Annotated in this window: 197 protein-coding genes and 14 pseudogenes (2 of these 211 cut by a window edge); 95 read left to right on the top strand and 116 right to left on the bottom strand. The window is 58.7% G+C overall.

What is annotated here, in order from left to right:
• Positions 1-791, top strand: partial view of a class I SAM-dependent methyltransferase gene (locus tag ACYZUD_RS03235; protein WP_462022578.1) — the 3' portion only. Its footprint begins 16 nt before the window's first position; the window shows 791 of its 807 coding nt (coding positions 17-807); its start codon lies off the left edge, out of view; the stop codon is at positions 789-791.
• A 158-nt stretch (positions 792-949) separates the two neighbouring features.
• Here ACYZUD_RS03235 and ACYZUD_RS03240 read toward each other — a convergent pair whose 3' ends face one another.
• The 17 genes from ACYZUD_RS03240 to ACYZUD_RS03320 all read right to left on the bottom strand — a co-directional run bounded on the left by ACYZUD_RS03240 (position 950) and on the right by ACYZUD_RS03320 (position 19,732).
• A complete protein-coding gene (locus tag ACYZUD_RS03240) occupies positions 950-1,642 on the bottom strand; it encodes a GNAT family N-acetyltransferase (protein ID WP_462022579.1) in 693 nt (230 codons plus the stop codon).
• A 114-nt stretch (positions 1,643-1,756) separates the two neighbouring features.
• On the bottom strand, positions 1,757-2,548 hold the full coding sequence (locus tag ACYZUD_RS03245; protein WP_462022580.1) for a carbohydrate deacetylase: 792 nt from the start codon (positions 2,546-2,548) through the stop codon (positions 1,757-1,759).
• Complete coding sequence (locus ACYZUD_RS03250; protein ID WP_462022581.1) at positions 2,520-3,722, bottom strand: GNAT family N-acetyltransferase; 1,203 nt, start codon at positions 3,720-3,722, stop codon at positions 2,520-2,522. Before ACYZUD_RS03250 ends, ACYZUD_RS03245 begins: the two co-directional genes overlap by 29 nt.
• A gap of 3 nt (positions 3,723-3,725) precedes the next feature.
• Entirely contained in the window at positions 3,726-4,415 is a 690-nt protein-coding gene (locus ACYZUD_RS03255; protein WP_462022582.1) for an N-acetyltransferase, read from the bottom strand.
• Between the two features lie 86 nt (positions 4,416-4,501).
• Entirely contained in the window at positions 4,502-6,421 is a 1,920-nt protein-coding gene (locus tag ACYZUD_RS03260; RefSeq protein WP_462022583.1) for a hypothetical protein, read from the bottom strand.
• Positions 6,418-7,722: a lipopolysaccharide biosynthesis protein gene (locus ACYZUD_RS03265; RefSeq protein WP_462022584.1), complete on the bottom strand. Its 1,305-nt coding sequence runs from the start codon at positions 7,720-7,722 to the stop codon at positions 6,418-6,420. The genes ACYZUD_RS03260 and ACYZUD_RS03265 overlap by 4 nt, the downstream gene beginning before the upstream one ends.
• Positions 7,719-8,720 (bottom strand): polysaccharide deacetylase family protein, encoded by a 1,002-nt coding sequence (locus ACYZUD_RS03270; protein ID WP_462022585.1) that lies wholly within the window; start codon positions 8,718-8,720, stop codon positions 7,719-7,721. The genes ACYZUD_RS03265 and ACYZUD_RS03270 overlap by 4 nt, the downstream gene beginning before the upstream one ends.
• 12 nt (positions 8,721-8,732) lie before the next feature.
• The gene (locus tag ACYZUD_RS03275; RefSeq protein ID WP_462022586.1) at positions 8,733-9,869 is read right to left on the bottom strand and encodes a glycosyltransferase; all 1,137 of its coding nucleotides are present in this window, start codon (positions 9,867-9,869) and stop codon (positions 8,733-8,735) included.
• Positions 9,862-10,830 carry a glycosyltransferase family 2 protein gene (locus ACYZUD_RS03280; RefSeq protein ID WP_462022587.1) on the bottom strand — a complete coding sequence of 323 codons (969 nt, stop codon included), beginning with the start codon at positions 10,828-10,830 and terminating at the stop codon, positions 9,862-9,864. Before ACYZUD_RS03280 ends, ACYZUD_RS03275 begins: the two co-directional genes overlap by 8 nt.
• Complete coding sequence (locus tag ACYZUD_RS03285) at positions 10,827-12,194, bottom strand: O-antigen ligase family protein (protein WP_462022588.1); 1,368 nt, start codon at positions 12,192-12,194, stop codon at positions 10,827-10,829. Before ACYZUD_RS03285 ends, ACYZUD_RS03280 begins: the two co-directional genes overlap by 4 nt.
• Positions 12,191-13,279, bottom strand: coding sequence for a glycosyltransferase family 4 protein (locus tag ACYZUD_RS03290; protein ID WP_462022590.1), 1,089 nt, complete (start codon positions 13,277-13,279; stop codon positions 12,191-12,193). The genes ACYZUD_RS03285 and ACYZUD_RS03290 overlap by 4 nt, the downstream gene beginning before the upstream one ends.
• Complete coding sequence (locus tag ACYZUD_RS03295) at positions 13,276-14,868, bottom strand: GumC family protein (RefSeq protein ID WP_462022591.1); 1,593 nt, start codon at positions 14,866-14,868, stop codon at positions 13,276-13,278. The genes ACYZUD_RS03290 and ACYZUD_RS03295 overlap by 4 nt, the downstream gene beginning before the upstream one ends.
• 17 nt (positions 14,869-14,885) lie before the next feature.
• Positions 14,886-15,911, bottom strand: coding sequence for a polysaccharide biosynthesis/export family protein (locus ACYZUD_RS03300; RefSeq protein ID WP_462022592.1), 1,026 nt, complete (start codon positions 15,909-15,911; stop codon positions 14,886-14,888).
• Positions 15,912-15,933: 22 nt separating this feature from the next.
• Complete coding sequence (locus tag ACYZUD_RS03305) at positions 15,934-16,581, bottom strand: CpsD/CapB family tyrosine-protein kinase (protein WP_462022593.1); 648 nt, start codon at positions 16,579-16,581, stop codon at positions 15,934-15,936.
• Positions 16,582-17,328 carry a sugar transferase gene (locus ACYZUD_RS03310; protein WP_462022594.1) on the bottom strand — a complete coding sequence of 249 codons (747 nt, stop codon included), beginning with the start codon at positions 17,326-17,328 and terminating at the stop codon, positions 16,582-16,584.
• On the bottom strand, positions 17,325-18,383 hold the full coding sequence (locus ACYZUD_RS03315; protein WP_462022595.1) for an NAD-dependent epimerase: 1,059 nt from the start codon (positions 18,381-18,383) through the stop codon (positions 17,325-17,327). The genes ACYZUD_RS03310 and ACYZUD_RS03315 overlap by 4 nt, the downstream gene beginning before the upstream one ends.
• Positions 18,380-19,732: a UDP-glucose dehydrogenase family protein gene (locus ACYZUD_RS03320; protein WP_462022596.1), complete on the bottom strand. Its 1,353-nt coding sequence runs from the start codon at positions 19,730-19,732 to the stop codon at positions 18,380-18,382. Before ACYZUD_RS03320 ends, ACYZUD_RS03315 begins: the two co-directional genes overlap by 4 nt.
• 387 nt (positions 19,733-20,119) lie before the next feature.
• Here ACYZUD_RS03320 and ACYZUD_RS03325 point away from each other — a divergent pair, with 387 nt between their 5' ends.
• The 7 genes and pseudogenes from ACYZUD_RS03325 to ACYZUD_RS03355 all read left to right on the top strand — a co-directional run.
• Complete coding sequence (locus tag ACYZUD_RS03325; RefSeq protein ID WP_462022597.1) at positions 20,120-21,817, top strand: sulfatase-like hydrolase/transferase; 1,698 nt, start codon at positions 20,120-20,122, stop codon at positions 21,815-21,817.
• 166 nt (positions 21,818-21,983) lie between these two features.
• Complete coding sequence (locus ACYZUD_RS03330; protein WP_462022598.1) at positions 21,984-22,652, top strand: ABC transporter ATP-binding protein; 669 nt, start codon at positions 21,984-21,986, stop codon at positions 22,650-22,652.
• Position 22,653: 1 nt separating this feature from the next.
• Positions 22,654-25,125 (top strand): ABC transporter permease, encoded by a 2,472-nt coding sequence (locus tag ACYZUD_RS03335; protein ID WP_462025174.1) that lies wholly within the window; start codon positions 22,654-22,656, stop codon positions 25,123-25,125.
• Positions 25,115-26,185, top strand: coding sequence for a lipocalin-like domain-containing protein (locus ACYZUD_RS03340; protein WP_462022599.1), 1,071 nt, complete (start codon positions 25,115-25,117; stop codon positions 26,183-26,185). Before ACYZUD_RS03335 ends, ACYZUD_RS03340 begins: the two co-directional genes overlap by 11 nt.
• Before the next feature lie 163 nt (positions 26,186-26,348).
• Positions 26,349-26,591 (top strand): hypothetical protein, encoded by a 243-nt coding sequence (locus tag ACYZUD_RS03345; RefSeq protein ID WP_462022600.1) that lies wholly within the window; start codon positions 26,349-26,351, stop codon positions 26,589-26,591.
• A 10-nt stretch (positions 26,592-26,601) separates the two neighbouring features.
• Positions 26,602-26,775, top strand: a complete 174-nt coding sequence (locus tag ACYZUD_RS03350; RefSeq protein ID WP_462022601.1) for a hypothetical protein — start codon at positions 26,602-26,604, stop codon at positions 26,773-26,775.
• A 67-nt stretch (positions 26,776-26,842) separates the two neighbouring features.
• Positions 26,843-27,079 (top strand): annotated as a pseudogene (locus ACYZUD_RS03355) (hypothetical protein); the annotation flags it as partial.
• Between the two features lie 1,346 nt (positions 27,080-28,425).
• On the opposite strand, the pseudogene ACYZUD_RS03360 reads toward ACYZUD_RS03355, so the two are convergent.
• The 8 genes and pseudogenes from ACYZUD_RS03360 to ACYZUD_RS03395 form a co-directional block, all read right to left on the bottom strand.
• Positions 28,426-29,259, bottom strand: a pseudogene (locus ACYZUD_RS03360) (type IV secretion protein Rhs); the annotation flags it as partial.
• A 144-nt stretch (positions 29,260-29,403) separates the two neighbouring features.
• Positions 29,404-29,709 (bottom strand): hypothetical protein, encoded by a 306-nt coding sequence (locus tag ACYZUD_RS03365; RefSeq protein WP_462022602.1) that lies wholly within the window; start codon positions 29,707-29,709, stop codon positions 29,404-29,406.
• A 77-nt stretch (positions 29,710-29,786) separates the two neighbouring features.
• Positions 29,787-30,864 (bottom strand): annotated as a pseudogene (locus tag ACYZUD_RS03370) (RHS domain-containing protein); the annotation flags it as partial.
• A gap of 59 nt (positions 30,865-30,923) precedes the next feature.
• Positions 30,924-31,394 carry a hypothetical protein gene (locus ACYZUD_RS03375; RefSeq protein WP_462022603.1) on the bottom strand — a complete coding sequence of 157 codons (471 nt, stop codon included), beginning with the start codon at positions 31,392-31,394 and terminating at the stop codon, positions 30,924-30,926.
• Positions 31,391-36,367: an RHS repeat-associated core domain-containing protein gene (locus ACYZUD_RS03380; RefSeq protein ID WP_462022604.1), complete on the bottom strand. Its 4,977-nt coding sequence runs from the start codon at positions 36,365-36,367 to the stop codon at positions 31,391-31,393. The genes ACYZUD_RS03375 and ACYZUD_RS03380 overlap by 4 nt, the downstream gene beginning before the upstream one ends.
• On the bottom strand, positions 36,364-37,104 hold the full coding sequence (locus ACYZUD_RS03385) for a DUF4123 domain-containing protein (protein ID WP_462022605.1): 741 nt from the start codon (positions 37,102-37,104) through the stop codon (positions 36,364-36,366). Before ACYZUD_RS03385 ends, ACYZUD_RS03380 begins: the two co-directional genes overlap by 4 nt.
• Positions 37,094-39,136 (bottom strand): type VI secretion system Vgr family protein, encoded by a 2,043-nt coding sequence (locus tag ACYZUD_RS03390; RefSeq protein WP_462022606.1) that lies wholly within the window; start codon positions 39,134-39,136, stop codon positions 37,094-37,096. Before ACYZUD_RS03390 ends, ACYZUD_RS03385 begins: the two co-directional genes overlap by 11 nt.
• Before the next feature lie 132 nt (positions 39,137-39,268).
• Positions 39,269-39,784 carry an Hcp family type VI secretion system effector gene (locus tag ACYZUD_RS03395; protein WP_123434591.1) on the bottom strand — a complete coding sequence of 172 codons (516 nt, stop codon included), beginning with the start codon at positions 39,782-39,784 and terminating at the stop codon, positions 39,269-39,271.
• A gap of 427 nt (positions 39,785-40,211) precedes the next feature.
• Between ACYZUD_RS03395 and ACYZUD_RS03400 the strand changes: the two genes are divergently transcribed.
• On the top strand, positions 40,212-40,889 hold the full coding sequence (locus tag ACYZUD_RS03400) for a type 1 glutamine amidotransferase domain-containing protein (RefSeq protein ID WP_462022607.1): 678 nt from the start codon (positions 40,212-40,214) through the stop codon (positions 40,887-40,889).
• 94 nt (positions 40,890-40,983) lie between these two features.
• Here the strand turns inward: ACYZUD_RS03400 and hglS are convergent, their stop codons facing one another.
• The 3 genes from hglS to ACYZUD_RS03415 all read right to left on the bottom strand — a co-directional run bounded on the left by hglS (position 40,984) and on the right by ACYZUD_RS03415 (position 45,031).
• Complete coding sequence (gene hglS, locus ACYZUD_RS03405) at positions 40,984-42,363, bottom strand: 2-oxoadipate dioxygenase/decarboxylase HglS (RefSeq protein ID WP_462022608.1); 1,380 nt, start codon at positions 42,361-42,363, stop codon at positions 40,984-40,986.
• 249 nt (positions 42,364-42,612) lie between these two features.
• Entirely contained in the window at positions 42,613-43,554 is a 942-nt protein-coding gene (locus tag ACYZUD_RS03410) for an alpha/beta fold hydrolase (RefSeq protein ID WP_462022609.1), read from the bottom strand.
• Positions 43,555-43,576: 22 nt separating this feature from the next.
• Positions 43,577-45,031: a flavin-containing monooxygenase gene (locus tag ACYZUD_RS03415; RefSeq protein ID WP_462022610.1), complete on the bottom strand. Its 1,455-nt coding sequence runs from the start codon at positions 45,029-45,031 to the stop codon at positions 43,577-43,579.
• A 193-nt stretch (positions 45,032-45,224) separates the two neighbouring features.
• Here ACYZUD_RS03415 and ACYZUD_RS03420 point away from each other — a divergent pair, with 193 nt between their 5' ends.
• Entirely contained in the window at positions 45,225-46,298 is a 1,074-nt protein-coding gene (locus ACYZUD_RS03420; RefSeq protein ID WP_462022611.1) for a diguanylate cyclase, read from the top strand.
• A 213-nt stretch (positions 46,299-46,511) separates the two neighbouring features.
• Positions 46,512-47,753 (top strand): M20/M25/M40 family metallo-hydrolase, encoded by a 1,242-nt coding sequence (locus ACYZUD_RS03425; protein WP_462022612.1) that lies wholly within the window; start codon positions 46,512-46,514, stop codon positions 47,751-47,753.
• A gap of 184 nt (positions 47,754-47,937) precedes the next feature.
• Here the strand turns inward: ACYZUD_RS03425 and ACYZUD_RS03430 are convergent, their stop codons facing one another.
• Positions 47,938-48,807, bottom strand: a complete 870-nt coding sequence (locus ACYZUD_RS03430) for an isocitrate lyase/PEP mutase family protein (RefSeq protein ID WP_462022613.1) — start codon at positions 48,805-48,807, stop codon at positions 47,938-47,940.
• Between the two features lie 181 nt (positions 48,808-48,988).
• Between ACYZUD_RS03430 and ACYZUD_RS03435 the strand changes: the two genes are divergently transcribed.
• Entirely contained in the window at positions 48,989-49,387 is a 399-nt protein-coding gene (locus tag ACYZUD_RS03435; RefSeq protein ID WP_462022614.1) for a carboxymuconolactone decarboxylase family protein, read from the top strand.
• Between the two features lie 4 nt (positions 49,388-49,391).
• On the opposite strand, the gene astA is transcribed toward ACYZUD_RS03435, so the two are convergent.
• Positions 49,392-50,426 (bottom strand): arginine N-succinyltransferase, encoded by a 1,035-nt coding sequence (gene astA, locus ACYZUD_RS03440; protein WP_462022615.1) that lies wholly within the window; start codon positions 50,424-50,426, stop codon positions 49,392-49,394.
• Positions 50,427-50,487: 61 nt separating this feature from the next.
• A complete protein-coding gene (locus ACYZUD_RS03445; protein ID WP_462022616.1) occupies positions 50,488-51,504 on the bottom strand; it encodes an arginine N-succinyltransferase in 1,017 nt (338 codons plus the stop codon).
• Positions 51,505-52,069: 565 nt separating this feature from the next.
• Between ACYZUD_RS03445 and ACYZUD_RS03450 the strand changes: the two genes are divergently transcribed.
• Together ACYZUD_RS03450 and cobF are read left to right on the top strand one after the other, a co-directional pair.
• Positions 52,070-52,645 (top strand): histidine phosphatase family protein, encoded by a 576-nt coding sequence (locus ACYZUD_RS03450; RefSeq protein WP_462022617.1) that lies wholly within the window; start codon positions 52,070-52,072, stop codon positions 52,643-52,645.
• Positions 52,642-53,397: a precorrin-6A synthase (deacetylating) gene (cobF, locus tag ACYZUD_RS03455; RefSeq protein WP_462022618.1), complete on the top strand. Its 756-nt coding sequence runs from the start codon at positions 52,642-52,644 to the stop codon at positions 53,395-53,397. Before ACYZUD_RS03450 ends, cobF begins: the two co-directional genes overlap by 4 nt.
• A 117-nt stretch (positions 53,398-53,514) precedes the next feature.
• Here cobF and ftrA read toward each other — a convergent pair whose 3' ends face one another.
• On the bottom strand, positions 53,515-54,489 hold the full coding sequence (gene ftrA, locus ACYZUD_RS03460; protein WP_462022619.1) for a transcriptional regulator FtrA: 975 nt from the start codon (positions 54,487-54,489) through the stop codon (positions 53,515-53,517).
• A 101-nt stretch (positions 54,490-54,590) separates the two neighbouring features.
• Between ftrA and ACYZUD_RS03465 the strand changes: the two genes are divergently transcribed.
• Positions 54,591-55,025, top strand: a complete 435-nt coding sequence (locus tag ACYZUD_RS03465) for a rhodanese-like domain-containing protein (RefSeq protein ID WP_462022620.1) — start codon at positions 54,591-54,593, stop codon at positions 55,023-55,025.
• A 126-nt stretch (positions 55,026-55,151) separates the two neighbouring features.
• On the opposite strand, the gene ACYZUD_RS03470 is transcribed toward ACYZUD_RS03465, so the two are convergent.
• On the bottom strand, positions 55,152-55,784 hold the full coding sequence (locus tag ACYZUD_RS03470) for a type 1 glutamine amidotransferase (protein ID WP_462025175.1): 633 nt from the start codon (positions 55,782-55,784) through the stop codon (positions 55,152-55,154).
• A gap of 174 nt (positions 55,785-55,958) precedes the next feature.
• On the opposite strand from ACYZUD_RS03470, the gene ACYZUD_RS03475 reads away from it, so the two are divergent.
• The 3 genes from ACYZUD_RS03475 to ACYZUD_RS03485 all read left to right on the top strand — a co-directional run bounded on the left by ACYZUD_RS03475 (position 55,959) and on the right by ACYZUD_RS03485 (position 59,027).
• Complete coding sequence (locus ACYZUD_RS03475; protein ID WP_462022621.1) at positions 55,959-56,738, top strand: ABC transporter substrate-binding protein; 780 nt, start codon at positions 55,959-55,961, stop codon at positions 56,736-56,738.
• A gap of 229 nt (positions 56,739-56,967) precedes the next feature.
• Entirely contained in the window at positions 56,968-58,080 is a 1,113-nt protein-coding gene (locus ACYZUD_RS03480; protein WP_462022622.1) for a M14 family metallopeptidase, read from the top strand.
• Between the two features lie 230 nt (positions 58,081-58,310).
• A complete protein-coding gene (locus tag ACYZUD_RS03485) occupies positions 58,311-59,027 on the top strand; it encodes an alpha/beta hydrolase (protein ID WP_462022623.1) in 717 nt (238 codons plus the stop codon).
• Between the two features lie 3 nt (positions 59,028-59,030).
• On the opposite strand, the gene ACYZUD_RS03490 is transcribed toward ACYZUD_RS03485, so the two are convergent.
• The 3 genes from ACYZUD_RS03490 to ACYZUD_RS03500 all read right to left on the bottom strand — a co-directional run bounded on the left by ACYZUD_RS03490 (position 59,031) and on the right by ACYZUD_RS03500 (position 61,376).
• On the bottom strand, positions 59,031-59,618 hold the full coding sequence (locus ACYZUD_RS03490; protein ID WP_462022624.1) for a DcrB/PsbP domain-containing protein: 588 nt from the start codon (positions 59,616-59,618) through the stop codon (positions 59,031-59,033).
• Between the two features lie 201 nt (positions 59,619-59,819).
• Positions 59,820-60,494, bottom strand: coding sequence for a glutathione S-transferase family protein (locus ACYZUD_RS03495; protein WP_462022625.1), 675 nt, complete (start codon positions 60,492-60,494; stop codon positions 59,820-59,822).
• Between the two features lie 84 nt (positions 60,495-60,578).
• Positions 60,579-61,376 carry a hypothetical protein gene (locus tag ACYZUD_RS03500; RefSeq protein WP_462022626.1) on the bottom strand — a complete coding sequence of 266 codons (798 nt, stop codon included), beginning with the start codon at positions 61,374-61,376 and terminating at the stop codon, positions 60,579-60,581.
• Between the two features lie 287 nt (positions 61,377-61,663).
• Between ACYZUD_RS03500 and ACYZUD_RS03505 the strand changes: the two genes are divergently transcribed.
• Positions 61,664-62,983, top strand: a complete 1,320-nt coding sequence (locus ACYZUD_RS03505) for an Nramp family divalent metal transporter (RefSeq protein WP_462022627.1) — start codon at positions 61,664-61,666, stop codon at positions 62,981-62,983.
• A 159-nt stretch (positions 62,984-63,142) separates the two neighbouring features.
• Here the strand turns inward: ACYZUD_RS03505 and ACYZUD_RS03510 are convergent, their stop codons facing one another.
• From ACYZUD_RS03510 to ACYZUD_RS03520, 3 genes are read right to left on the bottom strand one after another with little or no spacing between them, the layout of a single operon-like run.
• On the bottom strand, positions 63,143-64,324 hold the full coding sequence (locus ACYZUD_RS03510) for an acetyl-CoA C-acetyltransferase (protein WP_462022628.1): 1,182 nt from the start codon (positions 64,322-64,324) through the stop codon (positions 63,143-63,145).
• 11 nt (positions 64,325-64,335) lie between these two features.
• Complete coding sequence (locus tag ACYZUD_RS03515) at positions 64,336-65,001, bottom strand: CoA transferase subunit B (protein WP_054051104.1); 666 nt, start codon at positions 64,999-65,001, stop codon at positions 64,336-64,338.
• A gap of 36 nt (positions 65,002-65,037) precedes the next feature.
• On the bottom strand, positions 65,038-65,736 hold the full coding sequence (locus ACYZUD_RS03520) for a CoA transferase subunit A (protein WP_462022629.1): 699 nt from the start codon (positions 65,734-65,736) through the stop codon (positions 65,038-65,040).
• A gap of 246 nt (positions 65,737-65,982) precedes the next feature.
• Between ACYZUD_RS03520 and ACYZUD_RS03525 the strand changes: the two genes are divergently transcribed.
• A complete protein-coding gene (locus ACYZUD_RS03525; protein WP_462022630.1) occupies positions 65,983-66,885 on the top strand; it encodes a LysR substrate-binding domain-containing protein in 903 nt (300 codons plus the stop codon).
• Positions 66,886-67,007: 122 nt separating this feature from the next.
• On the opposite strand, the gene ACYZUD_RS03530 is transcribed toward ACYZUD_RS03525, so the two are convergent.
• Both ACYZUD_RS03530 and ACYZUD_RS03535 read right to left on the bottom strand, forming a co-directional pair.
• A complete protein-coding gene (locus ACYZUD_RS03530) occupies positions 67,008-67,850 on the bottom strand; it encodes an NAD-dependent protein deacetylase (RefSeq protein WP_462022631.1) in 843 nt (280 codons plus the stop codon).
• A gap of 148 nt (positions 67,851-67,998) precedes the next feature.
• Entirely contained in the window at positions 67,999-69,045 is a 1,047-nt protein-coding gene (locus tag ACYZUD_RS03535; protein ID WP_462022632.1) for a class I SAM-dependent methyltransferase, read from the bottom strand.
• Between the two features lie 570 nt (positions 69,046-69,615).
• Here ACYZUD_RS03535 and ACYZUD_RS03540 point away from each other — a divergent pair.
• The 3 genes from ACYZUD_RS03540 to ACYZUD_RS03550 all read left to right on the top strand — a co-directional run bounded on the left by ACYZUD_RS03540 (position 69,616) and on the right by ACYZUD_RS03550 (position 72,685).
• On the top strand, positions 69,616-70,950 hold the full coding sequence (locus ACYZUD_RS03540) for an acetamidase/formamidase family protein (RefSeq protein ID WP_462022633.1): 1,335 nt from the start codon (positions 69,616-69,618) through the stop codon (positions 70,948-70,950).
• A 144-nt stretch (positions 70,951-71,094) separates the two neighbouring features.
• Positions 71,095-71,934, top strand: a complete 840-nt coding sequence (locus ACYZUD_RS03545) for an HvfB family MNIO-type RiPP peptide maturase (protein WP_462022634.1) — start codon at positions 71,095-71,097, stop codon at positions 71,932-71,934.
• Positions 71,927-72,685 (top strand): HvfC family RiPP maturation protein, encoded by a 759-nt coding sequence (locus tag ACYZUD_RS03550; protein ID WP_462022635.1) that lies wholly within the window; start codon positions 71,927-71,929, stop codon positions 72,683-72,685. The genes ACYZUD_RS03545 and ACYZUD_RS03550 overlap by 8 nt, the downstream gene beginning before the upstream one ends.
• A 128-nt stretch (positions 72,686-72,813) precedes the next feature.
• Here ACYZUD_RS03550 and ACYZUD_RS03555 read toward each other — a convergent pair whose 3' ends face one another.
• From ACYZUD_RS03555 to ACYZUD_RS03575, 5 genes are all read right to left on the bottom strand, one after another.
• Positions 72,814-73,761 (bottom strand): phosphatidate cytidylyltransferase, encoded by a 948-nt coding sequence (locus ACYZUD_RS03555; protein ID WP_462022636.1) that lies wholly within the window; start codon positions 73,759-73,761, stop codon positions 72,814-72,816.
• Positions 73,758-74,357, bottom strand: coding sequence for a lysophospholipid acyltransferase family protein (locus ACYZUD_RS03560; RefSeq protein ID WP_462022637.1), 600 nt, complete (start codon positions 74,355-74,357; stop codon positions 73,758-73,760). Before ACYZUD_RS03560 ends, ACYZUD_RS03555 begins: the two co-directional genes overlap by 4 nt.
• Positions 74,344-74,976 (bottom strand): CDP-alcohol phosphatidyltransferase family protein, encoded by a 633-nt coding sequence (locus tag ACYZUD_RS03565; RefSeq protein WP_462022638.1) that lies wholly within the window; start codon positions 74,974-74,976, stop codon positions 74,344-74,346. Before ACYZUD_RS03565 ends, ACYZUD_RS03560 begins: the two co-directional genes overlap by 14 nt.
• A gap of 209 nt (positions 74,977-75,185) precedes the next feature.
• Positions 75,186-76,493, bottom strand: a complete 1,308-nt coding sequence (locus tag ACYZUD_RS03570; RefSeq protein ID WP_462022639.1) for an ATP-binding protein — start codon at positions 76,491-76,493, stop codon at positions 75,186-75,188.
• Positions 76,490-77,230 (bottom strand): response regulator, encoded by a 741-nt coding sequence (locus ACYZUD_RS03575; RefSeq protein WP_462022640.1) that lies wholly within the window; start codon positions 77,228-77,230, stop codon positions 76,490-76,492. The genes ACYZUD_RS03570 and ACYZUD_RS03575 overlap by 4 nt, the downstream gene beginning before the upstream one ends.
• A gap of 305 nt (positions 77,231-77,535) precedes the next feature.
• Between ACYZUD_RS03575 and ACYZUD_RS03580 the strand changes: the two genes are divergently transcribed.
• From ACYZUD_RS03580 to ACYZUD_RS03590, 3 genes are all read left to right on the top strand, one after another.
• Positions 77,536-77,796: a DUF2790 domain-containing protein gene (locus ACYZUD_RS03580; RefSeq protein ID WP_462022641.1), complete on the top strand. Its 261-nt coding sequence runs from the start codon at positions 77,536-77,538 to the stop codon at positions 77,794-77,796.
• Between the two features lie 48 nt (positions 77,797-77,844).
• Positions 77,845-78,081: a hypothetical protein gene (locus ACYZUD_RS03585; RefSeq protein ID WP_462022642.1), complete on the top strand. Its 237-nt coding sequence runs from the start codon at positions 77,845-77,847 to the stop codon at positions 78,079-78,081.
• 170 nt (positions 78,082-78,251) lie between these two features.
• The gene (locus ACYZUD_RS03590) at positions 78,252-79,481 is read left to right on the top strand and encodes a cytochrome c biogenesis protein DipZ (protein ID WP_462022643.1); all 1,230 of its coding nucleotides are present in this window, start codon (positions 78,252-78,254) and stop codon (positions 79,479-79,481) included.
• Positions 79,482-79,494: 13 nt separating this feature from the next.
• Here ACYZUD_RS03590 and ACYZUD_RS03595 read toward each other — a convergent pair whose 3' ends face one another.
• Positions 79,495-80,487 (bottom strand): AraC family transcriptional regulator, encoded by a 993-nt coding sequence (locus tag ACYZUD_RS03595; protein ID WP_462022644.1) that lies wholly within the window; start codon positions 80,485-80,487, stop codon positions 79,495-79,497.
• Between the two features lie 184 nt (positions 80,488-80,671).
• On the opposite strand from ACYZUD_RS03595, the gene ACYZUD_RS03600 reads away from it, so the two are divergent.
• Positions 80,672-80,941 (top strand): DUF4242 domain-containing protein, encoded by a 270-nt coding sequence (locus tag ACYZUD_RS03600; RefSeq protein WP_462022645.1) that lies wholly within the window; start codon positions 80,672-80,674, stop codon positions 80,939-80,941.
• Positions 80,942-80,990: 49 nt separating this feature from the next.
• Entirely contained in the window at positions 80,991-81,803 is an 813-nt protein-coding gene (locus ACYZUD_RS03605; RefSeq protein WP_462022646.1) for a class I SAM-dependent methyltransferase, read from the top strand.
• Between the two features lie 135 nt (positions 81,804-81,938).
• On the opposite strand, the gene ACYZUD_RS03610 is transcribed toward ACYZUD_RS03605, so the two are convergent.
• On the bottom strand, positions 81,939-82,865 hold the full coding sequence (locus ACYZUD_RS03610; RefSeq protein ID WP_462022647.1) for a universal stress protein: 927 nt from the start codon (positions 82,863-82,865) through the stop codon (positions 81,939-81,941).
• Positions 82,866-83,067: 202 nt separating this feature from the next.
• Between ACYZUD_RS03610 and ACYZUD_RS03615 the strand changes: the two genes are divergently transcribed.
• Positions 83,068-84,141: an NAD(P)-dependent alcohol dehydrogenase gene (locus ACYZUD_RS03615; RefSeq protein ID WP_462022648.1), complete on the top strand. Its 1,074-nt coding sequence runs from the start codon at positions 83,068-83,070 to the stop codon at positions 84,139-84,141.
• 78 nt (positions 84,142-84,219) lie between these two features.
• On the opposite strand, the gene ACYZUD_RS03620 is transcribed toward ACYZUD_RS03615, so the two are convergent.
• The 3 genes from ACYZUD_RS03620 to ACYZUD_RS03630 all read right to left on the bottom strand — a co-directional run bounded on the left by ACYZUD_RS03620 (position 84,220) and on the right by ACYZUD_RS03630 (position 86,713).
• On the bottom strand, positions 84,220-84,606 hold the full coding sequence (locus ACYZUD_RS03620) for a DUF488 domain-containing protein (protein ID WP_462022649.1): 387 nt from the start codon (positions 84,604-84,606) through the stop codon (positions 84,220-84,222).
• 6 nt (positions 84,607-84,612) lie between these two features.
• Entirely contained in the window at positions 84,613-85,335 is a 723-nt protein-coding gene (pcsA, locus tag ACYZUD_RS03625; RefSeq protein WP_462025176.1) for a phosphatidylcholine synthase, read from the bottom strand.
• A gap of 199 nt (positions 85,336-85,534) precedes the next feature.
• Positions 85,535-86,713 (bottom strand): alkene reductase, encoded by a 1,179-nt coding sequence (locus tag ACYZUD_RS03630; RefSeq protein ID WP_462022650.1) that lies wholly within the window; start codon positions 86,711-86,713, stop codon positions 85,535-85,537.
• Between the two features lie 233 nt (positions 86,714-86,946).
• Here ACYZUD_RS03630 and ACYZUD_RS03635 point away from each other — a divergent pair, with 233 nt between their 5' ends.
• Positions 86,947-87,672: a tellurite resistance TerB family protein gene (locus ACYZUD_RS03635; protein ID WP_462022651.1), complete on the top strand. Its 726-nt coding sequence runs from the start codon at positions 86,947-86,949 to the stop codon at positions 87,670-87,672.
• A 145-nt stretch (positions 87,673-87,817) separates the two neighbouring features.
• Here the strand turns inward: ACYZUD_RS03635 and ACYZUD_RS03640 are convergent, their stop codons facing one another.
• The gene (locus ACYZUD_RS03640) at positions 87,818-88,270 is read right to left on the bottom strand and encodes a cupin domain-containing protein (RefSeq protein ID WP_462022652.1); all 453 of its coding nucleotides are present in this window, start codon (positions 88,268-88,270) and stop codon (positions 87,818-87,820) included.
• A 194-nt stretch (positions 88,271-88,464) separates the two neighbouring features.
• On the opposite strand from ACYZUD_RS03640, the gene ACYZUD_RS03645 reads away from it, so the two are divergent.
• From ACYZUD_RS03645 to ACYZUD_RS03660, 4 genes and pseudogenes are all read left to right on the top strand, one after another.
• Positions 88,465-89,850, top strand: a complete 1,386-nt coding sequence (locus ACYZUD_RS03645) for an iron-containing redox enzyme family protein (protein ID WP_462022653.1) — start codon at positions 88,465-88,467, stop codon at positions 89,848-89,850.
• A gap of 10 nt (positions 89,851-89,860) precedes the next feature.
• Entirely contained in the window at positions 89,861-90,856 is a 996-nt protein-coding gene (locus ACYZUD_RS03650; protein ID WP_462022654.1) for a methyltransferase, read from the top strand.
• Positions 90,853-91,602: pseudogene (locus tag ACYZUD_RS03655) on the top strand (DNA polymerase ligase N-terminal domain-containing protein); the annotation flags it as partial. The gene ACYZUD_RS03650 and the pseudogene ACYZUD_RS03655, both read left to right, overlap by 4 nt.
• A gap of 656 nt (positions 91,603-92,258) precedes the next feature.
• Positions 92,259-92,564, top strand: a complete 306-nt coding sequence (locus ACYZUD_RS03660; RefSeq protein WP_462022655.1) for a hypothetical protein — start codon at positions 92,259-92,261, stop codon at positions 92,562-92,564.
• 104 nt (positions 92,565-92,668) lie between these two features.
• On the opposite strand, the gene ACYZUD_RS03665 is transcribed toward ACYZUD_RS03660, so the two are convergent.
• From ACYZUD_RS03665 to ACYZUD_RS03680, 4 genes and pseudogenes are all read right to left on the bottom strand, one after another.
• The gene (locus tag ACYZUD_RS03665) at positions 92,669-92,959 is read right to left on the bottom strand and encodes a hypothetical protein (protein WP_462022656.1); all 291 of its coding nucleotides are present in this window, start codon (positions 92,957-92,959) and stop codon (positions 92,669-92,671) included.
• A 275-nt stretch (positions 92,960-93,234) separates the two neighbouring features.
• The gene (locus tag ACYZUD_RS03670) at positions 93,235-94,665 is read right to left on the bottom strand and encodes an IS1182 family transposase (RefSeq protein ID WP_462022657.1); all 1,431 of its coding nucleotides are present in this window, start codon (positions 94,663-94,665) and stop codon (positions 93,235-93,237) included.
• A 545-nt stretch (positions 94,666-95,210) separates the two neighbouring features.
• Positions 95,211-95,981, bottom strand: a complete 771-nt coding sequence (locus tag ACYZUD_RS03675) for a GIY-YIG nuclease family protein (RefSeq protein WP_462022658.1) — start codon at positions 95,979-95,981, stop codon at positions 95,211-95,213.
• Positions 95,982-96,471: 490 nt separating this feature from the next.
• Positions 96,472-96,886, bottom strand: a pseudogene (locus ACYZUD_RS03680) (arsenate reductase ArsC).
• 306 nt (positions 96,887-97,192) lie between these two features.
• On the opposite strand from ACYZUD_RS03680, the gene ACYZUD_RS03685 reads away from it, so the two are divergent.
• From ACYZUD_RS03685 to ACYZUD_RS03700, 4 genes are all read left to right on the top strand, one after another.
• Entirely contained in the window at positions 97,193-98,899 is a 1,707-nt protein-coding gene (locus ACYZUD_RS03685) for a ShlB/FhaC/HecB family hemolysin secretion/activation protein (protein ID WP_462022659.1), read from the top strand.
• A 24-nt stretch (positions 98,900-98,923) separates the two neighbouring features.
• Positions 98,924-107,260 (top strand): two-partner secretion domain-containing protein, encoded by an 8,337-nt coding sequence (locus ACYZUD_RS03690; protein WP_462022660.1) that lies wholly within the window; start codon positions 98,924-98,926, stop codon positions 107,258-107,260.
• A complete protein-coding gene (locus ACYZUD_RS03695) occupies positions 107,257-108,123 on the top strand; it encodes a PoNe immunity protein domain-containing protein (protein ID WP_462022661.1) in 867 nt (288 codons plus the stop codon). Before ACYZUD_RS03690 ends, ACYZUD_RS03695 begins: the two co-directional genes overlap by 4 nt.
• Positions 108,124-108,356: 233 nt before the next feature.
• Positions 108,357-108,977: a tyrosine-type recombinase/integrase gene (locus ACYZUD_RS03700; RefSeq protein ID WP_462022662.1), complete on the top strand. Its 621-nt coding sequence runs from the start codon at positions 108,357-108,359 to the stop codon at positions 108,975-108,977.
• Positions 108,978-109,093: 116 nt separating this feature from the next.
• Here the strand turns inward: ACYZUD_RS03700 and ACYZUD_RS03705 are convergent, their stop codons facing one another.
• The gene (locus tag ACYZUD_RS03705; protein ID WP_017736579.1) at positions 109,094-109,312 is read right to left on the bottom strand and encodes a hypothetical protein; all 219 of its coding nucleotides are present in this window, start codon (positions 109,310-109,312) and stop codon (positions 109,094-109,096) included.
• Positions 109,313-109,538: 226 nt separating this feature from the next.
• On the opposite strand from ACYZUD_RS03705, the gene ACYZUD_RS03710 reads away from it, so the two are divergent.
• Positions 109,539-109,871: a hypothetical protein gene (locus tag ACYZUD_RS03710; protein ID WP_462022663.1), complete on the top strand. Its 333-nt coding sequence runs from the start codon at positions 109,539-109,541 to the stop codon at positions 109,869-109,871.
• A 280-nt stretch (positions 109,872-110,151) separates the two neighbouring features.
• A complete protein-coding gene (locus ACYZUD_RS03715; protein WP_462022664.1) occupies positions 110,152-110,772 on the top strand; it encodes a hypothetical protein in 621 nt (206 codons plus the stop codon).
• Positions 110,773-110,915: 143 nt separating this feature from the next.
• Here ACYZUD_RS03715 and ACYZUD_RS03720 read toward each other — a convergent pair whose 3' ends face one another.
• From ACYZUD_RS03720 to ACYZUD_RS03740, 5 genes are all read right to left on the bottom strand, one after another.
• The gene (locus ACYZUD_RS03720) at positions 110,916-111,983 is read right to left on the bottom strand and encodes a hypothetical protein (protein WP_462022665.1); all 1,068 of its coding nucleotides are present in this window, start codon (positions 111,981-111,983) and stop codon (positions 110,916-110,918) included.
• A 1,052-nt stretch (positions 111,984-113,035) separates the two neighbouring features.
• Positions 113,036-115,426: a hypothetical protein gene (locus ACYZUD_RS03725; protein ID WP_462022666.1), complete on the bottom strand. Its 2,391-nt coding sequence runs from the start codon at positions 115,424-115,426 to the stop codon at positions 113,036-113,038.
• Positions 115,423-118,611 (bottom strand): hypothetical protein, encoded by a 3,189-nt coding sequence (locus ACYZUD_RS03730; protein WP_462022667.1) that lies wholly within the window; start codon positions 118,609-118,611, stop codon positions 115,423-115,425. The genes ACYZUD_RS03725 and ACYZUD_RS03730 overlap by 4 nt, the downstream gene beginning before the upstream one ends.
• The gene (locus ACYZUD_RS03735; protein WP_462022668.1) at positions 118,611-123,197 is read right to left on the bottom strand and encodes a hypothetical protein; all 4,587 of its coding nucleotides are present in this window, start codon (positions 123,195-123,197) and stop codon (positions 118,611-118,613) included. Before ACYZUD_RS03735 ends, ACYZUD_RS03730 begins: the two co-directional genes overlap by 1 nt.
• Before the next feature lie 323 nt (positions 123,198-123,520).
• Positions 123,521-123,670 carry a hypothetical protein gene (locus ACYZUD_RS03740; RefSeq protein ID WP_462022669.1) on the bottom strand — a complete coding sequence of 50 codons (150 nt, stop codon included), beginning with the start codon at positions 123,668-123,670 and terminating at the stop codon, positions 123,521-123,523.
• Between the two features lie 680 nt (positions 123,671-124,350).
• Here ACYZUD_RS03740 and ACYZUD_RS03745 point away from each other — a divergent pair.
• From ACYZUD_RS03745 to ACYZUD_RS03760, 4 genes are all read left to right on the top strand, one after another.
• Positions 124,351-125,091, top strand: a complete 741-nt coding sequence (locus ACYZUD_RS03745; protein ID WP_462022670.1) for a toll/interleukin-1 receptor domain-containing protein — start codon at positions 124,351-124,353, stop codon at positions 125,089-125,091.
• Positions 125,092-125,199: 108 nt separating this feature from the next.
• A complete protein-coding gene (locus ACYZUD_RS03750; RefSeq protein ID WP_462022671.1) occupies positions 125,200-125,709 on the top strand; it encodes a TIR domain-containing protein in 510 nt (169 codons plus the stop codon).
• Between the two features lie 225 nt (positions 125,710-125,934).
• Complete coding sequence (locus tag ACYZUD_RS03755) at positions 125,935-126,561, top strand: macro domain-containing protein (protein WP_462022672.1); 627 nt, start codon at positions 125,935-125,937, stop codon at positions 126,559-126,561.
• Positions 126,558-126,998, top strand: coding sequence for an HIT family protein (locus ACYZUD_RS03760; RefSeq protein WP_462022673.1), 441 nt, complete (start codon positions 126,558-126,560; stop codon positions 126,996-126,998). The genes ACYZUD_RS03755 and ACYZUD_RS03760 overlap by 4 nt, the downstream gene beginning before the upstream one ends.
• Positions 126,999-127,141: 143 nt before the next feature.
• On the opposite strand, the gene ACYZUD_RS03765 is transcribed toward ACYZUD_RS03760, so the two are convergent.
• From ACYZUD_RS03765 to ACYZUD_RS03785, 5 genes are all read right to left on the bottom strand, one after another.
• The gene (locus tag ACYZUD_RS03765) at positions 127,142-127,504 is read right to left on the bottom strand and encodes a hypothetical protein (protein WP_462022674.1); all 363 of its coding nucleotides are present in this window, start codon (positions 127,502-127,504) and stop codon (positions 127,142-127,144) included.
• 282 nt (positions 127,505-127,786) lie between these two features.
• The gene (locus tag ACYZUD_RS03770) at positions 127,787-128,560 is read right to left on the bottom strand and encodes a hypothetical protein (protein ID WP_462022675.1); all 774 of its coding nucleotides are present in this window, start codon (positions 128,558-128,560) and stop codon (positions 127,787-127,789) included.
• Positions 128,561-129,296: 736 nt separating this feature from the next.
• Entirely contained in the window at positions 129,297-130,523 is a 1,227-nt protein-coding gene (locus ACYZUD_RS03775) for a Fic family protein (protein ID WP_462022676.1), read from the bottom strand.
• A gap of 152 nt (positions 130,524-130,675) precedes the next feature.
• On the bottom strand, positions 130,676-131,938 hold the full coding sequence (locus ACYZUD_RS03780; RefSeq protein WP_462022677.1) for a reverse transcriptase domain-containing protein: 1,263 nt from the start codon (positions 131,936-131,938) through the stop codon (positions 130,676-130,678).
• Positions 131,939-132,930: 992 nt separating this feature from the next.
• Entirely contained in the window at positions 132,931-134,289 is a 1,359-nt protein-coding gene (locus ACYZUD_RS03785) for a DUF4041 domain-containing protein (protein WP_462022678.1), read from the bottom strand.
• Positions 134,290-134,426: 137 nt separating this feature from the next.
• On the opposite strand from ACYZUD_RS03785, the gene ACYZUD_RS03790 reads away from it, so the two are divergent.
• Together ACYZUD_RS03790 and ligD (ACYZUD_RS03795) are read left to right on the top strand one after the other, a co-directional pair.
• Positions 134,427-134,972 carry an SDR family NAD(P)-dependent oxidoreductase gene (locus ACYZUD_RS03790; protein ID WP_462022679.1) on the top strand — a complete coding sequence of 182 codons (546 nt, stop codon included), beginning with the start codon at positions 134,427-134,429 and terminating at the stop codon, positions 134,970-134,972.
• A gap of 281 nt (positions 134,973-135,253) precedes the next feature.
• Positions 135,254-137,866 (top strand): DNA ligase D, encoded by a 2,613-nt coding sequence (ligD, locus tag ACYZUD_RS03795; protein WP_462022680.1) that lies wholly within the window; start codon positions 135,254-135,256, stop codon positions 137,864-137,866.
• Between the two features lie 197 nt (positions 137,867-138,063).
• Here the strand turns inward: ligD (ACYZUD_RS03795) and ACYZUD_RS03800 are convergent, their stop codons facing one another.
• Complete coding sequence (locus tag ACYZUD_RS03800; RefSeq protein WP_462022681.1) at positions 138,064-138,276, bottom strand: helix-turn-helix domain-containing protein; 213 nt, start codon at positions 138,274-138,276, stop codon at positions 138,064-138,066.
• 104 nt (positions 138,277-138,380) lie between these two features.
• Here ACYZUD_RS03800 and ACYZUD_RS03805 point away from each other — a divergent pair, with 104 nt between their 5' ends.
• Together ACYZUD_RS03805 and ACYZUD_RS03810 are read left to right on the top strand one after the other, a co-directional pair.
• The gene (locus ACYZUD_RS03805; protein ID WP_462022682.1) at positions 138,381-138,962 is read left to right on the top strand and encodes a hypothetical protein; all 582 of its coding nucleotides are present in this window, start codon (positions 138,381-138,383) and stop codon (positions 138,960-138,962) included.
• Entirely contained in the window at positions 138,959-140,350 is a 1,392-nt protein-coding gene (locus tag ACYZUD_RS03810) for a DEAD/DEAH box helicase (protein WP_462022683.1), read from the top strand. The genes ACYZUD_RS03805 and ACYZUD_RS03810 overlap by 4 nt, the downstream gene beginning before the upstream one ends.
• Before the next feature lie 80 nt (positions 140,351-140,430).
• On the opposite strand, the gene ACYZUD_RS03815 is transcribed toward ACYZUD_RS03810, so the two are convergent.
• Genes ACYZUD_RS03815 through ACYZUD_RS03830 form a run of 4 tightly spaced genes read right to left on the bottom strand, consistent with a single transcriptional unit; the run spans position 140,431 to position 145,480 of the window.
• Entirely contained in the window at positions 140,431-140,874 is a 444-nt protein-coding gene (locus tag ACYZUD_RS03815; protein WP_462022684.1) for a hypothetical protein, read from the bottom strand.
• Positions 140,871-142,805, bottom strand: a complete 1,935-nt coding sequence (locus tag ACYZUD_RS03820) for a hypothetical protein (RefSeq protein WP_462022685.1) — start codon at positions 142,803-142,805, stop codon at positions 140,871-140,873. The genes ACYZUD_RS03815 and ACYZUD_RS03820 overlap by 4 nt, the downstream gene beginning before the upstream one ends.
• Entirely contained in the window at positions 142,792-144,249 is a 1,458-nt protein-coding gene (locus ACYZUD_RS03825) for a tyrosine-type recombinase/integrase (RefSeq protein ID WP_462022686.1), read from the bottom strand. Before ACYZUD_RS03825 ends, ACYZUD_RS03820 begins: the two co-directional genes overlap by 14 nt.
• A gap of 43 nt (positions 144,250-144,292) precedes the next feature.
• The gene (locus ACYZUD_RS03830) at positions 144,293-145,480 is read right to left on the bottom strand and encodes a tyrosine-type recombinase/integrase (protein WP_462022687.1); all 1,188 of its coding nucleotides are present in this window, start codon (positions 145,478-145,480) and stop codon (positions 144,293-144,295) included.
• Between the two features lie 84 nt (positions 145,481-145,564).
• Here ACYZUD_RS03830 and ligD (ACYZUD_RS03835) point away from each other — a divergent pair.
• A pseudogene (ligD, locus tag ACYZUD_RS03835) lies at positions 145,565-147,412 on the top strand (DNA ligase D); the annotation flags it as partial.
• 244 nt (positions 147,413-147,656) lie between these two features.
• Entirely contained in the window at positions 147,657-148,715 is a 1,059-nt protein-coding gene (locus ACYZUD_RS03840) for a hypothetical protein (protein WP_462022688.1), read from the top strand.
• 39 nt (positions 148,716-148,754) lie between these two features.
• On the opposite strand, the gene ACYZUD_RS03845 is transcribed toward ACYZUD_RS03840, so the two are convergent.
• From ACYZUD_RS03845 to ACYZUD_RS03855, 3 genes are all read right to left on the bottom strand, one after another.
• Positions 148,755-149,036 carry a DUF3303 domain-containing protein gene (locus ACYZUD_RS03845; RefSeq protein WP_462022689.1) on the bottom strand — a complete coding sequence of 94 codons (282 nt, stop codon included), beginning with the start codon at positions 149,034-149,036 and terminating at the stop codon, positions 148,755-148,757.
• Between the two features lie 207 nt (positions 149,037-149,243).
• Entirely contained in the window at positions 149,244-149,783 is a 540-nt protein-coding gene (locus tag ACYZUD_RS03850; RefSeq protein ID WP_462022690.1) for a phosphohydrolase, read from the bottom strand.
• An 11-nt stretch (positions 149,784-149,794) separates the two neighbouring features.
• On the bottom strand, positions 149,795-150,196 hold the full coding sequence (locus ACYZUD_RS03855; RefSeq protein ID WP_462022691.1) for a hypothetical protein: 402 nt from the start codon (positions 150,194-150,196) through the stop codon (positions 149,795-149,797).
• A gap of 113 nt (positions 150,197-150,309) precedes the next feature.
• Between ACYZUD_RS03855 and ACYZUD_RS03860 the strand changes: the two are divergent.
• Positions 150,310-150,414 (top strand): annotated as a pseudogene (locus ACYZUD_RS03860) (LysR family transcriptional regulator); the annotation flags it as partial.
• An 8-nt stretch (positions 150,415-150,422) separates the two neighbouring features.
• Here ACYZUD_RS03860 and grxC read toward each other — a convergent pair.
• Both grxC and ACYZUD_RS03870 read right to left on the bottom strand, forming a co-directional pair.
• Complete coding sequence (gene grxC, locus ACYZUD_RS03865; RefSeq protein WP_462022692.1) at positions 150,423-150,674, bottom strand: glutaredoxin 3; 252 nt, start codon at positions 150,672-150,674, stop codon at positions 150,423-150,425.
• Positions 150,675-150,704: 30 nt separating this feature from the next.
• Positions 150,705-151,223, bottom strand: coding sequence for a carboxymuconolactone decarboxylase family protein (locus tag ACYZUD_RS03870; RefSeq protein WP_462022693.1), 519 nt, complete (start codon positions 151,221-151,223; stop codon positions 150,705-150,707).
• A 134-nt stretch (positions 151,224-151,357) separates the two neighbouring features.
• Here ACYZUD_RS03870 and ACYZUD_RS03875 point away from each other — a divergent pair, with 134 nt between their 5' ends.
• Positions 151,358-152,185, top strand: coding sequence for a helix-turn-helix domain-containing protein (locus tag ACYZUD_RS03875; RefSeq protein WP_462022694.1), 828 nt, complete (start codon positions 151,358-151,360; stop codon positions 152,183-152,185).
• 106 nt (positions 152,186-152,291) lie between these two features.
• Positions 152,292-152,945: a peroxiredoxin gene (locus tag ACYZUD_RS03880; RefSeq protein ID WP_462022695.1), complete on the top strand. Its 654-nt coding sequence runs from the start codon at positions 152,292-152,294 to the stop codon at positions 152,943-152,945.
• 3 nt (positions 152,946-152,948) lie between these two features.
• On the opposite strand, the gene ACYZUD_RS03885 is transcribed toward ACYZUD_RS03880, so the two are convergent.
• From ACYZUD_RS03885 to ACYZUD_RS03910, 6 genes are all read right to left on the bottom strand, one after another.
• Positions 152,949-153,470 (bottom strand): cytochrome C, encoded by a 522-nt coding sequence (locus tag ACYZUD_RS03885; protein ID WP_462022696.1) that lies wholly within the window; start codon positions 153,468-153,470, stop codon positions 152,949-152,951.
• 188 nt (positions 153,471-153,658) lie between these two features.
• Positions 153,659-154,180: a methylamine dehydrogenase light chain gene (locus ACYZUD_RS03890; RefSeq protein WP_008079640.1), complete on the bottom strand. Its 522-nt coding sequence runs from the start codon at positions 154,178-154,180 to the stop codon at positions 153,659-153,661.
• Positions 154,181-154,199: 19 nt separating this feature from the next.
• The gene (gene mauD, locus ACYZUD_RS03895; RefSeq protein WP_462022698.1) at positions 154,200-154,820 is read right to left on the bottom strand and encodes a methylamine dehydrogenase accessory protein MauD; all 621 of its coding nucleotides are present in this window, start codon (positions 154,818-154,820) and stop codon (positions 154,200-154,202) included.
• Between the two features lie 3 nt (positions 154,821-154,823).
• On the bottom strand, positions 154,824-155,363 hold the full coding sequence (locus tag ACYZUD_RS03900; RefSeq protein ID WP_462022699.1) for a MauE/DoxX family redox-associated membrane protein: 540 nt from the start codon (positions 155,361-155,363) through the stop codon (positions 154,824-154,826).
• A gap of 11 nt (positions 155,364-155,374) precedes the next feature.
• Positions 155,375-156,523 carry an amine dehydrogenase large subunit gene (locus tag ACYZUD_RS03905; RefSeq protein ID WP_462022700.1) on the bottom strand — a complete coding sequence of 383 codons (1,149 nt, stop codon included), beginning with the start codon at positions 156,521-156,523 and terminating at the stop codon, positions 155,375-155,377.
• 230 nt (positions 156,524-156,753) lie between these two features.
• Positions 156,754-158,229: a PAS domain S-box protein gene (locus ACYZUD_RS03910; protein ID WP_462022701.1), complete on the bottom strand. Its 1,476-nt coding sequence runs from the start codon at positions 158,227-158,229 to the stop codon at positions 156,754-156,756.
• 241 nt (positions 158,230-158,470) lie between these two features.
• On the opposite strand from ACYZUD_RS03910, the gene ACYZUD_RS03915 reads away from it, so the two are divergent.
• The 10 genes from ACYZUD_RS03915 (at position 158,471) to ACYZUD_RS03960 (ending at position 167,687) form a co-directional block, all read left to right on the top strand.
• Positions 158,471-159,634 (top strand): acyl-CoA dehydrogenase family protein, encoded by a 1,164-nt coding sequence (locus tag ACYZUD_RS03915; RefSeq protein WP_462022702.1) that lies wholly within the window; start codon positions 158,471-158,473, stop codon positions 159,632-159,634.
• Between the two features lie 25 nt (positions 159,635-159,659).
• Positions 159,660-159,998: a hypothetical protein gene (locus ACYZUD_RS03920; RefSeq protein WP_462022703.1), complete on the top strand. Its 339-nt coding sequence runs from the start codon at positions 159,660-159,662 to the stop codon at positions 159,996-159,998.
• Positions 159,999-160,001: 3 nt separating this feature from the next.
• Positions 160,002-160,472 (top strand): nuclear transport factor 2 family protein, encoded by a 471-nt coding sequence (locus ACYZUD_RS03925; RefSeq protein ID WP_462022704.1) that lies wholly within the window; start codon positions 160,002-160,004, stop codon positions 160,470-160,472.
• Positions 160,469-161,617, top strand: coding sequence for an amidase (locus ACYZUD_RS03930; protein WP_462022705.1), 1,149 nt, complete (start codon positions 160,469-160,471; stop codon positions 161,615-161,617). Before ACYZUD_RS03925 ends, ACYZUD_RS03930 begins: the two co-directional genes overlap by 4 nt.
• A gap of 10 nt (positions 161,618-161,627) precedes the next feature.
• Positions 161,628-162,911, top strand: a complete 1,284-nt coding sequence (locus tag ACYZUD_RS03935; protein ID WP_462022706.1) for an aromatic ring-hydroxylating oxygenase subunit alpha — start codon at positions 161,628-161,630, stop codon at positions 162,909-162,911.
• Complete coding sequence (locus ACYZUD_RS03940; RefSeq protein ID WP_462022707.1) at positions 162,908-163,408, top strand: aromatic-ring-hydroxylating dioxygenase subunit beta; 501 nt, start codon at positions 162,908-162,910, stop codon at positions 163,406-163,408. The genes ACYZUD_RS03935 and ACYZUD_RS03940 overlap by 4 nt, the downstream gene beginning before the upstream one ends.
• A gap of 11 nt (positions 163,409-163,419) precedes the next feature.
• Positions 163,420-164,160: an SDR family NAD(P)-dependent oxidoreductase gene (locus tag ACYZUD_RS03945; protein WP_462022708.1), complete on the top strand. Its 741-nt coding sequence runs from the start codon at positions 163,420-163,422 to the stop codon at positions 164,158-164,160.
• Positions 164,161-164,345: 185 nt separating this feature from the next.
• Complete coding sequence (locus tag ACYZUD_RS03950; RefSeq protein ID WP_462022709.1) at positions 164,346-165,296, top strand: PDR/VanB family oxidoreductase; 951 nt, start codon at positions 164,346-164,348, stop codon at positions 165,294-165,296.
• A gap of 152 nt (positions 165,297-165,448) precedes the next feature.
• Positions 165,449-166,369: a transcriptional regulator FeaR gene (gene feaR / locus ACYZUD_RS03955; protein WP_462022710.1), complete on the top strand. Its 921-nt coding sequence runs from the start codon at positions 165,449-165,451 to the stop codon at positions 166,367-166,369.
• A 346-nt stretch (positions 166,370-166,715) separates the two neighbouring features.
• A complete protein-coding gene (locus ACYZUD_RS03960; RefSeq protein ID WP_462019512.1) occupies positions 166,716-167,687 on the top strand; it encodes an IS110 family RNA-guided transposase in 972 nt (323 codons plus the stop codon).
• A 36-nt stretch (positions 167,688-167,723) separates the two neighbouring features.
• Here ACYZUD_RS03960 and ACYZUD_RS03965 read toward each other — a convergent pair whose 3' ends face one another.
• The gene (locus ACYZUD_RS03965; RefSeq protein WP_462022711.1) at positions 167,724-168,353 is read right to left on the bottom strand and encodes a response regulator transcription factor; all 630 of its coding nucleotides are present in this window, start codon (positions 168,351-168,353) and stop codon (positions 167,724-167,726) included.
• A gap of 258 nt (positions 168,354-168,611) precedes the next feature.
• On the opposite strand from ACYZUD_RS03965, the gene hpaC reads away from it, so the two are divergent.
• On the top strand, positions 168,612-169,124 hold the full coding sequence (gene hpaC / locus ACYZUD_RS03970) for a 4-hydroxyphenylacetate 3-monooxygenase, reductase component (RefSeq protein ID WP_462022712.1): 513 nt from the start codon (positions 168,612-168,614) through the stop codon (positions 169,122-169,124).
• Positions 169,125-169,259: 135 nt separating this feature from the next.
• Here the strand turns inward: hpaC and ACYZUD_RS03975 are convergent, their stop codons facing one another.
• The 3 genes and pseudogenes from ACYZUD_RS03975 to ACYZUD_RS03985 form a co-directional block, all read right to left on the bottom strand.
• A complete protein-coding gene (locus ACYZUD_RS03975) occupies positions 169,260-170,171 on the bottom strand; it encodes a methyl-accepting chemotaxis protein (RefSeq protein ID WP_462025177.1) in 912 nt (303 codons plus the stop codon).
• Positions 170,166-171,386, bottom strand: a pseudogene (locus ACYZUD_RS03980) (cache domain-containing protein); the annotation flags it as partial. The gene ACYZUD_RS03975 and the pseudogene ACYZUD_RS03980, both read right to left, overlap by 6 nt.
• 167 nt (positions 171,387-171,553) lie before the next feature.
• Complete coding sequence (locus ACYZUD_RS03985; RefSeq protein WP_462022713.1) at positions 171,554-172,876, bottom strand: alginate export family protein; 1,323 nt, start codon at positions 172,874-172,876, stop codon at positions 171,554-171,556.
• 281 nt (positions 172,877-173,157) lie between these two features.
• Here ACYZUD_RS03985 and ACYZUD_RS03990 point away from each other — a divergent pair, with 281 nt between their 5' ends.
• Positions 173,158-173,547, top strand: a complete 390-nt coding sequence (locus ACYZUD_RS03990; protein WP_462022714.1) for a c-type cytochrome — start codon at positions 173,158-173,160, stop codon at positions 173,545-173,547.
• Between the two features lie 46 nt (positions 173,548-173,593).
• Entirely contained in the window at positions 173,594-175,084 is a 1,491-nt protein-coding gene (locus ACYZUD_RS03995) for an aldehyde dehydrogenase family protein (protein WP_462022715.1), read from the top strand.
• A 57-nt stretch (positions 175,085-175,141) separates the two neighbouring features.
• On the opposite strand, the pseudogene ACYZUD_RS04000 reads toward ACYZUD_RS03995, so the two are convergent.
• The 7 genes and pseudogenes from ACYZUD_RS04000 to ACYZUD_RS04030 form a co-directional block, all read right to left on the bottom strand.
• Positions 175,142-176,326, bottom strand: a pseudogene (locus ACYZUD_RS04000) (acetyl-CoA C-acyltransferase family protein).
• Positions 176,327-176,556: 230 nt separating this feature from the next.
• Positions 176,557-176,997: a helix-turn-helix domain-containing protein gene (locus tag ACYZUD_RS04005; protein WP_462022716.1), complete on the bottom strand. Its 441-nt coding sequence runs from the start codon at positions 176,995-176,997 to the stop codon at positions 176,557-176,559.
• Positions 176,998-177,001: 4 nt separating this feature from the next.
• Positions 177,002-177,214 (bottom strand): DUF4258 domain-containing protein, encoded by a 213-nt coding sequence (locus ACYZUD_RS04010; RefSeq protein ID WP_462025178.1) that lies wholly within the window; start codon positions 177,212-177,214, stop codon positions 177,002-177,004.
• A gap of 253 nt (positions 177,215-177,467) precedes the next feature.
• A complete protein-coding gene (locus tag ACYZUD_RS04015; protein WP_462022717.1) occupies positions 177,468-178,874 on the bottom strand; it encodes a heavy metal sensor histidine kinase in 1,407 nt (468 codons plus the stop codon).
• Positions 178,871-179,542 (bottom strand): heavy metal response regulator transcription factor, encoded by a 672-nt coding sequence (locus tag ACYZUD_RS04020; RefSeq protein ID WP_462022718.1) that lies wholly within the window; start codon positions 179,540-179,542, stop codon positions 178,871-178,873. Before ACYZUD_RS04020 ends, ACYZUD_RS04015 begins: the two co-directional genes overlap by 4 nt.
• A gap of 39 nt (positions 179,543-179,581) precedes the next feature.
• Positions 179,582-179,839 carry a DUF2790 domain-containing protein gene (locus tag ACYZUD_RS04025; protein ID WP_462022719.1) on the bottom strand — a complete coding sequence of 86 codons (258 nt, stop codon included), beginning with the start codon at positions 179,837-179,839 and terminating at the stop codon, positions 179,582-179,584.
• Between the two features lie 132 nt (positions 179,840-179,971).
• Positions 179,972-180,742, bottom strand: coding sequence for an alpha/beta hydrolase (locus ACYZUD_RS04030; RefSeq protein WP_462022720.1), 771 nt, complete (start codon positions 180,740-180,742; stop codon positions 179,972-179,974).
• A 226-nt stretch (positions 180,743-180,968) separates the two neighbouring features.
• Between ACYZUD_RS04030 and ACYZUD_RS04035 the strand changes: the two genes are divergently transcribed.
• On the top strand, positions 180,969-181,190 hold the full coding sequence (locus ACYZUD_RS04035) for a hypothetical protein (protein ID WP_462022721.1): 222 nt from the start codon (positions 180,969-180,971) through the stop codon (positions 181,188-181,190).
• Between the two features lie 3 nt (positions 181,191-181,193).
• Here the strand turns inward: ACYZUD_RS04035 and ACYZUD_RS04040 are convergent.
• Positions 181,194-181,689 (bottom strand): annotated as a pseudogene (locus tag ACYZUD_RS04040) (LysR family transcriptional regulator).
• 166 nt (positions 181,690-181,855) lie between these two features.
• On the opposite strand from ACYZUD_RS04040, the gene ACYZUD_RS04045 reads away from it, so the two are divergent.
• On the top strand, positions 181,856-183,157 hold the full coding sequence (locus ACYZUD_RS04045; RefSeq protein ID WP_462022722.1) for an NAD(P)/FAD-dependent oxidoreductase: 1,302 nt from the start codon (positions 181,856-181,858) through the stop codon (positions 183,155-183,157).
• Positions 183,158-183,211: 54 nt separating this feature from the next.
• Positions 183,212-184,299 (top strand): annotated as a pseudogene (locus tag ACYZUD_RS04050) (polyamine ABC transporter substrate-binding protein).
• Positions 184,300-184,302: 3 nt separating this feature from the next.
• Here the strand turns inward: ACYZUD_RS04050 and ACYZUD_RS04055 are convergent.
• The 3 genes from ACYZUD_RS04055 to chrA form a co-directional block, all read right to left on the bottom strand.
• Positions 184,303-184,815: a DUF6644 family protein gene (locus ACYZUD_RS04055; RefSeq protein WP_462025179.1), complete on the bottom strand. Its 513-nt coding sequence runs from the start codon at positions 184,813-184,815 to the stop codon at positions 184,303-184,305.
• The gene (locus ACYZUD_RS04060; RefSeq protein WP_462022723.1) at positions 184,815-185,165 is read right to left on the bottom strand and encodes a DUF6152 family protein; all 351 of its coding nucleotides are present in this window, start codon (positions 185,163-185,165) and stop codon (positions 184,815-184,817) included. The genes ACYZUD_RS04055 and ACYZUD_RS04060 overlap by 1 nt, the downstream gene beginning before the upstream one ends.
• Before the next feature lie 167 nt (positions 185,166-185,332).
• A complete protein-coding gene (chrA, locus tag ACYZUD_RS04065) occupies positions 185,333-186,538 on the bottom strand; it encodes a chromate efflux transporter (protein WP_462022724.1) in 1,206 nt (401 codons plus the stop codon).
• Positions 186,539-186,693: 155 nt separating this feature from the next.
• On the opposite strand from chrA, the gene ACYZUD_RS04070 reads away from it, so the two are divergent.
• From ACYZUD_RS04070 to ACYZUD_RS04085, 4 genes are all read left to right on the top strand, one after another.
• Positions 186,694-187,665 carry a tripartite tricarboxylate transporter substrate binding protein gene (locus tag ACYZUD_RS04070; protein ID WP_462022725.1) on the top strand — a complete coding sequence of 324 codons (972 nt, stop codon included), beginning with the start codon at positions 186,694-186,696 and terminating at the stop codon, positions 187,663-187,665.
• Entirely contained in the window at positions 187,662-188,156 is a 495-nt protein-coding gene (locus ACYZUD_RS04075) for a tripartite tricarboxylate transporter TctB family protein (protein WP_462022726.1), read from the top strand. The genes ACYZUD_RS04070 and ACYZUD_RS04075 overlap by 4 nt, the downstream gene beginning before the upstream one ends.
• A 24-nt stretch (positions 188,157-188,180) precedes the next feature.
• Positions 188,181-189,689, top strand: coding sequence for a tripartite tricarboxylate transporter permease (locus tag ACYZUD_RS04080; RefSeq protein WP_462022727.1), 1,509 nt, complete (start codon positions 188,181-188,183; stop codon positions 189,687-189,689).
• Between the two features lie 106 nt (positions 189,690-189,795).
• Positions 189,796-190,254 (top strand): metallophosphoesterase family protein, encoded by a 459-nt coding sequence (locus ACYZUD_RS04085; RefSeq protein ID WP_462022728.1) that lies wholly within the window; start codon positions 189,796-189,798, stop codon positions 190,252-190,254.
• Positions 190,255-190,265: 11 nt separating this feature from the next.
• Here the strand turns inward: ACYZUD_RS04085 and phnE are convergent, their stop codons facing one another.
• The 4 genes from phnE to ACYZUD_RS04105 are packed head-to-tail and all read right to left on the bottom strand — an operon-like array spanning position 190,266 to position 193,496.
• On the bottom strand, positions 190,266-191,033 hold the full coding sequence (gene phnE / locus ACYZUD_RS04090) for a phosphonate ABC transporter, permease protein PhnE (RefSeq protein WP_462022729.1): 768 nt from the start codon (positions 191,031-191,033) through the stop codon (positions 190,266-190,268).
• Entirely contained in the window at positions 191,030-191,857 is an 828-nt protein-coding gene (locus ACYZUD_RS04095; protein ID WP_462022730.1) for a PhnE/PtxC family ABC transporter permease, read from the bottom strand. The genes phnE and ACYZUD_RS04095 overlap by 4 nt, the downstream gene beginning before the upstream one ends.
• Positions 191,851-192,648, bottom strand: coding sequence for a phosphonate ABC transporter ATP-binding protein (locus tag ACYZUD_RS04100; protein WP_462022731.1), 798 nt, complete (start codon positions 192,646-192,648; stop codon positions 191,851-191,853). The genes ACYZUD_RS04095 and ACYZUD_RS04100 overlap by 7 nt, the downstream gene beginning before the upstream one ends.
• Positions 192,645-193,496: a putative selenate ABC transporter substrate-binding protein gene (locus ACYZUD_RS04105; RefSeq protein ID WP_462022732.1), complete on the bottom strand. Its 852-nt coding sequence runs from the start codon at positions 193,494-193,496 to the stop codon at positions 192,645-192,647. The genes ACYZUD_RS04100 and ACYZUD_RS04105 overlap by 4 nt, the downstream gene beginning before the upstream one ends.
• A 334-nt stretch (positions 193,497-193,830) precedes the next feature.
• Between ACYZUD_RS04105 and ACYZUD_RS04110 the strand changes: the two genes are divergently transcribed.
• Positions 193,831-194,211, top strand: a complete 381-nt coding sequence (locus ACYZUD_RS04110) for a RidA family protein (protein ID WP_462022733.1) — start codon at positions 193,831-193,833, stop codon at positions 194,209-194,211.
• 27 nt (positions 194,212-194,238) lie between these two features.
• On the opposite strand, the gene ACYZUD_RS04115 is transcribed toward ACYZUD_RS04110, so the two are convergent.
• Positions 194,239-195,027, bottom strand: a complete 789-nt coding sequence (locus ACYZUD_RS04115; protein ID WP_462022734.1) for an alpha/beta fold hydrolase — start codon at positions 195,025-195,027, stop codon at positions 194,239-194,241.
• A gap of 219 nt (positions 195,028-195,246) precedes the next feature.
• Between ACYZUD_RS04115 and ACYZUD_RS04120 the strand changes: the two genes are divergently transcribed.
• Together ACYZUD_RS04120 and ACYZUD_RS04125 are read left to right on the top strand one after the other, a co-directional pair.
• Positions 195,247-196,923: an MFS transporter gene (locus ACYZUD_RS04120; protein WP_462022735.1), complete on the top strand. Its 1,677-nt coding sequence runs from the start codon at positions 195,247-195,249 to the stop codon at positions 196,921-196,923.
• A 134-nt stretch (positions 196,924-197,057) separates the two neighbouring features.
• Positions 197,058-197,900: a helix-turn-helix domain-containing protein gene (locus tag ACYZUD_RS04125; RefSeq protein ID WP_462022736.1), complete on the top strand. Its 843-nt coding sequence runs from the start codon at positions 197,058-197,060 to the stop codon at positions 197,898-197,900.
• A gap of 61 nt (positions 197,901-197,961) precedes the next feature.
• On the opposite strand, the gene ACYZUD_RS04130 is transcribed toward ACYZUD_RS04125, so the two are convergent.
• Both ACYZUD_RS04130 and ACYZUD_RS04135 read right to left on the bottom strand, forming a co-directional pair.
• Positions 197,962-198,471 (bottom strand): YkgB family protein, encoded by a 510-nt coding sequence (locus ACYZUD_RS04130; RefSeq protein ID WP_462022737.1) that lies wholly within the window; start codon positions 198,469-198,471, stop codon positions 197,962-197,964.
• A gap of 140 nt (positions 198,472-198,611) precedes the next feature.
• Entirely contained in the window at positions 198,612-199,112 is a 501-nt protein-coding gene (locus ACYZUD_RS04135) for a LysR substrate-binding domain-containing protein (RefSeq protein ID WP_462022738.1), read from the bottom strand.
• A gap of 9 nt (positions 199,113-199,121) precedes the next feature.
• On the opposite strand from ACYZUD_RS04135, the gene ACYZUD_RS04140 reads away from it, so the two are divergent.
• The 4 genes from ACYZUD_RS04140 (at position 199,122) to ACYZUD_RS04155 (ending at position 202,501) form a co-directional block, all read left to right on the top strand.
• Positions 199,122-199,304, top strand: coding sequence for a hypothetical protein (locus ACYZUD_RS04140; RefSeq protein WP_462022739.1), 183 nt, complete (start codon positions 199,122-199,124; stop codon positions 199,302-199,304).
• A gap of 179 nt (positions 199,305-199,483) precedes the next feature.
• Complete coding sequence (gene nspC, locus ACYZUD_RS04145; protein ID WP_462022740.1) at positions 199,484-200,581, top strand: carboxynorspermidine decarboxylase; 1,098 nt, start codon at positions 199,484-199,486, stop codon at positions 200,579-200,581.
• A gap of 27 nt (positions 200,582-200,608) precedes the next feature.
• Entirely contained in the window at positions 200,609-201,844 is a 1,236-nt protein-coding gene (locus ACYZUD_RS04150) for a saccharopine dehydrogenase family protein (protein WP_462022741.1), read from the top strand.
• 264 nt (positions 201,845-202,108) lie between these two features.
• Positions 202,109-202,501: a GFA family protein gene (locus tag ACYZUD_RS04155; RefSeq protein WP_462022742.1), complete on the top strand. Its 393-nt coding sequence runs from the start codon at positions 202,109-202,111 to the stop codon at positions 202,499-202,501.
• A 49-nt stretch (positions 202,502-202,550) separates the two neighbouring features.
• On the opposite strand, the gene ACYZUD_RS04160 is transcribed toward ACYZUD_RS04155, so the two are convergent.
• A complete protein-coding gene (locus ACYZUD_RS04160; RefSeq protein WP_462022743.1) occupies positions 202,551-203,447 on the bottom strand; it encodes a TauD/TfdA dioxygenase family protein in 897 nt (298 codons plus the stop codon).
• Between the two features lie 419 nt (positions 203,448-203,866).
• Here ACYZUD_RS04160 and ACYZUD_RS04165 point away from each other — a divergent pair, with 419 nt between their 5' ends.
• A complete protein-coding gene (locus ACYZUD_RS04165) occupies positions 203,867-205,216 on the top strand; it encodes a GntT/GntP/DsdX family permease (RefSeq protein ID WP_462020935.1) in 1,350 nt (449 codons plus the stop codon).
• Between the two features lie 169 nt (positions 205,217-205,385).
• A complete protein-coding gene (locus tag ACYZUD_RS04170) occupies positions 205,386-206,711 on the top strand; it encodes an OprD family porin (RefSeq protein ID WP_462022744.1) in 1,326 nt (441 codons plus the stop codon).
• Positions 206,712-206,770: 59 nt separating this feature from the next.
• Here the strand turns inward: ACYZUD_RS04170 and ACYZUD_RS04175 are convergent, their stop codons facing one another.
• Together ACYZUD_RS04175 and msrA are read right to left on the bottom strand one after the other, a co-directional pair.
• Positions 206,771-208,471: an amidase gene (locus ACYZUD_RS04175; protein ID WP_462022745.1), complete on the bottom strand. Its 1,701-nt coding sequence runs from the start codon at positions 208,469-208,471 to the stop codon at positions 206,771-206,773.
• A gap of 281 nt (positions 208,472-208,752) precedes the next feature.
• Entirely contained in the window at positions 208,753-209,259 is a 507-nt protein-coding gene (gene msrA, locus ACYZUD_RS04180) for a peptide-methionine (S)-S-oxide reductase MsrA (protein WP_462022746.1), read from the bottom strand.
• Between the two features lie 628 nt (positions 209,260-209,887).
• On the opposite strand from msrA, the gene ACYZUD_RS04185 reads away from it, so the two are divergent.
• A complete protein-coding gene (locus ACYZUD_RS04185; RefSeq protein WP_462022747.1) occupies positions 209,888-210,463 on the top strand; it encodes a nucleotidyltransferase family protein in 576 nt (191 codons plus the stop codon).
• Between the two features lie 50 nt (positions 210,464-210,513).
• Here ACYZUD_RS04185 and ACYZUD_RS04190 read toward each other — a convergent pair whose 3' ends face one another.
• Positions 210,514-210,945, bottom strand: coding sequence for a nuclear transport factor 2 family protein (locus ACYZUD_RS04190; protein ID WP_462022748.1), 432 nt, complete (start codon positions 210,943-210,945; stop codon positions 210,514-210,516).
• A gap of 166 nt (positions 210,946-211,111) precedes the next feature.
• Here ACYZUD_RS04190 and ACYZUD_RS04195 point away from each other — a divergent pair, with 166 nt between their 5' ends.
• The 4 genes and pseudogenes from ACYZUD_RS04195 to ACYZUD_RS04210 form a co-directional block, all read left to right on the top strand.
• Complete coding sequence (locus tag ACYZUD_RS04195; protein ID WP_462022749.1) at positions 211,112-211,849, top strand: DUF72 domain-containing protein; 738 nt, start codon at positions 211,112-211,114, stop codon at positions 211,847-211,849.
• Between the two features lie 33 nt (positions 211,850-211,882).
• Entirely contained in the window at positions 211,883-212,557 is a 675-nt protein-coding gene (locus ACYZUD_RS04200) for a DUF2238 domain-containing protein (RefSeq protein WP_462022750.1), read from the top strand.
• A gap of 86 nt (positions 212,558-212,643) precedes the next feature.
• Positions 212,644-213,351 (top strand): annotated as a pseudogene (locus tag ACYZUD_RS04205) (MCP four helix bundle domain-containing protein); the annotation flags it as partial.
• Positions 213,352-213,660: 309 nt separating this feature from the next.
• Positions 213,661-214,257: pseudogene (locus ACYZUD_RS04210) on the top strand (methyl-accepting chemotaxis protein); the annotation flags it as partial.
• Between the two features lie 186 nt (positions 214,258-214,443).
• Here ACYZUD_RS04210 and ilvD read toward each other — a convergent pair.
• Positions 214,444-216,126, bottom strand: a complete 1,683-nt coding sequence (gene ilvD, locus ACYZUD_RS04215; protein WP_462022751.1) for a dihydroxy-acid dehydratase — start codon at positions 216,124-216,126, stop codon at positions 214,444-214,446.
• A gap of 386 nt (positions 216,127-216,512) precedes the next feature.
• Between ilvD and mqo the strand changes: the two genes are divergently transcribed.
• On the top strand, positions 216,513-218,162 hold the full coding sequence (mqo, locus tag ACYZUD_RS04220) for a malate dehydrogenase (quinone) (RefSeq protein ID WP_462022752.1): 1,650 nt from the start codon (positions 216,513-216,515) through the stop codon (positions 218,160-218,162).
• A gap of 163 nt (positions 218,163-218,325) precedes the next feature.
• On the opposite strand, the gene ACYZUD_RS04225 is transcribed toward mqo, so the two are convergent.
• The 3 genes from ACYZUD_RS04225 to ACYZUD_RS04235 are packed head-to-tail and all read right to left on the bottom strand — an operon-like array spanning position 218,326 to position 220,378.
• Positions 218,326-218,949 (bottom strand): hypothetical protein, encoded by a 624-nt coding sequence (locus tag ACYZUD_RS04225; protein ID WP_462022753.1) that lies wholly within the window; start codon positions 218,947-218,949, stop codon positions 218,326-218,328.
• 8 nt (positions 218,950-218,957) lie between these two features.
• Positions 218,958-219,851 carry a glycine zipper family protein gene (locus ACYZUD_RS04230; RefSeq protein ID WP_462022754.1) on the bottom strand — a complete coding sequence of 298 codons (894 nt, stop codon included), beginning with the start codon at positions 219,849-219,851 and terminating at the stop codon, positions 218,958-218,960.
• A 53-nt stretch (positions 219,852-219,904) separates the two neighbouring features.
• On the bottom strand, positions 219,905-220,378 hold the full coding sequence (locus ACYZUD_RS04235; protein ID WP_462022755.1) for a PAAR domain-containing protein: 474 nt from the start codon (positions 220,376-220,378) through the stop codon (positions 219,905-219,907).
• Positions 220,379-220,473: 95 nt separating this feature from the next.
• On the opposite strand from ACYZUD_RS04235, the pseudogene ACYZUD_RS04240 reads away from it, so the two are divergent.
• Positions 220,474-221,139 (top strand): annotated as a pseudogene (locus tag ACYZUD_RS04240) (malate:quinone oxidoreductase); the annotation flags it as partial.
• 161 nt (positions 221,140-221,300) lie between these two features.
• Here ACYZUD_RS04240 and ACYZUD_RS04245 read toward each other — a convergent pair.
• Positions 221,301-221,834 carry a hypothetical protein gene (locus tag ACYZUD_RS04245; protein WP_462022756.1) on the bottom strand — a complete coding sequence of 178 codons (534 nt, stop codon included), beginning with the start codon at positions 221,832-221,834 and terminating at the stop codon, positions 221,301-221,303.
• A 122-nt stretch (positions 221,835-221,956) separates the two neighbouring features.
• Positions 221,957-222,292 carry a hypothetical protein gene (locus ACYZUD_RS04250; RefSeq protein WP_462022757.1) on the bottom strand — a complete coding sequence of 112 codons (336 nt, stop codon included), beginning with the start codon at positions 222,290-222,292 and terminating at the stop codon, positions 221,957-221,959.
• A 144-nt stretch (positions 222,293-222,436) separates the two neighbouring features.
• On the opposite strand from ACYZUD_RS04250, the gene ACYZUD_RS04255 reads away from it, so the two are divergent.
• The 3 genes from ACYZUD_RS04255 (at position 222,437) to ACYZUD_RS04265 (ending at position 225,007) form a co-directional block, all read left to right on the top strand.
• Positions 222,437-222,634, top strand: coding sequence for a DUF6124 family protein (locus ACYZUD_RS04255; protein WP_462025180.1), 198 nt, complete (start codon positions 222,437-222,439; stop codon positions 222,632-222,634).
• Positions 222,635-222,829: 195 nt separating this feature from the next.
• Positions 222,830-223,735 (top strand): hypothetical protein, encoded by a 906-nt coding sequence (locus tag ACYZUD_RS04260; RefSeq protein WP_462025181.1) that lies wholly within the window; start codon positions 222,830-222,832, stop codon positions 223,733-223,735.
• A 144-nt stretch (positions 223,736-223,879) separates the two neighbouring features.
• Positions 223,880-225,007, top strand: a complete 1,128-nt coding sequence (locus ACYZUD_RS04265; protein WP_462022758.1) for a GGDEF domain-containing protein — start codon at positions 223,880-223,882, stop codon at positions 225,005-225,007.
• Between the two features lie 69 nt (positions 225,008-225,076).
• Here the strand turns inward: ACYZUD_RS04265 and ACYZUD_RS04270 are convergent, their stop codons facing one another.
• Complete coding sequence (locus ACYZUD_RS04270) at positions 225,077-226,081, bottom strand: AraC family transcriptional regulator (RefSeq protein WP_462022759.1); 1,005 nt, start codon at positions 226,079-226,081, stop codon at positions 225,077-225,079.
• A gap of 249 nt (positions 226,082-226,330) precedes the next feature.
• Between ACYZUD_RS04270 and ACYZUD_RS04275 the strand changes: the two genes are divergently transcribed.
• The 3 genes from ACYZUD_RS04275 to ACYZUD_RS04285 all read left to right on the top strand — a co-directional run.
• Entirely contained in the window at positions 226,331-227,080 is a 750-nt protein-coding gene (locus ACYZUD_RS04275; RefSeq protein WP_462022760.1) for an EAL domain-containing protein, read from the top strand.
• 107 nt (positions 227,081-227,187) lie between these two features.
• Complete coding sequence (locus tag ACYZUD_RS04280; RefSeq protein WP_462022761.1) at positions 227,188-229,215, top strand: DNA/RNA non-specific endonuclease; 2,028 nt, start codon at positions 227,188-227,190, stop codon at positions 229,213-229,215.
• A gap of 673 nt (positions 229,216-229,888) precedes the next feature.
• On the top strand, positions 229,889-229,956 hold the start of the coding sequence (locus ACYZUD_RS04285) for a potassium transporter Kup (protein WP_462022762.1). The gene runs 1,834 nt beyond the window's last position; the window shows 68 of its 1,902 coding nt (coding positions 1-68); its start codon is at positions 229,889-229,891; its stop codon lies off the right edge, out of view.

Below are 229,956 nucleotides of genomic sequence, written 5' to 3' on the forward strand. Positions count from 1 at the left end.
AAGAAAAAGCCATCGCCAGCAACCGCGATGCGTGGAACGACTCCGCCCGACACCACAAGGACACCCCTGAATGGCAGGCGCGTCTGACGGCGGTCGCTCATGGCGATTTTTCCTGCCTGGATGAGACCCTGAGCGGTTTGCTGGAGCAGGTGGGTGTCGACGGCAAGGACGTGGTGCAGCTGGGCTGCAACAACGGTCGTGAATGCCTTTCGCTGTTTGCGCTGGGTGCCTGCAGCGTGGTGGGCATCGACCAGTCCGAGGCGTTTCTCGATCAGGCGCGAGACCTGGCGTCCCGTTCACCCCATGAACCCGAATTCATCGAGGCCGACATTCATCATCTGCCACGTGAGCTTCATGGCCGTTTCGACGTGGCCCTGATCACCATCGGCGTGTTGAACTGGATGCCGGACATCGGCGAATTCTTCCACCACGTCGCCCAAACCCTCAGGCCCGGCGGTGCGTTGCTGGTGTATGAAACCCACCCCTTCCTGGAAATGTTCGACCCCGAGTCAGCCGATCCCTTTCGCCTGGACAGCGCGTACTTTCGCCGCGAGCCTTTTGTACAAAACGAACCGATCGTCTACGAAGGCAAGGTCGAACAACCGGCTGCGCCATCGTACTGGTTCGTCCACACCCTCGGCGCGATCTTCACCGGCGCTATCGACGCGGGATTGCAGATCAGCCACTTCAAGGAGTACGCGCATTCCAACCGCGAGGAACTCTATGACCGCTATCAGCAGCAGACGGCGCAGTTGCCGTTGTGCTTCACCTTGGTGGCGGGGAAGCGCTGAGTTTTCGACTGAAATTTGTGTTGTTTCCACTGGCCCCTTCGCAAGCAGGCCCGCTCCCACATTTGATCGTCATCGAACACAACGCCTGTGTGCGCTGGAGATCTCCTGTGGGAGCGAGCCTACTCGCGATGGCAGCGACTCGATCTCTCAGTCAGTACTCAAGCGTTCGCCGCCCCCGTCACCACCGGCCGGCCCGGTTTGCGCAGTGGCTCCAGGCGCGAGCCGGTGTAGCGGCTTTCGCGGTAGAAGCGCCAGCGTCCGAACAGGCCATAGACGTGGGTGACGCGGCCCTGTTCGTGGTAGCCCATGCGGATGTGCAGTTTCAGCGCCGGGATGTTGTGGGTCTCGCAGACGTCGACCACTTTGTTGCAACCTTGGGCGGCCATGGCCTCCCAGAGCGCGACCTGAACATCCACCGACAGGCTGGTGCCGAAATAGGCTCGGGTCATTTCGCCGCCGAACTCGAAGAACTCACCGGGCTTGACCGGGAACCAGCAGCCGTAATAGTGACGGTCATGGTAGTCGCGGGTGCTGCCCCAGATGAACGCGATGGCATGTCCTTCGTCGTCCAGGTACATGTGCCCGGTGTGACCTTCGGCGGCGAGTTCGGCCATGGTGTCGACGCGATCGCCGAAGTGCTTGGCGAACGCTATGGCGTTTTCCGGTGTAATGGTCACCTGGCGCACGCCCGAATAGGGACGCAGCTTGTGCGGCGGCACCGGGCTGACCAGGTCGCGTTCCATCCACAACAGTTCCCAGTGGAAGAACACGTAGCGTTTCCACAGTGTGCTGAACGTGCGGCCCAGGCCTTTTTGTTTGATTCGTTCGCGCAGTTTGTCGATGATGTTCATGACGCTCTCCTTAGCCAAGGCCAGGGTGTGGTGGGGACGCTTTTGATGGGTATAGATCAAGGTTTCAAATTCATGTCAAAGCGCCAGTTCTGAATGTGTTGCAACTTATGTAACTTATTCGAGTGCCGCTGCACCGGTCTGCCTATCCTGGCTGACAACCCCGTAGGAAATACGCGGCACACCCTGAAGGCGCCTCTCTAGCACGCTTGTCAGCGACTCATCGGGGGGCAAATAGGCGTCGCCGAAATCGGCGCCGAGCTGGGTCGGATGGGCGACGATTTCCAGCACACCGTCGGTCGGTACATCGAGGTCGCGCAGGTCCACCGGGGTGCAGACATAATCGGCGGTGATGCCGGCCAGGCTGCGCAAACGACGATTGAGCAATTCCTTGAAAACCCGCTTGGGCAGGCTCAGGTTTTGCCCCAGGTTGCGCGCCAGCCGCACGGCCACCCCTTGGTGGGCGGCGAAGCGGGCCACGATCTCGCCGATGGGCCAGATGTTGTGCACGTGCTGATGGGAATCCAGATGGCTGGGGCGCATGCCGTTGTCGAGGCAGCGTTGCCACTGGGCTTCGAGCTCCTCCAGCACTGCGTCACGGTCCCGGCGGCCGAGCCAGAGGCGGTGGCGGGGCAGGTTGAGGTCGAAGACGCCTGCGCTGTCACAGAAGTTTGTGCGCCCGAGAATGCTCTGACTCAACGGCCGTCCATAGGTGAGGTTGAAGTGCAGCCCGATCCGCCCCTCGAGCAGCGGGTGCCGGGCCATGACGCACGCCGCTTCGAACGCCGGCATGTTGGCCATGGCGGTGGCGGAGCTGATGAGCCCGGCCTGGAAGGCGCCCAGGATGACCGCGTTTTCGTTCGGGCTGAGGCCGAAATCGTCAGCGTTGACTATGACTTGGCGAGGCATGTTTGCCCTCCATGATTTTTTCGATGGGCACAGCGGCTTGCGTGACAGGCGTGGGAGCAACGGCTGCCGCCGCACGCTTGGCCCGCCATTTTTGTAGCCAGGGTTTGAGCCGCTGCCAGGTTCGCAGGGCCAGCCCCAGCGCAAGGCCGCTGGGGCGCCAGGAATAGAAACTCCAGCGCCAGTGTTCCAGTTGCCCGGTCATGCGCTCATGGAGTTGATGGCTGGAGTTTTCCAGACTGACGCGCGAGGCATCGATCCAGCGCCAGTGGTCGTCCAGACCCCAGCGAATCCATTCTTCGAGCAGCACGCGGCCGCTGCCCAGATCGGCATATTGCGGCAGGAACGCCAGGTTGTAATCGTACAGCCGGCCCTGTTCCAGCAACCCGAGTCGATAGCTGATGCAGCGCCCGTCCAGTTCCAGCACCACCACCCGCACCAGCCCCTGAGCGGCGAGGGCGGTGAAGGCGCGGTCCATCCATTGTCGGTGGCGCTCATCGGAAAAAATCCCGACGCCTTCGTCACCTTTCCAGCTCACCGCTTCGACTTCGCTGATGGCCTGCAACAACGGCCCCATGGTCGACGCGTCGGGAGTGATCCGGCGGATTTGGGCACCACAGGCCGCGATGCGTTTGCGCGCACGACGCAGTTTGTAACGCGGATCGCCGGAGATTTCCTGGTGGTCAGCCTCACTGATCAGGTGCACCGGCACTCGACAGCTCAAGCGTCGCTCGCCGGTCGAACTGTGAGCCATCCAGACCGTCAGGGCGCTTTCTTCGCCGGCAGGTTCGGACAGTTCGTTGAGTTGCAGCAGGGCATGGGGGAGCTTGCGGCGGATCTCGATCAGCGCCTTGCGGATGTTGTCGGCGTCCAGGCAGGCGAGCAACGCGAGGCGGTCGGTCAGCGGATACCCCAGGTGATGCAGCACCCGAAACGGCAGCCCGCCGAAACGCTCGACGGACGCCACCAACGGCAGACACAACAGCAGTTCATCACCCTGCCAGCCGAGCAGAACATGCAAGCGTTCGTCGGCCGTCAGCGCCTGTTCCGACGCAGACATCCAGGCCAGCGCGTTGAATGGCGTGTGGTCCGTCACATGCAGGCGCAGCGCTTCGTAAGCCGCTGCGGGGAAGTCTGCTGCGCACAGTGAAGTGCGCCATTCAAAACGCATTGTCATAGGTCAGGTCACCGACGCAGGAACAGGTGAGCGTTCCGGTTTGCGCAAGGCATCCAGGCGCGAGCCGGTGTAGCGGGTTTCACGATAGAAGCGCCAGCGACCAAACAATTCGTACACGTTCATGATCCGTCCCTGTTCCTGATACCCCGTGCGTATGTGCAGCTTGAGTGCCGCGATGTTGTGCCACTCACACACATCCACCACTTTGTTGCAGCCTTGGGCGTGCATGGCTTTCCACAGCTCCGTTTGCAGGTCCATCGACAGTTTTGTGCCCCAGTAGGCCCGGGTCAGTTCGCCACCGAACTCGAAGAACTCGCCTGCCTTCACCGGGAACCAGCAGCCGTAGTAATGCCGGTCGTGGTAATTGCGTGCGGCGCCCCAGATGAACGCCACCGCGTCACCCTTGTCGTCCAGGTGCATCTGCCCGGTGTGACCCTCGCGGGCCAGTTCGGCCATGGTCTCCACGTGGTCGCCGAAGTAGCGGGTGAAGGCCCCGGCGTTCTCCGGGGTGATAGTGACCACGCGCAGTGGCGGGTAGGGCTTGAGTTTATGCGGTGGTACCGGGCTGACCAGGTCGCGCTCCATCCACAGCAGTTCTTCGTGGGAGAACACGTAATGCTTCCATGCTTTTTTGAAGGTGGCGCGCAGTCCTTTTTGTCTGATGTGCTCGATGAGCTTTTTCACAATACTCATGTCTTTGACTCCTGACGGCATGGGCCGTGGATGGAGTGATGCAACGCACGGCGAGCGGCCCGCGTGGCAAAGTATTCGTTGGGCGGTCATGAGGCGCTCCAGCTCAGGGCGAACAGGGTTTCCCCTGGCAGATCGAAGCTGACGCGTCCGTTCTGGCAGTTGAACGGCGCGTCGCGGCTGCGGTTGTCGGTGCCGAAGTAGCGCAATGAGCCGTTGGTCAACGGACACGTCGTTCCGGTCAGCGCCACACGATGCAGGCGCTTGCTCTTGTTGACCCCCAGCAGACTGCGTTTGAGGTCTTCGGCCATGGCCAGCACGTCGACCTCGAAGGCGTCGTTCTCCAGCCACATCACGTTGTGCAGCCAATGCTGCTGGATAAACTGCTGGGCCAGCCCCACGGGTTTGAGTTCGAAGCGATCGTCGTCCAATACCCGCAACATGCCCTTGGGGTAGTTCGGTTCGTCGGCGGCCTGGAACCAGGACAGCATCTCCAGCAAGCCGTCCTGGGCCGAGTTGATGACCACCGAGGTCCACCACAATGCGGCGTAGTGGGTTTCCTGATCGTAAGGGCTCAGGCTTGAACCGCTGGACATGTTGGTCTGATCCAGCAACAAGGCTTTGCGTGGCCGGCCCTTGTCGTCGAGGCCGACCAGATCGGCGGCGCGGCGCACGCTGTCGCGGTAGACCCGGGTCGCCAGCAGGTCGCGGATCATCCATTCGTGCCAGGCGAGTGCGTCGACCTTGTCGCCGGATTCCGCGAGCAGACGTTTTGCCCAATCGATGCCGCGCTTGTCGGCGCCGTTGTCGGCGAACGGGCCGTTGATCAATCTCGAACTGGCCGGCATGACGATGCGCACGCCGGCCTTGGCGTTGTCGGCGTTGCTGCGTACTTGCCGGGCCATGCTGTTGAAGATGTTTTGGTAGCTGGCGTAGTCCGGGTAGTTGAGATTCGGCTCGTCGGCAAAACCGATGTAATGAGTGCCCTTGCCGCCAAGTGCACGTGTTGCGGCGAGCCAGGCGTCGAGGCCGGCGTTGCTCGTGGTGTCGGCACGCAGGTCGGCCTGGCGCTGGCTGCCGGCCAGCAGGGTGAGGTCCTGAGTGATGCCGAAGCGGTCCTGGTACAGCTGCCGGAAAGCGTCTTCGTAGTGCGGATTCTTCGCGGTGATGTCGACGAAACTGTAATACGTGGCCGCTTGGGGCTTGAGGGCATCGAGCACGGCATAGCTCGATGGCGGCGGCATCACGTAGGGCAGGGCGATGCCCAGGTTCGGGGTCGGGCCCAGCACTTTTTGGTGCAGGGTCAGGCGAGTCTGGCCGTCGTCTTTGCGCAGCGGTTTGAGCTGCTGCGGATTCTGGGCGAACAGGTTGGCGGTGCCGTCGAGCCAGAACGCCACTTTGCCGCTGCCTTGGAGGCGCAGGCGCCAGACCTGTTCGTCCTGCGCGACGGGCAGCGCGACCTGATCGAACTGCCAATAGGCGCGGTAGGGTTTTAGGGCCAGCGACAGCTGTTTGCCGTCGCCCACCCGTTGCGCTTGCAGCGTGCTGACACCGCCGTGGAACTTACCGGCGAGGATCGCGTGTTCCCCTGCGGCCACTTTAAAAAACAGCTCATCGCCGTCGCGGGTTTCGGCGCTGAAATGCACCTTGGCCGGGGCGAACAGCGCCACCGTGCGTTCGTCGTGTTCGACCTTGTAGCGACGGAAACTGTATCCCGAAATTTCCAGTTGATAACTGGCGGCGCCGGGGGCCAATGGCCAACTCTGACTGCCGCGGGATTCACTGGCCGCGATCAGTCGTTCGCCCTGAAGTTTGCCTTGGCCATCGAGCAGGTACAGGCGTTCTTCATTGGCGTCCGCCTGCCACGCCGGCGTCCAGCGGATGGTCAGGGTGTCGGGACGATCCGCTTGCAGGTACAGGCTGCCGTCACGAATGTCGGCCCAGCGCATCGGCGCGGCCTGCACACTGAGCGGGAGGCCGAGACTCAACAGCAGCGCAAGGCGTTTCATGCCGACTTCCGTTGCAGCATCAGGAGCATCGGTGCCAGGTCACTGGGCAGGATGATCAGGGTTTGCCAGAGCGGTACGTGGCTCAGCCGGCAATACATCACCAGCAGCGCAAGGGTCACCGCCAGGTAGGCGATGGACGATGCCGCCGCCGCGCCGACGATGCCGTAAGCCGGGATCAGCAACAGGTTCAACGCCAGGTTGAGCAAGGCACCGAGGCCCATCAACAGCGAAATCGTGCCGGGACGATTTTTGCCCAGCAGGTCCAGGCGCAAGATGCTCGCGTAGCACAGGCCGAGCAGGCCCGGCAGCAGGGCCAACAAGGCCGGGTAGGCAGGCTGATAGGCGACACCGAACAGCGTGACGATCAGCCATTCGCCGATTACGGCCATGGTCAGGCAGGCGCCGAGCATCACGGTGGCGGTCAGGCGCAGGGCCAACGGGGTCACTTTTTCGATGCCTTCTTCCTGTTGCAGCAGGCGTTTCATCAGGGGCGTGGTCACCGCTTCCGGGACGATCAGCAGCAGCTCGGCGGCGGCGCTGGCCATGGCGTAATGACCCAGCGCCGTGCTGCCGAGAAGGGCGCCGATGAACAGGTAATCGGAGCGCAGAATCACTTGCTGGAACAGCAGGTCCGGATGGCTGCGGGCGCTGTAGCGCAGCAGTTCGTTCTGGCTGGCGCGGTCCCATTGCAGCTTCAGCGGCTGAGCGCGCTTGAGCCAGAACCAGCCGGCCAGCACCACCAGGCTGATGCCCGCCAGCCAGCTGATCAGCGCGGCTTCCAGGGCAGCGTCTTTCCACATCCAGAACAGCGCGAGGAACAGCAGCAGCGGCGCCAGCGACTCAGTCAGTCGCAGGGCATTGAACGCCACCACGCCGCCCGATGCGTTGTGCAAGGTCAGCAATCCGCTTTTGAGCACGGTCAGTGGCACCGCCAACAACAGCAGCCAGGCCAGCAGGCCCAGTTGCGTGGTGATGTCCAGTTCGGTGCCGAACTCGCGTGTCAGCGCCACCACCAACAAGGTCAGCAAACCAGCCAGCAGGCAACCGAACACCAGCACCTGACTCAGCAGCAACCCCATGGGCCGTTGCTTGGCGGCCTGAAACCCGACGGCCGAATTCAGCCCACCGCTGGTGGCAGCGCTGATCAGGTCGGGCAGGGTACTGAGCAGGGCAAACAGCCCACGCTCGCTCGGGCCGAGAATCCGCGCCAGCAATACGTTGCGCAGCAAACGCAAACCGATCATCGCCAGTTTGGTGCCCATGCTCAGGGCCAGATGCTTGAGGTAATGGCTGCGGCTCATGGCCGTGCCCCGCGGTAAATGCGCCAGGACAACAACTCTGGATTGCGCGCCGTGCGCTGGCTGACGCCGAAGCGTGGCAAGGCCAATGGGTCGACGCCGCCGCGATAGATACCGGTGCCCGTGCCCAGGGCAAACGGGAAGTCGTGTTCGGCCACGTGTTGGCGAACTCGCGCGTCATTGTCGCCATTGGGGTAGCAATAGACCGGCAGCGGTCGGTTGCAACCATTCAACAGCGCATCGCGGCTGCGGCTCAGTTCTTCATCGAGGCGTTGATCGTCGAGGCCGGTCAGGATGGCATGGCTGGCGCCGTGGGGGCCGAAACGCACCAGACCGGACGCTTCCAGCGAGCGAACCTGCTGCCAGTCCAGCGCTTGTGGCAGCGATTCCTGCGGACAGTCATCGGTCAGTCGACTCAGGTCGTGGGGCGCCAGGGTTTTCAGGCTTTGCAGAAAATGCAGAAGCGCCAGGCTGCGGCGCTGTCCATCTGGATCATCGAACTGTGCCGGCAGCGCTCGACCGGCCTGTTTCAAACATTTGATCATGTGCAGCCGTGGCTTTTCACCCTGGCTGCCCCAGAGGGTTTCGCCGATGCTTTCCCACCAGAACCGCTGGCGGCTGCCGATGAAATCGGTGGAGAGAAAAATGCTCGCCGGCACCTGAAACTTTTGCAGCAGCGGGAAGGCATTCAGCGCGTTGTCGCGCCAGCCGTCGTCGAACGTCAGCGCCACTTTCGGCCGCTCCGAGCGCTGGGTGCCGGGCTGCAGGATATCCATCAGGGGCACGCAGTCGAAATGCCGTTTGAGCCAGCCCAGCAAATGCTCGAAGGCTTTCGGCCCGACGCACAGTTCATTGCGATGGGGCAGCTCGGCAGCGCGGTCGTCGGCCAGCACCCGGTGCAGCATCAGGATGACCCCGGCGCCGTGCAACTGATTGCGTCCCACCGGCGAGTTGAGATAAAGCCAGCCACTGGTGCGTTTTAATAATTGTTTGATCGCCATGGCTCAGTCCTCTCAACGATTTTGCTCGGGGTTCCACTGGGCGTACCGCTGGCCACGCAGGAACTGCCACAGGCCGATACTCATACCGGCCAGGGTCACCAGCAGGAAGGCGGCGAGGCGAAAGGGCTTGGGCAAGCGGTGTTGCGAATCCAGCAGCCCGGCGATGGCGACCGCGTAACCGAGCAGTTGTGCGACCAGGCTCAGGCGGTAGAAACCGTGTTCTTCCCACAGCCAGAAATTGCTCAGCAGCAACGGCAGCAACAGGATCGGCGCCAGTCGACGGATCAGCTTGTGGCTGATCAACGCAATCGCATACAGGCCATGCTTCAGCGGATTGAGCAGCTCGCGGCGCTGGGCCAGGCTTTGCAGACCACCGACGGTGACCCGCTGACGGCGACGGAACTGCTTGTCGGCTTCATCGACACCGTGGTCGATCACCTGGGCCTTGGGCGCATAGACAATGCGTTTGAACGCCACCGGTGCACAGGTACTGATGAAGAAATCGTCGTTGACCTCCGCCGGTATGTTCTCGAACAACTCGCGGCGCAAGGCGAGCAGGGCGCCGTCGGCGGAGACCATGCAACCGGTGCGGTTCTCGACCTTGCGCAGCCAGCCTTCGTAGTGCCGATAGAGGCTGTCGCCGATGCTCAGGCCTTTGCCCGTGACCGGGATCACCATGTGCCCGGCGCAGGCGCCGACCTCTGGATCGGCGAGCGGCGCCAGCAAGTGGCCGAGGGTGTCGGTCGACCATTGGTTGTCGGCATCGGTGAACACCAGAATCTCGCCTGTACTCAATGCCGCGCCGGCGTTCAGGGTCGCCGCCTTACCCTGGCGGGGCAGGTCGAGCACGGTGATGCGCGGGTCGATGACTTTGTGCGCGCACGCCACGGTGTCATCGGTGGAGCCGTCGCTGGCCAGAATGATTTGCAGCGAGCGCGCCTGATAGTCCTGGGCAAGCAAGGTGCGCAATTTGTCTTCGATGTGCCGGGCCTCGTTGTGCGCGGCAATCACGATGCTGACGTTCATCGGTTGCGGTGGCGCATGGCGCCGCGCAGGAAACAACGGCGCCAGCAGCGTCAGCAGCAGCGGATAGCCGAGGTAGGCGTAAACCGGCAATAACAGGCACAACCAGAAAATGAATTCAGCCACGGGCGGGCCTCCTGGCATTCCAATGACAAAGGCTGAGGATGAACGCGGCGCCGGCCAGGTGCAGACGCACCCAATGCAGGCACCAGAGTTGCAGCGTCAGGGCGATATCGCGGTGTTTCAGGCTCTGGCGCAGGCTCAGGGCGAGCGCCGGTATGCTGGTCACGAACAGCATGAACAACGCTGCATGAGGGAAACCATCGAGCAGGGCGGAGATCGCCATGAAATCCAGCACCCAGGCGCCCATCGAAAGCATCGGGAATCGCAGCAGGCGCATGCTCATGCCGTGGGTGCGCAGCAATTGTAGATGGCTGCCCTGGCGCCAGAATTCCTTGCCCATCCATTCACGCCAGCTGCCCTCATAACCCCAATGCAGGGCGACGCTCTGGTTGACCGACAGCAGGCGTGCGCCCGCGCGGACAAGACGCATGGTGAAATCCTTGTCTTCGCCGGTGCGCAGGGATTCGTCGAAGCCGTTGACCTTGTCGAACCATGGGCGACGCATCAACAGGTTGGAACTGGGCAGCCATCGCACCGTTTGTACCGTGTCAGCGTTCGGACGCAACGTGCGACGTTGCCAGGCATCGGCATACCACGGGGCTTCGGCCGGGGTGTGCAGATCCAGCCCCAGTATGTCGACCTGAACCGCGGGCTCGATTTTCAACAACAGCGTGAGCCAGTCCTCGGGCATCTCGATATCGGCATCGACGAAGGCCAGCCACTCACCGGTGGCGACGGCAGCCCCGCGATTACGCAGCGCGCCGATCAGCAAGCCCGGAAAAACCAGCACCTGCGCACCCAGTTGCCGCGCGATATGCGGTCCCTGATCTTCGGAGCCGTTGTCGGCCACGATCAACTCGCATTCCAGCCCGGCGGCATTGGCGGCGCGTTGCGCAGCCAGCAGGGTGCGGGCGATGTGCTGGGCTTCGTTGTACATCGGGATGACGATACTGATGCGGCTCATGCCTTGGCCTCCGTCAGGGGTGCTTCCTCGGCTTTCAAACGCAGCACGCTGGTCAGGGCGAGCATGATCCACACGTACTTTTGGTTCGGCGCACTGAGGAACATCAAAAACAGCGTCAGCGACAGAAAGCTCATGCTCAGGTGCGTCAACATATCGGCCTGTTCCCCGTTGCTTCGCAGCATCCAGGCGCGGCGGGCGCGGGTCAGGTTGTACAGCCCCAGGCCCAGCATGCCGACGAACAACAGGCCGGCGGGAATCCCCAGCTCACTGAAGATTTCCAGGTAGGTGTTGTGGGCGCGGCGGTACAGGTCGCCGACTTTACGGTTGGCGGAAAACGCCTTGGCATAACCGGTGGTCGCGTAATGCAGCGGGAAGGTCCCGGGGCCGGTTCCCAGCAGCGGGTTTTCGCGGATCATCTGGCTGCCGACCACGATGTACGAGGCGCGGCGACCGAGGGATTCGTCCTGAGCCTTGGCCCCCGAGCTCAAGATGCTCAAGGACTGAATGCGTTCGACATAACCGGGCGGCATCGCATAAATGGCCAGCGGAATCACGATCGCCATGCCGAGCATGGCAAAGCCCAGATGCCGCGGACGGATCCGCGGAATGTGCGCGCGGTAGTGCCAGGCGCCGATCATCAGGCTGAGAAACAACACCACCAGTCCCGAACGGGATTCGGTCTTGGTCATGCCCCCCAGCAGCAAAATGAAGCAGCCGAGCCAGAACAACCGGTGCAACAGGTGCGGGCTGCGGATCACCAGCAGCAGGGCCAGCGGCACGGCGAAGGCGATCAGCATGGCAAAGGCGTTCGGGTCTTCCAGCAGGCCGGCGGCGCGGCCCTGGTCCTGATACTTGCTGGAGAACATCGCCAGCACACACGTCAGGGTGACGCTGAGGGTGATGAGTTTGGCGAACAGGTCCAGGTTCAATTCGCGGCCGATCAGCAGCGTAATCACAAACAGAATCAGGCCGACGCTCAGCTCCCGCAGATGACCCATCGACATGCCCATGTTATCGGTGTTGAGCAGGCTCAGCAGGTACAGCACCATGAACCCGATCAGGTAGCGCCAAGTGTTGCTGCGCAGGCGTTCGGACGGGATCTGGTGGAGGGCCAGTTGCAACATCAGGATCAGCGCCAGTGACGCGCCGATGAACTTGGTGCCGGAAAACGCGCTTTCCTTGAAGAAGCCTTCGAACGGCACCAGTGCCGCGATCCCGAGCAAACCCCAGGTGGGTTTGCGGTAGAGCACCGCGACACCGACCAGGCCCAGCACCGCACCCGGTGCCAGATAGGGATAAGGACTGGCCAGCAAAGCGAGGCAGACCAGGGCGAGCAGGCTGACGATCGAGAGCGGAAAAATCACGCGCGTGCCTCCCGTGCAGTACGGATATAAAGCTGCGACCAGCGTTCGGCCAGGGCCTTGAGGTCGTAGCGATCCAGTTGCGTACGTTTTGCGTTGTCGATCAGTTCGCGAGCCAGGCCCGGGTCTGTCAGCAAAGTGCCGATCTGGCGGGCGAGGGCGGCGCTGTCGGCGGGTGTCGCCAGCAAGCCGTTGTGCCGATCCGCCAGCACATCGGGAATTCCGCCGACACCGAATGCCACCACCGGTACGCCGGCCTGCATCGCTTCGAGCAAAATCATCGGCGTGCCTTCGGTGCGCGAGCTGATCACCAGCGCATCGAGCTGCCGCCACCACACACCCATGTCCGTCTGGTAGCCCGGCAGGGTAATGCGCTCCTGCAACCCCGCTGCGATGATCCGCGCCATCAGGCTTTCCCGCTCCGGGCCGTCGCCGAGCATCACGGCGTCCAGTTGCGGGTATTGCTGGCAGAGCGGAATCAGTGCATCGAGAAACAGGTCCGGACCTTTTTCACTGCTCAGCCGCCCGACATAACCGGCCAGCCAACGCTGCCGTTCGGTGGTGGGGGGCAGGAGGCCGTTGGCCGCCGGCAGACCATTGGGAATCACTTGCAGCTTGTCGGCCCGGACACTGGCCTTGCGGTGCAGTGCCGCGATGCTTTCGGCGACGCACACCACGCGATCCACCGAGGCCGTGCGGCACAGTTGCAGACTCAGCCAGGTGTAGAACTTCTGCTTGCGACTGCGTGGCGTAAAACCATGCTGCGTAATCACCAGCGGCAGGCGCAACAAGGTTGCGCCGACCCAGCCAAACACCAGGCCCTTGAAGTTGTGCGTATTGATCAGCGGCCGCTCGGCCCGCCGCTGACGCAAATGCGCCAGCAACGCCCCCAGCCCCGTGCAGCCGCGACAGTCGACCCCAGCCTCGCGAAACCGCGCGATCAACGCGTAGGGTGCATCGAGAAACAGCACCTGATGCTGCCCCGGCGTCGCCAGGCAGTGGTCCAGCAGCATCCGCTCAGCCCCATAGAAGCCGCCGCTGCTGAGCAAATGAATGATCGGCAGGGAAGGGGTGAGCGGCGCGTTCAATTGCGCACCCAATGCACGATGCCCCGCATGGACAGGTTCCTGTGCGGATTGATCGGCTCCACGTTTTGATCATTGATCACCAACAGCACCGGCAGGCCCAGTTCATGGGTGATTTGCGCAGGGTGTTTGAAACGGTGATCGAAGAACTCACGCACGTAGACCAGGGCAATCGCCAGCAGCAGACCGGTGAACAACCCGAACGGAATGATCAGCATTGGCTTGGGAAACGCCGCTTCGGTCGGTTCGTACGGTGGGCTGAGAATCCGTGCGTTGGACAAGTCGTTGTCCAGCGAACGGGCGCTGCTGCTTTCGGCGAACCGCTGAGCGTAGGTGGAGAACGCCGCGTGCAACGCGTTGATCTCGGTGTCCATCTGCCGCAGTTTGCTCTGGGTTTCCTGCAACTGGTGGATGCGGTTCTTGAACTCGGCAATGCGCGCGGTCTTCTGGTCGATCACCGAGCTGACAATCACCAGGTCGTTGGTGCGCTCCTGAATCCGGTTGCTGACCACTTTCAGAAACTGCTGACGGGTGCGGGCGATTTGCTCGCGGGTCAGCAGCATCGGTTCACTGCTGGGCTGGAAGATCGCCAGGTCGTTCATGTAGCGGCTGACCTGAGTGGTCAGTGCCTCACCCATCTGTTTGATCTCGCGATCTTCGAACGCCACGTTGTCCACGGTGGTGGTGAAGGTGTAGGGGAAGGTGTAGTCGTTGAGCTTGGAGTTGCTGGCGGTCGCCAGGCTGGTTTTCAGGTACTCGAGCCAGCGTTGGCTTTGCAGCAGGCGGTCGCGATACAGGTTGAGCGCTTGCTCCTCGGTGTTGATGGCGTTGAGGCGGAAGGTGATCTCTTCCTTGGGATCGGACGAGCCGACCGCTTCGAGCAACGCCAGCCGATTGCCTTCCAGGCCATCGAGGCGCACCTGATATTGCGTCTTCTTGGTTTCGTAGAAACTCTGCGGCAGGTCGATCGATTGCAGGGCCTGACGGCTGGCCAGGTAGTTTTGCAGCAGCGCCGCGACAAACTTCGTGCCCTGGGCCGGATCGCCAAAACTGTAGATGATAGAGATCACGTTGGAGCCCGGCAGGGTTTCGATCTTCAAGCTATCGATGGCCTGTTGAGTGAGGGCATCCAGCGCGGTATCGCGCACCGGATCGGTCTCGAACCCGAGTGCATCGCGTGCCGGATTGATCACCTTTTCCCGCAGTGGCGTGGTCACGTAGCGCTTGAACGGCTGAGTCACCAGTTTGTTGAAGGCACTTGGGGGCGGCGTGTATTCACCCTTGTCGCGCAATTCGCTGATGGTCTGCCGGATCAAGGCTGGCGAGCGCAGGATATTGCTCTCGGTTTCCATGTCCGCCAGGGACGGTGGAATGAAGGAGGCGTTCTCCTGGTTGAGGGACGTGGTGGCGTCCCCCTGGGACAGTTTTTTGGACTGCACGATCACCTGGGCGGTGATATCGAAGCTCTGTTTGAGCATCAGCGGCAAGACCAGTGCGATCACTGTAAAGACCAGGAAGACTCGCTTCACCATTTGCTTGTTGGCGAAGAAGATCCTGAAGAACTCGTGCAGGTAGTTTTCCTTTGGATTCATGTCAGGTCACCTGAGAGTTAGTTGCTGTCACTGTCTTTGTTGTCGACGCGGTAGCCGAAGCTGAAACCCACACCCTGGAACAACACCACGTCCGCCAGTTGCCGCGCGAGCTCGCCGGCGCTGGCCAGTTTGGTCTTGGGCACGTAGAGCATGTCGTCCGGTTGCAGGTACGCAATCTGCGACGCATCGCCGGACAAGGCTTTTTCCACGTCATAGCGCTGGGCCTGAACCTGATTGCCGTTGCGGCGCATGATCACCACCGAATCAAGGCGCGCCTTGACGTTGGTGCCACGGGCCAGGGTCAGCGCTTCGAGCACCGAGACTGGTCGACGGATCGGGTAGGAACCCGGTTGGCCAACTTCGCCCAGCACGTAGATTTCGTTACCGGCAGTGGACTTGAGCAGCACGTCGACCGTCATCCGCCCCGGCAATTGCGCGTAGCGTTTGTTGAGGAAGGTTTCCAGTTGGTTGACGGTCATGCCTTGCAGCGGCACGGCGCCGATTTCCGGGAAACTCGCGTAGCCGTCGGTGCCCACGGTGATCTCCCGGCTCATGCCGGTCGCCGGGTGGTTCAGGGCACTTTTGAGGTTTTGCTCATTGGTCAGCGGGCTGATGATCTGCACGGACAGCTGGTTACGGTTGGGCTGGAACAGCTGTTTGCGCTGATAGGCGCGCTGGATTTCCTGACGCGCTTCGTCGCTGGTCAGCCCGGCGATTTTCACCGAGGTGTTGGCGCCCGGCAGTTCGATGCTGCCGTCGGGCAGCACCAGTTGATTGCCGTTGAGCTGGCTGGCGGCGGTGAAGTTCAGGCCGATCTGGTCTCCGGACTGTATGCGGTAGGCCGACGAGCCACTGGTGCTGATGTGGAAAATCACATCCAGCACATCCTGTGGCCGCAAGGTCTGTTCGACCTTGGGCATGTCGGTGGCCTGGGCATTGGCCGGTGCGGCCGTGAGGATATTCACCGGCATGTTTTGGGTTTCAGAGGTGCTGGAGCAACCTGCAAGCGGCAGCAACAGCAGGACAAGCATTTTGGCGTTCATGGCGTCATCCTTTTCTGGTTGCTTACAGGTTTTTGTAGAGCCATTTGGGCATGTAGTACTTGCGTCGGTTGAACACGCTGCCGACCAGTTTCGCGCCGGCCTGGGTCAGGCGCTGAACCGCGGCCTGAGCCACTTCCCAGCGCGTGTCTTCAGCGCGCACGACCATGATCACGCCGTCCACCTGGGTGCTGATGACCAGGGTGTCCGCCGCCGAGTACACCGCGTCGCCGTCAATCACCACGAAGCGGTACTGGCTGCCCAGTTGATCGAGCAACGGGCTCAGGCGTTCGGGTGTCAGGTGTTCGGTGCCGCGCACGAACCGGCCGTTGGGCAGGATGTGGAACGGCAGGCTCGAGACGTTCACTACACAGTCCTGCAGCAGGGGCGGGCTCTGGGTGTTGAACAACAGGTCACGAAAACCGCGTTCCTTGGTCAGCCCCAGCTGCTGCGTGAGGTTGGTCGCCGACTGGCTGGCGTCGACCAGCAGCACCTGGCCGCTGCTCATTTGTGCCAGTTGGCTGGCCAGCGCCAGGGCGCTGGTGGTGGTGCCCGCGCCGGGGTTGGCGGCGGTCAGGAATAGGATCCGCAGATCTTGATCGAGCACGGTCGAAGTCAGGTTGGACTCGCTCGGGTTCGCTATCGTCAGGCTTTTGGTGGATGAACCGTCCATTTAACTTGCTCCGTGGCCGCTGAATACTTTGAAGGGGGTTTTCAACAGGATCTTCAGATCAAGCAGCAGGCTCTGCTCGGCGATATAGCTGAGGTCCAACTCAACGCGCTGGTCGAAGTCGATATTGCTGCGCCCGGAGATCTGCCACAGGCCGGTCATGCCGGGGTAGATGCTCAGGCGTGCAAGATGATTGTCCTTGTAGCGATAAGCGTTGAACGAGGTCGGCCGGGGGCCTACCAGACGCATGTCGCCCATGACTACATTGATCAGGTTCGGCAGCTCGTCGAGGCTGCTGCGCCGCAGAAAGCCACCGATGCCGGTGATGCGCGGGTCCTTGTCGATCTTGAAATCGATGGCGTCGGCACCGTGTTTGTTCAGGTGACGCAGGGACTCCTTGAGCTCCTCGGCGTTGGCCACCATGGTGCGGAACTTGTACATGCCGAACTTGCGGCCGCGGTAGCCCGTGCGTTTCTGCACGAACATCACCGGTCCCGGGCTGCTGAATTTGATCGCCAGCGCCAGGCCCAACAGCACAGGGGAGATCAGCACCAGGATCATCAGCGCACCGAGGCAGGCGACGACCCGATTGGTGCGCGACAGCGTCCAGGGGCGACCGCCATCGCGGCCCGTCAACCAGCCGCGACCCTGCATGTGGATCGCTGCGTCGAGGCGCATTCGGTGCTCGGGGTCCAGGCGCTTGTCACGGCGCATCTGTTTGATCGGCACACCTTTTTCATGTCCAGTCATAGAATCCTCCGCTGAAGTTCAACCGCGAGCGGCGCGTGGGCGATAGGCAGTGGGTAGTAATCGCGGAACCAGGCGATGAAGCGCCCGAGTCCTTCATCCAGCTCGATACAAGGCTGGAAACCGGTGGCCCGAGCCAGGTCGCTGGCATCGGCGCAGGTGTTGAGCACATCGCCCGGCTGCAGGGGCAGCAACTCGACGAGGGCTTTTTGTCCGAGGTGTTTTTCCAGCAACGCCAGGTAGTCCTTGAGTTCCACCGGGTGCTGGCCGCCGATGTTGTAGATCCGCCACGGCGCCATGCTGCTGGCCGGGTCCGGTTGCTCGCGGTCCCACTCGGCATTGGCTTGCGGTGGACGCTCGATCAGCCGGGCGATGCTTTCGATGATGTCGTCGATGTAGGTGAAGTCGCGCTGGTGCTCGCCGTAGTTGAACAGCTTCAGCGGCCGCCCCTCGGCAATCGCCCGGGCGAACTGGATCGGCGACATGTCCGGCCGACCCCACGGCCCGTACACGGTGAAAAACCGCAGGCCGGTGCAAGGAATGCCGAACAGGTGGCTGTAGCTGTGGGCCATCAACTCGTTGGCTTTCTTGGTTGCGGCGTACAGCGACAGCGGGTGGTTGACGCCGTCCTGGACCGAATACGGTGTGTGCTGATTGGCGCCGTACACCGAACTGGACGAGGCGTAGATCAGGTGCTTGACCGGGTGGTTGCGGCAGCTTTCGAGGATGTTGAGGAATCCGTTCAGGTTGCTGTCGAGGTAGGCCCGAGGGTTCTCCAGTGAGTACCGCACCCCGGCCTGGGCGGCGAGGTGAATCACCACCTCAGGCCGTTCCCGGACAAACAGCGCCTCGATGGCCGACGCATCGGCCAGGTCAACCGTCGCGAGCTGGAAAGGGCCGACCTGCTCCTGCACCCAACTCACGCGATCATGTTTGAGTTGCGGGTCGTAATAATCATTGAAGTTGTCCAGCCCGCACACCTGGTGCCCGTCGCGCAACAGACGCAACACGCAATGGGCACCAATGAATCCGGCCGCACCGGTGACGAGGATCTTCATGGTCGCGGCGCCTCGGGCACGATGTGGCGCAAACCGATGCCGCTGTAGTGCAGACCCGCCGCCGCCACGTGTTCCGGGTTGTACAGGTTGCGTCCGTCGACGATGACCCGCGAACGGAGTTTGCTGGCCAGCAGGTCGAAGTCGACCACCCGGAAGTTTTTCCATTCGGTGCAGATCACCAGCGCGTCAGCGTCTTCCAGGGTGTCGTCGCGGGTGGCGCACAGGTGCAGGTCACTGCGGTAGCCGTAAATGCGTCGGCATTCGGACATGGCTTCCGGGTCGTAGGCTTGCACGCTTGCGCCTTCGGCCCACAGCGCGTCCATCAGGTAACGGCTGGGTGCTTCGCGCATGTCATCGGTGTTGGGTTTGAATGCCAGGCCCCAGATCGCGATGGATTTTCCGGCCAGCCCATTGGGGAACTGCGCTTTTAATTTGCTGAACAGGATATGGCGCTGACTGTCGTTCACATCGGTGACGCTGCGCAGCAGGCGCATCGGCATGCCGTTGTGCTCGGCGGTGTGGAGCAGGGCGCGCAAATCCTTGGGGAAGCACGAGCCGCCGAAACCGCAACCGGGATAAATGAAGTGGTAACCGATGCGCGGGTCCGAGCCGATGCCTTTGCGCACCGCTTCGATGTCGGCCCCTAGCAGCTCGGTGAGGTTGGCCAGTTCGTTCATGAAACTGATGCGGGTGGCGAGCATCGCGTTGGCCGCGTACTTGGTCAGCTCGGCACTGCGGTTATCCATGAACATGATCTTTTCGCGGTTACGGCAGAAGGGCGCATAGAGTTCGCTCAACTGTTCGCGCGCTTCCTCGTCATTGGTGCCCACGATGATCCGGTCCGGGCGCATGCAATCGGCGAGGGCGCTGCCTTCCTTGAGGAATTCCGGGTTGGACACCACCCGGACCTTCAGCGCCGATTTGCCCCGGCGCTGCAGCTCTTCGTTGGCCGTGGCGGCCACTTGGTCCGCGGTACCGACCGGCACGGTGGACTTGATGATCAGCGTGCGATCGGCCTCCATGAAACTGGCGATCTGTCGGGCCACATTCAGCACGTGACTGAGGTCGGCGGAACCGTCTTCATCGGCGGGCGTACCCACCGCGATGAAAATCAGCCCGGCATGTTCGACCGCGTCGCTGGCCTGGGTGGTGAACAGCAGGCGGCCGGCCTTGATGTTCTCTTCCAGCGTGCCGGAAAGACCCGGTTCGCTGATCGGAGGCACGGCTTGTTGCAGCTGTTTGATCTTGTTGGGATCGATGTCGACACACAGGACGCGATGTCCAACATCGGCCAGTGCCGCTGCTTGTATCAGGCCAACGTAGCCCGTACCAAATACGCTCACGTCCATATTGGCGTGCCTCGTAAGACGGTGGGAGATCTGAAATGAGACTGTCAAAAGGGGTATAGCCCAGCCACAGCAAACCGTGTCAGCAAAATGACATGTTGCTCTGCTAAGACAGACCCATTGTTGGGGGCGATTGGCCATCAAGTGCTTGCCGCTGCTGGATTTGCCGCGGTTTTGACGGGTTTTTCACATTTAAAAGAAAACGATAAACGGTCGTAGGCCGCAAAGTACAAGGGTTGCAGCGCTTTGAGTGTGTCAGTTTTGAGTCAACAATTTTTTGACGCTTTGTGTAAAAGTCCGACATTTCTTGCGCTTTGATGGCCCGGTGCTAGTGTCAAAAAATGGCCGACAATCTATTGGCCAAATGCCCTCGGCGAGCACCGGAAGACAATGATTCGATATATCAAAGAACTGCTGTTAGTTCTCTACTTGCTCAAGAATTACGACTATTACCTTGAACGTTTAAGTGCCATGGGCATCGGTTTTCCGGTGTTGCTGTTTGGCGGGATGTTCGTGGTACTGACGGTCGCGTTGTTTATGACCGCGTACATTCGCCAGACCCTGATCCGGCATCTGTTTGCGTTGGCAATGTTTGCCTCGGCGGTGTTCTTCGATGTCTATACGCGGGTCACGGCTGATTACCTGACCTACAGCAGCTTCGTGTCGCTGGTGTATTCCGGCGGGTTCATTCAGGAAGCGGCGTATCAGTATCGCGATGCGATCATCAGTGGGGTGGTCGGTGGTTTGCTGCTGTTGTTCGGCATCGGGCTCAAGCCGCGTCGGCGCCTGCCATTGCCGGGTGCGCTGCTGGTGGCGGCGCCGGTGTTCGGGGTGCTGCTACTCAGTGCGGTGCTGTTCGTGCGGGCCGGCGAGGGCGCCCGGGGCCTGCCGATCATGTACACGCCGTTGGCCTACCTGAACCTGTTCACCTATGAAGCCCTGCACAACACCGTCGGCCCCCGCGAACCCGTGACGCTGGCGCGCAACGACCAACCGGTGGGCCACGACATTGTGCTGATCATCGACGAAAGCATTTCCGGCAATTACCTGGACATCAATGCGCCGTTCGGGGTGCATAGCAACCTCAAGGCAGCGCGTGCGGGCATCGAGATTTTCAACTACGGCTATGCCGCCTCTATCGCCAATTGCAGCGCTGACACCAACGTCACCCTGCGCTACGGCGGCACCCGCGCTGATTACATGCGCATCAATACGACCCTGCCGTCGATCTGGCAATACGCGAAAAAGGCCGGTCTGCACACCGTCTACATCGACGCACAGCGCACCGGCGGCAACCTGCAAAACCTGATGAACGATGCCGAGAAAAAGGACATCGATGCGTTCGTGCAATTCGACCAGACCAGCGTGCGCGAGCGCGACATGGCGGCGGCGGCGAAGCTGATCGAACTGCTCAACGACGATCAGCCACAACTGGTGGTGATCAACAAAGTCGGCGCGCATTTTCCGGTGCACGACAAGTACCCGGATGCGTTCATGGCCTATCGTCCAACCCTGCCTCGCGGGCAGTTTGTCGAGGTGGCGGACACGGGCAAGCGTGATGGTTTCGATGGGCAGCCAGATGATTGGGTGCTGTACCGCAATGCCTACAAGAACACGCTGTTGTGGAATGTCGGGGAGTTTTTCTCACGGGTTTTCGCCCAGGGGAATCTGAATAACGCGTTGCTGATCTACACTTCGGACCACGGGCAGGACCTGCATGAACGGGGCAACCCCGGTTTGAACACGCACTGCGGCGGTGATCCGGTGGAGGAAGAGGGGTTGGTGCCGTTGGTAGTGATTCAGGGCAGCGGTTTGAAGACCCTGGACTGGCAGGCGCAACTGGCGGGCAACAAGGATCGTTCCAGCCACTACAACATCTTCCCGACGTTGTTGCAGTTGATGGGGTATGACCTGGCGGGGGTTGAGGCGGTGTATGGCAAGCCGTTGAGTGTGCCGACGGCTGATGAGTTCACGTTTAACTATCGGTTCAATGCGCGGCTTGGGGCCAAGCCTGAGTGGAAGCATATTGATCTGAGCAGCATCGTGACGCCTTCGCAGGCGCCTGCGAATGTGGCGGTGGGGCAGTGAAGTGATCTGGTGTTTGAGCGGGCCCCTTCGCGAGCAGGCTCGCTCCCACATTGGATTTGCGGCGTAAGCAAGACCCTGTGGGAGCGAGCCTGCTCGCGATGAACGATAACGCGCTGCCATTGCCGTCCGCTATCCTAGGCTCACTGACTTCAACGAGCCTCTCCTCATGCTTCAGGTCCAAGGCGTCTTCAAAAGCTACGCCACTCCCCAAGGGCCATTGCCGGTGCTGCAAGGTGTCGACCTCACTTTGAAACCCGGCAGCAGCCTGGCGCTGATGGGCGAGTCGGGCAGCGGCAAAAGCACCTTGCTGCACCTGATTGCCGGACTGGACAAGGTCGATCGCGGCAGCATCCGCAGCGGCGAGCATCGGCTGGAGCAGATGAACGAAGGGCAACTGGCGAACTGGCGGCGGACCGAAATCGGCCTGGTGTTCCAGCAGTTCAACCTGATTGGCAGTTTGCGGGTCGAGGACAACCTGGCGTTCCAGGCGCGCCTGGCCGGGCGGCATGATTCGCGCTGGCAGGCGCATCTGGTGCAGCGACTGGGCCTGGGTGATTTGCTGGGGCGCTATCCGGAGCAGTTGTCCGGCGGACAACAGCAGCGCGTTGCGCTGGGACGTGCCCTGGCGTCGCAACCCACATTGCTGCTGGCCGACGAACCCACCGGCAGCCTTGACGAAGCCACCAGCGATGACGTGTTGAAGCTGTTGCTGGAGCTGCTCGATGACAGCCCCACGACCCTGTTGATGGTCACCCACAGTCCACGCGTCGCCGCTCGGCTGGCGGAAAAAGTGGTGCTTCAGGGTGGCCGCCTGGCTGGCGCGGACGAGCGCTGAGGTGCGGGTCTTTCGCGAAACGTTGCGGGCGCTGCTCAGTCATTGGCGGCGCCACCCGGTGCAGTTTTTCAGTGTGCTGACCGGGCTCTGGCTCGCCACCAGCCTGCTGGCCGGCGTGCAAGCACTGAACAGCCAGGCGCGGGAAAGCTATGCCCGGGCCAGTCAGTTGATCGGCGGCGAACCCCAGGCCAGCCTTGGTTCGCCCACTGGTATGACCTTCTCTCAGCAAGTGTTTGTCGACCTGCGTCGTGCGGGGTGGCCGGTGTCGCCGGTGCTGCAAGGCCGGGTGACGCTCAAGGGGCATGAAGACCAGCGTCTGCAACTGATGGGCATCGAGCCGGTGTCGTTGCCGGCCGGTTCCGCAGTGGCCGGGCAGGCGCTGGACATCGAACAGGTCGTCGCGTTTTTCAGCCCGCCGGGCAGCACCTGGATTTCGCCGCAGACCTTACAGGCGTTGGGCTTGCGCGAAGGTGAACAGCCATTGAGCTTGAGCGGTGTGGCATTGCCGCCGCTGCAGGTTCAAACCGACATGGCGCCCGGCGTGTTGTTGGTGGACATTGGCTTTGCGCAACAGATTCTGGGCCTGCCGGATCAACTGTCGCGCCTGCTGTTGCCCAAAGGTTTCACTGCGACACTGCCCGATCAATTCAAAGGTCAGCTCCAGCTCAAGACCAGCGGCGAAGAGAACAATCTTTCACGCCTGACCGAGAGCTTTCACCTGAACCTCGATGCGTTGGGGTTTCTGTCATTCGTCGTCGGCCTGTTCATCGTTCACGCCGCGATCGGGCTGGCGCTGGAGCAACGCCGAGGACTGCTCAGAACCCTGCGCGCGTGTGGTGTCAGTGCGCGGATGCTGATCGGTTGCCTCGCCGTTGAACTGGGTGGTCTGGCGCTGATCGGCGGGCTTGTCGGGGTTGCCAGCGGCTACCTGTTGGCCAGCGTGCTGTTGCCGGATGTCGCCGCCAGTTTGCGCGGGTTGTACGGTGCCGAAGTGGCGGGGCAATTGAGCCTGAGCCCGTGGTGGTGGCTCAGCGGTATCGGCCTGAGTTTGCTCGGTGCCTTGCTGGCCGGTGCCAACAGTCTGGTGCGGGCGGCGCGTCTGCCGTTGCTGGCGCTGGCCGACCCGCAAGCCTGGCATCAGGCTCACGCGCGCTGGTTACGGCGTCAGGGTTGGGTCGCGGCAATTGCCGCTGTCATCGCACTCATCGCATTGATTTGGGGTGACAGTCTGACCAGCGGATTCGTGCTGATGGCGGCGCTGTTGATCGGCGCCGCACTGGCTTTGCCGGTGGTGCTGAATACGGTATTGAACCTGGCGTTGAGCCGCAGTCATTCGGTGCTCGGGCAATGGTTTCTCGCCGATTGCCGTCAGCAATTGCCGGCGCTTAGCCTGGCGCTGATGGCGCTGTTGTTGGCATTGGCGGCGAACATCGGCGCTGGCAGCATGACCGCCGGTTTTCGCCAGACCTTCAGCAACTGGCTCGAACAACGCCTGACCGCCGAGCTCTACATCAATCCGCAAAATCCGGCGCAGGCCAGGGAGCTGCACACCTGGCTCAAACAGCAGCCGTCACTCACGGCAGTGCTGCCTAACTGGCAGGTGCCGATCCAGTTGCAGGGCTGGCCGACGGACGTCTTCGGTGTGATCGATCACCCGACCTATCGACAGCACTGGCCGCTGCTGGAGGCGTTGGGCGACAAACCGTGGGATCGCCTGGCCACCGATGACGCGCTGATGCTCAGCGAGCAACTGGCCCGTCGATTGAACGTCCGCCTCGGTGATCACCTGACGATTCCCACGCCGAGCGGCCCATGGTCGCCACGAATCGTCGGGATCTACGCCGACTACGGCAATCCCAAGGGCCACGTGCTGGTCAACGTCAACCACTTGCTGCGCGGTTGGCCGCAGCTGACGCCGAACCGTTTCAACCTGCGCATCGAACCGGCGTCGATCCCCGCGTTCCTGACCGCGCTGCAAGCACGCTTCGCCCTGGACGACAGCCGCATCGTCGATCAGGCTCGGCTCAAGGGCTGGTCCACCCAAGTGTTCGAACGCACCTTCGCCGCCACCGCCGCGCTCAACAGCCTGACCCTCTGCGTGGCGGGCGTGGCGCTGTTCATCAGCCTGCTGACCCAGAGTCAGAGCCGTCTCGGACAACTCGCGCCACTGTGGGCGTTGGGCGTAACCCGTCGGCAACTGATGTTGCTCAACCTCGGCCAGACCTGGTTGCTGGCGGTGCTGACGTTGGTGCTGGCGTTGCCGTTGGGCATCGCGCTGGCCTGGTGCCTGGACACCGTGATCAACGTCCAGGCCTTCGGTTGGCGCCTGCCGTTGCGGGTGTTTCCGCTCCAGCTGTTGCAGTTGATGGGGCTGGCGTTGTTCGCGACTTTACTGGCGTCGGCGTGGCCGCTGTACTCGCTGTATCGCACGCAACCGGCGGATCTGCTGAGGACGTTTGCTCATGAGGATTAAGGCCGGCGTGTTGTTATTGGCGTTGCTCGGCGGTTGCGATAACTCGGTCCCCGAGGAAAAAGGCTTCGCCGGCCTCGGCAATCAAGCCGCCGCGTTCACGCCGGTGGTGCCGGGCCGGGTGTTCAGCTTCCCGGCGGATCACGGCCCCCACGATGGTTTCCGCATCGAATGGTGGTACGTCACTGCCAACCTCAAGGACGATCAGGGGCGCGAGTTCGGTGCGCAATGGACGTTGTTTCGCAGTGCGTTGAAGGCTGTTCCCGAACAGCCCGGCTGGGGCAATCAAACGATCTGGCTAGGTCACGCGGCCGTGACTTCGGCAACGGTGCATCACGCCGCCGAACGCTATGCCCGTGGCGGCGTCGGTCAGGCCGGGGTGAGCCTGACGCCGTTCAATGCATGGATCGATGATTGGCGGTTCAGCAGTCAGGCAACCGATGCCAATCCTTTGGCCGACCTGCAACTCAGCGCCCGCGACAAGGCTTTCAGCTACCAACTGCGGCTGACCTCCACACGTCCGCTGGTGCTGCAGGGCGACAAGGGGTTCAGCCAGAAATCCGAACTAGGCCAGGCGTCGTACTACTACAGCCAGCCCTTTTTTCAGGCCCGTGGCTCGTTGGAAATCGATGGAAAAAGCTATCAAGTCAGCGGTCCCGCCTGGCTCGACCGCGAATGGAGCAGCCAACCGCTGACCGCCAATCAAACCGGCTGGGACTGGTTTTCCCTGCACCTGGACAGCGGTGAACAGGTCATGCTCTACCGCATGCGGCACAAGGACGGCGAGCCGTACCTCACCGGCACCTGGATCGACGCCCAAGGCCAGACGCAGTTGTTGCACGCCGCCGACATCAGCCTCACACCCGGGGACACCGCGAAAGTGGCAGGACGTTCGATGCCCATCCGCTGGTCGATCAAAATCCCCGGCAAACATCTCGACATCGTGATCCAGGCTCTCAATCCGAATGCCTGGATGGATTTGCGCATTCCCTATTGGGAAGGCCCGGTGCAGTTGAGCGGCAGCCATGGCGGGCAGGGGTATCTGGAAATGACCGGTTATTAAGATCAAAAGATCGCAGCCTGCGGCAGCTCCTACAGGAGACCGTGTTCCATAGGTAGGAGCTGCCGCAGGCTGCGATCTTTTGATTTTGATCTGTACCCAAACCCGCAGGAACTCCGAACGCCACTCAACCCTCTACCGTACGAACGCCCTTCTGGAGCCCGCCATGAGCGAAGACCTTAAAGCCCCCGACCTTGCCTCATGGCAGCGCCTGTTCGACGACAAGGCCTATTGGCAGCAATCCCCCGATGCCCATTACACCGAACTGTTGCGATTGGCTGACGACTTGCTGGGGCAGGGCGCCATTGATCTAGAGCAGTGGCAGGCCCTGAGGACCAAGGCCGACCAATCCCACAAAGACTCGCCCGCGGTGAACGTCGCCCAAGAGGTTGACGATCCCGAAGCCTGAGGACACCACGATGAATCCCAAGCAGCCTGATACCTCGGAACACCCCGACGAACCGCGCCCACCCGGAGAAGTCGAACGCGACAACGACGCCCTGCGCCCCACCGATCCGACCCGACGCAAGGAAAGCGGCAAAGGCACAGACAGCGGCGAATCCACCGCACAAGAAACTGCGAACACGCCCTGAGCAGCGTCTATGCTCATCGGCACGGACGGCGTTGAACCTTGATTCAGAGCCGTCTGCTGCCATCAAACAAGACAACCCGAACCCCGGTGGTGAAGCCTTCCGGCAGGTACAGGTCCAACTGAAAATCACCGACATCGACGTGAAGAAAAACCAGGTGACCTTTGAAAACCCGGCTGGCCAATCGAAAACGGTCACCGTCGAAAAACCTGAAGTTCAGAAAAAACTGAAGGATTTTAAAGTAGGGCAGAGCGTTGTAGTGACCTACACCGACATACTGAAAGTGACCCGCCAACACGAAAGTTGAGCATTAGCTCTATGCGTTGATTGTTTTTGTACAACTTTCTGTACAAGAATAATCAGTTCTAATGGTCGAACTGGTGAGTTTGATCGGTGTATGTAAATCATATTCTGGCTGACATTTAATGAACGATATTTCGATAAATTTCATGTTCGAATACGCGGACATATTCGCCAACTTCCATTAAAATACTTCCCGTTCGCCCAGTGTGGGCTCTTTACCGGTGCATGGATTGCCAAGGCCATTACACTGGGCGAACACCTACTCTGGAGCGCAATGTTAAAAGTTTCAGATATGAAAAATGGGCGACCGTGATAGTCGCCCATTTTTATTGGGTGGGTGAAAGCTGTGGCTGCAATCGCCTCCCGAGCACAGTCGGAAAATCTCGGCCATCACGGGACTGCGCCGTGGGCTTTCGAGTTCATAGACGAGGTTGGTGGTCAGAGCCTTGGGCGAGGTGCTTCAGTGTCGTTGTCGGGTTATGGAGTCGGAGCGCTTGGGATTATGGAGGCGGGCACTGACGTGGCGTTGATTGCTCCGCTGAGTTCCACGGGGCCGAAGGTTTCGGGTGGAAAATTTTTCATGGTGAAGCGCCTGAACCAACAGAGCCGTAAAGCGGAATGTACATGCCTTGATCTTGTTCAGTCTGTCAAAACCGCTCACTGAGATTACAGCGGCTGGAGAAGGTTATTTAGGCAGGAGGGGCCGGCTAGCCTCTCCACCAGGTTGAAAAATTACTGGTAAAGCCCCTTGGATGAATCCAGAGCGTTCAGCATTTTTCGCCCATGGAAAGTTTTTTTGTGAACCCATCACAGTAAATTTCCCGGCCGCTGCTTTGCGATAAAACATCATCCAACCGTCTCGTCCTTCATTGACGATTAAGTAGGTGTGTCCATGACTTTCGACAGCCAGAGACCAACAGCCGAAGTAGGCTCGCTGGTCTGAGAATTCGGTGATGGTGAATCCAGCACGCTGAACCGCGCTTTGTAGATCGGCATAAGGCGGCTTGTTTTTCTCATGATTTGAGGGGAACTCGCGTTCTATGATTTTATAATCTCAATAGTGTTGGTTTTTGATTTTATATGATTCTCAAAGGATATTTTGTCTAGGTTTTGGGTGTTGTCAATGAGGTGCAGAAACCAATGGGCGTCTAGTATTGTAAATAGTCTATCCCGTCGAGGTTCTCTTGCGATGAGTTCGGGTAAAACAATGCCGTTGAATCCGTGACCGTTGCCTTCAATAAAAAGGAATGAGTTGTTTTCATAGCAGTAACCAATGATTTTTGGCCAGTCTGGGCTATTCGGGATCTCAGGCTCGAAATCTTTTTTTCCAATTACATAGAAATTTTTCATTGCCGTTGGCAGATCGCCTTGGCCCAGGAGGTTGCCCGTGGGGTCGTGGGCAAAGCTTTCCGGGGTGGTGCCACGGACGTTGATCAGGCGATCGAGCGGGTCGTAATGGAAGCTGCGGTTGCCTTTACGGCTGTCATCGATACCGGCGAGATTGCCATTGGCATCGTAGGCGTAGCGCCGCTGGAACAGGTTGCGATCTTGCTGCCCGACGGTATGGGCTTGCAGTCGGCCTTGTTCGTCGTACTGGTATTGGCTGAGCAGCAAGCCTTGCTGGCGCTGCTGCTCGCGACCGGCGCTGAACTGGTGGGTGGTCAGGCGCGAGCCATTGAGGTCGATACTGCTCAGGCGACCACCGGATTGGTGGCGATAGTCGAGTTTGCTGCCGTCGGGGGAGGCGGCAGTGGCTCAGTTGGCTGAGTTGGTCGTACTCGTAACGCGTGGTGCCCCAGCCCTGGTGTTCGGTGATGAGGCGGTCTTGCAGGTCGTATTCGTAAGCCAGCGGCCCGCGGCGTCGCGCTGGTACTCGGTGATCAGTTCGCTGCCGTCGTCGCCGAATTCGGTTTTCTTCAGCAACTGGCCGTTGAGGTCGTACTCGTAGGCGGTACGGCGACCGTCAAAGCCGGTTTCCTGCTGGATCAGGCCGTTAGGGTAGTAATCGAGGTGATAGTGCTCGCCACGTTCGTTTTCGATCTCGCTGAGCAACAGGCGCGAATTGTCGTAGCGGTAGCGCAGTTGGCTACCGTCCGGGTTGATGCGGCGGCTGACCAGGTGCAGGTTGTCGGCATATTCGTAGCAAGTGACGCGGCCCAGTTCATCGCGCTCGTCGGTGACTTTGTCGCCCTGGTCGTTGCGCCAGTAGGTCCAGGTCGCCGGCCCACGATTCACTACACGAACAAACCCGTGGTAGTACTCGTAAGTGGTGGGGCGTGGTGTAGTAGTGCTCTTGGGTACTTTGAGATCGGTTAATGGATTTAGATGTTATATTTCTAGTTTGTTTAAAGTGTTGAAGATTACCTGGTGCAGCTCTTTCCAGTTTTTTGCTTTGTCGCTGAAAATAGGGTGCTCCCAATCATAGGCTTTAATCAAAGAGACCCTAAACGTACCGTTTTCACAGAATTCAGGATACCAACCGATATCAATAATTTGCTCATGAGGGAAGACAGCTTGGAATAGGTCCTCCTTTAAATCATTAACAATCATTGATATGTCACTAAGTTGATCCAGGTGGGATATGTCGTCAAATGTGATTGTTCCGCCAAGCTCAATTGTTTTTTTGGTGTCCATTTAGTTTCTCTTCGCCTTTGTGAGCTTTTTAAATGCATCTTCGGAAATAGGGTGGCCATGGATAGTGTTTGCACTTAGCTCAATCCCCCGTACGCGCGGTACTTGGCCGACCACATGATCTCACCGCTGTAGGCGGTTAGTTCTTGTGGGGTGCCGAGGTGATCGAGTTGGTAGTAGAACGGCGTGGCCTTCAACGGACCTTCACCGTCGAGCATCGCCAACGGGCGGAAGCTGCCCGGCTCATAGATGTAAGTGCGATAGCGGTCATCAGCACTTTCGGCGATCAGGCGTTCGCCTTGCCACAGGAATTCGGTGGTGCTGCCGTCGACGGCTTTTTCGATTCGGCGGCCGAAGGCGTCGTACTTGTAGGTTGCGACGCTGCCACCCGGCAGGCTGGCGCCGATCAAGCGGTGCTGGCAGTCGTAATGGTATTCGGTGACAAGTTTTTGCCCGGTGCCGCGACGTTCGCGGGTCAGGTTGCCGTAGGCGTCGTAGTCGTAGTGACGGTCGCCCTGCATCAGCAGGCGGTTGCCTTTGACGTTGGCCAGGTTCGCAGTTGCTTGGTCGCCTTGGCCTAGCAAGTTGCCGGCAGGATCGTGGGCGAAACTTTCCGGAGTAACACCACGAACGTTGATCAGGCGATCAAGCGGGTCGTAATGGTAGCTACGGTTGCCTTTACGGCTGTCGTCGATGCCGGCGAGGTTGCCATTGGCGTCGTAGGCGTAGCGACGGCGGAACAGGTTGCGCTCCTGCTGGCTGACGGTGTGCGCCTGCAATCGGCCTTGTTTGTCGTACTGGTATTGGCTCAGCAACAGGCCTTGTTGGCGCTGTAGTTCGCGACCGGCGCTGAACTGGTGAGTGGTCAGGCGCGAGCCGTTTAGGTCGATGCTGTTCAGTCGGCCGCCGGATTGGTGGCGGTAATCGAGTTTGCTGCCATCGGGCAGGCGGCAGTGGCTGAGTTGACCGAGCTTGTCGTACTCGTAGCGCAGGGTGCCCCAGCCTTGGTGTTCGGTGATCAGGCGGTCCTGCAAGTCGTACTCGTAGGCGAGCGGCCAGTGGCCGTCGTCAGTTTACCAGGCGCCCGAGGGCGTCATAGCTGTAGTGAACTTCTTCACCATCAGGCAGGGTTTTCACCAGCAGGCGGCCTGCAGCGTCGAGAAAAATGGACAGATTTATTTTCGAGTGCAGAAAATAAATCTGTCCCATTTTGTAATTTAAAGATTTTCAAGATCAATAGAGCAGCCATTTCGTTTTAGTTTTTGAAGCTGTTGCTCGAATGAAAGCATTTGTAAGTCTTTGGTTTTTATATCGTACTCGCTTCTTAATAGTCTTATTAATTTTCCTACGTTTTTCTTGCTTTCGTTATTGATCTCGTCAATCAGCTCGTAATTGTCCGCTGATAAAAAAGGATACATGCTTTTTGCTGAGTAGTAGGCTGATATATTTGCAAGTAGTCCGGCTGCATCCTCAAAGTTTTCTTTGAGGTGTTTTACATATTCTTCAAATATATTTGTTAATAGGCTTTGTGCGGACTTCTGTGTTTCTAGAACGCTGCACATTCCCTGCCAGTTATTTATATGTAAATGGTCGCCCCATTCGGATCCTCGAGCGAAGTAGATGCCATTTCCCTTAAAAAAATCGGAAATTTCATGTTGGTCCAAAGCGGTTTCGAATGTAGTTTTCATTGGAGTTTTTCAAGGTCCGTGAAGTTGCTAAGTAATGTGTCTAGATTGCTATTGTGCGTGATGCTCTCTGATCCGATTAAAGCTGCTTCTTTTGTTCCGCTTTTGGTTTGTCCTCCTGGAACCCATTCATTTGGATAGGCGCCACGTTCCTGCCCATTCGGCATTTCATATCTGAATCGTGGATCGTTAGGTTTGATCCTTACTATATATATAGTGTCGCGCGACAGGTCGTTTGATCCAAGATTTAGCTCTTTGTTTAGTACTTTCCAGTCGTTGCCTGCGGCTCGATATTTGGCAACTACATCGTCCATTTCGGATGTCAATCCTACGAACTTTCGCGGCGGCAGATTTGTGTGACCGCCTTCGACCCAACTTTTGATCGCGATGAAAGATCCACCCTCTTTTGCAAAAAACTCTCGGTGAGCCGATATGTAATTGTCTGGTAGGTAATCACCAGGATTCGGCGGTCGGTCAGCCTTATTCATGTCAATAATTTCGTCGAATTTTTCCTGACTCATTGGCAAATGATCAGGCTTGGTCGCATTCGCAGAGTTAGTAGGTATCTTGCAATCAGTCCCCGGACACCCCGAACTCAACCCCAACGGATCCACCCACCCCATAGGGTTAGGCACGTACTGGTAGTTGTTCAACCCCCCCGCAAGCTTGATCGGATCCGGCGTCAGATACCGCCCGGTTCCCGGATTGTAGTAGCGATGCCGGTTGTAATGTAAGCCCGTTTCCGCGTCGAAGTACTGGCCCTGAAAGCGCAGCGGGTTGTCGATTTCAGCGACGTCCAGCGTGGCGAGGTTGCCATAGGCTCGGTACTTGGCCGACCACATGATCTCACCGCTGTAGTCGGTTAGTTCTTGTGGGGTGCCGAGGTGGTCGAGTTGGTAGTAGAACGGCTCGGCATTGAGCGGGCCTTCACCATCGAGCATGGCCAATGGACGGAAGGTGCCGGGTTCATAGATGTAGCTGCGATAGCGGTTGTCGGCGCTTTCTGCGATCAGGCGTTCGCCTTGCCACAGGAATTCGGTGGTGCTGCCGTCGACGGTTTTTTCGATTCGACGGCCGAAGGCGTCGTACTGGTAACTCGCGGTGCTGCCACCGGGGAGGCTGACGCCGATCAATCGATGCTGGCAGTCGTAACGGTATTCGGTGACGAGTTTGTGCCCTGTTCCCCGACGTTCGCGCGCCAGGTTGCCGTAGGCGTCGTAGTCGTAATGCCGGTCTCCCTGCATCAGCAGGCGGTTGCCTTTGACGTTGGCCAGGTTCGCGGTTGGCAGATCGCCTTGGCCCAGGAGGTTGCCTGCGGGGTCGTGGGCAAAGCTTTCCGGGGTGGTGCCGCGAACGTTGATCAGGCGATCAAGCGGGTCGTAATGGAAGCTGCGGTTGCCTTTGCGGCTGTCATCGATACCGGCGAGGTTGCCATTGGCATCGTAGGCGTAGCGCCGCTGGAGCAGGTTGCGATCTTGCTGTCCCACCGTGTGAGCTTGCAGTCGGCCTTGTTCGTCGTACTGGTATTGGCTGAGCAGCAAGCCTTGCTGGCGCTGCTGCTCGCGACCGGCGCTGAACTGGTGGGTGGTCAGGCGCGAGCCATTGAGGTCGATGCTGCTCAGGCGACCGCCGGATTGGTGGCGATAGTCGAGTTTGCTGCCGTCTGGGAGGCGGCAGTGGCTCAGTTGGCCGAGTTGGTCATACTCGTAACGGGTGGTGCCCCAGCCCTGGTGTTCGGTGATGAGGCGGTCTTGCAGGTCGTATTCGTAAGCCAGCGGCCAGTGGCCGTCGTCGACGTTTACGAGGCGACCGAGTGCGTCGTAGCTGTAGTGAATTTCCTCGCCATCGGCGAGGGTTTTCACCAGCAAGCGCCCAGCGGCGTCGCGCTGGTACTCGGTCATCAGTTCGCTGCCGTTGTCGCCGAATTCGGTTTTCTTCAGCAGTTGGCCGTTGAGGTCGTACTCGTAGGCGGTACGGCGACCGTCAAAGCCGGTTTCCTGCTGGATCAGGCCGTTAGGGTAGTAATCGAGTTGGTAGTGCTCGCCGCGCTCGTTTTCGATCTCGCTGAGCAACAGACGCGAATTGTCGTAGCGGTAGCGCAGTTGGCTACCGTCCGGGTTGATGCGGCGGCTGACCAGGTGCAGGTTGTCGGCATATTCGTAGCAAGTGACGCGGCCCAGTTCATCGCGCTCGGCGGTGACTTTGCCGTAAGCGTTATAGGTGAACGCACGGGTGGCGCCGCCGGGCAGGGTGATTTGCGCCAGGCGGTTCGCCGCGTCCCATTGATAGTGGGTGATCGCGCCGCTTTCGTCCTGACGAGTGATCTGCCGACCCAAGGCGTCGTAGCGGTATTTGCGCTGGCCGCCGTCCGGCAGCTGTTCTTCGAGCAGTTGGCCGAGGTTGTTCCAGCCCAGTTGATGGCGGCTGCCATCCGGATGACGGATCTCCAGCAGACGGCCGTGGCGGTTGTAGCTGTAGTGGGTGGAGTTGCCGTCCGGGTCGATTTGCTCGGTGATGTCGCCCTGGTCGTTGCGCCAGTAGGTCCAGGTCGCTGGCCCACGATTCACTACACGGACAAACCCGTGGTAGTACTCGTAAGTGGTGGGAGCGTCTTCCGGTGCAATCACCGCGACCAGTCGGCCGGCTTCGTTGTACTGGTATTCGGTGACCGCGCCGAGCGGATCCTTTTCGGCGATCAGCCGGCCCTTGTCGTCGTAGGCCTTGAGGTGTTCGGCCCCATCCGGGTCAACCTTGCCGACCAGTCGGGCCTGATCGTCGTGGGTGTAGATTTCTTCGCTGCCGTCGGCGTTGGTCACCGTGACGCTGCCCTTGTCATCCCAGGCGTAGTGCGCGTCCATCTGCGAGAAGCTTGCCCAGTGATGGATGCAGCGTGCCGACTTGCCTTCCTTTTCCCATTCCCAGTAGAAACTCGCGCCACCGGCCAGTTGGCGCTCAAGAATGACGTTCTGCTCGTTGTAGGCGTAGCGTTCTGCTTCGCCCGCTGCGTTTCGGGCTTCGATCAGGCGGTGCTGGGCGTCATAGCCATAGGTGACCAGGGTCTGAACGGTGCTCCAGGCATCTTCCAGATTGTCTGCGGGATTGAATTGCTGATAGTCGATGGCAACGATGTGCTTGCGGTCGTAACGCACGAGAAGGGCGCGACCGACGCCGTTATCGACACGCTTGATTCGCCCGTGGATGTCACGGGTAATGTGCAGGCGATTGCCGTAATCGTCGCTGATGGCGATCAGCGTCGCGCCCTTGCTGTTGTAGCGGAAGTGGTAGAACTGCTTGCGTTCGCCGGCCTGCGTGAGGACCAGTTCGGAAGGATCGTCGCCGATGAAAATGGCCGCTTCCGAGAGGCTGTTGGTGATCGCCGGGCGCTGCACGCTTGGCAGCGGGAAAGTGGTGACGCGGTTCTCGTGGTCGGTCCAGATCACCTCGTCGTCGTTGATGTCAACGCGTTGCGCCAAGGCATGGCTCCAACCGTAGCCGAGGCCACAATCGATCTCTGCGGCGCTGGTTCGATAGAGACGCGTCCAGCTGAAGGGCAACAGACCACCGAGCTCGCCGTCGGTGAGGGTCAGCAGCTCTTCGCCGGTGACCATCGATACCGGGCAGCCATTGGTGCAGGTTTTCTTGGCACAGGTGGCGCTTTTATCGTCAGGCGTTTTCGACTGAGTAGAAACGTCGTCGACCTTTTCCTTGGGGGTGAGGGTGGTCTGTTTGGCTTTCTTGCCGCGCGGAAACGAAGAAGCATCTTTCACTTCCTGCTTCGGCGTATCAGTGGTTTTCGGCACCTGACTCTTGGAACCGTTGGCGGCCGCCTCGTCGATTTTGATCGCCGCGGTTTTGGTCGGCTTCATCGGCACATTCTGGGCGCTGGCAATCAAGGGCTTGGACACTTCAGCGTGCGCTGGCAGGCTGTGCTTGCCGCTCAGGGTCATCAGTTTCGCGGCCAGCTCTTCAAGGTACTTGATCGCCGTGCCGGACTTGACCGTCGACAGGGTTTTGGTCCCCACCCGCACCGCGATCCCCGCACCACCGGTGAGGCAAATGCCCAGCACCACGTTGATCAGGAACTCCGAAGCAACGGCCGTCACCACGTCGACAACGACCTGGGGAGGCAGCATCCCGACCCACGCGACAATCGCCGAGACGTAGATGAACATCAGCGGTTCGTCACTGAGGATCAGCAGTCCCGAAGCAATGGATTCCTTCGACGCGGCATAGAGCTTGTCGATCTCGACGTCCGACAGGTATTTGCGCAGTTTTTCGAGGTTTTCCTTTGGGTGGGCGAGCAGTTCGAACAGACTTTTGATGTCGTCCCACAGCCTGAGCAGCGCTTTCTCCAGGCCATCCATTGCGCGTTTCAACAAAATGACCGAGCGGCCCGCGCGGTCAGCCGCCGAGTAACTGGCCCACTGTGGCTGGAACTTGCCCGACCACTCACTTTGCAACCAGCCTTCGAGATTGCCGATCACGCCCTGGTAGGAGTCGTAGAGAGCTTTGACGTTGCTCTGGGATACGTTCGGGAAAAAGGTGATGCGGTACATCTGGCCTTTCTTGCAACCGTCGATCACCTTGATGCCGCTGGGACCGATAGTGGTTTCAATGACCGCACCGGTGACGTCGTCGTAGAAAGTGCCTTTGGTGACGGGTTCCAGTTTCACGTGCGTGTTGCCGATGGGGACGAAACGCGCTGACTCAAACATATGGATCAGCGTAAAGTCGCCCGCTAGGGGGCAGGTCGCGTAGGTCTCGACCGCACCGGTTTTGGTCTTGCGTTTGGTCACGCTGACTTCATTGCCGACCTTGAAGGTCTGGTCGACATCCAGTGCCCAACTGGTCAGGAAACCGTTGGCCCACTCCTTGTAATCGCTCAGGCAGTTCTTGAAGTCTTTGAGAATCAGGTTCACGTCAGGCGTTTTGGCGTCCAGCACACGCAAGACCAAGGTACCAATCGGGGTATTCATGACGTGACTTCCTTTGTCAGCTGAGCAGCAAGACGCTCTGCCATATCTTCTGTATTGGGTTGTTGGCGGACGAAGCGCTCGACCTTGTGGCGCAAATTACTTTCGGGGAAGGCGAAGAACAGTTCCGGGCAGTCCTCGCCCAGCCATTGCATCAGGTTGTCGACGACGGTGGAGTGGTCCTTTTCCGCCAGCGTATCGAGCAACATCTGCGGCACTTCCCACCAAGGCCAGGCCTGCGCCGGTGGCACCGCCCTCGGCCCCACCTCCAGGCTTTGGCCGTTGATCAGGTAGCGGTCAAATACCGGCAAAACCTCGCCTGCCCGGGCACTCAACCCTTCCAGGATCGAGTAAATGTGCCGCCCGTCCCAGAACCGGAAAAACACCTCGGTCCCTTCGGGCATGCGCACTTGGGTCAGGCTGCGAAGATGCTCGAACACCACGTCCGGCGGGCTGGTGGACACGGCCAGCCAACCCCAGTCCCGGGCATCGGTTTCGGCAATCCACTGGAGAAAACCGGCGTTGGTTTTCAACTCTGCGAGGTAGGGCATGACTGGTTGCCAATCGGCGTAAGGAGTGCCATTCCAGATCGGGATCAGTTCCGGTGCCATCTCTTGCTGGTAGAACGCCTTGAGTGGCTCGGCATCGCTGGCAGCACTGACAACCAAATACAGACGCTCATTGGCCTGTAACGGCCGCCCTGCAAGCCATGCCTGAGGCGTCAACAAATCAGATCGCACAAGCACCTGCCTTGCATTTTTCGCACTCTTCACAGAATGGCGCGTTACGTTTGAGGGTGTTGATCTGGGCCGGCGTCAGCACTGCTCCCGCCTTATCCGCATCCGCCTGCTTCAACAGCCCCGGCAACAAGGGCGCCGCCCCCGTCCCACTACCCGGCCCACCACCGGAATTCATGTTGATCACCGGCCCGCTCAGGGTGACGCCGCCTGCATCGATCTTGATGAAGCTGCCACCGCCGATCAGCGTCAGTTCACTACCGGCCTCCAGCACGACCTTCATGCCGCTGCTCAAGTGGATTTCCTGGCCGGCATCGATGAACTGGCCCGTGCCGATCTTGATGTGCTGATTCACGCCCACTGTCAGGTGGTCGTTAGCGCGCGCTTCGACTTTGCGGTCTTCATAAACCGTGTGGTGTTCTTCAGCCTTGAATTCGCTGTAGCTGTTCTTCTCGACGGTGTCGTGGCGCTCGTTGCCGACGCGGATTTTCTGGTCGTGTTCGACGTTCTCGTCCCAGTCGCGCTGGGCGTGGAGGAAGATCTGTTCCTGGCCTTTCTTGTCTTCGATGCGCAGTTCGTTGAAGCCTGCGCCACCCGGCGAGCTGAGGGTCTTGAAGGTGGTGCGGGTCTTGTTCGCCGGCAGGGCGTACGGGACGACGTTTTCCTTGTGGTACAGGCAACCGCTGATCAGCGGCTGGTCGGGATCGCCTTCGAGGAACGTGACGAGCACTTCCATGCCGATGCGCGGGATGGCGATGCCACCGTAGTGGGCGCCGGCCCAGGCAGAGGAGACCCGCAGCCAGCAGCTGGTCTTGTCGTCGGCCTGACCGTCGCGGTCCCAATGGAATTGCACTTTGACGCGACCGTACTGGTCGCAGTGGATCTCTTCACCTTTCGGCCCGGTGACCACGGCGCTCTGGCTGCCGAGGATGCGCGGCTTTTTCTGTGTCAGGGGCGGGCGGTTCGGCACGTCCCACGGGGTGGCCTGGAAGCGGTTGCGGTAGCCCTGGTGAAAATCGCCCTTGAGACTGGTTGTGTCGCTGGTGACCGACTCTTCCAGCACTTGCGGCTGTTTGCCTTCGTGCAGGACTTCGGTCAGCAACCACAGGTCGTTCCATTTAGGCTTGGGGTGTTGGGTCAGGGCCAGGAAGTGGCCGCTGACCAGCAACGGCTGATCGCTTTTACCTTCGGCCAGTTGGAAGTCGCTGCGGTGACGTTCAAGGGCACGTTTGGCCAGGTGTTTGCCGCGTTCACGGTCGATGAAGCGACCGGGGTAGTCGTAGTCTTCGAGATCGGGCAGGGCGTCGCCACGGTTTTCGCTTTCAAGGGTGATGCGCGGTTTTTCGAAGTCGTAGTCGCGGCGGATGATGCGGCTGGTGCGGGTTTCCAGGCGCAGGTCGAAGCGCTTGATCACCGGGTCGTTGGCGACCATGCCGGAGTCTTGCTGATAGGCCACAGGTGCGAGTTTCGGGAACACCGTCTGGTCATCGCCGAAGACGAGCTTGTGGGCCGTGGCGCTGTGCTGGAAGTGGTAGTGGATACCTTCTTCCTCGCACAGGCGCTGGATGAATTGCAGGTCCGACTCATCGTATTGAACGCAATAAATGCGCTCCGGATAAATCGCCCCGACTTTGAATGCGTAGGCATTACTCTGGATGCCGTGCTCTTCGAGGACCTTGCCGATGATTTTCGGCACCGTGAGGTTCTGGAAGATGCGTTGGTTGATGCGGTGGGCCAGGTAAGACAGCTGCGGACGCAACGTCACCGCGTAGCGGGTCAGGCGTTTGCCGGAATCACCCTGGTCGGCGCGATAGATCTGGCCATGGATGCCGCTGCCGTCGGGCGAGAGCTGCAGGAAGGCTGGTTTGTGCAGCAGGCTTTCGAGGTCCAGGGACGGCTTTTCACTGACCAGTTCCACCTCAAACACAAAAGGCTGGCTGATGGCTTCCCGACCTTGCAGGGAAAACACCTGGAAGTCGTTGGCAAGACCTTCTATGGTCAGGGCAAAGTGAGTCTGATTGGCCGGCGCGAACATCCCTTGTTCCTCGTGCAGTACTGCGGCGTTCGCCGGCACCCGGGCAGGGAGCTTGTGGACGCGAAAATGCTGGAAGAGCGTAAACAACATCGACCAGCAGAGCTGGCCGATGTTTTAGACGGTCGGCCTGGATCAGGCGACCGGCTGACGCCAGTCATCGGAACCCGAAGTACCGGATACTTCGTGGGTCCAGGTGATTTTGCGGTAGGTGAACTGCACTTCTTCCAGGTGCGTGAAGTGCGAGTTCGACGGATCCTGGCAGTTGTGCATTTTGTTGTTGATGGCGACGATGATCGCGTCTTCCAGTTTGGTGGTGTAGTAGTGCTCTTGGGTACCTTGAGCCGAGGTGCGGTACCACTGGATGACGATTTCGCTCATGCGCTCGCCGGAGGTCAGCGCCGCTTGCAGCAGTGGCGAAGACTTGTCGTATACCTTGGTGATCACGACTGGCTTGTGTACGCGCTGACCGGTCGGTTGGCCGGATTGCGGGTCACGCGGGATGATCACGTCGTGGCTGAAAGCCTGAACCATGACCTGGTCTTCGTGGCCTTCCTGGTAGGTGTTGCCAACGGAGTCGGCAGTGAATGCGCCGGCAGTGATCAGGCCTTGTTTCTCGCCAGTAACGGACATGTACGCTGGTGTTGCCATGGATGCTCTCCTTGCTGAATAAATGAGGGTGCCCGGGAGGCGGTATCGCCCGGTGGGTGCCTGACTGTTATCAAGGTCCATGCCATACACGATTAAACCTATATAAATCATGGCGTTGAGTTGGATTTTTCGGCGCGTTAAAAAATCTCGGCAGCGATCTCCACTGAATGTGCGCAAGAACTTGCGCACCACTGCGCAACTTCTTGCGCACCCGGCTGGAAGGCCTGATAAGCCGGCTGTTCAGCACTGAAACAGGACGTTTCAACGGATCGACTGCGCAACTTCTTGCGCATCAAGGCGGTTGGCCATCACTTAGGCAGTCATTGGTCGAAAGCGGTCGCCGAACGGGGTGCAACGAACAGCGCAGCCTGGAGGTCAAACCCTGCGTCGAGATGACTGAACATCCCCCGAATTCAAGGAGCGCGACATGAAAATCCTGATGGTTCTGACGTCCCACGATCAATTGGGCGACACCGGTAAGAAAACCGGCTTCTGGCTGGAAGAATTCGCCGCGCCGTATTACGTCTTCAAGGACGCCGGCGCTCAGTTGACCCTGGCTTCGCCCAAGGGCGGCCAACCACCGCTGGACCCGAAAAGCGACGAGCCGGATGCGCAAACCGCGGCGACCGACCGCTTTCGCAAGGACTCCGCTGCCCAGTCCGCACTGGCGTCGACCGCGCTGCTGAGCAGCGTGAGAGCCGACGATTACGACGCGGTTTTCTATCCGGGCGGCCATGGCCCGCTGTGGGATCTGACTGAAGACAAGAATTCGATCGCGTTGATCGAGACGCTCTACAAGGCGGGAAAGCCGGTCGCGGCGGTCTGCCACGCGCCGGGAGTGTTGCGTCACGTCAAGGGTGCGGATGGCCAGCCACTGGTCAAAGGCAAGCGCGTGACGGGTTTCACCAACTCCGAAGAAGAGGCGGTGCAACTGACGAATGTTGTGCCGTTTCTGGTGGAAGACATGCTCAAGGAGAAGGGCGGTATTTACTCCAGGGCCGATGACTGGGCAAGTTACACGGTCACTGATGGGTTGCTGCTGACCGGTCAAAATCCGGCCTCGTCCGAGGCGACCGCTGAAGCGCTGCTGGCGCAGCTGAAATAAGATCAAAAGATCGCAGCCTGCGGCAGCTCCTACATGGGAACGCATACTCCTGTAGGAGCTGCCGCAGGCTGCGATCTTTTTGCATTGTTAATGATTAATCGCCCAGCGCAGCGAAACACTCCTCGATCGAACGCCGCTGTGTCTCGGCATACAACCCCAACTCGTCAATAGTCGGCCGCCCCAGTGCCTTCTCGAACGCCTGTCGGTTCGAATGCACGCCATAGTGGGTTTGTGCGGCATCCCCCAGGTTCGACTGAAAAATCCCCGCCGCGCTGACCGGCAGGAAATCTTCGTACACCAGTGGTTCCACCCGCAAATAGCCCCCGCTGAGCAGATCCTCCAAAGTTGAAGATTTCAGCTCATCCGCGCCCAGGCCTTTTTCCGTGACGAAGTAACGAAAATACGTCAGTTCCTGTTGGCGCATGCCGTCAAGGGTGTCAGGGAATTCGCTGAAGTGTTGTGCCATCAGCTCGTTGTAGCGGGCGGCGTTGGCCTCGTTGGGGAAGTCCTTGAGTTCGTCCCGTGCGGCGTTGAGCAAACGGTCGTAAAGTGCCCGGCCCTTGGGGGTGAGGGCGGCACCGCGCTGCTCGATTTCACCAAAACGGGCGCTGTGGCTGCCGCGGGATTCGGCTTGATCGGTGAAGGCGACAGGCTCGTCCAGCGCCTTGAAACTGGTCTGGCGCAGCAGGATCGGGCACTGGCGGCGAGGCGGGCCTTCGATCACGGCTTTGGGGGTGATGCCGTGGGCGGGCATTTGCGCCTGGACGATGTCGATGTCCAGGGTGCGCGGTGTCAGGTGATTGATGTGCGGTCCCTTGAACGCCACCACGTCGGCAATCAGGCGATGCTGGGCGCTGAGTTTCCGGTATTGCTCGGCGGTGACCGTAGCGCTGTGGTGCCAGCGGAAGGTTTCCAGCGCCTGTTCGACGAAATCCCGGGCTTGCTGTTCGGTGAGACCGCCTTCGGTTTCGGCGCGTTCGATGAGGGTCAACGCCGCAGGGGTGAAGATCGAGCGCTTATCCAGTACCGACTGGGCGAAGGCTTGCAGTTCCAGGTCTTCGATCAGTTCCAGGCGCAACAACGAGGTGAACACCCGAAACGGGCTGACTTGCAGCGCCGCTTCATGCACGGCGCGGAACGCGGTGGAATGCACCGGCACGCCAGCCGGGGTCAGGTCGTAATAGCCGACGGGCTGCATGCCCATCACCGCAAACAAGCGGGCGAGGGTGGCGAGCTCATCGGCGGTGCCGACGCGGATCGCACCGTGGCGCTCCAGGTCCAGGCGTTTAATTTCGCCAGTGGCGTTCAACTGCCGGGCGATCTGCGGATCGCTGTCCAGCACATGGCGGTTGGTCTGTTCCACCAGCTCCATCAGCGCGCCATACAACGGCACTTCTTCGCGGTACATGTCGGACATCGCTTTGGAGAAGCGTTGGCGGATCAGGTCGGGGCTGACGAAGTTCGGGTGGTTCATGAAGAAATTCCTGGCGCGGTGACGTAAAGGATGTGGGAAAAGATCGCAGCCTTCAGCGACGCCGACAAACGAAGAATCTTACGAACTTCATTCTGCAAAGGACTGCTGTAGCAGCTGCCGAGCCTGCGAGGCTGCGTTCGGCTGCGAAGCAGTCGTGAAATCAGGCGCCACGGTGTGTCAGGACGTCCGCACACGTTGGGTTTACGACTGCTGGCGCAGCCGAACGCAGCCTCGCAGGCTCGGCAGCTGCTACACGGGAAGTTGGGAGCGCTGGGATGCCAAAAACTCCCGATACAACCGCGCCGTGCCCGAGGGGGCTTCGACCATCGGCATATGGCCGATGCCTTCCCAGATCTCCACCCGCAGGTCTTCGATGCCTTTGCTCCAGATCGCCACGCTGCTGACATCGATCAAACGGTCCTTGCGTCCCCACAGCAACAGCGCCGGGCACCTGATGTCGGGGAGAATCGGCTCCATCGGCGGGCTGGCACGCAAGTCCCTGAAGATTTCTTCCAGCTCCTCGCATTGCTGCTCATAGCGCTGGGCGATGGCGTCCAGCACCACGCCGGGCACCCACGGTGGTTGGGCCATGGTCATGGCGTAGAAACGCTGGAATTCTTCCCGTGAATGAATCAGGAACGGGTTATGCCCCTTGGCCAGATGCCGCTCCATGTCACTGGCCTCGGGGGCGGTGACACCGGCCGGGTCGATCAGGGCGAGCGAGGCAATTCGATCCGGGTAAGTGGCCGCCAGCCACGCCGCCATGTAACCGCCCATCGAGTTGCCGATCACATGGACTTTCTCGACACCACAGACGTCGAGCAACTGGATCATTCGCTTGGCTTGCAAAGGAATGTCGTAACCACCGCCGGCCTTGAAGCCGGTCTCGCCATGCCCGGCGATGTCGGGAATGATCACCCGGTAGTTGCCGACAAAATGCCGGGCAAAGCGCAGCCAGATGTTCTTGTCGGCGCTGTAGCCGTGAAGCATCAGCACACTGCTTGACGCCTCGTACGGCCCGCCTTGCCAGGTCGAGACAGTCATTTCCGCGATCGGCACGACGATCTTGTGCAGGCGATACAGCTTGGCTTCTGCCGCCATGTTCAAGTCATAGAGCCAGTGACCGATGGCCGGGTAGCTCAACCAGCTCCAGGCCACGAAAACCGCGATTGCGACAACCAACACAAGCATCAGGCATCTTCCTTCTATGTGATCAGGACAGAATGTGGTCCGCGGGTTTCAGCGTCCGGGTCAACCGGTGATAGCTGAAACTGAAGCCCGGGAACATGGCAATCACATGACCGCTCTTGCTTTGGTACCAACTGTGGCAGCCTCCGGACTTCCACACGGTGCGCTCCATCTCTCTATGAATCATTTCAGTGTAGGTTCGTTCTGCTTCGGGGCGTACTTCGATACTGCTCAAACCCAGTTCTTTTAACGTGCGGATGCAGTCGAGGATGTAATTCATCTGGGATTCGATGATGAACAGCGCCGAGGTATGGCCGATACCGGTGTTGGGGCCGGTGACGATGAACAGGTTGGGAAAGTCCGGCAGGCTGGTGCCGAGATAGGCTCGGGGGTACTGGGCCCAGAAGTCTCTGAGTTGCCTGCCGTTTTTTCCGCTGACCGGGTAGGAAATCACCCCGTCGGTGGCGTCGTAGCCGGTGGACCAGACGATCAGGTCCAGGTCGATGTGCTGGCCGTCCTGGGTGACGACGCCGGTTTCATCGATGGCCGCGATGCCTTGTTCGCGGCTGTGCAGCGTCACGTTACTGCGGCCGAGCGCCGGGTACAGGGTGCTCGAGATAATCACCCGTTTGCAGCCGATGGCGTAATCCGGCGTCAGTTTTCGTCTGAGTGCAGGGTCGGGCACTTGCCGTTTGAGAAAGCGCAGGGCGTGTTGTTGAACCAGGCGGATGGCCGGTTTCGAGTATTTGAAGGCGATCACCCGGGTTTCGAACTGCCAATAGATCAGCCAGCGCAGCAGTTTGTAGGCCGGTTTGAGCCCCAGCAACCAGCGCTGGAAAGGCCCGAAGGCGCGGTCGGCCCGAGGCAGCACCCAGTGCGGCGTGCGTTGGAATACATGCAGGTGTGCAACCTCCGGGGCAATCGCCGGAATGACCTGGGCCGCGCTGGCGCCGCTGCCGACGATGGCCACGCGTTTTTGCCGATAATCGTAGGCGTGATCCCAGTTGTTGGTGTGAAAGGTCTTGCCCTGAAAGCGCTCCTGACCCTCGAAGTGTGGAATCACGGGCTGGCTCAGCGGCCCTGTCGCGTTGATCAGGAACTGGGCGTAAAACGTGCCCTTGCTGGCGGTGTGTACCGCCCAGTGTTTGGCGTCGTCATCCCATTCGATGCGTTCGACGTTCGCTTCCAGTTCCACCCTGTCCCGCAGGCCGAAGTGCTCCACCACGTAGTGGGTGTAGTGGTGCAGTTCGGCCTGTTCGGCGAACATTTGGGTCCAGCGGTAAGGGGCGAAGGACAGCGAATAGAGCGGCGAGGGCACGTCGACCGCAGCGCCGGGGTAGGTGTTCTGGCACCAGGTGCCGCCGAAAAAATCCCGCCGTTCCAGCAGGCGAAAATCGTCGATACCGGCCTTGAGCAAATTGATCGCCGCGCACTGGCCGCCAAAACCGCTGCCAATGATCAGCACTTGAAAGGTCTGCATGGGCCTCCTTTTTTATCGTTATTGATCGAACCCTCCCTTCATGTATAGCCAAACATTGGGCGCTCGCCTCATGGCTATGCCAAGGTATTCAGACCGCCAGCCGGTGATGGCTATTTGACGTTGCCCTGATAGACTCCCAGCACACCCGCAACCCCGGTGTTATCAGGTTCCGTTCAGTGGCACAGAGGCCCCTATGGGAAAAACGGGAGGAAAAGGACTTTCGCTGGCCAGGAGGCTCTATACATCGCGAACCCTGGGTTTAGTCTTGGGTTTGTTGTGTGTGGGTGCAGCGATGTACCCGCTCGACCCGGCGCCGTGGGTCTGGGTGATGATGCTGCTCAACGCCATCCTCTGGCCGCACATTGCTTACCAATGGGCGCGGCGGGCGCAGATTCCTTATCACGCCGAACATCGTAATCTGCTGGTCGATGCCTTTCTCGGTGGCTTCTGGGTCGCCGCCATGCACTTCAATCCGCTGCCCAGCGCAACCACCCTGTCCATGATGGCGATGAATAACGTGGCCATTGGCGGCTTGCGGTTCCTGCTGGCGGGAGCCGTCGCGCAGATTCTCGGGGTCGGTGTCGGCATGCTGATTTTCAGCCCCGTCTTCATTGCGCAAACCAGCCCGTTGCAGTTGTATGCCTGTTTGCCGTTGCTGACCCTTTATCCACTGGCGTTGGGCTGGATCTGCTTCCGTCAGGCCACCACCCTTGGCCGGCACAAACGTGAGTTGCTGGCCCTGAGCCGCACCGACAGCCTCACCGGCCTGCTGAATCACGGCGCCTGGAAGGATCAGCTGGAAGTTGAATTCCAGCGTTGCCAACGCCAGCCTCAGGGCGGGGCGATTGCACTGATCGACATCGACCATTTCAAAACCATCAACGACACCTACGGCCATGTCGCCGGGGACATTGTGTTGCGTCAGTTGAGCAAGTTGCTCAAACAGAACCTGCGGGCGGCCGATGTCGCCGGGCGTTACGGGGGGGATGAATTCTGCGTGATCCTGCCGGATCTGCCACTGAACAGCGCCGCCGCCGCCATGGATGCCCTGCGGGATCGTTTCGCCACGCTGGGCTACGAGCAGAACCCGGCACTGAAAGTCAGCCTGAGCATCGGCCTGGCCGCCTTCAACCCGGCCCACACCGACGCCACCCTGTGGCTCAACGACGCCGACCAGGCGTTGTACGAAGCCAAGACCACCGGCCGTAACCGCGTCATCTGTTGCGGCGACGGCAGGCCCTATCACGAACTGCTCGACTCGGTTTGACTCTTCACCACCATTCCCTGTGGGAGCGAGCCTGCTCGCGATGGCGGTTTTCCAGTCGACAACGATATTGCCTGACCCACCGCTATCGCGAGCTGGCTCGCTCCCACAGGGATCTTCGGTCAATCAGGTTTGTAGGTGTCGCATTCGGTGTAGAGCCTTGCAGCGCAGTCAGGTAGGGTTTCAGCTCCCCCGACACGAAACAAGGATCGATTCATGACGCTCAACCTCCCTCGCTCCCTGCTGGCCACCAGCCTCGGCCTGACCCTCGCCCTTGGCGCCTTCGCTCCCACCGCGTTCGCCGAACCCCACAAACAAGTCCTCGCCGATTCCGAACAGTACAAGGGTGAAGCCCTGAAACTGCTGGAACGACTGGTGAACATCGACTCCGGTTCCGGCTATGAACCGGGCCTGACCCAAGTCAGTGACATCGCCATCGATGAACTGAAAAAACTTGGCGCCACCATCGAACTCGTGCCGAACACGCCCGACAAAAGCAACCACGTGATCGCCACCCTGAAAGGCACCGGCAAAGCGAAAATCCTGCTGATGGCGCACATGGACACCGTTTTCAAGGAAGGCTCCGCCGCAGCACGCCCGTTTCACATCAAGGACGGTCGCGCCTACGGGCCAGGGGTCATGGATGACAAGGGCGGCATCGTCGCCGGCATCTACGCGCTGAAAGTCCTGAAAAACCTCGACTTCAAGGACTACGCCCAGATCACCTTCCTGCTCGACGCCAGCGAAGAAACCGGCTCTGACATCGCCACCGACCTGATCAAGAAAACCGCCAAGGCCCACGACGTGACCCTCAACCTCGAACCGGGCCGCCCGGCGGATGGCCTGGTGGTGTGGCGCAAGGGCAGCGCCACCGCCGTGGTGGAAGTCAAAGGCAAGGCTGCCCACGCCGGTGTCGCGCCGGAGCTGGGTCGCAATGCCGCGATGGAAGCGGCGCACCAGATTCTGCAACTCGGCAAACTGGGTGATGCGGAAAAGAAAACCACGATCAACTTCACCGTGATCAAGGCCGGCGACCGCACCAACGTGATTCCCGATCAAGCCACCGCCAAGGCTGATGTGCGGGCGGCGGTGCCCGAGGAGTTTGATCGGATCGAGAAGGATCTGGCGCGGGTTTCCAGGGACAAGCTGATTCCTGAAACTGAAGTCACCACCACACTTCAGCGTGGGTTACCGCCGATGCCGCAAACGGCGGAGTCGGATCGGTTGATGGCGATGGCTCAGGGTATCTACGGTGAAATCGGGCGCAAGTTGACGGAAGAGGGTAGCGGTGGGGCGGCGGATGCCAGTCTCTCGGCCGGTGTGGGTACGCCGACGCTGGATGGGTTCGGGATTGTTGGCGGCAATATTCATACGCCTGAAGAGTACGCGGAGGTGGAGAGCGTGGCGCCGCGGATTTATCTGTTGTCGCGGATGATTATGGAGTTGGCCAAGAAGTAAGCCACGCAGCCTGCCGATCGTTCCCACGCAGAGTGGAACGATCATTGACGGCATCGCGAGCAGGCTCGCTCCCACAGTGGATTTTCGGTGGACACATAACCTGTGTACGCCAGCGATCAAATGTGGGAGCGAGCCTGCTCGCGATGGCGTCAGATCGGTTCACACCGTCAAACGCACCGAACCATCATTCCTTGACGCTCATGAACTCTTCCGCCCAACGAATGTATTCCTCAGGCTGCGTATAGGTATGCGTCAGTTCGGTAGCGCTCAAATCCGACGCCTGGGTAAAGATCTGCCGTTGTTCGCGCAGGCTGTCGTAAGTCGCCTTGATCGCAGCGAAGTACGCGCCGTGCCCATCGATGGTGACCCGCACGCCCAGTTCGGCCAGGCGTTTGTCGTCGCGCAGCAGCGGGTTACCGTAGGTGACCAGCATCAACGGAACGCTCAGGTGCTCGGCGATCTGCTCCAGCTGGTCGAAGTCCTGCACGCCCACCATGCAAATCCCGTCCGCGCCGGCCTGTTGGTAATGCTGGGTGCGGCTGATGATTTCCTGGATCGGCAGGATCCCCGCGTTGGTGCGGGCGATGATCGCCATCTCCGAGTCGACACGGGCTTCCAGTGCTGCGCGAATCTTGCCGACGCCTTCGGCGACGGTGATCAGGTCAGTGGACTTGCGGCCAAACTGGGCCGGCAGCAGGGTGTCTTCGATGGTCAGGGCGGCCACTCCGGCGCGTTCAAGCTCGACGATGGTGCGCATCACGTTGAGCGCGTTGCCATAGCCGTGGTCGGCGTCAGCGATAACCGGCAACTGGGCGACACGGCCAATGCGAGTGGCCTGCTCGGCGAACTCGCTGAGGGTGATCAGGGCGAAGTCGGGCGCGCCAAGCACCTGTAACGACGCGACCGAACCACCCAGGATCCCCACTTCAAAACCCAGGTCCGCAGCGATCCGTGCCGACATCGGGTCGAAAACCGACGCCGTGTGATAGCAGGTATTGGAAGCGAACAGTTCACGAAAATTACGGCGCAAATCTTGATGAGAAAGCCTGGACATATGAGTTCCACCAATGGAATGGAAGGGCTTGAGCAAAAGTGTCAACGCCGAAGGAACAAAAGGCTATCACGTGGACGGGCAGAGAATGATGACGAATTTACCGGACATGCGGTCTTTTGGTCGGAGAGCTTTTTGATCGGGCCTATACTCTGGCGCTGAAAATCTACCTGGAGCAAAGCCTATGGCCATCAGCCATCTCACCGAATACGCCGATGCCAGCCCCGAAGTCCGTGCCGTCTACGACGACATCATGCGCACACGTCAGGTGGATCAGGTGAACAATTTCTGGAAGTGCCTGGCGGCCCATCCGGCGACGCTGCGTCGGACCTGGGAGAGTCTCAAGGAGATCATGGCGCCGGGAGCGCTCGACCCGCTGACCAAGGAATTGATCTACGTCGCCGTGAGCGTGACCAACAATTGCCCGTACTGCATCGGTTCCCACACGGCCGCCGCGCGCAAGGCCGGGACGACCGATGAGATGTTCGGCGAGTTGCAGGCCGTGGTTGGCATGGCCAACGAAACCAATCGACTGGCCAACGGTTATCGGGTGCCGCTGGATGACGCTTTCAAACTGGACTGATGGATCACGCCGCCACGGCCTGCTGCTGTTGGTTGAGCAGTGGCACGGCGCGTACCGAGTTGCCGGGTTGCAGTTGCAGGCGTTTGGCGGTGAGGCGGTCGACGATCAGGCTGTTGCCCACCAGCCTGGCCGGAGCCGCAGTGATACGGCAGTTTTCCAGGCGGCGGTTGTGGATCAGCCAGACCGGGGCCTGATCGTCCGGCGCGCCGATGGCAAGCACCAGCGCCTGGCTATTGCGCACGATGCGTATTTTTGACACCGGGGCTTCGATGACGGGGCCGGCGTCGAAGATGTCGATGTAGCCCTTGTGGGCAAAACCTTCGGCGGTGAGGATTTTCAACGCCGGCTCGGTGTTTGGATGCGCCTTGCCGATCACCGCCTGGGCTTGTTCGGTGAGCAGGCAAGTGTAGAGCGGCTGGCGTGGCATCAGTTCGGCGATGAACGATTTGCTGCCCAGCCCCGACAAGTGATCGGCATGGCTGAAGTCCATCTTGAAAAAGTGCCGGCCCAGGCTGTCCCAGAACGGTGAACAGCCTTGTTCGTCGGCACTGCCACGCAGTTCGGCGATGAGCTTGTCGCCGAACAGGTGCGCAAACTCGGCCACAAACAACAAACGCCCCAACGACAGCAATCGACCATTGCTGCCATGGCGTTGATCGGGTCGCAGGAACAGCGAGCAGATTTCCGATTGACCGGTCATTTCATTGTTCAGGAACAACGTCGGAATCTGCCGCTGGATCCCCAGGTCCGGTGAAGAACTGACCGTCAGTCCGACCCGGTAGTTGTACCAGGGCTCTCGCAGTCCGACCGCCCCTGCGAGGGCGCTGACACCCACCACTTGCTGATCGTCGTCTTCAAGCACGAACAGGTAGTCGGCATCGGCGCGCTCGACCTGTTCGGCGAAGGTCCGTTGGGCCCAGCGCAGCCGGTGTGCCAGGCGTTCTTCGTTGGCCGGCAGGGTGGTGAACCCGGGGCCGGCCTGCCGCACCAGTGCCAGCAAGGCGGGCAGATCGGTGACGTGAACCGGACGGACAATCATGATGCAGCTCCTTCTACGCGCACGCTCGGGCGCTGTCGTTGGGCACGGGGCCGGGTGATGCTCACAGGGCGATCAGCCGGATCGGTCTGCTTTCGGTCACGTTCAGGGCCATGCACATCTCGTCGCTCAAGATCACGGGCTGCCCGGCGGTGTAGTCCAGTTCGGCGACGATGGCGCGATAGCCCTTGAGCGAATCGTTGCTTACCAGGTAACGGCCTCGGGCATCGATGGACGAACCCGGTTTCGCCGTGCCGGTCTGGCTCTGCGCGATGGAGCGGATGCTGGCGAGGCGCGCATACAACGTCGGGCCGCCGTCGAACAGGTCGATGTAGCTGTTGGTCTCGAACCCTTCGCGTTCCAGGATATCGAAGGCCTCCTGGCCATCGGGGTGGATGCGGCCGATGCAGTCCTGCGCGGCCTGGGGCAGCATCGGCACGTAGATCGGATATTGCGGCATCAGTTCGGCAAGAAACGTCCGGCTCTCCAGACCGCATAGCCGCTCGGCCTCGGTGTAGGGCAGGTCAAAGAAATGCTTGCCCAGTGCATCCCAGAACGGCGACCGTCCCTCATCGTCGCTGAAACCGACGATCTCGGTAATCACCGCTTCGGCAAAACGCCTCGAATGCGCGGCGATGAACAACAGCCGCGCCCGTGACAGCAGCTCGGAAAACGCTGTTCGCACCAACGCTGCGTCGATATGAAACCCCCGCAGCAAGGTGTGGCCGCTGAGGTCGTGACACAACGACAACGCCGGCACACCGTGCTCGATGTTCAGCTCCCGCGAGGCACTGGTGAAATGCCGGTTGCGCAGGCTGTAGAACGGCTCGCTGAAACCGGCGGTGGCGAGGATTTCCGAACAGCCCGCCAGGCGTTGGTTGGTCAGATCCTCCAGCACGAAGAAGTAGTTCTCCGGGCCATGACCCTGGACGTCTTTTTCGAACGAGGCGCAGGAATCGAGAATCCTCTCACGCAAGCGTTCGCTGTCGTCCGGCAAGGACGTGACGCCCACGAGGCTTTCGCGGGCAAGTCGCTGCAATTGAGGCAGGTCGGTTAACTCGACTGGACGTAAGACCAGCATGGATGCACTCCTGTATCAAAGGGTTCGGCGGTTGGTGCCGAACCTGACTATCACTGTCGGTTCCACGCATTGAATTGGCGGTCGCATGAACTGCTGTCAGGCGCCACTCTTTTTCTAGTCAGCCTTTACTCGGAACGGGCAGCGTCGTGCCGACGTCCATTCTATTGACGTGCGGATCAGCGCTTGGGGAACGGAGGCGGTGGTTCATGTTGCTGAGAGAGGGCATCCGGGCTCCTGCTGGATGGCGGCGTTTTTAATCATGATCCGTTGAAGGCAGTATTTATTTAACGCCTGCGACCTGTCCACTTAATTTTCATGCGGTTTTTCCTTGCTCCAAAATGAGGATAAATACCCGTATGCCGGGGGCTACATTGATATCGACAGACCTTGTAGGTCATCGCCTATAGAGTGGTCGGAGATAGCTGTTTCTCAAGGATTAAATGAGTTGGCGAGCCGGCACTGCTGGCTGAAACGAAACGCCCCCGATAACGCTTCTTACGGCACAATTGCGCGATGACTGGCGGCGTAACGCCGTTTTCCATTCCCTTCGACAGAGTGATCCTTCGTGCAGTCGACCCGTTTGACGCTGATGTGCCACGCCCGAACCGTCGCACAAAAACTTGCGCGTTTTCCTACGGATGAGCCATTGGAGATGGATTGGCAATCAGCGAGGGGGGCTCGCCGTGGGCAGTTCAAGGGAACGCCACGCCTGCTCTGCGGGCCGGAACTGCGGACCCGGCAAACCGCTGAGTTGTTCGGTAGCGACGCGGCGATAGTCGCTGTGCTGAGGGATTGCGATTTCGGGCGCTGGTGCGGCACGCGAATCGATGACTTGCAGAAATCAGCACCCGAATTGCTTCAAGCCTGGCTCGATGACCCCCGTTCGGCACCCCACGGTGGCGAGTCGGTGGCGCAACTCGGTGAACGGGTGGCCGCCTGGCTGGCGACGCTGGAGGCAACACCGGGGCACATCGTTGCCATTACCCATCCATTTGTCATTCGCGCCGCGCTGACACAGGTGCTGCAAGGCGCGGCGTTTAATCTGATCGACGTCGAACCGCTGTCGGCCATCGAGTTACGGTTCAATGGTCGCTGGCGTCTACGTTTGCCGGGTACTGACCCCGAGGGCGAATTTTCATGAAAAAACTTCTGGTCATCGGCATCGGTGCCGGCAACCCCGACTACATCACGATGCAGGCCGTGAAGGCGCTGAACCTTGTCGACGTGTTTTTCCTCATGGACAAGGGCCAGAGCAAAGACAAACTGATCGACCTGCGCCGGGAGATCTGCGAGCGCTACATCACCGGTCACGACTACCGCTTTGTCGAAGCCCACAGCCCGGAGCGCGAGCGGGGTGATGTGGACTACAAGACCAGCGTGGAAGATCTGAATCTCGCCAAGCAACTGACCTTCGAACGACTGATCAATGAGGAAATGACCGACGACCAGTGCGCCGGTTTCCTGGTGTGGGGCGACCCGGCGTTGTACGACAGCACCATTCGGATCCTGCAGGCGATTCTGGCTTCAGGCCGGTGCGTGTTCGAGTTTGAAGTGATCCCGGGCATCACCAGCGTTCAGGCGTTGGCGGCGCAGCACAAGGTGCCGCTGAATCGCATCGGTCGCTCCATTGAAATCACCACGGGCAGGCGGCTGGCAGCGGGGCAGGTGAGCGATGCCGATAGCCTGGTGGTGATGCTTGATGCGCAAGATTCCTACCATCAGGTGGCGGATCGGGACACCGAGATCTATTGGGGGGCTTATCTTGGGACTGCGGATGAAATCCTCATCAGCGGCAAACTCAAGGATGTAGCGGATGAAATCGAGCGGGTGCGCAAGGCGGCCCGGTTGAGCAATGGGTGGATTATGGATACCTATTTGCTGCGCAAGCCTTGAGGGATTGGGTGACGGGGCGGACGCCATCGCGAGCAGGCTCGCTCCCACAGTAGATCTGCAATGTTCACAGACCCCTGTGGGAGCGAGCCTGCTCGCGATGGAGCCCTCGAAACCAGCTCAAATTATGGCCTTGTCCTCCCGCCCGAACCGCTCCCGATACACCGACGGCGGCACACCGACCACGCTGCGAAACGCCACCCGAAAACTCTCCACCGAGCGATAACCACAGTGCTCGGCAATCTGATCGGTGTTCTGGCTTGTGCTCTCCAGCAGTTCACGGGCCCGCCCCAGGCGTTCATGCTGCAACCAGGCTTTGGGTGGCATGCCCGTGGCTTCGGTGAAACGACGCAGGAACGTGCGTTCACTCATGGCCGCCTCGCTGGCCAGGTCGCGAACCTCCAGCGGTTCATGCAGGCGCTCGCGCACCCACTGCATGACGCGCGAAAGATCGCTGCGCGGCGTAGGACTGACCGGTGTCGGAATGAACTGCGCCTGACCCCCGGTGCGTTGCGGCGACATCACCAGCCGCCGCGCCACCGAGTTGGCCACCTGGGTGCCGAAATCCCGCGCCACCAGATGCAGGCAGGCATCGATACCGGCAGCGCTGCCGGCCGAGGTGATCAACTGACCCGAATCGACATAGAGCACGTCCGGGTCCACCAGAATATTCGGAAAGCGTTCCGCCAGTTCGGTGGTGTAGCGCCAATGGGTGGTGGCGCCGCGCCCGTCGAGCAACCCGGTGGCTGCCAGCACGAACACGCCCGAGCAAATCGACAGCAACCGCGCGCCCCGGGCATGGGCCTGGCGCAGGGCCGTGAGTAACGCTTCGGGCACCGGGGCGTTGCGATCGCGCCAGCCGGGAATGATGATGGTCCGTGCGTCCTCAAGCAGTTCCATGCCGCCATCGGCCAGTACCTGAATGCCGCCCATGGCGCGCATCGGGCCTTGATCCACGGCGGCGATCCGATGCTCATACCAGGGGAAATCGAACTCCGGCCGGGCTAGGCCGAAGATCTCCACGGCGATGCCGAATTCGAACGTACAGAGGCCGTCGTAGACCAGAATCGCGACCAAGCCAGGGGTGGGCTGCATTTGGCGGAAAGTTCCCGGTGAGTGTCTTGTGCGCCACTGTAGCCGCAAGCGTGTGGCGGATAAAGTCTTCTCACACCCACCGAGACTTTGGAGTACAGCCCATGACCAGCCTGGTCCGCGAGATTCCCGCCGCCCCATCGGCCATCGCCCTGATGCATTTCAGCAATCGTCTGACCTTCGAAACCGATTGTTCCGACGTCTATGGCAGTCAACAGGCCGGCAATGTGGATTTTGTCCTGGTGGACGTACGAGGTCCGCTGGCATTCGAGCGTGGACATGTACCAGGCGCGATCAATATTCCGGGGCGATTGTTGACTGCCGAAGGTTTGGCGGTTTATCCGAAATCCACCTTGTTCGTGGTCTATTGCGCCGGGCCACATTGCAACGGCGCCAACAAGGCCGCGGTGAAACTGGCGGCGCTGGGTTACCCGGTCAAGGAAATGATCGGCGGGGTGACCGGGTGGCTGGATGAAGGGTTTGAGTTGAGTGTTGAGGTGCAACGGCCGATTGATGCCGTGATCGGCTGCGCATGTTGATGGAGTAGCCAGAAAAGATCGCAGCCTGCGGCAGCTCCTACAGGTCCCTTGTCAGCCGTGACTCTGCGGGTGAACACAATCCCCTGTAGGAGCTGGCGAAGCCTGCGATCTCTTGATCTTGCTTCTCTAAACTTCCACCCACCACCCATCCAGCGTCGCCTGCAACCAGTCAAAAACGGCCGCGTAGGCGACGCTGTCCGGTTGACCGCGTGGCAACGGCGACTCGTCGGCAAAATGTGCATTGAGCGTTGCCACCGACTCGGCATTCCACTCCGGATGAAACTGCAACCCCACCCGCGTCGGCCCGACGCAATACATCTGCTGCTCACACTGATCACTGCTGGCCAGTAACTGCGCGTCGGGCGGCAGGTCGATGGCGTCTTCGTGCCATTCCAGCACTTTCAGCTTTTGGCCATCGGCGAACGTCACGCAGGTCCAGCCGGTTTCGGTGAGAGCCATCCGCCGTACATTCCCGCCCAGACTCAACGCCAGCAACTGCGCGCCGAGGCAAATTGCAAACACCGCCGCGCCCTGATCCAGACTGCCCGCCAGCCACTGCCGTTCGGCTTCCAGCCATGCCGGCCCGGCGTTGGATTCATAAGGCCCGCCCAACAGAATTACCGGTGCCGCACTCACGGGCGGCAACTGACCGAGGTCGGCGCGAAAGACATTCAGCGTCACTCTCCGTGCTATTGCCCACTCGGCAATGGCACCGGGACCTTCGGCGGGGTGGTGCTGGATCAGGTTTAAGGTGCGGATCGCATCGTTCATTCAGCTCGCCTTTTATATAAGTATTTGTCGCATATGCACAATTTGAACTCCTGAAGCCGCTCTAGACTGCCCGCCACTTCGGTCCTCTCCAACAAAAAAGCGATGACCGAAAGCTACCAATCGAACGCTGCCAATAAAAGCCTCCGCACACAGGAGTTATAAATGAAGAAGCTAGTGATGTTCGGTGCCCTGGCACTGTCGATGTTGTCCCTGACCGCTGTGGCCGATGACGCCAAGCCGATCCGCCTCGGGATCGAAGCCGGTTATCCACCATTTTCGATGAAAACCCCTGACGGCAAACTCACTGGTTTTGACGTGGACATCGGCGATGCACTGTGCGAACAGATGAAGGTGAAGTGCACTTGGGTCGAGCAAGAGTTCGACGGCCTGATCCCGGCCCTGAAAGTGAAGAAAATCGACGCGATCCTGTCGTCCATGACCATCACTGACGATCGCAAGAAAAACGTCGATTTCACCATCAAGTACTACCACACCCCGGCGCGTTTCGTGATGAAGGAAGGCTCCGACATCAAGGACCCGCTGACCGAACTCAAAGGCAAGAAAGTCGGTGTGCTGCGCGCCAGTACCCATGACCGTTTTGCCACTGAAGTATTGGTGCCGGCCGGCATCAACCTGGTGCGTTACGGCTCCCAGCAGGAAGCCAACCTGGACATGGTCGCTGGCCGCCTCGACGCGATGCTGGCCGACTCGGTCAACCTGGACGACGGTTTCCTGAAAACCGACGCGGGTAAAGGCTTCGCGTTTGTTGGCCCGACCTACGAAGACGCCAAGTACTTCGGCGGCGGCGCCGGTATCGCTGTGCGCAAGGGTGACAAAGAGCTGGCAGACAAATTCAGCACCGCCATCACCGAAATCCGCGCCAATGGCAAGTACAAGCAAGTGCAGGACAAGTACTTCGACTTTGACGTTTACGGCCATTAATACGCCGTAGAAAAAAGTGGCCTCCGTTGACGCGGTGGCCACTTTTTTTATGCGCCCATCATTTATCCTGCGAACACATTTCCCCCTGTAGGAGCTGCCGCAGGCTGCGATCTTTTGATCTTGATCTTCGGCCGCCAGGATCAAAAGATCGCAGCCTGCGGCAGCTCCTACATTGGACATGCGCGGTCCCGAGTGCTGCGCCAGATCCACATGCCTTCAGGAGTTACCCATGCAACGCATCGACCACTCACTGCCCTGGAGCCACTTGGGCACCGAACGCACCCTCAGCGTATTTCGTTATGGCGCGGGCACGCGCAAGGTCTACATCCAGGCCAGCCTGCACGCGGATGAGTTGCCAGGCATGCGCACCGCCTGGGAGCTGAAGAAGCGCCTGACTGAACTCGAAACCCAGGGTCAGCTGCAAGGCGTGATCGATCTGGTGCCGGTGGCCAACCCGATCGGCCTCGATCAGCACCTGCAAGGCAGCCACATGGGCCGTTTCGAACTCGGCAGCGGCAAGAATTTCAACCGCTCATTCGTTGAACTCAGCACACCGGTGGCCGAGTTGATCGGTGATCGGTTGGGTACCGACGCCGAGGTCAACATTGCCCTGATTCGCCAGGCCATGGGCCAGGTGCTCGACGGTTTGCCGGCCCCGGTTTCGCAACTGGAAGCGATGCACCGCTTGCTGCTGCGCCACGCCTGCGACGCCGACATTACCCTCGATCTGCATTGCGATTTCGACGCGGCGATTCATATTTATGCGTTGCCGCAGCACTGGTCGCAGTGGAAGTCGCTGGCGGCTCGCTTGAAGGCCGGTGTCGCGTTGCTGTGCGAAGATTCCGGCGGCAGCTCTTTCGACGAATCCTGTTCTTCGCCGTGGTTGCGTCTGGCACGGGCCTTCCCTGAGGCCGCGATTCCACCGGCCAACCTGGCGACGACGCTGGAGCTGGGCAGTATGGGCGATACGCGGGTCGATCAGGCCCAGGCCAATTGCGAGGCGATTCTCGGGTTTCTCGCCGAGCAGGGTTTCATCAAAGGCACCTGGCCGGCGGCACCGAGCGAGTGCTGTGAAGGCATGCCGTTCGAAGGCACCCAATACCTGTTTGCGCCGCATCACGGGGTGGTCAGTTTCCTGCGCGAGGCCGGTGAGTGGGTGGAGCAGGGCGATGCGCTGTTTGAAGTGGTCGACCCGTTGAACGACCGGGTCACCACTGTGCGGGCCGGGACGAGTGGGGTGTTGTTCGCCATCGACCGCGGGCGTTACACCCAGCCGGGGACCTGGCAGGCGAAAGTGGCTGGGCGTGAGCCGATTCGGGTTGGGAAACTGATTAACGATTGAGGTTTTTGATAGAAAGTCTTGAGCGAGCTTGAGGGCCTCATCGCGAGCAGGCTCGCTCCCACAGTTGATCTCCTGTGACTACAAGATCTGTGTACGCCCCAATCCAATGTGGGAGCGAGCCTGCTCGCGATGACGGCCTCAGAAGCGAGGCCGATACCCGGGCCATCATCGACATCCCGCTTCACAGTGTTAGGCTCTTCCCCGAATCCTGCACGTGTGAAGGAAGGTTTATGTTGAAGTTTCTCGCTCTGCTGACACTCCTGGCGTCCACCGCCGTCCACGCTCAAACCCCGCTGCACACCGATCTGCCGCTCAAGTACCTGGAGCAGGCCAACCCCGAATCGCGCAATCAGCCCCTGGTGATTTTCCTCCACGGTTACGGCAGCAACGAGCAGGACCTGTTCGACATCAAGGATGAGTTGCCCGCGCAGTACAACTACCTGTCGGTACGGGCACCGATGGTGATGGAGGAGGGGAGTTACAAGTGGTTTCGCGAGAAGGGAACAGGTGCCTACAACGGCGAGACGGATGATCTGAAGGCCAGCGGCCAGGTGTTGCTGGATTTCGTTGCACAAGCGGCGAAGAAATATCACACCGAACCGAACAAGGTCTTCCTGGTGGGCTTCAGCCAGGGCGCGATCATGTCCTACGAGGTGGCGCTGCGTCATCCCGACGCGGTGGGCGGGATTGCGGCGTTGAGCGGGCGGATTCTGCCGGTGCTCAGATCCGAGCTCAAACCCGATGAAAAACGCCAGGCGCTGGCGATTTTCATCGGGCATGGCACCGAGGACAAGCGCCTGCCCTACAACGATGGCACTGACGCCGACACGCTGTTGCAGAGCCTGTCACTCAAGCCTGAATTTCACGCCTACGCTGGCGTCGGTCACAGCATCAATGCCGCCGAGATGCAGGACTTGCGCACCTGGTTGCAGCGTCTCAACCCTTGAGTCTTACTTGCCGGTGACGATCTGTTTGACCAGCGTTTCGTGGCCGGCATTGTCGCTGAGACGGGAAATCACCTGAACGATCGCCATACGAGTGCCAGAGGCGGCCATCAGCGTGGTATCGAGAGTCTTGCCGCCGCCCTGGGTGGCGGTGCTGTCGATCTGCCGCAGGCCCAGGCCTGTGCCTTTCTGGGTCATGCTCTTTTCACTGAGCTTGGTGAAGTCCGGTAGCGCGCTGGCTTGTTCGGTGGCGAAGTCGGACGCCGCCGAGTCGAGGAACGGACCGTCGTTGTCCTTGGCGTTGACGCCGCCGGGGATGGTGTTCTCAGCGGCGATCACCACGGTTTTGGTGGCCTGATTGGTGTACATGGTGCCCGTCGCCCCGGCAGTACCGGTGGCCGCGTCGCCAGCGGGCAACGGGTTGGCAATAAAGCCCTTGGGCAGGGTGAATTTGAACTTGCCACCGAGCATCGAAACGTTTTGAGCCGGTGCGGTATCGCTCGCAACGGCCTTGGCGGCGTAGGCATTCAAAGCCCCCAGACACGTCGCCGTCGTCAGCAACAGGACGATAGCTTTTTTACTCAACAAAGACATTCTGAATCTCCAGGGATGGTTGCGCTTTGAGTGCGATCATCCCATGGAATGCAATCCGTAGCAGCTGTCGAGCTTGCGAGGCTGCGTTCGGCTGCGAAGCAGTCGTAAAACCTGCACACGCGGTTTACCTGACAGACCGCAGTGTCCGATTTAACGACTGCTTCGCAGCCGAACGCAGCCTTCGGCAGCTGCTACAAGGGTTTACTGCACCTGGTTCTGCGGAAACAGATTGCGACGGGTTTCTTCGTCGAATTCGGCCTTCAACACCAACTTCTCTTTAAGACCCAGGGCACGCTGGGCGGCAGGCCGGGCGCTGATCTCATCGAACAGGCGCTTGACGTTCGGGTACGCCGCCAGGCCGTTCTCGCCGAGGATGTACGGCGCGTAACTGGCCCAGCCCCAAAGCGCCATGTCGGCGATGCTGTAGGTGTCGCCGGCCAGGTATTGATGGTCGGCCAGGCGCTGGTCGAGCACGCGGTAGTGGCGTTCGACTTCCTTGAGATAGCGGTTCTTCGCGTAAGCCAGGTCTTCCGGCGCGTGGTGCAGGAAATGCACCGCTTGCCCCGAGAATGGCGACAGGCCGGTGGCGATGAACATCAGCCATGACAGCAACTCGGCTTGGCCAGCCACGGTGGTCGGGAGGAAGCGCTGACGTTTTTGCGCAAGGTGCAGCAGGATCGCCTGGGAGTCGAACACGGTGGCGTCGCCATCAACCAGGGCCGGCACCTTGGCGTTCGGGTTGATCGCCAAAAAGGCCGGTTGGTGTTGCTCACCCTTGAAGGTGTCGACGCCGATCAATTCGTAGGGCGTTTGCAGTTCTTCGAGCAGCAGGGCGACTTTCATCGGGTTGGGCGAAGGGTGGAAAAAGAATTTCATGGTGTAGGCCTCAGTCAGTGGTTGGTCGTGAACTGAGGCTGATGTTGCGGGAAACCTGTTCGATTGACGTGCGAGGCTGTTGCTTTACTCTTTCGAAATTATCGAAGGTGTTGCAGGGAGTTTTGCCTGGCCGGGTTTTGCCAGCAGACGCTTGGTGACCCCGAGCATGGCCACGGACACCGCAACGCCGAGGGCGAATCCGGTCAGGCCCAAGTCGGGCAAGGTCAGTGCCAATACCAGGCAGAACGCGGCAAATGAATACATCCCGGTCGCCGTGGCCCGCAGCAACGCCGCGGTAAACGCTGGCCCGCGGGTCTGTTGCGAGAACACCACCATCACGCTGCCCAGAACCGGGAACACCGCGAGCAGGCCGCTCCAGCGTTCGCCGACGGTGCTGGCCAACAGCGTGACGGCCAGGGTCAACAGCGCACCGGCAATCATGCGCAACAGCAATTTGTCGGACTTCGGTGCCGGGCCTGAAACGATCGGCTGCACCTTGGGAAACAGATACGGCGCTGCCAGCAGCGCGGTCGCGGCGGCGATCACCGAGAACACCAGCGACGGCGGGATCAACGACAGCACAACGGCCGCCGCGGCCCAGACCGTTAACGAAATCAGCAGTGCCCACGGCCAACCGGCGCGTTGTGCGACCTGGGCGTAGGTCACGCAGAAGGCAATCATCGCGAACATGGCCGATAACGCTGCCGTCGCCGACTGGGCAGCGAACACCTCACCTTGCTCGATGGCGAGGAAGAACAGAATCGGCCCGACCACCACCGGCAAACCCGACAGCCAGCCCGCCACGCTAGGGCCCCAGCGTTTACCGACCAGGGAAATCAGCAAGAGAAATCCGGGAATCACCAGCAGTTTGAGCAACAGCACGCACGCACCTCCGACCTGTGTGAGTCGGCAACGTTAGCATTGCGGGCGATGGATTGCTCTGTAGATGTCGTAATTTTGTATACAAGTCGAGCGTTTCAATCCAGATGCAAACGGTCCCCGTAGGAGCTGCCGCAGGCTGCGATCTTTTGATCTTGATCCTCGGCGACGCTGACGTTGCTGAAAATCAAAAGATCGTAGCCTGCGGCAGCTCCTACGGGGTTTGCCTATACACCGGAACGAGTGAAACGTCTAAGCTGGCCCCTCCCATTTATTGACGGATGTTTTGCGTGAAATTCAGTTTGCCCAAAGTCGGCACTGCACCGTTTTGCCCGCCGGAAGTGGCGGGCAGCGTTACCGTCGACCCCCGCGCCTCGTTCTTCAAACGTATCCTGCGTTTCGCCGGTCCCGGCTTGCTGGTTTCGATCGGCTACATGGACCCCGGCAACTGGGCCACCGCCATCGAGGCCGGTTCGCGGTTTGGCTACAGCCTGTTGTTTGTGGTGCTGCTGGCGAGTCTGGCGGGAATGGTCGTGCAGTGCCTGTGTTCGCGCCTGGGCATCGCCACCGGGCGGGATCTGGCGCAGTTGTCCCGTGAGCGCTACAGCAAGCGGACCGCGCGCACCCAATGGGTGCTGGCGGAAATCTCGATCATCGCCACCGACCTCGCCGAAGTGCTCGGCTGTGCCCTGGCGTTCCACCTGTTGCTCGGCTGTTCGCTGACCGTCGGCATCGCGCTCACGGCGTTCGACACGCTGCTGGTGCTGGCCTTGCAGAACCGTGGCTTTCGCCGACTGGAAGCGATCATGCTGGTGCTGGTGAGCACCATCGGCGTGTGTTTCTTCGTGGAACTGTTGTTGATCAAGCCGTACTGGCCGGACGTCGCCCGCGGTTTCACACCGTCACTGTCCGCCATCGGCGATGCCGCGCCGCTGTACCTGGCCATCGGGATTCTCGGCGCCACGGTGATGCCGCATAACTTGTACCTGCACACCTCGATCGTCCAGACCCGGCTGATTGGCAAGGATGTGGCCAGCAAGCAGGACGCGGTGAAACTGGCGCGCATCGACACCATTGGCTCCCTGGCCCTGGCGCTGCTGGTCAACGCGGCGATCCTGATCCTCGCGGCGGCTGCGTTTCACAAGACCGGGCATACCGACGTGGTGGATATCCAGGACGCCTATCATCTGCTTGATCCATTAGTGGGCGGGGCGTTGGCCAGCGTGTTGTTCGGCGTCGCATTGCTGGCCTCCGGTCAGAGCTCGACCTTCACCGGCACCATCGCCGGGCAGGTGATCATGGAGGGTTACCTGAACCTGCGGATTCCCTGCTGGCAACGGCGTTTGATAACGCGCGGGCTGGCGCTGATCCCGGCGTTCATCGGCGTCTGGCTGATGGGCGATAACGCGATTGGCAAGCTGCTGGTGTTGAGTCAGGTGGTGTTGAGTCTGCAATTGCCGTTTGCGTTGTACCCGCTGATTCGCATGACCAACGATCACCAGCTGATGGGGCCGTTTGTGAATCGGCTGCCGACGCGAGTGCTGGCGTGGGGGTTGTTTACGGTGATCAGTGGGGCGAATAGCTGGTTGATTTTCCAGTTTTTGCTGTGACGCGCTAAAAGATTGCAGCCTTCGGCAGCTCCTACGGGGAGCGGGTTCACAGTTGCAGTTTTCAGTGATGTAGATGACCCGATGCGACATGAGTCGCACCGGGGATGTTGCCAGACTGCAGCGGATCTTCGTGGGTCCCCGCGCAGTCTGTTGAACGCTTTAGGCCCGTTCGATCGCCAATGCCACGCCCTGACCACCCCCGATGCACAGGGTGGCGAGGCCTTTTTTGGCGTCACGCTTGATCATTTCATGCAGCAACGTCACCAGCACCCGGCAACCCGAGGCACCGATCGGGTGGCCGAGGGCGATAGCACCGCCGTTGACGTTGACCTTGTTCAGGTCCCATTCCAGGTCCTTGGCCACTGCCAGCGATTGTGCGGCGAAGGCTTCGTTGGCTTCGATCAGGTCCAGTTGATCAATGGACCAGCCGGCCTTGTCCAGGCAACGGCGAGTCGCCGATACCGGACCGATGCCCATGATTGCCGGGTCCACGCCCGCGTTGGCGTAAGCAGCGATTTTTGCCAGCACCGGCAGGCCGAGGGCCTTGGCTTTTTCGGCGCTCATCAGGATCACGGCGGCGGCGCCGTCGTTCAGCGACGAGGCGTTACCGGCGGTCACCGAACCGTCCTTTTTGAAGGCCGGTTTCAGTTTGCCCAGAGAGTCGGCGGTGGTGCCGGCCCGTGGCTGTTCGTCAACGTTGAAAGCGACCGGATCGCCCTTACGCTGAGGAATCAGGATCGGCGTGATCTCATCGGCAAAACGCCCGGCTTCGATGGCGGCCGTGGCTTTCTGCTGGGAGGCCGCGGCGAAGGCGTCCTGTTGTTCGCGGGTCAGGTTGTACTTTTCAGTCAGGTTTTCGGCGGTGATACCCATGTGGTAATCGTTGAACGCATCCCACAGGCCGTCGCTGATCATGGTGTCGACGATTTGCGCGTGACCCATGCGCAGGCCGGTGCGGGCACCGGGCATGACGTAGTTGGACAGGCTCATGTTTTCCTGGCCGCCGGCAATGATCACGTCGGCGTCGCCGCAGCGAATCGCCTGGGTGGCCAGGTGCAGGGCCTTGAGGCCCGAGCCGCAAACCTTGTTCAAGGTCATGGCCGGGACAGCGAAGGGCAGGCCGGCCTTGATCGAGGCCTGGCGCGCAGGGTTCTGCCCGGCGCCGGCGGTCAATACCTGGCCCATGATCACTTCATCGACTTCAGCCACGTCCAGGCCGGTTTGCGCGATCAACTGACGGATCACCGCAGCGCCGAGGTCAACGGCAGAAACATTCGCCAGGGCACCCTGAAAACTGCCGATGGCGGTACGGGTGGCGGCGACAATGACGACTTCTTGCATGGAATGATTCCTCACTGAGCAGCGAACTGCATTTCCGGTACATGATCAGGCACGATCAGTTTACCGGCGGTCTTGGCGACGATTTCCTCGACGCTGACGCCCGGTGCACGTTCCTTGAGAATGAACGCGCCGTTTTCGATTTCCAGGTACGCCAGGTCGGTCAACACACGCTTGATGCAACCGGCGCCGGTCAGCGGCAGGCTGCATTTGGACAGGAGCTTGGACTCACCGTCCTTGGACGCGTGGGTCATGATGACGATGATGTTATCTGCGCCGGCCACCAGGTCCATGGCGCCGCCCATGCCCTTGACCAGTTTGCCGGGGATCATCCACGAGGCAATGTTACCTTCAACGTCGACTTCGAAGGCGCCCAGCACGGTCAGGTCGACATGACCACCGCGAATCATCGCGAAGGACTCTGCCGAGGAAAAGATCGACGCGCCGATACGCGCGGTCACAGTTTGCTTGCCGGCGTTGATCATGTCGGCATCGATGGTTTCTTCCGTAGGAAAGGGGCCCATGCCCAGCAGGCCGTTTTCCGACTGCAGCATGACTTCCATGCCTTCGGGGATGTAGTTGGCAACGAGGGTCGGGATGCCGATGCCCAGGTTCACGTAAAAGCCGTCCTGCATTTCGCGGGCGACGCGCTGAGCCATTTGTTCGCGGGAAAGTGCCATTGTTGTTTTTCCTTCATTCGGTCCAGGGGCAGGGGATCACTTACGCACGGTGCGCTGTTCGATGCGCTTCTCGAACGTGCCGCAAATGACCCGGTCGACGTAGATGCCAGGGGTGTGGATCTGCGACGGGTCCAGCTCGCCGGGCTCGACGATTTCTTCGACTTCGACCACGGTGATCTTGCCGGCAGTGGCGGCCAGCGGGTTGAAGTTCTGGGCGGTGTGGCGATAGATCACGTTGCCGAAATGGTCGGCTTTCCAGCCTTTGACGATGGCGAAGTCACCGGTGATGGACTCTTCCATCAGGTACTTGCGGCCATGGAATTCGCGTACTTCCTTGCCTTCGGCGACCGGGGTGCCGACGCCGGTGGCGGTGAAGAACGCCGGGATGCCAGCGCCGCCAGCGCGCATTTTTTCGGCGAGGGTGCCTTGGGGCGTCAGGACCACTTCGATTGCGCCGCTGAGCAGTTGCTCCTCGAACATTTTGTTCTCGCCGACGTAGGACGCGACGACCTTGCGGATCTGCCGGTCTTCCAGCAGCACGCCGAGGCCGAAACCGTCGACGCCGCAGTTGTTGGAAACCACGGTGAGGTCACGCGTGCCTTTGCGCTTGATTTCGGCGATGAGGTTTTCCGGGATCCCGCACAGACCGAAGCCGCCGGCGATCACCGTCATGCCGTCTTCAAGACCTGCCAGAGCTTCCTCATAGGAACTCACGCGCTTGTCGAAACCTGCCATATGCACCTCTTTTATTCTTTGTGGGCGGCTGGCTAGCCGTATGGGGGTTGAGTGTCTCGCCGGAGTATTGATTTGTTAAGTTGATTTTTAAGGTTGATTAATAGATAAAACTCACCAATGTAGGAGCTGCCGAAGGCTGCGATCTTTTGATTCTGAATTTCAACAGCCTTGAAATTGCCAACATCAAAAGATCGCAGCCTTCGGCAGCTCCTACACCGAATGCGTATTACGTTGGAGACACCGGTCATGACAGTCAAGCAGATCCGCGCGTTCCTGGCCGTGGCCCAGAGTCTGAGTTTTGCCGTGGCCTGCGAGCGGTTGCACCTGTCGCAATCGGCGTTGAGCCTGACCATCAAGGCCCTGGAGGAGGGCCTGGGCGGGCGACTCTTCACCCGCAACACCCGCAACGTGGCGCTGACGCCCGAGGGCGAATCGCTGCTGCCGCTGGCCCGTCGACTGATTGCTGATTGGGACAATGCCGAGGATGAACTGCGTCAACGCTTCACCCTCCAGCGCGGGCGCGTGACCCTGGCGGCGATGCCGTCGTTTGCCGGCAACCTGCTGCCGCCGATCCTCAAGACTTTCCGCGCTCGTTACCCAAAGGTCAACGTCACGGTGAATGACGTGATCAACGAGCAAGTGCTGGAAATGGTGCGTGATCGTCAGGTGGAACTGGGGGTGGCGTTTGAACCGACGCAGAGTTCGTCGCTGGAATTCACGCCGCTGTACATGGACCGGTTTGTGGCGGTGGTGCCCCATGATTCGGTCTTCGCCGACCTGGGCGACATCGACTGGCAGACATTGCTCAAGGAGCCGTTCATCACCTTGCAGCGACCGTCGACGGTGCGGGTGATGCTGGAAGAGCACTTGCAGGCGCGGGGGATGAAATTGCCGGTGGAGTTTGAAAGCCATCAGTTGGCGACGGTCGGAAGGATGGTCGCCAGCGGATTGGGGGTGAGCGCGGTGCCGGCCTTGTGCGCCGGGCAGATGCGGGAGCTGGGCGCGCGTTGCATTACCCTGCGCGACCCGGTGGTGGAACGGGCGATCGGGGTGCTGACCAAGCCTGGGGTGGAACTGTCGGCAGCGGCGCAGGCGTTGTTCGATATTCTCAAGGAAGAAAACTTCGGCCAACAAATGTCGGTGCACTGAGCGCGGTCACCTGTGGGAGCGAGCCTGATCGCGATGAGGCCGGCACATTCAGCAGTGATGTTGCCTGGTATATCGCCATCGCGAGCAGGCTCGCTCCCACAGGGTTTGGGTTTCTTCAGTTGCTAAGTGGTCAGGTGTTGAGCCAGTAATGGCAGCAACCGCTCGCACGAAGCCTCAATCTTCAGATCCAGGATGTCATCTGCCCGCGTATTGCCCAGATTGATCGCCATTAACGGCTTCCCCTGATCCGCCATCGCCCGGCACAACCGAAACGCCGAATACGCCATCAGCGAAGACCCGACCACCAGCAACCCCGCAGCCTTTTCCACGGCTGCCATCGCCTTGGCCGCCGTCGCCTGCGCTACGTTCTCGCCAAAAAACACCACATCCGGTTTCATCCGCTCGCCTGCGCAATGCGGGCAATGCGGCACCTGAAAGCGCGCTTCGAATGCCGGGTCGAGCAAGGTATCGCCATCCGGCGCCTGTACCGCATCGACGCCGGCCAGGTAAGGATTCTGTGCTTCCATCAGTTGCTGGATCGAATCCCGCTCGCTGCGCTGCCCGCAGTCCAGGCACAGCACCCGGTGCAAGCTGCCGTGGAGTTCGATCACGTCGTGGCTGCCGGCCTGGTCGTGCAAGGTATCGACGTTCTGGGTGATCAATCCGCTGATCTGCTGCGAACTTTGCAGGCTGGCCAAGGCTTCGTGAGCCACGTTCGGCTGAGCCTGACGCACCCGCGGCCAGCCAAGCATCGCCCGCGCCCAATAGCGGCGCCGGGATTCGGGGGCGCAGAGAAACTCCTGATACATCATCGGTTGCCGGCCACGGCGCACGCCCTGGTTGTCGCGGTGGTCCGGAATGCCCGACGGGGTGCTGATGCCGGCGCCGGTCAGGACCACAAACGGTTGATCGGCCATCAGCTGCTGGAGCCGGTCGAGTTGTTCGCGGATGAGACTGTCGAGCATGTTCAACACTCCGGTGGGCCTGTAGGAGCTGCCGCAGGCTGCGATCTTTTGATCTTCAGCGATTTAAGCATCGTCAAATCAAGATCAAAAGATCGCAGCCTGCGGCAGCTCCTACAGTAAGCCGTTCGCAGTCAGCGGTCACCGGTGATTATTTACGCGCCTCCAGAATCAGGTTGAACGGCGTTTCCGTGGCCCGACGGAACGTCTTGAAGCCCGCCTCGGTGAACACTTTGCGCAACCGCGCCTCGCCAGCCTGGGCGCCGAGCCCGAGGCCGACCTCCTGGGACAGCGAGTTCGGGGTGCAGATGAACGTCGAGGCGGCGTAGAACAGCCGGCCCACGGGGGTGACGTTGTCGTCGAGCGAGTCATTGGCGAACGGTTCCACCAGCAGCACCGTGCCGTCCGGTTTCAGCGAGTCATAGGCATGGCGCGCCGCACCCACCGGGTCGCCCATGTCATGCAGGCAGTCGAAGTAGCAGACCAGGTCATAGTCGTCACCGGGGTAGCTTTTTGCGGTGCCCTGGAAGAATCGCGCTCGCCCGGACACGCCTCCTTCTTCGGCGCGCTGGGTGGCGACGGTGACGGAGGGGGCGTGGTAGTCGAACCCGACGAATCGCGAAATCGGGAACGCCTGGGCCATGATCACGGTTGACGCACCATGCCCGCAGCCGATGTCCGCCACTTTGGCGCCAGCCTCCAGTTTGGCAACCACGCCTTCGAGGGCCGGCAGCCATTCGGCAACCAGGTGCGCTTTATACCCTGGCCGGAAGAACCGCTCCGTGCCATTGAACATGCACGGATGGTGATCGCCCCAGGGCAGGGCACCGTCGCCGCGCATGGCTTTGACCAGTTTGTCCTTGTCATGGAAAAACGACGCGACCACCCCGACACCGCCCGCCACATAGACCGGTGAGTCTTCGATTGCCAGCGCCAGGGCCTGCTCTTCGGGCAGGCGGAACTGGCCGTCGCGGTGTTCCATGTAACCGGAGGCGGCGTGGGCGCTGAGCCATTCGCGCAGCAGGCGGGTGTTGCAGCCGGTCTTGTCGGCGAGTGTTTCAGGGGTGATCGGTTGACTGTCGGCCATGGCCCGATACAGTCCCAGCTCTTCGCCGAGGATGACGTTGGCGAGCATCGCCGCGCCACCCATGTCGTTCACCAGTTTGCCCATGAAATCATTGAGTCTGGCCTCGTCCATCACGTGTGCTCCTTCAGCAGGATCACGGTCCAGAGGCGCCGTTTTTCGAGGTTTTCAGCCCTGGGCGGTGGTCGTGGGAATGATCAGGACGATAAGCCCGTCCTGCGTGCGTTAAGTTTAGTCCGGGGGCCGTGCAGCGCAGGCTGGAGCGACGAAAGTCCCTGTGGGCCAAATCTCCCTGCCTACACCGGACCCTGTGGGAGCGAGCCTGCTCGCGATGAGGCCGGCACATTCACCATTGATGTTGACTGTCACACCGCCATCGCGAGCAGGCTCGCTCCCACAGGGTATGGGTGGTGGTTTGGAGTTTGTAGGCTTGATCGACTTGATACAGCAGCGCACCGTTACCAGTGGTACCGCGTGTATCCCACTGTATCTAACCCCCTTCTCGATACAGAGCCTCCCACTTCGAGGCACTGCCGAACACAGACGAGATACAAACCTGCGATGAACTGCGAAGGCTGTTTGGCGCCCCGGAAACGGGCCGCCAACGTCACTTCATGGTCGCCGCAGCAGGCGGCCGTTTCCCTCCTGATACCGTTCCGCAGCTGCTGCGGACAAGGGGACACAATGACAACGCTCCTGTCTGAACCTGCCTTGAAACCCTCTCCCGTGGATCGGCTGCGCGTCGACCATTACACCAGCGGCATCATCGGCCCGAGCCAGCCGATGCTGGGTCCGCTGGCCGACGGAGGTACCCTGATCACCGGCACGCCGCCGGGCTGCTGGGGGCCGATGATCACGCCGGTTTTCGAAGGGGGGCATGAAGTGACACAACCGGTGGCGATTGCCGGTGCCGAAGTCGGCGACGCCGTGGCGATCAAGATCAAAAGCATGCGCGTCACGTCGCTGGCCACCTCGTCTGGGGTGATGAGCTTCGTGGAAGGTCGCTATCACGGCGATCCGTTCGTCTCCAAATTCTGCTCCAAGTGCGGCACCGAACACCCGGCAAGCTATGTCGAAGGCATCGGCGAGAACTCGATTCGCTGCAACAACTGCGGCGCCGAGGTCAGTGCCTTTCGCTTCAGCCACGGCTATGTGATCGTGTTCGATGCGCAGAATCAGGTCAGCCTGACGGTCAATCAGGACATCGCCAATCAACTGGCCGGCAAGGCCTCCGAGATGTCGGCACTGCCGGAATTCGCGGCCCAGCATTCGATCCTGTCCCTGGCCCGCGCCGACATTCCAGGCGTGGCCGCGCACATGCGGCCGTTCCTCGGCAACATCGGCACCACGCCGTCCCGGGACTTGCCCGACTCGCACAACTGCGCGGATTTCGGCCAGTACCTGATCGGCGCGCCACACCGTTTCGGCATGACCCGAGAGGAACTGCACGCGGCCAAGACCGACGGTCACATGGACACCAACTCGATCCGCGAAGGCTGTGTCTTGATCTGCCCGGTCAAGGTGCCGGGGGCAGGGGTGTACATGGGCGATATGCACGCCCAGCAAGGCAACGGCGAGATCGCCGGGCACGCCACCGATTGCTCCGGGGAAACCGAAGTGCAGGTGCAAGTCATCAAGCACCTGACGCTGAAAGGACCGATCCTGCTGCAAAACCTCGACGACTTGCCGCCGATGGCCCGCCCGATGAATGCCGAGCAACGTCAGAAAGTCCGCGAGCTGGGCGAGCGCTGGGGCCAGACCGAGATCGAGCAAAGCGGCCCGATCACCTTCATCGGCAGCGGCAAGAACCTCAATGTGGCCGTGGAGAACGGCTTGAAGCGCGCCGCTTCGGTCACCGGTCTGCCGTATGACGAAGTGCTCAACCGCGCCACCATCACCGGCTCGATCGACATCAGCCGCTTGCCGGGCACCGTGCGTGTGACGTTCCTGTGCCCGATGAACGTGCTCGATCGCATCGGTATCGGTCATCTGGTGCGCGAGAAGTACGACTTGGCGTAAGGCTATCCAACGGGTCTGTACCAAAGTGTGTACAGACCCGCTGGCGATACAACCGCTGCGGTTTTCTGCCGGAGCGGAACACAGACCCGATACACCGCTTCGGTTAACTGTGAGTCCGTTCTGGCAACCCTTGAGATCGACATCATGCAGACCTCCCTCACATCAACGAAGGCCACCGTCGGGCTCGGCCTGCGTCGCGGTTTAATGAAAGACCTTCAAGCTGCCCGTGTGGGCGATTTCGACTTCCTGGAAGTTGCGCCGGAGAACTGGATCGGCATCGGCGGTGCCCATGGCGCGGCGCTACGGGCGCTGGCCGAGCGTTATCCGTTGTCCTGTCACGGCTTGTCCCTGTCGTTGGGCGGGCCGGCACCGCTGGATGTCGGGTTTCTCCAGGAAGTCCGGGTTTTTCTCGATCAATACAACGTGCCGCTGTACAGCGAACATTTGAGCTATTGCAGCGATGACGGTCACCTTTACGACCTGCTGCCGTTGCCCTTTACCGAAGAAGCGGTGCATCACGTTGCCGCGCGAATTCGCCAGTCCCAGGACATTCTCGGTCGGCGTCTGGCGGTGGAAAACGTCTCCTACTACGCCGCGCCACAGCAGGACATGGACGAGCTGACGTTCACCAACGCGGTGTTGCGCGAAGCCGATTGCGACCTGCTGCTGGACGTCAACAACGTGTACGTCAACTCGATCAACCACGGTTTCGATCCGCAAACGTTTCTGGCGGGCATCGACTCGGGCCGGGTGGTCGCGATACATGTGGCCGGGCACTTCGATGAGTCGGATACGTTGAAAATCGACACCCATGGCGCCTCGGTGAAACCGGTGGTCTGGTCGTTGCTGGCCGAGGCCTATGCCCGGTTCGGCGCGCAACCGACGCTGCTGGAGCGGGACTTCAATTTTCCGGCGTTCGCGGAACTGGTCGCTGAATTGCAGACCATTCGCCGTCTGCAAGCCGAGGGGGTGAACCGTGGATAAGCCAGGCCTGTTTCAGCAGCAGAACACACTGGGTCTTTACCTGCGCGACCCCGATCACTGCACGCCGCCGGCCGGGATGAATGTGGCGCGGGCCGAGGTTTACCGCGACCTGATTTTCGCGAATCTGTCGTCGCTGCTCAGCGGCACCTTTCCCGTGTTGATCAAGATTCTGGGCGATGAGCACTGGCGTTCGCTGGTGCGGATCTTCCTGCGGGACTACCGCGCGCGCACGCCGAAATTCGGCGAGATCGCCAGGGAGTTTGTCGAGTTCCTGGCGTCGCAACCGTCAGCGTTGAGCGAAGGGCCGTGGCCGCCGTTCATGGTGGAGCTGGCGCATTACGAGTGGATCGAGATGGTGCTGCAACAGTCCGAGGCCGAGCCGTTGGCATCGAGTGATGTCGGGTTACTGCTGGATCGATCGTTGCAGGTTTCGCCGCTGGCCTGGCCGTTGGCGTATGCGTGGCCGGTGCAGTTGATAGGGCCGGATTATCGACCTGAAGCACCACCGGCTCAGCCGACATTGTTGTTGGTGCGTCGGTCGGAGGATTGGAGTGTGAAATTTTCCGAGCTGAGCCCGTTGGCGTGGCGCTTGTTGCAGTGGATCGAGGAATTTCCCGAACTGAACGGGCGCGAGCAGTTGGAAGGATTGGCAGTGGAGGCGGGTAGCGCCGGGTCGCCGGAGTTTATGGAGAGTGGTGCGGCGTTGTTGCGGCAGATGCATGGGGAAGGGGTGGTCGGCGTAACCACCTGACCAAACGCCATCCCCCCTGTGGGAGCGAGTCTGCTCGCGATGAGGCCAGCACATCCAATACTGATGTTGACTGACACACCTTCATCGCGAGCAGGCTCGCTCCACAGTAGGTTGGTGGTGCCCGTTCTTTACTGTGCGGAGAAGAAGTACCGCGTCAGGTGAAAGAAGATCGGCGCCGCGAAACAAATCGAGTCCATCCGGTCGAGCATTCCGCCGTGCCCCTTGATCATCGTTCCCCAGTCCTTGGCGCTCAGGCTGCGTTTGATCGCCGACATGACCAGGCCACCCAGAAAACCCATGACCACGATGACGAAGGACATCATCAGCGACTGCCAGAAACTGAAGGGCGTCATCCAGAACATGCAACCGCCAATCAGCGTTGCAGACAGGCCACCACCGACCAGACCTTCCACGGTTTTCGACGGACTCACCAGCGGCGCAACTTTGTGCTTGCCAAAGAGCTTCCCGAACACGTACTGCAACACATCACTCAACTGAACGACAAACACCAGGTAAAACAGCAGCAGTGCGTTTTGCCCCTGGAACCCTTCCAGGTCCAGGAGCAACAGCGCGGGCGCGTGGCTGATGCAGTAGATGCAAATCATCACGCCCCACTGGATCTTTGCCGTTCTTTCCAGAAAGCCTTCCGTGTCCTGACTCAGCACCGCAATGGCCGGTAACAGCAGGAACGCGTACACCGGAATCAGCAACGTGAACATCGAATACCAGTGAGTGCCGATCAGCACATATTGCAGCGGAATCAGGATGAAAAACGCCGAGAACAGCGCGTTGTGATCGCCTGGTTTTGTCGGGGTCAGCGTAATGAATTCCCGGAGCGCGAACAGTGAGATGAAGCCAAAGAGCACGACCGTTGCGTTGCCGCCAAGCTGGTAGGACACGAAGAAGATGATCACCATCCCCCACCAGGCATTCACTCGCTGATTCAGGTTTTCGATGGTCGAGACCGAGCTTTCCGTTTTTGCTCGCCTGGCCAGTAGCCGGCCAATGAGTGAAGCAATTGCCAGCAGGCAGGCGATTGCAAAAAAGAACCACAAGAACTTGTCTTCAAGACTCATTTCGACAACCTCACAATCGCATCACGCGCCCGCTCCAGGAACAGCTGTTTTTCCTCGCCGGCAATCCTTTCCATCGGGTTGCCGATCCGGATCGTGCAGATAATGGGCAGCGGGACGTGTTTGCCTTTAGGCATGGAGCGATGCAGGTTTTCCAGATAGATGGGCACCAGGTCGACATCGGGGAAGGTTTCGCTCAGTCGATACAACCCCGATTTGAATGCCCCGGGCAACGCTTGGGAGGATCGCGTGCCTTCTGGAAAAATGATGATCGAATGGCCGGCCCGTACGACATCGAAAATAGGTTCCAGAACGTTTTGACCGGGCGCCGGGTTACGTTCGATCAGCACGGCATTGAGCCCTTTCTGGGAGATGTACGACAGAAACCTGTTTTTGCCCCAGTAATCGGCAGCGGCGACCGGCTTCACATTCTTTCTGGCTTCGGGGGGCAGGGCGGCGATGATTGCCAGCGTGTCCATATGACTGGTGTGATTGGCGAAATAGATGCGCTGGCGCGTGAGATCCGGCGGGCTCTCCCACCTGGCCGTGACACCGATGAGGAATCGAAGAACAGAAATCAGCGCATTACTGATCCACATGGTTGGCATCCTTCAGTTGCCTGGCGATTGCCAGCGTTCGCGTGACGCAGGTGGCGACTGATCCAATGGCAATGATAGCCAGCGATACCCAAAGCACGTAGTGACTGCCATAAATGCTGGTTTCGACGGCATTCACCAGCAGCGCTGCCGTCATCACGGCCATCCGGTGCTGCTTGGCCATGGGGCCGATAAAGTTCTGCTTGAGACCGATCGAACCGCCAAACACCCGGACGTAAGCCGTCAGTGCAGCGGCCAGGGCGGCAAACCATCCGAGGTCCGAATACCCGATGGCATACCCGAGCCCGACGATCAGCAGACTGTCGGCAATCCGGTCCGGGAATTCGTTGTAGAGACTGCCGATGTCGGATTGCTTGCCGCCCTCAATCGCCACCATCCCGTCGAAGAGATTGCACAGCAGGCGCAACTGAATGCCGACAGCGCAGAAGATCGATCCAATGACGCCGTTATCAATGTTGAGCGCCACGATGCCAGCCAGCGCGAAGGCGATGCTGGCGACGGAGATCTGATTGGGGGAGATGTCTCTTTTTACCAGGATTTCGGTGATGCGCTTTGCCCAGCCCGCAGAGCGGGTCTTGATGGGTCTTCTGTTTTCATCCATTCGCCAATGTCCATATCAAAGATGAGTTACTGCTGGTTGCACTCCGCAAGTCGATTGGGTGCGTCCGACAATATAGAGGCTTTCCTTGGCTGTATGCCGCTCAGTTTAGCTTCCTGTAGGAGCGAGCTTGCTCGCGATGGACTTAATAGCGACGCGATTATTCAGAACAAGCGCATTATCGTTGACGTCCATCGCGAGCAAGCTCGCTCCTACGCAGATCGGGTCGGCAACTTGAGCTCCGCACACAACCCGCCGCCCTCACGATTACTCAACGTCAACGACCCGCCAATCGCCAGCGCCAATTGCTGCGCAATCGCCAGGCCCAACCCGGTCCCGCCGGTGCTGCGGTTGCGCGAGTTTTCGACGCGGTAGAACGGTTCCATCACATGGGCCAGTTCCTCCTCGGCAATCCCGGGGCCGCGGTCCATCACCTTGACCGACAAGCTGCCATCGGCCTTTGATTCCACCCGCAATTCGGCGGCTCCGGCGAATTTGAGCGCATTGTCCGTGAGGTTCACCAACACCCGTCGTAACGCATGCGGCCGGGTATCGATGACCGCGTCGCTTTTGCCGCCGAGCTGAACGTCCTTGCCCATGTCCTGATAGTCGAACACCAGGCTGTCGAGGAATGAATCCAGATCGGTGCGACGGCTCTCTTCGGTGGCGCCGTGGATGCTGCGGGCATACGCCACGCCTTCGCGCACCAGGTGTTCTATCTCGCCAAGGTCGTTCCAGAGTTTGTCTTTCTCGTTGGAGTCGTCCATGAATTCGGCGCGCAGTTTCATGCGGGTAATCGGGGTTTGCAGGTCGTGGGAAATGGCCGCCAGCAGTTGCATGCGCTCTTTCAGGTAGGCGGCAATGCGCGCCTGCATGGCATTGAACGCCATGGCGGCATGGGCGACTTCGGTCGGGCCTTTTTCATCCAGATGCACCGCGTGGGTGTTGGGGTCCAGGGTCTCCACGGCTTGGGCGAGGCGGGTGAGGGGGCGGATGGCGATTCTGACCGCCAGCCAGGTGCAAATAATCATCAGCGCCAATTGGCCCAGCAACACGATGGGCAACCACGGCGACAACGGCAACATCGCCGGCCGCACGTCGATGGTCACCGGGCTGCCGTCCGCCAGCTTCAGGTGCACCTGGAAGTGCTTCTGCGGCCCGGGAATGTCCGTCACGGTCATCGGGTAATCCTTGCCGATGGCGTCTTTGATCGAGGTCATCGCGATGGGTGTATCGCTCATCGCCGTGCCCGGCGAGCCCTCACTTAGCAAATAGTGGTAATTGCGGCGGTCCAGTTGTTTCAACCAACTCATGCGTTCGTCGGCCGGCAAGCGGTCGAGGATGGCGATGGACGTCGAGACGTCGGTTTCCAGATTGCCCAGCATGGTGTTTTTCGCGCTTTCATAACGCTCGTAGTACTGCGCGCCGAAGGACAGCGCCTGCGCGAGGATCAGGCAGATCAGGAAGATCAGCGACAACCGCGAGGCGAGGGTGCGAGGCCAGCGCATCGAGAGCTTCATGATGGCGCACCAAGAACTTCCACCGGCAGGGAGAACACATAACCTTCGCTGCGGACGGTCTTGATGTAGGCCGGTTCCCGCGCATCGTCCAACAAGCGTTGACGCAAGCGGCTGACCAGCAAGTCGATGGAGCGGTCGAACAGGTCGGCGTCGCGGCCCTGGGTCAGGTTCAGCAGTTGGTCGCGATTGAGTACCCGCTGGGGATGATCGAGGAACACCCGCAGCAGGCGATATTCCGCCCCGCTGAGCGCGACCATGGTGCCGTCGGTATCGAGCAAATGCCGGGCCGAGGTGTCCAGGCGCCAGCGACCGAAGGCGAGCAGACGACCGCTTTCGGTGACCACCAGGTTCGGCGGCAGCATTCGCGTGCGACGCAGCACGGCGTTGATCCGTGCCAGCAACTCGCGGGCGGCGAACGGCTTGACCAGGTAATCGTCGGCGCCCATTTCGAGGCCGATGATGCGGTCGGTTTCATCGTTGCGGGCGGTGAGCATCAGCACCGGGGTGGCTTTGTGTTTGCCGGCGCGGATCTCGCGGCAGAGCATCAGCCCGTCGTCGCCCGGCATCATGATGTCGAGCACGATCAGGTCCACCGGCGTGGACTCCAGGAAAGCGCGCATTTGTCGCCCATCGGCGACGACGGTGGTGCGCAGGCCGTTCTTCTTCAGGTAGTTGCCTACCAGCTCTCGAATCTCGCGGTCATCGTCCACGATGAGAATGTGATCGACGTGTTCCATTGGGCCAAGCCTCTGTAGATGGGGGTTGTCGTGCAGTCTATCGAGCCTTGGCCCGCTCGCCCGCAGCCCTTTGTATTGCAGTGTATCTGGCGTGTCGGCGGATACATGCAGACGCAAAAACGTGATTTTTTGGTGGTTTTGTATCGCTGTGTATCAGGACCCGTCTTTGATACGTACCGATTTACACGCGCCTGTTTTCGACACAGACGGGATACCTCGGGGGCTTCTAATAGGTTCCATCGAGGCAAGCCAAGACGCCTCGGCCCAATAAACGATTGACCTATTGAAGCCTTGAGGAAACCACCATGAATACTAAAGCCGTCTACGCCGCTTGCCTGTTTGCCGCACTGAATATCTGCACCTTGTCGGCCCGCGCCGAAGCAGACATCACCCCTAAAACCTACACCTACGGCTCGCACCTGGACATCAAGAAAGTGGTGTCGTTGAAACAGGACGCCACGACTTCCTGCGGGATTGTGGATGCCCAGCTGACCTACCTGGATTCCCAGAACAAAACCCAGGTCCTGGACTACCGCAAATTTGCTGACTGCAACTCAGACAACTGAGTGCTTCGCTCGCCCAATGCCCATCCCATTTGAAACAGGAAGAACATCATGAACAACGTAACCCGCTTCTTGACCGCCGCAGCCTTCGCCCTTGCCGGCGCCGCCGCCCATGCCAACGCCGCCGCCCATGCCAACGCCGCCGTGGAACAAAACACCTGCGGCAGCAGCACCTGCTTCCAGCTGACCCCGGTGAACGAGCAGGGCGCCAACGCCTTCCTGGCCCAGGACGGTTCGAGCCGTACGCCGCAAGGTCAGTTGGTTGCAGCCGATGACCAAACGGCCTGAAGCCAGACACTGTTTCTGTAAACACCACGGTTCCAGTGTGGGAGCGAGCCTGCTCGCGATGACGGACTGTCAGTCGACATCAATGTTGAATGTACCGGCCTCATCGCGAGCAGGCCCGCTCCCACAGGGGACGTGTGTTAACCGCCACCCCCGTATTTCAAGGTGATCCCATGTTACTCATCGCATTCCTGGGCGGCATACTGACCGTCCTCAGCCCCTGCATCCTCCCGGTCGTGCCGTTCCTGTTCGCCGGTGTCGACCGCACGCGGTCTTCGATCCTGCTCACCCTCGGCGGCATGGTCCTGACCTTCGCCCTGATCTCCAGCCTGGCCGTGGTCAGCAGCGAGTGGGTGGTTCAAGCCAACAACACCGGTCGCCATGTGGCCCTGATCGTGATGGCGCTGTTCGCCCTGTCGCTGATTTCCGCGCGGATCGGTGGCTGGCTGGCCCGTCCATTCGTATTGCTCGGCAACCGCCTGGATCCGGACACTCGCAAAATGTCCGGCCCGCTGGGTTCGATCATGATCGGCGTCGCCACCGGCCTGCTCTGGGCGCCGTGCGCCGGGCCGATCCTCGGCGTGATCCTCACCAGCGCCATGCTGCAAGGCGCCAACGCCCAAACCAGTCTGTTGCTGGTGGCGTACGGCTTGGGCAGTGCGTTGTCCCTGGGCACCCTGATCTTCGCCGGTCGCGGCCTGGTCAATCGTTTGAAGTCGTCGATCCCGGTCACCGGTTGGCTGCGTCGTGGTGCCGGTGTTGCTGTATTGGCCGCTGCGGCGGTGATTTCCACCGGTGCCGACAAAACACTGCTGGCTGGCACCTCGTCCGAAGGCGTCAGCAGCCTCGAGAAAGGCGTGCTGGAAACCGTACCGAAAGTCGTCGATTACTTCGTCAGCAAGGTCAAGGCTGACTCGTCGATGGATAACGCCCAAGGCGCGATGCCGTCGATTTCCGGTGCCGTCGAATGGATCAACTCACCAGCGCTGACCAACGAATCCCTGAAAGGCAAAGTGGTACTGGTGGACTTCTGGACCTACGACTGTATCAACTGCCAGCACACCCTGCCTTACGTGAAGGACTGGGCGAAGAAATACGAGAAGGATGGCTTGGTGGTCATCGGCGTCCACACCCCTGAATACGGTTTCGAACGCATCATCGACAACGTCAAGGATCAGGTGAAAAAGCTCGGCATCACTTACCCGGTGGCCATCGACAACAACTATGCGATCTGGCGCAACTTCGACAACCAGTACTGGCCCGCTCACTACCTGATCGACGCCAAGGGGCAGGTGCGTTTCACCCACTTTGGTGAAGGCCGCTACGAGACTCAGGAGAAGATGATTCAGCAGTTGCTGGAAGAGGCCAAGGCCGACGCCAAAGCCCCAACTCCTGCCGCGTAAGTAAATCGATGGATCAATGGCTCACAGGCACCGCGCCGTGGGCCATTGTTTTTTTCTCCTGACTGCGCCGCCATGCCGCCGGTGGCGCCCCGAACTCTCGCCGAAACGCCCGACTGAACGCCGTGTCGGTCTGGTAGCCCACCTCTTCGGCAATCCGCAATAATGAACTGTTACTGCTGCGTAACAGATTAGCCGCGAGCAACATGCGCCATTGCGTCAGGTACTGCATCGGCGAAATCCCCACCAGTTGCTGAAAGCGTTCCGCCAACACTGATCTTGACGTGCCGGCGGTGCGCGCCAGTTCATCCAGGGACCAGGCGTGACACGGTTTTTTGTGCAACGCATTCAGGGCGGCACCGACAATCCGGTCGCCCACGCCTGCCAGCCAACCGGTGCGGCCTTCACCCTGTTCGTGCATATACAGGCGCAACACCTCGATGAACAACACCTCGGCCAGTTTCGCCAGCACCCCTTCGCCGCCGGGGCGAGGCGAGCGTGCTTCGGCCAGCGCATAACGCACCGAAGATTCCAGCCAGATCCCGGCGTTCGAGCCGCGCACATTGACCCGCACCACGGCCGGCAACCCCGTCAGCAACATGCCCGCCAATCGTGTGTCGCACGCCAGATAACCGCACACCAGGCGCGTGACCGCGCCGCCACCGCCATAACTCAACTGCCGGGGACGGCGCGACAGCACCACATCCAGTCGCGCACCGGTGGCGGGTGCGAGTCCGGGGGCTGAGCCCATGCGATGGGCATCACCCTGCGGGAACACCACCACGTCACCTGCCGTCAGGAGTAGGGGTGGCTCATCACCCAGTTCGACGTAACACCCGCCTTCGGTGATCAAGTGAAAGATCACCACCCGTTCGGCGCCGGGCTCCAGGAACGGCGCTGCGGTGTCGGCGCTGGGTGATTGGTAGCACCAGGGTGCGGTGAACCTGGCATTGATGAAGATCGCGCCGACCAGGCGGACGACGCGCAGGGTCTGGGACAGGGCGTCCATGGTGGTGTTCCCGTGTGTTCGGGGAGGCTTTGTGATTGTGAGCCCGTCACGGCGTAACGTGAAATCTCCGGACGATCGGACAGGGTTGGCCGACGATCGGGCAGGACGCCGGCCTTGCTCGGCGCGATAGTTGACGAACAGGGTCTGCCGACCCTGTCATCAATAACAAGAAAGAGAGGTTGCCATGCCGAAGTTCGTCATAGAACGCGAGATTCCGGGCGCCGGAACACTGTCAGAAAGGGATTTGAAAGCCATTTCGCAAAAATCCGCGAGGGTTTTGCGCGATCTGCCAGAGGTGCAATGGCTTCAGAGTTACGTCACCGGCGACAAGATCTACTGCGTGTACATCGCGCCGAACGAAGAACTCATCAGGGAGCACGCCAGGCAGGGTGGTTTCCCGGCCAACAGCGTTTCCCAGGTCATGAACATCATCGATCCCACAACGGCGGAGTAATCGTCTGCCCGTTTCTGGTCCGTGTTCCAACCCGAAAGAGACAGTCTCCATGAGTACACCCATTGATCTTACTGCCCTGAAAAACCGTCAGATGGCCTCTTGGGCCAGCGGCGACTATGCCGTGATCGGCACCACCTTGCAGATCGTTGGCGAGCAGCTCGCCGAAGCCTGCGACCTGCTTTGCGATGAACGCGTGCTCGACGTCGCCGCCGGCAACGGCAATGCGACGCTTGCTGCTGCGCGCCGCGGCGGCCACGTCACCTCCACCGACTACGTGGCCGCGCTGCTTGAACGCGGCGAAGACCGGGCCAGGGCAGAGCGCCTGGAAGTGACCTTTCAAGTGGCGGACGCCGAGGCACTGCCCTTTGAGGATGCCAGCTTCGATGTCGTGCTTTCGACCTTCGGGGTGATGTTTACGCCTGATCAGTCAAAAGCTGCTGCAGAACTGGCGCGCGTCTGCCGTCCTGGCGGGCGGATCGGCCTGGCCAACTGGACGCCCGAAGGCTTCGTCGGCCAGATGTTCAAGACCCTCGGCCGCCACTTGCCGCCACCGCCTGGGGCCCAACCGCCTTCGAACTGGGGCACCGAGGCCTGGCTGCATGAGCACTTCGATGAGCGCAACTTTCTGGTCCAGGTGACGCGCAAGACCTTCAACTTCCGCTACCGCTCGGCCGCGCATTTCATCGACACGTTCCGCAACTGGTACGGCCCTGTCCACAAGGCGTTCGCGGCGCTGCCCCCCGAAGGCGCCCAGGCCTTTGAAAAGGACATGACCGAACTGTTGAACCGCTTGAACCGGGCGGGGGAGAAGTCGCTGGTGGTGCCGAGTGAATACCTTGAGGTGGTGATCACACGGCGTTGACCCACCAACACAAAACCCCTGTGGGAGCGAGCCTGCTCGCGATGAGGCCATTACATTCAACACGGATGTTGAATGAACGACCGCCATCGCGAGCAGGCTCGCTCCCACAGTGGGGGTGGACTTTCACCGGCGCAATCACTCATCCAGCCGCTCGGTATACACCACCCACACGCTGCACGGCATTTTGTACAGCAGGTGTTCCACCGTACTGCCGATCAGTCGGCCCAGGCCGCGATGGCCGACCCGGCCCATGACGAGCACGTCGACGTCATAGGCGTCGGCATAGCGGGTCAGGACCTTGGCCGGATTGCCCATGATCATGTGCCGCTGCTCTGGCGCGATGCCGTTACGCTCGGCCAGTTCGTTGAAGGCATCTTCCTGGAAGTCGAACAGGGTCCGGGCTTTACCTGAAGAGAAAAACGCCGACCCGTTATCGAAGCCGAATTCGTCGGCGCTGATGGATGAAAGGTCGTAGGCGTAGACCACATCGAGCTCGGCGTTACAGGCGCTCGCCAGTTTTGAGGCTTCGTGCAGGATCCGGTCGTTGAAGCTTTTGTAATGATCATCGCGATGGAAAGGGTCGACCGCCGCGACGATCTTGCGCGGCAGGGCATGAACGGCATGGCTGACGAAGTGCAACGGCACCGGGCATTCACGCAGCAAATGCACATCGAGCGGGGTAAACATCAGCCGCGACAGCATCGATTGGTGCTCCAGGGCCTTGATCAGCACGTCCATCGGCTGCTCTTTGAGGTGAATCAGGATTTCCTCCAGCGGGCGTTCGACCCATGCCACTTCGGTGGTGACCTGCACCCCGATCTTGCGCAAGGGACGGGCCTGTTCCTCCAGCCATTGGCGGTGGCGATCGACGTAGCCCAGACGCATCTGTTCCAGGGCTTTTTCGTTGACCAGGCTGGCGGTCGCCAGGCCTTCCAGATAATCGAACGCTACGATGTGCAGCGCCGCCTCTTCGGCCTTCGCCAGCGCCGCGGCCCTGTCGAAGGCCGGGCTGTGTTCCATCAGGGGCGAGGCGACCAGCATGAAACGTGATTGCTCAGACATGACAAATCTCCCGTGGGTTAACGGGCAGATTGCGGCCCCTCTATAACCGTCCAGAGAGACTGCCCTTGCCGCCCGACGTGCGGTCATTCGAAGGCATTCAATCCCCTAAGTATTGACCATGATCAACCTTCCGTCCGTCAGGCCGGCGCAGGCTGACATTCGTGCTGAACTCAAGCGCACGTGCACACTCAGGAGAACCGCCATGGCAACCATGAAAGCCGCGATATTCGTTGAGAAAAACCGCATTGTGCTTGACGACAAGCCGATCCCCGAGGTCGGCCCGCTGGACGCGCTGATCCGCATCACCACCACCACGATCTGCGGCACCGACGTGCATATCCTGCGTGGCGAATACCCTGTGGCCAAAGGGCTGACCATCGGTCACGAACCGGTGGGCATCATTGAGCGGCTTGGCTCGCAGGTGCGCGGCTTTGTCGAAGGGCAACGGGTCATTGCCGGCGCCATTACCCCCAGCGGACAAAGTTACGCCTGCCTGTGCGGCTGCGGCTCACAGGATGGCCCCGATACCCGCCATGGCTTCAAGGCTGCCGGTGGCTGGAAGTTCGGCAACACCATTGATGGCTGCCAGGCCGAGTACGTGCTGGTGCCGGACGCATTGGCCAACCTGTGTCCGATTCCCGATGGCCTCAGCGACGAACAGGTGCTGATGTGCCCGGACATCATGTCCACCGGTTTTTCCGGGGCGGAGCGGGGCGAGGTGACCATCGGTGATACCGTCGCGGTCTTCGCACTCGGGCCGATTGGCCTCTGTGCGGTGGCCGGCGCACGCCTCAAGGGAGCCACCACCATCATTGGCGTCGATGCCGTGCCTGAACGGATGAGCGTCGCCCGGCAATTGGGGGCGACCCATGTGATCAACTTCAAAGATGGCGATGTAGTGGCACAGATCATGGCCCTGACCGATGGCCGCGGCGTCGATGTGTCTATCGAGGCGCTGGGCACCCAAGGCACCTTCGAATCCGCACTGCGGGTGCTGCGTCCGGGCGGCCGTCTCTCCAGCCTGGGGGTTTACTCCAGTGATCTGCGCATTCCCCTCGAAGCCTTTGCCGCCGGGCTGGGGGATTTCAGCATCCTCAGCACCCTGTGCCCGGGCGGCAAGGAACGCATGCGACGGCTGATGGCGGTGGTGGAAAGTGGCGGGGTGGACCTGTCGCCGCTGGTGACCCACCGGTTCAAGCTGGACGATATTGAAGCGGCGTATGAGTTGTTTGCGCATCAGCGGGATGGGGTGATGAAGGTGGCGATAACGCCTTGAAAACAGCGTCGGACTCGCTCAAGTAATGTGGGAGCGAGCCTGCTCGCTCCCACAGAGGCTTTTTATTGTTCGCGCCGCCTATACAACCTGGGCGCCGCGTGATTCCAGCAGTTCGCGCAACACCGAACGATGACAATGCGCCTCAACCTCGCAATAACACCCAACGGCCAACGACGTTTGATGGGACAGCGCAGCCAACAGGTCCAGCAGATGGCTGGGCGCGGGATGCTTCATTTCAGCCTTGAACTTGCGTCTGAAGGCCTCCCAGGCTTTCTCATCCTCTGCGGTTTGGGCTTGCGCAACCAGCCCCGCACTGGGCGACAGCAGCGGCTGCCAGATATCATAAAAATCACGACTGGCAAACTCAGCCTTCGGCACACCCCGGGGCGGACGGCGTACCGTACCTATTCGCAGGCCTTCATCGGGCAGGCGGGGCGAGCCGAGTCGTACGATATGAATGGGCATGGCGGGTTACTTGTGCCGCGAGCCGTCGAACCACTCCATCGCCGTACGCCAGATGCAAATCCCCAGGAAGTAAGCCGACATCAGTAACCAGAGCCCCATCACCATCGGGTTGATCACCGGGTGGTTGACCACCAGCGACAAGCTGCACAGCAGCCAGATGGCCGTCACGGCGATGTTGATCGGCATGAACTTGCGTACGCGGAACGGGTGCAAAAACTTCATCCGCGTCACGGTCAACAGCGCCAGGCCGATGACGGTGAGAAAGGTGATCCATGGCGTCGGGGCAATGATGTACAGGCACAGTGCTACCACGTTCCACGCGGCGGGGAAGCCCTGGAAGTAGTTGTCCTTGCTCTTCATGTTGACGTTGCAGAAGCAAAACAGCGACGAGACCAGAATCAGCGACACGGTCAGCAGCAGCGTGTAGTCCGGCAACGGGATGTAGCGATAGATGAACAGCGCCGGAATAAACACGTACGTCAGGTAGTCGATCACCAGATCGAGGATCGAGCCGTCGAAACTCGGCAGTACTGACTGGACATTGACCTTGCGCGCCAGCGCGCCGTCCAGTCCGTCGACGATCAGGGCAACGCCCAGCCACAGCAGGCAGTTGGTGGGCTGGTTCTCGAGCAGGGCGAGGGTGGCGAGGAAGGCAGTGACCACGCCGGTGGCGGTAAAACCATGGGCGCCCCATGCTTTGAGCCTGGCAATGTGTACGGTCGAAATCACGGGGGCGTTCTCCAGAAAGTGAAGCAAGCCAGTCATCACCCTCATCATCGGGGGCGGCGGCAAACCAGGTCGGGTTGCAGGTATCGACCGGGAATCCGGGAATAAGGTTCACCACTCATGAATCTTAGCTGGGCCGCAAAAAAATACCCCGGATAAATCCGGAGTATTAAATGAAGCCTGAGCGAGCCTGCGTTTCGGCCTAGCGCCAACTTTCGTCGACACAGGGTTTGGCTTCATCGCAATGCTCTCCGGCCAGGCTGGGGTAGTCGGTGTAGCCCTTGGCACCGCCGCCATAGAACGTTGTCTGATCCTCGGGATTGAGCGGCGCACCCTGGCGCAAGCGTTCAGGAAGGTCGGGGTTGGCCAGGAATTTGCGGCCGAAGGCAATCAGATCGGCCTTGCCCTGCGCAAGCCAGGCCTCTGCCGTGTCGTGATTGAAGCCACCGGCGAGCATCAAGGTGCCGCGATATTTCTCGCGCATCAGCGTCAGCATTCGCTGTGCTTCAGGGGAGAGCGGTATGTTTTGCTCAAGCGCGCCGATCGCCGGATTGACCAGGTGCAAGTAGGCGAGTTTGTAGTCGTTGAGCTTCTCGGCCAGATAGCCGAACGTTTCCTCGCGATTGTCGTCGCTGATGTCATTGAATGTACTCGACGGCGACAGGCGTACGCCGACCCGGTCCGGTCCGCAGATTTCGCAGACGGCCTGGATCACTTCCAAGGGCAGCCGTGCACGGTTTTCGATCGGTCCGCCATATTCGTCGGTGCGTTGGTTGCTGCCGGAATTGATGAATTGATCAAACAAATAGCCGTTGGCGCAATGCACCTCGACGCCGTCGAAACCGGCGCTCAGGGCATTTTTGGCCCCGCGTTCGAATTGCTTGATCAGGTAAGGCATTTCTTCGATCTGCAACGCGCGGGGGGTGATGAACGGCACCAGTTCGCCTTCACCGGCCTCATTTTCGATAAACGCCGAACCCGCGGGTTTGATGGCCGAAGGCGCCACCGGCAACATGCCGTCCGGTTGCAGCGCCGGATGGGAAATGCGCCCCACATGCCACAGCTGCAAAAAGATCAGGCCGCCAGCCGCATGCACGGTATCGGTGACCCGGCGCCAGCTTTCGATTTGTTCGTGACTATGGATGCCCGGCGTCCAGGCATAACCCTGGCCCTGCATCGACACCTGCGTCGCTTCGGTGATGATCAGCGCCGCCGAGGCGCGCTGCGCGTAATAAGTGGCGTTGAGTGCCGTGGGCACATTGCCCGGCTGGCCGGCGCGGGAGCGGGTCAACGGCGCCATGACGATGCGGTGCGGCAGTACGTAACGTCCCAGCTTGATGGGTTTGAACAACTGCTCGGTAGACGCAGTGGTGTCGGACATGAGGCTTACCTCCTGGCGAAGTGCCCACGCGAACACCGCCGAGAGTCGAGGCTATTCAGAGGGGCGCGGGATATTAACTATGGTTGTCTGCGGCGCGATTACCAACCCGGGCGACAAAGGGTCATCGGACTCTGTCCGGTATCGGTTTCATGTCAGCCAAACGGTCATGGCACATTTACTGGCGAGGACTATCGTTGCCTGACTGAGTTACGCCTATCAATGAGGACGTCGTCATGAACACCAGCGATTTGCTCGAACAACTCCTGCGGGCCGGCCAGGGCTCGATGTCGCAACAGGGTGGCCGTGGCGCTTCGGCCCAGGGCGGGCTCGGCGACCTCGGCGGATTGCTCGGCGGCCTGTTGGGCGGTGGCGCCGGTTCAAGCAGCGGCGGTGGCGGGTTGGGCGGTTTGCTCGGTGGTCTGTTGGGCGGCGGCTCACCCATGGCCGGTGCGACCCGGACCCGGTCGGGTGGCGGCACCCACTACGCGGCGCTGGCTTCGCTGGGAATGATGGCGTTCCAGGCGTATCAGGCCTGGCAACGCAGCCAGGCTTCGGCACCGCAACAGGCGCCACGTACGGTCGACTTGTTGTCCGGCCCGGAAGTCGAGGACCACAGCCACGCGATCCTCCGCGCATTGATCGCGGCGGCCAAGGCCGATGGCCGGATCGATGATGCCGAGAAACAGATGATCAGCACCGAAATCGGCCGCCACACCGATGATCCGCAATTGCAGCAATGGCTGGACGATGAAGTCGCCAGGCCGCTGGATGCGGCGGATGTGGCGCAGTCGGCCACGGACCCAGGCATGGCTGCGGAAATGTACCTGGCCAGCGTGATGCTGGTGGACGACCAGCAGGACGCCGAGCGTAGCTATCTGGATGAACTGGCGGCGGCGCTGAATATCGATCCGGATTTGCAAGTGCATCTGGAGCAACAGGCCAAGGGCGGCGGTGCTTGAGGTGCATCAGTAAAAAATAAGGTTGGCTGTCAGGACGCCTTCGCGAGCAGGCTCGCTCCCACAGTTTAAATTCTGTACGACGATCCAATGTGGGAGCGAGCCTGCTCGCGAAGAACGATAACGCGGTCAACCTGCTGAAATCCTGTTACGGGGTGCCGGAAGCTTTCGGCACCAGAAACGTAACGCCATAGCGCTCGGCAACCTCAAATATCCTCGGCAAGTCCTCGGGGACTTTGAGCTGATCCATGGCCGCAAAAAACTGGCCGCCACGGGGATCGGAAACCACGCCGATGATTTTCGCCGTGGCGCTGATGTTCTTGTAGGCATGGATGGAGCCCGCAGGGATATGCACGTAGCCACCGGGCGAGACAGTGGTGGACGTGCCCTCGACCGTCACTTGCACTTGCCCGTCAACGACATAGAACGCTTCATCCCAAGGGTGAAAGTGCGGTGGCGGCCCGCCCCCTTGCACGCCTTCCTGAATGTGCATTTCAAAGGGTTTGGTCATGTCTCCGCCGGCGAGAATCGTGATCCTCTCACCCACGACATTGACCGGTCCGGGGACTTTATCCGACTCGATGACGTGAACCGTTCGCATGACTGCTCTCCGAAGGATGAGTCCACCCCCGTTGAGTATATTCACTCGAACCTGGCCCCGGTGCCGCGGCACACGCCCGTCCGTCAGGGCAATTTCAACGCCGATTGAATTTTTCTCCGCAGGTATTGCTCTGCTGATGTAGAGACGTGCTGATCCAGCGTCCTGCCACTGGCCTCAGACCGAGAGATATTTTCATGACTGCCCAGACCCGACTTGAATCGCAGCCCGTCCATGAACATCCGATGTCTGGCATCGGCGGCATGAAGCAGACCTACGAGCAATTGCTCCTGGGCGACGATGCCGGGCAAAGGCATGCACTCGCCCAAACCTTCCTGAAAACCCAGCTCCAGCACGCGGCGGACCTGCCTGAAGCCCTGCCGCACGATCTGTCGTCGCTGCAATCCTTTGTCGAACAACACAGCGTCGACGTGGCTCGCCAGTACGCCGACTACCTGCAACAACGCAAGGCAGGCGGCCCGCGGCAGTTCTTCAGCAACAAGGCGCACGCGCTGTTTTTCCTGCAAGCCGTTGCGCCGACCAAAATGGTCGACGGCGCGTGGCTGTATGGCCTGCTGAAACACTGGCGCGACCCTCGTTTCGAAGGGCTGATCTGCACCTATCTGGAAGAGCTGGGCGACGGCAATCCGGCGCAGAACCATGTGGTGATCTACCGCAAGCTGCTCGCCGAACACGGCTTGCAGGACAGCGGCGTGATTGCCGATCAGCATTACCTGCAAGGCACGATACAACTGGCGCTGGGCGAATGCAGCGAAGCATTTTTGCCGGAGGTGATCGGCTACAACCTCGGCTACGAACAACTGCCGCTGCACCTGCTGATCAGTGCCTATGAACTCGGCGAATTGGGCATCGATCCGTATTACTTCACCCTGCACGTCACCATCGACAATGCCAGCACCGGTCACGCGCACAAGGCTGTGCAGTCGGTGTTGCAGCTGTTGCCGATAGAAGGCGACCGTGAGGCGTTTCTGCGCAGGGTCGCGCTGGGTTATCGGCTCAACGATCTGGGGCAGGGCAGTCGCGCGATCATCGAATCGTTCGACCTGCACGGCGAAGTGCTGAACATGCTTGAACGCAAACGCCCGTTTGGCCAGCACATGCATTCCGACTACTGTCGCTTCGAAGGCAAGACGGTCAATCAATGGTTGTCGTCGGCGGAGCAACTGCCCGGTTTCCTCGCAGCCCTGGAAAACAAGGGCTGGATCAAGCGTCACCAGGACCCGCAAGCCAGCCGTTTCTGGCAATTGGTCGACGGTGACGGCGCCGCGATGTTCGGGGTATTCAGCCCTTACGAAAAACAATTGCTGCATGACTGGATCGTCGGCGACTGGAGCCCTGAGCGGTCGCCGACGGCTGTTCGTCGTGGCACCCGTGTCGCAGCGGAGCCGCCGGTGCCTGGCCATGATCCGGATGTGCAAAGCCTGGAAGCTACACTGAAAGGGCATACCGCCGAAGAGCAGATGCAGGCGTTGATCCCGTGGTTGTCTGCCCATCGACACGCTCACCCCGCTGGCCTGATGGCCACGCGTCGGTTCATCGAACTCAAAACCGGTTTTCGATAGGGAGCCCTCCATGAACCAGGAAGAACACCTTTGCGCCGCCGATCTGGCCTTGCTGCAACTGGGGCGGCGCTTGCAGGCCGATGGCTACCGTTTCATCACGCCGACGCCACTCACCCATCAGCGGGTCAATGACCGCGCCTTCGGGCAAAGCGCCCGGACCTTGCGCGACGTTTTTGGCTGGTCGCGGTCGTTCGAACCCGGCCTGTTGTCCGTGGATGAACAGCGCCAGTTGCATCAGGCGGGCGTCCTCGAGGAAAGCAACGGACGGCTGAAAAGCCACGTGCGCTGGTCCAGCCTGGACGATCTGTTGTTCGTGCATTCGGGATTCCCCACCGACGCGGCTGACGCGGTGTTCTTCGGCCCGGACACCTACCGTTTCGCCCAACTGATTCATACCCACCTGCAACAGAGCTTCGCGCCGATCAGGCGCGCCGTGGACATCGGCTGCGGGGCGGGCGTCGGGGCGATTGTGATTGCCCGCGCCCGTCGTGACGCCGAAGTGCTGGCGGTCGACATCAACCCGGCGGCGTTGCGCATGACGGCGGTCAACGCCGCGCTGGCCGAAGTGACCAACCTCAGCATCGAGGCCAGTGATGTGCTGCAGGACGTCGACGGCAATTTCGACCTGATCGTCGCCAATCCACCCTACATGGCCGATCCCGCCGAGCGTGCCTACCGGCATGGCGGTGGCGCATTCGGCGCGCAATTGTCGCTGCGTATTGTCGAGCAGGCCCTGTATCGCCTGGCCCCCGGCGGCTCGCTGGTGTTGTACACCGGTGTGGCAATGATCGAGGGGCGCGATCCGTTTCTGGACGCACTGATCCCGCGCCTGGAGGCACCGATGTTCGCCTGGACCTACCGCGAACTCGATCCCGACGTGTTCGGCGAAGAGCTGTTGACCCAAGGCTATCAACGGGTGGAACGGATTGCGGTCGTTGCCTTGATCGTCACGCGCATCGGCCCCGGTATCGGCGGAATCCTTGAGTCGGCAGCTGCTGCGTCATGAACAAGAACCTCGACGATTACAATCGCATGCGCGATTTCTCGGCGACCTCTGAACCGGCAGCCGGCAAACGCTCAGGCAAAAAAAACACCAAAGACCATGCCTTGCAGTTCTGCATCCAGAAGCACGACGCCTCGCGCCTGCATTACGACTTTCGCCTGGAACTCGATGGCGCGTTGAAAAGTTGGGCGGTGCCCAAAGGCCCGTCGCTGGACCCCAAGGTCAAGCGCCTGGCGGTGCATGTCGAAGACCATCCGCTTGATTACGCGACGTTCGAGGGCAGCATTCCCGAAGGGCATTACGGCGCCGGTGACGTGATTGTCTGGGATCGCGGGGTGTGGGTTCCCCAGGACGATCCGGCCAAGGCCTACGCCAAGGGCAAACTGAAATTCGAGCTGCAAGGCGAGAAACTCGGCGGCCTGTGGAACCTGGTGCGCACGCACATGCCGGGCAAGCAGGAGCAGTGGTTTCTGATCAAACATCAGGACAGCGCCGCCAAACCCGAGAGTGACTACGACGTGGTCACCGCCGAGCCCGACAGTGTGCTCAGTGATCGGACCATCGTCCCCAAGTCGAAAGCGACGAGCAAACCCAAAGCCATCAAGAAACCGGCGCGCAAGGTCGCTGCTGAGGAACAATTGACGCCACTCACCGGTGCGCGCAAAGCCAAACTGCCGGAACTGCTCAAACCGGAACTGGCAACGCTGGTGGAAAAAGCCCCTGGCGGCGAGTGGAGCTATGAGATCAAACTCAAATAGGCACCGGTGTTGTGTTGCTTTTCAAGAGCCCTATAGAATGTGGCTCTTGCGTTTGCGGTGTTGCAATTGAAAGGTTGCATGTGTTGCTTTTCGGTAGCCTCCATCAGGGAAGAGCGAGCCAAGGAGATTTGCAAACCGTTGCATTTGAGGCTAGTCGGCCGATGCGGAGGTTATTCGCACATTCATTTGCAAGTCAATGCGCGCTCACTGATTCAAAGCACCAAGCATAGTGAATCGATCCCGGCCCCATAGGCACATCTGAATGACTATTCCTGGCCATGGCTAGCCTCGCGAAGAGTTGATAACGACCCCTATCGGCTGGTCGTAGTCGGCAAGATTAAAACTGCCGTAGCCAGAGCATTAGGTAGCAAAAAGGCGAATGCCAGAATAGTTTAGCGGTTAAAAGTTGTAGATTATTCTTTCAATTAACGCCAAATAATTGTCATAAAAATCTATAAAATTTGTTTTATGCGCAATTATGCAAAAATTCATAATTTGCTTGAAGGCAGGATTTGGCAACGAAAAAAACAAGAGTGCAGGAGGCAGGTGAAGGGTGGATAAAGCCGTCTCTCGATATCCTAGATCCTAGGCCTCCGGGATGTTTCTGCCGGTGAGAACGAGACGCGTTGGTCAAAGCTGAAGGGTGAATGTTCATGGTCGCAGGTGCGATTGTTGTCCCGCGCTTCATTGCTGTCCAAAAATGCCAGCAGCAAGGAAAAGAAAAGTTTCCTTTAAGTGCTGAAAATACCCGCAAAGACAACATTTCTTTACTTTCGGATATCGGTAGATTGCTGCCTGTTGAGAAGGGCAGAAAACGACCGATTGTGTTGAAAAAGTCGGTCATGGTTTCCTCAGCAGAAAAGTACGCGTCTGAGATTGAAATCTTTACTTTTGGCAGAGGCTTCCGGACTCGGATTTCACATAGCAGCGTGCAAAAAAGGCGTTTTCACTAGTCAATGAACAGGCAGTTTTGGCAGACCGACTTTTTCAACAGAATCGACCCTTAGCCGTCATTCGGCTGCGGACTGACGAACATTACCCAGATGTCTTGGGATGTTTAGGGCTTCGAAGCCTGAATGGCTGCTTCGAGCAAAGGGCCCGTGATCCGGCGGCCATTGTAATCATCGACAAAGTAATTGATTCGGTTAGCCAGGTGCTGAATGGATAGCCAGCCCAAGCCTCGGTAGTCGCGCAATTCCTCGTCGTTGAGCTTAATCAGACATTCGTAACTCACAAAAGACGCCTCGCAGTTGACGAGGACATAGATTGAGCCATCTCCTGCGCGAAGAAGCTGCCAGTAGTCGTCCGTTGTGTGATATGTCGCCGGCGCGAGCTGAACCAGATCCATGTTTGATTTTCGTACGTTACCTTTCAGTTTCTAACCATAACATGACTGCGAGCGCACGATTCTCGAATGCCCGCTTTTGGGCCGGTTGCTGCCCTTCGTGATAGACAGCAACCGGCCCAGAGTGTGTAAAAACGCTCATGGCCTCATCGTCTTGGATCATCGACGTTATTGGCGGAACGATCACAAGGCAAATGCTGCGTGTCGTATCAGTCGTGACCTGGAACACGTCAACGTCGTTTTTACAGTCTCTGGGATGGGCCAAAATCAGCCTTTTTTTAGGCCAGCAGCGCCTTCATCAAACCGTTGGCACCGATGATTTTCATGACCCGTTTCAGGTTGTAGGCGAGCACATTTAAGCTCATCTCCGCACTCACCCCGGCCAGCTTCCGCGTCAGGAAGTGCGTTGCACCCATCCACTGTTTGAGCGTCCCGAAGGGATGCTCAACCGTCCGTTTTCGGACTCGCATCATCTCCGGGGCTTTGCTCAGCCGAAGCTGCATTGCCTCCAATACGGCTTCATGTTCCCAGCGGCGAATTCGTCGTTGCGTGCTCGGTGTGCACTGCGGCTTCATGGCGCAGCCTTGGCAATTCGAACTCCAGTAACGGTGTAACTTCAGGCCTTTTTCAACGCTGGAAAAACGCCAAATCAATACCTCTCCAGCCGGACAAATGTATTCATTTTTTGAAGCGTCGTAGATGAAGACATCATTGTTGAAGCGCCCATCGGCTTTGGCTGCTGAGGTCATCGGCTTGGGCACATAGGCGGTGATATTTGCATCGTGACAAGCCAGGATTTGTTCGCTTTTGAAGTAACCTCGATCAGCCACTACCGACAGCGTTTCTGACGCCATCGCCTCGCGGGCCTGCTTGGCCATCGAGCTGAGTTGATCGCGGTCGGAACCGGCATTGGTCACCTCGTGCGCAACGATCAGATGGTGCTGCGTATCGACCGCTGTCTGCACGTTGTAGCCGACGATTCCGGTGCCGCGCGTCATCATGGAGCGAGCGTCTGGATCGGTCAGTGAGACCTGTTTATCCGGCGACTCGTTGAGCTGGATTTCAATCGCTTGAAGCTCCTTCATTTGCGCCTTCAGCTTGGCGATTTTCTCTTCCAGCCGCACGACACTGGGCTCGGAAGCTGTGGGTTCTTGCCGATCGGCAGCATCGAGTGCCGTCAGGTAACGGTTGATGCTCGATTCAATTTCTTCCATTCGCCGCTTCAGTTTGGCGCTGGTGAAATTGCGGTCACGGTTGTTGACTGCCTTGAATTTGCTGCCGTCGATGGCCACCAGATTTTCTCCGAACAATCCCAACCGCTGACACAGCACAACGAACTGGCGACAGACGCCTCGGATGGCCTTGCTGTTGTCTTTTCGGAAGTTGGCGATGGTCTTGAAGTCCGGCATCAAACGCCCGGTCAACCACATCAGCTCAACGTTGCGTTGAGCTTCTCGCTCCAGCCGTCGGCTCGACTGAATGCGGTTGAGATAGCCGTAGATGTAAATCTTCAGCAGGATCGAAGGGTGGTAAGCAGGCCGGCCTGTGTCAGCAGGAATAGCACCGTCAAAACCCAGATTGACCAGGTCGAGTTCATCGACGAAGACGTCGACTATGCGCACCGGATTGGAATCGTTGACGTAGTCGTCGAGGCTTTCGGGAAGTAAGGTGCTTTGCCCTCGATGTTCACCTTGGATGAAGCGCTTCATGGGCGATCCCTGCGATGAAATCCTCAGAAATCATAGCAGGACTAACGGCGGCGTTATGTTCAGACATTGATGCGTTTTTCGACCGCCTGTAGTTGCCTTACCGGGTCCCAACCACTCGGCGACGCTTGAGCTTTGCTCCACCAAAGCATTCCTTTAGAGATCCATAATCTGCGCAAATCAGCATGAGCAGATGTCGCGTCATCATAGCCAAACTGCGTACCGCAGGACGGGCACATGCCAAACGAAGAGCAACCAACGTCGTCGTATGGAGGCTCTTCAAGCCCGTCGTATCCACAAACCGGACAAAGATATGAAACGTTGCCTGCAATCATCCAACCCCCAGATTTCTAGCCTCTAGCCCACGTTGTCGCCGTGCCTGCTGATCTCCGGAATCTTATACTGAATCTGAGCAACTGATGTCTGACCTAGGCTGAGTAGGACAAAACATTCCGGAGTGGAAGCGGCTAAGGGTTTTTACACACTCTGGGCCAAAAGCGGTCACGACATCTGGCCAGGAAAATGGGTGCGCTTCAACTTCAAAAATCTTAAAAAATTATGGTGTGGTCTGGTGTTTCGACCAACCCCAGATGTAGATCCAGTTGCCCCCCAGAATCTAATTCAGACACTTCCTCATTAGAGAAAAGCGGGTAGAAATCGAGCTTTTCCTTTGCTGCTATGGCGAGTGGAATTGACGCTGCAACGATGTCTGCGGCGGGCCAGATTTTTGGTTGGCCGATCGGGTTGTCCGATGCAGGGAGGTTTCCCCAGCGATGGACATCTGGTGTTTCGAAGCCAGCTTGGGAGGCCAGGCTAATCCAGTAGCCTTCAAATCGAGTTCTAATCGACTGATTACCCACAATCCAGCTCAACACCGTTACTCGAATATCGACTTTTTCTAATGCGGCCCATTCAACCAAAGCAAATGAGGAGTAGCCAGGACGAGGCCGCATGAAATGGTCTTTGAAGCGCTTTCTCAGATTGACGGTTTGTCCGACGTAACAGGCCTTGCGTGTGCCATCTTGGCTCTGAGCGGTGAGGGCATAAATCCAAGTGCCTCCAAGCGTGGATTTTCTAGATTTACGCTCTTTGGATCTCCGAACTGGGTGGCCTCCAAAATTGAAGTGTACGCGTAGCCGTTTTCCGCTTTCACAACGAAAGCCAGCGTAGTCCTTCCCATTTCTCGTAACTGTCAATCCGTACCCGGCAGCCAGGTTAAGCAGGTGTTCTCTGCTGGTGATTTCGCCCAAGTCAATCGCCGCTTGTAGCGAGAGCTTCAGAGTCCTGGCGTGCTTGATCGCTTCTCTGTCCATAGTCATTGATCATGATCCATATTAGGCAAAAACTTTGGATCGTTCCCAGTCGTTGCTGAGCCTGGTTTGCTGCCAAAGCACGGAAAAACTCAAAAAGGTTCAGACATTTCTGACCTCATCCAACTATTCGTGAAGCTCCACAGCGCTTTCCTAGCAAGGGCCATCACATTGAGCGCGCTATGGATATTTCCATCAAAAAGGAATGTCCGCAATGGGTCGGTTTCAGTCGGTCGCGACAGGCAGAAAACGGCCGATTGTGTTGAAAAAGTCGGTCATGGTTTCCTCAGCAGAAAAGTACGCGTCTGAGATTGAAATCTTTACTTTTGGCAGAGGCTTCCGGACTCGGATTTCACATAGCAGCGTGCAAAAAAGGCGTTTTCACTAGTCAATGAACAGGCAGTTTTGGCAGACCGACTTTTTCAACAGAATCGGCCAGAAGCGGTCAATTGGATGCACGTCTAACAACCGCTTCTAGTCGTTATCACGGAATCCAAGTTCACTGCCTTGTCTTCACTGTGACGAACATTTTGATGCGGTCGTGAATCTCTTGGAGGGCATGGCGGAAAGGCTCATGTTTCTCTCTGGTTGTCGGGTCTTCAAAACTCCATACGATCACCTCACCGGAGGACGGCATCTGTGAAGCTTCTTCGGAAGACTTATCACACAGTGTGATCACGTAATGAAACTCCTGCCCTTCAAATTCATTGATCGATTTGCTACGCAGGCCGTTGGTCTCTATGCCGATGTGTTCGAGAGACTCCAGGGTTCGAGGATCAACCTCGCCGGGTTCAAGGCCAGCACTGAAAGCTTCGAAGTTTGATGAGTCAGTGTGACGAAGCAGCGGCTTCGGCCAGCAAGGAGCGGACATCGTTTTTGGCGCAGACAAACAGGACCCGCATTTTGTCAGCCATTCCTTTTTCCTCGCTCAATGGTGATCGTAATGCTGTTACTTTTTTACATAGGGTTCCTTATGAGGTCCTGAATCGGCATATACAGACCAAACGGTCTGCGTGGGCGATAAGGCACCCCTCTTTCGTATTGTTCAGGTGAATGCAAAGCCTCAAACATCCTCAGCATGCTCTTAAACAGCTGGGATCATCATATGCAATCTGAATGCCTCGTAGTCGGCGATAACCAAGGAATGTTGACGCCAGAATAATGGCCATTTAACATCAAGCTGCTATTTTGCTATCACTCTCTGTTTCGAGGGATCGAACATGTCTTCACCCGCCCTCGTGGCGAGGTTGTGCCTGGTTTTGCTGTGCCTTTCTCCGCTGAACCTCACCTATGCCGCGCCAACACCCGGTGAGGCCGACCTTATCCGCGAACGCCAGGACCGCTTGCTCGAAGAGCAGCGTCGGCGCCTCGAGGAGCTGAAGGAATTACCCGGTAAGCAAGTCACGCCCACAGCTCCGTCGACGCCTGCGGACACTCGCTGTTTCCCGATCAAGGACATCGAACTTAAAGGCGCCGACAGCCTCTCGGACAGCGATAAAAACCTCCTGCTCAAGCCCTACATCGGCCAATGCCTGGGCATTACCCAGCTCAATGAGCTGCTGAAAGCCATCACCAACCACTACATCGAAAAAGGCTTGGTCACCAGCCGCGCCTATCTGCCGCAGCAGGATTTGTCCGGCGGGCGTCTGCAGGTGCTGGTGGTCGAGGGCAAACTCGAGGGACTGAAGGGCGCGGACGGCAGCCAATTGTCCAGCCGTGAACTGGCCATGGCTTTCCCTGGCAGGTCGGGAGAGTTAGTCAACCTGCGTGAAATCGAGCAGATGGTCGATCAGCTTAATCGCTTGCCCTCCAATCAGGCACAGATGGAACTGGCGCCCGGCGAGCAGGTGGGGGGCAGCGAGATTCTGGTTAAAAACAGCCCGCAGAAGCCGTGGCGTGTTGGGTTGTCGCGTAACAATGGTGGTCAGCGCAGCACTGGCGAGCAGCAGTGGAACACCACGCTGGATTGGGACAATCCGCTGGGTTTGGCCGATCAGTTGATGCTGCGCGGCGGCCACGATGCGATGACCGATCACCAGCACACCTCCAACAACGCGATGCTCTATTACAACCTGCCGTGGGGCTGGTGGAACTTCAGTTACACCTACAGCCAGAGCGAGTACCGCTCGCAGATAGCCGCCAACGGTTACAACTTCAAGCAGACCGGCGACAGTGAAAACCATCAGTTGCGTGTGGAGCGGGTCATCCATCGTGATGCCGTGAGCAAGACCTCGCTCAGCAGCGACCTGTCGTACCTGCGCACCAACAACTTCATCGAAGACAGCCAACTCAAACTGAGCAGCAACCGCATTAGCGAAGCGCAGTTCGGCATCAACCACGGTCGGCGCGTCGGCAGTGCGTTCGTCAACCTCGACCTCGGCATGCAGCAAGGCATCGGCGCCTTCGATGCCCAGGGCAAGGGCGATGAGTTCCCGGGTGCACCGGACGCGCGTTATCGCAAGTACACCGCCACCGCGACCTACCTGCAGCCGTTCAAGCTGTGGGGCGAATCCTTCAGTTTCACCAGCCTGATGACTGGCCAACGCAGCGAAGACGTGCTGTTCAGCCCGCAGCGCACCAGCCTGGGCGGCCAATCCTCTATTCGTGGCTACAAGGATCAAACCTTGTCCGGCGACAGCGGCGGCTACTGGCGCAACGACCTGCGCTGGAGTCGTCCTGTGACGCTGGCCTGGTTGCGTCCGGCCTTCGCCGAATACGGCACCAGCGTGGGTTACGACCAAGGTGTTATCCGTGGCGATCGCTACAACGGCGACCAGCATGGGCGGATGTCGAGCAACTCGCTGGAAGTGTTCGCCCGTGGTGAGCATCTGGCCGCCAGCGTCACTTTCGCCCATTCCCTGGAACGTCCGGCGGTCCTGACCGAGCGCGAAGCGCCGATCTATTTTCGCGTGGATTTCTTTCTCTAACTGTCGCTGCACGAGATCACCTACATGGACGTTCGCCAATTCGCCTACCTCGCTCGTCAGCCTTCAGCGCAGGTGAACAACCGCGAACGTTTCTGGGGCATGCCCAAGCGTGGAGTGGCGTTCCTGCTGGCCAACGTCATGTTCTGGCAGCCGCTGTGGGCCCAGGCCGACGGCATTGTGGTCGCCACGCCGGGCACCACGCTGGATCATGCCGGCAATGGCGTGCCGATCGTCAACATCGCCACACCCAATGGCAGTGGTCTGTCGCACAACCAGTTTGTCGACTACAACGTCGGCGCCCAAGGCGTGATCCTTAACAACGGTTCCACCCAGACCTCGGCCACACAACTGGGCGGCATCATCATCGGCAACCCGCACCTGAAAAACAGCGGCTCGGCGCAGACCATCCTCAACGAAGTGGTCGGCGGCAGCCCAAGTCAGTTGCGCGGCTACACCGAGGTGGCGGGGCAGTCGGCGCGGGTCATCGTCGCCAACCCTTATGGCATCACCTGCAACGGCTGCGGCTTCATCAACACCCCACGTGCGACGCTGACCACAGGTAAACCGGTGATTGACGGCAGTGGTCGCCTGGAGCGTTTTCAGGTCGACCAGGGCAGCGTCGCGATTGAGGGGGCAGGGCTCAACGCAGGAAACGTCGACCGCTTCGAGATCATCACTCGCAGCGCGAAAATCAACGCCGAGATCCAGGCCAACAACCTGACCATTGTCGCCGGCCGTAACGACGTCAATGCCCAGACCCTCAACGCCACCGCCCGTGCCGACGATGGCAGCCTCAAACCGCAACTGGCTATCGACTCGTCCGCGTTGGGCGGCATGTACGCCGGGGCGATCAAACTGGTGGGCACCGAGGCCGGGGTTGGGGTGAAAGTCGCTGGCAACCTGGCTGCCAGTGGCGGTGATATCCAGATCGATGCCAACGGTCATCTGAGCCTGGCGCAGACGTCGGCGGCGGGCGCAGTCAATGTCAAGGCAGTGAGCCTCGACGCGCAGAGTGCGGTGTATGCCGGCACCCGTGTCGACATGCAAACCCAGACTGACCTCAACAACGCCAATTCCATCGCTGCCCGGGACAGCGTGACCCTGAATGCCGGAAGAGCCTTGACCAATAACGGCGTCATCGAGGCCGGGGTCAATGCTGACAACAGCCGTAATGCCAAGGGGGATGTCAGCCTCAGCGCGCAGACGATTAACAACACCGGTAAAAGTGTGATCGCCAGTCGCGACCTCACAGTCACTGCCCAGCAGTTGCTGAGCAACCAGGGCGGCACGTTAAGCGGGCAGCGCCAGGTCACCGTCAATGCCGCCACCTTGGACAACCAGAGTAAGGGCCGGGTGCTTAGCGCAGACCGCCTCAGTCTTACCGCAGATAAGGTACTCAACAATCAGGGTGGCTTGATCAAAGCGCAGGGCCAGGTCGAAGCCACACTGGGGCACCTGAGCAACAACGCTGGCGAAGTGTCCAGCCAGGGTAACGCCACGTTGATCTTGGGCTCACTGGATAACAGCAGCGGCACACTGATGGCGCAAATGGGGCTCGACCTCAGCGCGAGCGCCGCGATTAAAAACCAGGGCGGGCTCGTTTCCGGCTGGCAAGGGCTGACCATCACAGGCACGCATCTGGACAACAGCAACGGCGGTACGCTGTCCAGCCGAAGTGGTGATGTCGGTATCCGGCTGAGCGGCGCCCTGGTCAACAATGCCGCAGGTGCTGTGGTCAGTCAGAAAGCCTTGATCATCACCGCGAGCAGTCTCGACAACAGCGCCAAGGGCAACATCTCCAGCACCACTGACCAGACGATCACCGTCAGCGGTCTGCTCGACAACTCGGCAGAAGGGCTGCTGAGCAGCGGCGTGGCCATGACCTTAAATGCCATGGCGTTGAACAACGTCGGCGGTACGGTCAACGCGTCCGGCGACCTGGCGTTCAATGGTACCGAACTCAATAACAGCCAAGGCACCTTTACTGGTCAACAGGCGATCACCCTCGATCTTTTGGGCGCGCTCATCAATACCCAGGGACGAATGTCCAGTTCAGGGCCTTTGCTGATTCAGCGCAGTACTCAGGTTAATAACCAGGGTGGTGAGCTGTCCAGTCAGAGCTGGCTTAGCCTGTTCACGGGCGAGCTGAATAACAGCGGCAAGGGCACGGTTGCCGCCGGTGACAAACTGCTGATCACCGCCGGCGGTAATGTCGACAATACAAACGACGGGCTCATCGCCAGTCGCAATGGCGACTTGGAGTTGGATGCCGGCAGCCTCGCCAATGCCAAGGGGCAGTTGCAAGCCAAGCAAACGCTGCACGTGGAGGTAACGGCAGACGTTGGCAACCAGGACGGCCAGATCGTGGCCAAGGAAGGCAAGCTATCCGTCAAGGCAGCCAACCTTGATAACCAGCGTGGCCGCCTCGCCGCGTTGAACGATGAGGTTCGTGTCGAGACCGCCGTCAACGGCACGTTCGACAACCGAAATGGCTCGGCGTATGCGAAAACCTTGCTCGAGGTCGACGCCAAGGATCTGGACAACAGTGACGGCCAGATCAGCGCCAGTCAGATTGGCTTGAACCTGCAAGGCGCCCTGAACAATCGCAATGGCCTGATCGAAAGCCTGAGCACCCTGGCGACCACCGCCGCCAGCCTCGACAACCAGAACGGTCAGTTGCGCGCGTTAGGGATTGCCGACAAAACCCATTTCAATATCGGTGGCACCTTCGATAACCGCGCCGGTCGCCTGGAAACCGCCAACACCGACCTGAGTATCGAGGCCACTGGCTTTAAGAATCAGGGCGGGAGCCTGTTGCATGCAGGTAATGGCGTGTTTGGTCTTTCGATGGCCAACCTCAATGATGTTGGCGGTCGTCTGGTGACGCAGGGCGACCTGACCCTGGACACCGACACGTGGACCAACAGCACCTCGATTCAGGCCGAGCGCCTGACAGTCAACGTCAAGCACTTGATCCAGACCAGCACGGGACAGTTGCTGGCTGCCACTCACCTTGAAGGGACAGGCACCGATTGGCGAAACGATGGGCTGATCGGCAGTGACGGTACCCTCAATATCGACCTGACGGGCAGCTATGCGGGCAAAGGACGCGTCAGTAGTCTCGGCGACCTGAAGCTGCACGCAGACACCTTGGAACTGCAGGCCAATGGCAGCGTCGCCGGTGGCCATGACACCCAGATCGATATCGATGCCTTACTGGTTAACGCCGGACGCATCACCTCCAGCAACAACCTAACCCTGAAGGGCGGCGACATCAATAACAGCGGCACCCTGGGCAGCGGTAAAGACCTGTTCATCAACACCGCGACGCTTCTCAACGACCACGGGCTTATCTCCAGCGGTGGTAACGCGCAGCTGCTGGCCACAAGTTTCACCAACCGCTATGCCCAGGTGTACAGCCTGGGCTCGATACTGATTGCCAAGGACGCCGCCCAGGCCCAGGCCGATCTGTTGGATAACCGCTCGGGAGGCATCGAAAGCCTGGGGGCGATGACGATTGCAGCCAGCACCATCAACAACGTGATGGACGTGCTGGAATACACCCCGAATGAAAAAACGGCGACCAGTATCATCCGTCTACCGTGTGAGCAGATTCCAGGCGCTGGCTGCGATGCTCGCGGCGGTGGTCGTATCAATGGCCTTTGGGAAATCTATGAAACCGATCGCCTGAAGGTCACCAAAAGCAGTGCTGCGTCCAGCTTGAGCAGCGGCGCGGACCTGTTGATCAACACCCAAACGCTGACCAACACCAGTAGCACCGTGGCGGCCGCCGGTAACCTTCAGGTCAATGCGACCACCATCAAAAACCAAGGGTTGCAAAACCAGGAAATCCACACCGTTCGGCGCTATTGGAGTTTCGTTAACGAGACCGGCAATGCCGCAGCCCTGGCAGACGTCTTCAACGCTCGAAACAACCCAAATCCATCGGCCTCGTTTGCCTCGGACCTGAGCGCCTTCCTCGGCTGGATGGGCGTGTTGCTGGCGCAAAACAGTACCGTCACCGATGGCGATCAGTCTTTCGCTGCGGTCATTCAGGCAGGCGGCAGTGCCAATCTCAATGCCGGTCAGACGCTCAACAACAGTGTGGTGCGATCGTTCTATGCCTACGTAGGGGCGGGTCAAACCCAGGCCGACACCAGCGCCGGCAGCGGCTACTCGACACCTGTCTTCATCAACGCCCAGCTTCCCCCGGAAGTGGCTCAACAGCAGGTCAACCCGGTGACCTTGCCGGGTTTCACCTTGCCCACCAATCAGAACGGATTGTTCCGTTTGAGCAGCCAGGGCTCCAGTGCAACCACCGCACCCAGCCCTCTGGCGATTGCGGGTCTGCCTGACAAATCGGCGCAATCCAAACCGCACAAATACCTGATCGAAACCAACCCCGCGCTGACCGACCTCAAGCAGTTCATGAGTTCGGATTACCTGCTGAGCAACCTCGGCTATGACCCGGACACCAGCGCCAAACGCCTGGGTGATGGCTTCTACGAACAACGCATGATCCAACAGGCTGTGCTTGCCCGGACAGGCCAGCGCTTCATCGACGGCCAGGACAGCGACGAAAAACTGTTCAAGTACCTGATGGACAACGCCGTTCAGAGCAAGCAGCAACTCGACCTCTCGGTCGGCGTGAGCCTGACGGCGGAACAGGTCGCCGCCCTGACCCACGACATCGTCTGGCTGGAAAACCACGAAGTGAACGGCGAGCAAGTGTTGGTGCCCGTGTTGTACATGGCCCACGCCGACAACCGCCTCGCTCCTACGGGGGCGCTGATTGCGGGCAACGACGTCAGCCTGATCGCCGGGCAGAACCTCAACAACGTCGGCACCTTGCGGGCCAGCAACAACCTGTCGGCGGTGGCGGGTGAAAACATCGTCAACAGCGGCCTGGTGGAAGCGGAAAAACGGCTGGATCTGTTGGCGGGGAACAATCTGGTGAACCGTGCTGGCGGCATTATTGCCGGGCGCGATGTTGGTCTTACCGCGATCACTGGAGACGTGGTCAACGAACGGACCGTTACGAATCATCAGAGCAGCGGTGGTGGATACACCCGGCAGGAGCAGCGGGATTTTGCGGATAGCGCTGCGCGGATCGAGGCGGGTAATGACCTGACCGTGAAGGCGGGGCAGGACATCAACATCATCGGTGGTGCACTGCAAAGCGGTCAGGACATGAGCTTGAGCGCGGAGCGAGACATCAATGTTTCCTCCGTTCAGGTCAGCAACAGCGTGGCGCAGGGTGGCAAATACACCAGCGACGACACCACGCAGCTCGGCTCACGCCTTGACGCCGGGCGTGATCTGACGGCCGACGCTGGGCGCGACATAGCGGTCATCGCCAGTGATGTCGATGCCGAGCGCGATCTGAGTCTCGACGCCGACGAAAACCTCACCATCAGCTCCGCCGCGAACGAACAACACTCACTGTTCAAAAGCAAAGAATTGAAGATTCAGGAAGACCACGTCAGCCAGGTAATGAGCAACGTCACGGCGGGGGGGGATGTGAAGTTGAGTGCCGGCCAGAACATGGCCGTGATCTCCAGTCGGATTAATGCTGGCGATGAAGCTTATCTGGTGGCAGGTGACCGGCTCGACATTCTCGCAGCGCAGGACACGGATTACTCACTGTTCGACAAAAAGAAGAAGGGCGGTTTTGGCGCGAAGGAAACCCAGCGAGATGAAGTGACAGATGTGAAGAACATCGGGAGCGAAATCTCTTCGGGTGGAAACCTGATACTCAAGAGTGGTGGGGATCAGCTTTATCAGGTCGCCAGGCTCGATAGTGGGAAAGATCTGACGCTCGACAGTGGTGGGAGTATTACTTTTGAAGCGGTGAAGGACTCCCATCAGGAAAGTCACGACAAGAGCAGCAGTAGCTGGGCTTGGACCAGCATGGAAAGCAAAGGTCAGGTCGACGAAACACTGCGTCAGAGTCAGTTGCTGGCTAAAGGTCAGACCCTAATCAAAGCGGTTGATGGATTACACATCGATATCAAAGACATCAACCAACAAAGTGTCAGCCAAGTTATCGATGCCATGGTTCAGGCTGACCCGAGTATGGCCTGGCTCAAAGAGGTTGAAGCCCGGGGGGATGTGGATTGGCGCCGGGTAAAAGAACTGCACGACAGTTGGGATGAAAGTCATTCCGGGCTAGGAGGACCGGCGATGATCGTTATTGTGATCATCGTTGCGTATTTTACGGCGGGTGCAGCATCTGGCCTTATTGCATCCAGTACGGGAGCAGCCACAGGTTCTGCGCTGGCAACGGGTGTAGCTGCAACCGCAACGACAGAGGCTGTTGCTGCCGGTTGGGCAAATGCTGCTCTTTCCGCTATAGCTGCCTCGGCTGCCGGCACCGGTGCAGTAAGTACGATCAACAACAGAGGCAATATCGGCGCCGCACTCCGGGAGACCTTCAGCGCCGAAAACATGAAGAACTACATAGTGTCCGGTGCTGTGGCAGGCCTTGCTGCCGGCATCTTCAACGAATGGACTAGCACTAAGACAGATCCCGGTCTTCCTCTGACTGACTCCACCAATGGCGTTCTAGCCAACACCGGTAAGGTAGTCGTAAATAACGGCGGTGGACTGAGTAGTCTGGAAGGCATCACTAAATTTGCAGCCAATCAGGCGCTGCAAAATAGTACCGCTGCGCTGCTAAACAAGGCTTTGGGCCGTGAAGGTAGCTTGGGAGATGCCCTGCAAAGTAGCTTGGTGAATGCATTTGCCGCTTATGGTTTCAATCTGATTGGGGACATTGGCCTCGCGAATAATCTACCCAATGGCGGCCTCGCCAAAATTGGACTGCACGCCCTTATGGGCGGTCTGGCCTCGCTTGCTGCGGGCGGAGACTTCAAGACAGGCGCATTGGCAGCTGGCGTTAACGAGGCATTGGTCGACAAGTTGGCATCGGTTTATTCCGGGATGCCGAAGGAGGAGCGTGATCGGCTGCTGGCCATGAACTCTCAATTGATCGGTGTGTTGTCGACCTCGGTTCAGGATCCGGATGCCGACACTGGCAAGCTGCAACTCGGGGCTTGGGTCGCGCAAAACGGAACACTGTACAACCGTCAGCTACATGCGGAAGAGCAAGATTGGATCAAAGAACATGCAAAAGAGTTTGCCGAGAAAAACGGTATCAGTGAAGAGCAAGCCCTGAAGGATTTGAGTCAGCAAGCGCTCAAGAATGTCGACTTCCTGTGGCGATCTATTTTGAGTGACGGCGATAACAGCGCAGCCCAAGCGTTTTTGAGTACATCCGGGAAGACGTTTATCAATGACCTAGGCAGTCAACAGGCGCTGTTCACCGCTGAGGGTCAGCAGTTGTTCCGGCCAGAGATGTTTGCGGATACCGCTGACCCAAAGTTCTATCAACAATTCGTCCAAAGCGGAGTCCGTCGTGAACTGAGTGCAGGCTTGCTCAAAGAGCTCAAGGACTCTGGGGTTGCCATAAAAGATGGCGCCGTAGATCTCGCAAAGCTAGCAGCTGAGAACCCTAGCGTTGTGCTGGACGGGTTGCTTGAAGGTGCCAAAGGCCTACCCAAAAGCATAATGGATGGGTTCGTTGAGAGCGGTCACGCGCTTGGGGAAGGCGCCGCAGTAGGCCTCAATGAAGATCTGACAAAAAAACTCAATGCGATCTACGGCCAGGATGTCCATACGGCGCAAACCACGCTGCTGGCCATCCGTACACTTTTGGCGGTATCTGGAGCGGGAGGCGCCGCGAAGGTTGGAGGCAAGCTATCCGAAAAGGCCGCTGAGGTTATTGGCAAAAAACTGGATGAGGTCATTGATCGCTTGGCGGAGCAGGCCTTTATAAAAAGTGGAGGCATTGTTGATAGCAAAGGCAATGCGCTGATCGATCTGAAATCCCTCAGCAATGATCAGAAACGAGTCATCGGAGAAGTGTTCGGTGAATCGACCGTGCGACAAATAGTGCCTGAGGGCGAAAAACTGGCGAGAATGCAAGGGGTGGGCGAGACCGGTATTGACGACTTGTTCCGGGTCAATCGTCCGGATGTAGATTATGTGGTTATCGAGTATAAATTTGTTGGTGACCCCAAAAAGGGCGGCAATGCGAGTCTGATAAATACGAATGATGGTAAACAGGGAAGTGAAAGCTGGTCACTGGGAAGCGGTCGGTTGGAAAAAGCTGTGGGAATTGACTCAGCTCGTGATATAGCCGCAGCCATCAAGACAGGCCGTACTGAGACATGGGTTGTGACCACTGGAGCAAATGGGTCGACTGAAATCCAGGTGCTGGATTCTCTGGGCAAGCTAAAGCCCGTCGATACGTCAAAAATATTGGCTTCAAAAACAAATCTTTCAGGAGCACAGCCATGATCCGGGACTCAGTCGCGGGCGGAAGCTACTGGCGTGAGCAAGTGGCTAAAGATTTTGCATGGATAGGCAAAGCGGAAAAACTTTTATCTGAGCCATCACAGAATCCAGTATACGACCCTCAATTCTCATTTGATCTTTCAAGGGATATTTTGCGTCTTATTCTCCGGCGCTATTCCCAAGGCGATTCTGTTCTCGATATTGATCAGTTGTTCCCCCGACTTCTCGATACTTGGGAGTTGTCGAATGACCTAGCAGATAGGGTGTGTGCCGAACACAATCTCAAAACCTGCCGCGATTGGGTATTCGATCTATCGGACCTCAACCACTACATCTGGTGCTTCTGGCTGGTGGGGCTGGCGCTCGTCCTCCACATTCCTGACGATCAATGGAACCGACTGCTTGCCCTCATTGGTCAGGAGGGGCAGGACATCTTGCTGGACCGAGTGATCGCCAGGCGTCAGCATTCCCGTGCTATAGGAGCAGTTCTCCTGCATCCAAAGCCCTACACCCGACTGCTTGAAACCATTGATGCACCCAAAGAGCAACAAGCAAAGCTTCTGCGAGCGTTCGTAGACGCTTGGTATCCAGAACTCAATCGCCGTGGCAAGCAGCAGCCCTGGTGGTATCACTACGGTGACCCAGAAAAGCATCCTCTTGAGATGGGCAGCTATTTCGGACGATGGTGCATTGAGGCTGTTGCTGCGGTGGAGGTTTTCAAGCTGGATGACAGTCAGTGTTTGGGTCATCCACATTATCCCGGCGATTTGCTGCGCCCAAATGGTCCGAGCACGCACAGGGTGCCCACGGAAAGTAAAAAAAAGCGGAGTTGGCTGGGCTTCTTTAGAATCGGTCGAGAAAAATAACTGGTACATGAGAAACCATCATCTTCAGTTGAATGGCATCAGCGCCGACAACACAGGGCACAAACAATACAAACTGTGATTACTAGCAGGGCAGCAAACGCCTTCTGCCTGTCACGGATGACTTTCTCAGGAAGTTAAACTTCTTGTTAAGACAGGCAGCTTTGGGTCGGATAGCGACCATCAGCGATTGTGACTGATCCACTCTTGTCCTCCCCTCACGTGGAGGACGAGCCATGAACACTATTGCTAGATACCAACATCAGCCTTGGAACAAGGGAAAGCTTGTCGGGCAGAAAGCTCCGCTTCGAGTCAGAGATATCTGGGCTATCCGCGTAAGACTTCAGCTTGCTGAGAAGACGCGTGATTTGGCGCTCTTCAACTTGGCCATCGATAGCAAGCTGCGTGCCTGTGACTTAACCAAGTTGCGAGTCCGCGATATCGCCCATGGGGAGCATGTGTCGTCACGGGCGATCGTGATGCAGCAGAAAACTCAGCATCCAGTGCAATTTGAAATCACTGAGCAAACCCGAACGGTTCTGGAGGCTTGGATGCATCAGGCGCGTCTTCACAGCGAGGACTTCTTGTTCCCGAGCCGGTTGCACGCCTCAGACCATCTTTCCACCAGGCAATACGCTCGAATAGTCAAAGCGTGGGTGACAGCCATCGGCCTTGACCCAACCATGTACGGTACCCACACGCTACGGAGAACTAAGGCCTCGTTGATCTATCGCAGGACGAAGAACCTGAGAGCCGTACAACTCCTGCTTGGCCATACGAAGCTTGAAAGCACTGTTAAATACCTGGGCATCGAGGTCGATGATGCCTTGGAAATGGCGGAGCAGACGGAAGTCTGACCATTCACTGCGACGGTCGATGCTAGACCGTCGTTATCCGTCCCATAGCCGCTAGTCAATTGTGTCTACAAAATCGGGGGGCATTCAAATCAGAGGGCAGTCTTGCTCTGAGTAATTTATGACTGGCGTATCCTCAAAATGGAATCTGTAATGGCTTGAGCATTAGTGTCCAGCGTTTCCATGGCCGACATCGCATTTGCGGCGACACTGCCTACCCCGTTTTCTGAGAGCCACTTGGTTATTTCTTCTATAGCTGCACTTAAGGCGTGCTGGTTGTGGAGGAGCAATGTCAGAGCGTCCGCCGTGGCGATCTTGCAGTCTGAGTTATCTGGCATGGCGGTCGTCCTTGAGGAATGATACCGGAAGCCTAGCTCATCTCGTCTTTGGCTGAGACTGGCCGACAGCTGCCCGCTATGATAGGCGGCAGATAGACAGATGCTGACGCTCGCTGGTATCTGCTTTGGTGGCCTTCAGGTCAGACCCTGGGATGCTTTACTGCAGAGTCCGGCCATCCTGATAGAATCGATCAGGTTATAGATAACACCCTTCTGAGAAAATGGTATGAATACGGAATTGATGGAAGATGAGATGCGCCGGGCCCTATTCGGTGATTCTGAGCCCTCTGCGCCGACAATTAACTCAGACGTGCAGGACACAGTCCCGGATGTTGTGATCTTGCAACCGGTGAAGGCAGCGAAGAAAAAGGCAGTATCAAATGGCTTCACACCTAGGTTGAGAGTTACGCTCCGTGTGGGAAACGAATTTGAAGGCGAGATGCACGAGATGGTGCATGAGGCCGATACGCTGAGCTCCATAGTTGCAGAACAAGAAGCTACTAAGACGGCCAGAAAAAAATTCAGGTTTGTGGAAGTAGTCTCGGTCAAATCGATGTAACTGGGTACCCTCACTTTTCGCCCGCTGGGCATTAAAGCCGCATTCACTTACCGCGGGTCATCCAACAGATTCGTGTCGAATGAAGCCTCAAATATTAGGGCCGTTAGTCGTGTCCTGGACTGGATTTAACACTATCGCTCCATCCTACTCTCAATGTTTAACTGGTCGCCAACCCCAAGCCACATATCTGAGGGTGACGACCGGCAAAAGTCGACCCGAAGCAGCCATTCCTGACAGCTGCTAGAGTCGAGACATCGTATACAACGCGAGAGATTTACGAATGAAAGTCGGCGAGTCAGTACGTAAGACGCTTCTTGATTGGGACCAAGGCGAAGTCGAAGCAGCAATGATTCATGCTTGCAATGCAGTGAATGGCACGGCGAAGAAAGCCTATCCAACGCTAGGAGATGCTGCTGCCTTCACCCGATTGCTGAGAGCTAACTACGCAGTTCTCGGCCCAATGGGTGCTCCAGGAGTGGACTTAGTGAATACGCGTTTTCCAGTTGTTGTAAAAAATCCGAAAGCACCTGGCGGGAAACCTGATTTAGCTGACGTTGTATATGGAATTCACCGGTGCAGTCACGGACACGGGGATGAACTACCGGAGGGATTTGAGCTCGTCTCCAACTCAGCAGGCCCAACTCAAGTTACTCGGATGGAAATTGAACGCGGGAAGGTTCGGTTAAGCGATCGAATTATTTTCGGTCTTCTGGCCGTAGCGGTTTTCTCACCCATTAACTCAAAGCAGTCAGTCCCCGCTGGCTACTGGCTTAAATTCGGTAATCAGCCTGCACTTGAAATCAATGAGTGGTGGGGGCGAGCAGAGGACTTCGCAGCGATAGTAGCACTTGAGCCGTTACCGCTAGTGACGCTCGACTTTTCAATCTGGGAAAGCAATTAGGACAAGTCAATCTTCGTCTATGTCCTATGATGGCCTCTTCCAAGGCGAGTTGATTGAGCTTTCATGTCGCTATTGTTAGCGGCATGTCTGAGGGGGATATTTTAGGAAGGTTAAAGGTTTTGGTGTCTGCTAGAGTTTAGGCTTCACTTTAAACTCAAGATAAACTCTACCGCTTCAGATGCTGACTGAGCAGTTCTGTCCTTACTAATAATTTTTGATGGTGCATCCATAAAGCTGGCTGGTTCCTCTTCCACGAATAGGCTATCGTCGAAAAAAATCTGCATGGACTTTTTCCCCGAAAGGGAACTATTGAGAGTGTCGCTGACTCCCTGAGAGTAAACACTGTTTCGGAATGCAATAACAAAAGCATAATTTGCAAACTTTACGTAGGGGTCATCAGACTTCGATCCATCAAACTTCATCATGTCCCCCGTTTCTGTCTGTATTTGCCTATTTTTTAGTTCGTTGATCAATGAGGTTTCGATTGCTTTAATTTCTTTACTATCTCCTAGCTTAATAATTACACCGCGTTCTTGCTTTGAGGTTTTGTAATTGAAATTATAAGGATCTAGATCTTTTGTCGGATAGCATGATTCAATAAATCTGACGCCCAGCGCGGTGATTTTTACTTCACTGATTAGCCCGCGTGCAATTAGCGCTTTCAAGGCCAACTGAGAAATGCTTTCGGTCTGGAGATTAGTGAGAAAGTGTTTTGGATCGATTAGCTTGTTTTGAGAAATGCATGAATATCTTGTCAGTGTGTAGGTTTCTCGCAAGATATCCAGGTGTTCAAAAGCTAACTCTTTTAGAGAGTGTATGAAGTGACGTCTATGGGTAACTGGTACTAAGCCAAGTGCTATTGAGCGGGTGAGATTCGCATAGGGAGTGGTTTTTTCTTCCTCAATATCTGAAACACAAGCGTCAAGCAAAGCATGAAAATCGGCCGCATTCAACTCTGCATTGATCATTTTTTGATCAATAACTCCATCTCTAGAGAGCAATGTGCGATGAAATGCTACGATCCGCTTTTCGTTCCGTACCTGCACATAATCACGAGCAGCTTCTAGGCCGATTTTCGTAGCCTCGTATACGGCATTGGCTCCTGGTGCAAGGCTAATACCCATCTTGAATGCGAGGTCAGCAATTTTAAGAACAGATTTGGCTCCGTCTTTTTTAGACAGGCCAGCCGTATGGTTTAGAAAATTCGCCATGTGACACTCCCTTTCTCTGGCAGCTCGATTTTTCGTATTCTAAGGGAATCTACCGCAGCTCTAACGCCTCTTAACAGTAAAATGCGAGCGTAGGTACAGATCGCCATGGCGAGTAGTGTTTACCGGCTTCACGCTTTCAGCCTTTGATCGGCTCCAAAAGTAGTCATGGATGAGGAGTCCCACTTCCGTTTCATCACCGGATGACAGCAAGGTAGGGCTGTGCGGGCAACTTAGGGACATAATTTGGATGGCGTGTTCCACTGGACTGAGGAGTCGACATGAACATGTTTTTGGGGCATCAAGGGTTTACCGAGCGTGCCCAGTGCTATCTAAACCCAGCCGACTGCTGCTCCTGGCCGAAAGCTGTTCCATCACGAACGGCAACTAATGGCCGATTTTGGCCTACGGTTTACCCAAATTTGTGAACGCTGCTGTAACACCTATTTGGCTTGTAACACCCAACGCACGTGAAAGATTAGCGGTGTGTAACACCAATAAAATCGTTTAAATTCAATAACTTAATGTTACTCGCAACACCCGCAACACCTGTAACACGTCTTTTCGAGCCCCCACACCCCATCGGTGATAACGCCTCCAGCGAGTGCAATACTGACTGGTATCGACTGATGCAGAATTCGAACGCTGGGTCGCCGAATGCCAGGACGCACGGGAGGTGCCGTCTACCAAAAGGTGAGATGAATCAACCGGGGTATCGAAATAGCCAGGGACCCTGGGAATGTTCGGTAGGTACGGGGTCGGAAACCCGCGGGACTGTGTTAGCGAAAAGGTACCCATCTTAGTGAACAGGTGAACCGGGTGAACTCACAGTTCACCAGTGCAATTGGGCAATTGGGCAATTGCACAGACTTGCCCACCCATTTGCATTCGACCTGACCAGTCATTTGCATCGGATTTGACCAGTACGAGCCGTCGACATGACCGGCAGAGAACGACCCATTGCGGACCTTTAGCCGGCTTAGCGTCTAACGCCAGAAGCGGTCATTTGGCGGGGCAGACGCGAGGGCCCAGAGATCAGGCGGGGCCGCCCGCGCTCAAGGCGCGTGGAACTGCAGCGAGCCCCGGTCCCGTGACAGGTTGTGACCGACCACCGGCGCGGTGTCGCGGATCGCGACCAGGCGCGCGCTCAAGTTGGCGTCGAAGGTCGCGACATGGCCGATGATCGCCTCGATCAGCGCGGCCTCGTGGTTATTGCCCCAGGTGGCCACATCGGTGTTCCAGACAAGTTTGTAACCGCCGTTCTGGGCCGGCACCTGCGCCCGGCGCATCACGTCCCAGAGGCGATCGGCCGCGTGCGGCGCCACCCCGCCGCCGGCGATGTGAGCCGAGCGGTTGACGTGCCAGCGCAACAGGATCGCTATCGCCGCCTCCGAGGTGAAGACCTGGCCGAGCGTGGCCGCCGCGCCTTCGGCGGCGACCGGCGGGATTGCCGGATGGCCGTTCGGCCTATGGGTCATCGCCACGCCGAGCAGGTCTTGGATCCTGATCCGGGCGTACTCGTAGGCCCGCAGTTTCCAGTTGTCGTTCAGGCGGTTGGCCATGACCATCCGGTAGAACCAGTGCCAGTTCTTGAAGTAGTTTTCGTCCGTCTGGTTCCCCGGCACGTTCGCCCAGGTGCCGCCCGCCTCGCGGATATGCTGCATGGGCGAGGTCCGCTTGGCCTGCTCGTGGTGGATATTAGCCCAGAGTTTGCCCGGCTTCACACCGAAGAACGAGATCGCCGTGGCGAAGGTCGCGGGCTCGCGGTCGTCCATGTAGGACAGGAGCCCGCCAAGCTCGCCCGAGTGGAAGGTGTAGTGGAACAGCGGGATCGAGATCGTGGCGTTGTTGTCCCAGGCGTTGACCACGTCGAAGCGCGACGAGGTTTCCTCCTCGATGGTCGGGATCACGGTCAGGTAGGTCGAGCGCATCGCGGCATTGCCGCCCGCGCCGAACATCACTGCCTGGGTGACGCCGGTCAGGCGCACCGCGTCGATGCCCATGTTGCTCCAGGAATGCGAGGCGTCCATCTCGGGTCCGCCCTGGCCGTCCGATTCGAAATATCCCAGCACGATGAAGCGGTTGCCGCTCACAGAAACGTCGCGGGCGTCGATTGGCGTCAGGTTCGCGTAGTAACTCGAGAGGTCGCGCACGAAGACTCGAGGCGCCTCGACCGCGAGGTCGTTGTGGGCCCAGAGGTTGTCGCCGCCCGCCGCCGTCGTCGCGAAGCCGGATGCGCTTGTGCGGGCCGTGACCACAACCGGGCAGCGCAGCCGCTGGCCCGGGTCAACCCAGAGCGCCAGCCGCTCGCGCGTGGCCGCATTGAGAAAGCCGTTGATCGGTCCGGTGTAGCGCATCGGGTTGACGGCCTGCTGTAGCCGGTTCGCGTATTCACCGACGGACACCGCAGGCTCAGTCGCGACGTTCTGCATCTTCGAGTAGATCTGGAACTCGCGCACCGCCCATTGGGCGCGGCGGTCAAAGGAGTTGTCCGGACCGAGGTTGCCGAAGCCGCAGGCGGTCAGGTTCGCTTTTACGGTCTGGGCGAAAGTGTTGGCGCCGATTATCGCGTCAGCCACCGCATTGCCCGCAGACGCGCCGATGATCTGGGTCCGGTGCTGTTGGAAGAAGACGCGGGTCGGCAGGGTTTCGACATTCGGATGGCCGGGATGCAGCTCGGGCAGGTTCAGGGGGTTGGGGATGACGAACTCGACGACTTCCGAGTGGCTCCGGGGCCAGCCGAGCGTGATGCGGATATCGACGTCGCCTGTCGCCGTCATCGGCATTTCCGGCATCGGGAAACGGATCACGTCGTCGAGGTTGCGGTTGAGAGGGGTCGACTTGTTGACGTCCAGGAGCGGCCTGTAGAGCCCCTGGTAGAACCGCTCGACCGCGTGGGTGCTCCATCCCGCCGTCGTGCCCTCTAAGGTCTGGTCGGGGTTCGGCGGGTTGGTGATGACGATTTTCCGTCGGGTCATCCCGTTCAGTACGGCATCGTTCAGGAAGTCGCGTGTCATCACCACCGGATCGAACCAGGCGATCAACGGGGGAGCGCCGATCCCGGTGATTTTGTTGTCCTTAGTCAGCTCCTTGGTGATCTTCGTGGCATTGGCCTGTACCCGCAACACTCCCCGGCCGGGCCAGTTGGCGAAGGCCGCTGGGTCTACATCCTGGCCGGTGAAGGTGATGTTGTCAGCCGAAGGCATCTGCTGCTCGCCTGTCGGCGCGACGGGCTGGAAGCAAACCTCGCCGGGGAAGATCATCCGCAACTGCGGCGCGCCCGCCGACGGGTTGGTGATGCGGAACTGCAACCGCAGGCTCTGAGGGCGCGGGTCCGTGGCTGTCGTAGGAGCCGGGCGGAACGGGGTCTCGGTCACGACGATGCTGGCAGCGTCGATTCGGGCGAGGTCGGTAGGCGTCAGTAGAAGGCGCAGAAAATCGGTCATGATGCGACGACCTCCACGATCACGGTTTCGGCCCAGTGGGAATGGCCGAGAGCGCGCAGTTGGTATCTCCACTTGCCCGCCGCAAGCCCGCTGTCTTGGAAAGCGGCCTCCGCACCCTCTAACGCCGAGACCCGCAGCATCCGGTTGTCATCGGGGCCCTGTCGCAGCACCTCGATCCGCTCGTAGGGGTCGGGATTGGACCAACTGAGCGCTACCTGCGCGGCAGGACCCGCTCCCGAGGGCAGGGCGGTCAGGTTCGCGGGCGCTGACAGCCGGCCGAGGGGCACGCCCGCGCGGACCTCGGACGGCAGGCTGCGGATGTCGCGCCGGACCTGGCCGAAGGGATCGACCGGGTCGCGTGCCTCGCGCACCGCCGTCACCCGCAGGGAAAGCCTCGCGCCCGGCACAAGCCCGTCCAGCACCGTGCGGAAGAGCCGACCCGGTCCGGGCTGCGGCAACGTGCCGCGCGGCAGGATCGCGGCAGTCCGCCAGCGGAGTGTCGCGGGGTCCTGCGCCTCGATCTCGAAGCGCAGGTCGGCATCTGGGCCGGGTTGGGCCCATTCGACGTTCAGCTTGCGTTCGGCGGCGACCGGGTCGTCCGCAAGCGGTTTCGGCGCCGCAACGCGGGTCAGGTTAGGGGCTGGGGGCTGGCGGATGTCGGGCACGTGGACCGGGCCGATCAGACCGGACCAAGCACCGGGTATACCGGCCTCGCTGACGCTGCGCACCCGGTAGAGCGCGCGCGTCGGCGCCCGGCCCGGCAGACTGTCCCGGTAGTGTCCGCCGAAGATCCGCAGATCACGCATGGCGAATTTCCCGGGGTTGGCCAAGGCCAGCGCGCGAAGCTGCGCGTCTCCCTTCCCGGGCGATGCCCCAGGTAGCGCGGCTTCGAGCACGCGCCAGACCTCGTAATGCGCAGCCCCGTTCACGGTCCATGTCAAGCGGTAGCTTGCCTCTTCGGCGTATTTCGCCGCCGTCTCGGCCCAGATGAACCGGTTCGGGTCGTAGGTAGGAACCACCGGCGCGTCCGGCGGGGTGAGCAACCGGGCCGAGATCGTCGCTGTGGCCGGATCGCTCTCGTTCCCGGTAAGACTAGTCAGGGATGAGTACGTGCCGGGCAGAGCGGGGCTCGCCACATAGCTCGTGTCGTCGGCGGCGGTGACGTCAAGAATCAGCACGCCCGCGCCGAAGCCCGCGGGCGGAGAGACGGTGACGCTCACCTCGTGCGGCGGGAAAAGGATCACCGGTGCGTCCCTCAGTACGCCAGCCGGGTCGGAGAGCGCCAGCCAGCCTTCCCAGCTTTCGCGGCGGATGTCGCCGGGCGCGGGGCGCTCGATCCGCCAGATGTCGCCGCCTTCGAAGGTCGCGCGGAAACTGGCGCGCAGGATGTGGACATAGGCCGAGACGGTTGCGTCGGCGGGCAGGGCCTGCGCTCCAGCCTGCGTGAGGCGAATCCGCATCGGGTCGGTATTAAGTACATCCGAAACCCAAGTCGAGACCGCTGGGCGACGTGGCAGGCGGGCGATGCGCTGGTGCGCTAGCAGTTCGCTCGCGGCGTAGATCAGTCCGTCCTGTCCGGACGCGGGAAGGCGGTTCTGCACCCGGCGGATGCGCATGGACGCGCCTGCCCCGGACCCATGCTTGACGATCGGGTATTCGCCGTCGGGCAGGATGAGTCGCATGCCGGCGAGACTGTTCGCGACCTCAGCCAGCGCGTTCAGCATCACGTCGCCCTGAAAGATGTCGCCCGGAACCGGCGCCACGCTCTGCACCTCGACATGCACCGGGCGGCGGGCTCGCCAGCGGGCAGCGATGCGGAACTCAGAGGCGTCGGGGCCGACGAAGTCTTGCGGGCCTGACCAGTCGATATCCAGAGCGACATCCTGCGTCTGCGAGGCGTCCTGAAAGTCGATCGTCTGACCCGCGACCAGCCGCAGACCAGGCGGCGGCGGGGCGAGATCGTCGTAGTGGCGAACCGAGGTCACGGCGGGCGCGGTGCTTTTCTCGCCTAGAAGGTCGATGCCCCGGATCAGGTAGTGATAATAGCCCTCCATGTCCGGCCAGGGCTGGCCCGCCGCGTCGAGCGCCTGCGGCGAGTCCTCCGAGCGCAGCATCTGCTCGCCCTCGAAAAGTGGGGCATAGGCCGTCTCGTGCGGAGCGGGGGGCGGACTGGAAAGCGCCGCGGTCGCCGCGCCGTGGCCGAAGCGGCCGAGTTCGTAGAGCACCGGGTTGTGGTCCAGCATCCGGCCCGTGTGGGACGGGGCCGACCAAGTGAGCGCGGTGATCCCGGCGGGAGCGCGGGGGATCAGCGCCTCGGGGAGCTGGGCGTTGCCGTTGGAATCGACCGCCAGAAGCTCGGCCGCGGGCACCCATCCCGCGAAGTCGTTGAAGGCGGGATGGCCGACCGAGCCAGGCACGCGGGCTGCCGTAAAGGTCTTCGGCGCGGGAGGCGCGCAAGTCCGGTTCGTGGGGATCGGATCGGTTACCGCCGAGCCGCTGCCATGGGTCAGCGCGGTCTTGACGCAATAGCTCAGGTCGCGGTCGCTCTTCTTCACCGCGTCGTCGGTGCCGAGCCCCAGCAGAACCGCGTATTCGAAGCGCACCGCGAGCGCCAGCAGGTAGCCTCGCGCCTCACGCCGATAATAGGCGATGACCGGGCCTGAGGTCGCCGAATTGCCCAGCAGCACAGTCAGCGGTGGCGCTTCGCCCCCGGGCCAGAATGCGATGGTCAGTTCGGCGTCCTCGGCATGGGTGAAGCCTAAGGCGGCTGCGACGATTTCAGTCAGGGCCCCGTGCTCGGCCGGATCGGTGCGAGGATCAACGAGGCGGACGATCGGCAGGAGATAGCCGAGGTTCGCCTCGGTGATGTCGGCGGAGGGGAAATAGGGCCCGGCAATCGGACGGCGGTTCTCGGTCCCCTGGGCGAAGTCGGGCCACGTATCGGTCTTCGGCAAGTGGAAGACGCCGCCGTTCGAACCGACGGGGACGGCGCTGCCGCCGAGCAGGCGCTCGACAAGATAGCCGTCCTTCGGCCAGTCGAGATCCGGGCGCGAGGCCCATCTGACGCCGAAGACCTCGGCATTGTCGGTCGCCACGAGGGGCGATGGTCGGCGGCAGGCGATAATGTCCAGATCACGCGGCTGTATCAGCACGTCGTTCGGAAGCGGGGGAACGGGGAAGACCATCAAATACCTCCACTCGAAAATAAGATGGTAACCTCCTCTTTTCCGGTATTGCCGGCGACCGCGCGCAGTGTTTCGGCCGGGTCTCCGTCTAGTCCTCGAGACCAGGTGAGGATCAGTTCATGCTCGCCGGTTGACCAGTCGCCGGCCGCACGCCGCAGGATAAGCCGGGTGCCGTCGAGGTTGGCTAAGACTTCCACCTCTCCGTCGAGCGTCAGGCTTAAACGCGTACCGGGATCCATTGGCTCGGGCGCCTCCAGAAGCACGGCGTAAAGCCTTGCCCTGTCTAACGAAACCAGCGGGGTCAGACGGGCCGCCGGAGCGAAGGCCACAGTGTCAATCCCGAGCTGGCGGCAGGCGGTCGCAAAGTCCAAACCTGCTGCAGGGCCCGGCACCGGTTTCGGCGGCAAGACGCTGCGCCCGGCGGTGAGCATTTCGGTGAAGGTGGCGAAGCCCGAGGTGGTGAAAGTCCAGGTGTGAAGCGCGATGCCGAGATCCGCGTCGCTGACCAGTTCGGCCACGTATTGCGAGTTCGCAGTCAGCGTGACCGAGCATGCCGGGATCACCAGCGTCGTGCTACCTCGTTGCTCACCGAGATCCCGCACAATGCAGTGCCCGTCCTTGTTGATCAGGTATTGCTTCTCCCAGTAGCTCTGCGAGAGGCTCTTCTCGGGCATGCCGTCGCGGGTCGCCGGCAGCAGCACCGGGTTGCCCGCGCCGTCTGTGACCGGGCGGCCCTGACTGTCGAACAGGCGGATCAGCAGCGCCTGCTGCGCGGCGGAGTAGAGGAAGTTGATGTAGGTATCGACAAAGCGCAGCGCGAAGTCATAGCCGGTATAGACCGGCCGCGCGCCCCGGCCGGGATAGGTCGCCGCGACGTAGCTGTCGAGTGCGCCTGGGTAGAGCGGCGGGCGGTCCACTGTGAAACGCGTCCGCCAGGCCTGCTGCGCTGCAGGCTGGTCCGAGACCGAGCCGTTTGGCGCGCGCAGCTGGGTGCGCAGCTCCACGGTCAGCTCGTAGGTATGGCCTGGGATCATTAGACGTGCACTGTCGGGCACGGTCCATTCCTCGTTCGCGGTTTGGGTACCACCGCGCCGCCTGCCGATCACGTACTCTGGTGCGTCGTGACCGACGGTGAAGCAGATCTTCTCGAGACAGCACCCGCGGTCGCCCGCGGATACGACGACCTCGCCCCGCTCACGGGGCTCACCCGGGACCGGTGATACGGGCAAGTCGACCGTCGTGCCGCTGGTGCTGCCCGCGGGCCACCCGAAGCGGCCGAAGAGATCCGCGATCCGCACCAGCAGCGGCCGGAGCGGCCAAAGGAAGGGCAGGATCACCGGGCGGTCCGCGCCCTCGGGTGTCTTGTCCCCGTCGGGCGGATCGCGGTGCGGGCACTGGCGTTCGGTGAAGGTGACGCCGCTCTCGCCGCCGTCGAGCCAGACAGAGAGGCGGTCGCCCGGCAGAAGCTCGATGAAGGGATCATTGCGGCGGTCGCTGAAAGGCAGGCCGCTTTGCGAGGTGTCCCAGAAGTAGGCGTAGCGGCCTTGGATCCAGCCGTAACCGGGTGTCAGCCCGGCGAGCGGCAGGCAAATCCGCCGGTCCTTGGGAGCGCCGCAGTAATTGAGGTCGACGCCTTCGACGAAGCTCTCGGTAAGGCTGCCGTCGTGGCCGAAACGCTCGGAGGACAGAAGCCGCAGGCTGGAGTTGTAGTTGGGCGTCTCCAGAGCCCAGCTTCCCCAGATGTCGATGGCTTCGGCTGCGCCCGCCGGGTCGCGCAGGAGGGTGACGCCCAGAAGTTCGTAGGAGGCGGCGAAGCCCGAATTCTCGCCGACCGTCAGAAAACCCTCGTTCGGCAATTGCACCACTTCGCTAAACTTTCCGGTTTTGTCGATCATCGGCTTGGCGAAATTGATCACGATGAAGCTGTGCGGCTGCACCGCGCGCGCGGTCGCGACCTCGACCAGCGCGGTCACACCGTCGTCGGCGGAAGCCGCGCCGCCCGTGCCGGGCGAGGGGGCCGTGCCGACCCGCAGCGTCCAGTTGCGCGGCGTTGCCGCGATATCGCGGATCGGGCGTTCCAGTAGTGGCGGGTCGAGGCGTTCCCACTTGAAGGTGTGCCCCATGCAAACCTTCCAGAAAAGTGCCTTGAAACAGGCAGCGGCGTGGATTCTGACCTCGGTCGGGCCAACCACGCGCACGGTGGCCGAGCCGCCGAGGCTGATCCCGACTGAGATCCCCCGGTAGCCCGCGCCGATCCGACCCTCCAACGCTAGCGAGCCCTCCCATTGCGACGGCTCCCAGGAGAGCTTCATCTTGCCCTGCGCGCGTCCGATGGCCTCTATCCAGAAACCGCCCTCCTCGTACCGCGCGCCGACCTCGATCAGCACCCTGGTGATGACGCCCTTGGTGTTTAACTCGAACCAGAAGCCTGCGCTGAAGAGCCAAGTGCTACCCCAGCGGATGACGTTGGCCGAGACCCGCTTGCCGTCGATGTCCTGGCCGATCCGCAGGTAGAAGGCGCCAGGGTCGTCGAAGTCGAAGTACACCTTGGCCGAGCCGCTGACCTCGACAATGCTGGGTATACCCCATTTGGCGACGACGTCGAAGGTGAAGGTGTTTTGGACGCTGTCGTAGACCATCAGCGCGTCCATCGTGCCTTCGATGGAGGTCGAGAGATCGGGCTTGAGCTTGATGAAGTTTGCTTTGGCCTGAAGGATAAGCACCAGATCGGGGAAGGCGACGGCGATGAGCCCCTTGACGTTGAACGAAAATCCTTTGTCCGCCGTGCCCAGCACCACGCCGACCCCAAGCGCGTTTTGGCCCTTGTGCGCGCCCCATTTTCCGATGTCGGTGACCCCGATAGTAGGGCGCCTCACGAAAACTTCGTAGTAGCGCTCGTCTTCGGACAGGGCGGTGTCGAGTTTCAGCGCCATGTTGTAAGCGATCAGTCCCTGGAAGCCGTAGATCGAGAGCCCCGTGTTACCGATCGGGATACCCGTGGGCAGCAGCTTGGCATCGGCGAAAAGGTAGAGGTAGGCGAAATCTTGCGGCTGGTCATAGCCGACGATCACGCCGATCTCCAAGCCCATGTCCATTGCATTCAGCGTCAGATGGCCCTGGCCGCGGAACTCGACCAAGGCGCCCTGTTGTATGAAGCCGACCTCGACCCCGGCCGAGAAGACGCCGGGGGTCGAGAATTCCACCCCGATACCGGTGAAACACACGTCCGGCGCCGAACCGCCGGCCGGGTCCCAGGTGATCGTCAGTCCCTCGACGCTGGCGCCGGCGGGCAGGCCCTCGATCAGGTGGACCTCGGCGTTGAGCCGAACCTGCAGCAACGTGTCCGAGCCTTCGGGGCGACCGAAACGGAACTTCGGGATCTGAAGGCGCACGAAGTACCATTCGACCACCAGCGGAGTCTCGAAGGTGATGCCTCCGCCTTCGGGCAGTAGCAGTTGGCCGTCCGAACTGACGCCGAGTTCGTCGAAGCCGATCTTTGGCCAATTGGCGCCCGGGATCTGCACCTGTAAGTCGCCGGAGAAATAGACTGCCCAGACGTTGTTTGCCGCCTGTCGCTCAATCCTCAGGCCTGAGAGCTCCAGCCGCAACGCACCGGCGAAGTTAAAAGTCACCAACGCGTCAGGCGTATCCGAAGTATCAGGCGGCTGGACCGCCGAAGCCTTGGCGGAGAAGCCGTTGGACTGGTCGAGGTTCACGTCGAGCCCTACCCATTTCTCGTTTCCGCCCTCTTCCAAGGCCTCCAAGCGCAAATCTAGCTCAAGCCGTCCTGCGATCAGGGAGTTTTCGATCAGATCGACCTCGACCTCGCGGACTCGGCAGTCGAAGCCAAGGAATCTACCCGTAACCGGTTGGCCGGAGCCCGAGGAGAATGAGGTTTGCCCGGTAAAACCAGTGGTGCCGACGGCCCCATCCTTAATTGTGAGGCTTAGCGTCTGGTCGGGGCCTAGCGAGAGATACTCCGCCGGGATAGAAACCCCGAGGGAGGAAAAGACGACCCCGCGGAAGCCCTCCTGGCCAGCGATGAAGGGTGGCAGCTCGTCGCCGTCCAGCACAAGCTTGACGTCGTTGGCCTCGATCAGGACTGCGGTGCCGCCGACTGCCGATTTCGGCAGGTTTAGCCCGGAACGGTTGCTCATCCGAAGGCCGTCCGCGTCGAGCGTCAGCGAGCAGGAAAAGCCGATCTCGGTTCCGGCACCGGTCGTCGGTTCGCGCAGCACGGCAGGGTCGAAGCGCAAGGCGATGGTCAGGCCGCTTAACTCCAGCGCGTAGTCCGGCCCGACTGAGAGGTGCATCTTGATCGCGGTCCAGCCCGGCCCCGCCGAGCCGAACACGAAGGCGAAACTGTCTGCGCCCGGCAATGAAAACGAGAGCTGCCCGGGCATCGCAAGGAGGCAGTCGATCAGAAGGTTGTCGCCCACCAGCATGGTGCTGTGATCTGCCACGTAGAGCGAGGCGAAGAGGTCCGCGACTTCGTCGAGTGGAAGCAGATCGGAAAGAGGGAACTCGGCTTCGGAGATCAGCTCGGACAGGGGAGTGAGAGAGCGACCGCTCAGATCGAAACCCATATCAAGCCCCTCCAATTTCCCATCGGACCGGATCGCGAACCCTGGAACCGGTTGCACGCCTCTGGCCGATCCTCGATCCGAGAATAGGGGAATAGTAGTCTCAAACACTTTAAGGGCAAGCCTGCGGCGGTTCCGGGGCGCTTTGAGGTGCTTGAATTGGTGACCGCAACTTCGTGCAGCAGAGTCCGCGGCGCTTGCAGCTGTAGGCCCGCAGCTTGCGTGGCAGCCTCCTCGCAGCGCAGCCTCAGGGTATCGTGCGCCTGGATGCCGCACCCGTGGAAGGTATCGTACTCGTACTCGTACTTGATGAACCGCGGCAGCTCCTATACGTTGCTGGCCTCGACGTAGGCGATGAAGCTGGCTGCATGTTGCTGCACTAGGCGATACAGTGTGGTCTGCTCGGGGCGATGGCGTTTGTAGTGGAGCGGGGCGCCATCGCGCGCCTGCTGGGCCGGCCGGCCGGTGGCGCGCACGATGGGCTCCCGGTGGAGGGAACCTGCACGGTCTCAAGCCGTGCACCGGGGCCTCAATCGATCAGGCTATCGCCCACCTGAAAGCTCCGACGTACTCACTGCCACGTGTGGGTGATCCGTTTCCGATCTCGTCGGGATGCCAGGAAGCTGCCGTTCGTCAATGACTGGTCATGGCCGATTCTGTTGAAAAAGTCGGTCTGCCAAAACTGCCTGTTCATTGACTAGTGAAAACGCCTTTTTTGCACGCTGCTATGTGAAATCCGAGTCCGGAAGCCTCTGCCAAAAGTAAAGATTTCAATCTCAGACGCGTACTTTTCTGCTGAGGAAACCATGACCGACTTTTTCAACACAATCGGCCAAAAGAGGCCGTTCAAAGCACCTATTGAATCTAGCCACTTGGAAAAGTGCACATACGCTAGACCTTATGAAACGGCCCTCCCGGAACATTTTTCGAGATGACCAATTCATGCCAACCTTGAATGCTGTCCGTGGGATCAATGGCTGATGATGAATTACGGATATCGTAAGTCAACCGAAAGCGGCCGAGACACCTAATCAGGTTGTATACCTTTGATTTATAAGGAATTTAAAATTATTTTGATGAGGGTGGGGCGGAGTTATCTAGAATTCTCTATTATTACGTTATCGCCGAATACGGTCTTATTACTTAACCTAAATCAATGATCAAGCCATATCATCTTTTCATTTCTTATGCTTCAGAGGATGAGGTCTATGTCAGTGAGTTATCCAAGTCGCTGACATTTCTAGGGCTTCAAGTTTGGTTCGCTCCTTTGTCGTTGAAAATTGGCGACAAATTACTTGACTCCATAAACGCAGGCTTAATGGCTTCGGAGTATGGTTTGATCGTCCTTTCGCCGGTCTACATATCCAAGTCCTGGACAGGTTATGAACTGGATGTGCTACATAGACAGCATATCGAGAACGACAAAAAGCTCTTTCCGCTATGGCACGGCGTTGATAAAAAGCAAATAGATGAATGGAATCCCGGCTTATCAGGAATTGTCGCATTGAGAAGTTCCGAAGATGCAGGTTCTATTTCTCGAAAAATCGCAGATGTGGTTTATCAAGGATGTCCAGTCCGAGGGATTTCTCCGTGTTACGAAAATCCTCAGTGGCGTTTCTTGCAAGGTCGTGGAGAGCTTTTTGCGAACACGACCAATGGCGGGGCATTCAACCTATTTGAAGCTGCAGAGTTTCCAGATACTTATTATCCTCTGTATGTCTACGACAAACCGCATAGCAGAAAAGAGATTATTCTAGAGGTCGTAAAAGCGCTGTACTACGGGAGTCATGATGAGATCCGCCTAGTCACTGGGCAGCGTGAAAGGCTGATAGAGCTATGCAAGGCGTACGGGTATGATATTGAGGCACCCGGTTTTGATCCGGCAATGTATGGCTAACGTTGTCGACAACTCGGACGCGTTTCAGGATCAACAAGAGCTGAAGTGTTTTTTAGATTTTGATATTAAATTGCTTCCCTATTAGCTGTTGCGTAACACGGAGAGTTTATGAGCTATCGAAACAAGACATATGTGGCTTTTGCCAGTGAAGATATCGGTAAGTACCGTATGATGGAGGCATGGAAAGCGAGCGAACATATAGAGTTCGATTTTTTTGATGCACATGACCTTTTCATTGCTCGCGACACCAGTAAGCCAGAAACTATAAAACGGAATCTGCGAGAGCGGATGAAAAATGCAAAACAGGTGGTACTATTGGGGAGTAAAGATGGAAAGTGCAAAGGGAGCGACGGTGCGTCCTTCTTGGCTTACGAAATTGACGTTATTATTGAGTTCAACCTTCCAGTGTTAGTGGTCAACCTGGATCAAGATAGAAATGTGGACGAAAATTATATTCCCGATCCACTGCTGACCAAAAAATATTACACCCTCTCGGTATCATATCAACCAAAAATCATCATGTACGCCTTGAATAACTATGCTACTACATTCGGATCTAGCGACAAGAAAGGACCGCATCAATACAAACCCGAAGTCTACAAAGAGCAGGGGTTGTAAGTGGCAATTTTCCAGGATTTAAGGACTTGGCGATTCTGGCGCCATTTCTTAATAATGTCGTTTGCAGTTTTCGGAGGACTGTCGACCGTCCTACAAACGCTTAACGTGACTATACCGACGTTCACAGTTTTTCAAGGCGGTCCGTTCTTGGTCTTGACTGTTGCTATGTCTGTGATAGCAGGGCTTATCTGGTCATGGCCTAGGCCAATAGCCCAGGACTACAGTGTGCCCAATACCAAGATAACGATCGTCAAGGGCAATATACTCGATGAAACGAAGCACATTGTTATCGGTACGAATGACACCTTCGACACTGAAACACCAGTGATCATTTCCCAAGAAAGCTTACAGGGGCAAGCATTACATAGACTGTACGGCGGCGACCTGAAAGAGTTAGACGCGCAGCTAGCGAGCGCCTTGGATGGCAAGCCGACGGTAGGAAACATTAATAAAAGTGGGAAGCAGCTACAGTATGGAGTAGGCACTATTGCAACTGTCAAGCAATCTGCGAGGTTGATATTTTTTCTTGCCTACTGCGAAATGGACACCCATAACACGGCTCGCTCAACGCCCGATAAAGTATGGAAAAGCCTTCTTCTGCTGTGGGATGAAGTTTCTAAAAAGGGTAATGGGGGGGCTGTCTCCGTGCCCGTCATCGGCGGTGGGCAAGCCCGGCTTTCCAGCATTGTCCCCGCACAAGATGCGATCCGCTTAACCATTCTTTCTTTTATGTTCGCATCTCGCAGCTCAAAAATTTGCGATGAGCTTCGAATCATCGTCAGGCCTGAAGACTACAAAAAGCTTGATCGACTTGAACTCCAATCATTTTTGTCATCACTGCGATCATCATGAGCAACGAATCAAGTATTGATCTTCCTAAAAATGATGGATGTCCGTTCTGCGCCTATCTTCGAGGGGAGCGCCCGTATACGATTCTATCTCGAACGGCAGATACGGCCACTTTTGTGACGCGTGAGCAGAGAGGACACCCGCACCTACTCGTATTGCCGCTGAGGCATGTGCCGTCCATTCTCGAACTAACAGATTCTGAAGCTGCCGCTATCGCTGTTGAGGTGCGGAATGCGGCCAGGTTAATAGACCTGGCCTATTCTAAACCCGGTATTGCGGTATGGCAGAACAACGGCGTGCCTGCCGGGCAAGCAATCAGCCACGTTCATTTTCATGTCGCTGGGACTCTTAAGGGCGGTGGAACTGAGTTCGGACCAGTCGAAGAAATATCGGTTGAGAAAACTGATGAGATTGCAAAAAAGCTCCTAGGAATCTCATAGACGCGTGCCCACTGTTTTCCGGATGACTAGCATTACTATGGGCAACTCTGAGTCAGAAGCCGATTGTTTCAAACGTCCACCTTTGGCGGATAGCAGCCCTCAGTGAAAGGCAGTTACCGGCGCTTTGCAGACATTAATAACGTTTAGGTTAGCCGGGCAAGACCAGAGCCCGGACGTTTAGGACGGGCTGAATCACATGAAAAAAGCATTGCCACCATTGGCGCGATTTGCCCGGTAACCATGCACGCGATTAGGCCTAGCGTGCCAAGCACGCCCAAGGTGACATTGCACACGACAGTGACTTTCTTGAGTTTCCTTCTTTGTGCGGCCACTGGAATGCAGGCAAAGAAGATGGTTTCTCTGGATAGCACAACGGCCGTTAACAGGTACGAGCCAACTATCAAGGCCATTAATGCTGCAACAATTAATACGCCCGTAAAGGACTTTGATTTAAAGAGCATCAACGCCGCACCAACTGAGATTAGCGCGACGATGGCCCAGTTCATAACGCGTAACTTTCGGAACTCCTGTACGGGCGCGGTCGGATATCTAAGCTGAACGGCGACCTCCGAAGCTACAAAAGCGGAGGAGATGTTGCATGGCCGTCTACCCCCACAAGCTTGGCAAAAAGCAGCTGGTTGGCATTACAGCTTCTCCACACTTTGGGTAGTGTTTGCTATTCTGGCCTTCCATTTATTCTCCTGTGCCTATTGTGACCCCCAGCGTTCAGGTTAAGGGGCGGGCTTCAGCCCGTCCCAACGAGCGCAGCGAACGATCTGAACCTATTGTTAGATTAGTTCTTCGAAATCGCTATCCTCTTTATCGTTGTGCGTTTCTAGGAGTTCCTTTTTTGCCCAATTTAATGGGGTTATACCAGAAAGCACTGACAAAATAACTTCGTTATCAACATCTAAACTTGAAAGAATTTTGATTACCTCTCTTGCTTTTTCTGGAACGATATATCGACTACCCCTTGCGATTGGGCGAGAAACTTTTCTGTGAATGTTTAGAACATTCTCTAGGATATCATTTAAGACATCATTGTCAGTCCGGTCTGGCGTGTTGATCTCCTCAGGCGCAGATTTTATTTCTTCAAGCTTTTCAGAAAACTCTTCCCACATTGCGTCGAATGTTTTCTGGAGTACGGCTTCGGAAACTGCTTGCTCCTGAAGTCGCTTGTTAATTGTCTTGATAAGCTCAAGGACTTGATCTTTTGTTGTGTTGGTATGATTTAAGTGGCTTAGTGGTGAGCTACTTTCAATATCTCTAACATTGAGGTCAACAAGGAACGTGCATACTCTATTTTCGGATATCCCTTTTGATAAGGCACCTGTTTCGAATAGAAGCCAAGGTTTTACCTGGTTTTCTTTTGTTACGAAAATCACCCCCTGATTGCATTCCGCAAGTTGAGAGTAAATTTCACCAAACCAGATGCTTCCTCTGTCGATATCTTTCGAAGATATCCAAGGCTGTGCTTTCTGGATAACACAGGGCAGCCATTCCGAAAAAAGCTGTGCGGCGGCCAAGCTTTTTTTCCCCGACCAACTTAAAAATACTTTCAAAGTTAACTCCTTGTTTTTTTGATCTAACTACTATTAGGCAACCTGTTATGTCGGGCTTCTTGTCGTGATGGAGTGTCGGATAACGTTCCTTGTCTTCCTGTAAGTCGTTGTCTAGCTTAGAGGTGGTCGTGGTAAACGCGACATCGCCCAGAGAGAAACACGACGAGGGTGACGGCAAGCCCTACGGCCTTCTAGATTCGAAAGCAGCATCGATGACGCTACCCATTTGCCATCACTGTGTCCACCGTCCGCTCATGGCCGTTTTCTGCCCGTTACCACAAGCAGCTTTTGGCCGTTCTCTGCTGCTAATGACTCCACGAATCTTGTTGGTCAAGCATTGAGCATATGACTGATCAGGTTAAGGCAAGCGGGGGCATGCCCGTGCAATTACCCAACTGTGATCTGAAAATGGTCGAATGCAACACTCTCATGCTCTGAGGATTTAATTCAAAGCATCTGGTCAAGTCCCATGCAAACAGCTGGTCAGGTCCAATGCAAATAGGTGGTCACATGCAACGCAAACGGGTGGTCAAGTAGGATGCAATTTCGCACATAGGGGAGGTTCTTGATGGTGTCCGATTCTGTTTGCAACTCATCGCGAACAAACACGGGAGTATCAGCATAGCTACCCTCGATAGTTCCAATGATTAAGCATGCCAAATGAGGCATTGCAGTCAGCAAACAGTGTCATAAATCGGGCTCTGAACAGAGCCTGATTTTCGCGAGCATGACTTTCCTAGGAGGTTGCGAACAGGTGAGGGAAGAACGTCTGGACTGCATCGGGCGATATTTGAATCGAGACCGGCCGACGCGGTGCCAAGTGAATCAAGCCCTCACCCGCCATCTGAGTCAGAAGGGAACGCGTCTGATACTCGGTCAAGTGCGTCAAGCCCATGATCTCGCTGCGTTCCTTTGGGCCTTCTGTAAGCAGAGCGGAGTAGATCTTATGAGCTTCAATTCGCAACTTAGGCAATGTCTCACCGGTAGGGGTAGCCCAAGACTCAGATTCGCGCATGAGAAAGTAAGCGAGGACACGAGCATGCAGCTTTTTCGGCTCGAGGATCGAGGTGAAATAGACAACTTGATCATAAGCCGTCTCTACGAAGTACTTTGTCCAAGTCAACAGACCTCCGCCTGAGAGCGGGCCGCGACCATCGTAGTCGCTAGTCCGGATTCGATCGGCGGATTTGAGCGCTTCGTAATAGGCATCGACATTCCGACCGAAGCCCCTACTGATCGACCACAACCCATATCCACCTAGACCGGCGGCACGCAGGTACTGGTCGGTGAATAACCGACCGGTACGGCCATTTCCGTCTAGAAACGGGTGAATCCACATTAGCCGATGGTGCGCGCCGGCGGCGGCTAGAATCGGTGATACTGCGCCTTTAATCCAGTCGAGGCGGTAAGCCCCTTCAAACCAATTCATGTGAGAGCGCATATCGGCTACTGACGGCGGCCGGTGCTTCCCTACGATTACCTCTCGCTCGCGAAACTCACCAGGCACAAGCCGAACAACCTCACCGCCCTCATACCTTAGATTCAAATGCTCTTCGGGCATGCCATTGTAAAACTCACGGTGCATGCGCGCGATCGAGGCCCTAGTACATATGGCAACCGGGTCGATCGGATCGTTCGAGAGCCTGCATTGAGCATCAATGAGACGCTTGATTTCTAAAATGTCCTCACTTGCATCTGGTGCAGCTGCCTCCTGTTGAGCGCGCAGCACGTCCGCCGGCAACGTCGGGTTACCTTCAATCCTATTGCTGTAAAACGAATTCACCTGACGCAGAAGATCAATCATCGGCTGTCGCAACGGAGCCGGAATCAACTTATAGAGTTGGGCATCGAGTTTTGCGAGATCGACCACCATACTCTGAAGGTCGCTCGGAGCTTGGTCTTGGGGAATATAGGGCGTCGGGTGCATTGACTGCGTGTTTCCCTGTGTTTTTTTCGAACGCAAAATGGGCGTCCTTCTATGCACCTTGCCCCACGTTTGACGGCGGGGCTTGGGGTACAAATGAGCGGCTTTTCCTAGGCCTGAGGCGGCAAATCACGCTGCAAAGAGGCAAGCTCATGCCAGGATGTCGTCACCGGTGAGGTTAGGCTCTGCATTCAAATGCCCTGCGCTGGCTCAGGGCGCTCCGAGTGGACCGCTGCAAGCAGCCTTACCCCCAACATCCTACGCTGAGCCGTGCCATTTGTTTTTTGAAAGAGATTTGCTTTCTCTATTTCATACTGCGCCAATGTACTTGTGATGTAGTCATCCAAGCTCTTTATCCACTGGCCATTGCTGCAAAAGGAAAAGGCTTTTCCCCAACCCAAAATTACTCGGTCGAGATTCTGTAGCGCGCCAGAGTAGGACCCCTTTGGGGATATATCTCCAGCTTCGACACTGAATTTCATCATGCGTATCGATGCGTCTAAATCAGATTTTATCCGTTTCTTGAATCGCTCCCTGGTAGCTGTAGATGGCTGGACCAATCCTGCCGAAACGAAGCAACCCAAGAAATCGAATCCTTTAGCTGTAAGGCCCCTTGAAGCTTTGTCGCTTGTTGCTAAGGGCCGGTATGCTTCAAGTGAGAGTTTTTTGAGCTCAGTCTGTGCTTTGCTAAAAGCACGGTCCACACAGCCCATGTCCTTCCCGAGGATCAGGAAGTCATCGATGTACCGAAGACAAGTGACCTCTCCATCGTTGATGGTTTTGTCGAAATCGCGGAGGTACAAATTGGCTATGAGTGGCGACAGGGGTGATCCCTGGGCTACACCCTCCACCCCAATGGGGAAAATCTCATCGAGACCCTGCAGCCGAAGCACGTCAATGTTCGCAAGCTCTGTGGTGATCGCAGCTTGAAATAAAGCAACTGTGTCTGGGCATTTGATGTGAGGGGCCACGAGTGTCATCACACGGGTTTTGTCAATTCTAGTAAAGAACTCGGCGATATCTGACCTGATATGGAAGGCGGCTCCTTTGGCAATGGCTGCTTTGGCATCGGCTATCGCCATCGAGACGCTTTTGTTTTTTATGCCCCCATAGCTCGAAGGGGTAGCCAGCGCTTCTTTCACGAACTTAATACGGGATAAGGCGTCGAGTAGAGCCCGCTGGACGATCCGGTTGGGTAAAGGTGAAAGCACAATCGGGCGAGGATTTCCGTTGGCTTTGGTTTTTGCCACGCCGGTCTGCTTTTGGAAGGTAAAGGTCTTCTTGGATAGCGCGCGCTGGATGTCGGAAAGCGACTTGGGGAGTTGGCTCTCGAAATCCTTGGCTTCGTTTCTGATAGTTTCGGATGATGAAGAAAAGGCGCTTTCTTTGACCTTTCTCCAGGCCGAATACAACGAATCCCCGCTGTAGATCCTACGGTAAAGCGACGAGGCCACAAAAACTCCTTGTTTGTTGGGAGACACCAGTGAACTCTCACCCAACTGCTACAGGGGATCTTCAACCTTCGGGAGACCGCGAAGCCTTAACGGCGATCTTGGTCGCGACCCGGACAGCAACCTCCGAAGAGAGATGGCTGGCGTCTGTCAAACTTGGTTCAGTGCTGTGAGGCGGCTGCACCAGCAAGCAGGCGAGGCTGAATGCGGTCACGAAACTCCGTGATGCGGCGAGCGCCAAACTGGCACGTTTTTGCATAAACGCATGATTACCCCCAAAGATTCCGTCAAAATACGATAAATCGTAGCTTTTTGGGCCTCGCGGTTAAGCTCGCGCTATGCGCCAGGTTGGCACGTTTTTGCAAGACCGCATATTGTCCTCCGAAGGCCCCGCCAAGGTGCAAATCGTACCTTTTTAGGTTTCTCGGTCAAGCGCGCGTCGTGCGGCTGAACATCGAATACCGCGCTGAAAATAAAGCTGCTAACCGTCTGGTGACCCCAACGTACAGACAGAGTTACGGTTATTGACGCAGCAGTCGAGCGGTGCTCTTTACCTTCGGGAGACCGCGAAGCCTTAACGGCGATCTTGGTCGCGACCCGGACAGCAACCTCCGAAGAGAGATGGCTGGCGTCTGTCAAACTTGGTTCAGTGCGGTGAGGCGGCTGCACCAGCAAGCAGGCGAGGCATCCCGATGTTAATCAGCCATGCGGCCAAAAGCCATCTATTTGAACGCTCGTTTATTGGAAAGCGATAGCATGAAGACTGGGTTCACAAAACTGCTCGCTTAAAATTATCGCGGAAGTGAATGCCTTAATCAGGCACCAGACTCTAACGCTAGCTATAGCCACCTATAGCGAAAGCTTGCATGCGCTACGGAGCGGGCGAAACCAGACATCGATTGTCTGCTTTTGGCTGTGGACGTTTCCGCATTTATCCTTTTGGAATGGCCCCTGGTAAATCGAGGCCAATCAACAAGCATGCGCAGACAGCACTTTTAACTCTGTGCTGCCATCCGTTCCGATTGCTGGATAGCTGGTTTGGGCAATGCCATGCGCAGACTTTCGCGATACTGCTCTGCAGCCGCCTCGTGGGTGACCTCCACAACAGCATCGTAATTTTCTCTAATGACCGACTCGATCTCAGCAATGTCTGCGCGGAAGAACTCCTTGCGTCCGTTGACCTTGTTGAGACGACCTTCGGCGAAGCGTTCGTGAAGCCTAGCTTCCAACGCAGGAGCGTTATTCGAGAAGACCATCGCATGTACGTCAAACCAAAACGGCACCGACGCATCCCCCAGTTCATCAACCCGATCCATGGGTTCCAAACGGCGGGTCATACCGATTTTGTAAATGCCTGCCCCGAAAGCCCCTAGGTTGGAGATTACATACACATATCCGGCTTTGGCATTCTGTTCGCGATAGTCAATGAGCTTTTCTTCGCTCTCCAGCTCGGCTCGACCCGCTTCAACCTCGGCCAGCTTCACCAGCAGGGCAGCACGCTCTTCTTCAGATTCTACTTTGTCCAAGCGAGCCTGGAGGTCAAACATGGCAGTGGTGAAGTGTTTGCGCTCCTTGGCGATCTTCTCTCGGGCTGCGCGAATTTCTTGTTCAAGTTTCTGCTGTTCCCGCAGCTCCTCCCGGGCGCGCTTAGCCTCTTCCTTTTCCTCTTGCTTCTTGATCTGAAACTCATGAGCGAGGTGTAGTTCATCGAGCTTGAGACTGAGGTAAGTGCGTGATATCTCAACGCTCATAATCTTGCCAAGACGGTTGCAGGTTTCGAACGATTTTAGAATTCGTTTCTCACCCAGTTCGACGTTGTCGAATTTTACGTTGTCCACACAGGCATCGGCTTCGTTGTTGAACGAACGGATCACCAGTTTGATCATGTCGTTCACGAGTTTGCGACCTTGGGCCTTGCTGTCGTTGACCGTCCAGTCCATGTTCCCGGTCGCTGCGTCACCACCCTTAATCATCGTTTTCTGGCGGTCGCGGACACTGTCCAGTCGGGCCTTGTATTCTTGGCTGGTGATGAGCTTGAACTTGGGTTCATAGAGCGCAAAGCTTTCTAGGAGCAACGTCTCTTCCCACACGAGTATCTGCCCCTGCAAATCAGAGGAACGTTGCGCGAGCGTGGCTACCTCCCGTTCAGCGCGCTGAGTTTCTTGGCGGACAGTAGCAAGCTTCTCCTTCTCAAGCTCGATCAGCCTCCGAACTTCTATGACGTCCATGGCGCCGATCTTTGTAGTAAGCGCTTGCAACTGCGCGTATTGCGTTTGGAGACTTGTCAGCTGGCCTTCCAAATCATCCGCCCGTTGCCGGTGGGCGGGGCCTTTCCAGTAGTCACTAAAAGGCATAGGTTCCTTCCTCGTTCTGAATCAAATTTTGTTTTGGTCTAAACCAACCTAGACGCCTTACGGCGCAAGGCATACGGCCGGAATTTTCGGTTAATCGATGGCGACTTTCGTAGTGAGCATTGTCCTTTTCTTGTCACATGGGGAAGTGGGCCGAAATTGAAACGTTGGTCGAGACCGTATATGCCGAGTTCGGTCGTATCGACATCTTGGTCAACAATGCAGGAATGTCTCCCCTGGCGCCAGCCTCCCATGAAACAGGTGAAGCCTTGTTCGACAAAGTGCTGGAGGTCAATTTCAAGGGGCCATTCCGTTTGAGCTCACTGGTGGCGTCTCGTATGGCCAAGGGAGATGGCGGTGTCGTTATTAACGTCAGCAGCACTGGGGCACTGCGGCCGCGGCCGGCAGTAGTGCCTTATTGCGGAGCCAAGGCGGCGCTGAATGCAATGACTGAATCCATGGCCAAAGAATATGGACCGAAGGTTAGGTTCAACACGTTGTCGGCAGGACCGTTCTTGACGGATGTGGCTAAGGCTTGGCCTGTCGAGGCACGTGAAAAATTCGACAATGCCTTGGGGAGGCCCTGCCAACCTAACGAGGTTGTTACGGCTGCGCTTTATTTAGCGAGCCCATTCAGTAGCTTTGTCACTGGCAGTCTTGTGAGGGTTGATGGTGGTATTAGCTGATTAGGCCGAGCAGCTGCAAGCTCTCGAAGCCTTGAAATGTGACGCTGGCTTTAAACAGAACTTGAATTCGAAACGAAGTTGAACGGCTTGCTTGCTAAATATGGGTATTCGACGTTGAGGGGACCATTCCGGAGGGGCACTACGGAGAGGTAATCGGGCCTGCAGTGCCATCAACTCAGCAGATTTCGGCCAGCGCGGCGCACTAAGTGAACCTTCTCACACCTATTCGATGTCTCAAGACAACAGCAGGTCGATGTTGTCTGCACTTTGGGGAGGGCACCATGGAAAAGCAACTCGAAAAATACAACAGTATGCGTAACTTCGAAGAGAGCCCAGAACCTGTTGGCGTCGCCAAATCTGCGAAAGGCAAACGTAAGGGTAGAGCACACGCCTTGCAGTTCTGCATCCAGAAGCACGATGCTTCGCGCCTGCATTACGACTTCCGCTTGGAGTTAGATGGTGCGCTCAAGAGCTGGGCGGTACCCAAAGGTCCGTCGCTGGACCCTAAGGTCAAGCGTCTGGCGGTGCATGTCGAAGACCATCCGCTGGATTACGCCACCTTCGAAGGCAGCATCCCCGAAGGCCACTACGGTGCGGGCGATGTCATCGTCTGGGACCGTGGTGTGTGGATTCCCCAGGACGACCCGGTCGAGGCCTATGCCAAAGGCCGGCTCAAGTTCGAACTTCAAGGTGAGAAGCTCGGCGGCCTGTGGAACCTGGTTCGCACGCACATGCCAGGCAAGCAGGAGCAGTGGTTCCTGATCAAGCATCAGGACGGTGCCGCTCGGCCTGAAGACGTTTACGACGTAGTTGCCGCCGAGCCCGACAGCGTGCTCAGCGAACGGACTATCGTCGCCAAAGCAGCCAAGGCACCCAAAGTACCCAGGACAGCCAAAGCCAAGGCCATCAAGCAGCTCGCAACGCCAGTACGCAAAGAACAGTCCGCGCCACTCACCGGCGCGCGCAAGGCCGAGTTGCCAGACCAGATTAAACCGGAACTAGCGACCCTGGTGGAAAAGGCCCCGGCCGGTCAATGGAGCTATGAGTGCAAATTTGATGGTTTTAGGATGCTCGCTAGGATAGAAAATGGAAAGGTTCGGCTCTTTACAAGAAACGGCCATGACTGGACCCACAAGTTGCCCAGCCAAGCCAAGGCGCTGGTGTCCCTGGGCCTGGAATCGGCCTGGCTTGACGGTGAAATTGTGGTGGCCGACGAGCAGGGCGTGCCGGACTTTCAGGCCCTGCAAAACGCCTTCGAGGCCGGCCGCAGCGGGAATATTCTCTACTACCTGTTCGATATGCCCTACCTCAATGGCGTGGACCTGCGCGAGGTGCCAGTCGAGGAACGCCGGGCTGCGCTCTCGACGGTGCTCAAGGCCGACAAAGACCCTCTGCTGCGCTTCTCCGAGGCCTTCAGCGAAGACCCGGAGGCCTTGCTCAACAGTGCCTGCCAAATGCAGATGGAAGGCCTGATCGGCAAACGCCTCGGTTCGCCCTATGTCTCCCGGCGCAGCAGTGACTGGATCAAACTCAAGTGCAAGCATCGACAGGAATTCGTCATCGTCGGCTTCACCGATCCCCAGGGCTCACGCAATGCCTTCGGTGCGTTGCTTCTGGGGCTGCATGACCGCGACAGCGGCGAGTTACGCTACGCCGGCAAGGTCGGCACCGGGTTTACCGAGGCGACCCTCAACAGCATTCATCAACGACTCAAGCCCCTGAAGACGAAGAAACCCGCCGTGGTCAACCCGCCCAGCGGAGCCGAGTTCAAGGCCGTGCACTGGCTCAAACCCAGCCTGCTGGCGGAAGTGGCCTTTGCCGAGATGACCAAGGACGGTTCGGTGCGCCATGCGGTGTTTCATGGCCTGCGTGACGACAAACCCGCCAAAGACATCACTGAGGAGCGTCCGACTGCCGTGAAAACTGCCCCCGCGAAAAAACACGCCTCCACCAAGTCATCCCTCACGCAAAAGAAAGCTGACCCTTCGCCGTCGCAACTCGGGCTGGATCAGGGCAAGGTGCGCATCACTCACCCGGACCGGGTCATCGACGCCACGAGTGGCACCACCAAAATGCAACTGGCGGAGTATTACGCCAGCGTCGCCGAGTGGATCCTGCCGCAGCTCAAGGATCGCCCGGTGGCACTGGTTCGGGCCCCGGACGGCATTGCCGGCGAGCTGTTCTTCCAGAAGAACGCCGAGCGCCTAGCCATTCCCGGCATTGTCACCCTGGACCAGCAACTCACGGGCCAGTCGATGATGGTCATCAACAGTGCCGAAGCGCTGGTCGGCGCGGTGCAGATGAGTACCGTGGAACTGCACACCTGGAACGCCACCTCCGACCACCTCGACAAGCCCGATCGGTTTGTCCTCGACCTCGACCCTGACCCGGCCCTGCCGTGGAAGCGCATGGTTGAGGCGACGCAATTGACGCTGACAGTGCTGGATGAGTTGGGGCTCAAGGCGTTTTTCAAGACCAGCGGCGGCAAGGGCATCCACCTGGTGGTGCCGCTGACCCGCAAGCTCGGCTGGGATGAGGTCAAGGACTTCAGCCACGCCATAGTCACCCACATGGCCAAGATGCTCCCGGAGCGTTTTTCCGCGGTATCGGGGCCGAAGAACCGGGTGGGGCGGATTTTCATCGATTACCTGCGCAACGGCTTGGGCGCGACCACCATCTGCGCCTACGCCGCGCGCACCCGCGAAGGGCTGCCGGTGTCGGTGCCGATTTTTCGTGAAGAGGTGGAGGAGCTCAAGGGCGGCAACCAGTGGAACATTCATAATGTGCATGAGCGCCTGGTCGAGGTGGGCGATGAGCCTTGGGCGGATATGAATAAAACCCGGCAGACAATCACGGCAGAGATGCGACGGCGGGTAGGGATGAAAAAGGGCTGATCCAGACTGACGCTGCACTGAAGCAGTTTTGTGAAAGGAAAACTAGCGATAACTCTCCATTCAATTAGTGAAATTATCAGTGATACCCCCAACGGAAAATGGCTGCTTTTTCTGGGTATCGTCGAACCGACTGGACTGCCTAATGGAGTGTGGATTGCCTCTTTGCTAACACTGACCAGTGGCGCAGAACCCGTCAGTCAAAGAGGAGGAAGGAGCGACTCCGGTTGGCAATCGAGGTGATGGGCGATTCGGTAAAGCTTTTCCACTGTCAGGTTCACTTCGCCCCGCTCAATGCGGCCAACGTAGCTACGGTCCATCTGACATGCAAACGCTAGCGCGTCTTGGGATAGACCCGACGCAAGTCTCTGCTCCCGGATCCGGTGACCCAGGGTCTTCGCCAGTTGTTGCATATCCGCCTCGGTGTACATGAGGCGGGACTATCTGCGTTTGCGGCGCAATCGGCGACGGATTATAATCCGCAATTATTGTTTGATGGCGAACCTCAGGTGCCTGCATGAAATCGGCTTCATTCGCACTCGACAGGCGCATCTTCGAGCTTTTCCAAAGCGGTAGGTTCGATCGATTCACACCGAGAGGTCTGCGCGATGCGTACGCTCAGGCCTTCGCGGTACCCGGTGCGTACATGTCGGATCTCCGTCGATACGTTTTCAGGCAGATACTTCGTCTTCAGAAGGTCGGATGGGTGACGCAAGTTCCTGAGCGGAAAAGTCGTGATCAGGTCTACCAATTGCTCGCGCAGCCTCCTTCGGTCACCCTTCGTCTCACTGAGGAAGGATACCGCCCCTCAAGTGAAGCATTCGATCTACCACTTCTAACTGGGCAAGAAATGACTTCGTCTACGGACGCCACCGGAGATTCCACCACCACTCAGCTCCAGGCAATGGTGAAGGAAGTCCGCCTCGACTTCCTTTCTTCGATGGGCGAAGCGGAATGCTACAAGCAGCTCCTAGAAGAACTGCCGCAGCTCAAATCTAAGGTTGAAGGCGACTACATCGAGGCACGCGATCGTAGCTCTCGCTTGCTCGGCCATCTCCGAGCCATAGAAAAAACCCTCAAAACGCTGGGGGCTGAATGACGGGTGTGATGCGAGCTTGGCAAGCTGAGTGCGTTGAGAAGGCAGTAGAGCACTATGAATCTTTTCCCCATTTCTTCTGTCAAGCTACTCCAGGTGCGGGCAAAACCTGGATGGCAGGTGAGATTGCACGCCAACTGATCGTCGCGAATAAGGTCGATCTCGTTCTGTGTTTTGCCCCATCGTGCCAAGTTGTTGAGGGGCTTCGAGCAACCTTTGCTCGAATTCTGCATAGACGCATGGATGGATTCGTAGGTGCCATTGGTGACGTTTCTACCTATCAGGGTATGGAGTTCCGGGGCGACTCCTTCTGGGAATTGTTCGATTACTTCCGAGTATTCGCCGTATTTGACGAGATTCACCATTGTGCTGGGCAGGATCCTTTGTTGAGTAATGCATGGGGGCAGACCATTGTTCAAAAAATTCAGGATCGAGCGGCGTATACTCTTGCACTGTCCGGGACTCCTTGGCGCTCGGATGACAAAGCCATTGCACTTGCTCGCTACTCTTCCCCGGAGGGGCGACTGATCTGCGACTACCGCTACGGCCTTCGTGAAGCCATCAGCGACAGGGTCTGTCGCTCGCCGCGGATTACTGTCGTTGATAACCGCTGCCTGAAGCTCACCGAGCAGTTTGAGAAAGGGGTGCAGGTGTCAATGTATCAAGACATTGCTCATTTACTGTCAAGTTCGCCTGTTTCTTTCGAAGACGTGCTGCACCAGGATGAAATCCTCGAGCAGGTAATCGAACTTGGTTGCCAAAAGCTCGATAGCGTGCGGTTGTTGAATCCCTCCGCTGGTGGACTGATAGTTGCTACAAATACTAACCACGCGCAACAGATTGCCTCAAAGTTAATCAGCCGCGGTGAAAGCTGTAGTGTGGTCACTACGAAAACTCCGGGGGCTCAGCAACTCATCAACGAGTTTCGAGTGGGGCAAGGGCGATGGATTGTGGCAGTGGGAATGATCAGCGAGGGTACGGACATCCCAAGGCTACAGGTATGTTGCTACCTAAGCCGCATCCGAACCGAACTGCACTACCGTCAGGTATTAGGTAGAATCCTCCGCCGTACCGGTGACTTGGATAATCAAGCTTGGTTATACGTTTTAGCTGAACCGAAATTAGTCGAATATTCTCGGCGGGTTGCTGATGACTTACCTGAAGATGTTGCAGTTCTGCATATCAATTCTTCTAGCTTTACCTCCAATGTTAACCAGTCAGAGCAACAATTCCAATCCTTCGAGTCGGAGGACTGCACTGCGTTTTCCCTAACTGCATTGACAAGAGATTTGGAAGAAGAAATGCTGAAGAACAGCAGCAGGCAAAACAATGGCAGTTTCGAAATAGAAGTTTCGACCCATTTTCGGGCCGAGTTGTTATCAATTTGGTGATGACTATATTTCATAGCACATAGCCTCAAGTTTTTTGAGCGTGACGCTGCAGTTGCATATTTTTTCCGCGAGTGATCAGATTATATATCGACAACTACAGTCTTTTGAGGAAAGGCATCAAGCGCTTGTATGGCATCACCCACCTCTTTATATTCCTTCCAGAATCGCTCCAGTGCGCTCATTCCACCGGCCAACTGAACTGCGCGGATAAGACCAGCATGGGCAGCTATCAGCCTTTTTACTTGCAGCGCCAATACCTTATTGTCTAGCATCAAGCGTTCCCGTTTTCTGTCTTGTACGGCAGAAGGTGACAATTTTGCTGCAATCGCACGCGCTTCGAGCTGCTTTTGACGACATTCGGTGATGACATTCATTCGTGAAGGATTGCGCGTGAATGCTGAGGCGTTTTTGAGCACGGAATGGCGTCGAGCGATCGCACGTGCAGTGATGTCGAGATCCTCTAGAGTCAATTGATCAATGATTTTTTTCAACTCGATATTTGAAGGATCTTGCAAAGTTCTCATGAGAAGAGGTCCTTTTTTTCAAGCTGTGAGTAATCGACACCATTGGGAAAAACGTTTTCATTCGGCTGAGCCTCCAGGGCAGCCTGCACGCCATCAATGAGCTTCGTTGCATGAGCAATTTGATTTGCTCGGCCTATTGTCTTCACCGGCTTGCCTTCTGCGGAGCACCGCATGATCACTAAGCTTTCCTTCAAGTCGAGCAGGGTTTTCCTATGAGACGGTTGGCCACTAGCTGCAAAATGTATGCAACCATCGAAACATTTAAGATGTCTCGAACAAGGATTAAGCGAGAAGCTGTTGGTGCAGAATCCGTACGGAGTGACATGAAAGCCATCTGAGTTCGCTACAAGGTAGGCAAATGCAGCCTCATCACCATGCTCTAATTGAATACGCTTGAAAGATTTTCCGATATGGCTACTTCTGGCGATGCCGCTCACGATCATTTTTGCTACCAATTCGTGAGTACTACCTGGTGGAATAAATTGCTGCGCCACAGTAGGGAGTTCGACGAATTTGAGCTTCTCAGCAAGACTACGATGGTCATATTCATAAGTCTGAGCCACCGAGACTCGGCCAAACTGATGTGTTATGACTGTGTCTGAAACGTTTTGACGGAACAGCTCAGTATTCATCAAGTGACGCAGTGAGTGAGGTTTGATAGATAAGTTGTTCATCTCAGGGGTGGCACCATACTTCTTGAAGTAGGAAAGAGAACCACTGCCGACTGCTCTGCCAAGAGCAGTGTATATTTTAGGCAGGAACGGCGTGCTGATTACAGTGTCGGCAGGAATTACAGTGCTCGTTAAGGGTAATTTCTGAATATACCCGGTAGTGAGAAATAGTCTTTGCCAAGTTCCAACAATACTCCCCGACTCAGTCTTAAATACTCGCAGGTCGGACCCAAAATTCTGGTGCTGATTCAGGTATTGAGCTTTTAAAATCTCCCTGAATGGCTCCGTGATTCGTTTCGCCTCGCGTATCGTACTTTCGACGAGACTTTCAAATCTACTCGGTACAAAGTAAAATCTCTCAATTAAAGTGTCAGGGGCTCTACTCCTTTGCTTCTCTGAATAGTAACGCAACCGCAGCGAGCGCCCTACACCACCAATATCGGATGCACATTTTTTCGTAACTATATCTACATGTTCATCCCATACCATACAGTCCTCGGGTAATGTCAGTACCTCGTTGATGCGCAAACCTGTAAGTATTAAAATCCTGAACATTAGAAAGCAAATAAGGTCATTGAACGTTTCTGCATTCTCATGAAATACGATCCGAGTCAATTCGAATAGTGAGTCTTTTTCAGGAAGTTTAGATGCATCTTTGCGAGCCCGATAGTCAGCCAATAGCTCCGGCCGTCTTTCTTGCTTTAAAGCTGGCCGAACGGGGCAGTTTTTTGAAATCATGTTTTCGTCAATAATTTTGGCCACCGCTGCTATATCCCTTTCAGCTTTTTCACTCCACGTCTTCAGGGAGAGTAGTGCCTCAAAGTTTTCCCGCGAAATTTCATAAGGAGAAACTACAGTGCTCGAGAAAATTCGCCTTGCCGCCTTAGCCACCACTTGTGCGCAATCCCCTGTGCGCCCACTCAAGCAAAGGCTCCCTATTAGCGCTTTAATAAAATCTTGGGCAATTGTCGGAAGCACATTCCCCGTAGGAAGGCGTACTGCAGGCCAGCCGGCGTTTAAGGCCAGTTGGCGAATTTCATCATCAACTTTGAAGCCAACGGTCCCGTATGCCTGCCTATCGTAACTTCCGTTGAGGACTCGAAGATCCCAATCATGGCCTTGTATAGGTTTACCAGAATCATCCAAAAGAATGTCCCAGACTAGCCCTTTTGCTTCAACCGCTCTACGCACACTGGCGATAAATTTTTCAAATAGGTGATTTGAAGATGTCTCGCTGTGCGCTAAATCAACTACGGCCATTTTTCTTTCCCTCAATCACCTGATCGATAACGTCTAACGTCTGTTGAGCCCCTGAGAGCGCACGAGTGAGTTGCAAATAAGCTGGACTTTCCGCTGCAATCCCGATCGCCAAGAACATGCGTACCTGTTGGCGCATACCCTCAACGGCTTCCAGATGCGGCTCTTTCTCCAAAGAAGGCAAAAACTTTGCGCACCCATAACATGAAGTGACGGGATTGTAGACACAATGGCTTTGGCCCGACTGACAGAGTCCTAGACCTGCAAGGAGGGAGCTGCCAACGACACCTCCGATCTGCTGATCTTCTTCTGCGCCTAGCAGTTCGTCGAGGGAAACAAATTCACCTGAAGCGATGCGTTGAATTTTCGTATAAAGCTTGGAAGCTCCAAGCGCCGTATTGATGAGGTCCACCTGCTGCATGCTGGCGTGTATATAAACTGAAGCGGTGTGTGCGTAGACATGACCTAAGAATTTGCCAATGCTTTGGCGACTGTGACCAGCATCCGCCAATGCTTGAGCCGCGGTATTACGTAGCTGTGGAGCTGTACAGTTCAAATCAACGCTATAAAGCTCGCATAAAGCTCTCGCTCTCTTCCAGAGCACCGAAGAGTTGGGAGCTTTGAATAGTCGCTTTCTGCCTGCAGTTGTAGCAGCTTCCCAGAGTCTCTCTACCATGGGTACCCACTCCGGCTTAACTTGGCGGACAATTTCAAATTGCTGCTCATCTCGTTGTTTCGCTGCGTGAAACGATACAATGCAAGCACTCTCATCATTAGCGTCTTTGAAGAACTTCACATGCTCAACATCCAAGCACAATACCTGTACAGGTCGAACGCCGTGCTGGTAGATAAGAGCCAAAGCGACCGCACCCTCAAGGTGCTCAGGCTCAATATGAGTGTTCCATGCACTCGCATCCAGCAACCGAACGATGTCTGCCTGCAGACTGGTATTCACAAGGTTTTGTCGACTTACTAATAAACTTTTCCTACGTGCCATTCCGGTATTCGCATAGGTTTCCAAACTGCGCACTACACTGAGGGCTCTCCTACTCCAAGGCCCCACCTCAGCGTCGCAAGCCATTTTAAGGAGTCCCTTCATAACTGCTGAGAATCTTGCGTCCGTGACATGCTCGTCCCAAGCCTCCTTTAATTCCTCTGCAGAGGTAGTTAGTAACTTGCTAACACTTTCCCAATTTCGAACCAACAACCTCGCTGCTCGGTGGAGGCAGGCTAGGCTCAGACGCCCTGACGTCAGCATAGCCAGCCGCCTCTGCAAGGCACCCACTGAACCGCTCGCAAATACAATTGATTCAGGGTAGCCGTTGTAGCTGAATCTCCACTTATCTTCGTCAGCGCTAATGATATAAGTCGTGTCGGAGTACTTGTCATAAAGGGAAAGCGTTGCCGGTGCCACTGGCCACATCCATTCGTAAATAGACGTATCCATGCTGATATCTGAACAACGTATGGTTAATGGAGCTGCCTTGCTATCACCTGCTCTCATGCTGATAACCTCGCAGTATGTTCACTTTCGAGTCAAACAACTGTCCCCATGCCTGCATGAGGTCCTCCTGAATTGCTGCTCGGGCGTAGTGCTCTGGCATTGTCGACTTTACGGACCAACCAAAAAAGGCACGCATACGCTGGAATGTCAGTTCCCTGTTTTGATCATGAGCCATGAACATCTCGTAACTTGCTGTTGCGCAGGTATGCCGGAGATCATGGGGAGAAATATGTGCCTTTCCACCTGCGCTATCACTAAATCTTCTGAGTGCCTTGGGAGAGATTGCGCGAGACAGTGCATGGAAAATCTTGGTTACAGCTTCAGCGGATATAGGTGCTCCAGTAGACGCTGTGAACGCGAAGCCATGCTCTGTCGAGTCGTACCTGCACTCGGCTATGTATTGTTGATACAGGTTCGCAAGTTCCGGTGAAATGGGTACTTGCCTATGTGCCTGCTCTGTTTTCATGCTTGGGGCAGTAGAACGGGTTTCAGATTCTTCGGTGGTCGAAACGTCCAGCCAATACACAAGCATTTGTGACTGAATATCTACGTCAGATTTAAGCGCATCACACGTCAGCAGCATCAGCTCACTGCGCCTCAGCCCTACCAGTAGAAGCATATTTAAGATTAGCCAATTCCTTTCCCTAATACGCTCACCCTGGAAGGGGTTGCGATCAGAGGTTGGATTCCCAACCTCTAGCAGATCAACCAGGGTGCTCGCTGGAATCGAGCGGATGAATCTTACGCGCCCCCTACGAGGCTTTCTCATCCTTCCCATCACAGACAAGGTTGATTTAAGTGAGCGCCATGCCTCACTCGAGGCTGCTCGGTGGGAAGCCAAGTGCTTCACGAAACCTCTGACAGCGTCCCATCTCTGCACAGCCGTTGCTGAGTAATTTGCGGCGGATGTGAGACTTAGATAAAACGCCTCCACTAGCTCCTGAGTCTTGACGGCATCCAGCTCACTTACAGCTGAATCGAACGAATTAACCCCGTACCGGTTATCACAGAAAGAGTAGAAAGCGTCTATATGACGCAATGTTGTCTTACGAGTGTTTTCCGCAAGGGCATGCCCCTGAGTACTCAGAGACCAGGCGGTTGCCCAGAACCTAGGGAGCATGCGATGAGGATCAACGATGACAAGGTCGGGCACCGCTCCTGTTTTAAGAATCATGAATGCCCCCGATTGTTAGGTGCGAATCACAGTAAGAAAAAGCTTTCCAAACAGCTTAGATCGCAACAGGCAGAGAGGTGCCTATTAAAGTTCGACGGCTATCGGATCATGGCGCGCATCGACCACGGCGAGGTCAAACTCTTCACCCGCAACGGCCACGACTGGACCCACAAGCTGCCCGGACAAGCCGAGATGTTGGCGGCGCTGGGCCTCGAATCTGCCTGGCTCGACGGTGAAATGGTGGTCGACAACGAGCAGGGCGTGCCGGACTTCCAGACCCTGCAAAATGCCTTCGATTCGGGCCGCAGCGGCGACATCGTGTATTACCTGTTCGACATGCCCTACCTCAATGGCGTGGACCTGCGCGAAGTGCCGGTCGAAGAACGCAGGGCCGCGCTGGCGACGGTGCTCAAAGCCCATGAAGATCCGCTGCTGCGGTTCTCCGACGCCTTCGGCGAAGAACCGGACGCCTTGCTCAACAGTGCCTGCCAGATGCAGATGGAAGGGCTGATCGGCAAGCGCTTGGGATCGCCTTATGTGTCGCGGCGCAGCAGCGACTGGATCAAGCTCAAGTGCAAGCATCGGCAGGAATTCGTGATTGTCGGCTTCACCGACCCGAAAGGCTCGCGCAACGCATTTGGCGCGTTGCTGCTGGGGTTGCATGACCGTGACAGCGGCGAACTGCGCTATGCCGGCAAGGTCGGCACCGGGTTCAACGAGACGACGCTCAAGCACATCCATGAACAGCTCAAACCGTTGCAAGCGAAGAAGCCGTCCGTGGTCAATCCACCGACCGGTTTTGACGCCAAGGGTGTGCATTGGCTCAAACCCAGCCTGCTCGCAGAAGTTGCCTATGCCGAGATGACCAAGGACGGTGCGGTGCGCCATGCGGTGTTCCATGGCCTGCGTGACGACAAACCTGCCAAAGACATTACTGAGGAGCGTCCGAAAGCCGTGAAACCCAAAGCCGCTAAAAAGACCGCCGCAGAAAAACCGGCCGACGCGTCGAAAAAGAAAACCGCACCCGCGCCGTCACAAATCGGCCTGGGCGAGGGCAAGGTGCGCATCACCCATCCGGACCGGGTGATCGACGCCAGCAGTGGCACCACCAAAGTGCAACTGGCCGAGTATTACGCCAGCGTCGCCGAATGGATTTTACCCGAGCTCAAGGACCGTCCCGTGGCACTGGTTCGCGCTCCGGACGGCATTGCCGGCGAGCTGTTTTTCCAGAAAAACGCCGAGCGCCTGGCCATTCCCGGGATCACCACGCTGGACAAGGCACTCACCGGCCAACCGGTGATGATCATCAACAATGCCGAAGCCCTGATCGGCGCCGTGCAGATGAGCACCGTGGAGCTGCACACCTGGAACGCCACCTCGGACAACCTGGATAAACCCGACCGCTTCGTTCTCGACCTCGACCCGGACCCGGCGCTGCCCTGGAAAAGCATGGTCGAGGCGACGCAACTGACGCTCTCGGTGCTCGATGAACTGGGGCTCAAGGTGTTCCTCAAGACCAGCGGCGGCAAGGGCATTCACCTGGTGGTGCCGCTGACCCGCAAGCTCGGCTGGGATGAGGTCAAGGACTTCAGCCACGCGATCGTCAGCCACATGGCCACGTTGTTGCCGGAGCGGTTTTCCGCGGTTTCAGGCCCGAAGAACCGGGTAGGGCGGATCTTCATCGATTACCTGCGCAACGGTCTGGGCGCCACCACTATCTGCGCCTACGCCGCGCGCACCCGCGAAGGGCTGCCGGTGTCGGTGCCGATCTTTCGCGACGAGGTCGCCGAACTCAAAGGCGGGAACCAGTGGAACATCCACACCGTGCATGAGCGCCTGGCCGAGGTCGGTGATGAACCTTGGGCCGATCTGAAGAAAACCCGGCAGTCGATCACTGCTGAGATGCGACGGCGGGTCGGGATGAAAAAGTAGCGGGTCATCATCCGGGATTGCCCCACTGTGGGAGCGAGCCTGCTCGCGAAAACGGTATGACATTCAGCATTGATGCGGTCTGACATACCGCCTTCGCGAGCAGGCTCGCTCCCACAGTGTGTGATGTAAATGAGAAATCTCTTTATCAATGTCCTGAAATATACCGTTGTCACCAATGGACAGCGTAGTGGCACTTTAGTAGCCTTTCGCGCTTTCCATCGCGTACGCGCGTCAAGGACGATCCATGCCGGTTTCCCTGTTTTGCTCATCACGCGCCGTCGCCATGGCGGTGCTGCTGTCCTCGCTGCTCAGCGGTTGCAGCTTCAACGGCAACTATCCCGACGCCATAGAACCCGACGCTGCCAAGCTGCGCTTCGTCTCCAATACCGAAAACGCCACCCTTGACTATTTCGATGGCGCACATTGTGAAGGCCAGACCACTGGCCTCCTCAACAACCTGTTCTCGGGCGATACCCAACGCCGGGTTGGCATGAGCGTTGCGCCGCCGGACAATGCCAAGGGCTACCTGGAAATCAAACTCAAGCCCGAACAGGACGCCTACCTGCACATCCAGACCCTTGGCAGTTATTCGGTGTGTGGCAACAGCCTCAATCTCACCCCCGAACGGGGCGCGGAATACGAGGTGACACTTGATTCGGCCCGAGGGTATTGCACGGTGTTGTTGCAACGCCTGCAGCGGATTGATGGCAAAGATGTGCGCACGCCCATGCCCATCGTGCATAACGGTTTACCCGCCTGCGCCGGTCGCAGCCCGATGTTCCCGAAAGTGGCGGCCGCGTTGCCGGATACACCGCATCGCGTGACGTTGATCGACCAGATCATCGACAGCTCGGTTATCTCGGCCATGAAGCCCGACCCGGCCAAGGACGCCAGTTCCCGTATGACCCCGGAAAAACTCGACAGCCTGATTGCCGAACGCAAAGGCAAACTCGGTTTTACCCTGCCGGACGACTACTGGGCGTTGTATCGCCAGAACCTTATTGCCTTCGACGACGAAGCGGCTGAGGGCAAGACCCAGACCTATAAGCGTTACACCGATGAATATCGCCTGCGCCTGCAACGCCTGGACGATCAGCAACTGGAGCTTTGGGCCCGCCCGGAAGACAAGTCGGCCAAACCCAATAAGGCGGCGCTCGAGCAATACAAGTCGATGACGATCTATTACTTCCAGACCAAGAAGAGTGTGCTGCTTGAAACCATCAACCACCATCTCGACCGGATGGCGCAGATGGATCGGCAATACAAGGTGTGCGAGCGCTACACGGAGTGCTGGAAGCGCTGATCACAGGCGGGCGGCGAGCAGCGCTCGCCGCCCCGACGACTATTGTTTGCCGACAGCGGCTGCCAGCAGCGGCGCCGCTTGCTCATCGGTCAGCGCCGCATGGACTTCCATGCTCATGAGGTCGCTCCATTGCAGCACCCACTTCTGAATCTGTACGACATCATTGGTTTCTGCGATGCCAAAACCGTTGGAGCCACCGACGGCGTGCCAGCGCCCCACCATCTTGACGCCTTCGGGTGGAGCGCCTTTGGTTTCGAGAAAGCGCTTGATCACGCTGTTTCGGTTTTGCGGATTAATTGACCAACTGACCATGAATAACATTTGCCACCTCCTGCGATGGAATTGGCACCTGTCTCTCTTCGCGCACCTGGCTGGCGCCGGGACCACGGTCACGCTTGCGTGTCCAGCGTCATCCTGGCTGGCGTGAAACGATTTCTCCCATGAGAAGGCATAGCAGCGGTCTAGACTCCGCGTATGACCGCTGATCCTCTTTCGTGCACTTGCATCGGGCCTTGGACGGCGCCTGTTTCACCAGCGAAACATCGGCAACGGTCGCAGCGGAGAGCGCAGGAGTTGCCGCGCCGTCAGCCTGATCAGCAGCCAGTGAAACCCTCGATTGGGAAACGCCGACTTCACCGCTTTGACGAAGGCCCGTGGCAGGCCGAATGTCACCACGCCGAGGGATACATCAATGACATCGGATCGCCGGAAAGGCTCGACGCTGAGCGCATGGGCGGCACCGTAGGGCCGCACTTTGTGGTGTTCCAGGATCAGTGCCGTCACTTCGCTGCCCAGATGCGACTGTTGCCGGCCGGCGAGATAATCCTCTGCCAGGCGAACCGATGGATCCAGATAGTCGATGGTGCGGTCGGTCCAGATACCCAGGTCATGAAAAGCCGCCGCGATCTGCACCGCCTCGGACGGCAGGCCTTCGATGCCGCTGATCGCGATATAGAAGTTCAGCACCCGATAAATGTGATTGCGGTAGCCCGGCAGATCAGCGCCGATCACCTGGGCGAATGACGCAAGTATTTCGTCGGTGACGGGGAATTCGCGTACGAGGTTCATGGGGGCGGATCTCACGCGTCGCGCAACAGGTCGTTGGCATTGAGCAGTGCGAAGGCAACTTCCGGGCGCTTCTCCAGCCCGCGGCGGATCGCGGCCGGGATCGACTGACGGGTTTTGCGGCACAGCCCGGGGAACTCTGCGATGGAGATGCCGATGCCGCGCATGGTACGTACTTCGTTGAAACCGGGGGCGATCTCCACACGGATGCCCAGTTGCTCGTACATCCGCTGCTGCAGCCGTTCGAGGTCGCTCAGGCTCTGGAGGTTTTCCAGGCGTTCGATCAGGCGTTTCTCCTCCGCACGGGTCAGAAACAGGATGCGCACGTCCGCGCCCGGTGTTTCCAGCAGCGGGTCACGCCCGCAGTCGCAAGCGCCGGGCGGGCAGGGTTGGCGGATCGGAGGCGAAGTCGTCATGGTGATCAATCATAGAGTGCCCGGATCGGGTTTGCCCATAGGGTTTTCCGTCAGGACTGCGCGGATGCGCTTTCAACCGGATGGGGCAGGCAACTTTGATCGAGTGAAGCAGGCAGGGCTCGCCCATCTCGGTTTATGCCCTCACCGAGACACGACTACTGCCTGCCAAGACCCAGCGTTTCATCGAGTTCCTGCGTGAGCAACTCCAGGACGCCTGACGACGGCTTCAGGCCAGCATCGACAGCAAGCCACCCTGACGATCCAGTTTCGCCAGATCATCGAAGCCACCGACATGGGTGTCGCCGATAAAAATCTGCGGCACGCTGCGACGACCGCTTCGGCTGAGCATCTCCTGGAATTTTCCAGGCTCGGATTGAACGTTTATTTCCTGGGTCTCAATCCCTCGGCTGGCCAGCAGCGCCTTGGCATTGCGGCAATAGGGGCAGGTGTCGGTGGTGTAGAGGGTCACAGTATTCATGGCTTGTACTCCCGAAGTTGAATGTTTCGATCACGCATCGATTGCGGGGAAGTCGATCTCGGTCAGGGCGACGTTGTTGAGGTAGTTGGTCAGGGTCTGCGAGGCCACATGGGCGATCACTTCGATGATCTTGCTGTCGTTGATGCCTGCTGCCCGTGCCGCTTCGATCTGCTCGCTGCGCAGGTGGCCGCGGCTTTCGGTGATTTGTCGGGCGAGGGTGGCATAGGCATTGAGCTGACCCTGGCGGGCGCTGAGGATGTCTTGCGCAGACAGCCCGGCCTTGCCGGCAAACAGGGTGTGGGCCGCCAGGCAATAGTCGCAGCCGTTGACCTGGGACGTGGCGAGGAAGATGGCTTCTTTCTCGGTGGCGCTCAGGGACGTTTTACCGAGGGCCACCGACTGTTGCAGATAGGACGAAAGCACGGCGGGTGCGTGGGCCAGTGTCTTGAAGACATTGGGTAAAAAACCGATTTTCTTCTGCACGCCTTCCAGCAGTGGGCGGGTGGTGTCAGTGGCGTGTTCAAGGCTCAGGGTGGTAATGCGGCTCATGGCAACTCTCCGTTGATAACTGCGCGGTGTGCGCTGGGTACGGAGTCCATGCTAGTGACGAGCGCTGGTCTATTGGGTGCAAATCGTCGAGGATATGCGACAGATCGTCCAGATATGCCTCGGGAGCCTGTCCAATGGATCGCTTGTCCACGTTGCTCAGCCATTTCGGCGTCAGTGCCGGAACCTTCCACAGCGGCACTTTTTGCGGCACCACGGGCTTTGACGGTGATCAGGCCTGTGGGCACCTTCATCTGCTTCAGGCCGGCGAACTGACCCTCAAACTGGCCGATGAGCGCGACATCCAGCTCGACAGGCCAACGTTGATTTTTTTTCCTCGGCCTTACCGCCATCGGTTGTTTGCACCTGATGCGGCCGACACTCAACTGGTGTGCGCCTCGCTGACCTTCGATGGCGGTGCCGGTAATGCACTGGCGGCGGCCTTGCCCGATTACCTGGTGCTTGACCTCGATGAAGTGCCGGCTATGGCGGGTACGCTGGACTGGTTGTTCAACGAAGCCTTCGGCGGCATTTGTGGGCGCGAAGCGATGATGGACCGCCTGTTCGAAGTGTTGGTGATTCAGTTACTGCGGCACATTCTGAGCGACCGTGATCAAAGCCCCGGAATGATGGCCGGCCTCGCCGATCCGCGTCTGGCGCGTGCGTTGAGCCTCATGCACGACACGCCCGGCAAGGCCTGGACCGTGGCTGAGTTGTCGGCGGCGGCCAATATGTCGCGTGCCAGTTTCGCCGAACACTTTCGCCTGGTGGTGGGGCAAACGCCGGTCGATTATCTGGTGAGCTGGCGCATCAGCCTGGCCCAGAAGCGCTTGCGTGAAGGCAAGTCCATTGCGCTGATCGCCGATGAAGTGGGGTATGAAAGCCCTTCGGCGCTGGCCCGGGCGTTTCGCCGCAAGACCGGCACCAGTCCGCGGGAATGGCTGCAGGTCGGGAAGCCCAGGTAACATCTTGTCGCCAGCCCTTGGGCGGTGCGCAGAGCGAAGTCTTCAAGGTCTCCTATACTGGAACGCTCCGAGAGTTTCCCAACCCTTCACAGTGAGGAGAACGAACATGACCATTCGTATTGGCGACGAAGCACCGGATTTCACCGCCGAAAGCACCGAGGGCACGCTCCATTTCCACGAGTGGATTGGCGACAAGTGGGCCATCCTGTTCTCGCATCCGAAGGATTTCACGCCTGTCTGCACCACTGAACTGGGCTACATGGCCGGACTGAAACCGGAGTTCGACAAACGCAACACCAAGATCGTCGGCCTCAGCGTCGACCCCGTCGGCAACCATAAAACCTGGGCCAAAGACATCGAAGAAACCCAGGGGCATGCGGTCAACTACCCGATGATTGGCGACGAGGACCTGGTGGTGGCCAAGCTCTACGACATGATTCACCCGAATGCCAGTGGCGGTGCACGTACCGCCGTGGATAACGCGACGGTGCGTTCGGTGTTCATTATCGGTCCGGACAAAAAGATCAAGGCGATGCTGATCTACCCGATGAGTGCCGGGCGCAACTTCGATGAGGTGTTGCGTCTGCTCGATGCGATTCAACTGAACGCCAAGCACACCGTCGCCACCCCGGTGAACTGGCGTCCGGGTCAGGACGTGATCATTCCCACGTCGGTCTCCGATGAGGACGCGAAGAAGAAATACCCGGACGGCTACAAGACCGTGAAACCTTATTTGCGCACGGTGGCGCAACCGAAGTAACCGTCAGTAATTCATCCCGTCATCAATCGCGATGCCTTTTGCGCGCATCGCCTTGATCAGCTCGGCGCGGGTGCCAGGAAGATTGAGCATGGTTTCCTGGCGCAGCGCCGAGACTTCTTCGGCGCTGTAAGGCTGGTAATTCGCGGGCATGCTGTTGCCCGCCATGCCATCTTCACGCATCAGCCAGTTGAGCAATTCAGCCAGTTGCGCGTTGTTCAGCGCGGACTGCGACATGCCCGGTACGCGAACCAGAAACTCGCGACCGCCCGGTACTTTCAGGAAATTGCCGACAAACCCTGCCATCCGCGGCGTGTCATTGGCCGGGGAGCCCATGCCATTGCCCAGATGGCAGCCGGCGCATTGCAGCTGGTAATTCACGCCAACGCTGTAACCGGCCTGGGCAATGGGCGTTTGCGGTGCTTCGTTGCCCGGTGCATGACGCTGCGCCGGGTCGGGAATGGCTCTGGCATGAACGAGCGGGGCGGTCATGACGCAGACAAGACCGAGGAATAGCAACCTACGCATGACGAGCACCTTTTGTTTATTCAGTTGAGCACTGGGTGGCCGAAAAAAAAGATCGCAGCCTGCGGCAGCTCCTACAGGAGATCGCGGTCGGCGTAGGAGCTGCCGCAGGCTGCGATCCTGGCGATCTGACAGACATTGCCCAAATAAAAAAACCGCCGATTGCGCGAGCAACCGACGGCAAATGCGCGTTAGACGGCGACACCGCGAATGATCGAAACGGTGCAGTGGTAAATGTGCGATTTGGCGGCCAGGCACCAGTTCACATCGTTGTTGTTGAACGGGCGATAGGCCGGTTCTTCACTGTCGTTGCGGGTGCAGGCGCATTGCGCGCAGCTCTGCTTACCGCAGCAATCGTTGTACGAAATGATGTAGTCCTTGCCATCGGCCGGGTTGCGGCAGGTGCCGATCCAGGTGACTTGCGATGCTTCCGTGCCCGGAGGGCAGGAGGTGACCGACCCGCCGCAGCAGCTGCACAAGAAGCCGTCGATGGAACAGTAGCGCCAGTAGTCGCAGCTGTTCGGATCACCCGGGTCCCCGGCTTTCGGATTGTCCGCGGCCAGGGCTTTGCTGGTGCGATCCAGCGGAAGCAGCAGGGGTAGCGCGGCACCGGCGACCATCAACGAGCCCATGCGTGCGAGCAGTTTGCGTCGCGAGGTAGTGTCGGCAACGCGGCGAGTCGAGCGCTCGAACAACAGATCCAGCAGTTTCATAAAAGTCTCCCTGCCTTAATCAGTGGCTATGGCCGTGGCTGTGGTCGTGCGGACGGGGTTGGCTGTTCAGGTATTCCTGAAGCGTCGCGCTTTTGAGGTGCTCGACTTCGAACAGGCTGTCCAGGTGCTCGCGGGAATTGACCAGGCCTTTGGCGCGCAGGGTGCCGGCCTTGTCGATCAGTGCGGCGTAGGGCAGCTTGCCGATCTGATAGGTCATGCCCACTTCCGGCCCGACCACATACGTGGCGTCGTCCAGTTTGTGTTCGCGGATCAGCGCTTGCTGGGCCTCCATGTCGCCATCGCTGATGAACACCACGTCGAGGCGGTCAGCCTGTTCCTTGGCAATCGACTTGATCGCCGGCAGCAGCGATTTGCAGATCGGGCAGGTCGGCGAGAGGAAGAACAAGAGTTGGGATTTTTCACCGGCATAACCGAAGTTCACCGGGCGACCGTGACGGTCGGTGGCGGTGACTTGCGGCGCGGGTTCGTTGACGGCCACGCCTTTGTCGACCATCAGTGCACCGGCCGGGGCGATGCGGCCATGCAGCACACCAATTTGACGAACCAGACCCATGACGGCAAACGCCAGGGCCAGCAGCAACATCCAGAGCAGCACGTTGGAAACGATTAAGCCTTCCATTGATCACCTACCAATCAGTTTGAGCAGAAGAGGGGAGTTCGCCAGCAAGCCATCGGCTGCGGCGTAAATGAGCAGCGCGACCGCGCTGGCGAAGAGGGTTACAAAGCCGTCGAAAACGTTCAGGTCACGAGCCAGCGGTGACACGCTGGCCAGCAACGCCAGGCCCACCAGCACGCTGTTGCGCAGCAGCAACACCGGGCGCAACGGTTGCGCCTGGTCCGGACCGGCGCAGCCGCAGTCGATGTCCCGCCGGCCGCGCCACAGGTTGATGCCAATGGCGGCGGCGTACAGCGCGATCAGGCTGGCGGCACTCACCGCCGCCCAGGCACGGCTGGCCGGAACCAGCAGCGCGAAGGCGATTGCCAGCTCAAGCACCGGAATCAGCCTGGCGCTCGGACGTACCAGCGAATCGGGCAGCAATTGGTAGTCCGCCAATTGCCTGGCGAAGCGTGCCGGTGCGCGCAACTTGTGGGTCGCGGCACTGGCCAGCAACACCGCAATGGCGAGCGCGCTGGCAATGATGAAGATCGGATCGATGTGCATGGCCGAACCTCTTAGTAGCTCATGACCTGAGTCGCGGTTTTTGCGACTTTTGCCATGCTGCCGGTGTGCTGGTTGGTCTTGAGATCGAAAATCTGCAAGCCGCCTTCAATGTCGGCACCCAGCAACAGCGGCTTGTCGTCGCCTGTTGCCTGCATGCTCCACACCGGTGCCGGTGCTTCCAGGGTCGCGATTTTTTTCTGGGTCTTGAGGTCATACGCCCAGATGAAGGTGCTCGGGTCTTCCCACTTCATCGGTTCGTGAGCGTCATGCATCAGCACGTACAAGCGGTTGAGCTTGGGCGCGACGGCCATCAGCTGCCAACCGCCCGGTGCCCAGCCGGCCTTCTTCTCTGCGTCGGTGGTCAGCGACCAGCTCGGCAGGATTTTCGGTGCGTCACCGGAGAAGTCCACCGGTCGAACGGTCCCCGTGGTGGTGGTGAAGTAATAGGTGTCGCCGACGTTCACCGCGCGCTCTACCAGTTTCTCCGCGTTCGGGTCGAAGAACGGCGTGCGGCTGCGCGAGGCCTCCAGGCCCTGGTCGTTGAGGGTGACCACTTGCAGACTGCCGTCGCCACATAGCGAGGCGAAACGACGAGTGCCGACCGGGTAGTTGAGTACGCAACCCGGAATGGCGATTTCGGTGGTGACGGCCTTGGCCTGGGTGTCGACCACTGTCACCGAGGTCGACGGGGTGAAGTTGTAGACGTAGACGAAGCGGTCATCGCCGCTGGTCTTCAGGCCGTAGCGCTGGGTCAGCGACTCGGCGCGCTTGTTCGGGATCAGCACTTCCCAGGCCGGCGACAGCGTCGAACTGTCCCAGGCGGTCAGCACGTCGGTGCGGGTGCCGCGGGTGCCACGGGAATACCAGATGTCGGCGCTGTAAATCAGCTTGCCGTCATGGCTCAGGGTCGAGGGCGCGGCAAAGCCGGTCGGCACCATGCCCAGGACGCGTTTCTTGTCGGGGTCGACCACGGTGATCCGGCCCGCCACGAAACTTTCGAATTCGACATCGACGACGAACGCCCGGTGAGCTTCAGCGGGGAACGCCAAGGTGGTCTGGCCGATCGTGTCAGCGGGCAAGTCCGCGTGGGCACTGTTCAAACCAAGTACAAGCAGGCTCAGGCCTAGCGCTGACTGTACGGAGATCCTGTTTGTTCGCATAAGGGGAACTTCCTGAATTGTTGGTAATGCGGATCGCGGGGCTTTGGCAGATTTTTACCCTTTGATTCTGCCTTGCCCCGCAATCCCGGGAATTGCCCTGCCTGCCAACTGTTTGTGTGTCTGTGCCAGTCATGGGAAACATCAAAAGATCGCAGCCTTCGGCAGCACCTACAGAGGAATGCGGTTCCTGTAGGAGTTGCCGAAGGCTGCGATCTTTTGACGTTGCTTTTTTAGCGAGCGAGCGGAAGGGAGAAGGTGAAAACGGCGCCGCAGGGTTCCAGGTTTTGCGCCCAGATATCGCCGCGATGACGACCGATAATGTTTTTGCACAGGGCCAGGCCGATGCCGTTACCGCTGACCTTGGAAGAGAAGAAACCGTCGAAAAGCTTTTCTTGCGCCTGGGCCTGAATGCCGCGACCGCAGTCTTCGATTCGCACTAGCGCCACCCCGTTGTCAGCGCTGGCCTGAATGCGCAGTGCGCGTCGTTCGACGGGCAGATCGCTCATCTCTTCAATCGCATTGAAGGCCAGGTTAAGGATGACCTGGCCGATCAACACCTTCTCGCAACTCACCCGCAGGGGCGCGGGGCTGGTGACGATGTCCACGCGAACCAGACTCGGGTCGGCCCGCAGGCTGATGAAGTAGCGGGTTTCGTGCAGCAGCTCGTTGAGGTCGATCAGCTCTTCGGATTGCTCCAGCTTGACCACGTAATCGCGCACGCTTTTGATGATCAGCGACGCATGCTCGATCTGCCTTACGGCGTTTTGCAAACCCCAGGCGACGCCCTGGTCGTCGGTTTGATCCTTGCCCAGGCGAATCACCGCGCCTTCGATGAAATTGCGGGTGGCGGCCAGCGGCTGGCTCAGCTCATGGGCGATGGCCACGGCCATTTCGCCCATTGCGTTGTAGCGGGCCAGGTACTCGAGTTTTTGCTCGCTCACGCGCCGTGCTTCTTCGGCCTGCACTTGCTCTGTGACATCGCGAAACAGCAGCAGATGGCCCACCAGGTCGTCTTCAATCTCGATGAAACGGCACGTCGCATCGTGCCAACGCCACTCACCGTCACGCCGTTGCACGTGGTAGTGAACGCTGAAGGGCGCGTGCTCGGGTTGTTCGCTGGCGAGCTGTTGCAGCAGGCGCTGACGCGAGGCGTCGTCGCACCAGGCGAGGAAGTTCTTGCCGATCAACTGGTGTTCTTCACTGTTGAGCAGGTGCGCGCCGGAGTCGCTGATAAAGCGGATCTCACCCTCCGGCCCAAGCACCGCAACGCCTTCGGCCAGGTCCTGCATAAAGGCCTTGAGCCGGCTCTCGAAACGCTTGAGGTCGCGCTTGACCTTGTCTTCCTTGGAAATGTCGCGGAACTGCACCATCAGCACATCGCGGCCGTCCAGGTGCACCAGGGTCGCGACCGCCTCGGACAGAATTTCTACCCCTTGCTTGGAGCGATAACACCACTCGATGGCGCGCTGACCGGTGCGTGCGGCGCCCTCCAGCCAGCGCAAACCGATCGAGCGCCGGTACTTCGGCGCGTCGCGGGTCATGTCCGGGGCTTTCAGCGGCGTGAGTTCTTCCAGGGTAAAACCGAGCGCCTTCAACGCTGCGGCGTTGGCCCAGAGAATCTCCTTGCTCTGCGCATCGTGAAGAATGATGCACAGCGGCATGGCTTCGATAAGGGTGAGGAAATCGTTCGGTTTTGGCAGATACATCGCACAGCCCTTGGCGGCAGAGGGTTCCACTACGGGTGAAAGTGGAAGTATGGCTTTTTATACCGGCTTGCGCGTGGGGATGCGCTCAGAAGTAACCGGGGGAGGGCTAGGGGATTTCTTTAGTCGGTGGGCTGCACGCCCCAATAGTGGCGAGCGGATGCGGTTTTTACACTGAGCCCATCAACCGTCGCCACGCCTCCAGGCAGGCTCCGGCTAATAACAAATAAACGGAGAGAAGCCCATGCTGCGTTCAGCTGTCGCGGAGAAAGACCCTCTGCCAGGCGTCGACGAGAACACCGTCGACACTCAGGCCTTTGAGCAGGTGCTGGATGAAGTGCGCCAACGTCGGGACGAATTCGACGTCGGCTCCCACGTGCCACGGGACATGATCGAACGCTTCAAACAAGTGGGCATCTATCGCGCCGCCACGCCGAGATGCTTTGGCGGTGACGCGCTGGCACCGGCCCGTTTTCTACAGATGATCGAACGCATCTCCGAAGCCGATGGCTCGGCAGGCTGGGTCGCCAGCTTCGGTAGCGCCGGTGTCTATCTGGCGGCTTTGCCGAAAGAAACCCTCGCCGACATCTACGCACACAGCCCCGATCTGGTGTTCGCCGGTGGCCTGTTTCCCTTGCAACCCGCTGAAGCGGTCGACGGCGGCTGGCAGGTCAACGGCACCTGGAAATTCGCCAGCGGTTGCAAAGGCGCCGACCTGATCGGTGTCGGTATCGGCGCCGCTGGCGGCAAGCCACGGACCGCCGTATTCCGCGCAGATCAGGTAGACATCGTCGAAAACTGGGACGTGGTCGGCCTCAAGGGCACCGGCAGCCATGACCTGCGTGTGACAGATACACGCGTTGATGAGCGCTGGACCTTCATCCGTGGCGGTGCCTCGACCATTGATGAACCGCTGTTCCGCTACCCGTCGATTGCCTACGCCGCGCAAGTGCTGGCAGTGGTCAACCTCGGGCTGGCCCGCGCGGCTCTCGATGAAGTCAGCCGCATGGCCGCCGGCAGTGGCATCACCGGCGCACCGAAGATGGCCGACCGCGCCTATGTGCGCATCGAGATTGCCAAGGCCGAAGCGCAACTGGCGGCGGCGCGCGGCTTCTTCTACAGCGCCACCGAGCAGGTGTGGAACTCGATCCTGGCCGGCAATCCGGTCAGCGCCGAACAAACCAGCCTGTTGCGCCTGTCCGCCATCCACGTTTCCCAGGCCGGTGCGGCCGTGGTGCAGAGCGCTTACAGCCTCGCCGGCACCACCGCGATTTACCTGCGCCACCCGCTGCAGCGTTACCTGCGCGATTCGATGGTGGTCACCCAGCACGCCTTCCTCAGTGAAGGCCTGTACGACGGCGCCGGCTCGGTGTTCCTCGGCGTGCCGCCATTTCCTGGCTACATCTGAACCCTCTATTCAAGGATCAACCCCCATGTCCCAGACCACCCAAGAACCCCTGCGCGTCGTCTTTTGCATCGGTATCACCCAGAACTTTTTCGACCTGCCCACCGGCGAAGGCCTGAGCGTGTGGAAAGGCTTCAGCCAGATGATGGGCTCCCTTGGCGCCATGCCCGGCATCACCGTGCTGGGCGCGATGGACGATGACCGGCTGATGGTCGGCCCGTCCACCACGTCGCCGTGGACCGTCTACATCATGGCCGACGTCGACTGCCACCAGTCGGTGATCGACGCCTGCAACCTGTGGCGCTACGCCAGGGTCGAAGCGCGTATCGGCCGTCCGCTGACCATCCCTGATGCAGCCAAGGTGTAAGTCATGAACGAGGCCTTGTTGCAGCGTCTGGAGACGCTCGAAGGGGAGAGTCAGGTGCGCCGCTTGATGGCGCGCTACATGGACCTGTGCGATGTGCCCAGGGCTGCCCCCCCTGTCAGCGAGTTAGCGCAGCTGTTCTGCGTCGATGCGGTCTGGGAAGGCATCGGCAGCCAGACTGCGCAGACTTTCGGTCAGCACCGCGGGCGTGATGCGGTGGCGGCGTTTGTGGGGGGGTACTTGCCGCCGTCGGATCACTTTCGCCTGAACCTGCATTACCTCACCAGCGAGTCGATCATGGTCGACGGCAGCATGTCTCGGGGGCAGTGGATCATGCAGCAGATTTCCACTTACGCCGACGGGCGCAGCGAGCTGTTCGGCACGCGGCTGAACATCGATTTTCGCTGTGTCGAGGGTATCTGGTTGATCGCGCATTTCCGCACGCAACGTTTGTTCAACACGGGGCCGGGTGCATGAGTACGTTTATCAGCGAATTTTTACTCGGCGGCAGCGGCAAACGGGTTGCGATCAAAGACTCGATCGACATTGCCGGCTATCCGACCCGCTCGGGCAGCCGCGCGTTTGCCGACGCGGCACCGGCAACCCGCAATGCCGAAGTGGTGGATGCGGTCCTTGCTGCTGGCTGGCAAATCGTCGGCAAAACCAACCTGCATGAGCTGGCGTTTGGCGTCACCGGCATCAACGACTGGACCGGCACGCCGATCAACCCGCAAGCCCCGGATCGGGTGCCGGGTGGTTCGTCCAGCGGTTCGGCAGCGGCGGTCGCGGCGGGCCTGGCGGACATCGCCATCGGCACCGACACCGGCGGTTCTGTGCGAGTGCCGGCGGCGTGCTGCGGCATTGCCGGGTTGAAACCGACTTATGGGCGAGTCAGCCGGGTCGGCGCGCATCCGGCGGTTTCCAGTCTCGATTGCGTGGGACCGTTTGCGGCAGACATGGACGATCTGATCGCCGCGATGCAGGTGATTTGCCCCGATTTTCAGGTGCAGGGTTTGCCATCGGGTGATGCACGAGTGGGCTTTCTCGAGGTCGCCTGCGACCCGCACTTGCAAGCGTGCTTCGGCACCGCCGTCGACCGCGCGGGCTGGCGTCGCAGCAACCTGCACCTGAGTGAATTCGAAGCCGCGTTCGCCGCCGGCCTGACCGTGATCAATGTTGAAAACTGGGCCGCGTTCGGCCACCTCACCGGCAAGGGCCTGATCGGCGCGGATGTCGAACAGCGCCTGCTGGCCGCCAGCCGCACCAGCGCCGCTGACCTGGCGCTAGCCGAAAAGGTGCGGGCGCGTTTCAGCCAGCAAGTGGATGCCGCCCTGGACGAGTTCGCCGTGCTGCTGTTGCCGACGATGTCGAGCCTGCCGCCCACATTGAACGAAGCCCGCAGCGCGAGCAAAGCCGTGGCCGGCATGACTCCGCTGGTACGCCCCTTCAATCTCAGTGGCCATCCGGCGTTGACGGTGCCAGTGGAACTGGAAGGCGGCGGGCTGAAAGTCGGCCTGCAAATCGTCGGTCGTAAGGGCCAGGACGAATGGGTCTGCGCCTTCGGTGCACAGCTGCAACAGAGCATGGCCGGTGAACGGCCTAATCAGAAGAAAAAGCCATGAGGAGAACCGCATGAGCACTCATGAATACCGGCTGATCGCATCATCGAAAAGCCCGGACGAACTGGTCAGCCACGACCGTGTCGACGTCTCGCTGTACAACGATCCGGCGCTGTTCGAAGCCGAACTGGAGAAGATTTTCTACCGCACCTGGGTGTGGGTCGCCCACGAAAGCGAAGTGCGCAACAGCGGCGACTTCAAAACCGCGACCATCGGCCGTCGCCCGGTGATTGTGGTGCGCGACAAGAAGGGCCACATCAACGTCCTGGAAAACCGTTGCCGGCACCGTGGCGCCACCGTGTGCGAGAAGCACAAAGGCAACGCCACCGGTTTCACCTGCCCGTATCACAGCTGGTCGTATGGGCTGGACGGCAAGCTGCGTGCGCTGCCATACCCGGACGGCTACGAAGGCATTCTGGAAAAGTCCGAACTGCCGCTCACCAGCCTGCGGGTCGAGCGCTACGCCGGCATGGTGTTCGCCAGTTACAACGACGAAATCGAACCGTTGGTGGATTTCCTCGGCGGTGCCAAACACTGGATGGACCTGTTCATGAAGCAGGGCGCCGGTTACCCGATCAAGACCCAGGGCGAACACAAGTTCAGCTTCAAGGGCAACTGGAAGATCCAGCTGGAAAACACCACCGACGGTTACCACTTCCCGATCGTGCACAAGTCGTTCATGTCGTCGGTGGATGAGGAAACCTCGAAAATGCTCTCGTTCATGACCGACGAGCAAGCCATCACCCACTCCCTGGGCAACGGCCACAGCGTGATGGTGATGGTGCCCGAGCACGTCGATCTGGATCACGACGACGGCACTGAACAGTTGCAAGAGCGTTTCGCCCATGTGACTGCGCAACTGTCGAAAACCATGGAGCCTGCACAGGTGCGCCGCATCGTGCGTTCGCTGCACGGTGCCGGTTTCAACCTGAACCTGTTCCCTAACGTCGCGATGTCGATGTCGTTCTTCCGCGTGTTGCGCCCGGTCTCGGTGACTGAAACCGAGATCCGCCATGTCGCCCTCGGCATGGACGGGGGCCCGGAAATCGCCAACCGCGAACGCATGCGCATTCACGAGCACTTCCAGGGCCCGTTCGGTTTCGGCAGCCCTGACGATGCCGAGGCCTGGGACCGTGTGCAGCGCGGTTCGTACGCTGGCGTCGATGCGCCAATCCTGGTCAACCGCGGCCTCAATCGCGAAACCATCGCCGAAAACGGCGACAAGGTGTCCCACGCCACCGACGAGGGTGGCATGCGCGGTGCCTACGCCATGTGGAAAAGGATGATGAGCCAATGAGCACTCACGACACCCTGAACGGTTTTTCCGGCCCGTTGGCCCAGTCCATCGAATTCATCTGGCGCGAAGCCGAACTGCTCGACCACAAGCACTACGCCGAGTGGGCAACGTTGTGGAGCGAGAGCGGCCTGTACATTGTGCCGATCGACCCGGATACCGAGGATTTTGAGGCGAACCTCAACTACGCCTACGACGATGCGCGCATGCGTGACTTGCGCATCGAACGCCTGACCGCCGGGTATTCGCCGTCGGCGGTGGACGCGGCGAAAACCGTGCGCAGCGTCTCGCGTTTTCGCTTGGTGGAAGCCGCGGGTGACATCGTTGAAGTCAATTCCGCGCAGTTGCTGTACGCCTACAAACGCGGCGTGCACACGCCGTTCGTGGCCGACCTGAATCACCGCATTCGCTTCACCGACGGTGTAGCGACGCTGGAACGCAAGGTCGTGCGGCTGATCAATTCCACCGACAGCCTGAGCGCGCTCGGCTTCCTGCTGTGAGGGCCAACACCATGAACCGAGTAGCCCTTGTCACCGGCGCTTCGCGCGGTCTTGGCGAATGCATCGCCCGCCGTTTGCATGCGGCGGGTTATCGCGTAGGTCTGGCCGATGTGCGCCTCGACGGCGTGCAACGTCTTGCTGTTGAGCTTGATAGCAGTGGCGCGAGTGCCGTCGCCATCGAGCTGGATGTGCGCAACAAAGCCGATTTTGTGCGGGCCCGCGACCTGCTCGCCGAGCGTTGGGGCGGCACCGACATTCTGGTGAACAACGCTGGCGTGTCGAAAGTCGCGGCGCTGATGGACATCACGCCGCAGGAGTTCGACGAGTCGATGGCGATCAACCTGCGCGGCACGTTTGTCGCGTGCCAGGTGTTCGGCGCGCACTTTGCCGAGCGCGGCTTTGGTCGCATCGTCAACATCGCCTCGCTCGCCGGACAGAACGGCGGCACCGCCACGGGGGCGCACTACGCGGCGGCCAAGGGCGGCGTGGCAACGCTGACCAAAGTCTTCGCCCGAGAACTGGCCCCGCAAGGTGTGACGGTCAACAGCATTTCGCCGGGCCCGCTGGACTTGCCGGTGGTGCGCGAAACCGTGGCCCCGGAACGACTGGAACAGATTCTGAAAATGATCCCGACCGGCACCCTCGGAGCGCCCGAGTACATCGCCGACAGCGTGTTGCTGTTGATCGCCGACCATGCCGCCTCCGTGACTGGCGCGTGCTGGGACATCAATGGTGGTTTGTTCATGCGCTAATCAAGAGCTGAGACCCTCGTGTAGGAGCTGTCGAGTGAAACGAGGCTGCGATCTTTTGATCTTGATTTTCTGGTGACTCAAGACCACCAAAGATCAAAAGATCGCAGCCTCGTTTCTCTCGACAGCTCCTACAAGGTTGGCCACGCCGTACTGTTAAACCAAAACAACTGTATTCAGGTGATGCAATGATGAAGGTGAAGATCGAAAGGATCGTCGACGAAGCGCTGGATATCCGCTCCTTTCGCCTCGTGCGCAGTGACGGCCAGCCGCTCGACACCTATGAACCGGGTGCACACGTCGACCTGACCGGGCCGACCGGGGTGACTCGCCAGTACTCCCTGTGCAGCCCGCCGCAGGACCGTCGCGCGTATCTGGTGGCGGTGAAAAAAGAGGCGCAGTCGCGGGGCGGCTCGCTGGCGCTGCACGAACAGGTGCAAGAGGGCATGGAGCTGGAAATGGGCGCGCCACGCAATCTGTTCCACCTCGACCCGACGGCGACCGAACATGTGCTGTTCGCGGCAGGTATCGGTGTAACGCCGATGTTGAGCATGGCTTATCGGCTGACGGAAAGTGGTCAGCCTTATCGCCTGCACTATTTTGCCCGCTCGCCGGAGTACGCCGCGTTTGCCGACCTTCTTGCGAGTACGTTCGCCGACCATGTGCAGTTCCACTACGGCGTCGAACCGGGTGATATGGATGCCGCGTTGACGGACTGCCTGGACCGGGCGGGCAACGCCGCGCACGTTTACACCTGCGGTCCCGCACCGTTCATGAACAAAGTGGTGGAAGTGGCGGCGCGCAGCTGTTCCGACGACGCCATTCACCTCGAACATTTCCAGGCCGACCCGGCCGCCAATGCCGGCCCGAGTGGCGGTTTTGAAGTTGAACTGGCCAGCTCCGGCGTAGTACTCCAGGTGCCCGCCCACGCAAGTCTGGTCGACGTATTGCAGGCTCATGGCTGTGACATCGACACCGAGTGCCGCGAGGGTCTCTGTGGCACCTGCATCGTCGAGGTGCTCGACGGCGTGCCGGAGCACCGCGACAACTGTCTGTCGAACAAGGAAAAGGCGTCCAACAAGCAGATTTGTGCCTGTGTTTCGCGCGCCATTTCCGCTCGTCTGGTATTGGACATCTAACGACAAGGAAGGCTGGCAAGCCAACGCCGGAGCCTGTTGAATAGGCCCCGGCGGCCGTCGAAGGAGGAGACAGCCAGGTACGACACATTTGCCGAACCGCTCGACGAAGCGGTCGAAAAATAACAATAAAACACGCGTGAGGCTTTGCAGTGATGATGACTTCTTCGGCGGTTCGCAATGAGGCGTTCGAAAGCTGGCTGAGCCAGGTCAACCAGGCCTGCGGGCGCTTCGATGCCCGGGCACTGGATGCGGATTTTTACGGTGAGCTGGCGGAATATCGCAGCGGCGCCATCAACCTCAGCGTCGTCGACATGGCGCACGTGCACTTGTACCGCACCAGCAAGGACGTCAGCGTCAGCAGCGACGGCCATTACTACGCGGTGTTCCAGATGCGCGGCAGCTCGCAGCTGGAGCAGGGCGATAACCGGGCTCAGCTGGGCATTGGCGACATCGCCTTGATCGACGCCTGCCGCCCCAGCGACATGACCTACAACGATGACTCCCGACAGTTGTCACTGATCCTGCCGCGTCAGGTGGTTGAGCGTGGTTCGCACTTCAATGCGGTCAACTGCGCCACCCGCATTGCGGCCAACACGCCACTGGCGGCGATGGCCAACAAACTGGTGCTGGACACCCGGCAGCAGCCAGGCCTGGACATGCAGGAAAGCGAGGCCGTGCTCGACGCACTGGTCAGCCTGCTGTTGCCGGGCATCAGCGTCCGCGACAGCGGCGGGGATGCCCACGAGCGGCAGTTTCGCAAGATCATCGCCTACATCGACGAACACCTCAGTGCCGAAGAACTGTGCCCCGAGCTGATTGCCCGGGAGGTGGGGATTTCGGTGCGTGGTTTGTACCGGATGTTTTCCAAGCGCGGCCTGGTGGTGGCGCAATACATCAAGCACCGACGCCTGGATTTCTGCGCAGAAAACCTGCGCCGCTCCCATGTTGAGCAGAAGCTTTCGGCACTGTGTTACGCCTGGGGATTCTCCGACTCCAGCTACTTCTCATCGGCGTTCAAATCGCGTTTTGGCGTGTCGCCGGGTGCGTATCGCAAGCGTTACAACCAGAACTGATGCACAGCGGTCCGTGTAGGAGCTGCCGAAGGCTGCGATCTTTTGATCTTCGGCGGCATTGCGGCCGCCAACAGATCAAGATCAAAAGATCGCAGCCTTCGGCAGCTCCTTGTATCTCGACTATCGCTCCGTCAGGAGCGATAGTTCTCGACTGATCATCGAGGGAGGGATCTGGAAGACGCGCAGCTCCTTAGGCGTTATGCCTGCAATGTAGATGGTGCTCCAACCCTCCACACTCACTCGTATAGTTCGAACGGTATCTTGGGCCCGTCTTCGGCGAGAGCCCGCATTTGCAAGGTTGGACAGAGTGCAGTGATGATCGCAATTGATCTGATTGGAGGTATTCATGTCCAGTTTCGTTGGCGTCGATGTCGCAAAAAATACTTTTGATATCGCCACTCATCTGCCTAATGGCAAACACAAAACCAAGGCCAAACTCGCTAACGATGCCAAGGGCTTCAAGGAACTTGAGGCTTGGTTGCACAAGCAGGCCGAGCCTTCGGCCCTGATCGTGATGGAAGCCACCAGCGTCTACCACCTGGCGCTCGCCGAGTTTGTTTACAACAAGGGTTATCGGGTCTGTGTGGTCAACCCGGCTACGACCCATGCCTATGCCAACAGCGAACTGCGTCGAGTCAAAACCGATAAAAGCGACGCCAAGCTGATCGCTGACTTCGCCAGAGAAAAACATGAAAAACTGTCGCTCTGGGCCCCGGAACCGCTGAAGTTTCGCCAACTGAAGGCGATGGTTCGCCGCCTCGATGATCTTCAGGAAATGCAGCAAATGGAGCGTAATCGTCTGGACGTGTCCGACGAAAGCGTCAAAGACTCGATCCAGTCGGTACTGCGCCACGTCGAAAAAGAGATCGCTGAGACGCACAAGGTAATCAAGCAACACATCGATGACGACCCCGACATGCGTCAGATGCGCGACTTGATCGTGACCATCGATGGCATCGGCGAAAAAACACTTGAGAGACTACTGGCCGAACTGGGCGACCTGCGCAAATACGACGATCCGCGCAAACTGGTGGCTGCTGCGGGACTCAACCCGAAGCTGCATGACTCGGGCATGCTCAAGGGCCGCACCCCGATCTCGAAAATCGGCTCGGTACGACTGCGCGCCAGCCTCTACATGCCAGGAATCGTGGCGCTGAAACACAACGAAGCAATCATCGCCCTCAAAGACCGCCTGAAGGCCAACGGCAAGGCTCCCAAGCAAATCATCTGTGCCGCGATGCGCAAGCTGCTGCACTTCGTCTATGGCGTGCTCAAGTCGGGTCAACCCTTCGACCCGAAACTTGCGCTTGCTCGGTGAGAGTCAAGACGGTATCTACAGGGGGGGGGCCGGGGATCAATGCCGCGCCGGCTCATCCGCCGGCAGGTGCAGCACTTCGCGCACCAGCATGGCGATGCTGGTCACGCCCATCTTTTCCTTGATCTTGGTCCGGTGCACGTCAACGGTTTTCACGCTGATGTTCAGCTCCTGGGCGATGACCTTGCTGGCCTTGCCGTCCACCACCAGCATCAACACTTCGCGTTCGCGGCTGGTCAGCAACTTGAGCTTGCTTTGCAGGTGCTGGCGTTGCTCCTGATCGGCCTGGGCATGCACGGCCACCTTCAGCGCCGCTTGAATACGGTCGATCATTTGCTGCGGGTTATAGGGCTTCTCAACGAAATCCAGCGCGCCGTTCTTCATCGCCGTGACGGACATCGGAATGTCGCCATGGGCGGACACGAAAATGGTCGGCAAGGAGCTGCCGCGCTGGTTGAGGATTTCCTGCAACTGGAAGCCGCTGGTCTCCGGCATGCGCACATCCAGCACCAGGCACGCCGGCTGCCTGGGGTCGTATTGGCTGAGGAATTCTTCAGCGCCGGCAAAGCATTGCGCTTGCACGCTGACCGACTCCAGCAACCAGGCCAGCGAAGTGCGCAGGTCTTTGTCGTCATCAACGATATAAACAATCGGTTTGCGGATTTCCATCAGGGACTGCCACGAGAATTTCTAATTATTGTTTTCGCACGCGTGCACGCTGCGGCGGACATCAGCTCTCATTGGAGCCAGTTAGCAGAATACCCACTGCGGCGGGCCCTGACGATAAAGAAACCACCTAGTCGACTAGCGGAAAGCCAACCTCGGCATGGGGATCGTCAGGATAGTTGCGCGCTGCGCCGGGCCTTAGTCTTGTTCCATCACTTTGGACCGTCCAACGGCGGTCCTCCTGAAGGAAGGGGCACCGACATGGCCGACCTGAGCCAGCAGCAAATCGACTTTCGCAACGCCATGGCGCAGTTGCCTGCCGCAGTGAACATCATCACCACCAATGGCCCGGGCGGGCGCTGCGGCATTACCGCCAGCGCTGTGTGTTCGGTGACGGATTCACCGCCCACGGTGCTGGTGTGCGTCAACCGCAACAGCGCCACCCACGACGTGTTCCGCACCAATGGCCGTCTGTGCGTCAACGTGCTGTGTGGCGAGCAGGAAGAGCTGGCCCGGCACCTTGCGGGCATGACCCAGGTGCCGATGGCGGAGCGTTTTGCCTGGGACTTGTGGGATGGCGGCGACGCGGGTGTGCCGGTGCTGCGTGATGCGCTGGTGCAACTGGAAGGGCGGATCAGTGAGTGCAAGGAAGTGGGCTCGCACTCGGTGATGTTTGTCGAGCTTGAGAAGGTCGCTGTGCGTGGGGAGGGCGATAGCCTGGTGTACTTCAACCGGTTGTTTCACCGGCTCGAACATGCTGGCGCGCATTGCTGAGAGACCGCGTTATCGTTCTTCGCGAGCAGGCTCGCTCCCACATTTGATTTCAGTCGTACACAAATTTTGTGTTCGCAGGACCTCAGTGTGGGAGCGAGCCTGCTCGCGAAGGCGATATGTCAGGCAACACCCATCTCAGATCCGAAAACTGCCCACCAACTGATTAAGCCGGCCAGCCTCTCGTTCCAGCTCGGTACACGCCCGCAACGTCGATTGCAGATTCTCCACCCCTTGCTGATTCAGTGTGTTGATCTCGGTAATGTCCACGTTCAACGCCTCAACCACCGACGTCTGCTCCTCGGTAGCCGCAGCCACCGACTGGTTCACATTGTCGATCTCGCCAATCCGCTGGGTCACGCTCCCCAATCGCTTGCCGGCAAGGTTGGCGATGCTGACGCTTTCCTCGCTGTGTTGCTGGCTCTCGGTCATGGTGATCACCGAGTCGCGCGCACCCACTTGCAGTTCTTCGATCATCTGCTGAATCTGCGCCGCCGACGCCTGCGTACGCCCGGCCAGGCTGCGCACCTCGTCGGCGACCACCGCAAACCCACGGCCCGCTTCACCCGCCCGCGCAGCCTCGATCGCCGCGTTGAGTGCGAGCAAATTGGTCTGCTGGGAGATGCCCTTGATGACTTCGAGGATCTGCCCGATGTTCACGGTCTTGTCGTTGAGCACTTCGATGTTGACGCAGGATGCACTGATTTTACCGGACAGTTCGTTCATCAACTGAATCGTCTGTTCCACCACCTGACGCCCGTCTTCGGCTTGTTCGCGCGCAGCGGAGGCCTGTTGCGAGGCGTCGGAGGCGTTGTTGGCGATTTCCTGGGCGGCGGCGCCCAGTTCGTTGATGGCGGCGGCGACGCTGTTGGTGCGGGTCGATTGTTCGTCGAAATTGCTCAGCGACGAGTTCGACGCCAGCAGCACCCGCTTGGCCCCCTCATTGACGCCGAGCGCTGCCGAAGACACCTCGCGAATCGAGTGGTGGATACGCTCGACAAAGCGGTTGAACGCTGTCGCCAACTGGCCGATTTCATCCCGGGATTGCACGGCCAGGCGCCGGGTCAAATCGCCTTCGCCGAGAGAGATATCTTCCATGACCCGCGTCAGCACTTGCAGCGGCCGGGTGATGCGAAACGCCGTGTACCAGATCAACAGCAGGCCGAGCAGGGCGGAGCCGCCTCCCAGCAACAACTCCAGCGCCGTGCTTTGCACGCCTTGTGCATCGAGTTCCTTTTGCAGCGTGGTGACCGGTGCCAGCAACACGTTCTGCGGCACACCTACCAGCACGCCCCACGACGCAGCACCGGCAATCGGTGCCAGCGGTTCGAGTACCTTGATCTGTTGCGGGTCGACAAACACGTTCGGTTGACCCTGGTGCAGCGTGTTCATCACCTCGGTGTTGTCCAACGGTTGTCCGAGGCGACTGACGTCCTGGCTGTTGGCGGAAATCACCCCGCTTGGGCTGACGATGCTGATCTGCCCATTGCCATCGAACAGTTCGCGCGCGCTGGCTTCGCTGTTTTGTTGCAGGGCGGCAAGGTTGATGTCGAGGCCGACCACGGCGATGACGTTGCCATTGTCGATCAATGGAAACGCGATGCTGGTGACCAGTTTTCGGCTGCCGGACGCCTCATCGAAATACGGTTCCAGCACGCAGGCTTTTCGGGTGTCGCGAGCGCAGGTGTAGAAGGCGTTGTACGGCGCGCCACTGGGGCCGGGCGAGGTGTTGGCGAGCAACGATTCGTCGCCGATCACTGCTTGCAGTTCGCCGGGTTTGCTTTGCACCCAGTAGAGGGAAAAGCGTCCGGTCTCGTTGCTGCCCAGGGCGGCCTGGTCGACGAAGCTGGCGTCGGCGCCGTCCAGTGCATCGGGTTCGAAAATGACATAAAGCCCGAGCAGGTCGGGCTTGTCGATCAGCGCTTGGTGAAGCTGTGTGTTCAGCTCCTGGCGCAGTTGCGGGCGGGTCAGGTTGCCCTGATGTTGCAGCTGCCTCAGGTAGAGCAAGTACCGCGACAATCCTTGGCCGTATTCGTGAGTTTGCATGAAGGTGCGTTGCACCTGCATCGCCTGCACTTTGCCAAGGGCTTGCATGTGTTCCTTGGCGGCACTGGCGAGCATTTCGCTGCTGGCCTCGGCCACTTGCTGGCTGCTTTGATGGGTCTGGTAGAGCGACAACCCCATCAGCAAACCCACCACCAACAGCAGGCAGAGGCCGGCGAGCAGGGCGATCTTGCTCTGAATCGTCAGGAATTTCTTGTGCATTGCAAAGGCCTTTTTCCTTGAAAAGCAATGCCGCCGAAACGCGATCCTGCAGGGGCTGCCGAAGGCTGCGATCTTTTGACTTTGACTTTTAAAATCAAGATCAAAAGATCGCAGCCTTCGGCCGTTCCTACAGGGGAGGCGTGTGGCGGCCAGTGCGGCTTTCGGGCTTAGAACGTAGTGGCGAACACCACTTGGCTGTAGAGGTTTTTGTCGTTGCTGCCCAGCTGTGTGCCACCTTCATCGGCGCTCTTGTCCGGCTGGTAGAGACCGATCAGCGGCATCACCGTCAGATGATCGTTGACGTGCCATTCGGCATACAGGTCCACCTCATGGCCATCGGTATTGCCCAGGTTGCGGTCGATGGTGTCGAAGTTGAAGTACATCGCGCCCACCGTCAGGTTCTCCAGTGGCGAGACTTTGAAGGTGACGTTCTGAATGCGCGAGTTGGTGTTGAACGGGCCGGCGTAGTTACCGGCGACTTCACCTTGGAACCACGTGCCGTAACCGCGGTTGAACCCGTAGAACAATGTGTCGTAACCCTCCGAGAAGCGGCTGTAGCGGTAGCTGACATACGGCGTCCAGGCCACGTCGGCAAAGGTCCAGCCGGCTTCCAGGTACCAGGCGTCTTCGGTAGCGGTGTGGGGTTTGTCCTGTTTGGCGTATTCACCGGAGAGGAACAGGTTTTTCACCCCGGCATTGCCTGTCGCGCGCAGGCTGTAGGTCTTCATGCCGTCGCGTTCGAGTTGAGCAGGGGAGGCGAATTCTTCGTCGACATCGGTGGTGTCGATGTAGGTCAAACCGACCGTACCGGCTTCGGCGACGTGTTCGAGCGTGCCAACGTACATTTCGGTTTTGGCTTGTGAACGGTTATCTGACCTCAACCACATCAGGTCGCCACGCCAGCCTTCCTTGCCGCCCAGGCGCAACACCGCGGTCTCGTCGAAGGCTTTGCGCGCAGCCAGCCAATAGGCACCTCCACGGTTGAACTCACCGTCGGCCAGGCCTTTGCCCAGGTTGAGCGCGTCGCCATTAATCAGGAAACCATCACCGATCACGATGTTCTGGCGGCCGAAGGACAGGTCGACGCCATCCTCGCCCAGCACGTCGAAAAGCTTGCCCGAGCGCCAGCCGAGGTAGGCGTCTTCGAACTTGGTGGTGCGTTCCGATCCATCGCTGAAGCCCGCGGCATCGCCGTCACCCCAGGTGCCGGAGCTGAGCAGGTTCGCCGCGCCATACGCGGTACCCACACCGGCCAGGCCCTTGTCGAAGCTCAGGCCATATTTGATGTAGCCCTCGCGCCACGACGAGGAGCCTGGGTCGAGGCGGCCGGACAGTGCGTAGTTTTCCTGGCTGTGGAAAATGCCGAATACCGCTTCCAGGGTGGCGTTCAAATGACTGTCGTCATCGGCGTACAGTTCGTAGGCGCCAGCCTGGCCGGCACTGATCATCAGCGCCAGAGTAGAGAGACGAAGCAAGGGGGACTTGAGCATGGTGTGGCATCCATTCTTGTTCATGACCACAGGGTTGAGGTCTGTTTCGATACTAAGGCGCGGAACTTTTTCGCCCTTTTGTGTGGTTGCCAAAGAGTTGGTTGTGCTTGCCAGAATGCGCGGTTTGGCACGCCGGCAAACACGACTGGCACGCAGGGCAAACCCGGCGCGTCACTGACCCCCGACAATCCGTACCAACCCTGCCGATGTTCCCCAGACTCGGTGTTTTCAGTGTTGGCGTTCGTTGCTTGCGAACCCGCGGATTTCAAGGTCGGTTTCTTATGTTCACTACGCACAGACTTTCCCTCATCGGCCTGCTGTCACTCACGCTGGCGCAAGCCGCACATGCGGCCGATTGCGCGCCGGACCAGGGCCATGGCGCCCAGGTCTTTGCCAATGAATGCGGGGTCTGCCATTCAGTGACCAAGGGCATGACGGGGATGATGGGACCGAACCTGGCGGGCGTGCTCGGGCGCAAATCCGGTTCGCTGGAAGGCTTCAACTATTCCCAGGCCATGCGCAGCAAAGACATCAACTGGCAGGCCGAGAACATCGCGCAACTGATCACTGCACCCCAGGCTTTCGTGCCCGGGACCTACATGCCCTACATGGGGCTGGCCTCTGCGGACGATCGCCAGGCGGTCGTGTGTTTCCTCAAAGAACAACAGTAATCGGCCGGTTTCTGGCTGAACAACTCGTCTGAACGAAAGGTGATTTATGAGCAACGTTGAAATTCTGCCGCAGGTTGCTGCATTCCTCGACCGCCGCCACGGCTGCTTCATCGACGGCCAGTGGGTTTTCGCCGAAGGGCAAAGCATCGCCGTGGTCAACCCGGCCACCGGAAAAACCCTTTGCGAAACCCTGGACGCGCCGCTGGAAGTGGTCGAGCAAGCCGTGCAGTCGTCCCATAAAGCCTTTAAATCCGGCGTGTGGTCGGGGCTGCGTCCGGCGGATCGCGAACGCATTCTGCTGAACTTCACCCACCTGGTTGAGACGCATGCCGAAGAGCTGGCCCAGTTGGAAACCCTGAGCCAGGGCAAGTCGATCAACATGTCCCGCGCCCTGGACCTGAACGCCACCGTGGAGTTCATGCGCTACATGTCCGGCTGGGCGACCAAGATCGAAGGGCAGACCTTTGATGTGTCGATTCCGCTGCCACCGGGTGCCAGGTTCACTGCGTTCACCAAGCGTGAGCCAGTGGGCGTCGTGGTCGGGATTGTGCCGTGGAATTTCCCGCTGCTGATTGCCGCGTGGAAGCTCATGCCCGCGCTGGCCACCGGGTGCACCGTGATCATCAAACCGGCGATGGAAACCCCACTGACCGCCATGCGCCTGGCTGAACTGGCCCTGGAGGCGGGCATCCCGGCAGGCGTGTTCAACGTCGTGACCGGTGGCGGCGCCTCGGTCGGCGGCGTGCTGACGGCGCACCCGCTGGTGAGCAAAGTGTCCTTCACCGGCTCCACCGTGGTGGGCAAAAGTGTCGGTGTGGCATGCATGGAAAACATGACGCGTTTTTCCCTGGAACTGGGTGGTAAAAACCCGATGATCGTCCTCGCCGATGCCGACATCGACAAAGCCATTCAGGGGGCGATCCTCGGTGGTCTGTTGAACAACGGCCAGGTCTGCGCAGCGGCGTCACGCTTCTATGTGCATCGCTCGATCCACGACAAATTTGTCGAAGGCCTCGCGGCAGCGGTTTCGGCCATGCCGATCGGTGCGGGCATGAACTGCGAAGCGGCGATCAACCCGTTGGTGTCACGTAAGCAACAACAAGGCGTGCTCAAACACATCGAACTGGCTCGCCAGCAAGGTGCGCGGGTGGTGTCGGGCGGCGAGTTGCTGGAAGGCGAGGGCTTCTACGTGCAGCCGACCATTCTGGCCGACATCGACCACAGCATGGCCGTGGCCCGTGAAGAGGTGTTTGGTCCGGTGCTGGGGGTGATGCCGTTCGACGATGAAGACGCCGTCATTGCCCTGGCCAACGACAACCGCTACGGCCTGGCCGCCAGCCTGTGGACCAACGACCTGAGCAAAGCGATGAACCTGGTGCCGCGCATTGAAGCCGGTACGGTTTGGGTCAACGCCCACGTGTTGCTCGACCCGGCGATGCCGTTCGGCGGCGTCAAGCAGTCCGGCATGGGCCGCGAGTTTGGTCGCGCGGTCATCGAGGCTTACACCGAACTGAAATCGGTGTGCATCGCGCACTGATTCCATCACGGTAAACGAGACGGCGCCCGCAATGGGCGCCGTCGGCGTTTGGGGCAATCAGACGCGTTCGAACAACACGGCGATGCCCTGGCCGCCGCCGATGCACATGGTCGCCAGGGCATATCGGCCCTGAACCCGGTGCAGTTCGTGAATCGCCTTGGTGGCGATGATCGCACCAGTGGCACCCACCGGATGGCCCAGAGAGATCCCGGAACCGTTGGGATTGACTTTCTCCGGGTCGAAGCCCAGTTCTTGCGCCACGGCACACGCCTGGGCGGCGAAGGCCTCGTTTGATTCGATGACATCCAGGTCGGCGACGGTCAGGCCGGCGCGTTTGAGTACCAGGCGGGTGGCCGGAATCGGCCCTAATCCCATCAGTTCAGGCTCAACACCCGCATGGGCATAACCGACCAGTCGGGCCATCGGCTTGAGGCCCTGTTCGCGAACCACCTGACCGGTGGCCAGGATCAGCGCACCGGCACCGTCATTAAGGCCCGACGCGTTGCCGGCGGTGACGCTGCCGTCTTTTTTGAAGGCGGGTTTCATCTTGCCCAATTGTTCGGCATTGACCTCGGCGCGGACATGTTCGTCCGTGGCAAACGTCACGCTGCCTTTGCGGGACGCCACTTCAATCGGCACGATCTGACCGGTAAACCGGCCTTCGGCAATGGCTCGGGCAGCTCGCTGCTGGCTGAGCAACGCCAGCTCGTCCTGAGCCTGGCGGGTGATGCCATAGCGTTCGGCGATGTTTTCCGCGGTGATGCCCATGTGGAAACCGGCAAACGGGTCTTGCAGGACGCCGAGTATGTAGTCGATGGCCTGCATGTCGCCCATCCGTGCGCCCCAGCGCGCCTGCGGCAACAGGTAGGCGCCGCGGCTCATGGACTCGACGCCACCGGCCAGCGCAGCGCCTGCATCGCCCAACATCAAACTTTGCGCGGCACTGACAATCGCTTGCAAACCCGAACCGCAGAGGCGGTTCACGTTAAAAGCCGGCGTCTCTTTCGGCAGGCCGGCATTCATCGCCACGACGCGGGAAATGTAGGCGTCCCGCGCTTCAGTCGGAATCACATGACCCATCACCGCATGGCCAATGTGCTAAGGCGCCAGCCCCGAGCGCTCGATGGCGGCACGGCAAACGTCGGTGGCCAGTTGAATGGGCGGCACATCCTTGAGCGAACCGCCAAAGCTGCCGATGGCAGAGCGGACGGCGCTGATGACGAAAATATCGGATGGGTTCATGGCGAGATTCCCCTGGTTCAGTCCTGGATTCGAGTGCGCGTAAGCACTGTTAGTGGGGGGAAGAGTCTAGGGATAGCGGTGTTATTGGCCTATGTCGAAACTGCTCAACGGGATTGGCATTTTTTGCCATTTCACTTGGTGACATTTTAGATCCGCCTGAGGCGGCTGGAAGGGCTGAAGCGGCATAAAAAAGCCCGGAGCAGGTCCGGGCTTTGCCATAGATATTCTTGTCAGGCGCAAGTTTTGTCTTGCTTATGCCAGCCATTTTCAAACTGAAGGTTGAGCTTGTGAAGGTCATGGTCCAGTTCGTTGATCGAGTTAATGGCAGCCATCAGATCCGCCTCGCCAGTCTTGGCTTCCAGGTAGAGGCCGCGCAGGTAGCGGTCATTAACTGTCGGAATCTTGTCAGTCTTTTCCCAGATCGCCACTGCCTGGGAGGTAAGCCCGACAATATTGGCCAGTCTTTCTTGAGACAAACCCAGCTCTTTGCGCAGGAATCGAAATTCCGCGCCGGTAAGAGCAGCCGGTTTTTCCGCAATCGTCTTGCCGATAAAGTCGTGAAGACCTTCGACATCGGTGATAGCAACAGACTCGCCATAGGCGGTCTCTTTCACCACGTAGCCGTTGCTCAGCCAGACGTTCGGTAGGCCGCTTTCAACGTAGTGGTACATAAAATTATCTCTCCCTTTGCATCGTGGTCACTATGACGAGATATTTTCCATCTTCGTCGACATCGATTGCGCCGACAATTTGGAGGGGTGACCCAGCCCTGAACCATGAAATAGTAAATCTCCAATCTCCCCCCGGTGCTTGATAGGGGCCATCAGTGACCTGTCCCCTGCGCAGGCAATCCATGACATCAGGCATGGATATCTCACGCTCAATCATGCGGGACCGTGCGTGTTTTTGAATAAAAGACACGCTCGGATCGATGTGAAAGCTCCCTAATGATTTCCAAGGCTTTCTTTTTCGACAGCGGAAACGGCAGTAGGTCGCTCATGATTATCTATAGTATTTATAGGTTGCGGCAGACTAAAGCTCAAGCGCTGATTGTCAAAGCAGGGAAATAAAATGAGACATGTTGCGGGAGCCATGGAAGGGCCAATCGACGGCGGGTGGGTTCAATTCGTCCTGTGCGCTGTCATTCATCCACCCCTCGCGCCGGAAAAAACAGCTCAAAGCACGTAACGCCCTCACTGCTGCTGACGCTGTAAGCCCCGTTATGCAACTGCATGATCGTCGCCACGATCGACAGGCCCAAGCCGTTGGAGTGGGCCGAACGCTCACGGGATTCGTCGACGCGGTAGAAACGCTCGAACAGCCGGGGCAAGTGTTCGGCGGGGATGGTCTGGCCGTGGTTGCGCACGATCAGGCGGATGCCTTCGGCCGAAGGGGTGGCGCGGATGAACAGCTCGGAATGCGGCGCGCCGTATTTGATGGCGTTGGCGCAGAGATTGGCCAGGGCACGGCGCAGCAGCATCGGCTCTGCCCAGATCACGCCGCTGCCCTGGGCGTTGATGCTGATCCCGACATCCGCCGCGGGCCCTTCGAAGTAGTCGGCCATGCGTTCCATTTCGTCGGCGGCATCCAGTTCCTGGCGTTGGCTCAGGGCACTGGCCGGATCGGTGCGGGCCAGAAACAGCATGTTGTCGAGCATCCGCGCCAGGCGCTCAAGCTCCTCCACATTGGAGGCAAGTAGTTGCTGATAGGCTTCGATGCTGCGGTTCTGCTGCAGCGCGACCTGGGTTTCGCCGAGCAGGTTGTTGATCGGCGTGCGCAGCTCATGGGCCATGTCGGTCGACACCTGACCCAATTGCACGAAGCCCTTGCCCAGACGATCGAGCATCGCATTGAACGCCTCGATCATTGGCAGCAATTCCCGTGGCGCGCCTTGGCTGTCGAGGCGCTCGGTGAGGTTGCCGACACCGATGCCTTGGGCGTGCCTCGCCAGGCGCCGCAACGGCAGCAGCCCGCGATGAACCAGCAGGTAGCCGGACAGCGCCAGCAGGATCGCCGCCACGCTGGCGAAGAGGTACACGTTGAGCCGGTAACTGGCGAGCACCGCGGTGCGCTCGGTCATCAGGCGCCCGGTGACCACTTGCAGGCTGCCCAGATCGCCGGAATCAATGGTCGCCGCCAGCGCCGCGAAGGGCACGCCGTCCACACTCGGGTAATGCTGCACGTCAGCCAGATTCAGCGGATGGTCCATGGCCACTGGCGCCAGCGATGGCACCGCGAGGTTTCCGGGGTTGACCACCAGTAACGGTTTTTGTCCGGGAGCGCCGATGGTCAGCAGAGATTCGCGGTTGCCGAGCATATTCTGAAACAGCGCCGGTTTGGTTCTGATCAGCTCCAGGGTGTTGCTGTCGTTGAGAAAGGTGCGCAATTGATCGATACGGTTCACCAGCGCGGCATCGTCTCGCCGGATCAGTTCACGTTCCAGATCCCGATACAGTGCCACGCCCAATAGCGCCAGTGAGACAAAGGCCAGCAAGGCAAACACCAGCGCCAGGCGCAGCGTTAAGGAGTGGCGAAGGCGGGCGGTCATGGTTGCGTATCGAAGCGGTAGCCGATACCGCGCACGCTGTGGATCAGCTTGAGCTGGAAGGGGTCGTCGATTTTCAGTCGCAACCGGCGCACCGCCACATCCACGACGTTGGTATCACTGTCGAAATTCATGTCCCAGACCCGTGACGCGATCATCGAGCGCGACAAGACCTGGCCCTGGTGCGTGGCGAACAAATGCAGCAGGGCGAACTCCTTGTTGGTCAGGGTGATCCGCACGCCAGCGCGGGTGATGCGGCGTTTGAGCACGTCGATCTGCAGATCCTCGACTTGCAGCTGCTCTTCTTCGCGGGTGGGACCGCGGCGGGTCAGGGTGCGCAGCCGCGCGACCAGTTCGGCGAAGGAAAAGGGTTTGATCAGGTAATCGTCGGCGCCCAGTTCCAGGCCCTTGATACGGTCGGCGATGTCATCACGAGCCGTGAGGAACAGCACCGGTGTGTCGGCTTCCTTGCGCAGGCGGCGCAGGACTTCCCAGCCATCCATTTTCGGCATCATGACGTCCAGCACGATGACGTCGAAATCGTTCTCCAGGGCCAGGTGCAAGCCATCGACGCCATCGCGCGCGAGGCTGACCGAGTACCCGAGTTCCTGCAGGCCGTTGAGCAGATAGTTGCCTGCCTTCGGTTCGTCTTCGACTACGAGGATGTTCATGGAAATCTGCCTCAGTCAGTTGGCGCCAGTGTAGCCCGATCAATGATCATTGGTGCAGCCCGTGCCGGCGACCTGGTAATCCAGCACATGCTCGCGACCCTGATGGTCCAGGTAGTCGAGCCGCGCCGGGATCACGCCGCATTGCTGTGAAATGTCGGTGCTGGACAGGACTTTATCGACGTCCAGGTGCACGAAGAAACCGGTCTGGTCATGGATCACGGGTGTGGCGGTCTGAGTATCCGCAAACGCCGAGCCGGTGGCGAGCAGGGCGGCGAAACCGAGGATAAACATTTTCATGATGAGTCTCTCTATTCAGGGTTTGGGATGGCTGCCGTCGGGTTCGCCTGGCAGTGAGTTCAGGTTAACCAGGCGATCCGGACAGCCGACCAACAGTTCAATGACAAAGTTGTAATGCAGCGGCGGCCAGAGTTATGGCTGGCGGCCGGAAGCTTCGAGGATCAGGTCAGCGATTTCCTTGGAGTGGGAGACCAGGGACAAGTGGCTCGACGGTAGCTCGATGGTGGTGGCGCCCATGCGTTTGGCCAGGAAACGCTCCAGATCCGGGTTGATGGTCTGGTCGAGACTGGAGACCGCGTACCAGGACGGTTTGGTGTGCCAGGCCGCCGCAGTGGTGCGGTCGGTGAACAGGGTCTTGGCGATCGGTTGCTGGACGGCGAACAACTGCATGGCCTTGTCGTGGGGCACGTCACTGGCGAAGTACTTGAGGAAGGCGTCTTGTTTCAGGCTGACAAAACCATCGTGTTCTTCGGTGCCGGCGCGCACGGGCATGGTCGGGTATTTGGCCGACAGCGCGACGAAGTCTTCGCCTGCATCCGGCGCTCGTGCCGCGACGTAAACCAGCGAGCTGACCTTCGGATTGACCCCGGCCTCACTGACCACAGTGCCGGCGTAGGAGTGGCCGACCAGCACGGTCGGGCCGTCTTGTTGATTGAGCACACGCTGAGTGGCGGCGACGTCGTCGGCGACCGAAGTCAGCGGGTTTTGTACGGCGGTAACGTGCAGGCCGGCAGCCTGCAACCGCGAGATCACGTCCGACCAGCTTGAGCCATCGGCCCAGGAACCGTGCACCAGCACGACGTTATTGGCCTTGACCGGCGCGATGTCGCTGGCCATGGCGGAACCGGTGCCCAGCATCAACAGGCTGGCGGCGATCAGGCAAAGTTTGCTCAATGGTTTCATGGTATCGACCCTTGTCATCATCAGTGGGAGGTGTGTCACCCGGTGTGGGTGACTGACGACTTCACTGTATGAAGCGAGGGTGCTGGCTACGCTGACAACTCGATGACAAGTTTGTAATGCAAGACAAGTCTGTCTCCGTGGCCTCAACGCCGTATGTCGGAATCGATGAACCGCCATCCATGACCCGACTTCCAAACGAAGACAGTCCTTCGCAGGGTGTTTGGCCATGAATGATGATCAAAGGAAGGAGGCCTTGGCGGCCTGGTATCAGCTTCTGAAAGAGCCCGAAATCCGCATGGATGCAGAAGAGCAGTACGACGAACTGCTGAAGGTCGCCGATGAGATGGAACGCCAGGGGCTGATCAGCAGCACAGAATGGCGTGGATTGGTGCGCGAGGCGGGTGTCGCTTTCGCCAACGCGACAGAAGGCGTGGACCGTGGTACGTGAGGGTCAAGCTGTGCGTTCGGCCTGTTGGGCGAACCATTGCATGATCAGCGCGCACGCCGGATGAGAGGCTGCCGAAGGTTGCAGGTGCAGCGAATAGATCCCGCGGGTCTTCAACGGTTGCCCGAACGGGATGACGAGCAGACCCCGTTCAATGGATTCCCCCGCCAGGGTCATGTCCGTCATGGCCACCCCCATTCCTCGCGCTGCCGCGTCGAGCGCCAACTCGTCGAGGCAAGCCGATCCTCCAGTGTTTTCAGTTGCGCCAGGATATTGCGCGCGGTCCCCAGCACCTGTTCGCCTTCCGGCGTCAGGCGAACACTGCGGCTATTGCGGACGAACATCGGCAAGCCAAAGTGACCCTCCAACTGCTGAATTTTTCGGCTCACTGCACTTTGGGTCAGGCACAGCGTTGCGCCGCCTGCGTGAAGCTGCCGGAATCGGAGACCTTCACCAGTGCTTGCAAGGCCTGAAGAGAGGGAACGTGACGAATTTTATCCATGCGTTTTCTGAATGGCTCGATGATTTTATAACGTTGGTTGTATTGCTAAAGGCCTTATAGATTCTAGCTCTAGCTACCGTCATCTCAAACTACTCATGCGATTGCTGCATGAAGTCCTGCTTTGAACAGAGGCGGCTTGCAGAGCGATAGTCGAATGAGGTGACGCATGGAAAATATATGTGGCTGGATTGCGCAGGCGGGACATTCACCCGGTCGCGCCCGGCTGACCGGCGCGAAAAAAGCCGACTGGCTGATCGTGGGGGCTGGTATCACCGGCCTTTGTGCCGCTCATGCGCTGGCTGAAATGCACCCTGAGGCACGCATCGTGGTGGTCGACAGGCAGCGGGCCGCGCAAGGGGCCTCGGCGCGCAACTCAGGGTTCGTGGCGGGCCACGAACACCCTGGCGATGATGAGCTTATCGGCCGTCAGGGGTTCGCTGATTTTGAAGTGGACACCGAGATTTCACGGGTCGCCAGCGAAGAGGTCCGCAAGCGCATTGCTCGTCACGGCATCGAGTGCGATTTCCGGGATTGGGGTTACTTCTTCGCCGTCAGCGATCCAGGCAAGCTGACCCATGTCGAGGCAAAACTGGTGACATTGCGTGCCGTCGGAGCCTCTGCGCAGTTCCTGGAAGGGGATGAACTGAGCAAAAAGCTGGGAACCGGGCATTACCGCGCCGCGATCTGGTGCGGTCATGGCAACGCACTGCTGCAACCGGCGAAATACGTGAAGGGTTTGCTGGATGCGCTACCGGACAATGTGACCCTTTATGAAAATACCGACATCACCGGTCTGGAGCGCTTGAGTCGCGGAGGCCTTCGCGCCAATGCAGTCAACGCCAGTATCGAAGCGAAGCAGGTCCTGGTCTGCCTGAATGCCTTCATCCCCCGCGCGGGGATAGCAGACAGCGGAACGTTCCCGATGGAACTCAGCGCCAGCCTCACGCGGCCGCTCAGCGACGACGAATTCGCCGCCATTGGCGCTGTCGAGCCTTGGGGCGTGCTCTCCACCCGGCCACTGGGTGCCACGGTGCGACTCACTCCGGATCGCCGCGTGATGATCCGCAACACCGCGGAATACCGTTCCCGTGATTTGTCCGACAGTGAGCTTTTGCATCGGCGCCAACACCATGTGCTTGGTTTGCAACGCCGTTTTCCGTGGCTCACCGAGCAGGACATTCACTACACCTGGACCGGACACTTGAGCGCCTCACGCTCCGGGCAGCCTTATTTTGCCAAGGTCGAAGAGGGTGTGTTTGCCGTGGCCGGATACAACGGCTCGGGCGTGGCGCGCGGCACGCTTTGGGGCCGCTTGCTTGCCGAACTGGCCTCGGGTGTCCGCTCGCCAATCCTGGAATCGGTCATGCACAGGGCTCAGCCCGGCTGGCTCCCGCCGCGACCCCTGCTTGATATCGGGACCATGCTTCGAATGCGCGTGGAGGCGGTCAGGGCCAGAACAGAAGTCTAGAAAATCCGGCGATCCAAAAAGAATAAAAGCTCATCAACTACACGGTGATTGAACATGCACGTCAATAAAGTTTCCCTGATGGTTTTGCTGACAACAGTGTCGGCAGCCACTTACGCCGACGAAGTCGTCAACATTTCAAACTGGAACGGCTACATCGCTGATGACACCCTGACCAGCTTCACCAAGGAAACGGGAATCAAGGCAACTTACGACATCCATGACAGCAACGAAGTGCTGGAGTCGAAGTTGATGACCGGCAACACCGGCTACGACGTGGTGAGCCCCTCGAACCATTTTCTGTCCCGATTGATAAAAGCCGGGGCGGTTCAGAAACTTGATAAGCGCCAGCTCCCCAACTGGAAAAACCTTGATCCGGCGCTGATGAAAAAACTGGAGGTCAATGATCCGGGCAACCAGTACGGCTATCCGTACATGTGGGGCACGGCGGGGATTGGCTACAACGTCGAGAAGATCAAAGCGATATTCGGCAACACGGACGTCACCCGTTCCTGGAGTCTGTTTTTCGATGAGAACAACATCAAGAAGTTGAGCCAGTGCGGCGTGGCGATTATCGATAACCCTACGCAGATTCTGCCGATCACCCTGAATTACCTGGGGCTGCCGCCGCATAGCCATGAGCCGGCGGATTACAAGAAAGCCGAGCAGGCGCTCCTTGAAATCAGACCTTACGTCCAGTATTTCCACGCCTCCAAGTACATCAGCGACCTGGCGAACGGCAATGTCTGCGCGGTGATCGGTTTCAATGGCGACATTGTTCAGGCGGCTGCCAGCGCAAAAGAAGCCAACAATGGCATCAACATCGCCTATTCGATTCCAGATGAGGGCTTGACCCTGTGGTTCGATATGGTGGTCATGCCAAAGAGCGCGCCGCACGAGAAAATGGCTACGCCTACATGAACTACCTGCTGACGCCTCAGGTCATTGCCAACATCAGCAACAGCATCCATTACGCCAACCCCAACCTTGCAGCGGATGAATATGTTGTCCCGGCCGTGAAGCAGGACCTGGCGATCTACCCGCCGAAAAGTGTGCTGGACAAGTTGTTTACCGTCGAGGAACTCCCGGCTGCCATCGCCCGGTTGACGACCCGCTTGTGGACCAAGTTGAAAACCAATACCTGACGATCAGGTGTACGCCAACAGCCGGCCGCACAACACCACGCTGAACCATAACGCAATCGAAAGCAGCGCCTGGATCTTTGCAATTCCAGGCGCCGCTGCGCCCGTGTTCCATTGGGTTACCGAGCGGTAGACCCCGACGTGGAAAATGACGGCGTTGAGCCCCGCAGTCGCGATCAGGCAAAGCTTCAGGATAAAAATGTTGTTCGATGCGAAGTCATGGGGATGGGCAGTAAACATCATCAGCCCGGCGGGCACGATCAATAGCAGGGCCGCAATGGACCAGGTCAGAAGGTGTCGAGCCAAGGCTGTCACTTCGATACTTTTCGACAGCCCGAGCACCCGCAGATCGAACATCACGACAGAGCCGACAAGTACCGAAAATCCAATGATGTGAACCACCTCGACCAGCGGATACAGCCAAAGGTCACCGCGCATCGTCGCCCCAAGTTGCGATCCGTCCAACCAGTCCAGCCAGCTTTCCGGGCCCGCTCCACCGCGGGTATCAGTGGCCTGCATCATCGCAACTCGGTGGTTTTGCCGCCGACCGTGATGCGTTCGGCGCGCAGTTCATCGGGTTTGTTTCGATTCTGATAGCCGACCACGGTGGCCGTGCTGCCAACGCTCAGCATGTCCCGGGAAAGACCACGGTTCTCCATGCGCGAGGGCGGTGCCAGGACGACGTTCCAGGTCTTGTCCTCGGTTTTGAGGCGAACGAAACCGTGTGGGTGGGAGTAGCCGGATTCTTCAATCGTGCCGTTCAACTGCAAGGCGTTGCTGGAGTCGTATTCACTCCAGCCGTGGTGAGCGAACGCCGCCGTTACCGCCAGTAAGAGTGACAATCCAATGCAGCCGAGCATGCCTTTCATGACAAGTCTCCTGTTGCACACCGTACGTATAGGGCTTGGAGATCGGTTTTTTACCGCAGATGGTTTTTAGAATAGCCCGGCATTTTTCGGCGTTACGCCGGGCAATCAGGAGAAGTGTTTCTGAAAAAGTAGACGTTTGAATATCAACAGCTTGCTTGCCTGCCTGTTCACTGCATGACACTCAAAAGCCACCCCGCGACCCCGCTGCCGACAACCACCAGCCACGGCGGAAGCTTCCAGAACATCAGCGCCACCAGGGCAACCAGTGCCAAACCGAAGTCTTGCGGCTTGAAAATGGCGCTCGTCCATACCGGCTGATAAAGCGCTGCCAAGAGCAGGCCGACCACCGCTGCATTGATCCCGATCAGTGCGGCCTGTGTGTGCACACTGCGGCGCAACTGCTCCCAAAACGGCAAGGCGCCCACGATCAACAAAAAGGACGGTGCGAAGATCGCCAGCAGGCAAATCATGCCCCCGACCCAACCCGAAGGGGCGGGATTCATCGACGCGCCGAGGAATGCGGCGAACGTGGACAAAGGGCCGGGGACGGCCTGTGCGGCGCCATACCCGGCGAGGAAGGTTTCATTGCTGACCCAACCGGAGGGCACCACCTCGGCTTGCAGCAGCGGCAGAATAACGTGCCCCCCACCGAACACCAGTGAGCCGGACCGGTAGAAGGCATCCACCAGCGCCACGGTTTGATTGGGCCGCAGTTGGCTCAAGAGCGGCAGGCCAACCAGCAATACCAGGAACAACGACAGCCAGATCGCCCCGGCCCGGTGGCTGATGGTGATCGGCAGTGGATCGTGCTCGGCGCTCATCCTGGGTTTGAATAACAGGAGGCCGACAACGCCAGCGGCGGCAATCACGCCGACCTGGCCCCACGCGGAGGGTTCCAGCAGGGCGACGCAGGCGGCAATCGCCATGAGGGTGACTCGCGGCACGTCGGTGCACAGGTTTCGCGCCATGCCCCATACCGCTTGAGCAACCACCGCGACGGCCACCACTTTGAGGCCATGCAGTGCGCCGGGCGAGAGGGCGGTGCCGTGGGAAATACTCAGGGCAAACAGGATCAGCGCAATGGCCGAAGGCAGGGTAAAACCGGCCCATGCAGCGAGCGCCCCGCCGTATCCCGCCCGAGACATCCCCAACGCGATGCCGACCTGACTGCTTGCCGGCCCCGGCAGAAATTGGCAGAGCGCCACCAGGTCCGCATAACTGCGCTCGGTCAGCCAGCGCCGTCGTGTGACGAACTCGTCGCGAAAATAGGCCAGGTGTGCAATGGGGCCGCCGAACGAGGTCAGGCCGAGGCGCAAGAAGATGAGAAACACCGACCATGCGCTGCTGCGGACATCGGCACTCGTGTTGGCCATGTATATGCTTTCCTGAAATGAACAGATTCAACGTTGCAGGCCGTCATTCTAACCATGGCCTACGCTTACTCGCAGGCCAATGTTCATTGAGCAGGGTTTGCGCCCTGATCGACGTTCACCGGCACCTATAAAAACAATGCAATGGGAGACCACTCATGTCCGCTTTGTTCCGTCGATTCAGCCGCTGCATCGCAACAGCCATTACCGCTGCTGCGCTCGCGACACCTGCCTTTGCGCTGGACACCGTCAAGTTCATGGCCCCAGGTTCCGTGGGCGGCGGTTATGACCAGACCGCAAGGGTTCTGGGCAAAGCCCTGGTCGAGGCCAAAGGGGCAAAGTCCGCCACCTACGAGAACAAGGGCGGGGCCGGCGGTACGTTGGGGCTGGCGCAATTTGCCAATAGCACCAAGGGCGATCCGAATGCGTTGCTGGTGGTCGGCGCGATCATGGTCACCGCGATAGAACAGAACAAACCGCAGATTACCTTGAAGGATGTCACGCCGATCGCGCGGCTGTTTACCGAATACAACGTGCTTGCCGTCCGCAAGGAGTCCGAGTTCAAAACCCTGGAGGACTTGCTGACAGTCTTCAAAGACAAACCGACCAGCATCTCCTGGGGCGGTGGCTCCAAGGGGTCGATCGATCACATCGGCATTGCTGAATTGGCCGCAAAAATGGGTGTCCCGGTGAACAAGGTGAACTACGTGGCCTTCGCGGGTGGGGGTGAGGTCGTTGCCCAGGCATTGGGCGGCTCGATCAAGGTGATCACAGGTGGTTATGCCGAGCTTGGCCAATACATCAGAAACGGCCAGTTCCGTGTACTCGCCATCGGCGCCCCCGAACGCGTTGAAGGCATCGATGCACCGACCCTCAAGGAGAAAGGTTACGACGTGACCATCGGCAATTGGCGTGGCGTTTACGGTGCCGCCAATCTCACACCCGAGCAGCGCAAAGAAGTGACCGCCGCCGTGGTGGCCGCCGCCGACAGTAAACTCTGGAAAGAAAACATTGAAACCAACAAATGGTCACCCAACGTTCTGACCGGCGATGAATTCGGCAAGTTCGTCGACGAAGAGCATGTGCGATTGCGCGCGATGCTGGTCGAGGTAGGGCTGGTTGCGAAATGACTCAGCCACGCAGAGTCGTGCCGCCCCAACTGGCGATTGGCGTCGGTGTGGTCGTCATCAGCGCGGTATTGGCGTACGGCGCATTTTGCTTTCCACCCGAGATGGGGTTCGTCATCCTGGGGGCGCACGTCTATCCCTATGGCGTCGCGGTGTTCCTTGGCATCGTTGGCGTTTTGCTGAGTTATCAGGCGGTCACCGGTGGTTTTCGCGAACTGGAAGATCACAGTGACGAGAGTGCCAAAGTGCTACCCGGTGGCAAAGCCGGTGCAGCCTGGGTGACGGCAGGTCTGGTGGGGGTGGCCTTGCTCATTAACCTCATCGGATTCGTGCTGGCGGCCGGGCTGCTGTTTGCCTGTTCGGCACGCGGTTTCGGCAGTGCTCGTCCGGTGCGCGACCTCGCCATCGGCATTGCCTTGACCCTGCCGATCTACTGGCTTTTCAACGCCGGGCTAGGGGTTTCCCTTCCGCCCCTTGTCAACGCCTGGATCTGACCCGGGCCGAAGGAGATCAACAAGGTGGACATCCTCTCAAGCCTGGCAATGGGTTTTTCTGAAGCGCTGACGCCGATCAATTTGATGTGGGGATTTATCGGCTGTTTGCTGGGCACTGCGATTGGTGTGTTGCCGGGGATCGGACCGGCACTGACGGTGGCCTTGCTGCTGCCGATTACGGCCAAGGTCGATCCCACCGGGGCGCTGATCATGTTCGCCGGTATCTATTACGGCGCTCAGTTCGGTGGCTCCACCACCTCTATCCTGCTCAATACCCCGGGAGAATCGTCCTCCATGGTCACGGCCCTGGAAGGCAACCTCATGGCTCGCAACGGCAGGGCAGGGCCAGCCCTGGCAACGGCGGCAATAGGGTCATTTGTGGCCGGCACCATTGCGACGATATTGCTGACCCTCTTTGCCCCCGTGGTTGCCACACTGGCGCTCAAGTTTGGTCCTGCGGAGTATTTCGCGATTCTGGTGTTGTCCTTCACGACAGTGTCGGCGGTACTCGGTGCTTCGATGTTGCGGGGTTTTGTGTCGCTGGGGATTGGCCTGACCATTGGCCTGATCGGTCTGGACTCCACCTCGGGTATTGCCCGCTACACCTTGGGCGTTCCCGAAATGGTCGACGGCATCGAAGTGGTGCTCGTGGCCGTCGGGTTGTTTGCAGTGGGCGAGGCTTTGTACAGCCTGCTGTATCAAAAGGAGGAAACAGCCGGTCGGCACCGCTTGACCTCATTGTGGATGACACGCTCCGATTGGAAGCGATCGGTTCCCGCCTGGCTACGGGGCACGCTGATCGGTTTTCCATTCGGCTCCATACCGGCAGGTGGCGCTGAAATCCCGACGTTTCTGTCCTATTCGGCGGAACGCAAACTGAGCAAGTACCCCAAAGAATTTGCGGGCAACAAGGGCGAGGGCGCCATCGAGGGCGTCGCCGGTCCTGAAGCCGCCAACAACGCGAGCGCGACGGGTTCTTTGGTACCACTGCTGACGCTGGGCATCCCGACGTCCGCCACGGCGGCGATTCTGTTGGCCGCGTTCCAGAACTACAACCTGCAACCGGGGCCGCTGCTCTTCCAGACTTCGGGAGAACTGGTCTGGACGCTGGTGGCTTCGCTGTACATCGGCAACGTCATCCTGCTGGTGTTGAATCTTCCGTTGGTGGGCCTCTGGGTCAAGCTCCTGCAGATTCCCCGGCCTTACTTGAACGCCGGTATTCTGGTGTTTGCCACCATCGGCGTGTACGGCATGCGCCATTCTTCCTTCGATCTTTTGCTGATGCTGGCGATCGGTTGGGGAGGGGTGCTGATGCGTCGTTTCGACTTTCCCGTTGCCCCCGTGATCGTGGGCATGCTGCTGGGCCCGATGGCCGAAAAGCAATTACGTAACGCCTTGTCCATCAGCGAGGGGGACTGGATGGTGTTTGTCACACAACCTATCTCGGCGGCGCTCCTTGCGCTGACGTTGTTGGTTTTGCTGGTGCCACATCTGCTTCATGCCAGGGGTATCAAGTTGCATGAGGATGATTGAGCCGGCGCCGGTGGCCAAACTATGACGTTGCGACCTGACCGCGCACGTCGAGGGCGCTTGCTTCGTTACACTGTGTTCCGATGCTTGAATCTGTCTGGAGCTTTGCATGAAAGTTGGCGTGATTTCCGATACCCATGGCTTGCTCCGCGCCGAAGCCCTTGTTGCCCTGGAGGGGTGTGAGCGGATCATTCACGCGGGCGACATCGGTAATCCCGAAATTCTCGATCAACTGGAGTCTATTGCTCCGCTGCACGTAGTACGCGGCAACAATGACCTGGACGCCCCTTGGGCTGAACATCTTGCCGACTGCCTACGCTTCGACCTCAACGGATGGCAGACGCTGCTGGTGCATGACATCGCCGATGCTCCAGCCGTGCTCGATGCAGGTATCAGGCTGGTGATCACCGGCCATTCGCACAAGCCACGCATAGAATGGCGCGGCGAACAGCTCTACCTCAATCCTGGCAGCGCTGGACGGCGGCGCTTCAAGCTGCCGGTGACGCTGGCGCTGCTTGAGGTGCTTGAGACCTCCATTGAGCCGCGCCTGGTTTCGCTATTGGAATGACGCGAAAACAGTCAGGCCTTGACCCAGCGCTGGCGGCTCCAGCTGCTCAGCGTATCGACGGCAAATACCAGTAACAGCATGGCTAGAATCACGGTGCTGGCCTGAGCCTCCTGGAACAGGCTGAGGCTGACATAGAGCATTTGCCCCAAACCACCCGCGCCGACGAAACCGAGCACGCTGGCCATGCGGATATTGTTCTCCCAGCGGTACAGGATGTAGGCCAGGAGCTGTGGCAACAGGTTGGGGAGTGTGCCGTAACAGAACGCCCACACGGCATTGCCGCCCTGGAGGCGGATCGCTTCGGCCGGTTCGGGTGGGGTGTTTTCCAGCGCTTCGGCGAACAGCCGACCGAGCACGCCGGTGGTGTGCAGGGCTAATGCCAGGGTGCCGGCATTCGGGCCGAGCCCGGCGGCAAGGACCATCAGTGCGGCCCACACCAGTTCCGGAACCGCGCGCAGGGCGTTAAGCACAAGGCGCGATGCGCTCTGCAGAGGCCAACCGAATCGCCCGGCCGCGGGCAATGCCAACAGCAGGCCGAGCACTGCCGCGAGCAGGGTGCCGAGGGCGGACATGGCGATGGTTTCCAGCGCGCCATAGCCGATGGCTTGTAGATGACCGGTGCTCAAGTCCGGGCTGAGAAAACGCTGTGCATAGGCCCCCATCCGGTTCAGGTTGCCGTCGGCGCCCAGCTCCGCGAGGTCGATGCCCAGGTAGGTGAACGAGGCGGCGACCGCAGCACCGATGCAGAGGAGCAGTGCCAGGTTGAACAGGCGATTCATGCCAGCCTCCAGCGCAGCAGGCGGCTGAGTTGATCGGCGAGCAGCACCAGTACGAGGAAGGTCAGCAACAGACTGGCCACTTCACCGCCGGCGAACATGCGCAGCGACAGATCCATTTGCTGGCCCAGACCGCCAGCACCGACGAATCCCATCACCACTGAGGCGCGGATGGCGCATTCCCAGCGGTACACCGTGTACGACAGCAGCTCCGCAGCCACATTGGGCAGGATCCCGTAGAAAAAGGCCGCGAGCCGACCGCTGCCCGCTTGCAGCAGCGCGTGGGCCGGGCGCTGGTCGACCGACTCGAAAATTTCCGCGTAGACCTTGCCCAGCATGCCGCTGTAGGTAATGGCAATGGCCAGGACCCCGGCCGTCGGGCCGAGGCCGACAGCGCGCACGAACAGCAGGGCCCAAACGATTTCCGGCACGCTGCGCAGGAAGATCAGTAAACCGCGTACCGGCCACCGCAGCAGTTGCCCCCAGTAGCTCGGATGACCGGCACGGGAAGCAGCAGACAGCGACAGGGCCCGACTGGACAGCAGACTGGCGGGAACGGCCAACAGCAACGCCAGCACCATGCCGGCCGTGGCGATGGCCAGGGTCTGCAAGGTGGCCTGCGCCAGCAGCTGGATGAACTCCTCACCATGGGCCGGTGGCCAGAAGGCTGATACAAACCGACCCATCTCGCTCTGACTGTCACTCGCCACCAGGACGCTCAGGTCCAGCTCGCTGAAGCGAATGCCTGGCCACAGCAGGGCAAGGGCCAGCAGGCTGAGCAGCAGGCGGGGGCGGGCGGCGGGATCTCGGGTATCGCGCGTCAGCATCGGGGAATCTGCACGCTCAAGGGTGTCGGAGGAACCGGCGCGGATTGCAGCTGTTCATTGGCGTAGAGCTTGTCGAGCAGCTCGCGGTCGACTTCGCTGGCCGGAAGGTCGAACAGGATCTGTCCATCACGCAACCCGATGATGCGCGAAAAGTGCGCCAGGGCCAGTTCCACCGCATGCAGGCTGGCGACCAGCGTGACGTTGTGCTCTCGCGCATGACGGCAGAGAACCGACAGTGTGTGCTCGGCCAGCACCGGATCCATGGCCGATACCGGCTCATCGGCCAGCAACACCTCGGGCGCCTGATACAGAACGCGAGCGACGCCCACGCGTTGTAGCTGACCGCCGGACAGTTGCTGGCACTGCGCGAACAACTTGTCGTTCAGGTCCAGCCTGGCCAATGCCGCGCGAGCACCCGGAATATCCAGCGGGTGCAGCAGATTCAGCAGGCTCTTGCCCAGGCCCCACTGGCCAATCTTTCCGGCCAGAACCGCTGTCACCACACGCTGGCGGGGTGGCAGGGGTGGCGACTGATGCACCAGGCCAATGCGCGCGCGCAGACGCTGCCGCTGACGGGCAGAAAGCTGCCACGCGCGTTCGCCGAGCACCTGCAGCTCGCCGCTGCTCGGTCGCAGGGCGGTGGCCAGCAGGTTGAGCAGGCTCGACTTACCCGCGCCGGACGGGCCGATGATGGCGACCTGTTCGCTGGCACCGATGTGCAAGTCCACACCCTGCAACGCGCGGACGCCATTGGTGTGGGTGAGGCTGATCCGGGTCAGATGCAATGTCATTTGAGCAGGTCGGCAGCGCGTGCGGCTTCCTCGATGCCCTTGTAGTTCTCAGGCTTGGTTTCGATGAACCGGCTGGCGGCCTGCAGATCCAGAATCTCCTTGTCCTTGGGGTTCGCCGGGTCGAGCGCAAGGAAGGCTGCCTTGATTTTGGCGGCCAGCGCCGGGTCGAGCGTTCCGCGTACGGTCCAGTTGTAGTCGTAGTAGGCCGGGGTGGTGGCAAACACCTTGACCTTGTCGGTGTCGACCTTACCGGCGGCGACCAGTTTTTCCCACACGCTGGCGTTCAGTACCCCGGCGTCCACCTTGCCGGCCTGAACCCAGGCGACGGTGGCGTCATGGGCGCCGGAGTAGCCTACGCGACTGAAGTAGCTTTCCGGTTTGATGCCGTCCTGGAGCATGAAATAGCGCGGCATGAGACTGCCGGAAGTGGAAGACACCGAACCGAAGGCGAAGGTCTTGCCCTTGAGATCGGCGAGGGACTTGACGGCCGGGTCGGCGGTGATGAATTTGCTGGTGAACTGGGCGTCCTGCTCACGCTGCACCAGCGGAATGGCATTGCCGGTTTTCAGGCGTGCCTGCACGAACGTGAAGCCGCCCAGCCAGGCCAGGTCGATTCGGTCCGTGGCCAGCGCCTCGACCACGGCCGGATAGTCGCTGACCGGTACGAACTCGACCTTCATGCCCAATTGGTGTTCCAGATAAGTGCCGAGCGGCTTGAACTTGCGGAGCAGTTCGGTAGGGGCTTCATCAGGTATGGCGCTGACTTTCAGGGTATCGGCGGCATGCGCGAGCAGGGTGCTAAAAGACAGGGTCAAGCCGACGGCCAATGCCAGGGTACGCTTGAGCATGGAGGTTCTCCGGTTCATTAGCGGAAGAATGTCGATGCGCCTGGCACACGCTGATTGCTGAGTGGCGCATTGTGAGGGTAGACGAAACGGCGCGATTGTATGAGTTCGTGCGTCGCTGGTTTGCTTTGCTCGAATCCGCAGCGCGTCGGTCGTCGGCATGCCACGGGGGGAGCGGCCATTTGCTTGCCTTGCGAATTTTTCGAGCTGATTCACGAACGGCCCGACGATGGGGCTGTAAACTGGCCGCGCAAACGGCGCTGCCTAATTGAATGCCGCAGCGAGCCGGCCGCACCATACGCGACCGCCCCTTTACCCCCTCAAGCAAGAGATCCCCATGGCAAACCACGACCTCACCTTTCTCCCCGACCCCGACCAGGAATCCATCTCCTCCGACGTCGCCGGTTTTGGCGGCCTGCTGGTCTCCACTCAGATTCCCACCCGCGCCGACGGTAGCCTGGAGCTGGGCGATATCGTCAAGCAGAGCGAATGCACCCTGCAGGCGCTCAAGTCAGCGCTGGAGCGCGCCGGCAGTTCGATGGACCGGGTGTTGCACCTGACCATCTACCTCACCGACATGGCCGACCGCGCTGCTTTCAACGAGGTCTATCAGCGCTTCTTCGCCAAGCCCTGGCCGGTTCGCGCCGCCGTTGGCGTGGCGGCCCTGGCGGTCGAAGGCATGCGCGTGGAAGTCACTGCGATGGCGGCCAAGGGCTGAGTCCGCGGACTTATCCGGCGGCCCCGCTCAGCGAGCCGCCGGCGCATCGAGAAACCCGTTGATCATCGGCACCAGCCAACCGGTGCGCGCCGTCACCTGCATGTGATCGGTGCCGGGGAGCACGACGAGCTGCGCATGCGCAAGGAGCCGGAACATCTCTACGGCATGTTCGGGGCGGATGACATCGGTGTCGCCAACCACCACGAGCGTCGGCGCGCTGATACTACGGATTGCTTCGGTCGGGATGTCCTTGAAGTCGCGCATGCGCCGGGCTGCCTTGTCGTGCATCATCCGCAGGTTTTTGGGCTGCGGCGCGACCTTGAGGTATTCCTCTTGCAGTTCCTGCGGCATGTTTTCCAGCGTGGCGTTGTCCATTGCGTCCCAGAGCCATGGATAGGCGCCTTCGCGTTTGACAAGCGTCGACGCCGTCACCAGCTTGCGCACGACATTCGGATGCCTGATCGCCACCTGCAACGCGATGGTGCCGCCATTGCTGAATCCGAAGAGATCCGCTTTCTCGATATGCAGATACGCCAGCAGCGCCGCGGTGTCATCCGCCGACTGCTCGAAGCTGAACGGCCGTTCGGCGATGTCCGCCGTGTGCCCATAGCCCTGCTGCTCGAAGGCAATGACCTGCCGCTCGCCCGCCAGCACTGGCAGGATCTGACCGAAAGACGTCTGAAGGGTGTCGCCGCCACCATGCAGCAGCACGAGCGGCGGTTGCGTGGAGTTCGCGACGCCGTGAATCTCAAAGTAGATACGCAGGCCGTTGACGGGGGCGTAGCCGGTGTGGATAGCGGGTTTGCGCTGGTTCATGGCGGATTCTCCGCGTCAGCCCGGGTTTGAGTGTGATAGCGAGTGGATATCTGCGCGAAGGTGATTATGCTTCAAGGGACCTTGCAGCGATGCGAGGCCGTCAGCCTGTTTCCATGCTTTGCGCGATTCGTAATCCGATGACATCAGCCCCGGGGCCTGGGTGCGGCAAATGTTAATGAGGTACTCCGGCCTACAACAAGAGCAAGACGGAGAAGACTCATGGCCGCAATCGACAATACAACCACGGGCAGCGCGCCCAACCACGGGATCACCAAGGAGGAGCGCAAGGTCATTTTTGCCTCGTCCCTGGGCACTGTGTTCGAGTGGTACGACTTCTATCTTTACGGCTCCCTCGCCGCGATCATCGCCAAGCACTTTTTCGCCGGCGTGAATGAGACAACGTCCTTCATCTTCGCACTGCTCGCGTTCGCCGCGGGTTTCGCCGTACGCCCCTTCGGTGCCATCGTGTTCGGCCGGCTGGGCGACATGATCGGACGCAAGCACACCTTCCTCATCACCATTGTCATTATGGGTATCTCCACGGCCATCGTGGGTTTTCTGCCCGGATACGCGACCATCGGCGTGGCGGCACCGATCATCCTGATCACCCTGCGCCTGCTGCAAGGCCTGGCCCTGGGCGGTGAGTATGGCGGCGCGGCAACCTACGTGGCCGAACATGCACCGAAAGGCAGACGCGGCTACTTCACCTCGTGGATCCAGACCACTGCTACCCTCGGCCTGTTCCTTTCGCTGCTGGTGATTCTCGCTTGTCGCACCATCCTCGGCACCGAAGCCTTCGAGGCGTGGGGCTGGCGGATTCCGTTCCTGCTGTCGATCCTGCTGTTGATCATCTCGGTCTACATCCGCCTGCAGCTCAGCGAGTCACCGGTGTTCCTGAAAATGAAGGCCGAAGGCAAGTCGTCCAAGGCGCCGCTGACCGAGTCCTTCGCCCGCTGGGACAATCTCAAGATCGTGATCATGGCCCTGCTCGGCGGCACTGCCGGCCAGGCCGTGGTCTGGTATACCGGGCAGTTCTATGCGCTGTTCTTCCTGCTGCAGACGCTGAAGATCGAACCGCAGACCGCCAACCTGCTGATTGCCGGCTCCCTGCTGATTGGTACGCCGTTCTTCGTCATCTTCGGCAGCCTGTCCGACCGTATCGGCCGCAAGGGAATCATCATGGCCGGCTGCATCCTGGCGGCGGTGACCTACTTCCCGATCTTCCATGCGTTGACCCAATACGGTAACCCCGAAGTGTTCGTCGCGCAGGAGAAGAATCCGGTCACGGTGGTGGCCGATCCGGACCAGTGCTCGTTCCAGTTCGACCCGGTTGGCAAGGCCAAATTCACCAGTTCCTGCGACCTCGCCAAGACCGTGCTGGCGAAGAGGGCCATCCCCTATAAGAACGAGAAAGTCGAGCCGGGTGCAGTTGCTCAGGTCCGCATCGGCGACAAGGTGATTCAGAGCTTCGAAGGCACCGGCATGCCGGCGGCCGACTTCAAGGCCAAGAACGACGCTTTCACCGCTACCCTCGGCACCGCCCTCAAGGAAGCCGGCTACCCCGAGAAGGCCGACCCGGCCAAGACCAACTATCCGATGGTGCTGCTGCTCCTGACCATCCTGGTGATCTACGTGACCATGGTCTATGGCCCGATCGCCGCCTGGCTGGTGGAACTCTTCCCGGCGCGCATCCGCTACACCTCGATGTCGCTGCCGTACCACATCGGCAATGGCTGGTTCGGCGGCTTCCTGCCTACCGTGGCGTTCGCCATGGTCGCGGCCACGGGTGATATCTACTACGGGCTTTGGTACCCCATCGTCATCGCGGTGATGACGGCCATTCTGGGCACGTTCTTCCTGCCGGAAACCAAGGATCGGGAAATTCATCACACCTGATGTTGCGCACGAAAAAAGCCCGGCGGTTCAGGCCGGGCTTTTCGATAAAGGCAGCGATGGAGCAGGCGTTCAATTGGACCGCAAACCGTCGGTGATAGGATACTGATCGTCTCTATCTCGCCACGAGATTGCCCATGGATCGCTTGTCTACCTTGTTGTCGCAGTTCGGCGTGCGCGCCAACCTGTTTTACAACGGCAAGCTTTGCGGCATAGCGGCATACGATGGCGCTGACCATCGCGGTCATATTCACCTGCTGCAGGCAGGTACCGTCACGTTGCAGGGGCCCGATCGCAAGGACTTGCTGCTGACCCGGCCCAGTCTGATTTTTCTGCCACGCCCAAGCCGGCATCAATTGTTCGCCGGTGAGCCCGAGGGCGCTCAACTATTGTGTGCGTCAATGGAGTTTGAGGGCGGGGTCGATAACCCGTTGTCGGCTTCGTTACCCGACGTTCTGGTGCTGTCCCTGGATGAGCTGCCGCAGCTGGCCGATACACTCAGATGGATGTTCGTTGAGGCGGCCGCCGGACATTGTGGCAGGGAGGCAGCGCTGAATCGCTTGTTCGAACTGCTGATCATATTGTTGTTTCGACATCTCCTCGACCACCACCAGTTGCGTACCGGCATGATGGCCGGACTGGCCGATTCGCGGCTGGCGCGCTCGTTGGTACAGATGCATGACGCACCTGATCGTGCCTGGTCGATTGCGGAGCTGGCGAGCGAGTCGAACATGTCACGGGCGGCCTATGCCGCGCATTTCCGGGGCGTTATAGGGCAGACACCTGCAGATTATCTGTTGAGTTGGCGTATCAGCCTGGCGCAGAAGCGTCTGCGTGAAGGGCGGCCGATTACGCTCATCGCCGCCGAGGTCGGTTATGAAAGCCCTTCGGCGCTTGCTCGTGCGTTTCGTCGCAAGACGGGCTACAGCCCTCGGGACTGGATGAAAGATCTGGCAGGCGAGGGGGTCGAACTCTCTTGATGGGGTAATAGCCTGAAAACGTCGAACTGTTTCAGGCCATCCCGGGAGGAGAGTCATCGGTTTAACGGTTTTCCAACTCAGTCAGAGAATGGCCGGCCACGAATATGGAAGCGGCAAGCAACCCTATGTCTTTCAGGAGAAACTGGCCCGGCGCAACCGAAATCGCTGGAAAACCGAGGCCTGGTTCGATCACGCCGGGTGTCGAGAACATAAAGCTCAAAGTCGTGAAAAACAGTCCGGCAGACAACGCGCCACCGATCAATGAAAACTTTGGTGACAGCAGGCGACCTGCAATCAGAACACCGATCGAAACCTCCAGGATGCCCAGTAAACTGGAGAAGGTATCGACACTGAAAATGTCATAGACCCAACCCAGGAAAGGACTGTTGCTGACCAGCGGAACCAGTCCCTGTGCCTCATAGTGGGTGAACTTCATGCCGCCGAACCAGAAGTAAATGACGGCGAGCGCAAAGTAGGCGCCGTAGGTTCCAATCGCAGTGGTTTTAACCCCGAGCGATAATTTTCCGGAGGCGTTGTTGGGTCTGTAGTTCTCAATGCTTAAGGTTTTCATGACATAGGCTTCCAATAGTGTGGGTGACGAACGCTATTCAACACCCCGACGCGGTTTACGTTGGGAGTGCAGATATTGTTGTCCTTGATTCCACGCTCTTGGGTTCTGAACGTATTGAGAACTGTGCAGATCGTCTTGTCTCACCGCAGGTCTTGAGGGCACCAGGGTTTTTGTGAGGCGCGGTGTTCATTCAAGCAAGCTGCCGTGAGGCGTTCGGCGAGAAATGCGATGAACACGCGAGTTCTGGCCGGAACATAATCGCCAGCCGCCCTGAGCGCATAAATGGCAGAGGTGGTCGGGTGCGAAAACGCCTGCAGCAGCGGTATCAGTCGTCCGGCATGCACATCCTCGTTCACCATGTACTTGGGCAGGCGGGCGATGCCCGTACCTGCCAGGCATAGCGTGCGAATTGCGTCGAGACTGTTGCAGGTAAAACTTCCTTCGATCGGAATCGACCTGCTGGTGGAAGCGGAAAACTCCCAGTCGTTGAAGCGGCTTTCAAAATTGAGTTTCAAGCATGAGTGGTCGGCCAGTTCGCCAGGTTCGGCAGGCACCACATGGTACTGGCCGAGCGCATTGGGCGCAGACACCTTCAACGTCCCCCTCGACGCATCGGAGTCATGCACGACGGCGGCTTCCAACGCCTTCCCATGACACTGGCCAGCCAGTTGCTGTCAATGGAGATGGTTTTCGCTATCTGCCTGGGGTTGCTGTTCTACTACCGCTGGCCCACGGCGCCTGAAGCGATCGGCATCACACTGATTGTCGTGGGGGTCGTTAAAGCGATCGGTGCGTTCCATGGCAGCCCTGGTAAAGCTGCCGTGGCTGTTTGAGGAGGCTGAGGGGACCGACGGTCGTTAAAGCTGCCGTTGACGCTGGCCCGGCTCAAGGTGCTTGCGACCTCAAGTGAGCCGCGCTTCGCGTGGAGAGCGCTTTCTGCTCTTTCGATATGTAGCCAGTGAAGGCACAATGCGCATCCTTTTTTGGCTGGCCTTGCCGGAGGCGCCTCGAAATGATCAAAACGCCGTACTACCTCATCGATAAACAAAAGCTGCTGACGAACATGCAGAAGATCGCTTATGTGCGCGAACAGTCCGGGGCCAAGGCCCTCCTGGCACTCAAGTGCTTCGCCACCTGGTCGGCGTTCGACCTGATGGAGCAATACATGGACGGCACCACGTCGTCGTCGCTCTACGAGCTCAAGCTCGGTCGACAGAAGTTCGCGGGCGAAACTCACGCCTACAGCGTGGCCTGGGCCGACGACGAGATTGAAGAGATGCTCGCCAACTGCGACAAGATCATCTTCAACTCCATCAGCCAGTTGCAGCGCTATACCGAGGCTTCAGCAGGCAAGGTGCGCGGTCTGCGGGTCAATCCGCAGGTGAGCAGCTCGGATTACCTGCTGGCCGACCCCGCGCGGCCGTTCAGCCGCCTGGGCGAGTGGGACCCAGTGAAGATTGAGCAGGTCATCGAGCAGATCTCTGGCTTCATGTTCCACAACAACTGCGAGAACGGCGATTTCGACCTGTTCGACCAGATGCTGTGCACCATCGAAGAACGATTCGGTCATCTGCTGCACAAGGTCGAGTGGGTCAGCCTCGGCGGCGGCATCCACTTCACCGGTGAGGACTACGCGCTGGACGCATTCTGCGCGCGCCTCAAGGCCTTCTCGCAAAAATACGGCGTGCAGGTCTACCTGGAACCGGGCGAAGCGGCCATCACTCAGAGCGCGTCGCTGGAAGTCACCGTGCTCGACACTCTCTACAACGGCAAGCACCTGGCCGTCGTGGACAGCTCTATCGAAGCCCACATGCTCGATCTGCTGATCTATCGCCTGAATGCCAAGCTGGCGCCCAGCGAGGGCGAACACACCTACATGGTGTGCGGCAAATCCTGCCTGGCCGGAGACATTTTCGGTGAGTATCAATTTGATCGTCCGCTGGCCATCGGCGATCGGCTGTCGTTCATCGACGCAGCGGGTTACACCATGGTCAAGAAGAACTGGTTCAACGGCCTGAAAATGCCGTCCATCGTAGTGAAACAACTCGACGGTAGCGTCGAGGTGGTTCGTGAGTTTGGTTACAACGACTACATGTCCAGCCTTTCGTAAGCTGGCAGAGAAGGAGAGAGAGAAAAATTGAAGAAGAACGTGCTTATCATTGGTGCAGGAGGTGTCGCCAAGGTGGTGGCCCACAAGTGCGCGCAGCACAACGATGAACTCGGTCGTATTGCTATCGCGTCGCGCAACATCTCCAAGTGCCAGGCCATCATCGACAGCGTCAAGGCCAAGGGCAGCCTCAAGCAGCCCGCCGACATCAAGGCTTTCTCGCTGAATGCTCTGGATGTCGAGGCGACCAAGGCGCTGATCCGCGAAACCGGATCGCAGATCGTCATCAACGTCGGTTCCGCTTTCCTCAACATGTCGGTGCTGCGTGCCTGCATCGACACCGGCGTGGCCTATCTGGACACCGCCATTCACGAAGAACCGGGCAAAATCTGCGAGACGCCGCCCTGGTATGGCAACTACGAGTGGAACCACCTCGAAGAGTGCAAAGAGAAGAACATCACCGCCATTCTCGGTGTGGGTTTCGACCCGGGTGTGGTCAACGCCTATGCGGCGCTGGCGCAGCAACAGTATTTCGACCGCATTGATTCGATCGACATTCTCGACGTCAACGCCGGTTCCCATGGCAAGTATTTCGCCACCAATTTCGACCCGGAAATCAACTTCCGCGAATTCACCGGACAAGTGTGGAGCTGGCAGAACAGTCAGTGGACCAGCAACACGATGTTCGAAGTCAAACGCACCGACGACCTGCCAGTCGTAGGCGCGCAGAACCTGTACCTGACCGGCCACGATGAAGTGCACTCGCTGTCGAAGAACCTCGACGTGCCCAACGTGCGTTTCTGGATGAGCTTCGGTGAACACTACATCAATGTGTTCACCGTCCTCAGGAACCTCGGCCTGCTCTCCGAGCAACCGGTCAAGACCGCCGAAGGCCTGGAAGTCGTGCCGCTGAAAGTGGTCAAGGCCGTGCTGCCTGATCCGAGCTCGCTGGCGCCCGGCTACACCGGCAAGACCTGCATCGGCGATCTGGTCAAGGGCACCAAAGATGGCCAGCCGCGCGAGGTGTTCATCTACAACGTGGCCGATCATGAAGACGCTTACGCGGAAACTGACAGCCAGGGCATTTCCTATACCGCTGGTGTGCCGCCCGTGGCTGCTGCCCTGCTGGTCGCCCGTGGCGAGTGGGACGTGCGACGTATGGTCAATGTCGAGGAACTGCCGGCTGAGCCGTTCCTCAAGGCGCTGGATGTGATGGGCCTGCCGACCCGCATCAAGGACGAGAATGGAGACCGTCCGTGGAGCTGAAACGCCTGAGGTTCGCCACCTACAGGTGAATTTCGCCCGCTCCACACGCAAAAACGCCGCTCTTTGAGCGGCGTTTTGGTTTGTGCGTAATGAGGGCCGGATAAGTCACTCGTGTCCCGCTTACCCCTTGGCAGTCGTTTAGCTGCTATTTTCACAACCACCGATAATGGTCGTTTGCGAGGTCATGCCGGCGAGTCACTCGGGCGGGCATAGCATCGTGGACGCCGCTTTATTCCGATCGCCTGATTTTAGAGGAGACGCAGAATGGACCGATTCACGGGTGGTTGCCTGTGCGGCAACGTCCGGATTGAGGCGGCGGGACTCCCATACCGGGTTGGCCTTTGTCACTGTCTCGACTGCCGCAAGCATCATGGCGCGCTTTTCCACGCTTCCGCGATTTTTCCTCAGGAGGCGGTGACGATCCACGGCGAAACACGCGACTACGCCGGGCGGTTTTTCTGTCCCCGCTGCGGCTCGTCCGTTTTCTCCCGCACCGCCGACGAAATCGAAGTGAACCTGGGCTCCCTGGATGCCCCTGACCAGCTGATACCAACCTACGAAAGCTGGATCATCCGTCGCGAGTCCTGGTTACCGCCGTTTCCGCTCACGCGACGATACGAGCGCGATCGTGACGCCACGGGGCGCTTTGAGGCGTAGGTCAAGGCTGCGTGCAAATGTTGATCGCCAGTGCCATGAGGGCACGTGATCAGAACGGCACGTCACCCTGAATCGTCGTGCGGTGCATGCGCCGACGCAGGTGGCTGGGGCAGCCGGTAGCCAGGTGGACCAGTGCGCGGTTATCCCAGAACAGCAGGTCATTGGGTTGCCACTGGTGGCGGTAGAGGAATTCAGGCTTGATGCTGTGCGCGTACAGTTCGGCGAGGATCTGTTTGCTCTCATCCTCTGGGAGATCGAGGATATGCGTGGTGAAGTTCTCATTGACGAACAACCCCTTGCGCCCGGTTTCCGGGTGGGTGCGCACAACCGGGTGCACCACGGGCTTGACCTCGGCCAATTGCGCTTCAGTCAGCGTGGGCCGGCGGATACCCTTGAACACCTCATCGGCGTATCGAGCCGTGTAGGAATGCGCCGCGCGTTTTCCATCAATGATCTGGCGTAACTCGGCAGGCAGGGTTTCGTAGGCCAATTGCTGGCTGGCAAACAGGGTATCGCCACCTTCTTCCGGCAGTTCCTGCGCCAGCAGCATGGCGCCCAGGCTGGGTAATTCCACGTAGGACAGATCCGAATGCCAGAACTTTCCGGCATCGCCCAGGCCGATCGGCTGGCCGTTCTCGATGATATTGGAAATGATGAACACTTCCGGGTGGTTGGCCAGCAGGAACTGCTTGAGTACATGAATCTGCAGCGGACCAAAGCGACGACTGAAGGCGATGTGTTGCTCGGGTGTTATGCGTTGGTCGCGGAAGATCAGCAAGCCATGATCGAGGTAGGCACGATGGATGCGGGCGAAATCGGCGTCATTCAGCGGACGGCCCAGGTCGAGACCCAAGACTTCAGCACCCAGTGGGGCGGCCAAGGGGCGGACATCGAAATCTTGCGACGGGTTGTGGCTGGTAGCAGAACTCAGGGATGCAGCTGGCATTACGCTCACTCCACACGTTCGGCGCCCAAGGAGCGCCATCTTCAATAACTGGCGAAACTGATCGCCAGGGTTTATTGGTGTGGCGCGCCGGTTGGCCGACAGGTGCACAGGGATCAATCTTATAGACACAAAAAATTTGTGGTCAATGTCTCTTCCGTATAAAACCGGCCATTGCGACATCATGTCGCTCCACGTCAGGTCGGTTCACGTGACCGCTGTGGGGGTCAAGGGCTGACTCCGCAGGTCAGACATGATGAAAATCCGCCTGACCGAGTTTCAAAAACAGCGACTGCCCATACCTCTGCACGACAACCCTTATCCCTCTACGAAAATTACTTTCTCCTCGTTTGAAAATCACCTCTCGAAATGTTTTATGAGTTTCACAACCCATTCGACGTGACCCTTTCGAGGAGTACCGCATGACCCTGTCTTTCGGCTATTGGCTGCTGGTGTACGCCGCCATTGCCATCATCGCGCTGATCGTTCTGATCGCCCGTTACCGACTCAATCCGTTCATTGTGATCACCCTGGTGTCCATCGGCCTGGCGCTGCTGGCGGGGATGCCGCCGTCCGGCGTGGTCGGCGCGTACGAAGCGGGGGTCGGCAAAACCCTGGGGCACATTGCGCTGGTGGTGGCGCTGGGGACGATGCTCGGCAAGATGATGGCCGAGTCCGGCGGCGCCGAGCAGGTGGCGCGCACCTTGATTGACCGCTTCGGCGAGAAAAACGCGCACTGGGCGATGGTCTGCATCGCGTTTCTGGTCGGGCTGCCGCTGTTCTTCGAGGTCGGTTTTGTGTTGCTGGTGCCGATCGCGTTTACCGTGGCGCGACGCGTGGGGGTGTCGATCCTGATGGTCGGCTTGCCGATGGTCGCCGGGCTCTCGGTGGTGCATGCGCTGGTGCCGCCGCACCCGGCGGCGATGCTGGCGGTGCAGGTGTATCAGGCGTCGGTCGGGCAGACTTTGCTCTACGCGATTCTGATCGGCATTCCGACCGCGATCATCGCCGGCCCGCTGTACGCCAAGTTCATCGTGCCGCGCATTCAACTGCCGGCGGATAACCCGCTGGAGCATCAGTTCCTCGACCGCGAACCGCGCGACAGCCTGCCGGGTTTTGGCATCACCATGGCGACCATTTTGCTGCCGGTGGTGCTGATGCTGATCGGCGGCTGGGCCAACCTGATTTCCACGCCGGGCAGCGGTTTCAACCAGTTTTTGCTGTTCATCGGCAACTCGGTGATCGCCTTGCTGCTGGCGACCTTGTTGAGCTTCTGGACCCTCGGCATCGCCCAGGGTTTCAGCCGCGAATCGATCCTCAAGTTCACCAACGAATGCCTGGCGCCGACCGCCAGCATCACCTTGCTGGTGGGCGCCGGTGGCGGTTTGAACCGGATTCTGGTGGACGCCGGCGTGACCAACCAGATCGTCAGCCTGGCCGATGAATTCCACCTGTCGCCGCTGATCATGGGCTGGCTGTTCGCCGCGTTGATGCGCATCGCCACCGGGTCCGCGACCGTGGCCATGACCACCGCGTCGGGCATCGTCGCGCCGGTGGCCATTGGTCTGGGTTATCCGCACCCGGAGTTGTTGGTGCTGGCGACGGGCGCGGGGTCGGTTATCTTTTCCCACGTCAACGACGGCGGCTTCTGGTTGATCAAGGAATACTTCAACATGACCGTCGCCCAGACTTTCAAGACCTGGACCGTGCTCGAAACCATCATCTCGGTGGTCGCCTTCGGTCTGACCGTGGGTCTTTCTTACCTGATCTGACCCGAACCGTAGAGCGCCAGCCGCTCAAACACTTCGATCGCTTCCGACATTTCAATGCTCATGGTCGCTCATTGGGCGCGTCATTGTGCGCGCCGGTGTTGGGGGCCACCGGCAGGTTGCGATCGTTAAAACCTGCAAAGAACGATAAAAAATCACACAGGAGCACCGTATGTTTAAGCGAGCAATCCCCACAGCACTCTTGCTGGCCACCGGTTCGATGGGCGCACAGGCAGCCGACTCTGCGGCGCACGGTTTTCTGGAGGACAGTAAAGCCACGCTCTCGATGCGCACCTTGTATTTCAACAGCGATAACCGCGACGGCACAGATGACCCTTCGAAAACCGAAGAGGCCGCACAGGGTTTTGTGCTGCGCTATGAGTCTGGGTTTACTCAAGGCCCTGTCGGGTTCGGCCTCGATGCGCAGGCGTTGCTCGGCATCACGCTGGACAGCGGTGCCGGCCGCCACGTCGGTAGCGGCATGATCCCGACTGACGGCGACGGTGCTGCCGATTCCTGGAGCAGCTTCGGTCCCACGGCGAAGATGCGCATTGCAAAAACAGAGTTGCGCTACGGCACCTTGCTGCCAAAACTGCCGATCCTGATTTCGAACGATGCCCGTGTATTGCCGCAATCGTTCACCGGCGCCCAGATCACCTCGAACGACATCGATGGCCTGATGCTGACGAGTGGTGTGCTTGAGCATGCTGTCGGTCGTGCCTCGACTGACCGTACCGGTCTGTCGGTCGCAGGCAGCACTCAGGACAGCAACAAGTTCTACTTCGCCGGCGGTGACTACAACATCACCAAGGACCTGAAGGCTCAGTACTACTTCGCGCAGATGGAAGATTTCTACAACCAGAACTTCTTCGGTCTGACACACGTGCTGCCGATCGACAGCAAAAGTTCGTTCACCACCGACCTGCGGTACTTCCGCACAACGTCGACCGGTGCAAACAGCTCCGCCGCAGGCAGAGCGCAAGGCTACCGCGTCTCGGGCTATACCGATGACAACAACGGTGAAATCGACAATAACACCTGGGTCGCGATGATCACCTACGCGAACAGTGGCCACTCGGTTTCGCTGGGACATCAACGGGTGGGTGAGGGCAGCAACTTCGTCCAGCCCAACCAGGGCAGCCTGACGGACAAAGGTGCGGGTGGCGGCAGCGTCTACCTGCCCACTGACCGCATGATCCAGAGCTTTACGCGTGCAGGCGAGCAGACCAGTTTCGGTCAATACACCTATGACTTCGCGCCGTTGGGCGTGCCGGGTTTGAAAGCTTCAATCGTGTATCTGAAGGGTACGGACATCAAGGTCCGCAACGCCGGCGATCAGTCCGAATGGGAGCGCGATATGACCCTGGACTACGTGCTGCAATCGGGCACGCTCAAGGGGCTTGGTTTCAGCGTGCGCAACGGCAAGTCGAACACCGACGCAGGTCGCAATGTCGATCAAAATCGCTTTATCGTTAACTACACACTCTCGCTGCTTTAACCGCCAATCACCCCATAAAAAACCCGAATGATTTCGGGTTTTTTATGGGGCATGAAAGGCTACAGGGGAGGGGTTCGAGGCGGAATCAACCGCTTCGTCCCGATCGACTCGAACGCCGAGGCCAAGCGCAGCAGCGTCGAATCGTCATAGGCACGACCGGCAAATGTCAGCCCGACCGGCATGCCGATGTCCGCCATGACGCCCATCGGCACCGTGACCGTAGGAACGCCCAGGTGGCGGATGGCGAGGTTGCCGTTGGCGACCCATACGCCGTTACTCCACGCGATATCCGCAGACGTCGGATCGACATCGGCGTTCGCCGGCCCGACGTCGGCGACTGTCGGGAACAGCACGGCATCGAGTCCCAGCCGATCCATCCAGTCCTCAAGATCGATTCGACGCGTCTGCTCAAGACCGCGCAGGCCGTCCGGCACGGTGACGATCTGATCCCACGGCGTAATGCCGCGCTCGGCCATCCGCACATACTCGTCCATGCCTGCGGCAAGGTCCCCCTCACGGTTGGGCAGGGTGCCGGGGTCGTGCGGGAAGATCAGAGGTCCGTCCACGTCCACCAGGCGATTCAATTCGGGATCGCCGTTGGCCCGAAGAAAATCATCGAATGCCCAGGCCGTCAGGTCCCACAACTCATGATGAAGGAACTCTTTGGACATCAGGCCCCGATTAAACACGGTCGGCGCCCCAGGACGATCACCCTCGCAATTGGAGACCAGCGGGAAATCGACCTCGACCACTTCAGCACCGGCGGCTTCGAGTGCCCGGCGCGCCTCTTCCCACAGCCCGATCACGGAGGGGCGCGTGTTGATTCGCTGCCCTGTCGGGCCACCAATACCAGGCGCATCAGAGGTGCCTGCTTCGGGATCGGCGTTGATGTACATGCGCGGGATGCCGAAGCGCTTGCCGGTGAGTGCATCGGGCTTCGCGGCAAGTGCCTGATAGGACGCGGGACGAACCGAGGCGACACTCGGAATGGGCACCCAGGGTTGCATCCGCCACAGATCGCCCCGTGTGTCGGGATCCTCCGCGACCACCACGTCGAGCACTTCGAGCAGGTCCGCCATTGTTCTGGCAAACGGCACGACAACGTCCATCGTCGGCGTCAGCGGCCAGTTTCCGCGCACCGAGATCACCCCGCGCGAAGGCGTGTAGGCACACAGGCCATTGTTCGAGGCAGGACCGCGTCCGCTCGACCAGGTTTCTTCCGCGAGGCCGAATGCCGCGAAACTGGCAGCGGTGGCCGTACCCGCGCCGTTCGATGAGCCCGATGCGAAGGGGGCGGTGAGGTAGTCGGCGTTGTATGGGCTCTCGGCACGGCCGTAGACCCCGCGCTGCATGCCGCCGTTCGCCATGGGCGGCATGTTGGTCTTGCCCAGGCAGATTGCTCCAGCGGCGCGCAGCCGTTCGATCGTGAACGCATCGCGATAAGCAATCAGGTTGGCGAAGGCGGGACTTCCAGAGGCGGCGGTGAGCCCCTTCACCAGATAACTGTCCTTGGCGGTGTAGGGGATGCCGTCGAGCGGACCCAGCGTCTCGCCTTTGGCCCGACGGGCATCGGACGCCTGCGCCTCCTTGAGTGCCTCGGGGTTTCGAACCACCACCGCGTTGAGGGCAGTGGGCGTGTCGGGGCCGTCGTAGGCATCGATCCTGGCGAGGTAAGCCTGGACAAGCTCAACCGCCGTTGTTCGGCCAGATTCGAGCGCAGCACGCAGTTCGGCGATGGACACCTCGGTGACTTCGATCATGCTGTCACCGCCGGCTGCTGATGGGAGATGCGGTAAAAATTTCCATCACGCTGGATCTTGGGTTCAGAGGCATCACTTGTCTCAAAATGGGTTCTCATATCGGTTCTCGTTGGCAGGCTTTCTCGACGCGCATCGGATTTCCGTATTGTTGGGCGAAGCGAGTGCGAAAGCCTAGAGGATGTCCATCGATAAGTGAACATGAGTGACGCACGGGATCAGCCAGGACGTGCGCATCCCGGCTGTGGAGCCATGGTTGTCGGACAGACCCACGCCAATCGCGCTCAGCCTCGTTTGGGCAGCTTCCAGTTCGGCCGGATGAAATGGCACGTGTAACCGTTGGGGTAGTGTTCGAGATAGTCCTGATGTTCCGGCTCTGCCTCCCAGAACGGGCCGGCGGGCGTGACTTCAGTGACGACCTTGTCGGGCCAGAGGCCGGAGGCATCCGCGTCGGCCACGGTGTCTTCGGCCACGCGCTTTTGCTCGTCATTGAGATAGAAGAGCGCCGAGCGGTAGCTTGTCCCGACATCGTTGCCCTGACGGTTCTTCGTGGTCGGGTCGTGGATCTGGAAGAAAAACTCGAGGATCTGGCGATAGGTGGTCCGGTCCGGATCGAACACGATCTCGATGGCTTCGGCGTGTGTGCCATGGTCGCGATAAGTCGCGTTGGGCACATCACCGCCCGAGTAGCCCACCCGAGTGGAAATCACGCCGGGCTGGCGCCTGATCAGATCCTGCATGCCCCAGAAGCAGCCGCCGGCCAGAATGGCCGTTTCAGTTCGCGTCGTCATGGTGCGGTCCTCCATCAGTGAATTGCCCGTGAACGCGCCACCCGCCGGGATGGCCTCACGTGGCATTCGAGTATTTACCCGTGCTCGCGTGAGCGTCAATTTCATCCTTGCCAAGGGCAGACCAGTATCCGGCGATCGATAGGCTTTTTCATTCCTGCCGCTCCTGCGCAAGAATGAAATCGGTCTAAAAATACCGGCCAGCGCTTCGAGCTTTTTGCTAGGCTTGAACTTGTAGGTGAAGACGCAGACTGATGCGCAAAGCGGATAGCGAGGAAACGTGGGGCGCGTTCCAAAGGGTACACGGTTAGAAAGATCTCCGCGCTGAGATCCAGCCCTTATGCCGTGTGAAGCAGAAGAGCACAAAACTGTTCTGTGGGACTCCTGATAAACCTTGTAAGCCAGAGACCAGCGCTGGCCACCTACTCGATTTTCAAAGCCCGCCTTGTGCGGGCTTTTTCGTGTTCAGCGATTCTCTATTTCGTACCACGACGCTTTCGGGTCAGACGTGTTTCTGGTCGCGGCACTGTAGCGGGCTGGCGAGTTGAGGGAAACACACGCATGCGGTCTTTCGGCAGCCTTTTTGATGTATCGTCAGTCCCAGGATATTGACGCCACACAGGGAGCCAGCATGACGTTGACCACTGAACGTTTGATTGAGATCGCGATGACCAATCCGGCCAACGCCGAGATTGCCCGCCGCTTGCCTTCACTCGGCCTGAACCAATGCATGCTGACGGCAGGCTGCCTTTTTCAGGCGGTCTGGAATCATCAAACCGGCCTTCCCGCCGCTTGGGGCGTCAAGGATTACGACGTTTTCTACTTTGATGAAGACGTGTCGTGGGAGGCGGAGAACGAAGTCATCGAGCTCGCGCGCCACCTCTTTCACGACCTCGATGTGAAGGTCGAAATCAAGAATCAGGCGCGGGTTCACCTTTGGTACGGTCAGCGATTTGGCGGGGCGTATCCCAGGCTTCTGAGGGCAAAGGATGGCATCGACCGATATTTGATTGCAGGTACGTGCATCGGCCTGGATGTAGTGTCGGGCGAGGTGTATGCGCCTTACGGTTTGAGCGATGTCGAAGAAGGGCTGTTGCGGAACAATCCGCTCAACAAGCAGCATGATCTGTTTGTTCAGAAGGCGCGAAGTTATCAGGAGCGCTGGCCGTGGCTGAAGATCATCGACGATGACACGGCTGCGGTTTGAGAAGAAGGGGACGGCGTTCTGACAACCCCGTCCCCTTCATTACGTAACAGTCAGAACTTGAACGCCTGCCGACCTACCAACAACCATTTGCCTTTCTGTTTTTGCCAGATCTGGAAGTTCTCGATTTCCGTTGGAACCACTTCGGTGCCCTTGAGGGCTTGTGCCGAGAAGTGGTGGCGAACCAGCGCGACGTCACCGGACACGGTGATGGTCTGGTTTTGCATCTCCAGTGTCTTGAACGCACTTTTTCCGGTTTCGATATCGGCGATGAACGCTTTTTTGTCCTGGATCTTCCCGCTGGAATGCCCGTAGGTGAGGTTCTCGGCGGTCAGCGCTTTCAGTTCTGGAATGTTCTTTTTCAACATGGCTTGAGTCAGGTGATCGACGGCTTGCGCGACGTCGTTCTCGCCTGAGGAAGGGGTTGCCGCCACGTATCCACTGAAGATGCACAGAAAACCAATCAGCAGTTTCACTTTTTTCATGGGTGTTTCCTTGTTGTTGTGGGTGGTCTGAACGAAGAGCAAAAGAGATAGCTCATCGGTCATCGTACAACCTAGCATGCGCCTAGAAAAAAACGAACTTGTGTCGCGGGTTTTTCTCGAAGTTAAAGGCCCGAAGCGTGTTTCGGAAAAGGAAGGGGGCGAATCAGTGCCACAGGTTTACGTAGGGTGTGCCGGCTGGAGCCTGCCTCGTGAACACTGGCCGTTGTTTCCTGTGCGCGGCACGCACTTGCAGCGGTATGCCTCGCAACTGACGGCGGTTGAAATCAACAGTTCGTTTTATCGCCCGCATCGGCCACCAACGTATTTGCGTTGGGCGCAATCGGTGCCGGCGTCATTTCGGTTCTCGGTCAAGATGCCCAAGCTCATCACCCATGTTCAGCGCTTGCAGAGTTGCGAGTTGTTGCTGGACGAGTTTCTGTGCCAATGCACGGCGCTCGGCGATTCGTTGGGGTGTCTTCTGGTTCAGTTGCCGCCGTCGCTGGCTTACGAAGAAGGTATCGCGGCGGCGTTTTTCCTGGCACTGCGGCAACGTTATGCCGGGCCGGTGGTACTTGAACCCCGGCATGAAAGCTGGCTGGACGCAGACGCTCTCTTGGTCGAGCAGCGAATCGGGCGGGTAGCCGCCGATCCATCGCCCATTACCTGTGGCGACACGCCGGGCGGTTGGCCCGGGATCCAATACTGGCGATGGCACGGCTCGCCGCGCATTTATCACAGTGACTATGGTCAAGGCCGATTAGAGGCGCTGGCGCGACAAGTGCTGAACCCTACGCAGGCGAGCATCGCCACCTGGTGCATCTTCGATAACACCGCCAGTGGTTTTGCATTACGCAACGCGCTGACCCTGCGAGAACTTATGGGCTGCAAAGCCCAAGCTACCTGATACAAGGTTGCTCAGATTTCGAGGACTCAAACCATGCAGCCAAAGGAGCATCCGCGATACGACCTGGCGCTGCTGATCCTGTTTCTTTTGATCGTCGTGGCGTTTGGCGTTTCACCCCGCAGCCGAGTCGATTGGGCCTTGGAAAACCTGTTGGTGCTGTTGCTGGTGGGCACGCTTGTGGCTGTCTCCCGTCGGTTTCGTTTATCTGCCGTTTCCATCAGTCTGGTGTTCGTTTTCCTGTGTATTCACGAATTGGGTTCCCACTACACCTATTCCCTGGTGCCCTACGACCGTTGGTGTTCAGCCTTGACCGGTATCAGCCTCGATAAAACGCTCGGGCTGCGGCGCAATCAGTTTGATCGGCTGGTCCATTTGAGTTACGGGCTATTGATGGTTTACCCGATTCGGGAAGTGCTGCTGCGACTGACGCCGTTGCGCGGTTTCTGGGTGGTTTTCATCGCCCTGAACATCATGCTGTCGACCTCGGCCATTTATGAACTGGTGGAGTGGATCGGCGGCGCTTATCTGGGCGATGACACTTCGCGTGCGTTCGTGGGTGCGCAAAACGATCCATGGGATTCACAGAAAGACATGGCGCTGGCTGTGGCTGGCGCGTTGGTCAGCCTGTTGCTGGTGTCCCTTTTCAGGCAAGTGGAAAAAAGGGCCGGGCATACCGTAGGTCGTAAAGAAACGAACGTATGGAAATAGGCTTCAATAAGCGCTTGGCGTAGTCGATACCCTGTACAGCAAAGCTATTTTTGTATGGCTTTACCCAACTGACAGGGGAACACAACGTGTCGATAAAATTACGCTTGATCTTGCTGATTGGCACCGGCCTGCTTACCGCCCTGATCATGAGCCTGGTCAGTTATCTGGGAAACACGCAGATGGCTGCAGCGGTGAATGACAACGAGGTCAGCATGACCGCGCTGCGCAATCACCTGGAAGCCGACATGATGCACGACGCGTTACGTGCCGACGTGCTCTCCGCGATGCTGGTCGGGCTGGGTAAAAGCACCAGCACCCAGACAGAGGTGCGCAGCTCTATTGAGGAGCATGCGTCGCACTTTCGTGAAGTGCTCGGTGAGAACCTCAAACTGCCGGTCAACGACACCATCAAAACGGGCCTGAACAAGATCAAGCCGAGCCTCGATACCTACATCAGCGCCGCCGAACGCATCGTCGGGCTGGGCCTGCAAAATCCGGAATCGGCTCAGAAAGAGCTGGGTACCTTCAATACCGCGTTCAGCCAACTGGAAGACCAGATGGCCGCCCTCAGCGAGCTGATCGAAACCAACACCCAAGACACCAGCGCCGGCACCCAGAAAGCCATCAGCAACGCCAACTTCGTCATTGGCAGCGTGCTCATCGCCAGCCTGTTATTGCTGCTCGTCCAGGGCCTCTGGGTGATTTTGAGCATCATGGGGCCGTTGCAGACCGCCAGCCGCATTGCCGACAGCATCGCCCATGGCAACCTGAGCGAACCGATTGTCGAGCCCACTCGCAAGGACGAAGCCAGCGCGTTGATTCGCAGCCTGGCAACCATGCAGCGCGACTTGCGCGGCATGATCGAAGTCGTGCGCAGCAATGCCCATGGCGTGAGCGGCATGAGCACGCAATTGAGCAATGGCTGCCATGAAGTGGCCGGTAGCAGTCAGCAGCAAAGCGTAGCGGCGAGCACCATGGCCGCGGCGGCCAGCGAAATGACCGCGAGCATCGAGGAAATCACCCGGCATGCCGAGCGAGCGCTGAACATGGCCAACCAGGCCGAGGCGCTGGCCAAGGATGGCGGCCGCGTGATTCACCAGGTGGTCAACGACATGGACGGCATCGCGCGTTCGGCGCAGCAATCGGCGCAGGTGATCCGCACGCTGGACAAGGAGTCCGAAGGGATTTTCAGCATCATCCAGGTGATCAAGGGTATCGCCGATCAAACCAACCTGCTGGCGCTGAACGCTGCCATCGAGGCTGCCCGTGCCGGTGAGCAGGGGCGTGGGTTTGCCGTGGTGGCCGACGAGGTGCGCAGCCTGGCGGGACGCACCAGCGCCTCCACCCAGGAAATCGCCACCATGGTCTCGCGCATCCAGCAAAGTACCCGTGAAGCGGTGACCAGCATGGAGGCGGGCGTTGCGCAGGTCGACAAAGGCATGGCCGTGACGGCCGATGTCGAGCGCGCCATCCGGGAAATCCTCGACGCCACGCTGAACACGACTCAACTGGTCAATGACATCACCCGCACGATCGGTGAGCAGAGCCTGGCCAGCAACGAAATCGCCCATCAGGTGGAAATGATTGCCGGCATGTCCGAAGGCAACAGCAAGGTCATTGGCCGGACCGCCTCGACCACCGATGAGTTGTCCACGCTGGCGGGCAAGCTCTCGCAATCGGTTGACCGGTTTCGGCTTTGAGGCTGGTGTACGAGCAATTGGTTTTTGGTGATTGTGAAGGCCTCTTCGCGAGCAAGCCCGCTCCCACACTAGACCGCATTCGTCTGAACAACTCGGTCAAATGTGGGAGCGGGCTTGCTCGCGAATACGCCAGATCAGGCAACGCAGAACTATAGATCTTCTTACTCCCGGACAAGCTCTCTCCTGCTAAAGATATTTATCCGTGACGGCACCTTCCGAGGCGCTGGACACGGTCTTCGCGTACTTGGCCAGCACCCCGCGTTTGTATCTGGATTGCGGGCGTACCCAGCGGGTCTTGCGCTCGGCCAGCTCGGCGTCGGAGACATCGACCGTGATCTGCCGGGTTTCGGCGTCGATGGTGATTCGGTCGCCGTCTTCAATCAGTGCGATGGGGCCGCCATCAAAGGCTTCCGGTGTGATATGCCCCACCACAAAGCCGTGTGAGCCACCGGAGAAGCGGCCATCGGTAATGAGCGCGACTTCCTTGCCCAACCCTTTGCCCATGACCGCCGACGTGGGCGAGAGCATTTCGCGCATGCCAGGGCCGCCCTTGGGCCCTTCGTAGCGGATCACGATGACGTCGCCGGCTTTCACTTCGCCGTTGAGAATGCCGGCCAGCGCGCCTTCTTCACCGTGGTAGACCCGAGCCGTGCCTTCAAAGCGCAGGCCTTCCTTGCCGGTGATCTTGGCCACCGCGCCGGTGGGCGAGAGGTTGCCGCGCAGCACCACCAGGTGGGAATCCTTTTTGATCGGTTGGTCAAATGGCAGGATCACGTCCTGACCTTCGGGGTAGTCAGGCACGCTTTGCAGGTTTTCTGCGAGCGTCTTGCCGGTGACTGTCAGCACATCGCCGTGCAGCATGCCGGCGGCGAGCATGCGTTTCATCAGCGGCTGAATGCCGCCGATGGCCACCAGCTCGCTCATCATGTATTTGCCGCTGGGGCGCAGGTCGGCCACCACCGGGGAAATCTTGCCCAGTTCGACGAAGTCATCCAGGGTCAGTTCGACCTCCACGGCATGGGCCATGGCCAACAGATGCAGCACGGCGTTGGTGGAGCCGGCGAGGGCGATCACCACGCGAATCGCGTTTTCGAAGGCCTTGCGGGTCATGATGTCCCGCGGTTTGATGTCCTGCTTGAGCAGCTCCATGACCTGCTGACCGGCGCGGAAACTGTCCGACGCCTTGTCGCTGCCGACGGCATCCTGAGAGCTGGAGCCGGGCAGGCTCATGCCCAACGCCTCAATGGCCGACGCCATGGTGTTGGCCGTGTACATGCCACCGCAGGAACCGGGGCCGGGAATCGCCACTTCTTCGATCTGCTTGACCTGAATCTCGTTGATGTCGCCACGGGCATGCTGGCCGACGGCTTCGAACACGGAAATGATGTCAGTATGGCCGGCACCCGGCCGAATGGTGCCGCCGTAGACGAAGATGGAAGGGCGGTTCAGCCGCGCCATCCCGATCAGGCAGCCCGGCATATTTTTGTCACAGCCGCCGACCGTCACGAGGCCGTCGAAGCCTTCGCAACCGGCCACCACCTCAATGGAATCGGCGATTACTTCCCGCGACACCAGCGAATACTTCATGCCTTCGGTGCCGTTGGCGATGCCATCGGAAATGGTAATGGTGTTGAAAATGACGCCTTTGGCGCCGGCAGCATTCGCGCCTTTTTCGGCCTCGATCGCCAGTTTGTCGATGTGCATGTTGCAGGGCGTGACCATCGCCCACGTGGAGGCGATGCCGATCTGCGGTTTCTTGAAGTCCTCGTCCGTGAAACCCACGGCGCGCAGCATGGAGCGGCCGGGCGCGCGCTCCACGCCGTCGACCACTTGAGAGGAATATTTGCGCAGATCGTCTTTGTCGCTCATGACTGCTCCTCACCGGCTCATCGAGAAAAATCAGGATCAGTATAGTGGGCCCGGCGCCCGCGCTCGGACTATCAAGTCGGGAACAGACGCGCGGGTTTGCGATGTCGTGATATTCTTCGCACCAACTTGCTTTGACCTATTCAGTTCGCGTGTCCTTGAGACCCGCCAACAGAATCACTGTCGCTCAAGTAGCTGAAGCCAATAATGATAAAAAGTCAGTTCAGTAGGGACATATAAACTGAGGTCGATGGAACACGTCGGCCTTGTGTGCCCACCCTCCAATCGTCATGTGCGAGCACCCGCGACATCTGCCTGTATGCCGTGAAACAAGGGGCTCGTGAAGTGAAGATGGAAGGGCGGATGGCGTTTTATCATAGGTGCTACAGATGTTTAAAAAAGTGAACACGGCCCTGCTGGGGCTGGCTTTGTCGATGGGGATCACTTCCGTTCACGCGGAAGAGGCAAAGAAAGTCGATGTGCTGCTTATTGGCGGCGGCATCATGAGCGCAACCCTGGGTGTGTGGCTCAATGAACTGGAACCCGGCACTTCGATGGAAATGGTCGAGCGCCTCGACGGCGTCGCCCTGGAAAGCTCCAACGGCTGGAACAACGCCGGTACCGGTCACTCCGCCCTGGCCGAGTTGAACTACACCCCGGAAGACGAGAAGGGCAACGTTTCGATTCCGAAAGCCGTTGAAATCAACGAAGCGTTCCAGATCTCCCGTCAATTCTGGGCCTGGCAGGTTCAGCAAGGCGTACTGAAAAACCCGCGTTCGTTCATCAACTCCACACCGCACATGAGCTTTGTGTGGGGCGATGACAACATCAAGTTCCTGAAAAAACGCTACGAAGCCCTGCAAGCAAGCCCGCTGTTCGCCGGCATGCAGTACTCCGAAGACCCGGCTGTCATCAAGAAGTGGGTTCCACTGATGATGGAAGGGCGTGACCCGAACCAGAAGATCGCGGCCACCTGGTCCCCGATCGGCACCGACGTCAACTTCGGCGAGATCACCCGCCAGTTCGTTGCGCACCTGCAAACCACACCGAAGTTCGACTTGAAACTGTCTAGCGAAGTGCAAGACATCACCAAGAACGACGACGGTAGCTGGCGCGTCAGCTACAAAAATCTGAAAGACGGCAAAAAATCCGAAACCGACGCCAAGTTTGTATTCATCGGCGCCGGCGGCGGTGCACTGCACCTGCTGCAGAAGTCCGGTATTCCTGAAGCCAAGGAATACGCAGGCTTCCCGGTAGGCGGCTCGTTCCTGGTCACCGAAAACCCGGCCATCGCCGAGCAACACCTGGCCAAGGCCTACGGCAAAGCCTCCGTTGGCGCACCGCCAATGTCGGTTCCGCACCTGGACACTCGTGTCCTGGACGGCAAGCGCGTCATCCTGTTTGGCCCATTCGCGACCTTCAGCACCAAGTTCCTGAAAGAAGGCTCGTACCTGGACCTGCTGACCACCACCACCACGCACAACGTGTGGCCAATGACCAAAGTCGGCATCAAGGAATACCCGCTGGTCGAGTACCTCGCAAGCCAACTGATGCTGTCTGACGAAGACCGCCTCAACGCCCTGAAAGAATACTTCCCGAACGCCAAGGCTGAAGACTGGCGCCTGTGGCAAGCCGGCCAGCGCGTGCAAATCATCAAGCGTGATGAAGCTGCGGGTGGCGTGCTGAAGTTGGGTACTGAGATCGTTGCTTCTGCCGACAGCACCATTGCTGGTCTGCTGGGCGCATCGCCGGGTGCATCGACGGCTGCGCCGATCATGCTGACCGTGCTGCAGAAAGTGTTCAAGGACAAGGTTGCTTCGCCAGCCTGGCAGGAGAAGCTGCACCAGATCGTGCCGAGCTATGGCACTCAGTTGAATGCCAGTCCTGAGAAAGTGGCACAAGAGTGGGCTTACACCGCGAAGGTGTTGGAGCTGACTCCGCCGCCGGTGATTGGTCAGGTTGCTGTTCCTGCCGCACCTGCCGCTGCGGAAAAGCCTAAGGCAGTGAAAGAGAATGCTGCAAGTGATATGGCTCTGTAATTAGAGGCCCAATCAAAAGCCCACTGAACCGGTGACGGTCAGTGGGCTTTTTTGTGCCTGGGATTCAGTGCAGATGATTTGCGCGAAGCGCCAACAGACGTGCCTTTGTGGCGAGGGAGCTTGCTCCCGTTGGGCCGCGAAGCAACCCCGGAAAGGAACTAGGTCATTTAACGTCGTACATCAGTTCCAGGCTTTTTATCCATTCATCTGCAGCGTTGTATCTAGCGTAATAAGTTTTCCTTTCTGCTCCACTTAAGTTAGTGAAAAACGGAGCGAAGTAGTTTTCGCTGTAGTACCCCTGAGCGCCTTGCATATCGCTACCCCACCAGGAAGGGTTGTACCCCTCGAAAACTATCCATGGAGGGGGTACGGAGAATTTTTCGCAAGCAATGATGACCAAAAAATCAACGCTATTGGTGACCAGTCGTACAGTCACGGAGTTGAATTCTCTAGACGATGTGAAAAAAACTAAGTGTTCATTTTTTTGGGTGTTTGCATATTGCTTTACGGGTAGTTCGTTGAATGTTTTTTCGGCTGTGTAATTGAAGCTTGATTTAATGAGCGTAAAAATTTTATGACTGTCTTCGTGGTCGATTAAAAGTGAGGAGTAATAAGCTTGAACTCCTACGCTCTCCAAAGATGTGGTTCGAGGATACTCGGACAGTGAATCATCATTTTTTGAAAGGGATTCAGAAAAAATCGATTTAAGTTCTCGTATGGAATGCCCGACGATTTGCTCTTCTGGCTCTTGTTTTATGAAAGCTTTAATGCGACCGAAAATGTTCATGACCTACCTCAATCCTGTAGATATTCGGTGAGCCAACTAGCTCCGAAATAACCTGCGGTACCAAATATGATCCCTCCCACAGCACCGCTAACGATTGCTCCGGGGCCCGTTTCAATACCAACTGCAGCACCCGCGACGACACCGATCCTTGCTCCGGCAATTGCTCCTCCCCAACCACCTGCCTGCTTAACCACCTCAATAGATATCGGCTTTATGCTTTTCTGCTTGATGGACTCGTCTGCGGCCAATTTCAGATCGTATGCGGTGAAGCCAATGGCAAAAACTCTAAGCACTCTCGCACCTTTGATCAGTACGGATGTGGTTTTGTATGAGCCAGGTGTAAAAATTGCTTTCGGAGGTATCTTTTCAGCTTGAATCAGGACCTCTTTGTCAATGTTTTTTACCCATTCCGAGATTTGATCAATCTTGGCGACGTTTCTAGGAGCGATTTTTTTATACTCCTCTAAGGATTTTAAGATCTCCTCGGTGGTAACCAGTTTTGCTCCTGCCGCCTTAGCTTTCGCAACATCTATGTAAACTGCCTTTCCTTCAAATCGTGGTGAACCATCAGGGAAAATAGAGCTGGTCGATACGTAGCTGGATGGATACTTCCTGCTGCTAAATACATGTTCGGCTACGGTGGCGTTTGATTTTGGATCAATAGGCATTATCCCGAATTTTTCGGGCCGGATTTCATGCTTGATTTGAAATTCCGGGAGATTTTTTGAGATCAGATGTGGGTTGTCCGGCGAGGCATAAATCCTTCTTACCAAAAAACCGTCTTTACCAATTTCCTCAACGACAACAAACATATGGATGTTGGCTGGCATTGGATAGCCAGACACATTGCTTATTGAACCGGCTTGTTGATTAGTCGGAGCTTTGCAAGAAAACTCGGTCATGCATTACTCCACTTTTCAAGAGCGGCAACGCCTGTGGTAATTTCCAGTGTTTCCTATTTTTTGGTAGAAATTCGTGGCGTATGCCCTGACTCGTCAGAAAAGCCGGTGTAAACCTGACCGGCTTCATCTTTGATGTGATAGGGAACATGGGCGAGAGGCTGGCCATCACTTCCGAGAATACGGAACTGCTCATTGAATGGCTGTAACCAAAGCGGCATCGGTAACGGTGCGATGAACTCTGCCGGGGTGTGGGAGTTGCCGATGATCACCGTTCCGGAACCACTCACCACGTTATTGCCATGAGCCCCGATGCTGCCCACCGTTGCAGCTGGTTTCCCGTTGATAAGAACGGTAGAGGCGACTTCACCGACAATCGGACTGCCACACGCACTTTTATCGTCTAGACGAACGGCGGCCAAACCGTCGAAGAAAACATCGGGAGAGCCAGCGGCGATGGGATTAACGCCATGGCCGGGAAGCGGACAGGTAGTAGGATCCGTGACACGGGCAGCAGGTTTGCCAGCCATTTTTAACATCCTTGTAAAATGAATAGTAGGCAATTGTTACACGAAGAATCTGCCGACAACCATGGCTTGTAAAAGTGTTGCCCTGAATTTGTCATGTTCTGGATGGTAAACGCGTCATCCTGTTTGGCCCATTCGCGACCTTCAGCACCAAGTTCCTGAAAGAAGGCTCGTACCTGGACCTGCTGACCACCACCACCACGCACAACGTGTGGCCAATGACCAAAGTCGGCATCAAGGAATACCCGCTGGTCGAGTACCTCGCAAGCCAACTGATGCTGTCTGACGAAGACCGCCTCAACGCCCTGAAAGAATACTTCCCGAACGCCAAGGCTGAAGACTGGCGCCTGTGGCAAGCCGGCCAGCGCGTGCAAATCATCAAGCGTGATGAAGCTGCGGGTGGCGTGCTGAAGTTGGGTACCGAGATTGTGGCTTCTGCCGACAGCACCATTGCTGGTCTGCTGGGCGCATCGCCGGGTGCATCGACGGCTGCGCCGATCATGCTGACCGTGCTGCAGAAAGTGTTCAAGGACAAGGTTGCTTCGCCAGCCTGGCAGGAGAAGCTGCACCAGATCGTGCCGAGCTATGGCACTCAGTTGAATGCCAGTCCTGAGAAAGTGGCACAAGAGTGGGCTTACACCGCGAAGGTGTTGGAGCTGACTCCGCCGCCGGTGATTGGTCAGGTTGCTGTTCCTGCTGCACCTGCCGCTGCGGAAAAGCCTAAGGCAGTGAAAGAGAATGCTGCAAGTGATATGGCTCTGTAATTAGAGGCCCAATCAAAAGCCCACTGAACCGGTGACGGTCAGTGGGCTTTTTTGTGCCTGGGATTCAGTGCAAATGGTATGCGCAAAGCACCAACGGACGCGCCTTGGTGGTGAGGGAGTTTGTTTCCGTTTGGCTGCCGAAAGATAAATACATCCATTGTTTATTTTTTGAAAGTAAAGATGCGTCTCAGAAAGAGAGCTGTTCTAGTGCCTTTATTATTAAGTTCTTTTGCCGCAAGACGCTTTCCAAGTCGGAACGTCTTTGCGTGGGACCAGTGTATTTTTGACCAGTGTACCGAAACAATCCATCGTGGTGGATCAAATCGTTTGCCTTCTATTTGCTTGTAGGTACATTTTGCCCCTAGCTCGGTGAACATTTTTATTCTTGCTTCTCGTAGTTTTACTGGGTCATCACCTTCTTTTTGTCTATATAAATCAAATTTCAATGTTTGCACTTTAGGGTGGTTTTTGGAAATGTGCTTTGCAAAAGTAAGTATGGCAAGCCTGCCTAGGTTCTTACCTAAGTATTGACGTTTTACTGCGAAGTGATTGTAGGAAAGCATTTTTTCAGTAGTGTCATTATTTTGGCTTTCAATGTCTGCAATTGCTATATTTTTATAATTTATTTGTGCGTAGTGGCCGTACTGGTATGGGCCGTTTTCTGGATCTATTACTTTTAATTTCGATAAAAACATTGCTACTTCCAAGGTTTTGTTTTTCTGAAAATTGGCGGTGAGGAAATATGAATTAGGTTTGTAACGGGGTAAACGGCTTCTACAATAAATCCGTTTTCCGTTGTTCTTGAATATGTGGTGGCCTAGTATATTAGTCCATGAGACATGGGTATTGTAAGAAAAATCATGCATATGATGGCTGAAAAGACAAGTGATAAGCTGACAGCGATTGCCTTATTTAAGTTCGGTGCGGCTTTTATTTTTTCGTAAAAATAAAGCACGCAAAGCGCTAGTAAGAGAATGCTGAGCGCAACTAACCCTGCGCCAACTGTGTGAGCAAACGTCGGATTTTCAAGTTTTGTTGCCGGAATTTTCAGTACTGTGTAACCAGCATAAAAAATTGCAGCAGAGATCCCCACGTTTCGAAGGCTGTCAAATGTTTCTTTGATTGTATTGGAGTTTAAAGACGGGATATTCATTTATTTAAGTGTCTCTGTGTAAAAGGTGGAAAGTGGAAGAAAAACGTCCAAAAAAGTCCCCCCCCTTTATTTGTGTGGCGGGATTTTTAAATGGCCTGTTCATTTTTCGCGTTACATTTTTTGGTAGGCTACTATTTAGCCATTATGCTGTCCACTGCGGATACTGAAACCCTTCTGGCTCATGCCTGCGAAACCCTTGCCTCAGCCAGTGTCATGGCCAGCGAGTTGGCCTTCATCCTCAGCGGTCCAAAATGCAATCTGGCATTAGGGATTCAGCAAATGATTTCCCTGGCAGAGTTGTCGGTGAATCGAGTGCTGGACCAGGTAGATCCGCAGGAGTAGGCGAGGGCGTTTCTTCAGCGTGATGTGCGATAAAAAGCCAGGCAACACGCCACAGGTTCGTTCGTCTTGAGACTCTCTTAAGTGGACAGCATTGCAATAAATGGCCTGATCCGTGTTTTTCCACCCGAACTGCCACTTTCGCTGCCACCGTCGTGCATCTACTGTCGAAGGCGCCGCTTCAGGAAGCTTCAGGTCATGTACAGCCCACTCCTCATCCCAAGCACCGTTCGCGAATTCCACGACCGCATCTACGCCGGCGAGATCATTCACCTCACTGACTTGCTGCCCATGACGGCACTGGTCGAGCACACCCGTGCATTTCTCGAAGACGCGCTACACCCCTGGCAACCACAACACATCCATCGCTACTTGAGCCACGACGAACAGACCGCGTGTTTCGCAAAGTGTCAGAACGATTTCGCGGGCTCGGCCGAGATCCAGCGTCTATGGCAGGACGTCATCGAAAGTCTTGGATTCGATCCGGATGCTCTGGCGTGCGATCGCCTGCATCTGCGTTTCCAACCCCATCGCGAACCCGAACAACACCAGCCGCGAGCCCGCACCACAGCCACCATCGCTTTCCACCGCGATACCTGGGGGTCGAATGTCTATGCGCAAACCAACTGGTGGGCGCCGGTTTATCCCGTCACGACGGGGCGTACCTTCGCGTTGTATCCGAACCTATGGCAGCGACCGCTGCTCAATTCGAGTGCAGACTTCGACATGCGCGAGGTTCTGCAGCGATCGCATCGGGACGGGCGCAATGCCGTGGATGCCGATGAGGCGATTCCGCATCTGATGGAAGCGATTGCGCCGGAGGAGGGGATTGCCGTTGATATCACGCCGGGGAGCCTTATCGCTTTTTCCGGGGCTCATGCCCATGCCGGAGTTGGCAATCGCACCGGGTTGACCCGCATCTCTTTCGAAACCCGATCAGTTTTGATCGCCGATGTGATGGCCGGGTTGGGAGCGCCCAATGTTGACGGTCACGCACCATGGAAGACCCTCGGGCTGTTTCGCCGAATGAGCGATGCGCAACGCCTGAACCTGATCCTGAACTGCGGATTCATTGAGCCGTATCTGCGGCCGGCAACTCTTTAGGGAAATATCCAAGGGTATCTTTTCAGCAAGCCGCTGCCGTGTGCCGAACGGGACACGTTTTTGCATGAACAAGGAGTCTGCGAGCGCCTGTGAGCAATGTGCCACAATAGCGTTTCGTTGCAGCTCAATGATCAGGCGGATTAAATGGATGGCCCTGGATTGCGGTACGAGCAGGATTGTTTTATTGCAAGGCAGGTGCGCACGGACCGATTGCACCAGCTGTTTCGCCAATCAGTTTCAGCGGTTTTTGGCAGTTTCCTGGCCGCGCTCATGTTGTGCTGGCTGTGCTGGGACCGTTTTGATCACACCGTCATTGCTGGGTGGTTGGCCATACTGACGGGGTCGTCGTTGTTGCGCCTCTCGATGTTTATCGCCTATTTCCGCAGTCCGCACAGTCAGCGCACCCCTCGACGCTGGGAGCGCAAGTACTGGAGCTCGCTCGTGCTATCCGCCAGTATCTGGGGTGGCGGCGCTTTGGCGGTCATGCCGGCCGATGATCTGTTGGCCCAGGCGCTGGTCATGCTCTTTACCGTAGGGATGTCTGTCAGCGCGGTGTCCTGCTACTCGGCCTATCGATACATGACGATCGTGTCCATTTCTCTGGTTTTGTTGCCCTGTACCTTGTGGCTGTTGTTCCAGCCGTCAGCCATGCAATTCGGTATTGGGCTGGCTGTTTTAGTGTTTGCGTCTTTTGTGTTCAGCGCTACACGCAACTTGTCCGATGCATTGGAAACAGCCTTTCGGTTAACCCGTGAAATGGAGCTGGCGCACAGTGTTTCGACCCGTGCCGCGCAGACCGATGAACTTACGGGCCTGAAGAATCGCAGGGCTTTTTTCGAGCATGCCCAGCAGCTGTATGGCTACTGTAAAGACAACCGGTTGCCGCTGTGTGCCGTGATGTTGGATATGGATCACTTCAAACATATCAATGACACCTACGGTCATCAGGTCGGGGATCAGGTTCTGCGTCAAATGGGTGCGGTCATCAGCACGTCCTTTCGCGAAACGGACGTCTACGGCAGGCTGGGGGGTGAGGAGTTCGCTGTTTTGCTCCCGGACACGCCCATAGAGGTTGCCCTGAATATTGCCGAGGAACTCATCCAGTCTATCGCCGGACTGATGACCGGGCCTGTTCACCGCATAACGGCCAGCATCGGTGTTGCGTCCATGGATACCGACGACAAAGACCTGCACAGTTTGATGAACAACGCCGATAAAGCGTTGTATCGAGCCAAGGCGCGCGGGCGTAATCAAGTCGCGGTTTCCGAGTAAGCCGGCGGACGGTTCCGATATCGCCGCACACGGCCTTATGGCTTCCAGATGCCATGAGACAAGCCCGTCTCAGGACTCTTCGCGATAGCGTCCCGGCGTCATGCCAAACCAGCGGATGCAGGCTTTGTGAAAGCTGCTCTGATCGCGAAACCCCAACAACGCGCCGATGTACTTCACGCTGCGCACCGAGTTGCGCAGGAAGTTGTGCGCGAGCATCAGCCGCGCTTCATCCTGCAGCGCCGAGAAGTGCATGTCTTCATTACTCAGGCGCCGTTGCAAGCTACGCGCGCTGACCCCGACTGCCTGGGCGATTCTGTTCAGGTCGCTGGGCACGCCTTGGGCGAGGCGCTCGGACAGCACCCGTCGAACCCGCTCGGTCATCGAACCATTGAGTAGCAGGTTCAAGCGTGTGCGAGCGTACTCGACATGCAGGACATCCAGTGCCGGGTCGGCGGAGGGCAATGCGATCGAGCAATCATCGATGCTGAAGGTCAGGCTGTTGTACGACGCGCCGAACAACAGGTTACTGCCCAGCAATCGTTCCAGCCGAGTGGTGTCGGCGGGTTCGGGGTAGGTGAAGGTCGCTGCCAGGGGTTGGGGTTTATGCTTGGGCAGCAGCCAGTGGACCAGCCCCAGGGTTTGCGCCACACCGGCATCGATGAAGGCGCGGGGTGTCAGCGACGGCTGGACGCTGATGTCGAAGCCGATCAGTTTCATTGCCCGCGGTTCGTGCTCCAGGCACATGCAGATGCCATTGCAGATCAGTGAGTGATAGTCCACCAGACGTTGCAGCGCGGTACCCAGGTTGGCGCAGGACATCACCGCGTAACCCAGCACCTCCAGATTGGCCGGGTGCGCGCGGGTATAGGCCAGCAGGCCGATGTCCGCATTGCCGGTGCGCTTGACCGCTTCTGCCATCACCTTATAGACCAGCTCCAGCCTGACACCGTTGGGGGTTGCAAAGACCTCCTCGCTGCTGCTGTCGAACGCTTTGAGCAAGGCTTCTACGTTTGCACCGCCGTCGGTCAAGACATCGGCAAGCACCCGAAAACTGGCGCTGGTCATTCTGTGCATGGTTCTTCCCGGGGTGATGGCTAATTGATGTCGCGCAAGCCGGCGCATGATCGCAATAAACAAATGGCCGCAGTCGATTAACAGGCCCGACGCGTTTCCAAGGACAAGCGAAAGGTATCCGGGAACACTTCCTGACGGCTGGGGGAGGGTCGATTATGGCCGGCAGTCAACGCTGCAGTTGCAGGGGCGCCCGCTTGGCGTAGCCACACTCAACCGGCGGCAGGACGCCGCCTTGTCTACGGATGTGACATGCACAGAGTCAGAAATTTTTATAACGAGTTGGCGCAAGGCAAATTGGTGTTGGCGTTTCAGCCGGTGGTCTGGTTGCCCGACAGCACCCGGGTGCTGTACCAGGAAGGGTTGTTGCGGCATATCGATGCACGGGGAGAAGGGGTCTATCCCTTTGCAATGCTGGAAAAACATCAATTGATGCGTGAGCTCGACCGCTGCGTGGTGCACAGCGTGATTGAAAGCCTGCTGCAAAACGAACACCTGCGACTGGGCTGCAACATCTCCGCGCAAAGCGCCATCGTCGACCACTACTGGCAGCCGATAATCATGCTATTGCGCGACGCCCCCTCGGTGGCCGCGCGACTGGTGATTGAAGTCACCGAAAGCGCCACACCACCCAGCACTTCAGCAGCGATCGAATTCGTTCTGTGCCTTCGTGAACTGGGTTGTCGGGTGGCTATCGACGACTTTGGCGCGGGCCTGGGCACCCTGGAATTCATTCGTCAGACCCGGCCGGATATCGTCAAGATCGATCAGGGTTACATCCAGCGCGCACGCCTGGAGACCAACAACGCGCAGACCCTCGGCCACCTGGTGCAGCTGTGCAAGACCCTGGCGCCGTGCGTGATCGTCGAAGGGATCGAATCCGAAGCCGACCGCGCCCTCGCTACCGCCTGTGGCAGCGAGTGGGGGCAGGGTTATCTGTTCGGCCGTCCGCAGGTGGATGCGCTGGGTGCGCAGTGCCTGGTGCAACCGATGTTGTCATAGGGAAGCGCCACTGCATCCCGATGATTCATTGCGTTTTTGCCCCGGCAGTATCTGAATCGAGCGTCTATTCTAGGGATCAGTTTCTGACCGACACAGGAGGTTGGTGGATGAAAGTCACTCTTGCAGACCTTGAGAAGGCCGTTGAACGCTTCAAAGCGTTCGTTAATGCACAAACCGAGGCCCCGGCTCCTGTCATTGCCGCCGAGCGTCTGAAGCTTGGCTTGCGCAACGCCAATCTCTTCACGTCGACGACAGATCGCCTCAGTGTTCTCGCCAATGTACTGAAGGCGAACCTGCCCAAGCTTGAGCCTGACGCAGCTCTCCCGCCTGAAGTGCCCGAGCTGCTGGACATCGCCGCTGCCAGCAACGAGGCGGCCTTTGGTGACAATGATCTGCGCCCCATTCGCTACCTTCATGTCGCACTTCTGGCCGCCCGGGCTGTCGGGAAAATCACGGTTCGCGGGTATGTCGATACGGAGGGGGACGCGACGGGATTTCTGGTCGCGCCCGGCTTGCTGTTGACCAATTACCACGTGCTGCCGACAAAGGAATTTGCAGACACCTCCTTCGTAGCCTTTGACATGGAGGACGGCCTCGATGGCAAGCCCAAGAGCCCGAAGCTGTTCGACCTCCTGCCATCAGAACTTTATATCGCGGACAAGGAGCTGGATTACTGCTTCGTTGCTGTCAGCGCGACTACCGGGCAAGGTGAGGAGCTGTCGCAATATGGCTTTCTTCGGATGTTCGAGCAGACAGGAAAACTCGATCCGAATCGCAGACAGGCTGCCAATATCATTCAGCACCCTCTTGGCCAGGGAAAGAAGATCGTCCTTCGCGACAACTATTTCATGGAAGCCCCGAAAGACCGGCTGGACCCTACGGGAGCGCTGAACTCGCTGTTCTATGGTTCAGACACGCTGAAGGGCTCATCCGGGGCGCCAGTGTGCACTGATGAATGGTTCGTTGTGGCCTTGCATCGAGGCGGCGTTCCACTGATAAAACTGGTGGATGGCAAGTCCCGCGTCATGCGCCTGGACGACACGCCGGCCCGCGATGGCGATGCCAAAAGCAGCATTGCCTATGTGACCAATGAAGGTACGCGCGTGAGCCGCATCTATGCCTCCCTGAGGCAGAAAGCAGCGCTCGGTGATGAAATGTCCGCGCCTGCGCAAGCGGCTCTGGATCGCATACTGGCTGTATCCCGGGACCCCAAGCTTGGACCGCTGGACAGGTCTATCGCCGCGCTGATAACACCCGGACCACTGGCGCCAGGCTGGGAAGACATAGAGGAGAAACTTGTTCGCCGTGAGCCTGCACTGTTCCACGGGGCGACAGGCTATCAGCCAGGTTTTCTCGGCGACGGGTTTGAGGTGGCTCTGCCAGAGCTCTCTCACGAGGTCGTCAAGGAGGTGGCAAAACTGCGCGAGCTGGACGAGTACGTGTTGAAGTACCTGAATTATTCGGTGGTCATGCACGCGAGAAGGCGCACGGCGATCTACGCCGCGGGCAATGTGAATGGCGCGCTTCTATGGAAAAAGGTCATGCAAGGCGCGATGCCCAGACGACCTGGCTGGACCCTCGATCCCAGACTGGACGATCAGTACCAGCCTGACGATTTGATATTCAGCAATTCCATGCAGCGGGGACATCTGTTCAAGCGTGAAGATGCGGTGCAAGGGGCTGACGAAGCCGCGCTGGATCTTGCCGACCAGCACTCGTTCGTCATCACCAACGCAACCCCGATGATTGCCAATTTCAACAACGTCGAATGGGGAGACCTCGAAGACGTTATCACCCGGCACCTTGAAGAGGGCAATCGTGTGAGTTATTTCGCCGGGCCGATTTTCGATGTGGAGGACAAGTACTTCAACGAATTGAAAGCAGCCGTACCGGCGCCAAACCGGCGCAAGGGGATGCGTGTACCTTCCAGGTTCTGGAAGATCGTAGCGTGGGTTGAGGATGGACATCTTCACGCTGCGGGCTTTGTGCTCGACCAGTCGGACGAGATACGAAAACACGGGCCCATCACCGAGGAAATCTCCTTTGGCGCTTATACGCAGACAGCCATCGAGGAGATTGAAACCCGCACTGGCCTCTTCTTCGGTCAACTGCGAGAAGCCGACACCTATAGGTGACCAGTGGCCGCAGTGAGCCCGCTAACACTCTGCAGTTACGTCGATATCAGGCGGGGATAAACAATGTCGTCGGCGCATCAGTGGTGGCGTTTTTTAGTTGTTGAATATTGTCTATGATCGAGACCCACGCTTTTTAGTGTTGTGGTTGTATTTACACTTTTCTATTTTTTGTTTTCTCTTCGATAGCCTTCTGCGGGAAGCCTCCGCTGCTTGTTTTTAGTGGGGTGGTTAGTGCTCAAGTACTCGAAAATGAATGAAGCGAATCCGAATAGCCCGATTATTGAAATGATCATGATTCCCAAGTCCGAGCTGCTCATACTTATCTCCCGCCTAAAGTTGGACTGAAGGATAAGTTGTCTTCTGCGAAACTCAAGGTTCACTACGATCTCTTTACGTTCTTTTGATTAACAATACGAAAATATACGGCTGTCTATTGTCGGAGTGTCGTTTGCATAAAAGTTTTAGAGTGGTGTGGCTCAGATTTTCAGTTTAAAACGCTGACGCTACATACGCAGCGAGCCCCCTCCCGCCAGACCTGGCCTGATGTGTAGCTGTTCGAACGGATCAGGAAATCTGCCGTAAAATTTTTACGCTTTCTTTACGGTAGGTGTTTCTGTCCCCAACGATACTGGCCGCGATTTTTTGATCGTCCATGCGTTGAGAGAAGCGACCCTTGAGTGAAACAGCGATCGGTACACATGAAGCCTCCCCATCCAAAACGTCAGGAGTGGGCTTGCTCGT

Source organism: Pseudomonas sp. XS1P51 (assembly GCF_054897845.1).

Bases quoted from the DNA above. Each gene is read 5' to 3' on its own strand.
- ACYZUD_RS03240 (WP_462022579.1), bottom strand. From the start codon at position 1,642: ATGAACATCATCGACAAACTGCGCGAACGAATCAAACAAAAAGGCCTG.
- ACYZUD_RS03245 (WP_462022580.1), bottom strand. From the start codon at position 2,548: ATGCCTCGCCAAGTCATAGTCAACGCTGACGATTTCGGCCTCAGCCCG.
- ACYZUD_RS03250 (WP_462022581.1), bottom strand. From the start codon at position 3,722: ATGACAATGCGTTTTGAATGGCGCACTTCACTGTGCGCAGCAGACTTC.
- ACYZUD_RS03255 (WP_462022582.1), bottom strand. From the start codon at position 4,415: ATGAGTATTGTGAAAAAGCTCATCGAGCACATCAGACAAAAAGGACTG.
- ACYZUD_RS03260 (WP_462022583.1), bottom strand. From the start codon at position 6,421: ATGAAACGCCTTGCGCTGCTGTTGAGTCTCGGCCTCCCGCTCAGTGTG.
- ACYZUD_RS03265 (WP_462022584.1), bottom strand. From the start codon at position 7,722: ATGAGCCGCAGCCATTACCTCAAGCATCTGGCCCTGAGCATGGGCACC.
- ACYZUD_RS03270 (WP_462022585.1), bottom strand. From the start codon at position 8,720: ATGGCGATCAAACAATTATTAAAACGCACCAGTGGCTGGCTTTATCTC.
- ACYZUD_RS03280 (WP_462022587.1), bottom strand. From the start codon at position 10,830: ATGAGCCGCATCAGTATCGTCATCCCGATGTACAACGAAGCCCAGCAC.
- ACYZUD_RS03295 (WP_462022591.1), bottom strand. From the start codon at position 14,868: ATGAATCCAAAGGAAAACTACCTGCACGAGTTCTTCAGGATCTTCTTC.
- ACYZUD_RS03300 (WP_462022592.1), bottom strand. From the start codon at position 15,911: ATGAACGCCAAAATGCTTGTCCTGCTGTTGCTGCCGCTTGCAGGTTGC.
- ACYZUD_RS03305 (WP_462022593.1), bottom strand. From the start codon at position 16,581: ATGGACGGTTCATCCACCAAAAGCCTGACGATAGCGAACCCGAGCGAG.
- ACYZUD_RS03310 (WP_462022594.1), bottom strand. From the start codon at position 17,328: ATGACTGGACATGAAAAAGGTGTGCCGATCAAACAGATGCGCCGTGAC.
- ACYZUD_RS03315 (WP_462022595.1), bottom strand. From the start codon at position 18,383: ATGAAGATCCTCGTCACCGGTGCGGCCGGATTCATTGGTGCCCATTGC.
- ACYZUD_RS03320 (WP_462022596.1), bottom strand. From the start codon at position 19,732: ATGGACGTGAGCGTATTTGGTACGGGCTACGTTGGCCTGATACAAGCA.
- ACYZUD_RS03325 (WP_462022597.1), top strand. From the start codon at position 20,120: ATGATTCGATATATCAAAGAACTGCTGTTAGTTCTCTACTTGCTCAAG.
- ACYZUD_RS03330 (WP_462022598.1), top strand. From the start codon at position 21,984: ATGCTTCAGGTCCAAGGCGTCTTCAAAAGCTACGCCACTCCCCAAGGG.
- ACYZUD_RS03340 (WP_462022599.1), top strand. From the start codon at position 25,115: ATGAGGATTAAGGCCGGCGTGTTGTTATTGGCGTTGCTCGGCGGTTGC.
- ACYZUD_RS03345 (WP_462022600.1), top strand. From the start codon at position 26,349: ATGAGCGAAGACCTTAAAGCCCCCGACCTTGCCTCATGGCAGCGCCTG.
- ACYZUD_RS03350 (WP_462022601.1), top strand. From the start codon at position 26,602: ATGAATCCCAAGCAGCCTGATACCTCGGAACACCCCGACGAACCGCGC.
- ACYZUD_RS03365 (WP_462022602.1), bottom strand. From the start codon at position 29,709: ATGGACACCAAAAAAACAATTGAGCTTGGCGGAACAATCACATTTGAC.
- ACYZUD_RS03375 (WP_462022603.1), bottom strand. From the start codon at position 31,394: ATGAAAACTACATTCGAAACCGCTTTGGACCAACATGAAATTTCCGAT.
- ACYZUD_RS03380 (WP_462022604.1), bottom strand. From the start codon at position 36,367: ATGAATACCCCGATTGGTACCTTGGTCTTGCGTGTGCTGGACGCCAAA.
- ACYZUD_RS03390 (WP_462022606.1), bottom strand. From the start codon at position 39,136: ATGTTCGCGCCGGCCAATCAGACTCACTTTGCCCTGACCATAGAAGGT.
- ACYZUD_RS03395 (WP_123434591.1), bottom strand. From the start codon at position 39,784: ATGGCAACACCAGCGTACATGTCCGTTACTGGCGAGAAACAAGGCCTG.
- ACYZUD_RS03400 (WP_462022607.1), top strand. From the start codon at position 40,212: ATGAAAATCCTGATGGTTCTGACGTCCCACGATCAATTGGGCGACACC.
- hglS (WP_462022608.1), bottom strand. From the start codon at position 42,363: ATGAACCACCCGAACTTCGTCAGCCCCGACCTGATCCGCCAACGCTTC.
- ACYZUD_RS03410 (WP_462022609.1), bottom strand. From the start codon at position 43,554: ATGCTTGTGTTGGTTGTCGCAATCGCGGTTTTCGTGGCCTGGAGCTGG.
- ACYZUD_RS03415 (WP_462022610.1), bottom strand. From the start codon at position 45,031: ATGCAGACCTTTCAAGTGCTGATCATTGGCAGCGGTTTTGGCGGCCAG.
- ACYZUD_RS03420 (WP_462022611.1), top strand. From the start codon at position 45,225: ATGGGAAAAACGGGAGGAAAAGGACTTTCGCTGGCCAGGAGGCTCTAT.
- ACYZUD_RS03425 (WP_462022612.1), top strand. From the start codon at position 46,512: ATGACGCTCAACCTCCCTCGCTCCCTGCTGGCCACCAGCCTCGGCCTG.
- ACYZUD_RS03430 (WP_462022613.1), bottom strand. From the start codon at position 48,807: ATGTCCAGGCTTTCTCATCAAGATTTGCGCCGTAATTTTCGTGAACTG.
- ACYZUD_RS03435 (WP_462022614.1), top strand. From the start codon at position 48,989: ATGGCCATCAGCCATCTCACCGAATACGCCGATGCCAGCCCCGAAGTC.
- astA (WP_462022615.1), bottom strand. From the start codon at position 50,426: ATGATTGTCCGTCCGGTTCACGTCACCGATCTGCCCGCCTTGCTGGCA.
- ACYZUD_RS03445 (WP_462022616.1), bottom strand. From the start codon at position 51,504: ATGCTGGTCTTACGTCCAGTCGAGTTAACCGACCTGCCTCAATTGCAG.
- cobF (WP_462022618.1), top strand. From the start codon at position 52,642: ATGAAAAAACTTCTGGTCATCGGCATCGGTGCCGGCAACCCCGACTAC.
- ftrA (WP_462022619.1), bottom strand. From the start codon at position 54,489: ATGCAGCCCACCCCTGGCTTGGTCGCGATTCTGGTCTACGACGGCCTC.
- ACYZUD_RS03465 (WP_462022620.1), top strand. From the start codon at position 54,591: ATGACCAGCCTGGTCCGCGAGATTCCCGCCGCCCCATCGGCCATCGCC.
- ACYZUD_RS03475 (WP_462022621.1), top strand. From the start codon at position 55,959: ATGAAGAAGCTAGTGATGTTCGGTGCCCTGGCACTGTCGATGTTGTCC.
- ACYZUD_RS03480 (WP_462022622.1), top strand. From the start codon at position 56,968: ATGCAACGCATCGACCACTCACTGCCCTGGAGCCACTTGGGCACCGAA.
- ACYZUD_RS03485 (WP_462022623.1), top strand. From the start codon at position 58,311: ATGTTGAAGTTTCTCGCTCTGCTGACACTCCTGGCGTCCACCGCCGTC.
- ACYZUD_RS03490 (WP_462022624.1), bottom strand. From the start codon at position 59,618: ATGTCTTTGTTGAGTAAAAAAGCTATCGTCCTGTTGCTGACGACGGCG.
- ACYZUD_RS03495 (WP_462022625.1), bottom strand. From the start codon at position 60,494: ATGAAATTCTTTTTCCACCCTTCGCCCAACCCGATGAAAGTCGCCCTG.
- ACYZUD_RS03510 (WP_462022628.1), bottom strand. From the start codon at position 64,324: ATGCAAGAAGTCGTCATTGTCGCCGCCACCCGTACCGCCATCGGCAGT.
- ACYZUD_RS03515 (WP_054051104.1), bottom strand. From the start codon at position 65,001: ATGGCACTTTCCCGCGAACAAATGGCTCAGCGCGTCGCCCGCGAAATG.
- ACYZUD_RS03520 (WP_462022629.1), bottom strand. From the start codon at position 65,736: ATGGCAGGTTTCGACAAGCGCGTGAGTTCCTATGAGGAAGCTCTGGCA.
- ACYZUD_RS03525 (WP_462022630.1), top strand. From the start codon at position 65,983: ATGACAGTCAAGCAGATCCGCGCGTTCCTGGCCGTGGCCCAGAGTCTG.
- ACYZUD_RS03530 (WP_462022631.1), bottom strand. From the start codon at position 67,850: ATGCTCGACAGTCTCATCCGCGAACAACTCGACCGGCTCCAGCAGCTG.
- ACYZUD_RS03535 (WP_462022632.1), bottom strand. From the start codon at position 69,045: ATGGACGAGGCCAGACTCAATGATTTCATGGGCAAACTGGTGAACGAC.
- ACYZUD_RS03540 (WP_462022633.1), top strand. From the start codon at position 69,616: ATGACAACGCTCCTGTCTGAACCTGCCTTGAAACCCTCTCCCGTGGAT.
- ACYZUD_RS03545 (WP_462022634.1), top strand. From the start codon at position 71,095: ATGCAGACCTCCCTCACATCAACGAAGGCCACCGTCGGGCTCGGCCTG.
- ACYZUD_RS03555 (WP_462022636.1), bottom strand. From the start codon at position 73,761: ATGAGTCTTGAAGACAAGTTCTTGTGGTTCTTTTTTGCAATCGCCTGC.
- ACYZUD_RS03560 (WP_462022637.1), bottom strand. From the start codon at position 74,357: ATGTGGATCAGTAATGCGCTGATTTCTGTTCTTCGATTCCTCATCGGT.
- ACYZUD_RS03565 (WP_462022638.1), bottom strand. From the start codon at position 74,976: ATGGATGAAAACAGAAGACCCATCAAGACCCGCTCTGCGGGCTGGGCA.
- ACYZUD_RS03570 (WP_462022639.1), bottom strand. From the start codon at position 76,493: ATGAAGCTCTCGATGCGCTGGCCTCGCACCCTCGCCTCGCGGTTGTCG.
- ACYZUD_RS03575 (WP_462022640.1), bottom strand. From the start codon at position 77,230: ATGGAACACGTCGATCACATTCTCATCGTGGACGATGACCGCGAGATT.
- ACYZUD_RS03580 (WP_462022641.1), top strand. From the start codon at position 77,536: ATGAATACTAAAGCCGTCTACGCCGCTTGCCTGTTTGCCGCACTGAAT.
- ACYZUD_RS03585 (WP_462022642.1), top strand. From the start codon at position 77,845: ATGAACAACGTAACCCGCTTCTTGACCGCCGCAGCCTTCGCCCTTGCC.
- ACYZUD_RS03590 (WP_462022643.1), top strand. From the start codon at position 78,252: ATGTTACTCATCGCATTCCTGGGCGGCATACTGACCGTCCTCAGCCCC.
- ACYZUD_RS03595 (WP_462022644.1), bottom strand. From the start codon at position 80,487: ATGGACGCCCTGTCCCAGACCCTGCGCGTCGTCCGCCTGGTCGGCGCG.
- ACYZUD_RS03600 (WP_462022645.1), top strand. From the start codon at position 80,672: ATGCCGAAGTTCGTCATAGAACGCGAGATTCCGGGCGCCGGAACACTG.
- ACYZUD_RS03605 (WP_462022646.1), top strand. From the start codon at position 80,991: ATGAGTACACCCATTGATCTTACTGCCCTGAAAAACCGTCAGATGGCC.
- ACYZUD_RS03610 (WP_462022647.1), bottom strand. From the start codon at position 82,865: ATGTCTGAGCAATCACGTTTCATGCTGGTCGCCTCGCCCCTGATGGAA.
- ACYZUD_RS03615 (WP_462022648.1), top strand. From the start codon at position 83,068: ATGGCAACCATGAAAGCCGCGATATTCGTTGAGAAAAACCGCATTGTG.
- ACYZUD_RS03620 (WP_462022649.1), bottom strand. From the start codon at position 84,606: ATGCCCATTCATATCGTACGACTCGGCTCGCCCCGCCTGCCCGATGAA.
- ACYZUD_RS03630 (WP_462022650.1), bottom strand. From the start codon at position 86,713: ATGTCCGACACCACTGCGTCTACCGAGCAGTTGTTCAAACCCATCAAG.
- ACYZUD_RS03635 (WP_462022651.1), top strand. From the start codon at position 86,947: ATGAACACCAGCGATTTGCTCGAACAACTCCTGCGGGCCGGCCAGGGC.
- ACYZUD_RS03640 (WP_462022652.1), bottom strand. From the start codon at position 88,270: ATGCGAACGGTTCACGTCATCGAGTCGGATAAAGTCCCCGGACCGGTC.
- ACYZUD_RS03645 (WP_462022653.1), top strand. From the start codon at position 88,465: ATGACTGCCCAGACCCGACTTGAATCGCAGCCCGTCCATGAACATCCG.
- ACYZUD_RS03650 (WP_462022654.1), top strand. From the start codon at position 89,861: ATGAACCAGGAAGAACACCTTTGCGCCGCCGATCTGGCCTTGCTGCAA.
- ACYZUD_RS03660 (WP_462022655.1), top strand. From the start codon at position 92,259: ATGTTCATGGTCGCAGGTGCGATTGTTGTCCCGCGCTTCATTGCTGTC.
- ACYZUD_RS03665 (WP_462022656.1), bottom strand. From the start codon at position 92,959: ATGGATCTGGTTCAGCTCGCGCCGGCGACATATCACACAACGGACGAC.
- ACYZUD_RS03670 (WP_462022657.1), bottom strand. From the start codon at position 94,665: ATGAAGCGCTTCATCCAAGGTGAACATCGAGGGCAAAGCACCTTACTT.
- ACYZUD_RS03675 (WP_462022658.1), bottom strand. From the start codon at position 95,981: ATGACTATGGACAGAGAAGCGATCAAGCACGCCAGGACTCTGAAGCTC.
- ACYZUD_RS03685 (WP_462022659.1), top strand. From the start codon at position 97,193: ATGTCTTCACCCGCCCTCGTGGCGAGGTTGTGCCTGGTTTTGCTGTGC.
- ACYZUD_RS03690 (WP_462022660.1), top strand. From the start codon at position 98,924: ATGGACGTTCGCCAATTCGCCTACCTCGCTCGTCAGCCTTCAGCGCAG.
- ACYZUD_RS03695 (WP_462022661.1), top strand. From the start codon at position 107,257: ATGATCCGGGACTCAGTCGCGGGCGGAAGCTACTGGCGTGAGCAAGTG.
- ACYZUD_RS03700 (WP_462022662.1), top strand. From the start codon at position 108,357: ATGAACACTATTGCTAGATACCAACATCAGCCTTGGAACAAGGGAAAG.
- ACYZUD_RS03705 (WP_017736579.1), bottom strand. From the start codon at position 109,312: ATGCCAGATAACTCAGACTGCAAGATCGCCACGGCGGACGCTCTGACA.
- ACYZUD_RS03710 (WP_462022663.1), top strand. From the start codon at position 109,539: ATGAATACGGAATTGATGGAAGATGAGATGCGCCGGGCCCTATTCGGT.
- ACYZUD_RS03715 (WP_462022664.1), top strand. From the start codon at position 110,152: ATGAAAGTCGGCGAGTCAGTACGTAAGACGCTTCTTGATTGGGACCAA.
- ACYZUD_RS03720 (WP_462022665.1), bottom strand. From the start codon at position 111,983: ATGGCGAATTTTCTAAACCATACGGCTGGCCTGTCTAAAAAAGACGGA.
- ACYZUD_RS03725 (WP_462022666.1), bottom strand. From the start codon at position 115,426: ATGACCGATTTTCTGCGCCTTCTACTGACGCCTACCGACCTCGCCCGA.
- ACYZUD_RS03730 (WP_462022667.1), bottom strand. From the start codon at position 118,611: ATGGTCTTCCCCGTTCCCCCGCTTCCGAACGACGTGCTGATACAGCCG.
- ACYZUD_RS03735 (WP_462022668.1), bottom strand. From the start codon at position 123,197: ATGGGTTTCGATCTGAGCGGTCGCTCTCTCACTCCCCTGTCCGAGCTG.
- ACYZUD_RS03745 (WP_462022670.1), top strand. From the start codon at position 124,351: ATGATCAAGCCATATCATCTTTTCATTTCTTATGCTTCAGAGGATGAG.
- ACYZUD_RS03750 (WP_462022671.1), top strand. From the start codon at position 125,200: ATGAGCTATCGAAACAAGACATATGTGGCTTTTGCCAGTGAAGATATC.
- ACYZUD_RS03760 (WP_462022673.1), top strand. From the start codon at position 126,558: ATGAGCAACGAATCAAGTATTGATCTTCCTAAAAATGATGGATGTCCG.
- ACYZUD_RS03765 (WP_462022674.1), bottom strand. From the start codon at position 127,504: ATGAACTGGGCCATCGTCGCGCTAATCTCAGTTGGTGCGGCGTTGATG.
- ACYZUD_RS03785 (WP_462022678.1), bottom strand. From the start codon at position 134,289: ATGCCTTTTAGTGACTACTGGAAAGGCCCCGCCCACCGGCAACGGGCG.
- ACYZUD_RS03790 (WP_462022679.1), top strand. From the start codon at position 134,427: ATGGGGAAGTGGGCCGAAATTGAAACGTTGGTCGAGACCGTATATGCC.
- ligD (WP_462022680.1), top strand. From the start codon at position 135,254: ATGGAAAAGCAACTCGAAAAATACAACAGTATGCGTAACTTCGAAGAG.
- ACYZUD_RS03800 (WP_462022681.1), bottom strand. From the start codon at position 138,276: ATGCAACAACTGGCGAAGACCCTGGGTCACCGGATCCGGGAGCAGAGA.
- ACYZUD_RS03805 (WP_462022682.1), top strand. From the start codon at position 138,381: ATGAAATCGGCTTCATTCGCACTCGACAGGCGCATCTTCGAGCTTTTC.
- ACYZUD_RS03810 (WP_462022683.1), top strand. From the start codon at position 138,959: ATGACGGGTGTGATGCGAGCTTGGCAAGCTGAGTGCGTTGAGAAGGCA.
- ACYZUD_RS03815 (WP_462022684.1), bottom strand. From the start codon at position 140,874: ATGAGAACTTTGCAAGATCCTTCAAATATCGAGTTGAAAAAAATCATT.
- ACYZUD_RS03820 (WP_462022685.1), bottom strand. From the start codon at position 142,805: ATGGCCGTAGTTGATTTAGCGCACAGCGAGACATCTTCAAATCACCTA.
- ACYZUD_RS03825 (WP_462022686.1), bottom strand. From the start codon at position 144,249: ATGGATACGTCTATTTACGAATGGATGTGGCCAGTGGCACCGGCAACG.
- ACYZUD_RS03830 (WP_462022687.1), bottom strand. From the start codon at position 145,480: ATGATTCTTAAAACAGGAGCGGTGCCCGACCTTGTCATCGTTGATCCT.
- ACYZUD_RS03840 (WP_462022688.1), top strand. From the start codon at position 147,657: ATGCCGGTTTCCCTGTTTTGCTCATCACGCGCCGTCGCCATGGCGGTG.
- ACYZUD_RS03845 (WP_462022689.1), bottom strand. From the start codon at position 149,036: ATGTTATTCATGGTCAGTTGGTCAATTAATCCGCAAAACCGAAACAGC.
- ACYZUD_RS03850 (WP_462022690.1), bottom strand. From the start codon at position 149,783: ATGAACCTCGTACGCGAATTCCCCGTCACCGACGAAATACTTGCGTCA.
- ACYZUD_RS03855 (WP_462022691.1), bottom strand. From the start codon at position 150,196: ATGACGACTTCGCCTCCGATCCGCCAACCCTGCCCGCCCGGCGCTTGC.
- grxC (WP_462022692.1), bottom strand. From the start codon at position 150,674: ATGAATACTGTGACCCTCTACACCACCGACACCTGCCCCTATTGCCGC.
- ACYZUD_RS03870 (WP_462022693.1), bottom strand. From the start codon at position 151,223: ATGAGCCGCATTACCACCCTGAGCCTTGAACACGCCACTGACACCACC.
- ACYZUD_RS03875 (WP_462022694.1), top strand. From the start codon at position 151,358: ATGGATCGCTTGTCCACGTTGCTCAGCCATTTCGGCGTCAGTGCCGGA.
- ACYZUD_RS03880 (WP_462022695.1), top strand. From the start codon at position 152,292: ATGACCATTCGTATTGGCGACGAAGCACCGGATTTCACCGCCGAAAGC.
- ACYZUD_RS03885 (WP_462022696.1), bottom strand. From the start codon at position 153,470: ATGCGTAGGTTGCTATTCCTCGGTCTTGTCTGCGTCATGACCGCCCCG.
- ACYZUD_RS03890 (WP_008079640.1), bottom strand. From the start codon at position 154,180: ATGAAACTGCTGGATCTGTTGTTCGAGCGCTCGACTCGCCGCGTTGCC.
- mauD (WP_462022698.1), bottom strand. From the start codon at position 154,820: ATGGAAGGCTTAATCGTTTCCAACGTGCTGCTCTGGATGTTGCTGCTG.
- ACYZUD_RS03900 (WP_462022699.1), bottom strand. From the start codon at position 155,363: ATGCACATCGATCCGATCTTCATCATTGCCAGCGCGCTCGCCATTGCG.
- ACYZUD_RS03905 (WP_462022700.1), bottom strand. From the start codon at position 156,523: ATGCGAACAAACAGGATCTCCGTACAGTCAGCGCTAGGCCTGAGCCTG.
- ACYZUD_RS03910 (WP_462022701.1), bottom strand. From the start codon at position 158,229: ATGTATCTGCCAAAACCGAACGATTTCCTCACCCTTATCGAAGCCATG.
- ACYZUD_RS03915 (WP_462022702.1), top strand. From the start codon at position 158,471: ATGCTGCGTTCAGCTGTCGCGGAGAAAGACCCTCTGCCAGGCGTCGAC.
- ACYZUD_RS03920 (WP_462022703.1), top strand. From the start codon at position 159,660: ATGTCCCAGACCACCCAAGAACCCCTGCGCGTCGTCTTTTGCATCGGT.
- ACYZUD_RS03925 (WP_462022704.1), top strand. From the start codon at position 160,002: ATGAACGAGGCCTTGTTGCAGCGTCTGGAGACGCTCGAAGGGGAGAGT.
- ACYZUD_RS03930 (WP_462022705.1), top strand. From the start codon at position 160,469: ATGAGTACGTTTATCAGCGAATTTTTACTCGGCGGCAGCGGCAAACGG.
- ACYZUD_RS03935 (WP_462022706.1), top strand. From the start codon at position 161,628: ATGAGCACTCATGAATACCGGCTGATCGCATCATCGAAAAGCCCGGAC.
- ACYZUD_RS03940 (WP_462022707.1), top strand. From the start codon at position 162,908: ATGAGCACTCACGACACCCTGAACGGTTTTTCCGGCCCGTTGGCCCAG.
- ACYZUD_RS03945 (WP_462022708.1), top strand. From the start codon at position 163,420: ATGAACCGAGTAGCCCTTGTCACCGGCGCTTCGCGCGGTCTTGGCGAA.
- ACYZUD_RS03950 (WP_462022709.1), top strand. From the start codon at position 164,346: ATGATGAAGGTGAAGATCGAAAGGATCGTCGACGAAGCGCTGGATATC.
- feaR (WP_462022710.1), top strand. From the start codon at position 165,449: ATGATGACTTCTTCGGCGGTTCGCAATGAGGCGTTCGAAAGCTGGCTG.
- ACYZUD_RS03960 (WP_462019512.1), top strand. From the start codon at position 166,716: ATGTCCAGTTTCGTTGGCGTCGATGTCGCAAAAAATACTTTTGATATC.
- ACYZUD_RS03965 (WP_462022711.1), bottom strand. From the start codon at position 168,353: ATGGAAATCCGCAAACCGATTGTTTATATCGTTGATGACGACAAAGAC.
- hpaC (WP_462022712.1), top strand. From the start codon at position 168,612: ATGGCCGACCTGAGCCAGCAGCAAATCGACTTTCGCAACGCCATGGCG.
- ACYZUD_RS03985 (WP_462022713.1), bottom strand. From the start codon at position 172,876: ATGCTCAAGTCCCCCTTGCTTCGTCTCTCTACTCTGGCGCTGATGATC.
- ACYZUD_RS03990 (WP_462022714.1), top strand. From the start codon at position 173,158: ATGTTCACTACGCACAGACTTTCCCTCATCGGCCTGCTGTCACTCACG.
- ACYZUD_RS03995 (WP_462022715.1), top strand. From the start codon at position 173,594: ATGAGCAACGTTGAAATTCTGCCGCAGGTTGCTGCATTCCTCGACCGC.
- ACYZUD_RS04005 (WP_462022716.1), bottom strand. From the start codon at position 176,997: ATGTACCACTACGTTGAAAGCGGCCTACCGAACGTCTGGCTGAGCAAC.
- ACYZUD_RS04010 (WP_462025178.1), bottom strand. From the start codon at position 177,214: ATGATTGAGCGTGAGATATCCATGCCTGATGTCATGGATTGCCTGCGC.
- ACYZUD_RS04015 (WP_462022717.1), bottom strand. From the start codon at position 178,874: ATGACCGCCCGCCTTCGCCACTCCTTAACGCTGCGCCTGGCGCTGGTG.
- ACYZUD_RS04020 (WP_462022718.1), bottom strand. From the start codon at position 179,542: ATGAACATCCTCGTAGTCGAAGACGAACCGAAGGCAGGCAACTATCTG.
- ACYZUD_RS04025 (WP_462022719.1), bottom strand. From the start codon at position 179,839: ATGAAAATGTTTATCCTCGGTTTCGCCGCCCTGCTCGCCACCGGCTCG.
- ACYZUD_RS04030 (WP_462022720.1), bottom strand. From the start codon at position 180,742: ATGAAACCATTGAGCAAACTTTGCCTGATCGCCGCCAGCCTGTTGATG.
- ACYZUD_RS04035 (WP_462022721.1), top strand. From the start codon at position 180,969: ATGAATGATGATCAAAGGAAGGAGGCCTTGGCGGCCTGGTATCAGCTT.
- ACYZUD_RS04045 (WP_462022722.1), top strand. From the start codon at position 181,856: ATGGAAAATATATGTGGCTGGATTGCGCAGGCGGGACATTCACCCGGT.
- ACYZUD_RS04055 (WP_462025179.1), bottom strand. From the start codon at position 184,815: ATGCAGGCCACTGATACCCGCGGTGGAGCGGGCCCGGAAAGCTGGCTG.
- ACYZUD_RS04060 (WP_462022723.1), bottom strand. From the start codon at position 185,165: ATGAAAGGCATGCTCGGCTGCATTGGATTGTCACTCTTACTGGCGGTA.
- chrA (WP_462022724.1), bottom strand. From the start codon at position 186,538: ATGGCCAACACGAGTGCCGATGTCCGCAGCAGCGCATGGTCGGTGTTT.
- ACYZUD_RS04070 (WP_462022725.1), top strand. From the start codon at position 186,694: ATGTCCGCTTTGTTCCGTCGATTCAGCCGCTGCATCGCAACAGCCATT.
- ACYZUD_RS04075 (WP_462022726.1), top strand. From the start codon at position 187,662: ATGACTCAGCCACGCAGAGTCGTGCCGCCCCAACTGGCGATTGGCGTC.
- ACYZUD_RS04085 (WP_462022728.1), top strand. From the start codon at position 189,796: ATGAAAGTTGGCGTGATTTCCGATACCCATGGCTTGCTCCGCGCCGAA.
- phnE (WP_462022729.1), bottom strand. From the start codon at position 191,033: ATGAATCGCCTGTTCAACCTGGCACTGCTCCTCTGCATCGGTGCTGCG.
- ACYZUD_RS04095 (WP_462022730.1), bottom strand. From the start codon at position 191,857: ATGCTGACGCGCGATACCCGAGATCCCGCCGCCCGCCCCCGCCTGCTG.
- ACYZUD_RS04100 (WP_462022731.1), bottom strand. From the start codon at position 192,648: ATGACATTGCATCTGACCCGGATCAGCCTCACCCACACCAATGGCGTC.
- ACYZUD_RS04105 (WP_462022732.1), bottom strand. From the start codon at position 193,496: ATGCTCAAGCGTACCCTGGCATTGGCCGTCGGCTTGACCCTGTCTTTT.
- ACYZUD_RS04110 (WP_462022733.1), top strand. From the start codon at position 193,831: ATGGCAAACCACGACCTCACCTTTCTCCCCGACCCCGACCAGGAATCC.
- ACYZUD_RS04115 (WP_462022734.1), bottom strand. From the start codon at position 195,027: ATGAACCAGCGCAAACCCGCTATCCACACCGGCTACGCCCCCGTCAAC.
- ACYZUD_RS04120 (WP_462022735.1), top strand. From the start codon at position 195,247: ATGGCCGCAATCGACAATACAACCACGGGCAGCGCGCCCAACCACGGG.
- ACYZUD_RS04125 (WP_462022736.1), top strand. From the start codon at position 197,058: ATGGATCGCTTGTCTACCTTGTTGTCGCAGTTCGGCGTGCGCGCCAAC.
- ACYZUD_RS04130 (WP_462022737.1), bottom strand. From the start codon at position 198,471: ATGAAAACCTTAAGCATTGAGAACTACAGACCCAACAACGCCTCCGGA.
- ACYZUD_RS04140 (WP_462022739.1), top strand. From the start codon at position 199,122: ATGACACTGGCCAGCCAGTTGCTGTCAATGGAGATGGTTTTCGCTATC.
- nspC (WP_462022740.1), top strand. From the start codon at position 199,484: ATGATCAAAACGCCGTACTACCTCATCGATAAACAAAAGCTGCTGACG.
- ACYZUD_RS04155 (WP_462022742.1), top strand. From the start codon at position 202,109: ATGGACCGATTCACGGGTGGTTGCCTGTGCGGCAACGTCCGGATTGAG.
- ACYZUD_RS04160 (WP_462022743.1), bottom strand. From the start codon at position 203,447: ATGCCAGCTGCATCCCTGAGTTCTGCTACCAGCCACAACCCGTCGCAA.
- ACYZUD_RS04165 (WP_462020935.1), top strand. From the start codon at position 203,867: ATGACCCTGTCTTTCGGCTATTGGCTGCTGGTGTACGCCGCCATTGCC.
- ACYZUD_RS04170 (WP_462022744.1), top strand. From the start codon at position 205,386: ATGTTTAAGCGAGCAATCCCCACAGCACTCTTGCTGGCCACCGGTTCG.
- ACYZUD_RS04175 (WP_462022745.1), bottom strand. From the start codon at position 208,471: ATGATCGAAGTCACCGAGGTGTCCATCGCCGAACTGCGTGCTGCGCTC.
- msrA (WP_462022746.1), bottom strand. From the start codon at position 209,259: ATGACGACGCGAACTGAAACGGCCATTCTGGCCGGCGGCTGCTTCTGG.
- ACYZUD_RS04185 (WP_462022747.1), top strand. From the start codon at position 209,888: ATGACGTTGACCACTGAACGTTTGATTGAGATCGCGATGACCAATCCG.
- ACYZUD_RS04190 (WP_462022748.1), bottom strand. From the start codon at position 210,945: ATGAAAAAAGTGAAACTGCTGATTGGTTTTCTGTGCATCTTCAGTGGA.
- ACYZUD_RS04200 (WP_462022750.1), top strand. From the start codon at position 211,883: ATGCAGCCAAAGGAGCATCCGCGATACGACCTGGCGCTGCTGATCCTG.
- ilvD (WP_462022751.1), bottom strand. From the start codon at position 216,126: ATGAGCGACAAAGACGATCTGCGCAAATATTCCTCTCAAGTGGTCGAC.
- mqo (WP_462022752.1), top strand. From the start codon at position 216,513: ATGTTTAAAAAAGTGAACACGGCCCTGCTGGGGCTGGCTTTGTCGATG.
- ACYZUD_RS04225 (WP_462022753.1), bottom strand. From the start codon at position 218,949: ATGAACATTTTCGGTCGCATTAAAGCTTTCATAAAACAAGAGCCAGAA.
- ACYZUD_RS04230 (WP_462022754.1), bottom strand. From the start codon at position 219,851: ATGACCGAGTTTTCTTGCAAAGCTCCGACTAATCAACAAGCCGGTTCA.
- ACYZUD_RS04235 (WP_462022755.1), bottom strand. From the start codon at position 220,378: ATGGCTGGCAAACCTGCTGCCCGTGTCACGGATCCTACTACCTGTCCG.
- ACYZUD_RS04245 (WP_462022756.1), bottom strand. From the start codon at position 221,834: ATGTTTTTATCGAAATTAAAAGTAATAGATCCAGAAAACGGCCCATAC.
- ACYZUD_RS04250 (WP_462022757.1), bottom strand. From the start codon at position 222,292: ATGAATATCCCGTCTTTAAACTCCAATACAATCAAAGAAACATTTGAC.
- ACYZUD_RS04255 (WP_462025180.1), top strand. From the start codon at position 222,437: ATGCTGTCCACTGCGGATACTGAAACCCTTCTGGCTCATGCCTGCGAA.
- ACYZUD_RS04260 (WP_462025181.1), top strand. From the start codon at position 222,830: ATGTACAGCCCACTCCTCATCCCAAGCACCGTTCGCGAATTCCACGAC.
- ACYZUD_RS04265 (WP_462022758.1), top strand. From the start codon at position 223,880: ATGGATGGCCCTGGATTGCGGTACGAGCAGGATTGTTTTATTGCAAGG.
- ACYZUD_RS04270 (WP_462022759.1), bottom strand. From the start codon at position 226,081: ATGCACAGAATGACCAGCGCCAGTTTTCGGGTGCTTGCCGATGTCTTG.
- ACYZUD_RS04275 (WP_462022760.1), top strand. From the start codon at position 226,331: ATGCACAGAGTCAGAAATTTTTATAACGAGTTGGCGCAAGGCAAATTG.
- ACYZUD_RS04280 (WP_462022761.1), top strand. From the start codon at position 227,188: ATGAAAGTCACTCTTGCAGACCTTGAGAAGGCCGTTGAACGCTTCAAA.